The following is a 230,686-nucleotide window of genomic DNA, read 5'->3' on the forward strand; positions in this document are numbered from 1 at the left end:
ACAGTTTCCTGAATGGATTTATCTGCACAAGATTCAATGATATGAATGAGTTTCTCTTCTCCAAAAGCTTTTCCCTTATCATTTTCCGCTTCAGTTAAACCATCCGTGTATAAGAATAATTTATCACCCGGTTCTAGTTGGATCTGAAAGTCTCGGAAAGTATCACCGGCATCGGGAAACATTCCAAGAAATGTTCCATCCCCTTCGCATATCTCAGCTTGTTTGGTACTGGCTCGGTAAAGAATGGGCCTTGGATGACCTGCTATAGAATATAACACCCTATAGTCATCGTGAATCAAAACATAAACACAAGTTGTATAACCTTGTTGTTTTACTAAATCCAAAAGTTCTCGATTGATTAATTTGAAAGTTTCCGAGGGTTTTGGTTTTTTATAATTTGAAAATAATAACTTGGATAAAGCAGTGATAAAAGCAGCAGGAACTCCATGCCCCGAAACATCGCAAACTGCGACTCCCAACTTATCCATATTATACGGAAAGTAATCATAATAGTCCCCACTGACTTCTTGCATAGGAACAAAAGCAGTCCAAAATTGGATTCCATTCCAATCAGGAATAATTTCTGGGATAAGACCCTTTTGGATGTTTTTAGCGAGTCTTAAATCCTTCGCCATCGAAAGTTGTTTTTTCTCTAACTCTTGTTTGAAAGATTTTAATACTTCTACAGCCGCTTCCAAATCACGATTTTCAATCGCTAACTCACGAGACTTCCCAACCACATCTTTGACATCCACAATTGAAATTTCTTCCAACTGAGAATCCATCCGAGAAGTGACCATAACTCTATGCCGATGATTTACATCATCCTTTGTTAAACGAGAACGAGATAAAAATAAACTGTCATCTTCCCATTCCATTTCATATTCATTGGACTCAGCACCAAAAAGTATATCGTCCCCTAATTCTTTGTGAGAAACATGGATTCCAAAAAGTTTGGTTTTAGTCATTCGGATAGAAAAAGTTTTTAGTTCAAAAAGGACGGCAAGGCCGTTTAACATACCTTGAAAAAAGACCGCATCATACCATTTTTCTTGGTATTCTGGCAAATAAGTAAATACAAATATTACCTTTTGTTTAGATGTTGGTTTTACGTTTAAATAAACTACTCTCGTTAGGCGACCAATTAAAATGGGAAGCCGTTCGATCATCTCCCCTAAATCAATCCTAGAGTCATCTAAAGGAAGCAATTCATAAGCATTGGTAATGAGACTTTCTGTTCCTAAATGGTATAAAATCCCGGATATATCGATAGACTGGGAAACAGTTTGAATGATTTTATCTTCTAATTCTTGCGAGATCCAATAGTTAGGATCTTTTAAAATTCGATTGTAGATGGTATCATCTAAAATTTCTGGAAACGGGTTGGTATGCCTTGGTAGATGATATTCACGTTGAAATACTTGCACAAGTCCTGAGACACGTTTCGATGATATTTCTCTTCCTGAATGCAGTTTCAAAACCCTCCCACAAGTTTCCTTTCGGTATGAGAAAAATAAATTTCAATCGATCCCTAGGCAATAGATTTTTCAATGGAGATATGATTTGGTATCTTCGTGTCTTTGGCGTTTTTGTTTTAGTTTTTGCAGTGGCAATATTGCGACAAAGTGGAACTCAATTAGAAAGGACATGGGAAGTCACAAATAAACAGGAAATTGTACAAAAAGTTCTTTATGACTCATTCCAACCGAAAGCATCTCGATTGCCTGTGGTAGGTGAAAGTTGGGAAACCAAAATTATGGGAGAAATCGTAAAATGCACTACAATCGCTTCCAATACACAAGGTCTACCTGAGTTTCAAATTTCGGCAGAAGGTTTCAAACACTACCGGATCCTAAAGGAATCCTATCGGTTGGAAGCAATTCAGAACGGCGTTCGCATCCACGGAAAATGGGAAATGGAAACAAACCCCAACCTAATTTCCAAACTTCTATTTCTATTTTTTAGCGATGCAGACCTAGACCATATTGCATCTGGAAAACAAAAACTATTTTAATAATTTTATTTTATACTTTCGAGTAAAACCGAAGCCATCACCATCACACCTTCACTTCTTCCTAGTGAGCCCATTCCTTCAGATGTGGTTGCTTTGATCGACACACAGTCTAACGGTAATTTTGTGATATTTGCCAAAGAAGCGTTTAGTTCTGCCCGAATCGGGTTGATTTTAGGATGATCTCCTACATAAGTACAGTCAACATTTACTAACTTGAATTTTTTCTCTTTGATCAGTTCTAAACACTTATCAATGATCCGAGTGGATTTCATATTTTTGTACTGAGGGTCCGTATCGGGAAAATGAACTCCAATATCTCCAAGGGCTAAAGCTCCAAGAATTGCATCAGCCACAGCATGTAAAACTACATCGGCATCACTATGACCAAGAAATGCAAACTCCGACTTTACCTCGACACCAGCCAAAACTAAAGGCCGAAAAGGTTCATGGATTAATTTATGAAAATCGATTCCGTTTCCAATTCTAAACATAGATCCTACTTTTTATAACTCAATTCTAACATACGATTGACTGATTTTTGTGCGAGACGAATCACTTCTTCATCTAAAAAGATTTCAAATTGTTCTTTTAAAAGCGCATCTCTTACTTTTTCCAAAGTAATTTTTTTCATGTGTGGGCAAGTTTGGCAGGTGGAAACAAATTCTTTTTCAGGGAATTCCGCACGAAGGTTATCACCCATCGAACATTCTGTCACAAGCATAATCTTATTAGTTTTGCTTTGTCTGATAAAATCCACCATCTGCGAAGTAGATCCTGAAAAATCGGCTTCTTTTACCACATCTTCATGACACTCAGGATGAGTGATAACAGTAAGACCTTCACTGAACAACCGCTTTGCGGAACGAATATCTTCAGGTGTATACATTTCATGCACCATACATCGACCAGGGTGCGAGATAATGGTTTTAGAAGTTTGGTTTCGCACATTTCCTGCTAAGTATTCATCTGGAAGGAAAATAACTGTGTCACCTTCTACTGCATTTACAATTTGCAAAGCATTTGCAGAAGTACAACAAACATCGGTTTCTGCTTTTACTTCCGCCGAACAATTAACATAAGTTACAACAGGCACTCCAGGGTATTTGGATTTTAATGCTTTAACGTCGTCTCGAGTGATGGACTCAGCAAGTGAACAACCTGCCTTAGGATCAGCTATTAGAACTTTCTTTTCTGGAGATAAAATTTTAGCAGTTTCTGCCATAAAATGAACTCCATTAAAAAGGATCATGGCTGACTTTGTTTCCTTTGCCATTTTAGAAAGATACAACGAATCTCCAATGATATCAGACACTCCCCAAAAAACATCGGGTGTCATATAATTATGCCCAAGGATCACCGCATTTTTTTCTTTTTTGAGTTTATTGATTTCTTCGGTTAATGGAAGAATACGTTCTTCAATTTCGTGTGGAAGATAAATGGGGTTTAATTTTTGGACCAATTGGTCTTTAGTTACCAGTGACATATTGCACTCCTAAATGAATTTATAAAAACGGATCAGAACGAAGGATGGTATTTGTTTCACTGAGCCCGGAATCGGCAGGGGGAACTTCATTTTCTAAAGACCCACATTTGTTCAAATTTTCTCTGTAAGTAATTTCCGCTTGAGAACTCCCTGTTCTTTGGACTTTGCGATAGTCCGAGTTAGTATTAAAAGAATTCCGATTACATGCCTTTGTTACATTATAAGTTAAGTTTATTTTTGTAAAACAATCGAAGTATAAAATGGCTACTGCATCTGTATTTAGTTCTTGCGGAAGGATCTCTCCCTTAACACGAGAAATTAGGCCTGAACAAACCGCAGCACTAGAATCTGGTGTGGCTACACAATTTGCTTCTGATGAAATAAACCTTTGACAAGCCGAATCAATGGCTGTCCCTTGCGATAAGATCGAAGCAAGTAATTCCGCATTTGAATCTTTTTTGGATTTTTTTGTACAGCCACTTGCCACAAAGACAATGCCCGTTATCAAAAAGAAAACCATCACTTTCCTTTTCATACTGATTCTACTTTCCCTCTTTTTGAGTGGACTTGTCTATATCCTTTTTCTGAAAAAATCCATCGAGAACCCAAAACAATCTTCCTACGACTCTCGATCTGAGGTCTACTGGCAGAGGTTACAAAATCGTCCCGAGGTCCTCATTGGACCCGGTTATCCGCAAGATTTACGCGATTTTTTAGAAACAATGCGAGGAAAAGAATCTTATCTTTGGAAGGGAGACAGAGACAAAACCTATGAATATTTACTCGAAACCTATCCAGACGAAAGAGGCCATGTTCTTTATGCTGTATATGTTGCTTTTATGAATTGGAAGGAAAAAAGTTTGGTGGTAGAACAAAAAGAGGACCTTACCTCTTTTGAAAAACTAACAGCCGTGAATCGCTTAACAGAAGAAATATTTCCTCTTATGATTCGCAATCTCATTTTTCCAAAACATCCTACTTCTCCGCCTGTTTTACTTCTCTCCTTTCTGGACGATTATGTTCAGAAAAATCCCTACAGTTATTCTAGGGAAAGGAAAAGAATCTTTCTAAAAAAGAAGTGGGAACTTTACCAAAACGAAAAATGGGAAATCCAATCTTGGGAAAGCCCTATGTTTCTTCGCCAAGTAGTAGAACTAATTTACTCCAGGGAAATTTTAGAAATGTCCGAAGAGGAAAAAACTTCTTACCGCAACGCAAAATTAGAGGAACTGAAAGCCGATTTTTGGAATTGACAAGACCTAATTGTATCCCCCATATAAGTGGGGTTATGAAACAAATTCTTTTCTCCTTTCTCTTAGTAGGATTCTTATTCCAATGCAGTAGCAGTCCCAAACGACTTGACAATGCTGATGATTATATTTCCGACTCAGGTGGGCTAACTAGCCAGGAATTAGTAAAAGCTGCAGACAAACTTGCAGGTCAAATTGGGGAATACTTCAAAGAAAACCCACATGAAGAAGGTGTCTTCGTTGCTCACTTTCCAACTCGTAACGATACTTCGGAACAAATCCAAACCGAACTTTTTGACAATGCCTTTGTTTCCAAACTCATAAAAAGTAAAATTTATACAGTAAGAACAAAAACAAGAGAACAATCCCTCAATGAGATTCAGTTCAGTTTGTCCGGACTCACTTCTAATAGACTATCCATTGGAAAACTCAAGTCTCCCAACTTCTTTGTTCGTTGTGAAATCAATGAAAACATGTTTACTTCTGATGGAGAAAAAATTGTAGAACAGTCCATCAACATTGAGCTTGTAGAAGTAGAAACTACAATTGCTGTTTGGTCTGAAAAAGTTTCCTATCGTAAATTAGCTGTTCGAGGAAATAAAGGGGTTAGTTGGTAATCCCTACCCGTCTTTCATGAAAAAAATTATTCTCTTTCTCTCTCTTTTCATTCTCGGTTGTGCCAGTGATTATAACAAAATCATCAAAGCAACCGAGTCCGCTTACTATGGACAAGATTATGAATCTGCCATTCCCAAAATTAGAGAACTTTATGAAGGTTCTTCCAATAAAGATAAACTTCTATTTTTAATGGAAGCCGGTATGATTTTTCATACCAAAGGAGATTATGTAACCTCCAATAAGGTTTTCAAAGAAGCGGAGGACATAGCAGACAATATAAAAGTTAGTATGACACGGTCAGGACTATCGTTTATTTTATCTGATAACGAATCCAATTATACCGGAGAAGACTTTGAAAGGGTAATGATTAAGTTCTATATTGCGAACAATTACCTCCTCCAAGGTGATATGAATAACGCTAAAATTTATTTTCGAAGATTAGACTTTGAATTAAAAGAAATGCGTTTTTTGGCACCGGAATATCGACAAAACAATGCTGCACGTCTTATCGATGCCTATGTTTCCGAAAAATTGGGCCGCTACAATGATGCAAGGGTTCAATATAAAAATATGGAACAAATCATTGGGAAAAGCCAAAACCTATTGGCCGACAGATACCTGTTAGCTGTTAGAGAAGGAGATTCTGGAGATCAATCAAAATATGCAGCAGGTAGAACTAGTTTACAGGCTTACAATAACTCAATGCAAAAAACATCTCCAGAAAGCGAAAAACTTTCCGAGGTAATTATCATTCACGAAGCAGGAAAGTCAGCCATCAAAATGTCCAGGGGAAAACTCATGGAAGATGAATACTTTGCCGTTGCTTTGCGAGGTGCTGTAGAAATTGGGTTACGAGCAAAAGGGGCAGGTGCTTCTCTTGCGGGTGCGATTGCAGCACTTTCCATTGCAGAAAATCCCATTCCTGTCTATAAAGAAAGAGATCCGAATGGTTCTCTTCCAAAGAAATATTTTATCAATGGTGTAGACGTTGGTTATTCAGATATCATGAATAACTATTCTGAAACTGCTATGAATAACTTTAACGAAAGTTATAAAACTCTGATTACCAAGAACCTAACTTCTTTGTCTTTAAAAGTTGTGGCGGCAGTGATTGCATCGGAGGCTATGGCTCGTGCCATCGAATCAGGTGGCAAAACTAAAAATAATGATTTAGTTTCTGGACTCATCCGCGTTGCGGCTGGTGCGGCTGCCGGGCTTGCCGTTTCACAAACCATTGCACCAGACCTACGTTGTTGGAGAACCATCCCTGCAAACTTCCAAATCAAAAGAATCCTATTGGCACCGGGAGAATATGACTTTAAGGTCGAATCTCCAGGTTCGGTGGTAACCGCTGCACCTAAAAAACTCTTAGTAGAGGCCAACAAACCGCTGTTTGTTTCAATACGCTCCTACACGAATTAACTCACCAACTTATTATAAAGTTAGTGAGTCGAAGAAAATTTACTTCAGTCGTTCTTTCTTCTTAGAAAGGCAGGTATATCGTAATCCTCTCCGTAGTTTTGAAATGGGGAGGATTGTTTTTGAGATGAAAATCCGCGATTGGATTGTCGAATGCTGCGAACAGACTCTTGTTCCTTTCCAAAAACTGAATCCTTATCTTCCGACTTTCGGATGTAAACCATCGGTGAAACAGATTCTTCTGAACCTACCGCCTTTTGTTCTCTTTGGTATTGTTTTCCTTTTTTATTAAAACCAGTGGCAATCACTGTGACTCGGATTTGGTCAGAAAGGGACTGGTCTTCGTTCAGTCCAATGATGATATTCGCATCAGGATCTGCTTGTGCCGTGATGATTTGAGAAACTTCATTCCATTCATGAATGGTGAGGTCATTTCCACCAGTTACATTGATGAGGAGAGACTTTGCCCCTTGGATGCTAGAATCTTCTAACAAGGTATTGTTGATAGCTTGTTCCACAGCTTCACTCACTCGAGTTTCTCCGCGACCTTCCCCTACACCCAAAATCGCATCTCCGGTATCTTTCATAATGGTTTTTACATCAGCAAAGTCTACATTGATGATGCCTGGATGATTGATGATATCGCTAATTCCACGTACACCGTTTAACAGAATATCGTCGATCACTCGAAATGCCATATCCACAGGAGTATTTTTATCTACTACTTGAAAGATAGAATCGTTACGAATGGTAATCAGTGTGTCTACATTGGCACGGAGTTGGTCGATTCCTTGTTTGGCAAGCTCTGCTCTACGTTTCCCTTCAAAAGAAAATGGAACTGTCACCACTCCCACTACCAAACATTTCATTTCTTTTGCAATGGCTGCAATGATAGGAGCAGCACCTGTGCCCGTTCCACCGCCCATACCAGCGGTGACAAAAACCATATCCGCACCTTTTAAGGCCGAAACAATCCGTTCTTTATCTTCTATGGCAGCTTTTTCTCCAAGTTCTGGATCTCCACCAGCTCCCATTCCTCGAGTGACTTTATTACCTAATTGTATTTTCACTTCTACTGGTGACTTCAGTAATACTTGTTCGTCGGTGTTCATCACAATAAAGTCAACACCTGTCATTTTGGAATGAACCATTCGAGTGACAGCATTCATTCCACCACCACCCACTCCGATGACTTTGATGATAGCCGGGCTTGTTTTTTCTTCTTCTAGATATAACATAGACATTTCCTCAGAGATTATTCTCCATCCAACGACGAACCTTCTTCATCCAACCGTCTGAATCAGATCCGGAGTGCATGTTTCTTTGTTCTAAGTTTTGTATTTTTGAACTATATTTAATAAGACCAACAGCAGTTGCATACTCAGGAGATGAGATTTTATCGACTAGTCCACTGAGTCCTGCGGGTTTGGCACGACCAACTGATAGGCGTAATACTTCCTCAGCAGTGGCTTCAATCCCTTGCAAAAGAGAGGTTCCACCAGTAAGTATAACTCCTCCCGCCAAACTCGACTTAAATCCTGATCGCACCAGTTCATGATCAATCATTTCTAAAATTTCACGAACCCTAGGTTCTAAAATTTCTACTAATTCCTGACGGAAAACAGAACGGGATGGTCTTCCCGATATGGATGGGATTTCAAATTTTTCCGTAGGATCTACCATATCAATTCTTGTATGGCCATAACGTTTTTTGATGACTTCGGCCGTTTCTACAGTGGTTTTTAAACCAATAGAAATATCACTAGTGATATGAAATCCACCAAAGGGAACTACGGAAGAAAAAGCAATTCCTCCATCTACATAAATAATGATGTCGCAAATTCCAGCCCCAATATCAACAACAGCGGTGCCTAAATCTTTTTCGCCCGAAGTGAGAATGGCTTCTGAAGAGGCAAGGCTAGATAAAACGCGATCCATTTGCAAAAGTCCGGCCTGTTCCACACAACGATCAATATTATTAAGTGCAGTGTTTCCGCAAGATACAATATGTACTTCTGCTTCTAAACGAACTCCCGTCATTCCAATGGGGTCTTTGATGTTTACTTGGTCATCCACTTTGAATTCTTTTGTTAAGACATGGATGACTTGTTGGTCGTTTGGTACATGAACGGCTTGTGCTGCTTCCACAACCCGCATAATATCTGTTTCCGATACAATCCGTTCTCGGTTAGTTACGGCAATAATTCCTTTTTCGTTAAATCCATGTACGGATTTCCCGGAAACATTTACAACAACCGTATTTACTTCTTGGCCGGCCATAAGTTCAGCATCACCAAACGCTTCTATGATGGACTTTGTTGTAGTTTCTATGTTAACGATAGAACCATTTTTGATACCAGCAGAAGGATAAACTCCAGTACCTATGATTTCGATTTCATGTTCCCCGAGAAGTCGTCCAATGACAACTTTGACAAGTGAGGATCCTAAATCCAAAGCCGTTATAATCGGTGTGTCATCATAACTCATACTAATGGTAAACGGCGTCCTCACCTCGTAAATCTATAGAAACTACTTTTACGGCTTCTGATTCCATATAAGCCAAGGATGCGTATAATTTACGAAATACATTTAATTCTAACTTATCACCTAGGTATACTTTTATAGAGTTAGGTGATTTTAAATACATGGTATAATTTCCGTCACGTTCAGAGACAAGTTCTGAAATTCTTGATTTGAGTGTTGGGTATAGAGAAAGAGCGTGTCGCATTTCTTTGGTGATGTCAAAAATTTGCCTGCCTTCTAGTTTGTTTTCCCCCACAGTGAACTGTCCACTAATCACAATTAAGTGATCAGCTAACACTCGGTCTCTGGAAAGTATCTCCAGATTTTCATCCACTTCATATAGAGAACTTCCTACATGTATGACAAATTCGGCAACTTTCTCCTGTATGTTGATCATCAAAAATCCGTCGGGATCACGGGTGATTCTTACCTTACGAATCCTAGGATGATTCGAAAGTTGTTTCTCCCAATCCTTCCAATTCCCAATGTTTGGGGCTTTTGGATCCACTCCCAAAAACTGAAACACCAGAGGAGGAGAGAGGGCCACAAGGCCTTGCCACTCCACACGAGCCACCGGTTTCACTGGTCTTGCCCAGCGAAAAATTAGTCCTAATGCCACAAGGCCCAGAAAGACTAAAAGGATAGGAATCACACGCCCAAATCGTTTTTCTTTGATTTCTTGGGGGGTGTCAACCATATATTAATTATGTCACATAGTTAGGTTGTTTGGAAAGCATTTAACAGGAAGGTACAAAAAAAGGCCAGGCGAACCTGACCTTTCTCGCAATTCTCAAACGTAAGGTTTGAGGTGCTTAGTTTTGTGCTACCTGCATGGATCCTGAATGAAGGTCCATAGAGATAGTTTGGTATTTTTTGGCATCTTTTTCAAGAGCCTCTGCACGGCGAAGAAGTTCTTTCTTCTCGTTCATTTGGCTAAGAGCCTTACCACCTCTAGTAGATCCTGCTCTGTCACGAAGTGCCTGAGCCATTTCTACTTTTTCTTTTGCGATGTTCGCAAGGTATTCCGAAACGGCAGATTTTTGCGCAGGAGTAGTTGCTTGTTCAATCATAGCAGACTCCAAAAGCTCTAATCTTTCGCTTGTATCCAAAGCGTGTAGGTTTGCTGTTGCAAGTCCCATTGCTAAGATCCCTGTTGCGATTATCTTTGTTGTTTTCATGTGATCCTCTCTAGAGTGGGAACCTCTTTTTCCGATTCCCTATTTGTATTCTATGACTCTAAGAATCTTCTGATAAGGATTAAATTCAATCGGAAATTACAAAGAATTTCCCCAATTAGGCCGCAAAAAAAGAAAAAAAGAGAAATCCGGATTAATATTAATCAATTTCAGATTAAATTTAATCTTTTGGATCCATAATTAGGTTCTAAACAGGAATTCAGACAGTTCTTACTAAATAAAAAAACCCTCCGTAGAGGGTTTTTCCAACTTTCCAAGACAGGTTGAAAGTTTTTAAATCAGTACTTTGTCTTCGTATAACTCAATTTTTTATTGAGAATGATGTCCACATTGGTCACTTCTCCCGGTTTGACATGGATTTCTGAATTTTCCAATTTCATCTCTTCCATGAAACTAGCTCGGATTTCATATTTCCCTGGTTTTAAGTTCGTGAACCAAAAGTATCCATCTTTGTCTGTAGTAACTTTAAAGATTTGGTTTGTAGAAACCACGGTCGGCATATAAATCGGGTGCTTTTCAATGGGGTTGTCTAGGGTTTTATAGAACACTCGCCCACGAATGGCTCCAAATCCGTCCATTGAGTTAATCGCATCCACAGTCACCGTTTGTTTCGGAATCACAGCCGTAGCTGTTTTGTAAATGGGATACTTATCCGCACGAATCTCGATTTGGTGGACCCCTGCAGGAAGGTTATCGATTTTCACATTGTAGATATCTCCCTGGATGAGAGTTCCATTTTTGGTCACGGATCCCCAGATTTTTGATTTCTCTGTTGTGACTTGGGATGTGTATTCCTGATCATCCACTAGGACTTTGATCGACCTTATTTTCTCTTCTGCCGGTGATGATTTTAGTTTTCCCTGTTTGTTGAGAAGGTCGTATGGCGACTTGGTGGCCGCTCCCCCGTAAGATTTATCTTTGATGATAGAAGTACGAATGAGGATACTTCCTGTTGTGATAGAAGGAGGTGCCGGTGGTTCCACTTCTGTGATGGGGGGAATGACCACTGTAGTATCGTTGGCAGGAGTGGGTTCTGGCTCAGGTGCTACAGGTGGGGGAGTTGTATTGTTATGATTCGGTGTTGTGGTTTCCACTGGTGTGATGGGAACATTGATCACAACATTCGGTGGTTTTGGTGGAGGATTTTGTGGTTTTGGCGAACCAGACAAAAAGATTCCTGCCGCATTCCCTGAAACTTGGGGAGTCTGTTCATGGTTGAACTGGCGTGCCATTTTGACGGTTTCTTCCTTTGCCACAAAGAAGGCTTCGAGAGCTGTCACAACACTATCGTTATTGAGGTCCGCTTTTTCTAGGGCATTTCCAAAATTGTAAGTAAAAATACCGTGGTTGATGGTCCCACCCACTTCAATGGAAGTTTGGTCATCATCGGAGGATGAAATGACCGCTTTGTCTTGGAAGAAATAATCTTCCGCATTTTGGCGCACTACCCCGTCATTTCCTTGGGCAATCGGAATTTCTGCTGCACCTCGGGTATTTTTTCCTTTTTTAGCAATCCCACCTGAATAACAGCAATCCATCACAAGGACAGTTTTTTGGGATTTGATATCAGTTAAAAATTCATTAAGTTCTTCATCGGAAATATGCGGGCGATCATAACAAATGAGGTAGTTACGCATTCCATTTTTTGCCTTCGCATCTTTCATATACATTCCGTGGCCGGAAAAATACAAAAAGACAGAATCTTCTTTTCCAACAACCTTACCCAATTGGGAAATCGCATTTTTTACGTTGTCGCGAGTGACCATAGAACCTAACAGGACTTTGATATCCTTGAAGTTCCCTTTTTTTTGAATTTTTTCTTTTAGGAAGTTTGCGTCTGCTTCACAAAGATTTAACTCAGGGATTTTTGCTGTGTTCCCTTTGTAGTTAGTTCCAATAAACAACGCATAGCGGTTCTGCCCAAACACCGGTAATCCGATGAGATAGGCCGTTAGAATACAAACAAATATGTTTCGAAACGAAAACATGATTGGGTTTCCTCTTATCCGGATGGAGTGCCTTATTCTCCATTACCGGAAATCGGAAATCAATTGGATTTTTCTTTCGAATGCAAAAAACGGAACACCTGTGGAAGAACCGAATTGCGGAACTCTTCGTTTACCCGTTTTTCTCCTCGGCAATCGTAATGGATATTATCTACAAATCGGTCACTGGGGTAGGAAGATTCGGGAAAGAAAAAGAGTTTGGACTCTGGATTTTCTCTAAAAAATAGTTTTAAATCGACAAGTAGGTCTTTGGATTCCTGGGACTCTTGTTTTTCCAAAATCCAAGGCATATAAACCAATCCAAATTCAATCCCTTGTGCTTTGGTGTATTCAATCAATTCTTTCAAAACAATAAAGTCAGGTTTTTCATAGACATATGGTTTTGGATTTTTTAATTCCTCATCCAATTCTTTTCGAATCCTATCTTTGGAAAATAATACAAGTTCTGGTTTCAATCGATTGGAAATGTTATACTTTCCGAAATGACGAGTGATTTGGTCTTCAATGGTAAGATTGTCCTCTAATTGTGAAGAAGCAGGTTTACAAAGTCCCGCTTCTACATTTTCACAAGACTCACAAAAGAGAGATCGTTCTTTGTAATTTTTATCTACTTTCCAATTGGTTTGGCTAAGAGCATTGCGAATGGCTCCGTGAAACCTATATGATTCATACAACAATGGGGCAGCTTTGGAAAGAATAAACAACCTTTCCACACCAGAATATTGATTGGATAGTTCTGCAAAAGTAAATTGGTGGAGGTATCTGTGACCAAAAAATTCCCAAAGGATTTGGTTTGCATCCTCCTGTTTTCCACTGTAACTAATGATATTGTTAGGAGTGGCTGTCCGAAAAAAATTCTTTTCGATTCCTTCGTTCCACCGGCGATTCAAATAAGCAGAAATGGATTCGTTTTCTTTTACCGACTTGGCATCGGGGTCATAAAGTGGAGGCCCATATCCCGTAGAATATAACTTAGGCGACGCAGCAAACAATACCATTTTTGGTTTGGTATTTCCCTTTTTTAAATATTTTTCCAAAAAGAAACGATAGTATTTTGGGCCCATCGCAGGCAAACTATGGTTATAAACAGAATATTCTGTCTCGGAATCTTTTGGATATCCAGCTAGAGCCATTGACCTAGAATCACCTAACACGATGATATCGGCATCGCCTTTTCCCGATTCGACAAAATTTTTCTTTAGGTTTACAAAAAAGATTTCGGGTTGTTCCAAATAATGGATTCCAGTGAATCGCACCACAAGTTCCAAAACCAAAAAAAAGAAGAGAGATATTCCAATTCCTAAAAATTTAGAACGCAAAGTAAATTACCTCCTTTCCAAAAATCCCACGAGTAAGAATGAGAAATCCCATTAATGATAAAACTAAGGCTTGAAATATAGGATGTATTAAAAAGATCCAATATCTTTCTTTTTTAAAATAGGTAATTCCATCTAAAATCAATAGTGGCAAAAAGATTCGGATGTATTCACCCAAAATTCCAGCCATATCTTTTATATTGTTATTTGGATGTAGATCCCAACTCCAAACAAAAAGGAATTTTTTCATATAAAGAAACATCATTTGTGCATCGTATGAACGGAAGGCTAAACCGCTAAAGGCAACCAACATATAAATCAAAACTCGACTAGATGTCCCCGAAAGAAAACTGATAAGTTTATCTTTTAAGGTAGGAGATTCCGGGGTTACAGGTTCTGTTTTTTCTTCTTTCTTTTTGGCAAAACCAATTAAGTAAACTAAAGTATAAACACCTTGTAAACATCCCCAAGTGATAAAGGTCCAATTGGCTCCGTGCCAAAGCCCCGACAAGAAAAAGATAATAAATAAGTTTCTATACTGTGCGAATTTTCCATATTTACTTCCCCCTAAGGAAATATAAATATAATCTCGATACCACCTATTGAGTGTTACATGCCAGCGATTCCAAAACTCTGTTGGTGTTTTAGAAAATTCGGGAGTTTCAAAATTTACAGTCAGTGTGACTCCAAGTAGCCTAGAGATCCCTAGAGCAATAAAGGAATAACCAGCAAAGTCACAATAAATCTGAGGTAAAAATAAAACGGCTCCAGCAAAAATTTGAGATCCATCTAAGGTTTGGATGATTTCTGGATTTTGAGTGTATAATGATTTTCCTGCTAGGAATACTTGGTCTACATAAGTTGCCAAGTTATCAGCAACATACACCTTCATAAAGTAACCTAGCAAAATGTCATACAGGCCTTTCTGCACTCCCTCCCAAGTAGGAAACTTTGGTTTTTTTAATTGAGGCAGAAGGTCTTGTGCTCTTTCGATCGGTCCTGCCACCAGTTGTGGAAAATAATTCACAAACAAAGCAAAATCAAAAAAGTCTCTTTCTGCTTTGATTTGTCTGCGAAACACATCGATGGTATAGGACATGGTTTGGAAGGTATAAAAACTAATTCCCACAGGAAGGATGATATTTCTAAGTAAATAGGTATTGGAATTAGTGGCTTCCGTAGATCCCAACCATAAAGCTATTTGGTTCCATGAATCAATGAGGTTCACTGCGAAAAAATCGTAGTACTTCATGGTAAAAAGTAGGCCCAAGTTGGCTACTATGGAAACTGATAGATAAAGACGACGACGAATTTGGTTTTCTGTACCTTCGATGAGAATGGCAGCACCGTAATCAATGATGGTACTAATGAGAATGAGTGTGAGAAAAAACCATTCCCACCATCCATAAAAAAAATACGATGCAAGAAGTAACCATAGGTTTTGTGCGCGGTATGCCCATTTCTGTTTTCCGGCAAACCATCCGAATCCCAAGAAGATCGCATACACGACCACAAAGAATAACAAAAAGACAAAGGTGTTAAAAAGCATCGGTCTTCGTAAGTATTTCCAGAACGCCGATTCTGTAAAATTGAAAAAATGAGGGTAAAATTGGGAATCTTATCGTTGACCCGTTCGGATTTGCAGAAATCTTGAGAGTTACCTTGGATCTACATTCGGAACTCAAAACCAAATTCGGTTTTTCGGAATTTCGCCCAGGCCAAGAAGAGGCCATTCGTTCCGTTTTGAATGGCGAAGACACTTTAGCAATTTTGCCAACAGGTGCTGGAAAATCTCTAATCTACCAACTTCCTGCAACCATCCAGAAAGACAAACTAACACTAGTTATTTCCCCACTCATCGCCTTAATGAAAGACCAAACAGAGAGTTTGCTTGCCAAAGGAATTCCTGCTGCTTTTTGTAATTCCACACAAGATGAAGTCGAACAAATGACCATCCTTGCTAAATCGGTGAAAGGAGAAATTCGAGTCCTTCTTGTTTCTCCAGAAAGAGCACTTTCCAATGGATTCCTTCGTATCTTTCGAGAACTAGATTTATTTGCTCTTGTAGTGGATGAAGCACATTGTGTTTCGCAATGGGGCCATGACTTTCGTCCCGAATACCGCCAAATCCATATTTTGCGGGAACGCCACCCTCGCCCCAATTTTCCAATTTTAGCGTTAACTGCCACTGCGACAAAAAAAGTCCAATCCGATGTGCAAGCAGCACTGGGGATGAAATCTCCGAATGTGGTTCTATCTACCTTTTATAGACCCAATTTAAAATTCAGTGTAGAATATCCATCTGCCGAAAGGGACAAAGCCGATAGACTCATCGAACTTTTAGAGCCTTGGAAAGATGGAAGAAAATTTCCGGGTCGTGCCATTGTTTACTGCGCCACTCGGAAAAAAACTGACGAAGTGTATGATCTACTAAAAGACTTTGGTTTCTCTGTGGGAAAATACCATGCAGGACGAACGGATGGAATTCGAGAACGAACTCAAAATGCATATACTTCTGGAAAAGTACCCATCCTTGTGGCTACCAATGCTTTTGGGATGGGGATGGACCAACCTGATGTTCGTTTGGTGGTGCATTACCAAGTTCCTGCCTCACTCGAAGCCTATTACCAAGAAGCTGGTCGTGCTGGAAGAGATGGACTAAATTCGGAATGTGTGTTGTTTTTTAAAGCGGGTGATGTGGCCACACAAGCCTTTATGTTATCCAAAGAAACAAACTTCAAAGGGGGAGATACTCTTCTCAAATACATTAAGGAATATGCAAATAAAGAAGAATGTAGGCAGGTTCAACTTTGTTCCTACTTTGGTGAAACCATTTCTCCTTGTGGAAGTTGTGATATTTGTACTGAGGTGGGAACAAATCTCCATCGTTCTCATTTTTTAAAATCGGAAGCAGCCAAAGTCCAAAAGAAAAATGAAAAAAGGGAATACCCTCTTTCTGATTGGGAAGAAGAAACCATTCAAAATTTTTTAAAAGAACATCCTGCTGTATTTGGAAAAACCATCATCGCGAAAACTCTTGTGGGCAAACGTACAAAAGATGTCCTAAGATACAGAATGGAAAGAAATCCTTTCCACGGAAAATTGGATGGAATTCCAGAAGAAGCAGTGATCGCAAAATTAGAAACTTGGGTGGAAGAAAAAAAAGTTCTGGTGGCCGGAGCCAAATACCCAAAACTTTATTTGCCTAATTTTTCTAAAATAAAACAGAAAGTAAGCACATCTAACTCTGATGATACGAACTCTTCGCCATCAAAAACAAAAAAACCACCCACTCTCAATTCTCAAATATTAAAAGAGCTTATTAACTACCGAGATCGTAAGGCCAGACAACTCAAATGGAAAAAGTTTATGGTGTTTCAAAACCCTGTCCTCAAACGAATTGCAGAAAGAAAACCAAGAACTCTTTCGGAACTGGAAGGCACAAAAGGTGTGGGACCGGCAAAAGTAGAACGGTTCGGAAATGATATCATTGAAATCTTATCCAAATGGGACTAAGATTCTAATTTTTTTTTCCGTACCTTTGGAACTTGCGAACAGGGTTCTAGACTCTCGAATCCAAAGTAAATTCCCTTGAAACTTTCCATGACTCTTAGAATCTGCAGATTCATAGGGGCAAAATGGAAAAAATTGCAGGGAAAATCGTCACTCATGAAAGGGAATTTGAAGGTACGATTGAATTTGATTCAAGTACTGGACTCATCACAGGAGTGAAAGAAGGAATTGATCTTGATGCTCATCAGTTTTCTGAAGGTTCGGTAATTTTTCCCGGTTTTGGTGATATCCACATCCATGCAAGAGAAGACGTAAGTGGAAAACATACTTACAAAGAAGATTTTATTTCAGCCGGGAATGCTGCGATCAACGGAGGTGTGATCCACGTAGCGGATATGCCAAACAATCCCGTTCCTCCCATCGATGATGAGTCATATTCCGCCAAACAAGCGCTCACTAAAAAAGCACCTATTCATATTACCTTGTATGCAGGTATCGGTCCTCATACTAAACCTTTGGAAAAAAAAGTTCCCTATAAAGTGTTTATGGGCCCTTCCATTGGAGAATTATTTTTTCATGACAATGCTTCCTTAGAAGAAGTGATCAAACACTACGTAGGCCAAGACATAAGTTTCCATTGTGAAGACCCGGAGATTTTAGTAGCCAACCAATCACAACCCACTCATGAAAAAAGACGTCCCAAAGAAGCAGAAACAGTAGCTACTGATTTTGCATTGTATTTAATCGAAAAATACAATCTGAAAGGAAAACTCTGTCATTATTCTACAAAAGATGGTCTTTCAAAAATCATCGCTGCTAAAAAAAGAGGAGTGAATGTAACTTGTGAAGTGACACCCACTCATTTGATGTTTGATACAGATATGTTAACAGAAACCAATCACAAGTGGTTTCAAATGAATCCACCACTTCGAGGAAAAGAAGACCGAGAAGCAATGGTCCAAGGAATTTTGAATGGACATATCGACTACTTAGCAACAGACCATGCCCCGCATTCCATAGAAGAAAAACAAAAAGGGACAAGTGGAATCTCACAACTGGACACTTATGGACTATTTGTAACCTATATGATACTCAAATTAAACATTCCTATGACTACTGTAGCAAAAATTTGCGCCAAAAATCCGGGAGAGTTCGTAGCACCCTACTTACCTGACAAATTTGGCAAGGGTGTTGGAATTATTAATCAAGGTTATGCGGCGAATTTTTCTGTCTTAAATTTAAAAAAACCAGTTGAATTTAAAAAATCAATGGTTAAAAGTAAGTCCGGTTGGTCACCCTTTGAAGGATTCCAATTTCCGGGATCTATCGAAGCAGTTTACTTTTTAGGCAAAGAAATACATGCAAAATGAGCCATTAGGCAGTAATATTCTCTCCGGACTCACAGTTAAATCGCTCCTCGCCGAATATCCAAACAGTTTTCAAGTTATGGATTGGGAGGGAACTTTTATTTCAGTTACCGAAAGATTCGCAAGGTTTCTTGAATTTGCTCCGAAGGAGATTGCCGGTAAGTCTATTCTTGATTTTACTCAAGAAGACGACAAAGAAAATACAAAATACACATTTGATAGTTTGGGTGAGAATCCGAATATTTTAAATTTCGAAAACAGACTCGTTACAAAATCCCAGGAAGAAGTTTGGATCATTTGGTTACTCATTCCATTACGGGAATCAAAAATCATTTTAGCTTTTGATCGCGATGTGACCATTCAAAAAGACATTTCTTTTGAGTTCCTTCTCCAACAACAAAAGTACAAATCTATTTTTGATAACTTACCTATGGGCATTGCCATCACTGATGAAAAAGGAAAAATTGTAGAAACTAATAAAACTGCAAGAACTTATTTTAACATACAAGATGGAGAACTTCTTAACAGAACTTTAAACATACGTAAATACACTCTCATCCAACCCAATGGGAATAAAATTTATCCACGCAAATCGAGCCTCATGCGTGCACTTCGTCACAAAGAAGTCATTCGAAACATGGAAATTGGTCTTATCAAAGAAGATAAAATTACTTGGTTTGATATTTTGGCCACACCGATTCCCCTTGAGAACTTTGGACTTGCCGTTGCCTTCCTTGACATTACCCAAAGAAGACATGCCGAAGAAAAAATTGCCTATATGGCATTTTTTGACCAACTAACTAACTTACCGAATCGAAACTCTCTTATTGACAAACTATTTCCAATTTTTGAAGAAGCAAGAAGGCATGGAAATCTCGTTGGAATTCTTGCGATTGATTTAGATAACTTTAAAATTATAAACGATTCTCGTGGTCATGACTTCGGTGATAAAATCATCAAATTGGTCGCCTACCGAATTAGAGAAAGCATTCGAGTTTACGATTTGATTAGTAGACAAGGTGGAGATGAATTCACAGTCGTACTTCCTGATTTATCAAATGAAAGAGATGCAGCAGTAATTTCTGAATCTATTTTAGATGCAATGACACACCCCTTTGTGATTGATGGGGAAAGAATTTTTGTAAACATATCAATAGGGATCGCACTATATCCAACAGACGGAAAAGACTCCAACACACTTTTAAAAAATGCAGATAGTGCACTCAACTTGGCCAAATCCCAAGGAAAAAACTGTTATGTATTTTTTACGGAAGAACTGCAAACCGTTGTGGCAGAACGATTAGAAATCGAAAACCGTATGCGAATTGCCATCATCGAAAATCAATTCACTTTGATGTACCAACCTAAAATAGATCTTTATACAAAAAAACCAGTTGGTGTTGAGGCTCTGATCCGTTGGCGTCACCCAGAACGAGGACTTATTTCTCCTAACGTATTCATACCTATCTCTGAAGAAACTGGAATGATTTTAGCTATCGGGGAATGGGTGATTAAATCAGCCATCCAGACTATGCGTTTTTGGAAAGATGCAGGAATTAACGATGTTTCTATGGCTGTTAATATCTCCACCAAACAGTTTAAACACGAGAAATTGATTTCTACCATCGCAGAAAATTTAAAACTTTTTAAAGTGGATCCACACGACTTGGAAGTGGAACTTACAGAAAGTTCGGTAATGGAAAACGCAGACGAAGCAGTCCGCACCATGCAGGAAATTCGAAAATTAGGTGCCAAAATTGCCATTGATGACTTTGGAACTGGCTATAGTAGTTTGGGTTATTTGAAAAAACTACCTATTTCCTCCTTAAAAATTGATCGATCGTTTGTGTCTGAAATCACTTCTGACAAAGATTCAAAAACAATCATCCATGCCGTTTCCAACCTAGCACATAACCTTGGTTTAATTGTGGTCGCCGAAGGGGCGGAAACTGAGGAACAAGTAAGTTTACTTGCAGAAAGTGGTGTGGATCTGATTCAGGGGTTTTTCTTTGCAAAACCTATGACTTCCGAGGATTGCCTTCATTTTCTGAAGACTGAACTTGGAATTTCGGATTGACCCGTTCGGTTTCCCACCGTTTCTATCAATTAAGGATTTCACTTGAAACTTTCAGTTGATTGGTTAAACGATTTTACCCCGCTCTCCCAGGTCCCATTCGAAAAGGTTCTGGAAAAAATTAATACATCCATTTGCGAAATTGATGACGTGGAAGAATTTAAAGTCCACCTATCGTCAGTTATTACTGTTAAAATCAAATCACTGGAAAAACATCCGAATGCAGAAAAACTGCAAACTACCATTGCTACAGATGGTTCTAAAGAGTACCAAATTGTTACGGCAGCAACGAATGTGAAAGTGGGGGACATTGTTCCTTTGGCACTACCAGGAACCAAATTAGATGGAAAAGAAATTTTAGATTCGGAACTTCGGGGAGTTCGTTCGCAAGGGATGTATTGTTCCGAAAAAGAATTAGGCCTTGCTTTAGAATCTTCGGGTGTTTTAATTTTTCCTGCAGATACAACTCTCGGAATTTCTGTTCGCAAACTTTTTTTATGGGAAGATACCATTCTCACAATCGATAACAAATCCATCACACATAGACCAGATCTTTGGAACCATTTTGGATTTGCTCGTGAACTTTCCTCCCAACTCCAATTACCTTTAAACGATTTTCCTTTCCAAGCAGATATAAAATTAGAATCAGGAAATGACGGACTTAGTGTTATAAATTCTGAACATGCACATGCGTATTACGTTTGTTCCATTCAAGATGTAAACATAGCTCCTTCTAATCCAAAAATCAAATCAAGACTCGAAAAATGTGGTATTCGTTCGATTAACAATGTCGTAGATGTTTCCAATTATCTTTTATTGGAACTAGGACAACCTACCCATTTTTTTGATCGTGAAAGATTACAATCTACAACCTTCTCTGTGATAAAATCTAAAGATGGTGACACTTTTCCTCTGTTAGATGATACATCACCTAAATTACAAAAAGATCTCCTGCTCATTCAAAATGGAAAAGATCCTGTGGCCTTGGCGGGGGTTATGGGTGGAAAAGATTCTGCAGTCATCGATTCTACAAAAAATTTAGTAATGGAATCTGCGGTTTTCAAAAGAGAAGATGTTCGTTATACCATTCGTAAAACCAATATCCGCACAGAATCTGCAGTTCGATATGAAAAAGGATTAGATAGTTTCACTTGTTTGCCTGTCATTAAACGTGCCGTGCAACTTTTAAAAGAAAATGGAAATCCAAAAATTAAAGTATTTGCACCACAAGGATTCAACCATACTGAAACAAAATCTGTTACTATCAAAACCAATCTTAGTTTCCTACGTCATAAATTAGGAAAAAATATTTCACAAATTGAAGTTACAGAAATCTTAAAACGACTTGGATTTACTGTAACAAACGAAGGTGAAGAGTTAACAGTTCTTGTTCCTAAATTCAGACAAAACTATGATGTCACCATTCAAGAAGACCTTGTGGAAGAAATTGGTAGAACCATTGGATATGCATCCATCCAAACACAAGCACTTTCTATGGCAGTAGAAACACCGATTCGAAATCCATTACGTGAATTAGAAAGAAGAGTAAAAAACTTTTTAGCATTAGAAGTTGGATTTAACGAAGTATATAACTATTCCTTTGCTTCTCCTGCAGATGCAAAATTAGAAGCAACTTTAGAAAGTTCTTCGCTAAAGATATCAAACGAAATGCCCGACGAACATTCGTTACTTCGCAACAGTTTATATCCAGGTTTAATCAAACAAGCTAAACTCAATCAAGACCGATTTGATTCCTTTAATCTATTTGAATTGGGAAGAACCTATCATAAGGAAGGAAAAGGCTCAGAATTAGCGGAAGAAAAACGTTGGATGTCTATTCTTTCTCTTTCCAAAAATAAACAAAATGACATAACATCAATAGAACTTGAATTTCTGCAATTAAGAGAAACCATCTCCGATCTATTTCAATATCTAAACCTTCCAAAGTTCCAATGGTTAAAAACTTCCAAAAATTATTTCCATCCGAATGCAGCACTTGTGCTTTCTTATGAAGGAAACGAAATTGCTGAATTGGGGATTCTTCACACGCGTTATGCGGATGAATATGACTTAAAACGTAGGGCCATTTTATCAAAAATCAATATGGAATTATTAGTAGAAATTTGGGAAAAATGGGGAAGAAACTCACATTTTATTCCGCCTTCTAACTTCCCACAAGGCCAACTCGATCTTTCATTGCTCATGAACGAAAAAGAACCAACTGAACCTTTTGCGGACTTAGTCAACACAATGAATATTCCTGAACTTGAATCTGTGTTTGTTCAGACGATCTTTAGAGGAGATTCTGTAGGAGAAGGAAAAAAATCTGTCACCTATCGATTTCAACTTATGTCCTATGATAAAACCTTTACACAAGAAAGATTTAAGGAACTATCTGATTCGCTTGTCGAGATGGCCAAAGTGAACGGTTACAACTTACGATAAAATTGCTTTGACAAATCCCGATTTTTATCGGGTAATCATCCGAGTTTATGCGGACACTCCTAACAGTCATTTTGTCGGGCCTACTTCTCTCTTGTTCCCGATTGGAAATTCAAAAATCCATTTCGGATGACAGCTTTGTTCCGCAAAAAATTGATTATGCGATCGCTCCGAATATCGATACCAATTTTCAAAAACTTAGATGGACACCTATTTTTAAAAATAATCTAAGTTTAGGTTTTCAATCGGAACATGTTTACCTACGCATTAAGGCAATCAACCCAACACCTTTTAATAAACTCATACTCGATTTAGGAAATCCACATCTTGATATGGTTCGAGTATATGAGGAAGGGAATCCAGAACCTTTAAAAGAAGGTGGAGATTTTATAGCACATTCGCATTGGGATGCTTTCTCCAAATCAATCGCCTTCGAATTAGATTGGAAAGAAAATGAAACCAAAACTTTAATTTTAGAAACTAAATCATCATCTAATATTAGTTACTTAATTCGTTTTTATTCAAAAGAAACTTTCTATTTAAAAGAAAATTTAGAAAATACCATACTTGGTTTTTTCTACGGGACCATATTTATAATGGTCATATACAATTTATTTATCTTTTTTATACTGAAAGAAAAAGCATATATCACCTATTCCATTTCTATTTTTTTCAACCTTATGTTACAAATGTATTTAAATGGAATTTTAAATCAAATATTCACTTTAGATCATCCAGAAATTCACAATCGAATTGGAAGTATTATTGTGACTTGTTCGGCTCTTTCAGGTTGGACTTTTGCACAGCAAACTTTAAATCTTAAAGAGTTAAATCCTTGGTCTCACCGTTTGATCCAATCTTTAAAAGTTATAGTTCTTTTTTATATTTTAATTCCTTATTCTTATTTACCCATTGGAATTGCGGTTCGGTTGGGAAACCTAATTGCTCAAGTTTTTGTAGTATCGGTGCTTCTTGTAGCCATTGTAAATTATAGCACTGGAAATAAACAAGCTAGGTTATTCCTCATAGGATGGGGAACATTACTGTTTGGAATTCTAATGTATACTTTGATGCAAAATGGAATACTACCAGTGAATGTATTTACAATTTATGGAAACCAAATTGGTTCTACATTAGAAGCAGCCATTCTTTCGTTAGCCCTTGCTAATAAAATTAATGAATTAAAAGAAGAAAAATCAAAAACACAGGCCGAAGCTCTAGTAACTCTTGAAGAGAAAGTAAGAGAAAGAACCAAAACATTAGATGAATCTTTAAATTTGATTAAAAAAGATTTGAATGTAGCAAAAAAAATTCAAAAAACTTTATTCTCAGATATTAAAACAAGTGATCCAAGAATTCACTTTCATTCCTATTACCAGTCAATGTCAGAAGTTGGTGGTGATTTTTACGACCTAACACAAGTAAAACCAGACTATTATCGGATTTTTGTAGCAGATGCGACAGGTCATGGAATACAGGCCGCACTAATCACGATGGCAATCAAAGCGGAATACGAATCACTTAAAATGATTTATGATCATCCTGATGATTTAGTTTTTCACATGAACCAAATATTTATTAATAAATATAGTAATGTCCAAACAATATTTACATGTTCCGTTTGTGATATTGATTTAAAAAACAAATTGTTATTTTATGCTTCAGCCGGACATCCAGACCAAATCCATCAAAGAATTTACGATATAAAACTCCTACCAAGAACTGGAAAAATTATTGGTCTTATGGATCATACCCAATACCGACTCATCGAACATCAAATAGAAGAAGGTGATCGTATTTTTCTTTTTACCGATGGAATTTTTGAACAATTTAACGAAGAAAAAGAACTTTTTGGTGAAGATCGTCTGTATGAAATTTTAAAAGAGAACCTAAAGATGAGTTTGGATCATACGATGGCAAAAGTACTTAGTGAGCTAACTTCATTTACGGAAGGTGATGCAAAACAAGATGACATCACATTTATAGGTTGCGAAATTCAAAGTCTAAACTGACTTTGATACCATGTCCTATTCCGAAATTCCCGTTTTCGCAAAACCATTCATTCATCCAGCCGCCACTGCCTTTGGTATGATCGAATTTGGAACTTCCGTATCTTTATGGCCGGGTGCTGTCGTTCGTGCTGACATGAACACAATCAATTTAGGAAGTTATGTCAATATCCAGGACAATTCCACTTTACATACCGATAGCACAAGCCCCATCTCTATCGGCGAATGGACATTAGTTGGTCATAATGTAATGATTCACGGTTGTAAAATCGGTAAAGGTGTTCTGATAGGAATTGGTTCTGTCGTTCTCGACAATGCCGAAATTGGGGATGGATCTCAAATTGCAGCTGGTTGTATGATCCGTGGAGGGAAAAAAATCCCCCCACGTTCTCTTGTGGTTCCAAATGGTTCCGATATAAAAATTTTTCCTGGCAAAGCAAAACCAGAGTTAACTGTAGCAGGATGTATTGAATACGCACACCTATCCGTTCGTTTTGAAAAAAATATCTTTGTTCCGTTTCGAAAAGAAGAAGAGGTTCAATTTGTAAACCAAGCCAAAGAAATTATAGAAAAGTTAGGTATCTAACTTTTTAAACTAACAATTCTTATTCTCTAAACCTGATTCCTTTTATGAAAAAAATTATAGATAAATTGCAAGTTCTTGGAATTTTTTCCATTACACAAACTGTATTTCAAATTGGAACCGTGATGATTATGGCAGTTTCGGCTCTCGCAGGACAAACCATTGCACCTTCCCCTGAATCTGCTTCCTTGCCAATATCTTTTGTAGTCTTAGGAACACTCCTTGGGCTTGTGCCAGCTTCTCGCTTGATGAAATGGAAAGGTAGTAAATTTGGTTTACTCACTGGAACACTAATTGGAATTTTGGGCGCAATTCTTGCTTCTTACGCTATGTATGAAAGGAATTTCAACCTTTTTTCCGTAGCACATTTGTTATACGGTTTCCATCAAGCATTTGTACAATACTTACGTTTTGTAGCTATGGAATCCGTTCCTACCCATGATAGGGCAAATGCTCTATCTTGGTTATTGGTTGCAGGAATTCCTGCGGCGTTTTTAGGTCCACTGGCTGGACTCCAAGGAAAAGAACTTTTTCCAAACTCATTATATTTGGGATGTTATTTAATTTTAATCTCCAGTTTATCTTTACAATTTATATTTATATTATTTTTACCAACACCTAACAAAGAAATTTCAATTTCTTCAAAAGACAATTTAGATCTTTCTCCAAGATTGGTTGCTAGGCCCTTTTCCTACCATATCCAAAATTTAGGACTTTGGGTTTCAATTTTAGCAACTGCTTTTAGTTTTGGACTGATGGCAATGCTTATGTCGGCCGTTCCTGTGGCAATGAAATCACATGGCCACGAAATGCATGCTTCGACAAAAGTGTTACAATGGCATGTGTTAGGAATGTACATTCCTTCTTTTTTCTCAGGCCAATTAGTTCGTAAAATGACGGCTCCATATTTGATTCTTTTAGGAATCTTCGTGATGGGACTAGAAAGTTTTGCCGCCTTACAAGGTACAGACTTTTTACCTTTTGTTTTGGCACTGATTCTACTTGGTATCGGATGGAATTTTATGTATGTTGGAGGGACAAACTTACTTGTAGAACAATACCATCCTTCAGAAAAAAACACAATTCAAGCAGTCAATGATACCATTGTATATTCATTTGCGATCCTTTCCACCTATAGCGCAGGTTATTTGGAACACAAAATAGGATGGTTGTCTCTCAATTTAGTGAGTATTCCTTTTTTGGTTTTAGTTGCTATTTTTACCATGTATTACATACAAACTAAACAAAACAAAGCGTAACCAAACTTCATTCGTTGGAATGCAAAATTTAGTTTTTGAAATATTTTAAACAATAAAATAATAGGAATCAAACATTATCACATGGAAAAGGAACCATTTTCATTAGAAACCATAGTAGGTCTTCAAGTAAAAGACGATGAACTTTACTCAAAGTATAGATCTGAAATGAAATATTTATTAGAAAAATACGAAGGTGGATTTCGATATGATTTTAAAATCCAACAAACTTTAAAATCAGAAACAGATAATTCAATAAACCGAGTCTTTTTGATTTATTTCAAAAATAAAGAAAGAAAACTTAGTTTTTTTGCTGATCCTGAATACAAAAAAATAAGAGAAACGTATTTTGTTCCTTCCGTTGAAAGTACGACTCAAATTGCTGAATATGAAAGATTTTTTGATTTTCACTCGTGAATAATCATTGTCAAAATATCACCTAACTATAAATAATCACGAATATGTTTAAGAACAAAATTCTTCCTGTTATATTTGCAACAATTGTAATCAGTTTGTCAGAATTCCTTAGAAACGAGGTGCTTTTTAAGTCCATCTGGTTAAATCACTATAATCAATTAGGAATTACTTTTCCGTCGGAACCTGTCAATGGGGCAGTTTGGGGGATATGGTCCCTTGGTTTAGCGTTAGCTATTTTTTATTTATCCAATCATTTAGAATTCAAACAGACTTTTCTATTTAGTTGGTTCATTGGTTTTGTATTGATGTGGGTTGTCCTTTGGAATTTGGCCGTTTTACCAATTGGAATCCTTCTATATGCAATCCCCCTCAGTCTTTTAGAAACTTATTTAGCAACATGGGTTGTCTATAAATTCAAATAAAGTTTTATCAACTTTTATCGTTAAATGATTTTTCTTCCGGCTTTGATTTTGGCAGAAAATTTCTTTGCCATTTCAATCCGAAGTTTTCCTTCAGAGAATCGACGTTTCTCCAATTCAGTTTCTAATCGCAATGGAGGAACCGCACAAGGTTTTTTGTTTTCATCTAATGCAACAAACGACAAATAGGCGGTGGTGGCACGAACCATTTCACCAGTATAAGGATTCTCTCTGTTCACTTGAACTCCAACTTCCATCGAAGTGGTTCCAACATAATTTACCATAGCCTTTAAATTCACATGGTCACCAATTTGAATTGGAGTTATAAAGTTAATTCGATCAATACTAACTGTTACCGCTTCATGACCAGAATGTCTTTGGGCAGACATAGCTGCTATTAAATCGATCCAACTCATGATAGCTCCACCAAACGCTGTTCCGTAATGATTGGCATCATTGGGAAGAACTATATGCCGCGTTTCTACGGCTGATTCCTGGGGAGACTTTGCTGGTAATGAATTAGGATTCGCCACAATGAGGATATCTTCCTGTTGAGCAATTGCCAAGGAAAGGCTTTTTTAAGTATACTTGGCTAGTTCTCGTCGTCTCATAATAACATATGGTAGCAGACAAAAACAAATATGTCTATTGGACCAAATTCCAAAAAGACACAAGTCCCTTACTGCGCCGATTTCTAATAGCAGCATCTGGTTTATTTGCCATAGCAGCTAGCTTACACCTACTTCCTTTATTCACAGGGCATGGCGAGGTAGATTATCTTTTTTTTGCAGTCGATCTTAGTTTCTCAGGAATTTTATTTTTAGAATATTTACTAAAGAACAAAGTACCATTAATCATTCGGGTTTTTAGTTTGATCTGCACTACAGTGTTTATCTCTGTATTTTCATATGCTCGAAGTGGACTTCTCGGCAGTGCAGAAATATCATTATCGTTTATGATTGTTTCATTTTATGTTTTTCTCCCACCTATAATAAGTTTGATTTCTTCACTTATTATATCTTTATTACCCGCATTATTCGGTGGCCTTATTTATTTTTCAATCATACGGTTTCCTGATTCCCTTGGAACCAGAAATAATAATCCAAGAGATTGGATGTTTAATTCAATAAGTTTAATATTATTTTCTGTTTTAACTGGATTTTTAATCCAAAGACTGCGTTCCAAACTAATTAAAAATATAGTATATCTCAAAGAATCAAGAAGCAAAATACTCAATACTCAAAAGAAAATCGACAAACTAGCATTTTATGACCAACTAACACATTTGCCAAATCGGTACTTATTTGATAAATTGATACAAAATAGAATCAATTCAGGCATATCAGATTCCTTTCTCCTTTTAATCAATTTGAAGGGACTAAAAGTAATTAATGCATTACATGGAATTGGATTTGGAGACCAAATTCTAACCTTAACTGGATGTGTCTTAAAACTTTCTACAGATGAAATGCCTGGCGTAATCGTTGCTAGTTTAGGTGGTGATGAATTTATACTTTGGATAGAAAACGCGACTAAATCGATAATTGAAAATGCGATTGTAAAATTTGATCTCAACAACAATGAGTTGCTAACTCCGGAGCGACTCGGCCATAGACTTCAATACCGAGTATCTGGAATTCAATTTCCAAACGATGCAACCCGTTTAGATGAAATGATTAGAAAACTATCGATCGCAATGAATGTGGCAAGAGAAAGTCACTTAACAAAAATAGTTTGGTTCCAATCAGGGATGGAACTTAAAATTGAAAGAGAACAAAAATTAAAAAACTATTTAGAGAAAGCTGTCTATAGCAGTAACTTCAAAATTGCTTACCAAGAAAAAGTGGATATCACTTCTAGAGAAACCGTAGGTCTGGAAGCACTTGCCAGGTGGAGTTTACCTGAATTTGGAGAAGTTTCACCTGAGGAGTTTATACCGATCATCACCAATTCGGAGTTAATTGTACCATTTGGAAAATGTATTTTCGAAAAGGTAATTTCACATATCCCAAGGTTATTGGAATTGTATGGAAAACAAATAAAAATCTCGATTAATATCTCACCAATATTCTTTTTATATCCAAACTTCAATGAATATATTATTCACTACTTAACTGATCACAAAATTGATCCAAAACATCTCATATTCGAAATCACCGAAGATGTATTTTTAGATGAAATTGAAACTATTCAACAAATTGTATCTGAACTGAGATCTAAAGGAATTTCTGTTTCTTTGGATGATTTTGGAAAAGGTTATTCTTCTCTTCATTATATGCAAAAAATACAATTTGATGAATTAAAAATCGATAAGTCGTTTTTGGATGATATAGCCTGTTCAGACCGAAATTTTCTACTTTTAGAATCAATTTGCCATTTAGCAGATTCTTTAGGGCTAAAAACCATTGCGGAAGGGATTGAAAACGAAGAACAACTACTCCGCCTAAAACAAACAACTTGTCATGTGGTACAAGGTTATCTTTACTCAAGACCTCAAATTTTATTTGATTGAAGATAACAAAACTTCAAATACACTTTATTTTCTTCCCTTTCTTTAGTTGCAGAGAAAAAACGAATCTAAAAATATATCCTCTATGGGACAAGGTCACAATCATTCTAACCACGACCACCACTCGCACGATCATAACCATCTACATTCAACTTCCTCGTCTACAAATTTGGCTTGGGCATTTGCACTTAACTTAAGTTTTTCTCTCTTAGAATTAGTTGGTGGAATTTTTTCCAATAGTATTGCGATTATCTCTGATGCCTTCCATGACTTTGGAGATGCCTTATCTCTGGCGCTTGTTTGGTATTTGCAAAAAATATCTACAAAACCAAAAGACAATTATTTTGATTACGGTTACAAACGATTCTCCATTCTCGGAGCCCTGATTATCTCTGTTATTCTTTCAGTTGGTTCCATTTTTATGATCATTGAATCTATCAAAAGATTCATCACTCCAGAAGAGACAAAAGCAAATGTTATGTTTGTATTAGCTATTATTGGAGTGGTAGTGAACGGTGCTGCCATGATTCGACTCAACCACGGCAAATCATTAACTGAAAAGGCAGTGTTTCTTCATTTTCTGGAAGATATACTGGGATGGATAGCTGTCCTTATCGGAAGTGTTGTTATGATGTATTTTCAATTTCCTTGGTTTGATCCTTTGCTTTCGCTTGCGATCGCATTATGGATTTTATGGAATGCTTATGGAAACATCAAACAAGTTATGACAGTTATGTTACAAGCAGTTCCTGAATCAGTCGATCGAAATCATCTTATCGAACATTGGGAAAAAATTAAAGGAATTCAATCAGTGCATGATATCAAAATTTGGAGTTTAGATGGAAACCACCATGTTGCCTCCTTACATGTGTTAATTCACGAAAATGTAAAACTAACCGAATTTTCAAAGATAAAAGAAAAAATCCGAATGGTTGCATTAGAATTTAATATCATACATACAACTATCGAACTAGAAACAGATGCCGAACAATGTAAACTTCACTTAGATTGAATTCATTGGTTTAAATCTTTCCAATGATTCAATTCTTTTGATCCATTCTAAAACTTTTGGATATAATGATAAATCAAACCCTCCTTGATGTGCCACATGTGTGTATGCAAACAAAGATATATCGGCTGTTGTTATAGAATCACCAACCAAAAATTTACTCTTTGTTAACTGGGTTTCCAGAACTCGTAAAGCCTTATGACCACCTTCTTGTTTAGATTCGTATTCAGCCCGCCTCTCTTCAGGAATCCCCAAATAATGACTAATAAATCTTGCTACTGCAATATAAGGTTCATGACTGTATTGTTCAAAAAACTGCCATTGTAAGACCTTTGCTTTTTCAAAACGATCCTTAGGAATCAGATCACTTCCTTCTGCCAAATAATTCAAAATGGCATTGGACTCTGATAAAATTCTGCCATCATCCAAAATTAAAATAGGTATTTTCCCATTCGGATTCATCTTCAAAAATGAATCTGTTTTGGTTTCTCCTTTTTTTATATCAATATCTTGCCATTCATAAGGAATCTCTAGAAAGGAAGTTACTAGTAAAAGTTTATAACTATTCCCTGATTGTCTGTCACCGTAAATTTTCATTTTCCTTCCTATAAAGATCTGGTAAAAAACTTTCGAACTGACCCACCTCTTCAATGTTATGTTTTATCCAAAAAAAACCGTGATTTTTATCAAAAAACAAAAACTCAAAGATGGGTCGTAACCACTTAAAACTAAATCCTTTCCAACCAACAATCAAACAATTTTCATAAAGAGTTCCTTCTGGAGATTCTTTAAAAGAATATTCCATTCTTGCAATGGGTAAAAACCCATAAAGTTTCGGGTTATGAATGAAACCTTCCTCATCTAATTTTTCAATAGGGCTTACTACATTCACTAAATAGTTCTTTTTCCTTCCCAAGTATTCTACGATTCTAAGTTCGGAACCTGGGCCAACACTACCATTTGAATTTCGTTTTTCATAACTGACATGTACATGGTCTTCTGGATGCCAAACATGATACCGATTGTAATTTTTACCTTCATATTCTATATCTCCTTCCAAATGTTGAAACCACCAAACCAACATTTTGGGATACACAGCCTTAATGGTGTCATGCCGTATCCAGTATTTAACGCGCCCATCGGCAAGAATCTCTCTACCGGATTTCGCGGAGTCTACCGACTTACGATTCCACTGAATTTCTAATTTTGGCAACAGACCCAATTTTACTGTTTTCATCTAGCTCTCCCTGGTATAGTAATCGCTATACCTACGATATTTAAATGTAAAGTAAATACTATACAAAAAATCAATCGAAAAATATTACCGGTGAAAAAAAATGATTCCAAACGGAGACTGGCGAGCCCATGAAATTGACCCTAAAGTTACTACAGAACGAATTTGATTCATATCAAAATCCAAATTCTGAAAAGGAAAAAGACATAGTAAAGGCAGCAGAAAAGATTTTTGCGGAATTTGGATTTGCTGGTGCCACGACTGCGGAACTCGCAAATCATGCTGGTGTAACAGAACGCACACTCTTTAAATATTTTCCTTCAAAGAATGACTTATATAGACGGGTTCTTTCGGGATTACTTCTATCAACGATTGTACCAGGTCATATGTCAGACCTCAAAGAAAGACTACAAAGTTTAAAACCAAATTTTAAAGAGTGGTATGTTTCTATTTTAAAAGCAAGATATGAAGCGGTAGCAAACGAACCTCAAAAATTAAAACTACTACTCGGTGCCCTACTTTTTTCAAAAGAATTTGCCGATATTTTTGGGAATCTTTGGAAATTAAATTTATATGATACTTCGGTAGAAGCCATCCAATACTTTCAAGAAATGGGTGAGATAAGAAAGGATTTAGATCCAAATCAAATCGTTAGGGCTTCTTTTAGTTTGGCCGCCAGTTTTTTAATTACAAAATTTGTATTAGCACCCAAGTTTCCTATTGATCCAGAGAAAGAAATCGAAACCATTTTTTCTATTTTTTACCAAGGAATCAATAATCAAAAGTAATTGATCCATACATTGTATTGAACTATGATTTTAGAATCTCTAGTATGTTTTTTTATTTGATTACTTTTATTCATTTTTTAGGAAGTAATAAAATAACCTTTCCTTTAGTTAACAAATTGTTTGCGACTTCTTCTACTCCGCTTTCACTTCCCAAATAATAATCCAATCGACCAACACCGGTGATTGCGTTACCTCTATCATGGACAAATACCAATTGATGATTCACTGACCATTCCTTTGATTGAAAAGTTAATAGAACGGGAAACCCCAAAGGAACTTCTTTATCCATAGCAACAGATCGGAAGGAAACCAAACGTATCCCTTGGCTCCCGAATGGACCTAAAATTGTTTTGTCAGTTTTAGTTTTTGACTTAGATAAATTTTCTCTTTCAAAGAAGATATACCTTGGATTCTTAAAAATAGCTTCTGAAACTTCTTTAGGTTTTGATTGGAAACAATTTGAAAGCTGGTATGGTTTGAGACTGGTGCAAATACCTTGCAGAAAAACAGAGGGACTAATATAATCCTTACCGTTATCTGCAGCATAATTGATACGAAACCATTCGTTTGTTTCTGTTTGTACCAAAGCGGATCCTTCTAGTTGGGCCAAATGTAAATCCGTCAATCGTAAGAAAACAATTGGTTTAGAATATTTTTCCCAAATGGACTTTTCTCTCCACCTTTCTCTCGGAAATAATTTTGGATTTTCCACAGAACTAAATTCTGATATAGGTGGTGTTAATGCAGGGTATTGGTATTCCCCCTCAGGTTTTGTTTTTCCATAAATTCGCACTTCATAATATCCTGTTATAGTAGGAGGTCCATCAACTGGACTTAATTCCTTCAAGTGAAAATGTTTTTGAATTTCGTTTTGAATTTCTTCAATTGTATTGTTGTGTATTATTCTTTGTAATTCCTCTAAAGAAAGAAGTACTTCCTCTTTCGAATATTCCGTCTGCCCATACCAAAATTTTGAATCTTTGGGCGTCCGCTTAAAATACAATATGGATTCATTCAATGCGGAATCCAAATGAGGATCTTTTGAAAAATGAGTATTTACAAACGAAAGGGAAGTTTGCTTTTTTTTTGAATCAGTGAAGAGTCCTGACCGTTTTTCAATGTTCTTAGGCTCTGCATTTAGTTCCTCGGTTGCAACCGATAACCAATAAAGTACCAAAACCAATAGGGAAATTTTGATCCAAAGACAAACGGGTATGTAAATTTTGGAAGTAACTACCGGTTCGCTTGCCATAGAATAAGGTTTGTTTTTGTACTTTGATTCCGAAAACCATTAAAACAAAGTGAGAACCGAATTCGAAGGATCCGCACACTCCCCCAAGCAAATGTTTTAGCCTTATGTCTCATAAGAAAGGCACTGTCCAATCATTTTTCCCATTTCCCCTTGACTTCCTCGGGGGTACCAAAAACCTTTCAAAAGACCTCATATTTTTGCGATCATATATAGATAAATTAGGTGTTTCATGAAACGTACATTCCAACCGAGTAAAATTAAACGCGTGAGAACTCACGGATTCCGAGCCAGAATGGCTACCCCAGGCGGAAGAAATGTGATAGCCTCCAGAAGAAGAAAAGGACGTGCTAAGTTGACTGTTTCCGACGAAAAAATCGGGAGAAAGTTCTAATTTAGGAGCTTCCTGCGGAGACCCTTCGCGACCAAACCAGGATCCAGGAACTCTTTCGTCAGAATCGAAAAATGGGCAGGCCACCATTGCGATGGCTTGTCCGAAAAAACGGCCTTCCGTTTGCCAGTTTTTTATTTTGCCCCGATAAAACTCACAAAACAGCCGTTCTTCGCAACCATTCGAAACGAATTCTAAGAGAGCTGGTTAGGAAATATCTTTCATTGATCCCTGTAGGATACGATTGTGCCCTACTCATTCATAAAGATTTTGCGAAACTATCTAAGGAAGACCGAGAGGTTTTATTCCTTTCGGTACTAAAACAATTCCCATGAATCGGCTGTTTTTGGTTCTTATTTACCTCTACAAAAAACTGCTGTCCCCTCTATTACCTCCGGCTTGCCGGTTTACTCCCAGTTGTTCTGAATACGCCAAACAAGCGTTTGAAACTTATCCTTGGTACAAGGCGTTTGTTCTAAGTGTCATCAGAATATCTAAATGTCACCCTTATCATGAAGGTGGACATGATCCTTTACCGAAATCCTTTAACAAGAGTTAACTTATGCAAAATGATTCCACTAACAGACAAGGTCGTTTATTCCTCGCTTTATTCCTAAGCTTAGCAGTATGGATGGGGATTAACTATTTCTTTTTTCCACCACAACCACCGAAACCAAAAACCGCTGATGAAGTTTCCAACAAAGAGGTCTCTGAAAAGGAGAAAACTAACGGAAATACACCGGATACAAAAGCAGAATTAAAAAAACCAACAACTGAAACTACAAAGTTAAATCCGGTAAAACCTGAAGATGTAAAAACCTTCTCATTAAAAACCGATTCTTTCCTTGTTCATTTCTCTAGTTTAGGCGGACGAATCACAGAATATTATATCAAAGACCATAAAGAACCAGATGGTTCCGAGTTTGTCATTGCAAAAGATCCTAAGTTTCAAATTGAGTTTGATGGCCAAACAGAAAAAGCTGTAGAACTCACAAGAGGACAAGGGTTTGACTTTAACATCATTGAAGACAAAGACACCATTCCTTTTTCCGCTTATAACTTAGTAAACTTTAGCTCAAGTTATGATGCAGTAACAAAAACTGTGATCTTCGAGGCACCTTCGTTAGATGGTAAATTTTTAATCCAAAAGAAATTCCAATTTTTCCCATCTGAAAACTATTTTAAATTTCATTTAACACTTAAAAACAGATCTAACGAAACTATCAATATTTCTCCATCTAAATCAGATGTTTACTTTAGATCCTTTAGTTCCCTTGGACCAGTTTTAAAGAAAAAAGAAGATTTTAATGACCGCGACAATGCTCACTACTTCCGTTATTACTATTTGGATGGAAGTTTTAAAGACCACGTAGATGGAACAAGCACACAAGGTTTTTTTGATAACCTATTGGGTTCAAACGAAGGTAAAGACACTCGTTACGAAATCAAAAAAGGTTCCAATGATAAAGTGGATTTTGTAGGAACGGGAAGCCGTTATTTTATTGGAGTTATTGACCCATTAAATGAAAATCCATCTGGAGTCCTTCTTGATAACCGCAAAGGAAACGAAACAGGTGTTCTTCTTGTTTATGATAATTGGAAACTAGGTCCAGGCGAAGAAGTAAACTTAGATTATGCGGCATATGTCGGCGTTAGAGAACTTGACGGAACAGCATTTCGCGATAGCAAACTCGATCCAAAAATCAACAAAGAATCTGTGTTTGCCGGCCTTAGTGATTCACTCGACAAATCCTTTAACCAAGGGATTACAACTCCACTTCGTAACGGAATTGTTTGGATCTTAAAAAAGATATATCTTGTCATTCCTAACTATGGTTGGGCCATTGTTATTTTTGCCATCCTCTTCAAATTGGCATTTTATCCGCTGAACAAAAAACAAGCGGAATCCATGAAGAAGATGCAAGAGTTATCTCCACAGATCAAACTTATCAATGAAAAGTATGCGGATGATCCAAAACTCAAACAAGAAAAAACGGTAGAGTTATACAAAAAGAACGGAACCAATCCGATGGCGGGTTGTCTTCCAATGCTCATTCAAATTCCTATCTTTATCGCACTATATACTGCGTTTTCTGACACAGTGGATCTTTGGAACTCACCATTCTTATGGATCAAAGATTTAAGTGAACCTGATACTGTTTATACAACTCCAAAGTTGGCCTTCATTGGTGCACTAGGAATCAACATTTTACCACTCATCATGGTGGCAACACAAGTAGTTCAATCTAGAATGACAACGGTTTCCACTGATCCAAACCAAAAGATGATGATGTATATGATGCCTGTGATTATGTTATACTTCTTCTGGTCAATGCCTGCTGGTGTGACAATGTATTGGACAATGCAAAACATTCTATCGATCGCACAACAAGTGTATACGAATAAGTTCGGAAAATCGGAAGATAAAAAAACTACTAATAATGGTCCAGAGCCAGCGAACAAAGCGACGGCGATAGCGCGACCTGGGTTTAGAAACCAAAACAAAAAGAAAAAATGAAATCATTGTTTAACAAGGAAGATCACAGATGAATAATTACATTTTCGAAGCCGAAGGAAAAACGAAAAGTGAGGCAGAAGAATATTCTTTAGAAACACTTCGTCTCCAACCAGGCGATTTACGATTCGAAGTAGTTGATTCCGGGAAATCCGGATTTTTAGGAATCACACAAAAAAAACCAGCCGTTGTACGCGCGTTTGTTGCTAATAACGACATCCCATCCGAAAAAATCATCCACGGAGTTATCATTACCATTTTGAAAAAAATGGGAATCCCCGCTGAGGTAGTTGGAATGGGTGACGTAGATGGAAAAATTTATGTCGAACTCACTAGTAAAGAATCTGGACTCATCATTGGTAAAAGAGGAGGCACTTTAGATTCTCTTCAATTCCTACTAAACCTTATGGTAGATCCAAAAATTCGCCATAACCGAAAAATTGTTTTGGATATTGAGTCTTACCGCGACAAACGCGAGTTATCTCTCATTCGATTGGCAAAATCTGTTGCCGCTTCTGTGATTAAATCAGGAAGATCCAAACTACTCGATCCAATGAATCCATTCGAAAGAAGAATTGTGCACATGGCAATCCAAGATGACGAAAGAGTATTCACAAGATCGGAAGGAAACGGAACTTTTAAAAGAGTTCGTGTCATCTCTGCAAAAGAAAAACATAAATACAAAGATTTGGAAGATCCATCTAAAAAAGGCCTTCCTGTAGAAGACTTTGCAGACGGAGTAGACCAAGAAGATCTTGATTGATACCATCGCGGCATTGTCCACTGCCCAAGGTCCCGGAGCGATTGGCATCCTTCGGGTATCGGGCTCTGCCGTATTGCCCATTGCCCTTGCCGTTCTACAAAAGAATGGATCTCCCCTTACAGAAGAATTTATAAAAAACCAAAAACGCACTGCTATTTTCTGTGATTTTGTTTCTGCCGATAAACCACTAGACCAAATTGTATTTTTTTATTTTCCTTCACCTAACTCATACACAGGTGAAGATTTAGCCGAATTCCATTTACATGGAAATCCAATTCTACTCAAACGTGCCTTACAAATTCTTTTTGATAAAGGAGCAAGGCCTGCACAGAAAGGTGAGTTTACAAAAAGAGCTTACTTAAATGGAAAAATCAATTTATCGGGTGCGGAAGCAATCGGTAGGCTCATTGAAGCACGTTCTCGATACGAGTTGGAATTAGCACAAAAAAACGTATTTGGTGAAATTACCAAATTAAGTTCGAAAATCAGAAGTGATCTGATTTCACTCAAAGCAGAATGTGAAGCAGAAATTGATTTTTCAACCGAAGACTTAACCTTCGAAAGTTTAGAAGAAAGAAAAAATAGAATGATTTCTTTAAAAAATCTTTGTTCTAAATTAATCAAAGATTCGGAACGGGCGGAAACTTTAATTTTACAATCGACTGTTGTTTTATTTGGAGAACCAAACACTGGTAAGTCGAGCCTGATGAACTTACTGATAGGAAAAGATAGATCGATAATTTCAGATATTCCAGGCACAACTAGGGATTATATAGCAGAAGAATTGAGTTTGGATGGAATTCCAATTCGACTTGTGGACACTGCTGGAATTAGAGAAACATCGGATAACATAGAACAGATGGGAATTGAAAGAAGTAAACGTGAAGCCGATAGTGCCAACGTTAAATTACTTCTTATCGATGCTTCCGCACCATTCGACAAAAGTTCGTTTTTAACAAAACATAAAGAAAGACTAAGAGGAGCCATCCTTGTTGCCAATAAAATTGATGAAAAACATAAAGATTGGAACCGAAACCAATTCGAGGATCTACAGAACGAATTCGAATTAGAAATTACTGAAATTTCCTGTAAAACCAAAGTTGGAATTCCCAAATTATTAGAACTTTTAAAAACAAAACTTATTTCTAACGATAACTCAGAAGATATGGTTTTATTAGAAGATAGGCAAAGATTCCATATTCAAAAAATCGAAACCAGCTTAACGGAAGCGATTCGACTTATGGAAGACAGTGCTCCCGCGGAAATTTATATCCAGGAAATCAATTCCTCTCTCAAAGAAATCGGGGAAGTCAATGGTCATGTGGATAATGAAGAAATCCTTGGAAGAATTTTTAGCAAATTTTGTGTTGGTAAATAATTCGCAAAAACCTCAAAATTTCCGATTGTCTATTCATCGAAATAGTATCTAATAGTCCCACATTCCATACGAGGTAAAAAATGAAAAAATTTCTTGTGATTCTCTCTATTTTCTCTTTCAGCACTTTTGGTCTGTTTGCACAAACAGAAGCAGACGAAGAGCCTACAATGCAAGCTGAAGAAGCTTCCGAAACCGTTAAACCTAAAAAAGAAAAAATGAACAACAAAGACGGTGAGAAAAAAGAGAAAAAGAATAATAAAAATGGCATGAAAAAGGCTAAAAAAGCTAAGAAAGCCAAAAAAGAGAAAAAAGCAAAAAAAGACGCTGAGTAATTTTAGCATTTTTGAATTAAAAAACCCCTGGAATCAGGGGTTTTTTTATGCCCCAAGAAATCAAATGAAACCATTCACAAAAAGAACCACCTATCTTCCATTAGTCTTAATTTTACTTTTTATAAATTCCTGTTCCAGTTCCAATGGAAAAGACCAAAAAATTTCAAATTTAAATCCTTTCCGTTTCCAATTCAAACTTAAATCCATTCCAAAGGAATTAAAAGGGGAAAGAATTTCTTACACTCTTACATTTTATTCCTGTTCTGATATCCAGGCTAGCGACTGTTATTCTCCAGTTTCTAAAAAAACATACAATGTTACAAAACCACTGCAAGCCCTCTCAGACCAAATCAATTTCCAAGAATCGATTCCCAACCAATGGACACATCTTTCAATTCGTTTAGAGGGAATTGAGAAAGTTTACGGAAAATATTCACCTGGGCACAATCCATTTTGGGTTCAAAATTCCGATTCATATTTAAAAAATTCCAACATCACTCATGAATTTACTTTTGTAAGCCAAGAGAATTTAATTCCCGATCGCAAACAAGAAGAGTTAGCAAGTAAGTTTGCACCCATCCTTGTCTTTCACAAAGATAAAAAATACTTACCAACTAATATAGAAAAGTATGCAGACTTCTTTCAGTCGAAAGAATACACACTTCCGAATAAAGATATTCGTCGCAAATCCCTTGGGGAGACCACTTGGAATTATGTGGAATTTCCAGACCTACGAGAATCAGGAAAACAAACCCATTTGTATTATCATGTACGTTATGCCAAATCAACTGTATCGGGAACACAAGATATAGCCTTACCAGGTTTTAGAGACAATGGAAACTATTGGTATGATTTTGGAAACGGCGACATGGTTATTTCTTATTGGATTTGGTATGACTGGAATGAAGGACCAACCAAGTTCGGTAACATCCACCAAGGGGATTTAGAATCTTATGCACTGCTTGTATCAAAGGAAGGAAAACCAAAACGAATTTTACTCACAGGCCATGACCATATATTACTCGATACCGATTTTAGAAATATCAATTCAATAAAAAACCATCCCATCCTTTATGTAGCCAAAGGCAATATGGGTTCCGATGGAGGAAATCCAACTTCAGCTTATGGCGGTTATACGGTAAAACTCCATGCAGGAAATGCACTCTTTAATTATATTTCTGATCCTTGGGATGTATTTCCCAGTTTTGATCCTGAAAACTCCATTCTTATCATTCCCAAAGATGTATCGGACAAAGATTTAACGAGTGTTAAAATTGGCTCAGGCATTATCGATACATCTAAACAAACCAGTGAAGATTCTGAATTCGAAAACCAATATGTATCCACTCGTTATGTAGATGCCAGAAAAATGATCAAACAAAGAATTGAAAGACTGGTTGCTTGGGAAGAACCAGGTTGGGTGGGGTTACCTGCAGACAAAGATCCTGACGGCCACCATAAAGTAGATACAAGGTTATCCTCTTTTTTCCGGTTTCAAGGAAGACTCGGAAAACATCCAAGATCCGATTTAAGGATTAGAGAATTACACCAATACGGCGAATCTCCAGAGAATGCTCCTTTCAAAACCAATATAGAACAACATTATACTTTTGAAAGTCCCAAATCAGAAAGATCCCATACGGACAGAGAAGGAAACTATGGACCAAAATTTATAGGGAATGATTCCACTCCACAAAAGTAATTTGATTCACCTTTATAATAAATTTAGATCAAATCAGATCAACTAACTTTGCCTTGGTTAGTTCTTCTGGTTTGAATGGCTTTTCTTTTCGAATGTAATCAACCATTTCTTCACGGCGTGAATATCCAACACCAAGAACTGATTTTTGAATCACAAAGTCTTTCCATGTTTTAAAAGAGTGACCAAATTTTTCTCGGTCCAGTAACCTAGTGATTGATTCTTCATTTTCTCCCCAAACAAAAGGATTGGCACCGGTATGAAGAAGGTCTGTTAAACATTCCACCGCATCAGCCGAGGCAGATAAAAACAAGGCAGTATTTCCCAATTCGTCTTTTGTTTCTAATGAAACATTTCCTTCTTCTAAAAAATAAGAACATAACTCATGTAAGTTTCTTTCTGCAACCAAGTGGAGTGCTGTTTTCCCTTCCCTGTCTTTGTGTTGAATGAGATTCTGATACTTTGAAAGTAGCCCTTTCACTACCTCCAATCGACCTTCTACAACCGCTTCTAAAAATACCGATCTTCCTTCTTCATTTCGTAGAGAAACTATCTCTTCGGTTAATGAATCAACAAGAACTTCCCAAAGTGATTCTGCGGACTCAAGGACTGACAAATGAAAGATAGTATTTCCATGTTTATCCCTTGCGAGAAGGTGATTTGAGTTTTTCCAAACAGAAACGGTATCCACTAAGATTTGGAGAAACGACTCTTTATTTTGATTTAGCACATCAAAGACTACGTTTCCTGGTGTGGCGTAAGGAGATAATGGAGCTGCACCTTTTTGGATGGCATGGCGGAAAAGTTCTGCGCTCTCCATCTTTAACATCCAAGAGAGCGCATTCGTTCCATAAGAATCTAATTCATTGGGATCTGCACCATCACTGATCTCAACATCCCAGTCTTCAATACTACCTGATTTGGCTACGTCAATCAAACTCATTTAGGTTATGATACGCGTTTCCTCACAGAAGTCGATTTTTTAACAGAAGATTTTTTAGGGACCGCTCCAAGGATCTTATCGAAACCTTTTTTGGTTTCAAATGTTAAAAATTGAGTGGCCACTTTGTCTTTCGTCGGCACAAAACTCATAGCACGTTCGGATAGGGCTGTGATGGTCAAACTTGGATTCACTCCTAAGTTTACAGTAAGCATGGATGCATCACAAACTCGTAAGTTCTCATATCCATAAACTTTGTTTTCCAAATCGATCACACCACGTTCTGAAGAATCAGCCACAATACAACCGCCCATAATATGTCCAGTGACTGGTGCGCTCAGTAGTGTATCATTTAAGGAACTTCTGGGAATTCCACCCACAATTTCTGCCAATTTCCTTGTGAAAGCATTGGCGATCGGAATGTAAGTTGGTGTAGGTTCGCCAGTGGAAAGAGCGGAAGTGATGGTTCTTTGGAAAGGCCAAATGATTCTTCTTTTACGTACAAGTCGTACGCTATTGTCAACCGTTTGCATAACAAGTAAGATGATCGAATTTTTTGCAAATCCAACTGGGTTATGTGCTTTTAAAAAATAAATGGGATGGCGAAGCATAGTCCAAAAAAATTTAAGAGGTCTTGGAAACTTTCCTCCTCCATCAGTCATCACACTCGCAAGAACACCAAAAAAATCTGAACCTTTGGAATAACGAACCGGCTCAATATGCGTATTTTCGTCAGGATGGACCGAAGAGGTAATGGCAATTCCCCGCGAATAATCCGCACCTTTACTCGCTGGAACTGTGACTGGAAGTACGGTTTCACTATTCGTTCGAACCGTATCACCTAACTTTTCAGATAACCGAATCATTTTGTTTTCTTGTTGCATTTTAAGAAGTAAGCCAACCGTTCCCATTACTCCGGCAGACAAAACCACTTGCTGTGAACGAAACTTTCTTTTCGGATAACCAAACCAACCTGTCGTACTGTTAGTTTCCAATTCATATCCAAACTCACCACTTGCCTCTGGATCAGGTAGGCCTTTTTCATTGAGAGGGATTAGAGAAGTAACTTTGGTTTCTGGAAGGATGACAGCACCTAACTTTTCTGCTAAGAATAAATAGTTTTTATCTAAAGTGTTTTTTGCATTATGGCGGCAACCCACCATACAACCACCACAGAAATTACAAGGATCACGATCGGGTCCATCACCTCCAAAAAATGGGTCTTTAGGATCTTTTTTGTTTCCAAAGTAAATTCCTACAGGAGTTCTTCGAAAAGTATTTTCTTTGCCAAATGTTTTTGCTGTTTCTAAAAGCAGTTGGTCTGGTTCCCAAAGTTGTGGGTTTTCTGTCACACCTAACATGTGCTTAGCAACATCATAATATGGTAATAGAGCCTTTTCCCCACCCATTTGGGAATACAAAGGTGAATTTAATACTTTGGAAGAAGGAACATACAAGGTACATGCATACACCAAGGAACCACCTCCCACACCAGATCCACTTACTAGTAAAAAATCATTGAGCAAATTGATTCTTTGAATTCCATAAAAACCTAACTTGGGCATCCATAAATATTTTCGAAGGCTCCAATTGGTTTTGGGAAAGTCGGTAGATTTCCATCTTTTTCCAGATTCTATCACTAAAACTTTATAACCTTTTTGTGATAACCTGTAAGCAGAAACAGAACCGCCAAAGCCGGAACCGACTATAATAAAGTCATAATCAAAATTTTGTTCTTTTGGAATGGATGGACTCATGGTTCGTTTTTCCTTGTTTATGCTGGGTAAGCGAAACCGAGTCTGCAAAGGAATTCGATTTCTGTCAATTCGCTCTTATCGAATCTGATAAAAACTTCTAGCCGAAAGTATTAAATCCTTTTAAATCGGTTCATGCCTGAGATTAAAAAACAAATCCCACTACTCAATACCGATGGAACCCTCACAGAGGAAGGTTGGGCAAGGTCACCTCTATGGACCTATAATCGCGAAAATATTGCAGCATCTGCATTAAGAATCAAAGAATGGGACTACTACTCTATTTTATCGCCTTCAAAAGATTTTGGAATAACAATCACTGCATCTGACTTAGGTTATGCGGGGCTTTTTGCCATTTGTTTTTTGGATTTCAAAAAAGGAATATTCAAACAAATTGATACCCTTTCTGTATTACCTCTTGGTAAAACTGGATTCCCACTTGTGAATCATACTGGAGTCGTTCAATTTGAGGACAAAAAACTTCGTATCCGTTTTGAAACGATACCTGGGAAAAGAATATTAGAATTTGAATCTAAGTCTTTTGAAGCTCCAGATGGAGGCAAAGGAATCCAAGGTAAAATTGAACTGAATGAACCAAAAATGGATTCCATGAATATCGCAACTTCCTGGAAAGAAAACAGAAAGGCATTTTATTATAATACCAAAATCAATTGTATGCCAGCAACTGGCCAAGTACAGGTGGGAAATACTAGTTATCAATTTGATTCCCAAAAAGATTTTGGTGCATTGGATTGGGGACGTGGAGTTTGGACTTATAAAAATAGATGGTATTGGGGTTCCGTATCCGCATGGTTAGATGGAAAACCTTTTGGACTCAACTTAGGATATGGGTTTACTGATAGGACTCCTGCTTCAGAAAACGTCATCTTTTACGATGGCAAAATTCATAAACTAGATGAAGTAAATTTTATCATCGATACCAAAAACTATATGGCACCTTGGAAATTCACTTCCAATAACAATCGTTTAGAATTGGATTTTACACCTATTGTGGATCGAAGTTCCTATATGAATTTTTTAGTGATCAAAACAGTCCAACACCAGGTGTTTGGAAAATTTAATGGAACAGTGGTTTTGGATGATGGAAAAAAACTAAAACTTGAGAACATCCTCGGTTTTGCCGAAGACGTTCTGAATCATTACTAAAAATAGATCTTAACTTCTTTTCTTTAGTTTGTAATAAGCCGAGAAACTAGCGGGGATAAAGATAAGGGATCCAAAAGTTCCAAATCCAAGTCCCCATGCTAATGACAATGTCATTGGAATGAGAAGCGGATCTGATCCACCTATCGCGTATGCTGTGGGAATCATACCTGCCATCGTTGTCATGGTTGTCACTAAAATTGGCCGGAACCTTTCCGAAGAGGCAGTAACCAAAGACTCATACAAACCTTCGCCTTTTGCTTGGAATTCTTGAATTGTATCTACAAGTACAATCGAAGCATTCACAATCACTCCAGCAAGACCAATGATTCCAATCATGGCAAGAAAACTTAAAGCCTTTCCTGAAATCAAAAATCCAAACACTACACCAACAAAACCAAGTGGTATGGAAAGAAGAATGAGTATAGGTTTTTTAATGCTATTGAAGATGATTGCGAGGATGGCAAAAATTCCAAAAAGGGCAAGCACTCCGGCAACCAAAAGGGATACCATTGATTTTGCTGTCTCTTCTTGTTCTCCTCTAAATTTGATTTTATATCCTGGATATTTTTTGCCAATGTTTCCAAATTCATTTACAATTTTACTATTTACGATAGAGGAACTTGTGATTGCTTCGTTTACATCTGCTAGAACCGTAATTGCTTTTTCATAATCATTATGATATAATGCTTCGATTCCTTGGACTGTAGTTTTAGTTGTCACCGCAGTAATCGGCGTTAGAAGGCCAAATTTGTTTGAAATTTGAATGGAATCTAAATCTTCAACTCCATCTCGAAATCTGTCATCGTTTTGAATAATGATTCGAACTTCGTCTTTACCTTTACGTAAGTTAGATGCCTCTAAACCTTCCATCGCTGTACGAACATAATACGCAGTAATTTCCGTATCGATTCCAGTAATGGCTGAGGCCGTATCTTTTACTCGAATTTGAATTTCTTCTCTACCCGGTTTGTAATCATCGTTGATATTGATGACACCTTCTTGTTTTCTAAGAAAATCTTGCATCTCATTGGATATTTGTTTTAGGATTTTATAATCTCTACCTTCTATCGCAACAGTGACGGCAGCCCCAATAGGAGGACCATTGACCACCAAATCCACCATCACAGAAACCGCATTCGGTAGTTTTTTTAGATCAGGTTCCAATTCACCAAAAATTTCCTGAGCAGTTCGTTTCCTTTCTGTTTCTGGAACAAGAATGATTTGTGCCATTCCTAACTGTTCCCCAATCCGAGTTAATGGATCGGTAGGATCAGTTTGTTGGATTCCAATTTTTAAAATAATACTTTGTACTTCCTTTTTAGGAATTTTATCCAAAATTGGTTGGAAGTATTGCAGTTGTTTTGCGGTCTCTTGCGCCGAAAAATCAGGAGGAAATTCCGCACGGACCATCACATAATCAATTCCTTCCTTGGGGAATAAATTGAAATTCATTAGCCCTACGAGCCCGCAGGAAGATAGAAAAACAATGAGAATGGAACCAAGAGTTAGAAATGGACGATTCACAACACGAGTAATAAAACGCGTAAATCCAGATTTTAACGCCTCAAATCCATTTTCTAGAACAGTGCGAAATTTTTCTCTATGTTTCGAACGTTTTTTTACCTCATGAGAAGTAAACTGTGCATAACGCACGGGAAGTAGTAAAAAGGATTCAAATAATGATAAAGTCAAAGCGACAATGACCATAAATGGAATTTGCCAAATGAATTTACCCATAATTCCAGACATAAATGCCATAGGTAAAAATGCAGCCACCGTGGTTAAATAAGATCCTATGATCGGAACAAACAATTCACTAGCACCTAGAACCGCAGCTTCCCTTGAATCAATTTTTCTGGATCTATGTTTGTAGATATTTTCTGAAATGATGATGCTATTATCTACGAGCATCCCCAAAGAGATGATGATTCCGAGCATCGATACTAAATTGAATGATACATCAAAGATAGGAAATGCAATGGTTGTTGCAAATAATGTTAGTGGCAATGAAAGACTTGTGAGTAACGAATCTTTAAAACTAAAAAAGAGAATGAGAACTACCACAACCAAAAATAAACCTTGCAAAGAGTTGGTGATCACAACATCCAAACGTTTGATGGCACGTGCCCCTTCATTATTTAATTCTGTAAATTGAATGTTCGCAGGTATTTGTTTTTTTAATTCGTTAATTCGTTCCTGAACAGCTTGTACGGTACGAATAATATCAGCACTGTCCTTTTTAATGATTTGCAAAACATAAGCTGGTTCGCCGTTTACAATAGCAATCACCCTAGGTCTTTCATAAGTGTCTTTTACATTTGCAACTTGGGATAATAAAATTGTATTTCCAGTTTCATTAGAACGAATAGGAATATTTTTAATATCATTGATTTCGTTAATTTCTCCAGTCACACGAATGTCTTGGGTAATCGGTCGCAAAAAAGAGCCAGCAGGAACACTGATATTTCGTTTCGAAATAGCGTTGATAATATCAGAAAATCCAAGTGTATATCGTTTTTTTAACTCGGGATCAACACGTATGCGCCATTCTTCTTTTCTTTTACCAAAAGCATCCACACGAGAAACACCTGTTACTTTGCGCATTTCATCTTCGATGAACCTACCCATTTCCTGAAGTTCCATTTCATCCATAGCACCGTGGATCGCAATTTCTAACACGGGAAAGTTGGAACTTTTTTGTTCTGTAACAATAGGACGATCTTTCACTTGAATTGGTAAATTGGTAACACGATCAACGGCACGTCTGATATCGTTGACAACACCATCGGGGTTATTGTGTTCTAAATCAATTTTGATACTGATATCGGATTCAGAGTTTCGGGAAATGGAACGAACCGAATCTAATCCTTCTACTTCGCGTAACTTCTCTTCGATGGGAATGGTAACTTTTTTTTCTACATCCACAGGGCTTGCCCCAGGATACACGGTGAGAACTCGCACTTGGCGAAAGTTCACTCGGGGAAATGCTTCCCGTTTCATCGATAAAACGGAAATCATTCCCGCAAGGAACAAAAAGATAAAAACCAAATTAGCAACTAATGGTTTATAGACGAAGAAATGTATAATTTTTTTCATAAATAGATTACGGTTAGAATCAATCTAAAAATCTTGAAGGTTGGGTCAAGATGAAACGTTAATTTATCAACTTGGTTTTTCTGATTCTCGTTCTTTTAATACAGTCTCAATGACTTCTACAAAAACAGAAGGATCTTGTGCCCCACTCACAGCATACTTACCGCCAATAATAAAGTAAGGAACGCCACTAATTCCATTTTGATGGTAATAAGAAATCTCTTGTCGGATATTTTCTTTGAGTTCTGGGTTTTCAAAAATGGCATCAAATTTGGTGCGATCTTTATAAATCGGCTCTGCTACTTTCCAAATCACTTCCTTGTTTGTGAGGTCTTTACCTTCAGTAAAGTTTGCTGCAAAAAACAAATCTACGAGTTTTGCCTGTTCTTCTAAAGTCGAAAGTCCCGCAACCAGTGCGTGTAAAATGAGGGTATTGGTAGCTTTGGGGATGGCTTCAAACTGAAAAGGAATGCCTACCGATTTACCAATTTCTGTCAAACGTTGCCAAGCACCATCCAACCGGTCCAAACTTCCAAATTTTTGTGTTAGGTGTTCTTTGTAATCAATCCCAGATTCAGGAATTTCTGGCGAAAGTTGGAAAGGTCTCCATCGAACTTGGGGATCTATTTTGTTTCCAACAGTCTGGAGAGCCAACTCTAGTTTCTTTTTTCCTACATAACACCAGGGGCAAGCTACATCGGACACGATATCAATGGAAAAAGGTTCAGAGTTGGTTGACATTTTATATTAGACTCCTATCCAATTAAGGTATAAAACCATAAATGGAAAAATAATGAAGCTCACAAGAAAAAGTTTTCTCTGGAACAGTTTGGCATCTGGCGCTCTTGTGTCACTCTCCACATTGCAAAATAATTTATATGCTTATAGTGGTACGGATTCAATTCTCCATAGAAAAGACCCCCTCAATTTTGCAGAGTCCCTCGGTTTAACCAAGCCACTAGAGCAGATCCTTGTCACAGCTCTCCTGGCACCCAATTCCCATAATTCGCAACCTTGGAAAATAAAAAAGGTTTCCGATTCGGAATTTTTACTTTTTGGCGATAAAGAGAAACAACTTTTAGAAATCGATTCTCTCAATCGGCAATTTTTCCACACACAAGGTTGTTTTTTGGAACTTGCTCATTTAACAGCCGATAAACTAATGTTCGATACAAAAATCACCTACTTTCCAAAAGGCAAACCCGGACCAAAAACCTTTGCCAATTTGCCCGTAGCAAAATTTGAAATTTTCCCCAAATCTAAATGTGTTCATGATTTTTTATTTGCAGGTGTTCCTAACCGCAGAATGAATCGTTCCGTATATTCTGGTAATTTAATTTCAAAGGAAGAATTAGAAGACTTAAAAATGTTAATGGGTCCCACGAAACATAAATTACTCTTCGTAAATGATCCAAAACAATTAGAATCCATACTTCCTATTTTGGATGCGGCCTTTGCGATGGAAACCAATCGCACCATATCCAATGAACTGAATCGAAAATGGTTTCGAATTTCAAAAGAAGACATTTATACAAAACGAGACGGACTCACATTAGAAGGAAATGGACTTTCAGGAATCAAACTTTGGTTTGCTAAAACATTCTTTGTAGATCTATCGAAAGAATCATGGCATTCAGAATCTGCAAGAGAAGCAGGAATTCAAATGTTCCAAAAGCAAGTGTATTCTTCTAAGGCTCTTGTATTATTCATCACGGAAGGTTCTGATGAAGAAAGAACTTGGATAGAAACGGGTCGGGATTTTATGCGTCTCACTTTGGCTTGTGCGGTCAGAGAAATTGCCTTTCACACCATGAACCAAGCTGTGGAAGATTATCCTGAAAGTCGCCAGTTCACCAAACAACTAAAAACGATCCTTGGCCTAAAACCAAAAGAACAAATCCAATTGATAGCAAGGATGGGTAGAAGTTCGTACGAATACAATTCCCCTAGACGTGAATTAAGTAGTTTCTTAATTTAAAGAGTAGGAAAAACCACTTCACCAACAGATTCAAAGGCTGGTTTGGAAAACAAATACCCTTGGTAGAGAGAAATTCCCATATCTACCAATACTTTCAATTCATCGGTAGTCTCTACACCTTCGGCTATCACTGCGATTCCAATTTCCTGACAAACATTCGCAATGGCTTTGGTTAATTTTTGAGCTACAGAATTGGTATGGATGTTTCGGATAAGTTCCATATCTAACTTAATGAGGTCAGGTTGGAATTTTGCGAGTAAATTGAGTCCAGAGTAACCGGAGCCAAAATCATCAATGGCAGTCAAAAATCCATATTCTTGGTAAGTTTTAAAAATATTGATGATATGGTCATGGTCTAGTACTTCTTCCCCTTCTGTTAATTCAAACACCAATCGATTCAAAGGAAATTGGTATTCCTTACTAGCTTCGAGAGTCGTGCGGATACAAGTTTCTGGTTGGTAAACAGCATTAGGCAAAAAGTTAATATTCAAATAAGATGGAATCCCTATTTGACTTGCGAGTTGGATGGCTTTGATTCGGCAAGCTTGGTCAAACTGGTATCTGTTAGTTGAATTTACTTTCGAAAGAATGGAATAAGCGGATTCGCCATTAATTCCACGCACCAGTGCTTCATGTGAATAAATGGTTTTCTGATTCCAATCAACGATTGGTTGGAAAGCCATTGTAAAAGAAAAATCTAGACCTGCCCCGTTACGACATTCCGCACAACTGTATTTTTTGGGAACTTTACCACTTGGGGTATCGATTAACTGTGCTTCAGGAAAACTTGGTCTCATCTTTTTCGGTTACCCAATTTAGACGATATACTAAAGATTGCAACGAGTTTTATTAACTAAAATTTTGGAAGTTTACCAACCAAATACCAACCCACAACTAAAAACTGAAAGAAGGCCGTGACCAATAATATTGTGTAAGGTTTTGCTTTTACAGCTTTCAACGAACCAATCCTTGCTCCAAAAATCCCACCAAAACTTCCAATGAGGGCGAGTTCCCAATGTAATTTTCCTAATAAAAGAAATTGGACTGTTGTTCCAAAGGAAGTAAGGAAGATTCCTAAAAATGATGTAGCTACAGCCTCGACTGGACTCATACGAAAATGATAAACAAATAATGGAACAGCGAGGAATCCTCCGCCTATTCCAAATAAAGAAGAAAACAAACCAAAAAATATTCCAGTAACAAGAACAATGATAGCTGACTTTGCCGTAAAAGAAAATGATTCCAATTGATTTTCGTTAGTTTTCAAATCAGTTGCCACTTGAGAATTGGTATTTTGATTTGATAAAGACGAACTAGACCCAACCTTTGAAACTGAATCTGAAATTTGTGACTGAACTTCTACCGATTGAAAGTATTTCCTTCTTCTCTTTAAAGCAGTAACCATATTATATATCGCAAGGATTCCTAAAAAAACAGTGAATACAATTAAGTATATAAACTCAGATAAAGGAATTCCATTATACAGCTGTTTGCCGAGTTCGGTATCTTCAAATCTTCCAAATGCATAAGCGGTGTACTGTGCCGCAGGAATGGAGGTGACAAGTAACAAAAACCCTTGTTTCCATCGTATCTTATCATTTTTGTAATACACATAAAGGCCTGACAATGCAGATACAGGCATCTGCGCAAGAGATACAGCGACTGCTTGAACAGCAGTTAAATGAAAGAAACTATGAAAAAAGGGAGTGTAAATAAATCCACCCCCGAGTCCCAAAAAGGAAGCTAAGTATCCAACAAAAAATCCAACCCCAAATACAACAATGATCCCGGGCCAAAAGCCCCAAACAAAATCATTGTATATTTGGAAATATAAGTCCAAAGAGATTAAAAATGCTGCTTTGCATCCTCAAAAAACTTGAATGTCATTCTCTCAAATACCTCACGTTCTGTGGCCGTTTCAAAATTATACCAAGAAATTGGGATAAATAGTAACCACTGCGCATAATTTCTAAAGATATGATATTCATAGGTTCCCACTTTTTTTCCATCTTTATAAAGTAGGTATTGTACATCATACCCGTCTTGAGTGGACCATGCAGGGAGTAAAGTTGCAGTCAAAGTAGAAATTCCGAGAAACACAGTTGCCTCAGGAGACGGTGAACGGTAGTTAACCTTTACATTGACTAAATACCCAGATTTAGGTACATCCACACCTTCGACAGTATTTTTAAAACGAGTTTTGTTTTGAAAATAATTTTTTAAGGCTTCTCTTCCGCCTAAATTCATTTGAGGAAAGGTAGGAAGAACATAAACAAAGTTAGAATCGTTTGTTTTTTCTTCTGCTGGAAGCGGAAGAATTTTAGGATGATCTTTATAACTGACCAAACAATTAGTGAATATAATAAATAAAGGGAAAAGTATTCCGATTTTAAAAACTTTAGTTCTGGCTGTGGTCATGTAATCCGTCCTCATCATGTCTTCTTTCTAATTCTTCGTATAATTCTTCTTGGTCTTCAGTAAAAAACAGTTCAAACCCAATTCGTAAACAAACGGGATCATCCTCAATAGAAACATTGCTAGGTAAAATTAAATTCATTACATAAAATGTATTCGATTCTGCTTCTTCTAAAAAGACTTCTGTAGCATCCCACTCATCAAATTCTTCTACACCGGGTTTACGAAATTCTTTTAAAATTTCATCGAATGGTTCTGTTATGTAGTTAAATTCACCTGATTCACTATCAATGATAAACTGAATATGGTGGCAACCAGGCCCTTCTTCTTCTAATGGACTTAATACCAAACTACCACAAGCAGGGCAATGTATAACGGGATCGATGGCTCCACTCGGCCAATTGATATTGATGGTTTCGATCATTTTGCAAACCTCAAGTCCCCATCCTATTGGGTCTCATTCTTAGGGAAACTGGAATTTGTTTTTCTCTGTAAAAAACCAATTAAATCTTCGAATGGAAAAGTTAGATAGAATTTGCAATAAAAACGATGTTTTATTTCTATCATAAAAGAAATGGGAATCACTGCCGAATACCAATCCGCATTCACTTCTAGTTTTCATGAATTTTTTGGAAATGCTAAAGATGTGGGTTGGGAACTTTACCATTTAAGTTCTGAACCTGATAATGATTTTCCCAGTTGGTTGACCTTTACCATCAGAAATCCGTTAGGTGGAAGAGCTTTAGTATTTCGCTATCATCACCAAGAGAACAAATTTTATGCCCATCTCAAGGTCCAAGTCATTCCAGGAGAAGAAAACTGGAGTTTAGACCAGTTATTTCATAAAAAAGGATACACAGATCTCGATGCTGATGATATCCTTTCTTCCGGTGGAGAGTGGCTCTTTTTTTCGCTCGCTCGCCACTACTTCGGAATTATCATATCGTTCTGTCCACGGATTCTAGAGCCCGATTATTTTTTAGACTGAGATTTTTTATTCCGGTCATCAGCAAGGACTTGGTTCCATAAAAATCCCCAAATAAAAAATGTTGAGTTAATATATGTGTATAACATGAGAACTACCATTTTAGAAATCAGATCGTAGGCTAAGGAATAATTCACACCTACGTTTTTCATTTTTAAATAAAACTGAAATCCAAAACTCATTCCCAGTACCAAAAGCGAGGCAAAAATGGCACCCGGTAAATTTTCTTTTAAAGTAGTTTTTGCTTTGGTAATATAAGCATAATAGAATGTAAAAAGTCCAATGCTATAGGGTAAAATAATGAGTGAGACAGATAAATAAGGATGGTTTCGAAAAAAACCAAATCGAAACTTTTGAAACAACAGTCGTTCCGCTTGCACCATCCCATAAGTTAAATAAAAATACAAAACAAGTAAAACAAGAGAAATTACAAGCAAACGAAAGTTAATCCACTGAGAAGATATAAAACCAACTTTGGTTTCATCTCGAGAGATAAACCTAAGAGCTTTGGATATGGTTCCAAAAATCGTTAAACTAGAAAAAAAGGAAATCGCAATACTGAGCGCAATTACATTATAACTCTTAACTTTTGTTAGATTTTCGACACTTTTGTCTATGGGTTGGAAGATGGGTGCAGGTAAAAATTTTCCAATTTGATCCGTCATCAAATTGATGGTTTTTGGATCTTGCAAAAGTCCAAGTAAGGTCACAAAAACAACGAGAAGTGGAAAAAGCGTGAGAAGAAAAGTAAAGGAAAGTTCCGAAGCAAGTCCGTGGACATCATATAGGTAAACTTCGCTGAAAAATCGTCGGAGTCGTTTCATGCGGTCAATTTACAACTTGTCTGTATTTTTGTCTTATTTTTCTTGCAGTCTCATTTAGCAAGGAAACCCTGGAAGAATCTCAGTGACGTACCTAAAAGGGGAAAACTTCCATGTCAGAAGAAAAAGAAAAGAAAAACAAAAAAATCGCGAAAATGACGGTAGCTGAAATTGATGCAGCCATCAAAAAGTCAGTGGAAACTATGAACGGCGAATCTAGCCTTTATGTGAAACACCTTCGCGAAAGAAAAGAGGAACTTCTAGCCAAAAAATAAGGTTAGTCCCTCCTAAATCCCCGCCGATTGGCGGGTTTTCACAAGCGCATTGATCCAATTCATCCAAATCCATCAACACTTTGGCCCCAAAGTCCTCTTTGAGGGTTTCAGTTGGCATATCAAACCTGGGTGCCGGGTTGCTATCGTTGGGCCCAACGGTTCTGGAAAAACTACTCTTTTCCAAATGGCCGCAGGAAAGATGAAACCCGAATCTGGGGAAGTCATTCGTTCCAAAAATACCGTCCTTTCCCTTTTCCAACAGATCCCCGAATTTAACCCGGAAACTTCTGTCATCGAAACCGTCCTCGATGAAAACAAACTTTATGCAGAATACGATGGGAAACGAAAACTCATCGAATCCAAATTCGAAACGATAAGTCACGATGATCCTGCTTTTGAGGAACTCCTCCACGATCAAAGTGATTTGGAAGAATTTGCCCACTTACACGACTTACACGGTCTTGAAGCTCGTGCCAAAAAAATTCTATCGGGACTTGGATTTTCTACGGCCGACTTCCAGAGAAAAACCAAAGAGTTTTCACCCGGTTACCACCACCGCATCGGTCTTGCCATTGCCCTTCTCAATCCACATAATTTATTACTTTTGGATGAACCCACTAACCATTTGGATGACAAAACCAAATCTTGGTTAGCTGACTTTCTGGTATCCCAGAACCAAGCCTTTGTGTTAGTAACACATGATCCTGAATTTTTAAACCAAACAGTGGATACCATCATTGAAATCAATCCTCATGGAACGTTTGAGTTCCAAGGAAGTTTGGAAGAATTTTTTGAAGCCAAAAATGAAATCCAAGAACAACTCAAAGCCCAATTCGCAAAAGAAGAAAGTTATCTAAAAAGCCGTATGGAATGGGTGGAACGATTTCGTGCCCAAGCGACCAAAGCAAGACAAGTCCAATCGGTGATCAAACGATTGGAAAAAAGAGACAAACTAGACAATCCAGAAGAATCCTTTTGGAACCAAAAACCAGACTACCAATTCCAATTTCTTCCTTCGAGTAATATCATCCTTCGTTTAGAAAATGCTTCCTTCTCGTATCCAGATAAAAATACGGGTGTGAAAAAAACTATATTTGAAAATGCAGAAATTGAAATTTCAGCGGGCGACAAAGTGGCGCTCGTTGGCCCGAATGGAGCCGGAAAATCAACTCTCATGCGTTGCCTTTTAGAAAGGCATAAGTTGGATTCTGGTTCTCTCTATTATGGCCCAAAAACTAAACTTGGATATTTTTCCCAAACACATGGGGAAGACCTGGATGAATCACTAAACCTAGTCGAAACTGTAATTAAAAAATACCCCGAACTGAGTGAAGAAAGGGCAAGAACCCTTCTTGGACATTTTGCCTTTCCTGGAGATGGAGTTTTTAAATCCGTAAAACACTTGTCTGGTGGTGAACAGAGTCGACTCCGATTGGCACTCCTTGTCAACCATCCTTCCAATTGTTTATTTTTGGATGAACCAACAAACCACTTGGATATCGTAATTCGGGAAGCGGTCAAACGGGCTCTCATTGATTTTCCGGGAAGCCTACTCATCATTAGCCACGATCCTGATTTTATGAAAGGACTTTGTAACCGCACCTTCCAACTCTCAGGTGGAGTGTTACAAAATCTAAATTGTAGTTTTGATGACTACCTCAAGTTCCATAAAGAAGACGAGACGGAATCCCCGGCCCAAAATTCCGCTGCCAAATCTAAATTTGAGGAAAAAAAGACCAATCCGCAAGCCAGCAAAAACAAACGAAAAAAATTAGAGAAAGAAATTTCCGAATTGGAAGTCCAAATAGAAAGACTGGAAAAAAATAAAAAGGACAAAGAAGAACTTTTACAGGATCCTGAGTTCTTTAAAAACAGAAGTTTTCAGTTGGAAATGGACACTTATAACGATATTAAAAGAGAGATAACCCTCCTTACGAAACGTTGGGAGGATGTAACGATAGAACTAGAGGAAATGGGCGGAGTCACATAATGGTACCGGAAATCGATGTAGTCAGTTTTAAAAAACGTCTAGATGCGCGTGCAGAAGGCAAAGATGATTTTTTTGTATTGGATGTAAGAAACCCAAATGAACAACAAATTGCTTTGGTTCCTGGCACAGACAAACTCATTCCCGTAAGCGAACTTGCGGCCCGAATTGAGGAAATCAAAAGTCAAATTGATAAAGAAATTTTAGTGTACTGTCGTTCCGGTGGAAGGTCAGGAATGGCCTGTGGAATTTTAGCCCAAGCTGGATTTAAATCCTATAAAAACGTAGCCGGAGGAACTTTAGCTTATTCCGATTTAGTCGATCCTTCCATGCAAAAGTATTAATTATGAAACCTACAGCCAATTTAAGAATTTTAGAACAACATAGTCTCATCCCACCGTCGGTCATCATTGAAGAACTTCCGTTAACTGATGCTGCCTCTGAAGTGGTTGTCCGCACCAGAAGTGAAATTTCTGATATCATACACGGAAAAGACAATAAACGTATGTTAGTTGTCGTGGGACCATGTTCTGTTCATGACATTGGTGCCGTAATGGAATATGCATCCAAACTCAAACCAAAAATTGAAGAGTTCAAAAATGAACTTCTCATAGTGATGCGAGTGTATTTTGAAAAACCAAGAACCACTGTCGGTTGGAAAGGACTCATTAACGATCCTGATTTAGATGGATCTTTTCATATCAATAAAGGGCTCCAATTGGCCCGTAAACTTTTATTAGACCTTAACAATATGGGAATCCCTTGTGGGACCGAATTTTTGGATGTAATTTCCCCGCAGTACATTGCAGACTTAGTGGCTTGGGGTGCCATTGGTGCCAGAACCACAGAAAGCCAAGTCCACAGGGAACTAGCCTCAGGACTTTCTGCTCCCATTGGTTTTAAAAATGGAACCGATGGAAATGTTCAGATCGCTGTGGACGCCATTCGATCGGCAAGTTCTAGTCATCATTTTCTTTCTGTTACTAACCAAGGAAGTAGTGCGATCTTTCGAACCGCAGGAAACAAAGACACTCATGTGATTTTACGTGGGGGAAACAAAGGACCTAACTTTGATGAGGCGTCAGTCAATGAACTAGGTGCACAAATTGAAAAAGCAGGCCTTCCGGCTAAAGTGATGATCGATTGTTCTCATGGAAATAGCCAAAAAGATTTTCGCAAACAACCAGCTGTGATTGATGCTGTAGCAGAACAATTTGCACAAGGCAGCAAACATATCCTAGGTGTGATGATCGAAAGTCATTTGAAAGAAGGAAACCAGTCCATTGATGCGAAACCTCTGACCTATGGTCAGTCCATCACAGATGCTTGTGTTTCTTGGGAAACAACGGTTCCTATGTTCGAACGTTTGGCAGAAGCTGCTAGAAAGAGAAAATAAAGTTTAAGTATCTGAAAAAACGTGGGCATCCGATGGATACTCACGTTTCGTAACTTCGCGGTGATACAAATTCACTGCATCCTTTACCGCCCCGCTGAGATTCCCAAACTTCTTCAAAAACTTAGGATGAAAGTCTTCATTGAGACCCAGTAAATCCTGCATCACAAGCACTTGGCCCGAAGTGTATTTTCCGGCTCCTATCCCAATCGTTGGAATGCGAATGGATTCTGTGATTTCTTTTCCGAGAGATTCGGGAACCATTTCGAGTAACAAGGCAAAGGCGCCTGCTTCGGCAAGTTCTCTGGATTTACGAACCATTTTGGAACGAGCGGCCTCTGTTTTTCCTTGGACACGGTGTCCACCAAGAGTGTGAACCGATTGTGGTGTGAGACCCAAATGAGCAAAAACCGGAATTCCTGATTCTGTCATTCGTTTTGTGAGTTCGATGATAAAATCGGAATCCCCTTCTAGTTTTACACAAGAAGCATTGGTTTCTTTTAAAACACGGCCTGCAGAACGAATCCCGTCTTCAATGGATGTTTGGTAAGATAAAAACGGCAGATCAGCGATAATGGTTTTGTCGGGTGCTCCCTTACAAACCGCTTTTGTATGATAGATGATTTCATCTAAAGTAACAGGTAGTGTGGAATGATTTCCTTGGATCACCATTCCGAGAGAATCACCTACTAGGAGGCAATCCACTTCGGTTCTGTTGAAAAGAGTGGCAAAGGTATAATCGTAACAAGTGATGACAGAGATAGGTTCTCCCGCATCGTATTTTTTTTTATACTGTAGAATAATGTTTTTCATGGTTTAGTTCCAAATAGAGCGCATACACTCCAATTTCTCCCATATCTGTTAACAACTGTTTGATGAATGGTCTTGTATAAAGCGAATGGTGAGGCAAGTGTAAAAAATCAGTTTTCATTACAACCGCTTCGTAGGTAAGAATATCGATATCGATTTCTCTTGGGCCCTTCCAAGACCTACGTTTCCTCCCCAGTTTGTCTTCAATGGCTTGGAGGGAATCAAGCAAACAAGGAAGAGTGAAAGCTGAAGATACCATTACCTTTAAAATTTGATTTAAAAAATAAGGTTGGTTTGTATTTTCTAGTGGGGCCGTTTCCAATCGTTCGGATTGTTTTAAAATTTGCACTTCTGGTAAGGTAGAAATTTCCCAAATTGCCTGGTCCATAAAATGGTGCCTGTCACCGATGTTCGAACCCAGAGACAAAAAGGCAATATTGGAATATTTCATAATCTTACCTCTTTACAAACTTAGTGCGATAATCGGGACACTTGAGTTCAATTTCTTTGGTCATTTCCATAAGCCGCGAATAAATTCTACCTTGGCCTCGGTCTCTCCACTCTATGAGCGAATGGTTCGAAGTCAGGAGAGTGAGTTTTTCTTGTTCATAACGACTGTCGATGAGATCGTATAACTTTCGATTGTTGAATTCGGATTCCTTTTGGACACCGAAGTCATCAATGATGAGAACATCAACATTGGCGAATTCTCTTTCGATGGAACGTTCTTGTCCATGAGTTTCGCTATCAGACTGGTAAGTATCACGAATGGCAGACAAAAAGTCTTTATTCACCTTAGCATACTTACACGTAATCCCGTATCGAAAAATGAGTTCGTTTAAAATCACACATGCAAGAAGTGTTTTTCCAGACCCTGTCCCACCCCAAAGATAAAACCCCTGCGGAGTGAAATCTGCATTTTTAAATTTATGAACGAGTTCGTTTGCCCAGTCGTGAGCAATGATAAAAGACATATCAGGGTCGCTTGCAGTGTCACCAATGTCGATTGTAGACAAAAATTGGAATCGATACCGTGCCGGAATGTTTGCTTTTTCGACTAAATTCTCTAGGTTGCGAAGGGAAAACCTTGCATTATGACAAACACAAGGGAGCATTTTGTCCACCTTCCTGTCAAAAGTCATAAAGGGAGCTTGCCCTTTCGACTCACAAGTGTTACAGTCACTGCCAATACAATGGCAAAGAACCAAAGCCCCAGAACGTGAGCCACGAACATGCTCTGCTAAGGTAATTCCGACCCCGCCACAGGTTTTACACTGCGGATTTCCGTCTCGGATGGAAGTAATTTCGGATAAATTCATCTCCAAGGAGCAATCTTCTCGAATTCTCTAAGCTGTCAAGGAATGAGATTTTTTAGGAGAATTAGGACTTATGTCTCTTTAAACCAAAGAGAATCGAAAGAAAAAGTTCACAATTAGGTTTTTTTCCGTATTAATTCGTTATTATTGACTCTTGCCATTCCGATACTTTCATTGAAGAAATAGATAAACCTATTTGTTCAAAATATTGAAAGAGACAAAAGGGTCACACGACTATGAAGATTATTAAGTATCTCCTTATTCTCCAACTGGTGTCCGGCTTCAGTGTGCTTTTCGCACAAACTCAGCCTGCTAACGCTCAAGAAAGCCAAGCGGCTAAAGACCAAGTCGACGAACTTCTCAAAGGCGAGCTCGTTCCTGAAAACGACGATGCGGAACTCACAGAAGACCAAAAAAAGAGAAAGAAAGAAATTATGGAACAGGAATCTCTTTGGAAGAATCCTGATTATAAAGGGTATAACAAAACTTTCCAAGAGTTACACCAACTTTCTAAAACTTTCGCCAACAACCAATTCCGTTTGGCTCTTTCTAACTACCAATCTGGTGTAAATACCATTATGAAAAATAGAGATTGGGTGGAACAATTCCGCAAAGAAGAAGCGGAAAAGAAACGTTTAGATGAAAAATGGTACTGGCAAAAAGTAGATCGTAAATCTAGAGAAGAACGAGTTGTTTACCGCGAAAAAATGAAAGCGAAACAAGAAGCTCTTAACTACTTCTCTAAATCGATCAACCACCTTGATGAAATTAAAAACCCTGATTTAAGAGAAAGACCTGAGTTTAAAAGACTTCTTTCTGATGTTTATCGTTCTTGGGTAATGGCTGAGTATGACCTTCAAAACCTACCTCAGTGTATCCCAATTCTTGAACTTTACATCGAAATCGATGACAACGAGAAAGAATACCCTGCTCACAAGTATCTTGCAAGTGCATATAGCTTCGAAGAAAACATGATCAAAAAGACAAAAGGTCCAGATGATATGCTCTTCAAGTATCGTTACAAAAAGAACGTTCACTTATTACGTGCAACCGAGTTAAAATATGGAAAAGATTCTCCTGAATACAAACATATTGTTAACGTAATCAACCGAGATGAGGTTATTTCGGTAGCACAATAATCCCGAAAACATCTCTTTCAATGAGAAAGCCCGGCTTAACACTCCGGGCTTTTTTGTTTGGATGAAGAAAGAAAAACTGTCTTAATTTAATCTTTCATCTATACATAACAATAGAACTCATACATATAGGGTCAAATTCATACACCAAACCCTCTCTTTATTTGATTTCCTTTAACACTGTTTTCGTTGGCATTCGAAAGAAACTAAAAAGTCCTAAGGCATACAAACTCACAGTCACTAAACAAATTCCTAAAAACACTAAACTCAGTTGACCGTAAGGATAAACACTTCTTAATTCCAAAACTGACCGATTGAGAACTTCATTTGCTACAACGGAATATATTAATCCGAGTAAAAATGAAATCACAGAAACAAGCAATGCTTCACGCAGGAAATGTTTTACCATAAAACGACTGTTCGCACCAATGACTCGTAAAAGGGCAAACTCCCGTTTTCTTTCGGATTGGCTGGCATATAACGTTGTAAATACGAGAACAAAGGAAGCTGCTAAGATAAAAGCAGTCATAAGAGCCATCATTTGAGTGACTTTTTCCAAAATTCCCATAAAGGCTTGGATGGTTTTTTCTGTGTCGATCACTGTGATGTTCGGAAACCGATTCACAATGACCTTTTGTAATTGGTATCTGCTTTCCCCAGAATCAATGAGTAAGGAAACAATATAAAAACGCGGAGCCTTTTCCAAAATACCTTTGGAAAATAAAACCACAAAGTTTGGTTTCATATCCGCCCAGTTCACTGAACGTAAATTAGTGATTTTTCCTGAAACTTCTCGACCTTGGACATTGAAGGTCAGTTCGTCGCCCACTCCCGCCTGCAAATACCCGGCAAAATCCCTTTCTACGGAAATTTCATTGCGTCCTGAATTGTCCCACCAGGAACCTTTGGTCACTTCTTCTGTATCATACATCTCATCCCGATAGGACAAAAAGTATTCCCGAGTCCTTGCGGTGGCGCGCCAATTCCGATCCATTGCGTTTTTGATCGTATCTTCTTTTTTGATGGGTTCTCCATTGACTTTGGAAAGCCTTGCTCCAATGACAGGAGCCAAAAACTGTTTATCCACTGGAAAGGTCTTAATCGCCGTTAGTAGGTCCTCTTTCTGAGTTTCTCGGATATCTAATAAAAACATATTGGGCCTACGTTCTATCTCACGAGCACCGCTTAGTTCGAGTAAACTCTCTTGTAAAATAAGAGATAAGGTGAGAATGAACAGTGCCGATCCAAGTCCGATAATAGAAAGCCTAAGTGCTCCCGATTTACGAGTGACTTTTTTTGTCACAAGGCTCCATTCTTTGGATAACCATCCTAGTTTTGATATTTTTGTGATAAAAAAGCCAAGAAATATGTACAATCCGTACACAAGAACCGGTAACGTTAACAATACCAATGTAAAGAGGATTCCTTTAAAGAAACTTTCTGTTTCGAGGACAGCAAGACTGGTAAACAAAACATAAATCAAAAGGAAAGATCCAAATTGCCATTTGGATGTGGAAAGTTTTCCACTAGTTTGTGATTCCACTTCTTTTAAAGCAGCCAGTGGTTTCACAGATCTTGTTTCTAAGACAAGAGGAATGGAAATAAGAAGTGGAAGGATCACTCCCAACACCAAACTCCAAAGTATGGAAGAAAAAGAAAGTCCAAAGACAATTCCAGATTCTACCGTCATGAGTCCACTGATATCCGGTAAGATGGATTGGATTCCATACCCAAGGGCAAGGCCAAGTGTAGTTCCGAAAATCGAAAGAATGAAAATCTCTGCAAAAACCAAAAGTAAAATCACGTTTGGTTTGGCACCAAGGCACATAAGAATGGCGATTTCGTTTCGTTTTTCGAGTAACCTCGTTCTCACTGCTGTATAAACTGAAATGGCTCCTAAAAAGAATCCCGCCAAAGCAAGGAGTGCCATATAATCAAATGTGTTTTTGATAAACTGTTGGGACCCGGAATTAACTTCTGTATTGTGATAAATGGTTAAATCTTCTTTAATCAGGGCTTCAAACTCTTTGTCCTTCCAACCCAAACTGTCTACAGTATCTGGAAATTTCGCATAAATGGTATAACGAATCCTACTTCCTCGTTGGACAAGCCCTGTCCTGTTTGCCGTATCTCTTAAAATGATGGAACCGGGAGCAGATCCAACAAAGGAACCCACAGCACCTGGTTCTTTTACCACAAAACCAGCTAACACAAGTAAACTATCACCCAAACGTACTCGGTCACCGATTTTAAGTTTTAAGTTTTCTACGAGAGATTTATCGAGTAAAACTTGGTTTGGTTTTAAATTGCGATAAGCGGCTTCTGGTTCGGTTTTCATTTCCCCGTAGAAAGGGTAATTGGTTTCTACCGCTTTGATAAAACTTAGCGAGTTTTCCTCCCCCGATTCATTGGAAATCATGGATAGAAACTGGATGGAAGCACTGGTCTCGGAACCCTTCGGGAGGGTTGTTTTTACCAAATTTTCTGCTGTTTTTGTGATTTCTTGGGGGGATTGGAGGGCAATATCGGCCCCCATGATCGATTTTGCCTCTCTTTTTATAGCATTCGCTGTATTGTCTTTGTAGGAATGAATTCCGATCACCGATCCCACACCAAGGGTGATGGACACAACGATAAGCAGTGAATACCGAAAACGAGAAAAAAGCTCACGTTTTAGATAAAAACGAAATAAAGAAACTTTCATCGACTGACCTTCTTAGAACCAATAGTCGTTTTATTTTGTTTGGTGGTCTTTTTTGTAGTCAGTTTTTTAGAAGAACCGGAAGTAGATTTTGTTTTATTCCTAAAATCAGAAATAATTTCCCCGTCTCTCATTTCTAAAACACGATCGGCCAGTTTTGCCACATCAGGATCATGTGTGACCACAACAAGAGTGGTGCCTTGTTCTTTGTTTCTATATAACAAAAGATCTAAAACAGTTTTACTATTTTTAAAATCCAAATTAGCAGTTGGTTCATCTGCAAAAATAATCTTTGGATCATTCACAAAACTTCTTGCAATGGCAATTCTTTGTTCTTCACCACCTGACAATTGTTTTGGGAAGTGAGTGGCTCTGTGAGACATAGACACAGATTCCAATATTTTTTCTGATTTTTTTAAAATCTCTGCCTCAGTGAGTGAGGATTTTAAGTACAATGGAATTCCAACATTCTCAATGGCATTGAGGCCAGGAAGCAATTGGAAGTTTTGAAAGATAAAACCTATTTTGTCTGCACGTAAATCAGCTAAATTAGATTCATTTTCCTTTGTTACATCAGTTCCATCCAGTGCTACAACTCCAATATCAGGTTTATCTAGACCGGCCGCTACACCAAGTAGTGTTGATTTGCCTGAACCAGATGGGCCTATAATCGCTACAAATTCACCCGTTTCAATGCGAAATGAAATATTTTTCAACACATCAATCGTTTCCGATTCATTGTGAAATGATTTGAACACATTTTTAAATTCCAACACTAGGTTTTTCCCCCAAAGATTTTATCGCCTAACAAAAAAGACATGACTAATAACGGGCATTTACCAGAAAAAATACCACCTAACAGCGATTTTTCAATTTTTTCCATAACAGTTATAATTTTTTTAATTTTCATTTTCGTTCCAACTATATTGCACCGATCAGAAAAAATTCTGACAAATTTTTACTTATCTTTTTGAGCGTACATCCTAATTTTTTTTGACCCCAAAGGGCTGGTTTCATATAAAGTAACTTCATCGTAGTGTTTGCCCGATCCCCTTTTTTGGGATTTTTCGGAAGTTATGAACAGCACTGTCGATAAGCGGACTCATACAGGTAAATATAGAATGCTCGAATGCAATACAAAGATAAATACTGCAGACTTTATGAATGTGAAAATCAACAATCTTAAACCTTGTGCGGAATGCGGATCCGTCACGAACCTTTATCAGTACAATCTCTGTAAAGTTTGTCTCTCCAAGAGTTTCAAAAAGCTTGTAAAAATCATCGACTCCGTGAGAAAGTAGAATTACTACACTTTCTCTACGTTAGTCGATGAATTATCCATTCCAAGATATTGAACAAAAATGGCAAAAACACTGGGACGACCACCAGACCTTTCGCACAAACGCCCACTCAACTAAACCTAAATACTATTGTTTAGACATGTTTCCCTACCCAAGTGGCGCTGGCCTTCACGTAGGCCATCCTGAGGGATACACAGCTACCGACATCATTTCAAGACTCAAACGAATGGAAGGATTTGAAGTCCTACATCCTATGGGTTGGGACGCTTTTGGTTTACCTGCAGAAAGATATGCCATGACCACAGGGATCCACCCTCGCACGACAACTAAGAACAATATTGATACCTTTCGCCGCCAAATCAAAAGCCTTGGGCTTTCTTATGATTGGGAAAGAGAGATCTCCACAACTCACCCAGACTATTACCGCTGGACACAGTGGATTTTTTTGCAAATTTACAATTCCTACTTTGACAGAAAGTTAAACAAAGCTCTCCCGATTGCTGAACTCATCAAAACTTTGGAGTCGGAAGGTTCTGGATTTTTTGAAGGAAAAGAACTCCCCAAAGGAATTCAGTTCTCTGCCGCCGATTGGAAATCCAAATCACGCAAAGAAAAAGAAGATATTTTATCCCATTTTCGCTTAGTGTATGAAGCCAATATCCCAGTCAATTGGTGTGAGGCACTGGGAACCGTTCTTGCCAATGAAGAAGTAGAAGAATGGACATCCAAAGGGTATTCTGTAGAAAGAAAACCCATGCGCCAATACATGATGCGCATCACATCCTACGCCGAACGTTTGTTAAACGATCTTTCGCTTTGTGAATGGCCGACTTCCACTTTGGAAATGCAAAGAAACTGGATTGGAAAATCCGAAGGATTAGAACTTAGTTTCCACGTTCCGCGCGTTTCCAAAGACATCACTGTTTATACAACAAGACCTGATACGATTTTTGGAGCTACATACCTTGTTCTTGCTCCAGAACATCCACTTGTGGCAGAACTCACCACGGCAGAACAAAAATCTGCGGTTGAAAAATACCAAAAGGATTGTTCTTTAAAAAGTGATTTAGAAAGAACCGAACTCAATAAAGATAAAACAGGAGTTTTTACAGGATCTTATGCAAGTTTGCCAACAGATCCATCTGTAAAAGTTCCGATTTATATTTCCGATTATGTTTTAATTTCATATGGAACCGGTGCCATCATGGCTGTTCCCGCTCACGACCAAAGAGACTATGATTTTGCAGTGAAGTTCCAACTTCCGATCAAACAAGTGATCGATGGACAAATGGAACCAAATCTTGCTTTTGATTCAAAAGATTCTGTTTGTATCAACTCTTCTTCCGCAGAAATTACGTTAGATGGTAAATCTTACAAAGATGCCTTCCAAACCATGACGACTTGGGCCGAAGGAAAAGGAATTGGTCGTAAAAAAATCCAATTCAAACTAAGGGATTGGTTATTTGCAAGACAAAGGTATTGGGGAGAACCCATTCCTCTGGTTCACTTTGCTGATGGTACTCCAAAAGCTTTATCCGATTCCGAACTTCCTTTAGTATTACCTGACTTAGAAGAATTCAAACCTTCGGGAACGGGTGAATCTCCTCTTGCTTTAGCAAAGGATTGGCTTGTTTATACAGATCCTGTCACTGGCGAAGTGGGAAAAAGAGAAACCAATACCATGCCGCAGTGGGCAGGGTCTTGTTATTATTATCTTCGTTACATTGACCCAAGAAACAACGACAAACTCATTGATCCAGAACTTGAAAAAGCTTGGATGCCAGTGGAAGTATATGTAGGTGGGGCGGAACATGCCGTATTGCACTTGTTATACTCTAGATTCTGGCATAAAATTCTTTTTGATTTGGGTCATGTTTCTTCTCCAGAACCTTTCCAGAAATTGGTCCACCAAGGACTCATTCTTGGTGAAGACAAAGGAAAAATGTCCAAGTCTCGTGGAAACGTAGTTAACCCTGATGATGTGGTTTCAGAATTTGGTGCCGACACACTCCGTCTTTTTGAAATGTTTATGGGTCCGTTTGAGATGTCCAAACCTTGGAGTAAAAACGGTGTGGATGGGGTCTTTCGATTTTTAAATCGAGTTTGGAGACTTTTTCATTCTGGGGAAAACGAATCTTTCTTTGTAGAAGATATCGAACCAAATGAAGCAGAACTAAAAACACTTCATCGTACAATTAAAAAAGTAAAAGACGATATTGATAATTTCTCATTCAACACAGCTGTCTCTCAAATGATGATCTTTGTGAATGAATTCACAAGTAATCCGAGAAAACCCAAAAAAGTTTTTGAACCTTTTGTTCTCGCACTCTCCCCTTTTGCCCCTCACTTAGCTGAAGAACTTTGGGCCAAACTTGGACACAAAGAGTCTCTTGCTTACCATCCTTATCCGAAATGGGAAGAGAAGTATTTGGTAGATGCCAATATTACCATTGTGGTGCAAGTGAATGGAAAGATGCGAGGAGAGTTCCTTGCTCCTCGTGACATAGAAGAAAAAGAAGTTTTGACTCTTGCCAAAGCCGTCGAAAAAGCAAAACCATTCTGGGAAGGTAAAGAGATCAAAAAAGAAATTTATGTAAAAGGGAAACTCGTCAACATAGTTGTAGCGGGTTAAGTATTGAAACATTTAAAAACAATCTGTATTGTGGATCTCTTAGCAAGTTTTGTAATTGTCAGTACAACAATACAAAACAACCTCCAATTTTCTTCAGACCAGTCTTATGAAATTGTGATGGTCAAATTCTTAACAATTTTATCGATGTTAAACTTTGTTTTTGCAACATTTTTGAATTTTTATGTGATGAACGGAAAAAAAATAAGCAAAAATTTTATCTTAGTTTTTGCATTCATTCCAATATTCCTTACGTGCATGAATTTGATTTATAATTTTTACCAAACAGTGTATCTTAGCTATTTTAGCCAAGTGACTCAAGACTTCCAGCAATCTTTTGGGAACAATCACAAACTCATAAATACGGAAGAAACTGCAGAATCTATAGATCACTTTACAACACAATTATCGTTATTAGATATTTTATTCGTGTTTGGTTTTGCTGCCACTTTAGGAATCATTCGAATAACATGGAATATTTTCTGGTATAAAAAAATCTCTGAAAAGACTGGGTAGGCTTAAAAGAAACTTCGATAACCTTTCACGCCTCGCTGTTAAGATTTGCCTATCTAAGATAAATACACGATACATATGTTACACAAGTGTCTCGTTGGAGAAAAAGGTCCCGGTTACCGAGACCCAAAGGATAAAACTAATTTGTTTTAGTTACTTCTTACAAGATCACCATCACAAATAACAATACTCCAAAAAGTACAATCGTCACAAAAGCACCCATTAACATAAACAAGTTGGTTCCTGATGATTTTGATTCTTGAGCCTGTGCATTTCCAACTTTTTTCTTAGCGTTTTGACCCGCAGAACCTTTGTTTGTTCCACCTGTCATAGATGTAGGTTTTGGAATGGCAACTTTTACTGGGTGTTCTTCTATAGAATGCAGTAAATACCTGTTGGGACCTTCGGCAAAAATATGATATTCAGATTTGTTTCCTGCAATCCCTAAAAATTTACCAACCACTGGATCTTTAGAAATTTTACCTTCTTCATCAATGAGTCCAAGGATTTGTGCATTGGTAAGTCCTTCTGGAGTTTCCGTCGGAACGCGGAACAATATTTCCATACCTTCTACTAAATTATCAAACTCCACTCCATTGATCGGAGAGATAACCGTTTTCATATTCAATTCTTTTGGAAAGGATGTTCTATATTGCGCAATTTGACGTTCTAATGAAGAAAGTTCACCTTTGGCTGGTTCGGTGGAAATTCCTGGAACAGAAACTTCTTGAGCGGCAGCGGCTTCATCTTCAGGTTTTGGAATTGGTAATATGATCCCTTTCATTGGATTTTCATACCGAAACTTTGCTGTGGATAATTTGTCCACCTCAGCTTGTAGTTTTATATTTCTGCCTTTGGTTGCCATAAGGATTGGGTTTTCCAAAAGTTCCGAGATATGAGATGGATCTTTTTTTTGCCAAAGGGGAAGAAGTTCCTCTAACTTCTCTTTGGTGAAAGCTCTGTGTACCGCACGTCCGATGTTTTCAGAAATCGCAGGATCGTAACCTCCCGTTTTTCCGATATCACCCAAGTCAGTAGAAATTTGAACATGGTCGGCAAAAGTTCGAATTCTACGAAAAGTTGGCGAAGTTCCTATGACAGCATATAATTCCATGATATGTTTCCGAATGGAAGAAACTAGAATGAGAACCATTCCGTTCAAACTGTCCAAATCGATTTTTACTTTTACAAGATAACCATCTGTAATTTTACCTTGAAGAACTTCCTTGGCTTGTTCATCCGTAAATACGGCTTCTCTTGTCAGACCCATAAGGTCTGCTTGTCGTTTGAGTTGGTCAGCTTTTGTGTTTAATTCGGACATTATTCTATAAACAATTGTTCTTGTGTCTCCGCAGATTTAGGTAATCCACTTAAATGCACTTCCACACGAGCCACTGTTTCCTTTTTCCTTTCTGATGAATATATAGAGAGCAATCGACGATCAAAGCCAGACTGAGACAATAATATTTCTACCATTGTGATTCCCATCCCTGCTCCTTCCGTACTATCACCGTGTTCCATAAAGAACTCGAATAGATTATCATACTTTTTCGCATTAATAAACTTTTCTTTTACTCGTTCCGCTTCCACAGGCAATAATGGAAAATTATTTCTAATTTCCAGATCGATTTTATCATTTTTATAAATACAAGTGATCTTTACAAAAAGCCCTGATTCCTTCATTTTCTTTTTATAGGAAGGAAACTTTCTTTCATTCAAACTCGATTTAAAAAACCTCATCCCCTCTTCATAATCTAACAAATTTTGAATATTAAGTTTGAGTTCTTCAAAAATGATTCGTTTGATTGCCGCCTTAGTAGAATTCACAATGAGTTCCTTAGCAGCGGTATAAAAAAGTTCCATCAAATCTTCACGACCTAGGGAACTTAAAATTTGAGAGAGAATGTACTTTAGTTTCGCCTCACCAATATCCCCCATCACATAAGTGATCATAGAAATCTTTTTTCCCATCTCCACAGCTTGGTCCACGGAGGAGCAAAACTGGGGAGTTAGTTGGATCTCTTGAGACATAGCGGTAAACTGAAAAAATTTGCCAACATGTAGGGGATTTGTCTAGCGAATTATCATTTCTTCAGTTGTTTACCTAGGATTTCCATCACTCCACTTAAATTTGGTTTGCAAGGTTGGATTCGGTTTTTGAGTTTCTCATCAATGTTAGGGATTTTCCCTTCATGAAACGCAAGTTTGAATTCAGTGAACTTGAGTCCATTCGCAGTAGAAATCACAACCACCGACTCACCTTTCCCCACCACACCCGATTCTACCGATTTCAAAAGTGCCGCAAGAGCCACACCTGTATGTGGATCATTGTAAAGTCCGTATAAATCTCCGCGAGCCGCTGCATTGGCCAACTCTTCTTCTGTGGCAACTTCCACAACCCCATTGAATTTCTTTAAAACTCGAATGGCTTTTTTGACTGAAACAGGATCTCCAATTTGGATCGCAGAGGCTAAAGTTTTTTCCGCAGTCACAGGAGAAAAGTCCGCAAAACCTTTCTTAAACGATTCATAGAGAGGACTTGCATTTTTTGCTTGGGCCAAAATGATCCTTGGTAATTTATTTATCAGTCCAAGTTCCAACATCATTTCAAATCCCATTCCGAGGGCTGAAACGTTTCCTAAATTTCCACCAGGAATCACTATCCAATCCGGAACTTTCCAACCTAACTGCTGTGTGATCTCAATGGAAATAGTTTTTTGCCCTTCAATACGAAGGGAATTCATTGAGTTTGCAAGGTATATGGATTTTTCTTTGGTGAGTTCTTTCACCACGGCCATACAACCATCAAAGTCTGTTTCGAGTGCCAAAACAAGGGCCCCATTGGACACGGGTTGGATGAGCTGTGCCGTTGATACTTTGTTAGCTGGTAATAAAATAATAGAAGGAATTCCCGCTTTGGCAGCATAGGAAGCAAGAGCCGCAGAAGTATCCCCCGTGGAAGCGCAAGCTACCGCCTGGATGGGTACACCGTCTGCAATCATTTGTTTGACCTGGCTCACAAGAACCGTCATTCCTAAGTCTTTAAAAGAGCCGGTATGCGAGACTCCGCATTGTTTGACATGAAGGCTTGCCAGTCCCAAATCTTTTGCAAAACGGGAAGCGTCATACAAATGAGTAGTTCCTTCCCCTGAAGTCACAATATTTTCATCCTGAATTCCAGGAAGGACCCATTCCTTTTTCCCCCAAACTCCCGAGGCATTCGGGAACTGGCTAGAACGGAACCGAGTTTCAAATTCTGATTTCCAATCGGATGCGGAAACTTGTTTGAGACTGTCTATATCATGTTCGACATTTAAAAGTTCCCCGCAAGCTTCGCAGGAATAAATCACTTGGTGGAGGGGATAGGTTTTGCCACAAGATTCATTGGTACAACGAAACTGTGCTCGGAATTGATATTTTGTAAGTGACATAGACTTCTCTAGGCTTCAGATTTACGGAAAGTTCCTTTTCCATTCTTGAGAAAGGGGAAAAATGCACGAATGATTTTTATCGTTTTTTGATGGATATGGAAACAGAAACACATTCTCCCCGCTGGTGGGTCAAATTCAAACGGTACACGCGCCGTGGACTTTTGCTCTTTCTTTTCCTTTGTTTCCTCCTTTTTGTGAGAATCTTTTTATTCCAAATTTATTCCATCCAAGGAAATTCCATGTATCCAACCTTAGAACATGGGTCGGTGGTTTTTGTTTGGAAAGGTGGATTTGCCATTTCTGCCAAATTTTTTGGTACTCCCCTTCTCTATACAGATCCAAAAATCGATAAACTAGATTTGGTTTTATTTGTAAGCCAAGAAGATGAATTAGTCGTCAAACGAGTGATAGGTTTGCCTGGAGAATTTTATTCCATCGAAGCAGGAAGAGTTCTTATCGATTCTAAAGAGTTATTAGAAAACTATCTGCCGAAAGGAACCTATACAAGTGAACCGAGTACATCAATTTTTCTCAACCGACATAACTCACCCTTTCTTGCAATGGACAAACAAGGAAGGATTCCTCCTGATTACTATCTACTCTTAGGTGACAACAGACAATATTCAACGGACTCACGTTCGTTTGGACTGGTCCCTGTTGAAAAAATCAAAGGTAAAATAATTTTCTATTTCTAACGATGACAGAATACAAACAACGTTTTAAGTATATAATTCTATTTATCCTCTCCCTGTTTGGGATTTTACTTTTCCGCGTGATTTATCTCACTTACTTCAACGATAATATCATCAATTTAAAGTCGAGTAAGTATGTACAACGTGGAACCATTTACGATAGACGAGGGATTGAACTAGCGATTTCTCGTGAGTCGGCCACCGTTGGAATTGATCCCACAAATATTTATGACCCCGAACTCACCGCACAAGAGTTAGGCCCAATTCTGGGAATTCCTTCAAACAAACTGATTGAAACTATAAGGGATAAACAAAATTACTTTTTATTAAAAAGAGAAATTGAACTTACCAAAGCAGAAAAAATCAAAGCTTTGTCTCTTCCTGGTGTTCGAGTAGAAAAAGAATACAAACGAATTTATCCACAAGGTAGTTTGGCCGCAAGTTTACTTGGTTTTACTGGTTATGATGACGACAAAGCACTCTCAGGCCTTGAGATGTTATACAATTTGGAGTTGTTATCCACACCCGATGCAGAGTCTAGTAAAGGAAACAATATCCACCTAACTATCGATAGCATCATTCAATACCGACTAGAAAAATCATTACAGAAAGCTTTTCTCCAAACCGCTTCCAAACGTGGAATCGGAATGATTATGGATACAGAAACAGGAAAAATTTTAGGGATGGCATCCTATCCTAATTTTGATCCTAACCATTTCCAAGATTTTCCTTTAGAATCTCATACTAATTGGTCCATTCGTCATGTGTATGAACCGGGATCTACAATGAAAATTTTCATTGCCCTTATGTTACTCAATGAAGGAAAAATCCTCACCAATGAAAGGTTTCATTGTCCCGGTTATATTGAAATTGGAAAAACTATCATTCGATGTACGGACAATCATGGCCATGTCAACTTAGATGAAATTTTACAATACTCTTGTAACGTAGGAATCATCAAAGCTGCACAAAAAATTGATGAAGCAACTTACTATAATTATATGGAAAAATTTAAGTTTGGAAAACGAACTAATTTTTCTATCCACGAAGCTAAAGGATATTTACCTCCCTTAAACAAATGGAACAAAAGTACACCTTACTTTTTATCCATAGGCCAAGGACTTTCTGTCACACCCATCCAACTCATCACGGCTGCAGCGGCAGTTGTGAATGGTGGGATTTTATTTGAACCTTCGGTTGTGTCTCAAATTACCAATTCTTATGGGGAACTGGTACATGAGTTTTCAATAAAAAATGAATTACTCGGAATCAAAGAAGGGGCTGCCAAAAAAACATTAAATGCAATGGGCAAAGCTGTCTCTCAAGGAACAGGGAAAAAAGCCTATTTAGAAAACTACTTTATTGCGGGAAAAACGGGAACTTCACAAAAAGCAAAAGCAGGAGCGGGATACCAAGCTGGTCTTTTTACCGCGAGTTTTCTTGGATTTTTTCCCGCAGAAAAACCCAAGTATGTGGGTCTCATTGTTTTTGATGAACCAGGGGGAGAGGCCCATACAGGTGGTGGGATTGCAGCACCTGTCTTTCGTGAGGTGGTGGAAAGTATTATTCCGATTGTGGAAAAAAGTGAGAAGGCCCTGGTTTACCGCTTAAAAGGCGAAAGAAATAAAATCTATAAACTGAATCCCAATGTGATGCCTGATCTAACTGGATTTACAGCATCCGAAACCATTCAAATTGTAAAACAACTACAACAAGAATATAAAATCGAAGGATCAGGCTTTGTCAAATCACAAGAACCAAAAGCAGGATCTCCACTTTCACCCAATACTACGATCAAAATTATTTTGGAACCATAAGTGAACCATTCGTATTTGGAAAAAAATCTAGCGGCTATACCATCTCCATTAGCAGAAGTAATTCTAAATTTAGGAAATCCATCCGAGACTACGAATTCATTAGATTCCGAATCAAATTATACTTACCAACTAACAAAATCTAAAACAGGAGATCCTACATTAGAATTAGATGGAGTTTGGATTCATAGTCGGTTTGATCCCAAAAAAGAAGCAGAACGATTTGCCACCGAACTTCCCCATGACGGAAGTGAACGCATTTATTTATTATTTGGTGCAGGTCTTGGTTATATCATTCCTTACCTGATAGAAAGACAAAAAGTAACCATCATTTGGATGGAACCACATACGTTTTTTATTAAGGAATCATTTCAAATTTTTGATTTTTCCAAACCATTATTAGAGGGAAAACTAATCCTCATCACAGGCGAAGGAATGGAAGACCAACTTTCCGAATCAGTCAAAGGAAAGGGTACACATCCTATTAGTTTTGTTCCTCATCGTGGCTCTTGGCAATGGAGAGAAACTGATTATTTAAAACTTCGTCATACCGCCGAACAGATGTTTCACAAAAAAGATGTGAACCTTGCCACCCTCACTCGGTTTGAAAAAATCTGGGCTAAAAATATTTGTTATAACCTTCCCGAATTGTCTAAGTTTCGTCCTATTTCTGATCTATTTGGAATCGCAGAGGGAATCTCTATTGTAGTTTGCGGGGCAGGTCCTAGCCTTTCCGAATCCATACCAGAGCTAACAAAATATAGAAACCAATTTCTTCTCCTGGCAGTAGATACAGCTCTTCCCATCCTCACCTCTTTCGGTGTTGATCCTGATTTGATTTTTTCTGTTGATCCACAGGCCCTAAACAGCCAATACTTGGAAGATTACTCGGGAGATGGGATTCTTATTTTTGATCCTACATCTACCTATTTGAGTTTACGATTAGACAAAGGACCAAACAAGGGTTTTGTGACCTCTTCCCCTTTTCCTTTGATTGGTCTACTGGAAAGAACTGGACCCAGTGAAATTGGTTCCGTTCCGTTTGGTGGTTCCGTATCCACCAATGCCGCAAGCCTAGCCACTCTGATGGGTGCAAATTCTATATTTTTAGTGGGCCAAGATTTGAGTTTTACCAAAGGTCTTGCTCATTCCAAAGGGGCGGTCCTCGAAGAACGATTGAACTATTTAGAATCTAGAAAATTTCGGCGCGAAAAACATAACTACAAACAGCTGTTTGCTTTGCCTCAAAAAAAAGTCACCGGTAACTTGGGTGAAACGTATATCACCAATGAAAAGATGTTAATCTTTAAAAAATGGTTCGAAGACCATGCCAAAGAAAATCCTTGGACCAATCTCACCAAGTTTGGTGCCAAACTAGAAGGAATCCCTCATTCCCATTTTGAAAAGGAATTTTCCAGTGATGAAAACGAAATAAAAATCCAAACCAAATTAGTACAATCTGTTCGAAACCAAATCCAATCTCAATTGAAAACGGAAAATCCTTTTTTCGATCAAAAACTATTGGTTTCCGAAATCAAATCCACAACAGAAAGTTTATTGGATTTTGCATCCACTGTGAAACGAGGACTCACAGTTTCGGAACGGATTTACAACCAAATCAAAAGAAACCAAATCAATCCCAAAACTTTTTCCGAAGATATCAAACAAATGGATGCAATTGATGAACAAGTATCTGGGAAAAAGGGTTTGAACGAAATATTAAGTTTAGGAATCCAAAGGGTGATTTTAACCATCACGGAAGGTTATGATGACAATCTGACATTGGAAGAAAAAGAAAATCCAAGGCTTGCGGTGGCAAAAAAATCTTTGTTATTGTATGAAGGATTGTACGCATCCGTTCAGTCCACCAAACGGATGCTCACTAAGTCTCTCTATCGACTGTTGAAATGAATGTAACTATTCGTTAACTGATAAAACTGTAAAATCAACCCGTCTATTTTTGATTCTACCAGCTTCTGTAGAATTAGATTCTATTTCTGCAGTCTCACCAAACCCGCGATAGTCGAGTTGTGTCGCGCTGACACCATTTTTTACAAGTTCATCAAAGATAAATTTGGCCCGTTCATCGGATAAAATTTTGTTTTCATCCATTTCACCAATAAAACATGTATGTCCTTTGATTCGAATGCGAACTCCAGGATAGGCCTTTAGTGCTTCTGCCAGAGTGGCAATTTTATCACTCGCGCTATCTTCTGTTTGCATACTTTGTTTGATAAAACGAATTTGTAAATCATTGATATAACGAATGGCCGAAGCTCTGGATTCAAATCGGTTAGATATCTTACCTTGGGATAATTCCACTCGTTCCAAAGATCGTGTTCCTGTTGGTTCCGGAGAAACATTTGATTCTTGGTTTATGTTATCTGAGGATTTTGAACTACGATTGCAACTTCGGATTCCAAAAATGATGAGAACAATAAAAAATACAAATATCAAACTGAGTAAAATAATTCTTCCAAGTCGATTTTGTTTTGGTGTGATTTGAAATTTATTTAAAGCAACTAGTTCATTGTATTCAGGTGTAGGCGCTATTTCGTCATGCGATGATTCCCCAAATTCATAACTTTCCGTATATGGAGTGAATCCTTCATCGGAAGCTTTTACAGCACGTGCGGAACTTCTTTTTGTCGTGTTTTCTTTTTTCGCAGATGCCTTAGTTGAAGATTTTTTCTTTGCAGCAGGAACAGAAATTTTTGCTGCCCACTTACGAATTTCCGAACGAAGGTATTCATCAGCTTCAGCGCTAAACTTAAAATTATCTCGAATGTATTTTACAGTGCGTTTTTCTACTTCTGTATAATCGCCACCATCTTTAATGGCATCAAATAATGTTTTAGCAATGTTTTTGCCAATAGGAGCTTTGCTACGTTTGGTGGCTTTTTCTGCAATTTCTAACAATTCATTATCATATTGTTTACCACTAATGGTACGGTAATAACTATCTGCCACGTGAAAGCTCCTTAGTAATCATATCGACAGGTAAGGCCAATCTATCCATTCTTTTCTGGACTTTAGGTGTTGAATCCGTCCAGAAATTGGTTATTTTTGATCTTATATTGCAAAGAACCTCGGCTAATTCCTAGAAGTTTGGCTGCCTCTTCCTGAGTAGAGACTCTTTGGAAGGCTTCTTTAATCCAAATTGCCTCCAATCGTTCGATAGCAATATTGAGAGATAAATTTTCCGAAGGAGATAGAATGTCTGATCCTATACCGAAACTCTGAACCTTGGTTTGAGCCTCTGGTTCACGTTTCCCATCTTGTGAAAAGGAATGAGGTTCGAGTACCGTTTCTGGTGGGACAAGCACAGCATACTGAATGACACTTTGTAATTGCCGAACATTTCCACTCCAAGGCATTCCGGTAAGTGTTTTTAATGCATCCGTTGAGAATGTTTTGTTACGTCCATATTGTTTGTTGTATTGGTATAAAAAATGATGAGCAAGAAGTGGAACATCGCCTCTTCTTTCCCTTAGCGGAGGCACCCTTAAAGGAACTTCTGCTAGGCGGTAATACAAGTCCATAGAAAACGTTTCTTTTTGAATATCTTCTAATAAATCTCTTTTGCTACCTGTAAAAATCCGAATATTTAAAACCTCCTCCTTCTTTTTGACAGAAGGGTTAGGCATCGTTTTATCTCTTATCGTATGAAAGAGTTTTGTTTGTAAATTGGATGGTAAATCTCCAATAGATTCAATGTATAAGGAACCACCGTTGGCTTGTTCCAATTTTCCTGGATTATAAATTTTTCCACTTTGGGATCCAAATAACTCTGCTTCCAATAATTCAAAACTAAGCCCCGAACAATCAACCGTAAGAAACGGTCCGTTTTTTCTTTGAGAGATATAATGTAAGGCTTTGGCGACTAGTTTTTTACCAGCCCCTTCTTCTCCAATGATCATGACGGATGTATCAGAGGGGCCCACTTGACGAATTCTATGTTTTAAAAACAAAATACTTGGATCATAACCAAGTATTTCTTCAACAGGATCTTCTTCTCGTTTGGATTTTTCAAAAGCTTCTTTCGCAATTCGCTCTTCTAAAATAACAATCGTTAATTGGGAAGCAAATAATGTGGCTTGGTTGATGATATCGGATGAGAAAAAATTCACCTTATCCGATTCTAAGTTTAAAACTCCAACAGTAGAATCTCTAGTTAACAATGGAATCGCAAGTTCGGAACGAACGGTTTCGATGAGTTTTACATAGTCTTTATCTAAAGTCACATCGGGAACATAGATAATTTCCCTGGAGGAGGCAGCGCGACCCGTCACTCCCAAGTTAAATGGAAGTTTGGCGGCAATTTTTTTCTCCCAATCCATCCCTTTGGCCGCAACAATGGTGAGGACTTTTTCCTCCTGGTCCATAATGGAAATACTACCGGTAGAGGCTCCAAACAAAGTCAGAGTCATGTCCAAAATGAAATTCAATCGATCCGTAATATTCGGAAGTTGTTGAATTTCTTTTTGGATTTTCCTTAGAGTACCGGAAATATCCTGTTTTACAGACATTTGATTATACTTTAGCGTTTGCCTTTTGGTTTGTCAGGTATTTTAAGTATGCAATAATAAAATCTTCCAAATCTCCATCCATCACGGCATGAACGTTACCTGTTTCAAAATCAGTTCTATGGTCTTTTACCAAATTGTATGGATGGAACACATAACTTCGAATTTGTGATCCCCAAGAGATATCACGTTTTTCACCGGCTTTTTTGGCATTTTCTTCCTCTGCTTTTTGTTTTTCCATTTCATACAAACGGGCACGGAGCATCTTCATTGCCGTGTCACGGTTTTTGATTTGGGACCTTTCCATCTGACAAGAAACGACAACACCTGTAGGGATATGTGTGATTCGCACAGCAGAGTCCGTAGTGTTTACGTGCTGTCCACCAGCACCCGAGGAACGATACACATCCACACGAAGGTCTTTTTCTTCGATGTTCACTTGGATGTCATCATCGACTTCCGGTGTTACATAGACGGAGGCAAAGGAAGTATGTCTTCTTTTATTAGAATCAAATGGAGAGATCCGAACAAGCCTATGAACTCCCGATTCACATTTTAAATAACCAAAGGGATGATCCCCTTGGATGTATAACGTGGCATTTTTGATTCCTGCAGTTTCTCCAGGTTGGTAATCCACAAGTTCCGCACGATATCCTTTTTGTTCACAAAACCTAGTGTACATTCGGAGTAACATATCGGCCCAGTCTTGGGATTCGGTACCACCGGCACCGGGATGGATATTGATAAAAGCAGCTTTGCCATCATCTTTACCAGCAAGGGCATCTAACATTTGTAAGTTTTCAAATGTCTCAAACATACGATCAAAATCATCGTTTAAAGATTTTAAGCCAGTCTCTCCCATTTCTTCCGAAGTGAGTTCGATCAAATCAGGAAAATCGAGAAGTTCCTTTTTTAAATCCAACCAAGGATCCAACTTTAGTTGTAACTCGTTTCGTTTTTGAGTGACTGTTTTTGCTTGGTCAGGTGAATCCCATATTTTTGGATCGTTTGCTTTTTCAATGAGTGAGGATAAACGGTCGTAGTCTTCTTGGAAATTTTGTGCCGTCCAATACGTTTGGAAAGTCTCAATCATTTCTGATGTTTGTTTTTTTAATTCTTTTAGTGATCTATCCATAATGCGTAAATCCGAAGTGGAAGTTTTAAAATAAAGAATCTTTACGAAGTCGTTCCACTTCCCATTGGAATATGGTTTCCCTGAGTTGTGGAGTGTTTCCTTCCACAGTACCTACAAGAGAGTAACTTGATTCTTTTCCGTATGTATCGGGTAAACGTTTGAGTATGAATTTACCAGATTTAATGAGTTCAATGACATGAAGTAAAAATGGATCTTTTTCTTTTCGACTCATCTCTTCCATAGAATAATAAAAAGTAGAAAGTCCTTTATAAAACCAATCGATGTATTCGTTTTTGCCTCGTGGCCAAATTTGTTCTAAACGAATTTCTGATTCTTGGACAAGCGATTTACCAAGAAAGGGCTTTTGTAAAACACGACACTGTGAATAAATTTCAAAGTTTAAATCCCGGTCGCCACCCTTTTCGAAATCCACACCGATCCAACGAATCCAAGATTTTTTTTCTTTAATGGATAAAGCAGGAATGAGTGCAAACAAATACCCTTGGTCTTTGAATATCCTTTCATGAGCCAGATGTTCTAATATTTCCATCGGGATCATATAATGGCCTTTTGACCATTCAATCACATAAGGAATGGATTCCAATTGTAGGTATTCCGGTGGAGTTTCCGAACGAATGATATCACCAAATTGAGTGAGGATAAAAATAAAAGATAACAACTCTTGACGGCTGAGTCCAGAAAGAACACTTACAGATCCACTCAAGTTTTGCAATGCACGGCGAATCATCAAATGTTGTTGGAGTTGGGTTTGGTTTTCGGACAAAATGATCCCTAGATGTTTTTCAAAATTGCGAAGGTTGGCACGTTCACAAATTTTAAAATTCCCAGAGATACTAAATGGCATTAGAGCGCGCGCCTTCCTATGTCTTTTCTATAAAACGTATCAGGTGCTTTGGTTTTTGTTAAAAACGCATAACAATCATTAATTGCATCCTTTAAAGAACTTCCAAAGGAAGTAATTCCTAAAATCCGCCCACCGTTTGCCAAAATTTTGTTTTCTTGGCGTTTGGTTCCCGCATGGTAAACTACCACATTCCCTTCGTTTGGTGGAATTTCCAAAACCATTCCTTTTTGCGGAGAATCCGGATACCCTTTGGCCGCAAGAACCACCACAGCAGAAGATCCCTCTTTTAATTTTAGATTTCGGATCGGAAGGTTTCCTACTGCCGAGGCATAAAAAATCGGTAAAATATCTTCATCCAACAAACGTAGCACACACTGCGTTTCTGGATCTCCAAATCGACAGTTAAATTCCACTACATTTGGATTTCCTTCTTTGGTAATCATAAGACCAACATAAAGAAGTCCTTTGTAAGGATGGCCTGCCGACTTAAATTCAGCTAACATTGGCTCTATGACAAGTTCCTTTACCTTAGAAAGTACGACATCCGTTACAATCGGAGCCGGTGCATAAGCTCCCATTCCACCTGTGTTTGGCCCGATGTCTCCATCATAAGCACGTTTGTGGTCTTGGGCTGCAGGAAGGCACATATACCTTTCCCCGTCTGTGATGACAAAAAGTGAGGCTTCTTCTCCTTCCAAAAAGGATTCCAAAACTACTTTGTTACCACTTTCCCCAAACTTTGATTCTAAAAATATTTCATCTAACGCTTGTTTCACTTCCTTCATTTCGAAAGCAACAGTGACACCCTTTCCAGCAGCAAGTCCATCGGCTTTGACAACCAAGGGTAACATTTCTTTTTGGGCATAACTCCAAGCCGATTCATGATCTGTAAATACAGCAAAAGATGCTGTTGGAACTTTGGCCCGTTTCATCATTTCTTTGGCAAAATGTTTGCTACCTTCCACTTGCGCACAATAAGCCGAAGGTCCAAAACAAGGGATACCTATTTCAGCACACCAATCAGAAAGTCCGTTTACAAGCGGATCTTCTGGCCCAACCACAACTAGGTTTGTTCCAGAAGATTTTATATAATCAAAAAATTTGGATTTATCGGTGATGGATATATCCTTTACATCCAATAATAAATCTTTCGAAAAACCACCGTTCCCAGGAAATACCTTCAGAGATTCCAAAGATTTTGATTTAGAGATAGCGTCCGCTAACGCATGTTCTCTTCCGCCACTTCCAATGAGTAAAACTTTAAATTTATGATCCAATTTTTTCTAAAGCCCTTACCGTACTATCTAGTTTCTCTTTCCAAGTATTATACTTTTCTCTTTCTTTTTCTACAACGTCAGGTTTTGCTTTTTCTAAAAACGATGGATTGTTGATTTTGTTTTCCAACTTTTCCATTTCCAATTGGATTTGTTTTTTCTCTTTTTCCAATCGTTGTTTTTCTTTTTCAAAATCAAAAATTCCTTCCAAAGGAAGAAAAATTTCTCCAATCGAAAAAGCACCTACAGAATCCGTATTTTTTGCTTCATAAGAATCTAAAAATTCTAAACTTTCTGCTTTGGAAAGTTGGAGGATGGATTTAATTTCTCTTTCCATCATTTCTTTTAGTTCTTTATGGCTACACTTGATGATAACCTTACATTTTTTCTCAGGTTTGACTCCGAGCTCTGCACGCATGTTTCGGATCTTTGTGATGATCTCACGCACAAGCTCCATTCGAACCACAGCCGGCGCAGAATCAGAAACTCCATAAGGTTTTGGAAATTCTGTTTTCGCAAGTTCCATTGGCTCTAGTAAAGAATGAATTTCTTCCGTAATGAAAGGCATAAACGGATGTAAAAGTCCGAGTGATTTTTTTAATACACTGACAAGAACAAGGCGCGCTTTCTCTTGTGATTCGGGAGTTACATTCCCATACACACGTGCTTTGGTTAATTCCAAATACCAATCGCAGAAAGATCCCCAAACAAAATCATACACGGCATTTGCCATTTCGAAAAAGAGATAACCGGAGTAGGCTTTTTCATAACGGCTAAGCATCCGATCAAATTCATTCAAAATCCAAAGATCCGTGTCTTCTAAAGAATTAATGTCAGGATCTTTTGCTGTGAACTCTTCTGGCAGGTTCATAAAAATAAACCGGCTCGAGTTCCAAATTTTATTACAGAAAGATCTATATCCGTCTAACCGTGATTCGTCGAAAAGTATGTCCTTTCCTTCTGGTAAAACGGCTGCGAGAAAAAATCGAAACGAATCGGTTCCGTATTTACTCATCATATCCAAAGGATCCACTACGTTTCCAAGGGACTTACTGAACTTCTTACCGTCTTTATCACGAACAAGTCCGTGAATGAGAACCTTATGAAAAGGAACATCCCCCATAAATTTAAGACCGTTCATAATCATCCGAGCCACCCAGAAGAAGATGATATCAAATCCAGTCACCAGCACAGAAGTAGGATAGTATTGTTTCAGTTCTTCCGAATTTTCAGGCCAACCAAAAACCGTAAACGGCCAAAGCCCAGATGAGAACCAAGTGTCCAAAACGTCTTCATCTTGTTTGATGGTCTCTTTGGTGACATTCACATCTTTTTTAGAAAACAAAGAGATAGCTTCCTCTACAGATTCAGCAACCACCATCTCACCGTTTGGTGCATAATAGGCAGGGATTCTGTGGCCCCACCAGAGTTGGCGAGAAATACACCAGTCGCGGATATTTTCCATCCACTCAAAGTATGTTTTTTCCCACATCTTTGGTTGGAATTGAACCTTACCTGATTTCACAACTTCAATGGCAGGTTTTGCAAGAGATTCAATTTTTACAAACCACTGAGTGGATAACAACGGTTCAATGACCGCTCCACCTCTTTGGTTGTGGCCTACACTATGGATATGGGTTTCTATTTTTTCAATATAACCGTTGGATTCGAGTTCTTCTACAACTCGTTTACGAGCTTCGAACCGGTCGAGTCCATTGTATTTACCAGTTTGTTCGTTTAAAGTTCCATCCAAATTCATGATGTTGATTGGAGTGAGTTTTAAACGAAGTCCCGCTTCATAGTCATTGATGTCGTGGGCCGGAGTGATTTTCACAAGCCCCGATCCAAATTCTTTGTCTACGAAGGAATCAAATAAAACTGGAATTTCTTTTCCCGCAATTGGTAAAAATACAAATTTATCTTTTAAGTCCGTATAACGAACATCATCCGGATGAGCGCAAACCGCCACGTCACCAAACATCGTTTCTGGTCTTGTGGTGGCTACGACGATGTATTCCCCTTGGTTCAGGGTTTTTGGATCTTTCGATTTATATTCTGCTTTCGGATATTTGATATGATAGAGTTTGCCTTGTTTTTCTTTATACTCTACTTCTATGTCAGAGATGGCAGTTTTCGTGACAGGACACCAATTGATGATCCGTTCACCGCGATAAATCAATCCTTCATCATACAAACTGCGAAATACTTTGATGACAGCTTTGGAAAGACCTTCATCAAACGTAAACCGTTCGCGTGACCAATCTACCGATTCACCGAGTAACCGTTGTTGCTTGGCAATCATTCCACCGGAGTGTGCTTTCCATTCCCAAACTTTTTCGATAAACCCTTCACGAGTAAAATCAGTTCTAGACTTTCCTTCCTTTCCTAACTCACGTTCCACAACTACTTGGGTTGCAATACCTGCATGGTCCATTCCAGGAACCCAAACTACATTTTTACCTTTTTTGCGTTCGATACGAATGATGATGTCTTGGATAGTATGATTGAGTGCATGTCCAATGTGTAAATTCCCCGTTACGTTTGGCGGAGGGATGACGATCGAAAATGTTTCTTTGCGAGATGAGTCAGGAGCAAAGGTTTGTTTCTCTTCCCAAGTTTTTATCCATTTGGGCTCTACAGATTCGGGATCGTAACGGTCAGGTAGCTGTGATTTCATAGGGTCTTTGGATTTCTTGCACTTTACTATGTTTCGTAAAGAGTTTAGGGGTCAAGGATGAAACAGCAAACAAGGTTCGCATTGACAGAAAGGAGAGGCAAAAGAATCTGGTTGGCATGAACGCAAAAACAGCAAAAATTCTCGGCAAATATGCAACCTTCAAAGGTGTTTCAGAAAAACAATTGAAACGTGATTGGTTGTCTCTTTCCCATATTGAGAAAGATAAAAAAAGACAAGAAATTCTAAAAGAAATCGCTAAGAAATAAGATTGGCGGAAGATTTCTTCCGCACCGTTTTTATGGAACGCAAGTTTCACATTCTTTTCACTCTCCTTTTTTTCGGATCTTCCTTCCTTAGCGTTTCCCATTGTTCCAAACAAAGTGACATAATACTTTCTCAATACGAAGAAAGTCTGGCGATTGCCAAAAACTCAAACCGAAAACTCATCGTGGTTTTTGGTGCTGACTGGTGTCCCGATTGCCGAGCGTTGGAGGGAATTTTTCGGGAACCAGAACCGAAGGCCCTACTCACACAGAATTTTTTAATCTTAAAAGTGGATGTGGGCCGCTTTGACAAAAACCTAAGTCTAAATGAAAAACTAGGGAACCCGATTGAAAATGGAATCCCCGCTCTCGTTGTCATTGACCCAACTGGAAAAATTCTTACCTCTACAAAAGGAGGAGAATTCTCTAACGCCAGTAAGATGACAAAAGAACAAGTTTTAGAATATTTATATCGCCTTTAGGAGAAGGTTGCCACTGCAACCTACATGTTTATGAACCAAATCCAAATCATTAAAAACAACTTTGTTTTGAACTTAAAATCTTTCTCCATTTTCAGAAATTCCATTCGTTATCTAGTCCTTCTTCCTATTCTCATTTTAAACTTATCTCTTTTTGCCGAGGAACCAACCACTCCTACTTCTACCTTAGTGGTTGGAAATTCCCTTCCTGAAATCAATTATACCAACCAATGGGAAGAACCAAGTCCCATTCCTCTTGAGACAACAAAGGTCATCTTTATTTCTGATATGGATGCCAGTAAAATCATCCATCCCATTTTAGAAAAAGAAGGTAAAGGATATTTGGAAGGAAAACAAGCAGTGCTTATTTCAGACATTCATAAAATGCCTAGCCTCATCACTAAATTTGTAGCCCTTCCAAAAATGAAATCTTATCCGTATACTCTTCGTTTGGTGAGAGAAGAAAAAATAGCAGATCCTTTCCCAAGAACAAAAGGATCTTTAACCTTAATTCAGCTAAAAGCCGGTAAGATTACCAAAATTCAAATCACCAACTTGGAAACAGAGATTCGTTCTTTTTTGGAAACACCACAGGGCAAATAAATAAGCTATTTACGTATTCGCTTTGACAAGACCTATTCAAAGTTTAGTGCCATTAAACTAACATTTGCTAAAAACTTTTTTTATATGGGAAAGTAAAATCGTCTTGATCAAGAGACTCTGAATTGTAAAATTCTCTCCCTAAGTCTATTTTTAGTTTTGAGAGAAATACTATGCCACTTCCGAAAGTTTGCGTCATTGGGGCCGGTTCTTCCGGCATCACAGTCATTAAATCATTAAAGGAACACGGAATCCCTTTTGATTGTTATGAAAAAGGAAGTGATGTAGGTGGAAACTGGCGTTATAAAAACGACAATGGTCTCAGTAACATTTACAAATCCCTCCATATCAATACCCACCGGGATCGAATGGAATACCGCGACTTTCCGATGCCAACCAATTATGCAGATTATCCAAACCATGAACCCATTCAAAATTACTTTTTATCTTATGTAGACCACTTTGGACTTCGTAAACACATCCAATTCAAAAATGGAGTGAAAAAAGCAGAACGTACTGAAGACGGACTTTGGAAAATCACTCCCGAAAAAGGACCAACCAAATACTATGACGCGTTAGTGGTTGCCAATGGACACCATTGGAGCGAACGTTGGCCGGATCCCGCCTTCCCTGGGAAATTTTCTGGTCAAGTAATCCATTCTCATTCCTATGTTGACCCAAAAACGCCCGTTAACTGCGAAGGGAAAAACGTAGTCGTCCTTGGAATGGGAAATAGTGCAATGGATATCTCCGTCGAACTCTCTAGGCCTGGGGTTGCCAAAAAAGTTTTTTTATCAGCAAGACGTGGTGCTTACGTCATTCCCAATTATCTTTTTGGAAAACCTTTAGATAAATTAACCGAATACACACCACACTGGGTTCCCTTTTTTATCCAACAAACACTCGCTCACCTGTTGATTCGCTTTGGGGTTGGAAAAATGGAAGACTTTGGTTTGCCAAAACCAGATCATAAATTTGGTTCTGCCCATCCTACCATCTCACAAGATTTGCTTGTAAGACTTGGTCGAGGAGATATCAAACCAAAACCAGTGATTACAGAACTCAAAGGTAAAAAAATCGCCTTTGCCGATGGAACCGAAGAAGAAGCGGATGTTCTCATTTACTGCACGGGTTACAATATCAAGTTTCCCTTCTTTGATGAAGATTTTATTTCTGCTCCCAATAATTACCTCCCTCTTTTTTACAAAATGATCAAACCAGGAATTAATAATTTGTTTTTTGTAGGCCTTATGCAACCGTTAGGTGCCATTATGCCACTGGCAGAATGCCAAGGAAAGTGGATATCTCAGTATCTAACAGGAAATTATGTTTTACCCTCTAAAGAGGATATGGAAAAAGCCATCGAAGAAGACCAAGTTAGAATGAAAAAAAGGTATGTGAGTAGCACACGACATACCATCCAAGTGGATTACGATTCATTCCTATATGAGATGAAAGAAGAAATGGCAAAGGGTAAAAAAAGATCAACAAAACTCGGAAACCATTTGCCAATCGAAGCACGAGCGGAATTCCTTTCGGAAGGACGTCATGTTTCTTCTAAATCTTCGAGAACTTCTAAAAAGCAATTGGTTCGTAGCAAGTAATACATTTTTACCTTTTTTACTCACAATCTGTCTTTCTCTCCTGGGGACAGGTTGTGTTTCTAAAGGTTATTCTTACCAAGGAAACCCTTTATTTGGTTGGATGGAATCATCGGGCGAAGTCCGCACCACAGACCCCTTTCCCATATTAAAACGTTATCCCTCTTTCCAAGCTACCGATTTTGAATTCCCTGTAGGAGGAAAGTATGCCGAAGGTTATTACTTAGCGCAAAAGTTCGGAGCCGAAAATGGAAAGTTTGGTGGTAGAAAACATTTAGGCGAAGATTGGAATGCAATGACCGGAGGTGATAGTGATTATGCGGCTCCTGTTTATTCTTTTGGGAATGGAGTGGTTTCCGAAATTGCCGATTATGGTGGTGGTTGGGGAAAGGTAGTTCGGGTTGTCCATTATCACAATGTTGGGAATGGAAAGTTTTGGTATTTAGAATCTGTTTATGCTCACCTGCATACCATTGACGTTGAACCAGGACAATTGGTAAAAAAAACCGAATGGATAGGAACCATTGGAGATGCCGGTGGAAATTATCCGGCACATTTACATTTCGAACTTCGTTCTAAAATTGGCGGATTGTTAGGTGGGGGTTACGCCCTGAATACTGATGGTTTTTTGCCACCAACCCGGTGGCTTATGCAGTATGGGCCAAAAGATAAATCCTTTTCTGAAGAGAGTTTTCAATACCTAATCGAAAAAGGGGGAACTCTCTAATTGATGGTTCCTAATTTACGAAATTAAAAACTACTGATAAAGCCCAACACTTCGTCTTCTTTTTCAGCATTTGTGTCATAAAAATTACAATGGATTTCATACAACGGTTCGTTTCCTAGTTTTTCGCATTTTAATGTTTTCACTAGGAAGTCGACGGATCCTGTCATAGAAATCATTTTTAAGGAAATTTTCAAAATGGAAGGCACCTCAATGTCATAAGGATGGAGAAACATAATTCCTCTGGCACTGATATGTTTTTTTGAATCATAATCCTTTAGGTGTTCCAATTGAACTTCGAACGTGGATGGAATTTCGGTATAATGATTTGGTTTCATAGTCTTCGTGTATACAGCAACAAACATAGAATCATTGATACTCTCATTCAATTACTATTTTATTACGAACCTATAAATCTTTATGCAAAAACGATATTAAACCCGGCAAGTAGTACAATGAGCCCAACACCCCAAGCTAAAATTCTTGGATCCCAAAATGGGTTGGATTGGTCTCTATCGGAATAAATTAAACCTCTAAGATCCTTACTTGGATCTTCCTTTTCGATAAAACTCACGATCACCATTGTCAAAAAACAAACCAATCCAGAATAAATAGCTCCATAAAAATTAGATACCATATCGGATTTATATTGCAGAATTCCTAAATAATACAAGAGGAAATGAACAAGCCCAGTTCCCGTTCCGAGTAACATCCCATAAAACGCGCTCCATCCGGAGGCTCTCCGCCAAAACATTCCTAACAAAAATATAGAAATGAGCGGAGCACTAAAAAAGGAAAATAGTAACTGAATATAGTTCATAATATTTTCAAATTGCATCGCTATATAAGAAGCAAAAATGGCAAATACCACGGCAATCATTGTACAAAGTTTTCCAATTTTTAAATAATCCTTATCTTCTCTGTTTGGATCGATGTATGTTTGGTAAATGTCATAAGTAAAAATTGTGTTCATTGCGGTTATAGAACTAGACATACCAGCCATAAATGCAGCAAGGAGTGCTGTTGTACCAAGACCCAACATTCCAGAAGGATAAAAGTTCTTTAATAAGATTATAAAACTTTTATTGTATTCACCATTCATTTCTTTTGAAAATTCTGTTAGCGCAATTAACCCCGGTATTACGGTTAAAAAAGGTAAAAACAATTTGAACATGGCTCCAATGAGTGGGGTTCTTCTGGCTGCCCTATAATCTTTTGCAGCCATAGCTCGTTGCACTTCCGTAAAACCACAGGTCCAATAGGAAAAAGATAATACAAAACCTAAACCAATAGTCACACTTAACAAATCCCAACCAAGTTCATTCTGTCCGTTGATAAGCCCATGCCACATATGTTTGTGCGAATTAGGAATTTTTTGCATTAGCCCATCCCAACCACCTAACCTTGTTAAACCGATAATCACTAAAGGAAACAAACCAAGAACTGTTAAAAAAAATTGCATGACTTCTGTATAAATAGAAGAACTTAAACCCCCAAAGTATGTATAAACCAAAACAATGGCTGCACTAAACAAAATAGAAAGGTGAGGGTTCCAACCAAACATGGTTTCAAAAACCAAAGATAAAGAATAAAGGTAAATTCCAGAACCAAGAGCCAGAGAGAGTAAAGTGATCAGTGAATTTAGCAAATGCGCCGGCCGATTGAACCGGTAACGAAGGTATTCAGGTACACTTCTGATTTTTGAGGAATAATAAAAAGGCATCATAAAAATCCCGAGAAAAATCATTCCCGGGATCGCCCCTAAATAATAAAAGTGGAAAGTCAAAAACCCATATTCGGCACCACTGGCACTCATTCCTAAAAGTTCAAGGGCAGAGATATTGGCAGAAATAAAGGCAATTCCCGTGATCCAAGCGGGAATCATTCGGCCCGCCAGAAGAAAATCGCTAGATTGGTTCATGGATTTTTTGAGAAGAACCCCAATCACAACCATAAATCCAACAAAAACCAAAAGAATCAGATAATCGATGGGAGCGAGGGTGAAAAACATAAGCTCGTAAGAAACGAGAAATTGGTACTTTGTAAAGAGGAAATCCCGAATCCCAACCCTCGGTAATAATTTTCCTTCAAAAATTTCCAGACTGACCGACATTCAAGGTAACTCTTTGACCGAAAAAGACTTTTCGAATTATGTCACATTGATAGATTCGGAACCACCAGGAGGATCTATGTTCTATCTTCTATTAGCCCTTCTTCACGAAGACTATTCGTCTGGAAGAATCGATTTTTCTACCTATTTCGAAAATACTGTCCTTCTTGCCCTAGACCACGAACGCATTAAATCCAATCTCGAACAAAGCAAAGCGGCTTAATTGCCAACCATTCTCTTTAATGGGGTGAATTAGCCCCAAAATCTCCCGTTCCCTTACGTGAATTTTCTCCTTGTTCTAGGAAGTCCGATCTGTACGGTAACAGAAAAATCATATCTCAGGAAGATTAAATGACATCGGCCAAACTCCTTACTGCCACCCTCCAAAATTCACAAAAATTTTTCCTTCAATTTGGAGGACAGGGTTCACCTTATCTCAAAGAACTCGTAAAATTATACGCAGAACCAGAACTAAAAGAATTTTTCGAAACAAGTTTCAAAACCATTGCTGAAATTGCTGCTCGTGATGGCAAAAGCCCACTCCTGAATGAAGGATTTGATTTCAAAGCTTGGATTGAAAATCCAGACGGCGCTCCTTCCGAAGATTATTTAGCTCGCGCACCGATTTCTGTACCGGGAATCTTCATGACGCAAATTGCAAATTACGTTTTGGTTTCTAAACGTGGTTACCCAACTGCGGAACTGATCAAAGCTACTGGTGCTGCTAGTGGTCATAGCCAAGGGGTCATTGCCTCTGCCCTTGTTGGTCTTGGAAAAGACGGAGCTGATTTCCTAACTGCTTATTCTGATTTTTTAAGATTTGTTTTTTATCTAGGATTTAACGGACAAAAAGTTTACCCTAACTTTGTAGTTTCCGAAGAAGTTGTGAAAGAAAACGAAGCCAATGGAGACAAAAACCCAGCACCAATGGTTGCAGTGATTGGTTATACAAAAGATGAATTAGAAGAACGAGTGAAAAAAACAAATGACTCTCTTGGACTCAAAGGCCAAGACACTGTTTTTATTTCTCTTTACAACACTCCAGATTCTATGATTCTTTCTGCACTTCCATCTTCTCTTCTTGCATTCCGTAAACAATGGAAAGCAGAAATGGACGAGAAAAAATTTAAGTTTGTATATTTGAAAACAACTGCACCTTTCCATTGCCCATTTATGGAAACATCACTTGATAAATTCAATGCAGACGATGCATCCGTAGTTCCATTCCCATATACTGGTGCTGATTTAAAAGTTCCTGTATACAGTATCTTTGATGGCCACAACTTACAAAAAGATGGAAACCTTCGTGACATCCTTTTTAAAATGGTCCTTATTGAGCCACTTTACTGGGATTTGGCGATTGCTCCTATTTTTAATGACAGTGCCATTAACACAATCATTGACTTTGGGCCAAGTGTTGTGAGCCAAAGACTTACTGGTGGACACTTAAAAGCAAAAAATATCGAAAAACAATCATTATGTGCATCTAACGCAAAGGAATTAAAAGTAATTCTAGAAGCATAATGAATCCATCCACTGCTCGGGCCGCTTCCAAATTAAATTTAATCCGCCTTCTGGCTTCTCATCCAGAAGGACTTGGGTTAGAGGAAATTCAAAGTGTCACGGGTCACAAATCAATCGCAGCCCTCAAAAAAGATTTGGGGGAACTGTATATGATTGAGATGTATCCTTATTCACCGACCGATGCCGTGGATTTAGATTTTGATGGGGAGAAAGTAAAAATCCGACTCCCTGTTGCTGTTGATTCAGCACTCCCACTTTCCCCAAAAGAATGGTCATTTCTTAGGTCTCTTTTAGTTTCCCAAAAAACAAAAGAAAACTCCGAACTCAATCGTTCTATTTTAAACAAAATTGATTCTGTCATTCCTTCCGGTGATTGGTCACCTTATCAAAAAACAAAAGAAACCATTATCGAAGCGATTAACAACAAAAAAACTCTAACAATTGTTTATTGGAAAAGAGATACAAAGGAAAAAGAAACAAGAACCTTGGCTCCTTGGTTATTGTGGGAAGAAAATGATTCTTATCTTTTGGCTTATGATTTAACAAAAGAAGGATTCCGATCCTTTCGTTTGGATTTTATTTTAAATATTGTCATAGCAGATACAAAATACCCAACTCTTCCTGATACTGCAGAAGAATTTTTGCACGGCTTCAAACAACTGTTCGGTAACGATAAAGAAAACAATACATTTGCAAAGTTATGGATTACCGATTCAGCATCTTACCATTTAGGATTGAAACTTAACCTTCAAACAACTGGAAACCAAAAACAAATCGGGGATACTATGTATCGAGAATTCCAAGCACCGATCCGAGATAAAAACTGGTTTATCCAAACTATTTTGGGATATGGTACATCCGTTTTAGTTTCTGAACCTTTGGAAATTAAAGATTCTATTCGGTTTCATTTACAATCCATCGCACTATCGAAACAAAATCTTACCACTCAGTCTTAGGATTTTTTTTGGAAACCATAGCAAAGGGAAAGATTAACATTGGTTTGATGATTCCTTACAAACGGGAAGATGGACTTCACGAAATTCGGAGTGTCTTTGTCCCTATTAGTTTTGGGGATCCGATGAAAATCCAAATCACTGCTAATACAAACTCACCCGATTCGAAAATTCACCTAACATCGGAAAATTATCTTCATGGGTATCGGCATTCCAAGTTTGAAGAAGTTTCGGAAAGAGGTGATTTTACTCGAAATCTACTTTATAAAGCCTTCCAAAAATTAAGAGCCCACCTTCGGGAACCGGTTACCATATCGATTCATTTACAAAAATACCTACCTCCCGAAGGGGGAATTGGTGGCGGAAGCAGTAATGCCGGGTTTTTCCTGAAGAAAATCTTTCCTTGGACCCAACTTTCCAAAGAAGAAGAGATTTCCCTGGCAAAATCCATTGGGGCCGATGTCCCTTTTTTCCTCCAATCCTCCCCTTGTTATGTGAGTGGGATTGGTGAGGTGCTCGAACCTATTTCTGTAGCCAAGGGGACAGGGATTTTGGCCATCCCACCCTTCGGACTTTCTACGGCATCTATGTACGCAGGCCTTCAAAAAAGTTTACAAAAACCCTATGGTTCCCAAGTATGGAAATCTCTGGCAGAGGATTTAATTCGAAGTCTTCAGGTCGGGGATTGGGCATACCTGCAAAACAGGCTCGAGAACGAGTTTGAAAAAATCGCTTTTCAGACCCAACCCTTACTAAAGGAATTGAAATTAGGGTTCTATGAGTCGGGAGCAGTCTATGCTTCTTTATCAGGTTCGGGTTCTTGCTTTTACGGCATTTATCCATCGGATGGAGAAAGAGACGAAGCCCTTCGTATTGTCTCTAATCGATTTCCTGAGATGGAATTTCGAACGTTCTCTTTTTAGAAACTGGCCTGTAGCCAAGCGGTAAGGCAGCGGTTTTTGGTATCGCCATTCCCTAGGTTCGAATCCTAGCAGGCCAGCCAGTTTTAAAAGATCCGATAGAACGAACGATGAACCTACATAATACTGTAACTGCTGTTATTTTGGCGGCGGGGAAAGGAACTCGAATGAAGAGTGAGCTTCCCAAGGTTGCGGTTGTACTGAACGAATCTCCACTTTTAATTCACGTTCTTCGTAATATCGAATCCGCCGGCATTAACCGAAAGGTCGTGGTTGTCGGTTACCGCAAAGACATTGTCACCGACATTGCAAAATCTTTCCCTGGGGTTGAGTTTGCAGAACAAACCGAACAATTGGGAACCGGTCATGCAGTGATTTCCGCAGAGAAACAACTAGCACCATACACTGGCTATACGATTGTTGCTTGCGGTGATGCCCCACTCATTTCAGCAAAATCTTTCTCCGAACTCATAGAACTTCATAAAGCCAATGGATATTCTGCGACTGTACTTTCCGCTAAGATGGACAACCCAACAGGATACGGTCGTATCATTCGTTCTTCCGATGATGGTAGCCTTTTAAGAATTGTAGAAGAAAAAGATGCAAGTCCTGAAGAAAAGACCGTTAACGAAGTAAATACAGGAACTTACTGTTTTAATACAGAAGATTTGTTTACTGCCTTAAAACAAATCGGCAACGACAACGCTCAAAAAGAATATTACCTGACAGATGTGATCAAAATTTTCAGATCGTTGGGGAAAAAAGTCGGCGCAAAAACTTTGGCAAATGCTTTAGAAAGCCACGGTATCAATTCTCCTGATGATTTGGCTCTTGCAAAACAATATATAGATAAAGGGTTGGTTGGAGTATGAATCCCAGCGAAGTAGTTGTATTTTCTGGAAATGCAAATAGACCTCTTGCCGAGGAAATTTGTAAACACTTGGACATTCCGAACGGCCAAATCTCAGTCAAAAGATTTTCCGATGGAGAAAGTTCTGTAAAAATCGAAGAAAACGTTCGTGGACGTGATGTATTCGTAGTACAATCCATTAGCTATCCAGCAAACGACAGTTTGATGGAACTTTTACTTATTATTGATGCTGCAAGAAGAGCCTCTGCTCGTAGAATCACTGCAGTGATTCCTTATTATGGTTATGGACGCCAAGACAGAAAAGTGGAACCAAGAGTTCCTATTTCTGCTCGTATGGTTGCTGATTTAATCGAAACGGTTGGTCCTGATCGTGTTCTCACGATGGATCTACATGCTGACCAAATCCAAGGATTCTTTCGAATTCCTGTGGATCATTTGTATTTTTCACCAGTTCTTGCTGAGTACATCAACTCCCTCAATATGGAAGACCTTGTGATTGTATCTCCCGATTCTGGTGGAGCAGAAAGAGCTCGTAACTTTGGTAAAAAAGTAAACGGATCTCTTGCCATCATTGACAAACGTAGACCAAAAGCTAACGAGTCTGTGGTGATGCATGTGATTGGTGAAATCAAAGATAAAAACTGTTTATTACTCGATGATATGATTGATACAGGTGGAACTATTGCGAAAGCAGCAACTGCATTGTATCAAAATGGAGCAAAATCGGTATTATGTTGTGCATCTCACGGAGTTCTTTCCGGAGAAGCACCTGCCAAATTGAATGAAGCTAACTTCAAACAAATTGTGCTCTCAAATTCTATCGTCATTCCGGAGACCAAAAAAATAAATCACTTGAAAACGCTCTCCATCGCCCCACTCTTTGCTAAAGCCATCGAGCGGATTCATAACGAAGAATCAATCTCTAGTCTGTTTTCATAACTTTAAGGAACATAATCATGGAAAAAATCAGTATCAAAGCACAAACAAGAACTTCTAAAGGAAAAGGTCCTGCAAGAAGAATGCGTGTGGAAGGTTTAGTACCGGCGAACATCATCGGAAACGGTGAAGCAAGATCGGCAAGTGTTGTCGAAAAAGAAATCCAAAGACTCATCGACTCAGGAATTCGTAAGGCAACTCTCATTGACCTTGAACTTGATGGTAAAACGGAAAGAGTTTTCGTAAAAGAAATTCAAAGATTTCCACACACTGGCCAAATCCGCCATATCGACTTCTTTAAAGTAACTCCTGGTAAAAAGATCCTTACAACAGTAGCTATCAAAACATCTGGTGTTGCCAAAGGTTCTAAAGCAGGTGGACAGTTCGAACATTTAGTTCACGAAATCAAAGTGAAATCAACTCCAGAAGATTTAACAGATGTAATCACTATTGATGTAAGTGGTTTGGATATCGGAGGCATGATTAAAGTTTCTGAACTTCCTCACCCAGCATCTTGGGAAATCCTTGTAAATGGTGATCCGATCGTTGCTTCTTGTAGCAAAACAAAAGCGATCTTAGCTGCAGAACGTGCTGAAAAAGCAGAAGCTGATGCTAAAGGCAAACCAGCAGCTAAAAAAGCTGGAAAGAAATAAGATCCTCTTTTAAGAACCAATGAAGTTAATTGTAGGGCTAGGAAATCCTGGCGATAAATATAACAACAATCGATCTAACATTGGTTTTAAGATTCTCGATGTCATCGCTAACAACATTGGCATCGAAATCAAAACTAAAAAGAAAAAATCTCTCATCGGTCGTGGTGACTTTGAAGGGGACGAAGTGGTTTTACTCAAACCGCAAACCTTCAGCGACCTCTCCGGTGAGTCAGTTCTCTATATTGCTTCCTTTTTAAAAATCCAGGTAAAAGACATAGTTGTCATTCATGAGGACGTCGGGTTAGAACTCGGCCAAATTGTGGTCACCAAAGGTGGCGAAAATGACGTCAATCCTGGGGTCAACTCGGTTTCTGTCTCATTACGCTCTCCCAATTTTATACGAATTCGGATCGGTGTTCTTAATTCAAGCTTCGATCCTAAAAAAAGAGAAGAATTTTTACGTGAAGATTTTGAGCCATTAGAGAACTTGAGTTTGATACAGATCATCAATGACGCCGAAGCGGCGATTCGTTCCATATCTATGGGAGATATTGACGAAGTGATTCAGAAATATCACCTTTGATTTCAGTCTAATCATCGAGAAGTCTTTACATGAATAAAAACATCAAAACCGTATTTCTATTTTTACTCGTATTCCTTGTCATTTTGGCAACGGTTTATAAAGGTCAGGACTTCGCCGGTAAACCCGACGAAATCAGCTATTCCGATTTTTTAAATATGGTAGAACCCATCGAAGGGAAAAAGCCAATTGGGAAAATTACCTCCAAAGACGGAAAAGAATCTTCCGCAAAACAACAAATCATCATTGATCGCGAGCTCATTGAAGGTTGGTACATTCCTGAAAATAGTAAGGATAACAAACCAAAACTCTTCAAAACCAACGTAGCACAAGTGAACGATGATTTGGTGACAAAACTTCGTAAGTCACGTCTTAGTTTTACTGCGAAATCTACAGAAGAAAATAAATTTTGGAGTGTTGTCTCTGGAATCATTCCTTGGTTATTCGCTCTTGGGATCATTTGGTTCATTATGATGCGACAACTCCAAGCATCGGGCAACAAAGCATTTACCTTTGGTAAATCTCGTGCCAAGATGAATGTGGATCCAAAAGTTAAAGTTACTTTTAACGATGTCGCAGGATGTGAAGAAGCAAAAGTTGAACTTCTCGAAATCATCGAATTCTTAAAAGATCCAAAAAAATTCCAAGCCATTGGTGCAAGAATTCCTAAGGGAGTTCTACTTGTGGGTCCTCCAGGAACTGGTAAAACCTTACTGGCAAAAGCAGTTGCTGGTGAAGCCGGTGTTCCTTTCTTCTCTATTTCAGGATCTGACTTTGTCGAAATGTTTGTGGGTGTGGGAGCTTCTCGTGTCCGTGATCTTTTTGACCAAGGAAAAAAGAATGCTCCTTGTATCATCTTTATCGATGAGATCGATGCTGTGGGTCGCCTCCGTGGCGCGGGACTCGGTGGTGGACATGACGAAAGAGAACAAACCCTCAATCAGATGTTAGTCGAGATGGACGGATTTGAAATGAACGAAGGTGTGATTGTCATGGCGGCTACAAACCGTGCCGATGTCCTTGACCCAGCCCTCCTACGTCCAGGTCGTTTTGACAGACAAGTGATTGTGGATCTTCCAGACCTAAAGGGTCGTGAAGAAATTTTAGCAGTTCATGCTAAAAAAGTTCCACTTGTATCTGATATATCTCTTAACTCCATTGCACGCGGAACTCCTGGTTTTACTGGTGCTGATCTAGCTAACCTTATTAATGAAGCAGCTCTCCTTGCCGCACGACGTAACAAAAAACGTGTGACCCAAGAAGAACTCGAAGAAGCACGTGATAAGGTCATGATGGGACCTGAACGTAAGTCTATGTTTATCTCAGACAAAGAGAAAGAAATGACAGCTTACCATGAAGCAGGTCACGCACTCCTTGGCACCTTACTGCCGTATACCGAACCAGTTCATAAGGTAACCATTATCCCACGCGGACGTGCACTTGGTCTTACTCAATCTCTTCCTGTGGAAGATAGACATTCGTATCGAAAAAACTATTGTTTGGATCGAATTGTAATGTCAATGGGTGGATACATCGCCGAAGAACTGATCTTTGGTGACCCATCCAATGGTTCTTCCAATGACATCCAACAAGCTACCAACATCGCTCGTCGTATGGTTTGTGAATGGGGAATGTCAGAAAAACTCGGTACCATCCATTACGGTTCAGGGGAAACTTCTCCATTTATGGGAAGAGACTATGGACATACTAGCAAACCATACTCGGAAGAATTTGCGGCTATGATTGACCAAGAAGTGAAACGAATCATCCAAACTTGTCTCGATAAAGGTCGTGATTTGGTGAAAAAGAACCAAAAGAAATTGGATGCCATTGCAAAGGCACTTCTTGCCAAAGAAACCATCGATGCACAAGAACTAACTGATATCGTCCAACCTTCTTTCGATAAGTTTGCTGATTCCAAATCAGGAATCGGATCTAAAAAAGGAAAAGGGGCTTCGGCAACAAAACCAGCTTATTCTGCATAAACAAATAGATGAAGTATTGGCTCTTTAAAACAGAACCAGATGTATTCTCCATCGACGACCTAATAAGAGAAAAACTCTCTTATTGGGAAGGTGTTAGAAATTACCAAGCACGTAATTATCTTCGTGACGAAGTGAAGTTAGGTGACTTGGTTTTGTTTTATCATAGTAGACTCGATCCACCGGGAATTGTAGGGATTGCGGAAGTAGCAAAGGAAGCAAGTCCCGACCCTTACCAATTTGATCCGAACCATAAATACTTTGATCCTAAATTAAAAGGAACAGAACCGAGATGGTTTGGAGTGCACCTAAAACCCCATACAAAGTTTAAAGAATTGATACCTTTGGATACTCTTCGTAACACAAAGGGCCTTGAAAAAATGGTGGTGACTCAAAAAGGATCAAGGTTATCGATCCAACCAGTAACAAAGAAAGAATTTGATATTGTTGTCAAAATGGCTTCGAAGTAAGTATAACCTTTCAACCGATTAAAAGGAAAAAAACCATTCCTTGCGGTCACTATAACCATTAACTTCCGATTGAATCCAGATAAACTTTAATTCATTTCATAAATGATTTCTTTTAGTTTGTCTATGGTAATTGGTTTAATAATATAGTTTCCTCGTAAATTATACTTTTCTGCTCTTTTTAAATCATCTTCGTTCGAGGAACTTGAAACTATATATATTGTTATTTTTTGATTTACCGGAATTAAAATAAATTCATCTAAAAATTGCCAACCATCCCAAACAGGCATATTCAAATCTAATAATATAAGTTCTGGTAAACTTTCTTTTAAGGATATTCGAGAAGTAAGCATCTCATAAGCTTCTTTTCCATTTTTACATTCCAACGTTTGATTCACGAGTCCAGAATGTGAAATGACTTGTTTTGTCAGATAAAGATGTAGTGGATCATCTTCTACAACACAGGCTAAATTAATTTTGTTCATATGGTAAAAGTACAGTAAATTTTGTACCTACTCCTACATTACTTTCAACCTCTATTTTTCCACCCATCGTTTCTACTTGGTTTTTTGAAATGAATAAACCTACACCTCTTGCTTCTTTGTTTTCATGAAATGTTTTGTACATCCCAAACAATTTATCACCATGTTTCTTTAAATCAATTCCCTGACCATTGTCCTCGAATCGAATGGCTATCATCTTATCTTTTACTATACTTGTTATTCTTAAAAAGCTATTCCGTTCGTATGATTTATACTTCAATGCATTGGTAATTAAATTTAGCACTATGCTATCTAAATAAGCAGGAATCCCTCGGACTAACAATTGATTTGGAAGATCGATTTCTATTTTTAACTTAGAATCCAAAATTTGTAAGGTTAAACTTTCGACATTTTTTTGAATTATTTTAACAATATCAACATATTCATAATTTTCTTGGGTTAGATTTACTTTAATGACTGCGGTAAGGTCTTCTATTGTTCGTTTTAAGTTTTCAGTGGCTCCAAATAATAACTGCATCATTTCGTTCTGGAAATATTCGGGGAAGGAATTTTGTAAAATTTCCATCATTCCACTAATTCCAAAACTATGTGAACTTAAATTATGTGATACTATGTTCGTGAAATTTTTTAAACGATGGTTTTGTTCATTAGTAATGTCTAATAAGGACTGAATTTCTGCTTCTGCTTTTTTCTGCTCAGAAATATCAACTGCGATACCAAGGTAACCTGTGATTTGATCATTCTGTTTTATAACAGTAACTGACAATAAAACTGGAAACGTTGAACCATCTTTTCTTTTGTATGTCCATTCTAAGGTAATTGGTTTTTCTATTTTTGCATTATAAATGAATAATTCAAATCCTTCAAAACTTCGATTGTGTTCTTTTGAAAGTATTTTTGCTTTTTCCTCGGTCTCACTATTAACGTGTAAAATTATTGGGGTATATTTTCCTACTAGTTCCTCAGAACTATAACCCAACATGATTTCAGCTCCCCGATTAAAGCCGTTAATGATTCCTTCTTTATCTGTACTAATTATCGAAACAAGGGTACTAGCATCTAAAATTGCCTGGTTCTTAGCTAATGCTTGCTTTAGCTCTCTTTCAACTAACTTCTGCTCTGTTATGTCTATGATTTGAGAAATAAAATATAAAACTTTTCCATCTTCATTTTTTACCATAGAAACAGCCAAAATTGCGTACACAATGTTCCCATTTTTCCGAAAATAACGTTTTTCCATTTGGTAAAATTTTCGTTTATCTGCGACTAGTTCTTCAAGGTAGGTCAAATCTGCATTTAAGTCTTCTGGATGAGTGATATCTTGAAACGTCAGGTTCATAAATTCGGATTCGGAATATCCTAAAATATCACAAACCCTTTTATTAACTTTCAGCCATTTACCTTTTTCATCCAGTAGCGCCATTCCAATGGCTGCATTATCAAAATTTTCTCGAAACGCATCTTCACTAATCCTAAGAGCTTTTTCTATCTTTTTGATTTCATTTATTGCTTGTTCTGTCCCAAAAACAGATAAAGGAGTTTCAAAATCTGTAGGTCCAATTAAAATTAATTCATTGGATTGTAAAAGCTCTGGTTCCGTTTTTTCTTTGAGTAAAGATTCCACTCTATTAGTTAGATCGTGAAGAATTTCATATTGTTTGGCGTTACTTTGTTTAGGTTTGTCATCTAAAACAGAAATGAAACCCTTTAGAGAACCTTCCTCATCAAAGAAGGGAATCCCTATAAAAAATGCTAAATCAAATTCTAAAATAAATGGGGAAAATGGTTTTGTATCTTGATTTAAAGAGAAATCCTTTATCTCAACTATTTCTGTTGATGATCCTAGAACTTGTGAAGAGAAAGAGACAAAATCAAGAGTATGTTTCTTAGGAATTCCGTAACTGGCGTTGGTATTAATTCCATTTTTGTCAAAAGACGCAATCAGAGAATATTTCGTTTCGAATAACTGTGCTGCAAGTTTTGCTAAAAAATCATATTCGCTTATACCCAAAAATACATCTTCCTTAAATCAAACTCACAAAATGGGAGATTCCATTTTCTAACCTAATGAAATTCCCATATTTGTATGTTCATTTCTGTGCTATTATAAGCGAAGAATATTAAGGTTTCGCTGTAAACACTTGAACTGCTTTTACTTTGTCTATATCATAAAATTTTTTATCTTTATAGAAGAAAGTTCCAGCTCCCATATAAGTAAATTCTGGATTAAGGATATTCTTTCTATGACTTGGTGAATTGAACCAAGTTTCTACGACTGATTTCGCTAAACTTAAATAAGTGTGATTTGGAATTGGATTACCTGCTTTTGTATAACTAAAAAATGGGCCCCCATTCTGAGTTGGAGTAAAAACAGCACGTCCACCTTGGTATTGAATTCCAAAGGAACTAATGATGTTTTCAGCCGAATAGGTATCTGAAAGTCCTACTAAATCCAAACGATCTCGCAAAGTTTCTTTTCCATTTACTGTACTAGTATGGGAAAAAAAATCATACGTGACCATATCTTGCGCATGTCCAAATGCAGCCTGTTCACATTTTTCAGAATACTTAAATGGACGAAGGCCAAGTGATCTTCTTTCTTTCGAAGTTACGTAGAAAATTGCAGCATTTAATAATGGATAATCAACTTTTGAAAAATCAATATTTGCGTTTACTGGTGCGTAAGAAGGAAATGTATCTTCAGTAAATGCATCGTATTGTTCTACTTTCCATTTGTCTGAATCTGGAAGTTCCCTTCCATCTTCGATACTTTCTAAAAATGCTAAATTAGGATCTTGTGCTTCTACAACTTTTTCGACTGGTTCCGGTTTTTTTACTTCAACAACAGGAGTTTTTTTTACTTCAGGTGTTTTACAGACAAAAGTAAATATACTTATAACGATAAACAGAGGTAACAATTTCCATTGAATACTTGTTAATTTTTGATTAAATAAAAAGTCCATAAAGTCTCCTATAAGTAACGATTGTAGTCTTGAACTACATTGTGAATTAGATTTTTTTCTTTGTTAAATTGAATTGTTTTCGCTTCTTTAATTCCAGTTTCCCAAATAAACATAAAAGGAACTCCAAATAATGTGGAATGTTTTTGCCTGTATTTCTCACGACCAATCAGCCTATCGTTAAGATAAAAATCTGCATGTAAGACTCTTTCTTTGGAATATATAGAAGGCAAAAGACCAGCAGTACCTAACATAAACAAGGTGGAAATGGAAGATATCCAAAAATGTTCGTACTCATTCACCTCACTGGTATACAAATCAATGTGGTGGTTCGCTCTAACTCCATCAGATAAAACTCGGCCAAAATTCCCGGTTTCCATTAAATATTTAGTATAAATGTTTGTGATTTCTCGTTTGGTTTTATCGTTTTCTGGAGTGGAAACCTTGATGGTAAGAATGGCAATGGGTTGTTTGAACTCCGGCCTTGTGATGATTGGAACATCTTCACTCATATAATTATAACAAGAGAAAAGAAAAAGTAGTACAAATACGGAGAAAAATCTAAGAGACCGAATACTTCGCATAATTCGAAAGTAGAGTAGTGGGAGTTAGAAAGAGGAAAAGTCTTTTTTTTAAAACTTAGAAAAATCGACAATCCCCAAGATATGTAACATAAACCCGCCAATAGACACAAATAAGGTCCAAGCAATTACTGAAATGGTGCCTCCTACCTTCAGCATCTCCATACTTCTGATTCCGCCATAACTAAATGCCAAAGCATTTGGTGGCGTGGAAACAGGAAGTGGCATGGCAAGAGATGCCCCGATGGTTGCACCAATGGCTGCCGGTAAAATGAGATGCGTGGGTAATCCCATAGTGATAGGTAAAATTAAATTGGCGACACTTGTGTTACTTAAAAAACAAGAAAGTCCCAGTGAAAGTAAGGAAAAAAATAAAAATAAACCTAATTGGCCAGATTCACCTAACATAAAAACTTCGACAAAATGTTTTGCAAGTCCTGTTTCTTCAAATGCCTTTCCAAGTGCAATCCCCCCTCCCATAAGGATTAATACGTCCCACGAAAGGTTTCGAAATTCTTTTAAGTCCAAAAGACGGAATCCAAAAAAAACAATCACAGGGAATAAAGCGACTGTTCCGTTTGAAATTCCATGCCAATCAGAAGTAATCCAACCCAGAATCGTAATCGATATAATCCCCAATGCTATGGACCTATCTCGTTTAGAGAGAGAATCATTAACAGCCGCGACTTGAATGGAAGAAACCGAATTCCTAGATTGATCCTTTTTTAAGTACACAATGTACAAAAGTATAGCAAGTGCGAAAACGGAAAGGATGAATACAGGAAAGGCAAATCCCATCCAATTTAAAAATCCAAATTCTAATCCTCTTTCTTGTAAATAACCAATCCCAATTACATTGGGAAGGGTTCCCACTGGTGTCCCGATTCCTCCCAAATTGGCAGAGAATGGAACCATAAAAAGAAGTGATTTTCTTAAAGGATTGTTTTCTTCTAATGATTTCATCATAGATGAAACAAGGCCAAGCATCATGGCTGCTGTGGCAGTATTGTTCATAAAACAGGATAAAAACGCTGTAGCAAAGCCTATGGAGAGAACAAGGAAAAAGGCTGATCCCTTTGTTTTTTGAATCACAAACCTGGCAATCGTAGAATCTAAACCATAAAATGTGATTGCTGAAGAAATCACAAATCCACCTAAGAAAAGTAAAATGGTCTCTGAAAAATAACAAGAGAGAAAAGTAATCGTTTTTGGAGCACCGGGGCCCCAGGAAGGAAGCATCCAAACAAGTTCCAAAAATAGAACCAAAAAACCCGTGACATAGAGTGGGAAAAGTTCTGTCACCCAAAGAAAAGAAACAAGGAGAGCAATGGCCAAGTTGATCTCTTGAGGTCTTGTGAGACCAAGCCAATTCTGGTACCAACCGAATAGGGCCGGAATTATGGTTAGACTTGAAAATAGAATACCGACTCGAATCATTGTGACTTGACGATTTACACTCTCCTGATACCTTTTCGATAGACTCGAATCGTTTCAAGCAAACAAAAAAAGTGAAATTTTCCTTCGATTCGTATTGTTAATTTTTTATGCAAATAACCTATAACGACTTAAATCAAGCAGTCCTTGGAAGCGGCCCAATGGGTATCATTATCGCTTCCGTTCTGGCACAGAAATTTGATCCTATCACTCTTTGGATTCCGGATAAAGAATTAGTAGAGGTTCTAAAGAAACGTCGCCAAACAGAAATTATGGGGAAGACAATTGATCTTCCTGACCATATCGAGATTGTTTCCAGTTTGGATTCTTTTGGACGAGATGATTGGGTTTTCCATATTGCCGTACCTTCCCGATCATTTTTGGACAGTGTGCATGCCCTATTAGAAGTTTTAGAACCAAACAACAGTTATGTTTTTTCCTTCTTAACCAAAGGAATTTTGGATTCTAAAAATAGAAAAAAAACTGGCTTCATTACGTATTCGCAATATTTACAAAATTATTTAAAAGAAAGAAATTTTTCGAATTCATCAGTGGCTGTAGTCAATGGCCCATCCCTACTCGGGGAAATTTTGGATGAAAAATTTAGTTTTTTTAATATTGGATCTTACGAAAAAGAAACCTCTGAATTTCTTGCTGAAGTCCTCTCTTCAAATTTTATCAATACATCAGTTACCGATGATGTTGTAGGTATGGAAATTGTTGGTGTTGCAAAAAATCCAATGGCCATTGCGAGTGGGATTGTTTCTCTTCTTCCTCGTTATGGTTCAAATTTATTGGGAGAAATTCTATCTGTAGGGTTTCAAGAAGTAAGAGACCTTGCTATGCGTTATGGTGCAAGACCAGATACGGTGATGGGAAGATCTGGACTTGCGGATTTTATCACAACTGCAACTAGTAATAAAAGTAGAAACCGTGGATTTGGACAAAAAATTGTCGGTGAACTTTTGTCAGGTGGAGAAAAATTAAGTATCAAAGATAGAATTGAGATTTTCTTTGCACCCAGATCGTTTATCGAACGAGAATCAACTAAGTGGCATGATAACGTTGAAGGAACTTATGCACTTAGCATTCTCATTGAACTTGCCAATGAAATTCGTCTACCGTTTACTTTACACCGAACTTTATTTGATGTTCTCACGAGAAAACAACCTCCAGATGCACTCGTTGATTTGATTTGCGGTAAAAAAACAGAATCAAAAAACATTCCGCTTGTGGTTCAAAAAAAAGTAGGACTCAACTTAACCTCAGGTATCGATTTTCAAAATTTACTTGTCGATAGAATTATAAAACACATCAGCAACGTTCCAGGTACTGTTGGTCGTGTAAAAAAACAATCTTCTGCCGTCATTGAATCTACGCAAAAAAGACTTACCAAAGCCATACGCAAAAAACAAAAGTTAGATGAGGTTAAATTTGCCTCAGAACTCGAAATTTGGCAACGGTTCCAAAATTGCCAAAAAGACGAAGAAAACACCTTGGTAAAGGAACTCGTTAGATTCTATGTCACAGAAATTGCAGATAATTATAGTCCAACGGTTAGGGAATCTGTTCTCAGGTTTGTGGCTCCCATTCGGCTTTTTTCTGGTGGTTTTCTAAAAGGTTCAATGATACCGCATGTTGGCGGGAAAACAGAAGTGGTAAAGGCACTTTCTTCAAAATATAATTTACTCTATGCTCCCACACATAGGTCTCACTTAGATTCAGTAGAAGTAGCTTATTCTTTATTTCACTTAGGATTACCTGTTCCTCGTTATGCGGCAGGTATCAATTTGATGTCTAATCCTTTTTGGGAATGGATGTTAAAATCACTTGGTGCTTATGCTGTGGACCGCGAACGAACACGAAACAGTTTGTATTTGGAATGTCTAACTCTCTATTCACAAGTGATGTTAGAACAAGGAATTCCATCTCTCGTATACCCTGAAGGAACACGTTCGAGGACAGGAGGGATTGTTCCTGTCAAAACGGGTTTACTCACAACTGCTGTAAATGCATTCCGCAGTTCAGGAACTGAGATAGTCATCGTACCAATTTCTGTATCCTATGAAACTGTTCCGGAAGATAATCAGTTTTGTAATGTTCCAGAAGAGTTGGGTATGGCAGGTTTTCTTGCGAAACGTTCCAATGTATATGTCGAGTTTTGTGATCCTATTCCTATCTCTGAATATGCACATACGGAAGATCCAACATTAGAACTTAGTTACCGCATCACCAAAGGTTGGAAACAGTATCATAAAATTTTACCAAATCAAATTGTGGCAAAAATTTTGGTAGAGAATGATTTTTCAGTCGAAATATCACAAAGTAAAATGTTAGTCGAAGATTTTATTTCCCGCCATAATGGGAATTATCTAATCAAAGATGCAGAAGAAGTTTGGGAAAAAGGTAAAAAGATTTTGGAAAAACGTAAGATGATTGAGGAATCCAATCGAGTCGTACATTCCAAAAATGATGCATTACTTACTTATTATGCGAGTATGATTCCTGAAGATGAAGACAAAAAATACTAAACAGGAAAATACTTTAAATTAGAAAGATTTTTCTTTTACTATTTATCCATTTTGAACGGGGAGTTTTCCCCGTTTGCGAATATAAACAGTCTTCTCTAATTTTGCAATCACCTCTCCTGCTACGTTCTTTACATCAGTAGTAAAAAGATAATCTCCTTTTTTCTTAACTTCGATTTCCTCTTTGATCCTTTGAATCTCTGAATCAGGTATTCGAAATTCGGCGATCACCTTACCCATACCTGGTTTAACAAAGATCATATTTCCAGCTTTGTCCCAAACAATATAATCAGGCCCTAATCTTTCTAAAAGAATTAACATAAAAAAAGGATCACACATGGAATATAAGGAACCACCAAAATGAACTCCCACATAATTCTTGTTATAAAACCTTAAATTCATTTCTGATCGAAAATAGGAAAAGTCAGAAGCAATTTCTTTAATACGAATCCCTGCTCCCACATAAGGCGGGTAAAAGTTATATAACCAAATTTTGAATCTTTTTTTCCAAGATGTATTTTTCATTAAAGATTTGGTTCCTTTCTCTTTTGTTTCGAATTGATTAAATACACTGCCAGGATGGCTAAGGCTCCACCGATGATTACTGGAATTTGTATCACTTCATTCAAAATCAAATAACTACTCAAATAGGCAGAGAGAGGGACAATAAAGATAAAACTACTCGCAATTTCAGAACCAAGTCGAGTAGCTGCATAAAAATAAACAGTGGTTCCAAAGGTAGTTGAGATCACAGTTAAATAAAAGATGGAAGCCCAGAAGGGAAACCCTTCGTCCCATACTTTCCAAAAACTTGGATCGTTAAAACAAAATAAAAATTCAATGATAGAACCCACAGCATAAACGTAAAAACTATACGTCACCGGTGACATTGATTTTCCAGTAGATTGGCTATTCAGAGAAAGTGTTGCCCAAACAAAAGAACATAATAAAAAGAATAAGTTTCCGGATAACAATAAATAATCGATACTTATCTTCCATACTTGTAAGATAACAAGCCCACCAATAAATCCGAAAAATAATCCAATTACTTGACGTTTCGAAATTCGTTTCTTTTGTACTAACACAACAATGAAAAAAGTAACAATAGGGTTGAGAGTAGTAACAAGGACTCCTCCTGCGCCTGGAAGTCCATTTTTTAAACCCATAAAAAAGAACTGGTTGTAAAAGGTATAAATGATACCGCCAACAAGAACATTCCAATAATCCTTTCCTGTTTTGAGTTTAAAGGGAATTTTCATCACAACAAGGAGAGGAATCACAGAAAGAAAAGTGGCAAGAAATCGCCAAAATACCAACACAGAAACAGGAACCGTTCCTGCGATCATTTTACCGATGGGCCAAGAGATACCCCAAGAGACCATTGCAAGAATCAGTAAGAGTAAAAATTTTAGATTCAAATGTAGTTTCCTTTCAACAAAAAGTTGAGAACATATGTGGTGCCAAAGGAAATAGGGATTCCAATTCCCAACATAAGGCTTGCTAAATGGGGAGAAATATTTTTTTCAATTGTGATCACTGTAGAAGTGACCATTGGAGCCATTGCCGATTCCAAAACAATGGTTTGGAAAAGCAAAGAATCCTCTTTTAATGGAGAATAAATCCAATACACAATGATTGGTGCAAGGATGAGTTTAAACCCAAGTCCTAAAGCCAATACCTTACCATGACCTGCAATGGTCCGCATATCCAACATAAAACCTACGGAAACCAAAGCCAGAGGCGTCAAAGTGTCACCTAACCGAAGTAAAACAAGCTTAAACGCATCTGGATAAGAAAATTGCCTGGTGAGAATAGCAAAAAACAAAGCATAGATAGGAGCAAATCCTAATACTCTTTTCACAAGAGTGATTAAGTCCCATTTTCCATCCATAGCAATCGAAGCCAAAATGATTCCAGGAAAACTGAGAACCATAAAGGTTCCCAATTGGTCTGCTAAAATTCCGTAACCTAAAGATTCTTTACCTAAATATGTTTCGAGTAATGGAAAACCCACAAAGGATGTATTTCCAAGGCCTGCAGTTAACACCAAACAGACGGCAGTATGGAACTTTAAAAACTTTAGTTTGTACAATCCAAGAAAAAATACAGTAGCAAATCCGAAGACCACCCAAGGCATAGAAGAAGGCAGTAGAGAAGTAACATCTACTTTTAATTCATGGACATGGTACAAAACAAGAGAAGGTAAAGAAATAAATAGGATAAACCCGTTTAAAACCTTGGGAGTGGATTCAGGAAACTGAGGTAATCTTCGAAAAAATAACCCCAGTCCAAAACATATTCCTAAAAGTAAAAAATTTTCCATACTGATTAAAAAGAAATAAAAGTCTCAATGGCTTTGGGATCAAAGAAGACACCATCTTTTTGTCTCGGAGCTTCCAACCCATCTCTTACCATCTCTGCATAACCATTGACAAAATATAAATACTTTGTCTGTAACTTGTTTGCGATGTCGTAAACTGCTTGTTCTAAAAACTCAGCTAGTAAAAAAACTTGATAGGTTACATCAGAGATATAAATGCGATTCATATCTTTCCAATCTTTTGACTCGTTTTTAATACAATTTTCTAATTCCTTACGTTTGGTTTGGAATACTTCGAATGCATTCTTAAGTTCTGGATGGTTCAAAGCAGACTTTGTTAATTCATCTAACAAAGATTGGAACGCAGTATAAACCTTTGGTTTTTGTAAAGCATGCAAACAATGATCTGTAATGATAAGATGGGTTCCTTCCCAAGTTTCATTGATGATGGAATCATTATGCAAACGAGGTAGAGGAGAAAAATCTCCAATGATTCCATTTCCTCCTAAAGTTAATATTGCTTTTTGTGTGATATAACTTGCTTGGGAAGATGATTTATATTTCATCAAAGGAACTGTGATCTCGGCTGCATCATGATCTTTTTCTGCTAAACTGACGGAGCGAAAATTCGCAAAACAATTGCCAGTTTGTAGAATTTGCATTTCTGCCAATGTCTTTGCAAAAGAAGGAAACTCTAAAATCTTTTTTCCGTATGCTGTTCTAAACTTTGCATATTCAGATGCTTCCATCACTGACCTTCTTGCGTTTCCACTAGACCCAAGACCTACGTGCAAACGAGAAGTTTTGATGATGTAACGAATCAGGTTCACAAGCCCATGACCTGGGCGACCAAACTCTTCGGCTTCTACCTTGTCATAAATTATTTCTACAGTGAGTTTTCCGCGAGATCCTATGATATCTTTTTTCCGTAGGATATGGTGGCCATTCAGTTCCCCGTTTTCTTTAATCCTGGGAACAAGAAACATACCAACTGTGTTGGTTCCTTCCATCTTTGCCGTTGTGACCCAAAGGTCTCCTGGGTTGGAACAAAACCATTTTTCACCGGTTAACTCCCATTTGCCGTTAGGAAGTTTTTTGGCAATGGTTCTATTGGCGGAAACATTACTTCCACCTACTCTTTCTGTAACATATTGTCCTGCCATAAAATGAGAAGGACTTCCCTTTCCTGCAACAAGTGGAAGATATTTTTTCTTTTGTTCTTCTGTTCCTATTTTTTTGAGTGCTAATATGATTCCATCAGTCATAGCTAAGGGACAAGCCACACCACCTTCCCCGTTCATATTCATTAAATAAGTTAGCGCATAGCGATGAATATGCGGGAATTCATATTTCCAATCAGGATGGAAGTCTAAATTGACGACTCCATGATCATAAGAAATTTTTCGCGCCAATTTTTGTTCTTCTGAATATTTTATAAAATCGATTCTTTTTCCCGTTCTGTCGAACTTAACAACCTCGCCATATTTTCCTTCTTTATGGCACTCTTCTGTAAGTTCATCCAAAACCCCACCCACAAGTTCGCCGTATTTTCGAATATGTTCTTCCATTGTTTTTTTATGGTCTGGGGTAAAATTCTCTGTGTATCGGTGAACCATTCGTTGTAAGGCGGGATCCATATCATAAAAGTTCTTTCCTCGAACTCCCTTGTATTCGGAAATATCGAATGGCTGCAAAGATGGATGTTCTGAAATATGGTGGTTCATTCTTCCAGTTCAAAAAAAGGAATAGGATTCACTAGCAAAAAAGTCGCCCCGGTTTGAAATTGGTTCTAGAGTCGATTCTGTATGGTTCAAAGAGTAGAAGCAAAAAAATCCAAACAAATTTTGCATGATGTGATCTTCGAGTTGCAGAACGTTTCTGAGTCCATGTTGTGGTTTTTGTCCTACGACCGCCTTTCTGAACTTTTAGAAATCAGAAAGGAAGAATGCCTTCGCAAAGTATACCAATTCAAATCCGCAAAACCTCAAATGACTCTATCAGGCGGATTCCACGAAGTAGACGGAGACCTCCTTATCGATTTTCTCTCATGGAGTTTGGAATTGGATGAAGTGGCAGAAGAATTTCTGAAAGGGGGAATTTTTTTTAGTGAACGTCCGTTATATGAACTTCGTGAATCCTATAAAACTCTCATTCAAAAAACAATTGCCAATCATAAATTAGATAAGGAACTATTATTACTTTTAACCGCAGCTACTGTCGATTATGATGATGCCGTAGATTCCTACCTGATGGATAAATTTGAAATCGATTTTTTTGTCAGACGTTCTATCCATCAATTTTTAGAAAAATTCGAAATCCATCCTGAATATGGAGCCGAAGAATTTTTATACGAATATTTAAAAAGTCTAATCCCCACAAAAATTCTTAACTTTCGAGACATCACTCGTGAATTTAGAGATAGAACCTATTACGAGTTATATGGCAGATTCAGAGAAACAAAAAAGAAAAAGAAGAAAGTTGCAAAAACGGTTTCTACCGAACTCAAGGATCTATTGGCTTTTTTTGATTTAGAACCTGGTGCTTCCATTACCGATGTTAAAAAGAAATTCAAAGAACTCTTAAAAAAATATCACCCCGATATCAATAAAAAAGGAGAAGAGATGACCAAACGAATCATATTAAAATACAATCGATTGGTGGAACTGATAGGAAATTAAAGATAATATAACTGAGATTAAGAATAATAACACCTATCTATCTTCCAATCATTTCAACCCAATCTCAAACTGATATTTAACACGAATCTCATCTTTTGCCTTCATAAAAAGTAAAGATGGATTTTCTAATTCATATTCGGAAAATTTAACCAAAACAAATCCTTCTACCTGAATGGATTTGGAGTTCTCCTCTTTTAACATAGCATCTGAAACAAAATCTTTAGTATTACCGTGAATGGTTAATTTACCTTTCACTATGTAAGTTTGTTCCTTTCCTGGTTGCACTGATTCAATTTTTACAATGATATTTGGCGTATCAGGATATCCCAAAATTTCCTGAATATGGGAGTCTCGATTTGCATCACCAGATGAAATCTTCAATAGAGGGATTTTGATTTCAAAAGGAGATTTTAAACTATACTCTTTTCCCGAAATTTGGATGTTAGGTTGGTCCATTTGAATTTCATTACAAACACCCGTTACATTTTTTGTAGTATGTTCTACATAAAATTCAATTTTCTTTTTTGTCACTTCCGCTGCAAAAATATTGATTCCGAAGAATAATACCGCAATACAAATTAATAACTTTTTCATAGAACTTAATCTTTCCTTAACTAAACTTTACTTCAAAATGTAATGACAAGTAATGCAATCGACATAGCACCAAATCCGGTCCAACCCACTTGCTCCATTTGGTGAGCTGCTCTAGGACCTTCTTTTTCAATACGTGCACCTAACCCTGGTAACAAAAGCATGGATGCTAAATGTATGGGGATCATAGCTTTATGAGCAAAAATAGGACTGTAAATTTTGGGTCCATCATCTTCATTCTCTGATTCAGATTCGATTTTAGAGGGAGAAAAAAAAGCAAGGCTCGCTGTAATGGCATACATTCCAAAAGTAGCCATCGCTAAATTTTTATGCATGGCAGCGGAGTGTTTAGTTTCCCATTCCTCATTTGCCTTTAATGCTAAATACAATCCTGCGTTGTTTGTTGGATCCTTTAAAAGAAAATAATCGGCTGCAATGCTATGTCGGTTTAAGGGACTCATCGCAACCAAATACATTGGATCATTCACTGCATACTGTGGATTAGTGAGTAAAAGAGTTTGTGCAAACTGATCTGATTTTCTATATAAAGTTTCAGATGCTTTATCGCCTTCTAAGTTTGTGGCAAGCCAAAGTGCTAATGTGGTTAACCCGGCCAATTGGTGCCATTCCAAGAGATTTCTTCTTTTTTTCAGTGATTCTTTGGTGACCTGGTGTTTGTTGTTTTGTTGTGGGAAGGGAATCGATTGAGCGTTTACTATAGAAAAGGAAAGAAAAACAAGAAACAAAACAATTTGTTTTTTCATATGAAATAGGATAACTCAAAAAATATCAATGTAAATAGATGATCCAATTTTTTTGATCATAAAATATAGCAGAAAAATTTATAAATTGTCTCGATTAAAAACGTCGAACCCTAAAAAAATACTTCTACCAGTCAGAACCTTAGAATGAATCAAAATGGATAACGTTACTTAGGTGAAGAAATGGGTATGGATCCTTTCCAGGTAGAAATGCCACTTCCTTGGATAGGATAGGGTTTACCTAAATATTTTGGCGGAGTGTCCCACTGGATGTCCCACCATGCAAGGATTCTTGCTGAAAACTCGCGAAATGAATAATAAGTTTCTTTTTTATAAGTTCTTAAATTACATTCATAACCGTATAACTCTAATTCTAACTCTTTACCCAAATAAATGGCTCTGGGTAAAAAGAAAGATTGGCTCACAAAAATCGCATTCTTTACGAGAAAAACTTCTTTAGCACGTATCAAAGTATCAAGAGTTCGAAAACCTGCATGGTCCACAAAAATATCATCAGGTTTTACTTTATGGTTTAACATATACTCCAACATAGGTCGAAGTTCGTTGTAATCTGATTTTCCGTTGTCGCCAGAAAGTAAGATTTTTTTGACTCGACCTGAGTTATATAAATTCAATCCGCAAGCAAGTCTATCCATCAGGATGGGTGAGGGAGTTTTTCCATAAACAGCGGCACCAGGAACAATGGCCACTTCGGCTTCAGGAATTTCCATCGGTTGGTCCGAATGGATTGAGGTTTGGTAAATATACCAAAACCGCAAATTCGTTGCCAATGCGACAAAAACCAGAATTCCCAAAATCAAAGCAAACCCAAGAAATAGGGATTTCCACTTGACCCTTGAGAGGAATTGGAGCGTCTTATTTATGTAGGTCGCACGGTTCGTCATGAAGAAAAAAATTAAAGAGATTACGTCTGTTTTTTCACAGGACAATCCGAAAATCAAGAAACAGATTGATAAGGTGAAAGAAAAAGGTCACCAACGGATGACCATTCTTGTCATTCCTCACGGATACGATAGTTCTTTCCACTTTCAAATTTCTCATTTTACCATTCTATTTTTTTTGGCTTTGACTGTCGGACTCCTGAGTCTTGCTATTTTCGGAATCTTTCGTTCCAGTAACACCCAAACTCAAATCAACCAACTCTCCAAAATTTACGGAACTTATTTCGATACATACATTGCCCATGCCAACCAATTGGAAGAGATGAAAGAAGAGTATTCTAAACTGAATGAAAACATGTTAGAACTTTTTACATTGATTGATGGACAAGATGACGAACTTTTAAAAATTCCCACTGAAGATTGGATCGAAACATCAGCAGCGGAATCTCTTCAAAAGGAAGAAAAAGAAGACAAACAATTAGATGTAGGTCGTAAATATTTAAGCGAAATTTATGATTTCAGGCAACTAAAACATCGGATGGATAATTACCAACGTTTGGTGGAAGCCAATTACCAATTTTTATTCCAACGTTCAGACATTTTATCCCGCACTCCGCTCTTTAACCCAATGTATTCTTATAATTTAACCTCTCCCTTTGGTATGAGAAAATCACCTACCACTGGTTATTGGGAATACCACGACGGTTTAGATATGGCAAATGCCACAGGTACTCCCATATATGCTTCTGCTCCTGGACGTGTAGTGCGAGTTACCTACTCCAATGTAGGATATGGACATCATGTCATCATCCAACATGACTTCGGCTTTAGTACGTTATATGGTCACTGTTCAAGAATCTATGTAAGATCAGGTCAAGAAGTGAAAGCTGGTGAACAAATTGCCGAAGTCGGTGCTACTGGAAATGTGACAGGTCCACATTTACATTATGAAATATTCATATCCGAAGAAGGAAAAACAGATCCAGAACAATATATGCAAGCAGGAGTTTACTGATTGCCTAAGAAAGAAAATCCTGCCAAACGAGTTGCGGAACTTCGCAAAGAGATTCAAAAACACAATGATCTCTATTATAAAAAAAATACTCCTAAAATATCAGACAAAGAGTTTGATCTTTTAGTTAAAGAGTTACAATCTCTTGAAAAAGCTAACCCCGATTTGGTGGTTGAATCCTCGCCAACTTTACAAGTAGGATCTGACCTCTCTCCACAATTTAGCAAATTTAAACACAAAGTCCCTGTTTTATCTTTAGAAAACACCTACAACGAAACCGAACTTTCCGAATGGTTGGAGAAAACTGGCCTCGACGAATTTTATTCCCTTGAATGGAAAATTGACGGCGCCTCCATCTTGTTATATTATGAAAATGGAAAACTCACTCATTGTGTGACAAGGGGTTCCGGTGGAATCGGAGATATTGTTACCGAAAACGTCAAAACCATCGAATCCATTCCACAATCACTTTCTGAACCTTTAAACCTTTCGGTCCGCGGGGAAATTTTTATGACCTTCGCCGATTTTGAAGAATTCAATGAAGAATATGGCGGTAAGTTTGCCAACCCAAGGAACTTGGCTGCAGGTTCTATCAAACAAAAAGACCCACTTGAAGTCGCCAAACGCCCGTTAAGAATCTACGTATATGATGTATATTTTTCTTCCTCCAGAAAAGGAATTAACAAACATAAAGACATCATCACTTTATTAAAAAAAGAAAAGTTTCCATTGGCTCCTGATTCCACAATCATCAAAGGAAAAAATCTAATCCAAGAGATTGAATCATTCAAAAAGAAAAAAGACAAAATGCCATTTCCTGTGGATGGCCTTGTCATCAAACTAGATGACCTCAACTTACGTGAGAGTTTAGGGGAAACAAGCCAATCCCCGCGTTGGGCCCGGGCTTTCAAGTTCGATGCCTTACTTAAAGAAACCACGATTGAAGAAATCGATTTTGCCATTGGTAGAACAGGAAAAATCACACCTCGTGCTAAAGTCACACCCATCTCACTTGCAGGTACAACAGTCACTTACGCCACCTTACATAACCAAGTCTATATTGACCAACTGGGTGCTGGAATCGGTGCAAAAGTATTAATCTCCAAACGTGGCGAAATCATTCCTGCAGTGGAAAAAGTAACCGTCCCTCCAAAATCAGTTTTTGTATTACCGAAAGAATGTCCCGCATGTAAAACCAAACTAACAAAGGTAGACGATTCCGTTGATTTTTTCTGCACCAATCGCAATTGCCCAGAACGCAAACTAAACCAACTCATATTCTTTTGTTCCAAAAAACAAATGAATATCGAAGGACTCGGCGAAAGACAAATCCAAATTTTCTTTGAAAAAGGTTGGGTCAAAGACATTCCAGATTTATACACATTAAATAAATACAAAGACACAATACTTGAGTTAGATGGATTTGGTGAAAAGTCAGTAAAAATAATTTTTGATGCGATCGAAAAATCGAAAGAAAAAGATTTCAGATTCACTTTACCTTCGATTGGCTTAAACGAAGTTGGACCCAAAGTCACCGAAATTCTTATTGAAAACGGATATGATTCATGGGAGAAACTTCTCACTTTAGCAAAATCCAAAACTGCAAATGAAGAACTAACATCAATTCACGGCATTGGCCCACGCACGATCGATGCATTACTCACTCACTTAAAAGATAAAGAAACCTTAAAACTTGTAAGCACTCTCATCAAACTTGGCCTTAAATTCCAAGCCGACGAAACCGAAAAAAGCGACTTACAACCATTTGTTGGTCAAAGTTGGTGTGTGACAGGAAGTTTCGAAAACTTCCAACCTCGCGATGTAGCAATGGATCTCATCACAAAACACGGCGGCAAAAAAGTATCCGGTGTCTCTTCCAAAACCACTCACCTTCTCTACGGCCCTGGTGCAGGCTCCAAACTGGAAAAAGCAACCGAACTCGGCGTGACTTTGGTATCAGAATCGGATTTTTTAAAATTTTTGAAAAAAGAAGGGATCACCTGGCCATAAAAGGATTCCTATTTTGACTCGCGAGCTTGTGTCATCCATAGTTAGACATTCGTGATGACCGCTGCACTTGGTTAAGAAGAAAACTTTTTCTTTATTAGTTGGGCGCCTCGAATCCGTTAGTCGATCGATATTTTTTTCTAAAATCGACCGCGCTATCCGCTCCAATCTTTCACTTCGCGAAAGGATTTCCGCTTCTATCGCTGGCGCGAAGGATTATCGGTGAAAACAATCATTAGTTGGGAAATGTTTAGCTAAGATTGAAAGAACTAATTAGAATCAAGATTGATTCTGATCATAAGTCCCAATTTGGCATTGATACGAACTACTTGTAAAGGTGGGGAAAATGTGAGATTTATGCGAACTACATATAAACACCGGAAATATTTCGGCTATACGAATTTCGTTTAACGCACGCAGGCGAGTTGGTTAACTTTATTGCAATTAAACGCCGCCCAACAACCCCCTGATAACACCCATCCCCTCACCAAATCTCCACAAACCGCGAGATGGAAACTGCCACTTGGAATCAACTCCCGTGTTAGGTGGTCTCTACCACAACTACTTTTGGAAGAAAAGCGATTAAGAATGACAATTCTCTTTTATGCTTTGGTTTTCTACTATTGTTTGCTAGCTTTTGATTCAATAATTTCTTCTATAAAAGAGAAGCATTCCTTATATCCTCGCTACCAACGAAACACTCATTTTTGGAATAAAGTCTTTGCTAATAACAAGAAATCGATGTCTTCCATTTGTTTTTTGTCTGAAGGATCGTTCCTGTTTGCAACTAACGTCTAACTTGACGACCATTTTGTTCGCTATTATAGTTTTGGCGAGGCTCAGTAAATTCTACTTCATTTTTATCGTAGCAATTTCACGACCATCATTATCAAAATATGAATAGATAATTACAATGCCATTGTCACTAAAATTTTTCAAATCACTATTTGTTGAAATTTTCTTTCTTATTGTGAGTTCCATAAGATTAATCCACTTTTTTAATTTCGAACGGATCACCGGAAATCATTGTATAATTATAAATTAGCTCTAAATTTGTAGTGGAAGTTGCATAATCTATGCGAGTGGATTCGTCTAACAGCATTGGCACTTTTGCATTGATGTTATCTACCGCAAAGTCTAAGATTTTTATAGGTGTTTCTAATCTTCCAATTTGGAGATTGTTGAAAGTTTTGTTCAGTAAAATTAAAGACACGCCAAATTAAAAAACTAAAAAAAGAATCAATAAGATAGTTTTTGATTTACCAAAAGCCATGTATCCTCCTTCGGACAGATTCTATAATTTCAACCTGCATTGTCCAGATAAATGGTAATATATATATATAGCCAAAGGCAATAAAAATACGGATAATCCCTCTTATTGAAGTTATGGAAAAAAATTGCAAAAAAGTTGTCCCTTGAGTCAGAAAATAAGAATATATTATGCTTGGTGATATCACGTAACTTAATATAACCAACTGAAACAAAAAAATCACCATCCAATACTTGAAAAAAGGATCAATTTGCATTCTAAAATGGTCGAAGGAAAAATCTTTTCTCTTTTTCCGATAATGTTCAAAAACTACTAAAAGTAAATTCAATGCTTCCGTTTCCTGAAATATGAACGAAGAATGTAATATTTTATTGCTTTTTACAAGACATATTTAGATTGCAAGCTCCAGTATTTTTTGGAGAAGAACTTGAACCGTTATTAATCAGCTGACAGGTAGTTTCTGTTGTCGCTGCGCTCGTTAGTCCAGAGATCCTCAGAACATGAATTTTTGGACCAATGCCTTTGTTAGTAACTAGTAATCGATGACTTCCGTTTGCAACTAACGTCTAACTTGACGACCATTTTGTTCGCTATTATAGTTTTGGCGAGGCTCTAGTCAATCGCAATGTTCTAAATCCAAACTATCATCATCAATAGATTTGTTTACTTTTTTTCGATAATATTTTAGGTCACATCCAGCACCTGGCCAAAAATCACCAGAGTCATCCAATACTTTGATATTATGAAATCCTTCAATTGCTGGATTTTCACTAATATAATATTCGGCTCACAACCCTTTTGCACGTGTTATCCGAATGACAAATAGCCGCACCCCCCTATTTCTTTGCGAAATATCCGAATGGCCATTAGTCGCGCACTCCCAACCTGCCGACTATTACTCATTCGCATATTTATTTCTTAACCTACTGCTAAATCCCATTTCCTCCTTCCCTTCATCTACTCAATGCATCAGGTAATAATCTAGACCCAAATTGCACTTAAATGTGACATAATTTCTGTCTTAGCCCTGTCCATATCGCAAATTTCATTCATTATTACAAATACCCTTTTCCATTTTCCAATTTATCATTGACATGCAGGTAGTTACCTGCATAATTTCCTTTGTATGCCAAAGGAAGTTGAGAGTGCAGATCATGTTTTTAAGGCAATGGCAGACCCAAATCGCAGAAAGGTTTTGGATCTTTTATATGCCAACAATGGCCAAACACTTTCGTCACTCTGTGAACAACTTGACATGCAAAGGCAATCGGCAACCCAACACATAGAAATTCTTATCAAAGCAAACCTGGTAACAGTTGTTTGGAAGGGTCGAGAAAAACTTCACTTCATCAACCCAGTACCAATTTACGAAGTTTATGCACGTTGGGTTAGAAAATTTGAACAAAACCGCTTAGGTTTTTTACACGATTTAAAAACACAAATTGAAGGAGACAATCATGGAACAACATAACTTTGTTTATGTGACATTTATTCTTAGTACACCCGAGAAGGTTTGGAATGCGATCACTGATCCAGATATTACTTGTAAATATTGGTCGGATCCTTTGTCAAAAAATCCTGCTCATGTCAACATATCCGAATGGAAAGTTGGTTCAAAATGGGAACATGTATACATGGATGACGATAGAACTGTTGACCTCGTTGGTAAAGTTTTGGAAGTCAATCCTCCACATAAGTTAATCCTGACTTGGTCAAGACCAAATGAAATCAACGATGAATCCAAACACTCTCGTGTTACATTTGATATTGAAGCTTATTCCGAAGGTCTTGTCCGTTTGGCTGTGACTCACGAAGAATTGGATGCACAAATGTGGAAAGGGATTTCTTCCGGATGGCCTAGTGTACTCTCTAATCTAAAAACATTTTTGGAATCCGGTCTCCCCTTGGCAGGACATATCCCAAAATCATAGTATAAAAACATAACAAACAATTGTTGGAATATAAAACTTAAGGAGAATAGGATGGATCTAATTTATACTGGCGGCTGTGCTTGTGGCGCCATTCGATATCAAATAAACGACAAACCAATGTTTATGAACGATTGCCAATGCCGCGACTGCCAGCGTATGAGCGGAACAGGGCATGGATCCTATCTCACATTTCCATCTCGGAAATCTGTGAGTCTAGAAGGAAAAACAGCTAACTTTGATATGGTGGGTGATAGCGGCAATACTAAAACCAGTAGTTTTTGCCCGAAATGTGGTTCACCAGTTTACATGACTTTTGCTGCCATGCCCAATCTTTTTACTATCCACGCAACGAGTCTAGATGACCCAACCCTCTACCAACCACAAGCGGTCACATATACAAAACGAGGTTATGTTTGGGATCATTTAGATTTGTCTCTTCCAAAATATGAAACTGTGCCAAAGTCCTAATAATACACGAAATTCACACTAACGCCAAAAAAAACTGGCATTAGTGTGACTGGGTTCCTACAAACTTTGAATCTTACCAAGGAACATGGACATTGTCCCATGTTGTAAAAGTACCTGTTGGTCCATCTGGGCCAAGTAAGGCGACTCTCACAACTTCCCTTGCACCATCCTCTAAACTCTCATAACCTTCAAAATTAGTCATAGCTGTTTTTGTAAAACCAGGAGATACTAAATTTACTTTAATTGGTGTATCTTTTAACTCTAACATCATTGAAAGAGTAATACCATTTAAAGCTGTTTTTGATACAGCATAAACTGGATTATAAAAAGAACTATAACCGGAGTTAGGATCTGCGTTTAATGTGAGAGACCCAAGTGTACTTGATACATTGACTATACGAGCATCTTTGGAATTTTTTAAAAGTGGTAACATAGCTTGATACACGGCGAGTACACCAAACACATTTGTATCCCAAACCATACGCATCTCATCTATCGAAGCCATACTTGCCTTTGCAGAATCCATATATTCAACCATAGATAATCCTAACCTTTGCATTCTTGTATTTGAAATTCCCGCATTGTTGATAAGTACATCAAGGCGGTCAAATTCTGTTTTTATATATTCCGCAGCATCTGTGATTGATTTACGATCTGTTACATCCAATTGGACAGCAATGCTACCTAACCCAATTTCTTTAGCAGCTTTCTCCCCACGTTTTAAATCACGTGAGCCCAGAAGAACAGTCATTCCACTATTTGCTAAATCTTTGGCTACTTGGTAACCAATCCCTTGATTTGCCCCTGATACAAGTGCAATAAGTTTATCCTTTTTTTCCATAATTTATACCTCTACTCACGAAAGTCCATCTGCTATACGGTCTTTTGTCTGCTAGCACTTACGAAACCGAATAGTATCGGAACTGATTAGTTCCGTAATTGGACAAATATAATTTCTATTTCCATTGTCAAGAAAAAAAGAAAAATTTTCAGTCAGATTGCAATTGCCAAACTAGGTGCGATAAAATTCGTTTCAAAATAGTGAAAAAAATATAGTTCTGTATCGTTATTAAAAGATTTTATAGGTTATCATATTATACCGATGGATAAGAAAAAAAAAGTAACTGCTCCGAAGCCAACCGAACAACCTCCCGCCCTAGGAAGAAAACGAGATTCCTCACTGGATACCTCCATTTTAAATGCCACTCTTGAAATGCTTGCCGAAGAAGGGTTTGATGGAATGACTATGGACAAAATTGCCATTAAGGTTGGAACAGGAAAGGCAGCTTGTTATCGCCGTTGGCCTTCTAAAGTCAAACTCGTAAAAGATGCTTTGATTTGGATGAATCGTAATCAGTTAGAACTTGAAAAAATACCAGATACCGGATCTCTGCGAAATGATTTTCTAGCCATTCTCAAACCACATTCAATGGAGGAAGCAAATGCAAAATTACGCGTATTAGGTGGACTTGGTACATTTTGGTTAGATGAAGAAATTGAAAAAAAAGGAATTACCGAAATTTTTGGACCTTGGACAGAAGTGAACCGAACTCTGATGCAACGCGCAATGGACCGCGGAGAAATTTCTAAAAAAGCAAATATAGAACTTGTATGTAAAGTCTTAAACTCGATGGCAACCTACCGCGCCCTCATTGAACGAAAACCACCAGACAAAAACCTATTCATAGCGCTGATTGACCAAGTTGTGATCCCAGCATTAAAAAACCCAGGTTGAATGTTCCCTTTAAGTGAGGTATCCTTTAAAAATAGAAATTGAATTCCTCTCTGGGCGCCTCTAATCCGTTAGTTGATTAATATTTTTTTTATAACCAACCGCGCTATCCCTTCCAATCATTCCAATCTATTTGTGAACCATACTAATCCAGTTTAAGTAACTTACCTTTTTGATCTTTTCTAGCTCATTTAAAATCCATGACAGTTACGGTCAATTTCTTGTTATTTGTTCTGAACTTAAATGGGTAATACGCTTATGTTTATCTTTATTTTTCTCTTTACATTTGATATCAGATATAGATTAACACTTGTTTATTAAATTTTCTATTTTAATACATTCAAATACAAAAAATACTAGATTATATTTGCTCAAAGCATTACGATTCTATAATCAAATGAAATGGAGTAATTAGTAAAATGAATCCACTTCGGATTTTTTCAAATCCCGTTATGTGGAACACAACACTTTTTACAAAAAAAATTTACGGAGAAGCTATGAAAATAAGAATTTTATTGCTAACGTTCCTAATATGGAATTGTGGCACACTCACAATTAAACCACCTATATACAAACCAGTATCCGAAGTTAATTATAATGAAAATTGGATAATAAAAATTACAAATGTTGGTTTTACAAAAGATGTAGAAAACCATTGGTGGGGAGATAAATATTATCAAGTTGTGATTACTGTAAAAAACAATTCCGACAAGTATCGTTTCTTGAATTTGGATAATTATAAATTAACAAAGTTTAACTTTGATTATATCATGGAAAGAAATCCGGATATATATGCAATTTATTCTAAAAACCCAGACTCATTCGATCTAAATGAGTTTTTAAACCAAAAAAACATGATCAGTTTGAAACTTAGTATTTCAAAGGGCATTGCGATTCCAAATGATACTTATGGCGGAAAACCAATTTTTCCTATTGGGAAGTTTAAAAACGAAAACGTAGTTTCTGCGGCATTGATTAAAGGTGATTATGGGGCACCTGGATCTGGACCTGTCCAAGATTCTGACAATTCCACCGGATGGATGGCACCTGGAGAAACAAGAATACTGATGGTAAATTTCTCAGTTATTGATGGATTACCCCTTCACGCAGTAGTGATCCCGGAAATTTTTGAATCAATTCTTGAATTAAACCAAACCGAAGTTAAGTAATATTAAAGGGTAACTTGATATATTCAGTTACCCTTTTTTTAAATCCCTTAGATTATGAATATTGGTGTTGCGAATAGCGATTTCATTTCTTCAATCTTTAAGTTATCTTTATGACTTCAATTTTATTCGATTCAAATTCATTGAATTCGAATACCCTTAGCTAACGCCTACGGTCCCCAAACAAGAAGTGAAATTTCTGTTTATAATGTAACATATGTTAGTAACTGAATAAAATGACAAACTTTACTTTTACTAAACCTTGCCCGCAAAACCATTTTGAACGGAATTTAGAAGATTCTAGAACAGAAGGAGCGGTTTTTTAATTTTTTTAGAGATTCGTGACCCCTGTGGGAATTAACTTTGATTACTATAAAATAAAAGTTACGCCATGTTTATATACAAAATAATACAAATTATTTTGCCGAAAAATCCATTTCTTCATTCTGATAGAATATAAATTTATTATCGAAATCATAAGAAAAATTAAATAAATGATTTCTTGGAGTCAGGATTTCAAGAGAATTTGATATTTCTTGAACATTTTTTCTAAACGAAACTATGTTTCTAATACACATTAGAAAGTCATATCCTGTTTTATAAATATTTTTTTGATAAGGATATTTTTCATTAACATAATAAGGTTTATATTTTTTGATATAATTGCCTCTTGCAGTATACGAATAAGGGTAAAAATAAGAAACAACAGAAATAGATTCAAAATCATTTAATTTGAATTTATAATTAACAATATCATCTAAAATATTAAGATTTTTCTCTTTATCATAACAGATTTCATAAAGAATATTAATATTATTTTGATCGAATTGATCCATGTTCATAGAATCATTTTTGTTAAAAGTAGCATTGTTCGGATCGCTTACTATCAATTTCAAGTTTTCGAATTCTAGGAAGTAGGCAGATTGATCATAAAATGTTGAACCATAAAAAGCCGCTTCTTGAAATTTGAAACTAGAGATTTTATTTAGTTTGTAATTTGAGTTTAAACCAGGAGATATTATGGTTAATGCACAATCAAAAAACAAAAAACCGATTAACAACGGTATTTTTTTCATATTCTTTCTAAAAAATTTTGTATCACCAACTTATATTCGAGTAGCATATAACCACAGACCGAATCCAAATTTATATGTTTAAGCAAATTGATTATAAGCGAATCATGTATAGTTGCAGACGACATTTGATTTTTTCTTATTATCTTTGATCCAAAATCTTAGATAGGAATTTTAAATTTTCTCACGCTGATTCTAAAAATTCACTTCAAACGTTCTAAAACACCTTTTCGTTTCACAATATTTTTATAGTCCCATTGGATTTTTTTGGCCTGACCTAGCCAACGTTTTAGATCTTTTTTCTTAATTTGACCAACTTCTGTATAACGAATATCAGCTGCTTTAAAACTACCTTCAGGTGTGAGTCCTTCTTCTTCAAAACTTTGCCCACTCCAAAACAAAAGGCGAATACCAGTTTTTAATTTGCTATAACCAACAATGGGATTCCCATCCAAAAACCAAACAGGATGAGCATGCCAAATTTTTTTTAGAGCTTTCGGTAGATGTAGATTAATTTCCTGATAAAGAAGATTACATATTTCCCTATCGATCGGGGATTGCGATTGATTGTAGGTTTCGATTTCTTTACTCATGGAACCATCCTCTCATTTTTGTGAATCACTTGTTATCATCAGATTCATCAAATCAAAATGTCGTTATAGAGTTTTGAAGGTCAATAAGAATGCCATTATCGATCCGTGAATTCAAATTCGGTCGATGACGGCATTCTATTCTAATTTTGAAAAATCAATTTAAGTATTTCTGTACTATTTACAAACTTTCTTTAAAGTAGAAACTACCTTAATATCAACTGTTGGCCAAAGTTTGCTTACTCCGTCCGATCCTTTGTGTAAATCGTTACATTCAGCGTTCAACTTATTCAGCCCAGTTTGAAGACCAAGATTAGTAGCATCTACAGTACCAGTAAGTTCGACAAGGTCTTCTTTCCAAACAAAATTGACAGGTATCGACGTTTTAGAATTTCCATAACGCAAATTCAATTTTGCAGTACCTGATTCTCCGGAAGTAATATCAGAAAAATTACCTGAAAACTTTCCATTTCCCTTAACTGATCCAAAAAAGAATTTTTTGATTTTTCCATCTCGGTCAGGAACGCCAGAGTTAACCGATGAGGTATCAATTTGAAACTGAATCGATTTGATAGCACCAAACTTTGATTTGTCTTTTTGCTTACCAGTCACTTTGATAGAATCAAATTTACCTTTAACACCTGTTTTTTCTGTAAATTTGAACGCTGTCCATTCTAAGGAGGTTTGGGATGGGTCATACTCATACGTACAATTCTCTTGTGCGATCAGTTCGGCGGACAAACATAGTGCGATTAGTACCAAAATGGAGTTAAAATTTTTCATAAAAACCTCTAGATGAAATTAGAAAATCTAGAACAAAGTTTTGTCAAGTGCAGTCTAAGGTTCGCATTTAATTCACATGTTAAAATTTATAAGTCTTTTGGTATTTCACTTAAAGAACCAACTCTTCAAGTCCAAGGAAGAAATCCATGATCCGAGACTTTCTTCCGATGAAGATTTGGCAAAGTCCATTTTGGATTTTTTATCTGAGTCCTTACACATCCATTCTGTTCCAAGCCAAATTATTGAAGGTTTTCGTTCCCTACGAAGCAAATATAAATCACTTTCCAATCAGAACTTTTATGAGTTTTTATTTGCAGCCTCTCACCAGTATCAAATTCGTATCAATTTTGTCCAAAAAACCTTACATGACATAAGAGCCTATATCACACAAAATTCTCCATTTGTTTTTCGAGTTTCAAACGACGATCAAAAGTTAGCCGAATTTTATGCGATCACTAGTTACCAAACATCGGCTTACCTAGTACAACCACTTCATGGGTTCGATAACGAAGGAGAATGGTATTCTGAAAAAGACCTGATCAAGTTTATGGGACTCAAATCAAACAAAGATTCTGTGGACTGGATCATAGCAGAACCTACATTTCCTTTTACCACAAACAAGGAAATTTCAAACTCTTTTTCATCCGTTAAAAATGCTTTAAAACAAATTTCTCATTTGATCCGAATGGAATCTAAAGATGTTTGGATTGTTTTTATATACGGAATTGGAATTGGAATTTTATCATTAGTTGTCCCTGTTGCTACGTCTTCACTTGTTAACATCGTAGCGTTCGGTGTATTACTTCAACCAGTCATCATATTAACTTTGTTAGTTGTATTTTTTCTAGGTTTTGCGGGGGCTATGCAAACCATACAAATCTATGTTGTAGAAATTTTACAAAGACGTGTTTTTGTAAGAATTGCTACAGAGTTCGCAATTAAATTTCCCAAAATAAGACAAGATGTTTTGGATAAACACCACAATCCAGAATTAGTGAATCGTTTTTTTGATACGATGACCATTCAAAAATCTATCCATTCCTTGTTAGTTGATGGTCTATCCGTAGTTCTAACAACCGTAATTGGTTTTGTTCTCATTTCTTTTTACCATCCTATTTTCATTGTATTCTCATTTCTCATTTTATTTATAGGTGGATATTGGGTTACCTATCGTTTAGGAAAACCAGCAGCAGAAAACTATATCAAAATTTCGAAAGAAAAATATAAAGTTGCAGCTTGGTTAGAAGAAATATCTAGGCACTCTGCTTTATTTCACTCTACCTTCGGTTCCAATTTTGCTTTGGACAAAGCAGATTCATTTATTCGTGATTATTTGTATGCACGGAAAAAATATTTTTTTAACTATATTCGCCAAATCATTGGACTTGTAGGAATCCAAGCACTAGCAAGTGCCATTGTACTTGGATTAGGTGGTTATTTAGTCATCCACAGACAACTTACCATAGGCCAATTAGTGGCCGCAGAACTTGTAATCGCAAAGGTGCTTAGCGATATATCTAAGTTCGGAAAACAATTGGATAGTTTTTATAGTTTGATCGCTGCCGTAGATAAAATCAATTCTGTCTTTCACTTACCAACAATCCCTGTCAAAACAGTTGAATTTGAAAAACCGGAGGGTCCTATCCAAGTGCAACTATCGGGAATACATTATTCCCTTACCAACGGGCACAAAATTTTTAACCAATTTGATTTAAAAGTAGCTTCCGGTAAATCAGTTGGTATCTCATCCAACACTCCTTATGATGCGCATATTTTGTTAGATTTGATTTGTGGAATGCGCACTCCCACTTCTGGAATTGTAGAATACAACCACCAAAACATTCATGAAGTTTCCAAAGAACAAATTCATTCAGTTACTTTTCTAATCCGAGGTAATGAAATTTTTGAAGGAAGTATTCTTGAGAACATTCGAGTTGGCCGAGAAGAAATTTCTTTAATTGAAATAAGAAAACTTTTAGAAGAATTAGGAATTTGGGAGACCATTCAATCCTTACCAAATGGAATCCATACACAACTTCTAACATTTGGACATCCTTTCGATACAATCCAAACAACTGTGATTTCTGTTGCGAGGGCCGTTCTCGGCAATCCAAAACTACTGTTAATCGATGGAAATTTAGATCTATTGCCACCGAATTTACTTAACGCATGTCTTAAAGTTTTATTGCAAAAAAATCGGGAATGGACACTCTTAATTGTTTCCAAATCCCCAGCTGTCCTTTCGCAAATGGATCAAATTTTACGATTGGAAAACGACTCCCATTCCTTAAAAGCAAACCCTTAAGGTTGGAATATGAAAACTGATATGTCACAAAAATGGAAACTTAGAAAAAACTTACCTTCCTACCGATTAGTGCAAACAGCATTGCCAGCACAAAGCCTTGCCTATATCCTCACTGTCATTTTTTTCTTAAGTGTACTGATCCTTCTTTATGTACCTTGGCAACAAACCACGATGGGGTTTGGTAGGGTTGTTGCATATGCACCTCTCGACCGACAACAAGTCATTGAATCTCCTATTAGTGGACGCGTTGTAAAATGGCATGTACATGAAGGAACTCGGGTTAGAAAAGGCGATCCAATCATCGATATCTCTGATAACGATCCCAACTTTATCAATCGAATTCGTGAGGAAAGAAACGCACTTTTACAAAGACTAGAGGCTGCAAGATCTAGAGAAGATAACATTCGTTCACGAATCATTAGTTTACGTTCTTCCCGAGGAAGTGCTGTCGATGCTGCTGACTCTAGAAGGATGATGGCAAAAGACCGAGTACGAGCCAGCGAACAAGCAGTAGATGCAGCAAAGGCTGCTTTAAAAACTGCAAATCTCAACTTAGATCGCCAAAAACAACTTTGGGAAAAAGGCCTTACTTCGAAACGAACTTTGGAACTTGCAGAATTAGAACATACCAATGCAGAAACTGGATTAGACCGTGCCAAAGCTGCATACGATGCTGCCATTAAAGAAGAACGTGCCTTGTATAGTGATACAGGTAAAGTAGCACAAGATGCAGAAGCATCTATCAATGATGCCAAGGCTTCCTTAGCTTCAGCACAATCCGAAGTGGCGCGAGTATTAGAAGACTTACCCAAATTGGAAGCAAGATTATCTAGACAAGAAACCCAAGAAATATTTGCCCCAAGGGATGGAACCATCATGAGAATTTTGGTAAATCCCGACACACAACAAGTGAAAGAAGGAGATGGTGTTGCGATTCTTGTACCTGATGCAGAGGACAAAGCAGTAGAACTTTTTATCTCCGGCAACGACATACCGCTCGTAGGTGAAGGAAGAAAGGTTCGATTACAATTCCAAGGGTATCCTGTTTTACAAATCAGTGGTTGGCCAGAGACAGCCGTGGGAACATTTGGAGGGATTGTCAAACTTGTTGATATTACAGACAATGGCTCAGGAAATTTCCGAGTCCTTGTCATTCCAGATCGCGATGATCGTAAGTGGCCAACAAGTCGTTATCTCAGACAAGGTGTCAGAGCCAAAGGTTGGATTTTTCTCAATCGAGTCAGTGTTGGTTATGAACTTTGGAGAAGGTTTAATGATTTTCCACCAAATCTTCCAATGGATGATCCAGAAATGAAATATTTGTTAGACGATACAGGAAGCGGGGATAAGGTCAAATGATCTCAAAACTTAGAAAATCTCTACTAGCATTCCTTTGTCCTTTTGGAATGTTTTTTTCCTTTGTTATAGAAGCAGATCCAACACGGGATCCCTTTGAATCTTTACATGGACCCAATATTTATTCTCAAGACTATATCAACCAACAACCAGGAGTTCTCACATTAGAAGAACTTTTAAAGTCAGTCGAAAAATCTTATCCACTGGTTCTTGCAGCTGAAAAACTTTTGTCAGAAGCAGAATACAACTACCTCGCCGCAGAAGGTGCCTTTGACTTACAATTTAAGTCGATGGGAACAACAAAACCATTAGGTTATTATACAAACAATACAGCTGATGCCATGTTTGAAAAACCAACACCGCTCGGTGGAACCTCTTTTTTTGCAGGTTACCGAATTGGGCGCGGTAACTTTCCTGTGTATGACGGAAAAAGAGAAACCAACGATCATGGAGAAATTCGGGCGGGTGCCATCTTTCCCCTGATGCGCAATCGTGAGATTGATAAAAACAGAGCCGATATTAAAAAGGCTGACCTTGACCGAAGGCTTGCAGAACTTTCTATCCAAAAATTAAAAATCGAAGTTATCAAAGAAGCAACAAAACGTTATTGGAAATGGGTGTCTAGTGGCCAAGAGTATTTAGTCAACAAAGACTTGTTAGCAATTGCAAAAAATAGACAAACCCAAATATCCGACCGTATCAAGTTAGGTGATATTCCAAAAATGGAAGGTACCGAAAACGATCGTGCCATTTTACAAAGAGAATCTCAATTTGTTTCTGCAGAACGAGAAATGCAAAAAGCTGCGATTGATTTATCTTTGTTCTTACGAGCACCTGATGGAAATTTAATCTTACCAACAACGAACCGTCTGCCCATTGGATTTCCCAAACCCATCGATTATAAAAAAGTAGAATTAGAGAAAAGTATCAAACTGGCTTGGAAGTTTAGACCCGAATTACAAGACTTTGAATTCAAAAGAGATAAGGTTCGTGTAGACCAAGATATGGGTTTTAATGCTTTGAAACCGCAAGTGGATTTGGTAGTTGCTGGCTCTCAAGACTTTGGACCAGGTTCTGTCACAAGAGCCAAACCTGAACTGGAAGCCTCCCTAGTTCTCAACCTACCCATCCAAACCAAACGCCCGAGAGGGATGATCGGAGCTGCTGAAGCTAAGATTGCACAATTAGACCAAGAACTACAATTCTCCAAAGACAAAATAAAAACTGAAGTACAGGATGCGATATCTGAGGTGATTGCTTCGGCAAAACGCGTAGGTGTTACTCAAAGTGAAGTCGAACTTGCAAGAAAGTTAGAAGAGATGGAAAGAGAACGATTTGCCCTGGGTGATTCTACACTTCTATTTGTGAATATTCGCGAACAAACAAGTGCCGAAGCAGCTGTCCGAGAAATTAAGGCATTGTACGATCATCATGTAGCTATTGCCCATTTTCAAGCAGCAACGGCATCAGTTTTGCAAATTTCGCACAATCCGTAGATTGTTTTATTGTTCAGAAAAAAAAACGACTTTCACTACTCCATGAATCTCTAAACTTTTCCCTAAAGAAGGTATCTATGCACGGGGAAGAGTCACTATTACAAGACATTGGTCTTAGTATTATTTTCGCAACAGTCTTAAGTCACATCGCAAGAGTACTCAAACAACCGTTAATTTTAGGTTATATCATCGGTGGAGCCATGCTCGGAAAAGAGATGGGATTTGAACTTGTTACCAACGAAGCCAGTATTGAACTTATTTCAGAAATCGGACTCATCCTACTACTTTTCATCATCGGTTTAGAAATCAATTTGGCCGAACTCGCGAAAATGGGAAAGGCCATGTTTACTTTGGGGATCCTTCAGTTTACACTTTCCGTTGCCTTCGTTTACTCCGTGTTTCCCTTTTTTGGACTTTCTATTGGTTCGGAAAAGTTTGACCTGCTCTATATTGCAGTAGCCTTATCACTCAGTTCAACTTTAATCGTTGTTAAATTACTACAAGACAAAGTAGAAATCAATACCCTCTCAGGAAAACTAACTGTAGGGGTTTTGGTTTTCCAAGACATCTGGGCCATTTTGTTTATGGGGGTCCAACCTAACTTAAACAATCCAGAAGTTTTAAAAATCCTTACTTCTGTTGGAATTATCGTTTTACTAATCGCATTTAGTTTTAGTGTCAGTCGTTATGTTTTAGCCAAGTTATACAAAGCTTGTGCCAGTAGCCCAGAACTAATTCTATTAACATCAATTATGTGGTGTTTTCTTGTTTGTGGAATCGCAGGAAAAGCTGGACTTTCCAAAGAAATGGGTGCCCTCGTTGCAGGAATGAGTATCGCCGCTTTCCCTTATGGTGCCGATGTCATTTCTAAACTGATTGGAATTCGCGATTTCTTTGTAACACTTTTTTTTGTAGCACTGGGTCTTAAAGTTCCCCTTCCTAGTTTGGAAGTCATCGGATTATCTGCGGCAATCATCACTCTTATGTTATTCGTAAGAATGATTACCATTGCTCCCGTCATCATCAAACTCAACAAAGGTGTTCGAAACGGGTTTTTAACTGCCCTCAATTTAGCTCAGATTTCTGAATTTTCACTCGTCATTTTAGCGTTAGGTGCAGGATTCGAACATATCACTCCTAAACTACAAGCAGTTATTTTAACTTCGACCATCATCGCATCCATTTTATCCACTTACATCATTATGTATAACCATAACATAGCTGCTACCTTTGAACGATTACTCGCTCGTGTAGGTATCTCTGACCAAACAGAGGAATCTAGTAAAGACGACAAAGCAAGTCACGGAGGGCATGGCGGACATGGAGATGGAATGGTACGAGACATCATTGTGCTTGGTTATTTTAGAATTGCCCGTGCCTTTGTAGAATATTTAGAAGATTTATCTCCTTCGCTCATTAAAAGGATCATCATCGCTGACTACAATCCAGCCTTCAGAGAAGAACTCACAAACAAAGGATTCCAATGGGCCTATGCCGATCTTGCTCACCCCGATTCTTTATCTCATATTGGCCTTCATGACGCTTCGATGGTAATTTGTACCATTTCTGATTCCTTTCTAAAAGGAACAAATAACAACCGTTTGCTTTCCACTCTGAGTAAATTGGCTCCCAATGCAAAAATCATTTTGACAAGTGATGAACCAGGTGAAGCTAAAAAGTTGGTGGCTGATGGAGCTCAAAAAGTCATCATCCCGGGTGTGATTACCGGAGAATTTTTGTATGATTATATCTCTCGAGGGATGAGAAACAACGAAAGAGAAGTGTAGTCATATCTTCGGTTACAAATGGTTTAGAATCGAGTTGTCTCTGTTTAAAAAAGCAGAGGCTCGGTTGTATGCTGTTAGTTGATATTGACTAACATGTATAAATTTAGATCCACACAATGGCTGCTTAATAAAAACGAATTAGAGAATCAAGAATTGTATTTTTCTGATTTAGATTCACTAAACGATCCAATGGATGGGTTTAGATACCTAATTTGGAAAGGAGATGAGATTTCTTGGAAAAATGTTTTTAAAAATTATATTCTTTGTCTAGAATATATATACAAGAGAATCGGCCTTCTTTCAAAAAACACAAAAATTTCGAAGGAAGATATACCAATATTTGCACAGGCAAAAGAATTAAATCTTGAAAAGTCGCACAAAATAATAAGCACAATTTTTCTTAGTAATTTAAACACGCAAGCACAGATCCGCTTTTTATCAAACACTACTGCCGAAATCAGCAAAAATGACTTATATGTACACTTAAAAACCATTCATAGCGATGCCCTGATAACGATCGATAAATACTATAAACGTAATATAAAATTGCAACTTACACCTACATCCTCTCGGCTACAAAATTTTAAGTATACTCTCTTAAATCACGTTCTTGGAATTTCAAATTATATCTTAAGTTTTTTTCCAAAAGTTCACACGATTTTTTTAGCATTAGATCAAATTCACAAACAAATGGATTTGATTTATTCCTCAGAATCAATCGAGAAAGATTATAACAACTGGTTCATACATACCGAATTCACAAATTCATATATTGATGCATTAGAAAAACTAACTTATCCAAATTCTTATGTTTGTTGCTTTTCCCAATCCTGCGATAACTCTTCAGTCTGGGGAAAGTATGCTGACAATCACAAAGGGGTATGTTTAATATTTGAAACAAACGCTACAAGCGAAGAAATTGCCATTAATCTAAAAGGCAAAAATCTATTCCTTTCCGGAGCATTCAACGCGAAGTTAGAAAAAATAAATTACGTTAATCAACTTCCTAAAATAAATTTCTTTGAATCTATCGGAAGATTGTCACAAGTTCAACTCAGCTCACAATGGTTGTCTGATGAAAACAACAAATTAAGTATTAGCGGAAAACATCTAAGAGAACCATTAGATATTTGGCGAGTAGATTATTGGGAAAAATGCAAAGAAATGCTTTTGGCAAAGTCATTTGATTGGGAATATGAACAAGAATATCGAATACTGTACCATGATTTTCTTAATCAACAGTTTACTCCAGAAGATCGAAAACTATCATATGAGTTTGATAGTTTAAAAGGTATTATTTTTGGAGTTAGAACAAAAACAGAAGAAAAAATAAAAATAATAAACATAATAAAAGAAAAATGTCATAAAGCAAATCGATTAAACTTTGATTTCTACCAAGCTGAAATTAATCCAAAGAATGCAAAATTAGATATAAAAATACTAAATCTTATAAAAGTAAAATAGTCAACTTCACATAACAACACCATAACACTTCACTTCTGCACACTTACGGCCTCGCTTCATCTGCGACGAATCCCTCGTCTCTTGTTTACGCAAGCCGTGCTGACACTAACGCCCCACCAGAATACCCATTCTGGGAAACGAGAATTAAGCCTAATTCGTTTATCTGCAAGCGACAGCTTATTCTATATTAAATTATAACTTGACCTTTTGTGTATATACATCAGTATATACACATGACTCATGCATCAAAAGTTTTTATTAGTGGTAATAGTCAGGCTGTGCGGATTCCAAAAGAATTTCAAGTATCGGAAAAAGAATTATATATTCAAAAAGTTGGGAATACTCTATTCTTGTTTCCTAAATCTGACCCTTGGAAAGCTTTTGAGGAGAGCCTCCATGAATTTTCGGAAGACTTTTTTTCAGATGGGAGATCTCAACCAGAAAGTCAAATTCGAGAAACATTTTAATGTATTTAATTGATACAAATATTTGTATCTACTTTATTAAAAATAATCCAAAATCCGTAGTTCAGAAAATACAATCCATTCAACCATATCAAATAAAAATTTCATCTATTACTGTTGCTGAATTAGAATATGGCGCAGTTAAAAGTCAATTTCCTGAAAGAAATAGAATGACACTAATTAAATTCTTATCGGCCTTTGATATCATTCCATTTACTGATTCAGATGCCGAAGTATACGGTTACATAAGATCTGCTTTAGAAAGAAATGGCAAAATTATCGGGCCCTATGACATACAGATTGCAGCTCAAGCTATTTCTCGAAATTTAATCCTAGTTTCAAACAATACAAAGGAATTTACAAGAGTTCCAAATTTAAAACTAGAAAATTGGATTTAAATGGTTAAACTTCCAGAAACGCATAACAATAACTATATGTTTTTCATTTTATTTATATAAGTCAGAAATTCCAGAATATATTTCTTCCAATCTTGTGTATTCGAAGCGTATAGGAAATCATGAGATGCCTTTGAAATGACTGCTAAAGATTTATACGATTTTGTATTATTTACAATTCTCTGAATATCTTCTAGAAATACCCTATTATCTTTTTCACCGATTAAATACAAAACTGGAATATTTAAATCATTTGCATATTTGTATGGATTGAATGTAAAAAGATTCGTAAAGAGAGTAATACTCCCGAATAAAACCAAAAATTCAGCAAAAGGAAAGGAGGGAATTTTTAGAATTCTGAATCTATTTCTGGTTGTATTAAGAAAAGAATCAAATGGAGCCTGAAGGATAATGGCCGAAGGATCAATTTTGTATTTATAAATTGCCCGGAGAATCGCAACACTGCCTAATGAATGACCAAACAGAATTATTTTTTTGTTTTTATATTTGTATTTAAAAAAATTAAAAATTTGAAATACGTCTTCTGATTCATAAGTTCCCATTCCAGTATAAGATTCGGAAGATTGACCACTTCCACGAAAATCTACTAAAACAGTAGAATATCCATTCGAAATAAAGAATTCTGATTCATCGAATAATTGCGTTTTTGAAACTGCGTATCCATGAAATAAGATAATAATAGTAGTTGATTCAGTATTTTTAGAAAGCCAGTAGTTAAGTTTTATATTTCTAAATTCTAAGAACTGCGAAATATAATTGTTATTAATACAAATGTGATCTATGGGTTTTGGTATTCTTATTCCTATTAAAAATACTTTTAATAAACCAAGTATTGAATAATCCTCAGGTTTTTTAGTAGATCCTATTTCGTCCGCAAAATGTGAAAATCGAAAAACTTGGTTTAAGAAAAAAGTATTCAATAGAATTATCAGAATTAATGTTAATTTCATTATTATAAACTATTTACTGCATATCATATAACAGTAACTAGTTATCCCAAATAATCCTCTGCCAATATTTTCTCTAAATCAAACCCTTCTCTTTAAAATCGCGAATCACCACTGCTAAATCGGCAGGGGAATCCACACCCAAGTTGGCCTTATCCGAAAGATAAACACCAATGGTAGATCCATTCTGCAAAGCACGAAGTTGTTCTAAAGATTCTACCGTTTCCCAATCGGAAGTCGGCAGATGATTATAATTCATTAAAAATTCTCTTTCATAGGCATAAATTCCTAAATGCCGGTGGTAAGTTGCTTGCCCCTTAAAGGAAGCAGGGATTGGTGAACGAGAAAAATAATTAGCACGTCCGGTTTTGTCAAAGACCACCTTTACTTTGTTAGGATCTTTTGGGTCTTCTGTGGAAGTGAAGGGAACGGCCGCTGTGGTCATTTCCCAATTTCTATGTTTGGTTTTTAAATCCAAAACCCCATCAATGAGTTTGGATTCCATCCCCGGTTCGTCGCCTTGGATGTTGAGAATGATTCCAAAACTTGGATACTTTTCTGCGACCTCGATAATACGATCGGTTCCTGTGGGATGGTCGGGACTTGTGAGAACAGATTCGCCACCAAATCCTAAAACAACATCATGGATTCGTTTGTCGTCAGTGGCGACCACCAAACGGTGGATAGACTTGGAAAGGGAAGCGTGGTGGTAAGTCCACTGGATCATTGGTTTTGTTCCAATGAGTGCCAGTGGTTTTCCGGGAAGTCTCGTGCTCGCGTAACGAGCAGGGATCACACCGAGGATTTGGTCGGACATAGTCCTAGTTTACCAAGAACTCGGTAAAGTAAACCTCTTTGATTTTTCCATTGGTCAAAATGTGATTTAAGTGGGCTTTGATTTCCTCACGTAAATCCAATTGGTTGGTAATGGATTTTAAATCGTCCTTTGTTTTACGTGCAATGACAAGGTTAATGATGTTTTGCATTTGGGCCACTCGCGCTGCAAGTTCCGCAGAAAGTGCAGGTTGTCCCGATTCAAATCCAAGAGACATCTTCAACTTCACAAAGTGTGATTCTCCAACATCAGAAGTATTCACTCTAAATTCTTCTTGAAATGTGTAAACTTCCAAAGGAGGGGGAGCTTTCACAAGAGAGATATTCTTTTGTTGTTTAAACACACTTGTTGCCGTTTTTTGAGCAACAAACATCGATATAACGGTTACAATGATAATCCCAAAAATGGCCGCAGCAATGTACAATAACCATTTTACAATGGGAGACATCCCGGCAGAGGCGGTACTACCTTCGGCTAACCCACCTTCTTCTTCATCTACTTCACGGTCACCCATGTTAAAAATCTCCTTCTACATTTGTTTCAGTGTTCGGCAAACGAGTGTCAGGTAGTCCATATTTACTTTCTCCTGGCGCACGTTTGGTAGACTTCTCTGTTAGGATGATGATGTCTACCCTTCGGTTGAAAGCTTTTGCTTCCGGTGTACCTTCATTTTCCAATACAAGAGGTCTATAGGATCCAAAACTAACTGCTTGGAACCAACTTGGTTCAATTTCTTCTGAATTGATCATAAAAACAGTAGCGTTCACAGCCCTTGCTCCCGCCAAATCCCAGTTATTGATATATTCGCGTTCTTCACGACCAGGACGGTTCACGGGATTGACTGCATCATCATCACTATGTCCTTCCACTCGCACAAATCGTTCGAGTCCTTTGATAAGCCCCGCGGCTTTTCGTAACGTTTCTCGAATCGCAGGTGTTAAGATAGCTGAGCCAGGATAAAAATAATCAGCACCTACAAGGGAAATCACAAGTCCTCTTTCGTTTTCCGAAATTCGAACCTTCCCCGCTTCTACTTCTGGTTTAAAAACTTCTTGAGCATCTTTTTTGGATTTAGAGAGATTACGACCCACCACTTGAGAAGGAAGAGATTCAATTTGCATTCCCATTTCTTCTAAAGAACCTTTCGATAGTGTTTGTCCTCCAGTGAAAAATCCTGTTGTGGATTTGAATGCAGACAAAATAATTTGCATCTCTTTTGCATCTGTTTTCCCTGTGGTATACAAAAGAATAAAGAAACAAAGGAGAAGTGTCACCATGTCCCCATAAGTTGCCATAAACTCGGGAACTTTTTGGATGCACTCAGGGCATTTTTCTTTTTTAGCCATAACTAAAAATTAATCTCCGTCGTCTTTTAAGGCAGATCGTTCAGCAGGAGTTAAGAAACTCGCTAGTTTCTCTTTTACAATCCTTGGATTGTCCCCGGATTGGATGGATAAAGTTCCTTCCACCATAACTTGTTTGATCACAAGTTCATCTTCCGATCTTCGTGTTAGTTTTCTAACAATTGGTGCTGCAAATAAGTTCTGTGCAAGTGATCCGTATAATGTTGTAATTAGCGCCGTAGCCATACCTTGTCCAATGGCACTTGCATCCCCACCACCTAAGTTCTTTAACATCCCCACAAGACCCACAAGGGTCCCAAGCATCCCGAACCCTGGCGCAAAACCAGCGTAAGCATCCCACCAAGCACGACCATAAGCATGTCTTGTGGCAGTGTTCCCAATTTCGGTTTCCATAATATTTCGAACGAGTTCGGGATCGGTTCCATCCACTACAAGTTGGATTCCCTTCTTTAAAAATTCTTCAGGAAGTTCGTTGATATCATCTTCTAAGGCAAGTAAACCTTCACGACGAGCTTTTTCAGAAAAACTAACGAGTGTCGTAATGAGTCCTGGTAAATCAGAGGGGGGATTTTGGAAGGCTTTTTTGGTAACAGCACCCACTCCAATGGTTGATGTCCAAGGAAAAGAAATGATCGTGGCCGCTGCCGCCCCACCAAATGTAATCATCATCGAGGGTATATCGATAAGGTCTGTTAACGCAAGACCACCCGAAACCACCCCGAGTAACATCAAGGCCACTCCTAGGGCCAAACCAATGACTGTAGCTATATCCATTTCTTATGTTTCCTCAGGCCTTCTTTCACCAACTCGAGGGAGGTTATGGATTCTCGTTTGGTAAGCAATTACCTTTTCCACAACTTCCGCAACTGGCTCTTGTACAATGAATTTCTTTTCATTCACAAGAGTGATGATCGTATCTGGATTTGCTTCGATGGTCTCAATCAAATCTGCATTGAGAACAAATTCCGCACCTTTGAGTCGATGTAAAATGACCAAGAGATCCCCCTTCAGAGATTTCTATTTATGTCTATCGACTACCTTTCGGATTTCGCTTACGAATTTTTCTTCCGTAAATCGATTGATGGAATTTTGGAAATCTCCGCGTTTGAAATGGATCTTTTCTGCCCTCTGGATCGCCTCATTTAAGGATTTTACAGTCTGTTCCTTAAAAAACACCCCAGTTCTGTCCTCTTTCACTGACTCCAAAGCCCCTCCCTTCCCGAAAGCAATGACAGGGGTGGCATAGGCCTGTGCCTCAACCGGAGTGATTCCGAAGTCTTCCATTCCTGGAAAAATAAACCCTCGTGCCTTTTTGTAAAGTTCCACCACTTCTGTGCGTGGCAGACCTTTTTTCCAAAGGATATTTTTGGGAAGATTTTTGACTAGTTTTCCTTCTTCTTGGCCCCCACCCACAAGGATGAGTGGTTTTCCATTTTCACGAAAGGCTTCAATGGCAAGGTCTATTTTTTTATAAGGAGCAAATGCCGAAACCATCAGATAATATTCATCTTTTGAAACATCATTCACTCGGAAGTCTTGCGGCAAACAAGGTGGATAAACAATTTTATAATCACGTCTATAATACTTTTGGATACGTCTTCCCACAAAATGCGAGTTACACGTAAAATAATCCACTCGGTTGGCAGAAGCCGCATCCCAAGTACGAAGGTAATTGGCTATGGATTGTAACAGGAAAAATTTGAATCCGCTGCGACCAGGAAAATAATCATAATACATATCCCAAACATAACGCATAGGGCTATGGATATAACTTAAATGAAAAGTATCTGGATGAGGGATCACTCCTTTGGCAACACAATGGGAAGAACTTATCACCACATCATAACCTTTTAAATCTAATGATTCAATGGCCGTTGGAAATACTGGTAAATAATAACGATAATACTTTTCTTTAAAAGGAAGATTGTTAGTGAAAGCAGTTGTGATCTTTCTATTTTCAATCCTTTCGTTTAGTTTTCCTTTGGAATAAAAAAGAGTAAATAAATCCGCTTCTGGAAATGCTTTTAATAAACTATCGAGAACAAGTTCTCCACCGCGCATACCGGTGAGCCAATCATGTATAATTGCAACTTTCATTAATCTTGTGGTCCAATCCTTCTTCCCGTAATAGGCGTTGTACGTCCGTAATACGATGCTGTGATTAAAAATGGAATTGGCATGGTGTTCTCTAAATTTCTGGAACTTTCCATATAACGCCTTCCTTCTTTTCCAATGGTTTCTGCATCCTTTACAGTCGCAAGAAGTTCATCATACATTTCTGTACTCCCTATCAATTTGGGAATTGTGCCTTCTGTATGATTTAATTTATCGGAGATAGAACGAAAATCCAATGTGATTTGTCGGAGGTCTGCTCGATTTTCTTCCATTGTCACAGATGTGGCTTTGAAAAAATCATCAAAATACCGCGCCGACGGTAAATAGTCAGGAGTTTTTTCCCCTTCACGAAATGTTGGTTTGAAAAAGGGGCGTTTCCCATCGGAACTACCTGGATTGATATTAATGATCCTTCCAGAAAACAAAGTAATGGTTTGAAAATCTACTTCATAGTTATCCCAAAGGGTTAATGGATCTTCTAAAGCAATATGTAATTCAATCGCATGATCCATGTTATGGTCAAGGAATCGACGATCGGGCACATCAAGTAGCGGCCTTGAATCAATATGTGCCACATATCCTTTTTGGACTCCCAAAATCCGAACCTCTGTTCCTTCTTTGATTCCATCAATTCGGGAATAAAATAAGGATAACCTATAAGGATATTTTTTCGTGGGACGGTCCGGCTCGATGACCGTTGTGAAAAAAGCAAAGACCAAAATAGAAAAAAATACGATTCCTGTTAGGGCTTCTTTTGATAACTTTTTTGATTTCACGGGAGACTTAAAATTTTTCCTTTCAAAGAAAGAGTTGGCAAGCAGATTTTAAATGACTGAATGGGAGAAGATGAAAGCAGTTACCATCCTAAAATATGATGAATCCGAACCACAATTGGAACTCCGTGAAAAAGAAATTCCAACACCTAAGGAAAACGAAGTCAGGATCAAAATCCACCTTTCTCCGATCAATCCTTCCGACCTTATGTTCATCCGTGGACTTTATGGATTCAAAAAAAAAGCTCCTGTCTCTGCTGGATTTGAAGCCAGTGGAACCGTCGATGCGGTGGGAACTGCCATCAAAACATTAAAAGTAGGAATGCATGTATCCTGCGTGGCTCCTCAAAACGACGGATCTTGGGCTGAATACATGATCACCACAGAAGACAACTGTTTACCGTTAGTGGAAGGTGTGAGTCTGGATGAAGGATCTAGTTTTTTTGTAAACCCGATGACTGCTTGGGCGATGGTATCTAAATGTTCCAAAGAAGGTCATCCTGCTATGATCCAAACCGCTGCCGCAAGTGCTTTGGGGAAAATGGTAGTACGACTTTGCAAAGAACGTGGCATTCCGTTAATCAATGTTGTGCGAAAAAAGGAACAAGAAGATAGTCTGTTAGAAATTGGTGCAGAAAACATTCTAAACTCCACTTCTCCCAACTACCAAAAGGATTTATTCAAAATATCTAAAAAATTAAATGCCACATACGCTATCGATGCGGTAGCTGGAGAAACAGCACAGTCTCTAGTCGAATGTATGCCCTATGGATCAAAAGTGGTTTGTTACGGGGCACTCTCCGAAAAACCATTTGCTGTGAATTCCGGAATCATTTTATTCCAAAACAAAAAAGTGGAAGGGTTTTGGTTGTCTTCTTGGATTTATGAAATTGGTTTAGAAGAATTTCAAAAACAAGCCAAAGAAGCACAAAAATTTTTAAAAACTGTTTTCCAAACTAAAATCAACAAACGATTCAAATTTGAAGAATACAAAGAAGGTTTGGAATTTTACAAACAACATATGACCGAAGGGAAGGTAGTATTTGGTCCGTAGATTATTTATATTTTTCTTAATTCTTTCTTCCTTTGTTTTTACTCATTGCCTGAGTGAACCAAAAAAGAATTTAGAAAGTCTTAAAGCGTGTCAGTTTGATTTGGTGGATGTTCGTATAGATCTAAAACCAAATCCAAACTTTCCACTGATTCCTTTGGTGGATTTGTATCCCCAAGTTTCCGTAGTGAATCCAAATAGTACCAAGGTTTCAATCTACCAATTTGATTTGGAAATTGAACTTGTGACTCCTTCGGGAAAAGAATATATTGGGAAACTTCAAAATGAAACTCCCCTTGAAGTGGAACCCAATGCAACAGGACTGGTAGTTTTAAAACTGGTTCCAGAACAAAAACAGTCAATTCTTCCCAAACTTCTTATGTTAGCAAAACAACTCTCCGATGCCGCAAAACGAGGAGAAGATGCAGAATTTGAAATTTATGGTACTGTCCAAATAGATAGTGCTTTTGGAAAACTTCCGATTCCTGTAAGAGAAATTTCTCGGATCAAACTTAAAAAATGAAATTGTTTTTCTCTAAGATTGGGATCTCCCTCTTTCTTTGTGGGTTGTCTTTCCATTGCATCCAAAATCGAGATGATTTATTTTATACCGCACAGGAAGGAAACCAAAAGACGTTTGAAACCTATACATTAAAAAACTCTTCTTGCGGAACAAACAAATTGCCCGGAGCATTACTGCTCGGTAGAGTAAAAATAGATGATTTAAAACTTTGTTTTAGAGCCATCGAACTTACTGATTGTGTTACTTGGAATACGGAAGGATATGTTCCTGGATCTTGTAAAGCAATTGGAACGAGTTTTAAGTAGTTATGTGGAGATATTTATTTGATTTATCATCCACTGAAATCCTCCTATTCGCATCACTTGCGTTTGCTGGCATTTTCCTTCTGCTTTTTGGCAAACTTAGAAAAAAAGAAACACATTTAAATTCAAAACAGAAACTTGGTACGGGATTGGATGATCCAACAAACCAAACTTTAGGCAAACCAAAAAAAGATACCAAACAATCAAAAGATAACAATCTAAAGGTGATGGAAATTTTTGATTATAATGGAATTAAAATTCTACACCAAGACGGAGCTTATACTGTTAACGATCAGGGAGTGGTTACCAATTATATGAATTGGAATCTGCTTCCTTCCAAATACCAAAAAATGGTCAAAGAGTTGGATAATCGGTCTCTGGGTGAAAAAGGAGAAGATTATTTTTTAGAAATGATTAACGGATTTTATTATGTGTCATTGCCGGGCGGAAAGAAAAAAAAGTATGATTCCATCCAAAGTATCCCGGCAGACATTCGCAAACGATTGGGAGTATAAAACTTTTAAGTAGAAAGTACTCCCACTTTATTTTTTACCTTTTCTGTCTGTTTTACTCGTAACGAACGTTTTGATTCTTTTTGTTCACGGTCGCGGAGGATTCCTTCCTCCAAAACTTTCTTAGGTGGTTTTTTTAAATCCCAAACAATTCCAAACCAACTGAGTACTTTCAAAATATAATAAGAAATATCTATTTCATACCAATAGAAACCTTGGTTGGCAGAAGAGCAGTAATAATGATGATTGTTATGCCAACCTTCTCCCATGGTCAGAAGGGCAAGCCAAAGATTATTTTTGCTGGTATCTCTAGAATCATATCGCACAGAACCAAACACATGGGAAAGCGAATTGATGGTCCAGGTAGCATGTCCCAAAAAGAAAGTAGAAACCGCATAACCATAAACAAGCCAAGCCCAACCACCGACTAGGTAAAGTAAGATGGCATAAGAAAGTGGAGCGATCCAATGGTAACGATCTAAAAAACGAAGCTCAGGATATTTATAAAAGTCAGGGATTAGTTTTGCTTCGTAATCATTATAATCATTTCTTAGAAACCATAACATATGGGAGTACCAAAACCCTTTGCGACTCGGAGAGTGAATGTCTTTTTCGGTGTCTGAGTATTTATGGTGATTTCTATGGTGTGCCGCCCACCAGAGGGGACCTTTCTGCATGGACATCGCGCCAATCCAAGCCAAAATGAATTGAAACACCCGGGAAGTTTTAAAGGAGGCATGGGAAAAATAGCGGTGGTATGCGGCAGTGATTCCAAACATCCTAAGGAAGTAGGATCCAACAGCTAACCAAACTAGGGACCAAGAAAAGGGAACGGTAAAAATGGTAAGGACGGTAGCCTGGACCAAAAAAAACAAAATTAAAAAAAGCAAAGGAGCCTGTTCTTTGACAACTGGCTCAACGGTAGAAGAAGAATTCATGCAAGTAAACCTATACTTATTGGAGTCCCCTACTTACGTTTGGTTGCAAAAAAATTCATTCTACTTGATTCCCGATTTGCCTGTAGCACCCTGTCCATATACCCATGTCATCGAAAATCGTTGTCCAAAAATACGGTGGAACCTCCGTTGGTGACACCACTAAAATCCAAAATGTGGCCAAACGTATCAAACGTTACCACGACGAAGGTCAGAAAGTTGCCGTTGTTGTTTCTGCAATGGGACATACTACTGACGAACTTGTCGACTTGGCTGACCAAATTTCCAAAAATCCTCCCAAACGAGAAATGGACATGTTGCTTTCGACAGGCGAACAAGTGTCGATCGCTCTTCTTGCCATTGCTTTAAATGAAATTGGAGTACCTGCCCAATCCTTTACCGGTTCCCAATTAAAAATCTTAACGGATGGAAACTTCTCCAATGGAAAGATCGAAATGATTGATCGATCTCGCATTGATGAAGCCTTTAACAAGGGAAAGGTGGTCATAGTTGCGGGTTTTCAAGGAATTGATAAAGACGAAAATATTGTCACCTTGGGACGTGGAGGAAGTGATACTTCTGCCGTGGCTCTTGCAGCAGCACTTGGTGCTGATGAATGTGAAATATATACAGATGTAGACGGTGTTTATACCGCCGATCCAAGAAAAATTCCTACTGCAAAGATGCACAAACAGATCACTTACGAAGAAATGTTGGAACTTGCAAGCCTTGGTGCTGGAGTCCTTCACTCTCGAAGTGTTGAATTAGGTATGAACTATAACGTGGTGATCCACGTAAGATCCAGTTTCCACGACAAACCGGGAACTTTAGTGATGAGTGAGGACAAAATTATGGAAAAAATGAAAGTGAGTGGAGTGACTGCCAAAGGTGACCAAGCTCGAGTAACCATTGCCGATGTTAAAGACAAACCAGGAATTGCAGCAGAGTTATTCACACAATTAGCGAATAAAGATGTAATCGTGGATGTGATTGTTCAATCCTCACCAAGAGATGGAATCAATACCATTTCCTTTACCATTGCTAAAAAAGATATTTCTGCAGCGAAACCAATCATTGATGCTTATGCAAAAGATCATGGAAATGGAAAAGCAGAAATTGATGAAAATATTTCGATCGTATCGGCGGTTGGTGTGGGAATGAAATCTCACGTAGGTGTGGCAGCGAAGATGTTCCAATCCCTTGCGGAAAAAAACATCAATATTGAAATGATCTCTACTTCAGAGATTAAAATTTCTTGTGTCATCAAACAAAACCAAGCAGAAGACGCAGTAAAGGCTTTACACACTACGTTCATCGGATAATTTTACGACCGTATGCAAAAAGGATCACGAGTGGCTCGAGTTTTCGTTTTATTTTTTGCATCGGTTTTTATCTTTAGCCTTTTTTTTACCCCTCTCATCAGTTTAAGTTCTTACGAATCCCTAAATTCCGTTTTAGCCATTGTTGGACCAAGGTCCATTTCAAGTTTGGATTATGAAGAAGGAGTCGAACGTTATAAAAACCTATCTCGTTTTTTTCCCAACTATCGCAAAAAAGGTTCTCTACATTCGCAAGTCATCGATTTTCTTATTGATAGAGCTGTAGTAGACAATGTTGCAGATGAGGAATCCGTTCAGGTAAACGAAAAACGTATCGAAGCTGAAATTCAAAAAAGAATGGAAGCACAAGGAATCACCGACTTAGAACAATTTAAAAAATCAGTCCAAGTCCAATTTAACTTACCTTATGAAGTTTGGTTAGAAGATTTACCTTACCAAATTAAAAAAGGACAACTATTACAAATTAAAGTTAGTCCTCCCTTACCTTCGGAACAAGAAGTTCAATCATGGTATAACAAAAACAAGGCGAAGGTAGGTTCGGAATTCAAATTTCGAGAGATTGTTTTTTCACCAGCCAATTCATCCATCGATGAAGAATCAAGAGTGTTCAATGAACTTACAGAAATTCGAAATAAATCTTTAAAAGATCCTTCCTTTTTTAAGTTAGTAGCCTCTGGTCCCAGAAACGAATCTCGATATCGTTTGAATGGGGGACTTGTCAATTGGGTTCCCACTTTTGAATTGTATAAATCGCAACCAACTACTGCTTCCGTATTGGCACAAGTTGGTGGTCAGGGAAAAATATCTGAAGTGTTCCGAGACGATCGCAAAAGATACTGTTTAGTTTTTGTTGAAGGAATGAGACCTACGCCGCTTGATGCTGTGAGAAAAGGTATTCAAGGATTTTTATTTAGAGAAAAAGAACAAACTTCCTTTGAAGAATGGGTATCCAATACAAGAAAAAATACTTCTATCTCCATCTTTGATCCCATTTATATAAAAGAACATAACATCAATAATCCGGAAGAAAAATACAATACTGATTGATGATGAATAAAAAGGAATATAACCCAAGTTTTGCGGCTGTTTACTTAGACCCTAAGTCCATTCAATTTTTAGTTCAGAATTTTAAAATAGAATTGTGGGAAGAGTTTTTAAATCGTCTCTTTCAAGTTTTTCCTGAAATTCCAGTTCATATCAATTCCAATACCTCACTTTCTGAAAAATTAAATTCTACTTCCCTAAAAAAAGGAATCATTGTTCACGAAGATGTTTCTAAAGAATATGAATTTCTCCTCAAATTAGGAAAACTTTTGCCAGAGTCAAAGTTTAAAGATCCCGATTGGGACGAGGTTTGTTTTCTTTATTTCACAGGGATTTCTCCGCTTTTGGATACGGACCTCACCGAAAAAGCGTGGACCCGTCATAAAAACTTTTTTAGCCAATATTCCTATTCAGAAAACTTACCGTCAGGGCTCACACCTACAATCATAACTCGTGAATTCCTAACGTCCTTACCCGATACACTGACCACCGACATCCATTCGTTTTTCCTAAAAAATATCAACCAATACGATGTGGATATTTTTTATAAAGCACCTGACCTTCGCCAACTTCGATTAGATTTTCGTTTGGCTTCGATTCGTTCTTTAACTCTCATCCAAGGTTTGTTACCAATGAGAGAAAGTTTATCATACGACAACCTCCTTACCAAATTAAAAGAAAATCCTCAGTTTTTTCGCAGTGCACCTTCTTACTTGGAATGGGAAATTTACAAAGGTTGTGAACTTAAGTGTACATTCTGTCCAAGAGAGTTTTCTGATATAACCAATGATGGAAGTTTTGTTTCTTTAGAAGATGTAAAATCAACAATCACAAAACTGAATACAGAACTTTTTTCTCCGATTACTATCAGCCTTTCTGGGAATGGAGAACCCCTTCTCCATCCTGATTTTAAAAATGTTGTTTTGGAAATTCTAAAACTAAATTTACTGAATGAACTCATCATTGAAACAGCACTCTACACAAATACAAGCTCATTGTTGTCACTTATAGAAGGTTTAAGTCCTTCAGATAAAGAAAAACTTTGTGTCATCGTCAACGTAACCAGTTTAAATCCAGAGGTTTATAAATCCTTATATGGAAAACCAGAATTGGAAAAAGTACTAGATACGGTTGATTTACTTTCGCAAGTACTTCCTAATCAATCATTACATGTTCAAATGATCAAAATGAAAGAAGTGGAAGAAGAGATTGATCCGTATTTTACCTTCTTTGAAAAAAAAGGAATTAATATTATCTTACAAAAATACAATACATTTGCAAACAAACTACCAGAACGTCGTGTTAGTGATCTCACTCCGATTCATAGAGATTTTTGTTGGCATTTGGTGCGAGACTTATCTCTGTCCGTAGATGGAAAGGTTTCTATTTGTAAACAAAACCAAAACGAAGTCATCGGAAATTTGTACCAAGAAACACTGAATCAGATTTGGCAAAAAGGATTAGATTTTTTTAAACATAGCTTTCATGGTGAACACGATAAAATTCCTGCCCCTTGTTTGAATTGTGATGAGTGGTATACTTTCAACGCGTGATTGTTTTGCCTTTATTCAGGCAAGACTAGGTTCCACAAGATTTCCAAAAAAGATTTTAAAATCCATCCCAGAAGGATCCAATACTTCAGTTCTTTGTCATATTCATAACCGTCTTTCCTCAATTTTTCCCCAAGCGCAGATTGTTTTTTTAGTTCCTGAAGGGGATACAGAACTCATTGCATTTCTTCAACAAAGAAACTTCCAATACTTCGTTGGATCAGAAACGGATGTTCGAGATAGATTTCGAAAAGCTTGCCTTCATTTCCAAGCAAAACATATTTTCCGCCTAACAGGAGATAATCCCTTTATCGATTTAGAGTCTATACGTTATTTGTACGAAGCGATTACCTATATTTCTGATTCTTATTATAGTCTTTCGATGATTGGTTTGCCCTTGGGAATGGGTGTAGAATGTTTTTCTGCAAATTCTCTATTGTTTGATTTAGAAGGCAAAGCTCTCGAACGTCATACGGAACATGTTTCTCTTCATATCAAAGAACATCCTGAAATTCATAAACAATTTCGTTTGTCTCCGGCTCATCTCCATCAGTTCACAGATGTAAATCCAAGTTCTCTTCGAATCACTGTTGATGAATCCAAAGATTATGAACTGGTTTGTTCCTTGTGGGAAAGGTTAGGAACGAAAGATCCTTACTTTGGTGCCAAAGAAGTGATCCAACTTGCAAAAGACCAACCAGAAGTTTTTCTGGTGAACGCTTCTGTGGAACAAGTTACTTTTTCTTTACCTAAACCAAATCGAGATTCCAAACAAGTGCGAATAGTTTATGGTGAACCTTCTCTTTTTGGAAGTGGACATTGGGAGCGATGTAAATCATTATCCGTATTTTTAGAAATGAATGGATATGATCCAATACTTTCTGACAAACCAGATCTACAATCTCCAAATATACCGCAGATTCTGGATATGAGAGAAATTGAATTTCCCTTAAACCATTTGTTTTATATCGATAATCTCCATCACTTGCCAAACGAATTCAATTCTAGTTTTTTTCTACCAAATCCTGTAGCACCAATCAATCAGGGAGATCCTTTATCTTATTTTAGTTCTCCACTTTCTGAATTGGATTGGAACCAAACCACCATCCCAGGGAAAATTCTTGTGTATGCAGGCAATTTAGGAAAAGAACAATCAGAACAAATTGATTCCAATCTATTACAATATCTTAATTCGAATGGTTCTCTTGGAAAAACTAATATAAGTTCGGTGATCCGCATAGGAGGAACACCTTCCGTCAATACGGAAGTAGATTATATCCCTCGAGTTTCTTATATTGAATTTTTAAAACAAATTCAAACTTCTGAATTCGTTCTTACTTACTTTGGCCAAACGATGATGGAATCTCTTGGTTATGGTAAAAAAGTTTGTTTGATTGGGATCACACCTATCCATGAATCTTTGGGTCAATTTGCTGAAAAAGAATTAGGAATTCCCTATTTAGGATCTTTTTCTGAATTAAACGGAAACAATCAATTTCCTAATGTTTTTCCTCATTTAAAAATAAAATTAGTTCGCGATGCTCACTTAAAAATTTTGAAATGGTTAGAATCTATTTATGAAAGCTAAAATACAAATTCTATTCGTCTGTTTTATTTTGTTATTCTTATCAAATCCTATTTTTTCACAAACAGATGATAAAGAAACTATTGAAATCAATGCAAAGATTGAATTAGAAAAAGTAAGTCGAAATATCATCAATGCACTACGTTATGGAAAATTCCTTTTAGCGGATACAGAATGGAAAAAAATTCAATCTGATGTTTATAAAACTTATCCTGAATATGATTATTTAAATGGAAGTTTGTTGTATTCCCGAATGGAATGGCAAGAGGCGAAAGAAAGTTTAATCAAAGCTCTTAAAAAAGAACCAAACCATGAAGCTGCAAGTTTCCTACTAGGAATGATTTATGCTCAGGAAGATAGTTGGGCTGAAGCAAAAGATACTTGGATCGAAACCAATCAAATTTCCCCATACAATCCTTTTTATCATTACAATTTAGGACTTGCCTACTTCATTCTGAAAGACTATAACAATGCGATTGTATCCTTAAATAAATCTTTAGAATACAAAGCTAACTACAATGAAGCAAAACTCATTTTAGCAAAAACTTATTTAGAACTAAATGAAACAGAAAAAGCCAAAGTGGAACTTTCCACCATTTTGGAACAAGATTCCAAACATATCCAAGCCTCCCATTTAATGGGCCGTGTGGTCTATTTGATTGAAAAAGATCCAAAAAAATCTCTCACCTATTTAAAAAACCAAAGAGTCCTAGGTTGGAGAGAGAAAAAAATATACGCACGGTGTTACTTTGAAATTCGTAAGTGGAAAGATGCGGAAAACCTACTTCGCCCAATCGCTTACTCACCGTTTGCTGATGAATATGACCAAAGTTTTTATTTAAACTTACTTTTGAATTTAGGATATGATGAAAGAGCAAACGACTTTTTTCATTTTATCCAAAAACAATCACAAAACGAATCTAAAATTGCCGAAGCATACAGAATGTTACTCTCTTCCCGTGAGGGAAAAGATTTATTGTATCACTATTATAAACTTAGGTATTAATTAACTGTTATTGGATGCTATATATGAATACTTGAATTTATCTTCTAGTATTCATATTCTATAGTTCAAAGAATTAAGAAACTACGATATCTGTTTTGGCTTGTGTGTATTTCCACTCCACAGCCACACGAATTAGTTTTTCGTTTTCTGTAATGCTGAGTTTGGATTTAATACGGGAACGCAAAGTTTCTATGGTAGAAGGAGCAAGGCCCATATTGGCCGCAATTTCTTTGACTGGCATCCCTTCCCCAATCATGAGAAACACTTCCAATTCGCGGTTGGACAATCTGTCGATGGGATCTTTTTCGTCTTTTTGGGAAGCTCTGTATAAATGTCCAAGCAGTCGAGTGGCTTGGGAAGAACTTACAAAATAATCTCCCTTTAGCACAGTGTGAATGGCTTCTACGATTTGTGTGGTAGTGTCTTCTTTGAAAACATAACCCATAGCGCCGAGTTTAAAGGCACGATCCACAAAGGTATCATCCGTCAACATACTGATGATGATGACGGCAATATTAGGAAAAGTTGTTCTAAGACGTTTGAGTAACTGCAAACCATTTTGGTTTTGTTTGAGTTGGATATCAATTAACACCAAACTTGGTTGCAGTTTTTCTATATCATTAAATGATTTTTCAATGTTATCCGCACTCCCGATGCACTCTAAATCTTCCGATTTAGCAATTAGGTTTTGTAGTGCATCTACTACAAGAGGGTGGTCATCAACGATATAGACTTGTTTCTTCATATTATCCGGCTCTAAGATTCTTTTAAAGCTGCGATCATCTCTTGAGTTGCTTTTTTACCATCACCAAACAACATCAAACAGTTGTCAGCAATGAAGAGTGGGTTAGGCACTCCAGCAAATCCAGGACTAAGGGAACGTTTAATGACAACTACTGTCTTTGCATTTCCAACATCCAAAATCGGCATACCAGCGATTGGTGATTTTGGATCTGTTTTTGCAAGAGGGTTTGTTACGTCATTCGCCCCATTGACTATCACAACATCAACATTTTCGAAAGTACTATTGATCTCGTCCATCTCTTTCAATCGATCATAAGGAATATCTGCTTCTGCAAGTAATACGTTCATATGACCAGGCATACGACCTGCCACTGGATGAATTGCAAAGGTAACATCGATACCACGTGCAGTTAAAAGTTGATATAAATCTCGAACAGTATGTTGTGCTTGCGCTACAGCCATACCATACCCAGGGACAATCACTACACTTCGTGCGACATCTAACAACATTGCGACTTCTTCAGCACTTGTTGACTTCACTTTACCTGAGTAAAAATCGCCATCATCTTTCATTTCTGTAGCGACAGCCCCGAATCCACCAAAAAGTACATTCGTCAAACTACGATTCATCGCTTTACACATGATTTGTGTTAGAATAATTCCAGAAGCACCAACAAGTGATCCAGCAATGATGAGAACGTTATTGTTAAGAACAAATCCTGTTGCAGATGCTGCAATCCCTGAGTAAGAGTTAAGAAGAGAGATTACCACTGGCATGTCTGCTCCACCAATTGGAATCACGAGGAAAACCCCAAGAAGTAAACTCACACCACTTAAAATCCAGTAGATAGATTCATCGGTGGGAACTAAACATCCATACACACCAAGACCCACTGCGGTAAGACCAACTAAGATTTTAACAAGTTGGTCACCGGGATAACGAACTGCTTTTTCTGTAATAAAACCTTGTAACTTACCGAAGGCGATAAAACTTCCAGAGAAAGTAATTCCACCAACAATTGCAGAGAATACAATGGATACAATTTCTTGGTAGTTAACTGCGAATGCATATTTAGGAATGGAAAGTTGGAGTGCTGCACCGGCAACAAAGACCGAAGCAATTCCACCAAAACCGTTGAGTATGGCTACAAGTTGTGGCATTGCAGTCATTTGGATTTTGATTGCTAAAATAATTCCGATGAGTGATCCAATCAGAACACCAACAAGGATCCAATCATAAGTTAAAATGGCTTTGTCGAAGAGTGTCGCAACAACAGCGATGAGCATCCCCAAGGCACCGAGTAAATTTCCTCTGGTTGCGGTTTTGGGATGAGCCAATTGTTTGATTCCAACAATAAAAAGAATGGAAGCAACAAGGTAAGAAAGATTAAGGATGCTGATTAATTCCATTATTTAGGTGCGTCCTTCTTTTTAAACATTCCGAGCATTCTATGAGTCACAAGAAACCCACCTACTACGTTGATCGTAGCAAAAATAACAGAGAATAAGCCCAAAATTTTGGTGATATTACTCTCTTCGATCCCGGCAGCATAAAGCGCACCAATCAAAGTAATGCCGGAAATGGCGTTGGAACCCGACATAAGAGGGGTGTGGAGGATGGGAGGGATTTTTGTGATGATTTCAAATCCCACGAAGATCGCTAGGACGAAAATCGTGACGGCTGTAACAAATATTTCCATAAACTAGTAGTAGTTATGGAAAAAATGGCCATTTTGGAAACAAAATTTTCAGGAATTTTACCCATGTAGGGTTCTGAATTCATAAAAGAAACAGGATTCAATGGTATTTGTTCACAAAATTAAGCGCTAAAAATGGTTTCTTTTGTGGGCGGAAGGCCAGACTCTACTATCTTTTTGGTTTTTTTGGATTTGTCAGATAGTAAAACCATTCAAACCAATGCTAAAATTCTCATTCATTTAATTCTAACGGCCTTACTGTAAGAATGACATCAACAGAATTTGTATTATGTTTGTTCTGTGAACTTACAAATGTTTTGTTTTGACAATTCAATAAGAACAACTAACCTTTTAGTAGTTCCACAGATGAAATCCCTTTTTATCATCCTTTTTTTCCTATTTAATTGTCAGATGAGTTGGTATCATACTCGAGTCTCCAAAAACGAAGCTGCTGAAATACCAATTGCAAACACAGAAAGTGTATTCGGCGATTCTGGAACTGCTTGTTTTATTTCAAGTATCAAGTTTCAGGAAGTTGGAGCTACAAAAGAATCTACATTAAATTTAAATCCTATTATCGATACCCAATTTATAGAAAACATTCGAACCAATTTAAATCTTAAAAACAAAAATACAAAACATATCAAACATGTTTATGGAGTTCCAAAGTTTTGGCCTTATCTGAATGAGTTAAAATCATTTCGCACAAATAAATCTTTTGATCGCTTTAAACAAATTCAAAATCTTTCGATGGAACCTCAATATAAAAAAACGTTAACCAAGTATGCTGAATTTGCGGATTTAGATACATATTTTTTTACAGATGAAGATATTTTACTTAGCTTTTTAGAATTTGAATCTTGTGATACATATTATCAGTTTCATTATTTAAAAAGGGAGAAGGACAATTACAACCTCGTTCTGTTTTTAATTACTCTGGGCATTCTTCCAACGGCTAACTACGAAAATCATTATTTCACAGTTTATAAAAGAAAAGCAAATGATTTGAAACCTGCCATCATTACCTATAAGTTTGGATATAGAAGGCTAATCAGTTGGTTACTCTTACCAACGTTTAATTTATTTAATGAAGTAGAAAACTATAATAAAGATTATCGTTTTGTCGATCATACAAAAGACCAATTTATATCAGCTTTAGAAAATAAACATAGCCAACCTTTACCCATCAAACATTTGAATCCTGTTTACGGCGATGTTACAGGAGGAATGTATTTGTCTGATTCCGAACTTTTTAAAACACAAATCCCTGTGGATACAAGGTTTGCAGTCATCCGTGATGGTAAAAAAAACGTCAGCTTTTATGACCCTATCCACGGTCTTTACAAAATTCAAGCCGTCAATGTGAATGAAAAAATAAATTCAGATATCATAACGAATGGACTTGAAAAAACATTAAAAACTTTTATCACAACAAATCTTTTAGATAAGGTTAAGAAAAATTATCCAAAGTCAACGATCCTACATGAAATATACACACCCGAATATAGGGATGGAACATACACTTTTATTTTAGAAATTGCAAAACCAGAACCTGAGAACGATCTGTTTAAAAAAGAGTATTTTGTTTTTTCTTGTTTTAAATCACAAAGCCAGATTTATATATTATCCAGAAGTTTAGCAAATGACACTAGTTTAGATACCTTACAAAAGTTAGCTGAATTAAATATTTTAGATTTCTATTCACAGGTTACTTTCCAATCCAAATACATTGAACCCAAACCTCTCGATTTAGACATTGCAATGAACGATGGAAATAAAAAGTCAGATACCGACGAAGTGGACGATGATGGCGAAGAAGATGAGGAAGAGGAGGAATTAGTTGGTAGTGGCGGAGGAGTAGGAGGTGTTACCGGAACGATCGATTTAGGTGGATTACTATCAGTCTTAAAAGAAAGAACATATATTCCTAAAACAAAATTAGATATCAAACCTGGTAGGTTCCAATTCAATAATTCTCGTTTCCATACTCCAAAAATGAATAGTTCAAAATTTCATATCAAACCGGCCCGAACTAAGAACTTCTCTAATCCAGGTAAATGGCGGAAATAAAAATAACTTGCCACAAAATAAAGGTGTAACTTCTATGGTTACAAGTAGTTTTTATGTCGATTCCAAGTAGATATTCCGTAGCCATCCATATTCTGACGATTTTAGAAATGAATGGAGAAGTTTCCTCTGAGGAAATCGCAGGTTCAGTCGGTACTAACCCTGCCATCATACGTTTGTTACTTGGAAAACTAAAAAAAGCAGGTATCATTCGTTCGCGTAGGGGTGTCAAAGGATCTACATTGTCCAAACCTGCTAGAGAAATCAATTTGCTCGATATCTACAAAGCAACAGAAAAAGAAGAAACTTTATTTCTTTTGCATGAACATCCAAATCCGAATTGTCCCATTGGAAAAAATATCCAATTCACTCTAACGGGTATTTTAGATGAAGCGCAAAAAGCAATGGAAGATAAACTTTCAGAATATAGTTTATCCGATGTAAGTTCGGAGATTCGTCAAAAGACAGAATCGAAAAAAAAGGTATTTTATAAAAAACAAGCTTAAAGAGTAAAATTTTTTTAACTAAAGTTGTAATAATGTAAATTACACCATAACAATAAAGGAGATTAAAAAATGAAAATTACATTAATTGGAGCAACAGGGTTTATAGGAAACAAAACTCTGGAAGAAACATTGAATAGAGGATACCAAGTGACAACTGTTTTGCGTGATCCTTCTAAACTAAAAACAGAACACAAGAATTTAACAAAGGTCAAAGGAGATATTTTTGATACTGATGGATTGTCAAAAATCATTTCTGGTTCTGATGCAGTTTTAGATTCTTATAACCCAGGATGGACAGATCTTAATATTCGTGAAAACATGATCAATGGATCTTTATCGATTCTCGGTGCTACAAAAAAAGCGGGAGTCAAACGGATCATTGTTATGGGCGGAGCAGGATCATTAGAAGTGCAACCAGGAGTGCAGCTCATTGACACACCGGAATTTCCTAAAGAATATTTTGGCGGAGCAGATGGTGCCAGACAAATTCTAAACCACTTACGTTCAGAAAATGATTTGGAATGGACTTTCCTTTCTCCTTCTGCTGTTATCGAACCTGAAGGACCAAAAACAGGTAAATATCGTTTTTCAAAAGAATCCCTTCTAGTTGATACCAATGGACATAGCCATATCTCACTGGCAGACTTAGTAAAAGCTTTTGTAGATGAACTCGAAGAAAGAAAATATGTAAAACAAAGATTTACAGTCGGTTATTGATTAGAATCAACATAAAATACATTGTGTAAAACCTAAGACTTCTATGTTACACAATGTATTTGTATTAGTTCTTATCGGTACTTCATTAAAAATGCATCGGAAGTACCTAGTTTTGTTTGACCATCAATACCTAAATTAGCATCCCCTGTAATATAAACAGATCCCTTTTTATCAACAGACATAGCTCTTTTACTGGTCGTCCCGCCAGATATTCCAAGAAGTCGAACCCATTGAATGTTACCATTAGTGTTTAAAGAAATTAGATAGGAATCCATACTTCCACCTGGTAATGGATTTCCCATAAAGGTTCCAGAACCACCGACTTGCCCAGTCATTATAATATTTTTTGAATGAGGATCATATTGAATCTGTTGTCCATACGAACTGACACCACCATTGTCAATGAGTCTTGTCCAATTATAATCCCCGTTACGGTTGTACTTAAAGATAAAAGTATTTCTTCCGCCGAGTGCCGTTTCGCCATTTATGATTTGTTCTTCGGTGTTTCCCGTGATATATACATTTCCATCAGAATCTGTAGTGCCTCCAGATCCTAATGTTTCACTTGCCGTTGGGAAAAATTTTGTCCATTGTTTGATTCCTTGGTTGTCTTGTGGAACTACAATGCAATCCCAATCTTACAAGAAACAACGAAGTAACTGTGTTTTTAAAAATGATTTAGAGTTAATATCCGAAGGATGGTTAAACGATAAAACCTTACAATGCCATATACAAAAAATTATCAGCAGTAATAAGAATCGTATTCGCATATATAGTTTTTAATTGAGAAATTATTTATATTTAATGACAAAGGCATCTTTTGTTCCTGTTTTTACTTTGCCATCAAAGTTTCCAGTTGTGCCACCTGTCAGGAAGATGGTTCCATAACGATCTGAAGACAAACCCATTCCATCTAACGTTACTGAGGCGCTACCTGACAATCTTGTCCATTCTAAGTTTCCATTAAAATGGTATTTAGAAAAATAAACATCTTGAGTTCCATTCAAACTTACATTGGAAAGATTCCCATTAGTCCAACCTGTTGTGTAAACGTTCCCAGCGTTATCAGCATAAACGCCACGAGAGATAGTAGTTTTTCCCGATCCGGCACCTCGTAACTTCGTCCATTCCCTGTTTCCGCTCACATTGTATTTTATAAGTACTTCAGCTGTTGTACCAGAAAACGTTTGGCCATCAATCGGTAAACCAGTCAACTCACCTGTTAAATAAACGTTACCACGATGATCCGAAGAAACTCCACGCGCATAAACAGTAGTCAGCGCTTGGCCCACTTTTTTTGCCCAAGTATTGACTCCATCCTCGCGAAAAGCAGCGATAAAACTTTCCTGAGTATTTCCAATGGTTTGGCCTAAAAATGTTCCAGGGCCTGTGGCATGACCACAAACAAAAATTTGGTTAGAGTAACGATCGTATGTAATATTGAATCCGTAAATTAAACTACCTGGAGTCTCTGCTAGAACCCGAGTCCATAGTAAATTACCGGTACGATCATACTTAAATAAAATCAAATTATAAATTCCAGAAGCAATCTCTCCGTTAATATTTGTTAGCTGAGTGTACCCAGTAACATAAATATTCCCTTGTAAATCAGAAGTGACTCCTGCTCCAGCAATTATGGAACCCGAATTTCCATAAAATACTTTAGTCCAAAGTTTTTCACCCGATTGAGAATATTTTACTAAAACTAAACCATATTCTGTTGAAGTATATTCGCCAAAAGAACCTTGGGTTAGCCCTGTCACAATAATATCACCAAAAGAATCTACATGAATCGACTGCGCATCAGAAGTATAATTACCAGAAGAGCCTAATTGTCGAACCCACAGGAGATCTCCTACGGTGTTATATTTTGCAAGAAATAAGTCCGTATAAAAACTTGGAGAAACTTTCGATTGTCCAGGAAGTGCTCCATCTACTTTTCCAGCAATATAGTTATTACCATCAAAATCAGTTGCAGAGGTAAAAGAATTTGTTGAGACAGAGGATGAGCCACCTAACAACCTTGTCCATTGTTTAATACCATTGTTTTGTTGTGTAATTTCATAACATGGAACTAGTCTGAATACACAATTCCACAAGGCTGTTTCCAGGTATGCTTTGGTTTTTGTGTCAGATGGATTATTGAGATCTGTTAGTTTACAATCCAAACATATTAAAATCAAAATAATAAATAAAAGTTTTCGTATTTCCATAAAACACTTCCAAAAATGATAGATTCAAAAAGTTGGATCTAAAATGCCAGCTTCCAAAAATCCCTTTGCCCTCAAAATGCAAGAATCACATTTTCCGCAAGGTTTTCCATTAATAGGATCGTAACAAGAATGTGTTAGGTGGAGTGGTGCGTCTACTTCGATTCCGAGTTCAATAATTTCTTTTTTGTTTAAATGAAGCAGAGGCGTTTTAATTTGGATCGAATCACCATCACCACTTACACCTTTTTTTGTCCCGAGATTTGCCATATTTTGGAAGGATTCGATAAACTCCGGACGGCAATCGGGATACCCAGAATAATCTAGGGCGTTGACTCCAATATATATCGAATCATATCCATGACCTTCAGCCAGTGACAGAGCAAAGGATAAAAATAAAATATTACGTCCGGGCACATAGGTATTTGGAATTTCTTTTTCTATACCGCTAAACAGTGATTTGGCGTTTTTTCTAACCTTGATTTTTTTCTCTGTAAGCGAACTTCCTAAAAAAAATCCCGGATCCAATTTTTGAATCACATGTTTGATTCCTAGAAGTTTTGCTATTTTTTTACTTTTGATGAGTTCAATTTTATGTTTTTGCGAATAATCAAAAGAGAGTGCTAGTATTGGTAATTTTTTGTTTTTGGGATAACCAAATTCTTTGGCAGCAAAATAGAGGCAGGTTGTTGAATCCAGCCCACCTGACAGAAGTACAACGGCTCCTTTTTTCTCAGATTTAGAATGTGAAGAGGAATCCTTAGCGGAAACCATTTACTTTTTGGGACCTCTATACACACAGGAACTAGTACAAGTTTCGTACAATGTAATTTTATCGAGGAGTGGAAGTTTAGGTTTTAACTGGTTCCAGAGCCATACTGCAATGTTTTCACTTGTTGGATTTTCTAGGCCAGGGACATCATTCAAAACATAATGGTCCAAATGTTCGTCTAAGATTGGTTTTACGATAGATTTTAGTTCTCCAAAGTCCATAATCCATCCTGTATGTGGATCGATTTCACCCTTTAGATACACTGCAAAACGAAAACTGTGGCCATGCATTCTTTTGCACTTATGACCTTCAGGAACATTTGGTAAAAAATGTGCGGCTTCAAAACCAAAGGTTTTGGAAAGTTCAAGCTCTTCCATCACTCTTCCGTCGCGTATTCCGTAAATAAGGACTTTTGATTTCCCGCATGGTCTTGGAATTCTACCGGGTAGTTGGATGTAAAACATGCATCACAAAAACCCCCACCTTTATGACCTTCCACGGCCTTGTGCATTGTATCTAATGTCAAATAAGCTAGGGAGTCCACACGAAGGTATTTTTGAATTTCTTCAATAGTGTGAGTCGACGCAATGAGTTCTTTGTGGGTGGGAATATCAATTCCATAATAACATGGTGCTACTGTCGGAGGTGCGGAAACACGGAAATGGATTTCTTTGGCACCAGCGTTACGAATCATTTTAATGATTTTACGACTTGTGGTTCCACGCATCACCGAGTCGTCAATGATAACCACTCGTTTTCCATTCACTACTTCTTTCACTACATTGTATTTGATTTTGGCACCGAAGTCCCGAATCTTTTGGTCCGGTTCAATGAAAGTACGACCAATATAATGTGAACGAATGAGTCCACTTTGGTAAGGAATCCCTGACTCTTCACTATAACCCAGAGCCGCAATATTTGCAGAATCGGGGACAGGAATGATCACGTCAGCTTCGACAGGCATAACACGTGCAAGCTGACGGCCGAGAGATTTTCTTACTTTGTAAACTGATTCTTCAAAAATATAAGAATCAGGTCTTGCAAAGTAGATATATTCAAAAATACAAAGACTTGGTTTTGCTTTTGGGAATGGATAAAGTGACCTCATTCCTGTATGATCGATGACAACCATTTCTCCTGGTTCCACATCTCTTACGTATTCGGTATCAGTAATATCGAAAGCGCAAGTTTCAGAAGCAAATACAATGGCTCCGTCCGAACGTTTTCCCATAACAAGGGGCCTAAATCCGTTCGGATCTCGCACGGCAACTAAGTATCTGGGAGTTAAAACTAATAAGGAATAAGCGCCACGAACCTGAGCCAGTGAATCACAAAGTGCTTCCAGAAGATCTGTTTTATGGCTTTTTGCCATAAGGTGGACTATCACTTCAGAATCAATGGTAGTTTGGAAAATAGATCCGTCTCTTTCCAAACGATTGCGAATGTCCCAAGAGTTGACTAGGTTTCCATTGTGAGCAAGAGCCACAGGTCCTAAGTGGGATTCCACGCGGATGGGCTGGGCATTTCTAAGAAAACTCGCTCCCGTTGTGGAATACCGGTTGTGACCAATGGCCGAGTCCCCTATGAGCTCTTTAATCTTCGGTTGAGTGAAGATATTTGCCACAAGGCCCATATTGGCATACCGGTATAAGTGGGAACCATCTGTTGTGACGATCCCACTGGACTCCTGGCCACGGTGTTGCATCGAGTACAAACCTAGGTAGGTAAAATTAGCAGCTTCCTTGCTATTGTAGATGCCGTATATGGCACATTCTTCTTTTGGTTTGTCAGATTGGAGAATCATTGTTAGAATGACAATTGCAGTATTTCCAAAATCCCAATTAGATGCAAATCAATTCCAACTATATTCTCGTTGATACAGCAAAAGCTTTGGATTTAGCTCTGATTAATCTCAGACAGTCCAAAATCATGTCCATCGACACCGAGTCCTCCGGTTATTACACGTACTACCCCAAAGTTTGTCTCATTCAGATCAATTCTAATGGCAAAAATTACCTGATTGACCCTCTAAAAATCACAAATTTGTCAGCTTTGGGTCCTTTGTTTGAAGATCCGAACATTCTCAAAATCTTCCATTCGGCACAAGACGATATCAAAGCCTTAAAAAGAGACTTTGGGTTCAAATTTGTGAACACGGCAGATACAATGATCAGTTCTCGTTTATTGTCACTAGAACAAAGTTCATTGTCCCATGTGGTAGAACATTATCATAAAGTAACACTTTCCAAAGTAGAACAGAAGTCTAATTGGGAAATTCGCCCCCTCCAAAAACAACAGCTAAAATACGCAGCTCTTGATACTGCTTATTTAGAATCCATTTGGTTAAAAATGGAAGAAGAGTTAAAACGTAGAACTCTGTATGAAGAAGCAAAATCTGAGTTTGAATTTATTGCCTCTGAAGAGTATGTTGCCAAAGAAGGAGAAGGATTCTCCCTTGGAAAATTTCCTGACATTCTTAATTTCACTCCGCTCGAAAGAAGAAAGATTTTAGAACTCCTTCGTTACCGCGACGAAAAAGCAAAACGAATCAACAAAGCTAGTTTCCGCGTTTTTAATAACGACAAACTATCTCAAGCTGTCAAAGAACAACCTAACGAAGACAAATGTATCGAATGGTTTGGTAAAAAGGATGGATCAGAAATCTACAAACTGTTAATAGCAGAATATAGCGATCCCATTGATACCTCAGAACTTTCGAAACGTCACGGGGAAGATCTAAACGAAGAAGAAAATCATAAATTTGAAAACGCTAAGAAATGGCGACTTCGTATTATGCGCGCTAGACGAATGGAACATTCTCTTCTACCTTCCAACAAACAACTCATCGTTATTTTACGAGCAGCACCAAAAAACTTAGAAGAACTAAAAGCACTCCATGTGTTTTCGGATTGGAAAGTACAAAACTATGGTCCAAGTTTACTTGCTGCTATCCAAGGACTTCCTTTTGATTCGATGATCAACCGTTTAGTGGCCATTCGTTCCAAAGAAGCATTTGTTGCCAAACGTAGGAAAAAACAAAACCAAAACTCGAAAGACGAGAGTTGATGATACCCTACGAGTCCTTTGTAGAAAAACTTTCAAGGGACTTCGAAGAAATTCCTGACACATCAGAAATCAAGTCGGGAGTGATTTTTCCTTTGTTTGGATCCAAAGATTCGGCAGAAGGTATCATTCTTACAGAGCGCTCCAAACATCTAAAATCTCACCCTGGCCAAATTTCATTTCCAGGTGGAGTTAAAGAAAAAGAGGATCCCAATCTCCTTGTCACTGCCCTTCGGGAATGGGAAGAAGAGATGGGTGTACAACGTTCTACCTTAAACGTCCTCGGAAAACTGGAAGGTCTCCATACGAGGACCGGTTTTCATATCACCCCGTTTTTGGCCATTTATGAAGGTGATTTTACTTTCCCACACAATACAGAAGAAGTGGAACGAGTCATCCTCCTCCCCTTTTCCGACCTTTGGACAAAACCGTTTTATGCCATTCAAGTCCCAGGCAGGGAACATTTTGCTTATTATTTTGATTTAGGTGATGGTCTCCTTTGGGGTGCCACCTGCGAAATGATTTTACGATTCCTACGAGACCATTCTTCCTTTGACAGGACACCTCTTCTTGTGAAACCAAATCTGTTGAAACCTCCTTTTTTAGATCCCAATTCCCTCTAAGGTCAAATTCCGTTTTCGCCGATGTTGTAAAGGTGCGGAAACAAAACCAAAACAAAGACCGGCGATTCAACAAAATCTCTGTCATCGTATGTTGTTGTTTGTTTTTTCTTTTCGATTTCCCAGTTTCGACCCAATCACAACCTAACAAACGATACGTTTTCATTTTAGATGCCAGCGGCTCCATGTCTGAAAAATGGGATGGGAAAACCAGGATGGCGGTTGCCAAAGAAAAACTTTTACAAGTTCTTGGTGGATTGCCAAAGGACGTGAGTGTGGGTCTTGTTGCCTACGGAAACCGAATTGCAGGTTGTTCCTCAGCCAGATTGTACCACCCTATTCAACGAGGGGCCGCATCCATTGTCAGTCAAAAGATTTCCTCAATCATTCCAGCAGGTTCTACGCCGATTGCTCAAACCTTAAATGTAGTTGGTGAGTTTCTTTTGAATGATGTACAAGAAACTGAAATTATTTTTATCTCTGATGGTGTGGAAAGTTGTGATGGTGATCCCAAAGCAGTACTCTACCAATTGAAAAATTCTGGAAAAAAATTTCGTTTGCAAGTGTTAGGGATTGATATTGATCCGCAAGGAGAAGAAGATCTAAAAAGACTTTCAATTCTTGGTGATGGAAATTATTATTCTTTAAAACGTCCCGAAGATTACGATTCTTCCTTCAAACGGATCTTTTTTAAATCCGAAGGGGAACAGGCTCTTGCCACTGAAACTACGAAATCCAGTACAAACCTACCCGCAAACTCCCAAATCAAAATTTTAAATATTCTACCATATGAAGACGGATCTGAATCCGGTTACATTCTAAATTACGAATACAACGCACCATCGAATACTTCCTATATGGTTCAGTTATATCTTTATCCAACAGAAGAAAAACTTAGAAGTTTTCCCGTACCTCCACTGCGAGAGCGCAGGATGGGTGACCTCACCAAACACCAAATTGAATTTAAATCGGGACCAGAAGGAAAAGGAAATTGGATCTTTCGATTGCCCACAGGAAAACGGATGCGGGCCTCAGCAGAATTATGGGATTTGACAGGAATTCCGAAAATTCTTGCCCTTTCTGAAGAAAAACCCGTTCAGTAGAATCCTAGTTTCGACCGAAATTGATAGTAATGAGACAGAATTCTACAGTTTGGTATCTTTTCCGACAGGCCATTTCCGCACTGGGAATCTTGATTTCACTGGGATTTTTGCCCCTTTTCGCAGAAAGTTCTACCAACCAAATTTTTGCCAATGAACGCACCAAACAAGGTGAACTTCTTTACCAAAAAGCAAAAGAGTTTTTGGATGATCGATACCATTACCAATCCGTAGAATCTTGCAAAAGTTTTCTGTTACTTTATCCGGGCCATCCTAAAACAAGAGATATCCGGAAGATTTTAAGTTCCAACTACCGCATGACGGGAGATATTTTAGCTCTTGCTGAAAACGAACTAAAAACTTATAAAGAATTTCCTAATACTGAAGAAGGCCTCGAATCCTACCTGATTTCAGGAAAAGCCTTTGTCCGAATGGGCCGGGAAGATAAAGCCTATCAGATTTTTCAGGACATTATTAAAAATACGTATTCCAGTAAAATTGCCCAAGAAGCGGAATTAGAACTGACTCAGATGGAAATTTTAGGAGAGAGTAAAAATAAGTAATTTTTACGAAAATATTGCCCTAGGGATCTCCGATAATAAACTAGGCACGTTGAGCAAAAAGGGTTCAGAGATTTAAGAATGTCGTTTTTTCAAATGGTTACTTTCCCAGCGAACTCCTACATTATTGTAGAGGGGAAAAAGGATGCGAATAATTTCTATATCATCCGTGAGGGGAAGGTACGTGTCACGCGTGAGACTGCAGTTGTCGGAGAAGATCCTAACCAAGTTTTAGGACCTGGTGACTTCTTTGGTGTGGTTGCGGCCATGAGCCAACACCCACAAATCGAATCTGCTACTTCCCTAACTAATGTATCTTTAATCTCTGTTAGTTACGACCAATTTGGAACCCTAATCCAAAAGTCCACTGCGGTGGCAATGAATATCATTCGTTTCTTCTCGATGAAGTTACGACAATTTGATACCACCATTACTCGATTGTCTTTTCGCAATGCAGTCGAAGAAGATCCAAACGAACTTTTTAAAATTGGTGAATATTACTTCCAGCAGCAAAATACATCACATGCAACGTTTGCTTACCAAAGTTATTTAAAACACCTTCCGAATGGTCAGTTTGTGCCACAGGCAAAACTACGATTGCAAACTAGCAACCAACCATTCCAAGCACCTCCCATTGATTATAATAAATTCAATCGAAACTATAAAGATAGTGAGATGATCTTTTGTGAACACGAGCCGGGTAAGGAATTATTTATCTTACAAAGTGGAAAGGTTAAAATTTCCAAAATTGTAAACCAAAACGAAGTGATGCTCGCTGTTCTCCAAGCTGGAGATATTTTTGGAGAGATGGCTATCCTTGATAACAAACCACGCTCTGCTTCAGCAGTGGCGGCCGGTGACGTAGAACTTCTTGCTATCAACAAAGCCAACTTTGAAGGTATGGTAAAAGCCCAACCACAATTGGCTACAAGGCTCATCACTCTGCTTTCCGAAAGAATTTGGATTGCTTACAAACAATTAGCAAACTTACTCCTGAAAGATCCTCAAGGCCGTATTGTTGATACACTGATGACTTTGGCTGAGAAAAATCGGATCAAAGTAACGCCTAAACAAGCTTATAATTTTGAAATTGGGACCAAAGACCTTCTCAAAATGGTGGGTTTAACGGATCCAAAAGATGAACTTTTGATCGCCGATATCATGAAGAATAATAAATTTATTCGTATGGATATGGGAAAAATTGTTTGTACGGACATGGCTGAGCTAGAAAAACTCGTCCAATTCTATCATAAAAAGGCTAACATGGAGAATAAGCTAAAGAAGCTGAAATAACTTCTTGCCAGTTTTTTTCTCCTGACTTATGTTAGAGGCCACGGAAATATGAGCGATAAGATACTAGTTGAAGAAAAGGGTAATACGATCCGCGTTCGTTTTATGGATCAAATTCTCGACGGAAATGCACCGGAGTTACGGGAAATATTAGCGGAGATTCTGGAAAAGAATGTCCAGGAAATTTCTTTGGATTTGGAAAAGGTAGTGATCGTGAGTTCCCTTGGAATCTCTCGTTTGTTATCATTTAAAAACAAAGCCGATGAAAAAAAGATGACAGTGAAAATTGTCAACATCCAAGAAAAACTAAAAGAAACTTTGAAAAAATTGATGTTAGATCAGTTTTTCGGCATTTAAACCGAGTTTAGATTCTTTTCCTATAAAACCTAACAACACATTCGAAATTTTAAACCAAGAGTTTGTCAACCGGTACAAAACTCTTGGAATTACAACCTAAGACATGATTGCCTATCTTAGGTCTGTGTTTTTGTGGTGTGAGATTAAAATCCTTGGTCCCTTAGATCTGCTTTCATCATGATTTGAACCAATTCTTTGAATTTTACCTTTGGTTCCCAACCTAACTGACGTTTTGCTTTTTCAGGATTTCCAATTAAAAGTTCAACTTCCGTAGGTCTGTAGTATTTTGGATCTATTTTTACGAGAACTTGGCCGGATTTTTTATCCTTACCCACTTCTTTATCGTCTTTCCCTTCCCATACTACTTCAAAACCAGCAATTTTATAAGCCTCTTCAATAAACTCACGAACTGTATGTGTTTCATTGGTTGCCACTACATAATCATCAGGAGTGTCTTTTTGTAACATCATCCACATCATTTCCACGTAATCAGGTGCATATCCCCAATCGCGTTTGGAATCAATGTTTCCCATAGTAATATGCGGAAGTTTTCCTGCTTTCACAGCAGCAACACCGAGTGTGATTTTTCTTGTTACAAAGGTTTCTCCGCGTCTTGGAGATTCGTGGTTAAATAAAATTCCATTGGATGCGTGCAATTTGTACGCTTCACGATAATTGACAACAGCCCAATACGCATAAAGTTTTGCTACAGCATAAGGAGAACGTGGATAAAATGGTGTTTTTTCTGTTTGTGGCACTTCTTGGACAAGGCCGTAAAGTTCCGAAGTAGAAGCTTGGTAAAATCGGGAGTTGATTCCTGTTTGTTTAATCGCATCTAAGATTCGTAATGTTCCCACAGCGTCCACTTCTGCCGTATATTCAGGGACTTCGAAAGAAACTTGAACGTGGGATTGTGCTGCTAGGTTATAAATTTCTGAAGGTTGGATTTTTTCTAAGATTCGGTTTAGGTTCGAGGAATCTGTCATGTCTCCATAATGTAAGTGGAGATTCGGGTTTCCATGCAGGTGTTCAATGCGATTGCGATTGAAAAGGCTCGTTCTACGAACGATTCCGTGGACTTCATATCCTTTTTGTAAGAGGAGTTCTGCCAGATAGGACCCGTCTTGGCCTGTGATTCCGGTGATGAGTGCTTTTTTCATAGATCAGGGATCAGTATTTTAAGTTTCTTCGGTAAGAAAAGGAAAAATGGGTCAGGAGAGGTAAATAATCTGAAAATTTAAGACCGATTTCCTTTTGCCATTTCCTCCATCCTGTTCACTTTGACATTTATTACAAAATTTACGTTTATGTTACATAAGAATCGAATTCCAATCCAATATGCATTTCTCTTTTTGAGTTTCTTTTCCTTTCCTTTTTCCGTTATGGCAGAAGAAAAAACAGAACCAAAAGTGGAAACAGGTTCCCAACAAACAAGTTCAGAGAATTCCCCTCCACCACCAGTGACGACCCAAGTGTCAGCAGCACCGGAAAACAAATCCAATTGGGAAACCGGACTGGGAAAAGGAATTCGTGCCACTTCCACCGATGGCAAACACAATATTCAATTAAGGTTTCGATCACAAGTCCAAGGAAATCAAAGTTTTCAATTGGATCCTTCTCAAGATACTACAAACTTTCTTGTTCGTCGCACCAGATTACAACTAAAAGCAGGATTATTCAATGATACATGGCTTGTGAACTTACAAATGGGTTTTGCCGAAAGAGATATGGAAAGCCAAAGGCGGAATACATTAAGAGATGCGAATATTGTCTACAACCAGTATCGGGATGTTAAGATCGCTTTTGGTCAGATGAAAGTTCCATTCAGCAGACAACGTTGGAATTCATCCAGTGCCTTACAAACGGTTGATAGGTCTTCTGTCACCGCAGAATTTAATTTAGATCGTGATGTAGGAACATATTTATTTTCAGAAGATCTATTTGGCAGCAAACGAATGTTTGCTTACTACTTAGGTGTTTTTGGTGGACAAGGGAGAAACCGAGTTGAAAGACAAACTCCCGGTGTATTGACCGTTGCCAGATTTATTTTTTCTCCTTTTGGTGGAATGTCAAAATCCGGTTCTGATAATGATTGGTTGTCAGAAAGTGATTTTGCCAGATACAAAGAACCAAAATTGTCTCTAGGAGTTTCTGGTGCTTACAATAAAAATTCTGACAGGTCACTGAGTACTCATGGTGTTGAATATAGTTTTGCAAAATTCAATTATAGCCACGCTGCGGGAGATATTTATTTTAAATGGATGGGTTTTTCCTTTCAATATGAATGGTTGTGGAGAAGAGCAAACACGGCTTATGTGGAAAAAACAGTCAACACAGCACTTTCTAGAGAATATTCTAGAAGTGGACAAGGGCATTTTGTCCAGTTGGGTTACCTTTTTACGAATCAATATGAACTTAGTTTTCGATTTGGAGAATTTCGTCCCTTGGGAGAAACCGATCCCAATTTGAAATATTCTCGTGAAGTGGGAGGAGCACTCTCCTATTACTTTGCAGAACACAATTTAAAATGGCAAACTGACTATTTTTATTACACAGGAACTCCCACAGCCGCAGAAGGAGACCACGTAGTTCGAACACAAATTCAGGTATTCTATTAAAATGAACCCATTAACGAAATCATTGATCACTATACTTTTGTTAGCTTTATCCTTAGAACAATGTAAAGCACAACGGGAAGATAAAATTAAGGAAACACAGACGAAATGCCTTCAAACTTTGTATTTGGCTAGTTTGAATGCAGGAAAACCTGGCTTTAGTGGAAGTTTCCAATTTTTAGGTTCTTGTTCTGCGACTTCCAATGATTCACCATCCTGTACAGAACAGTATGCAGTGGTGAAAGAAGAAATCTCTTGTCCACTGGGTTTTACTAAGTCCTCCTCCAAATGTTCTATCCAAAACCTAGTGGGAGTTTGTCGTTACCAACCAAACGGAGATACAACGAAAGTCACTACGGTGGTATATGCGAAACCCAATGATACTCGGGAAGCTGCCATCGCCAACTGTCAATCATACGGAACAGGTTCCCAATTTACAGAAACCTATTTGAATCCAGGAGAAAAATCCACTTCGCTTGATACCATTCTCACAAATGGTTATCTCTGCATCGATAAAGCGCAGAAGAACTAAAACAAACTTTCAAAGACTTTGGCTTTTTTCGTAGTCAATAGAAATGGACGGCCAAAAGAATTCGTGAGTACACCTTCGGGGTTGACTCCTGCTGCTTGGTAAATGGTGGCAATCAAATCTCTTACATGAAGTGATTCCTTTGGATTTAAAGGTTTGGAACCTGTTTCATCGGTTTCACCTAACACAAATCCTTTGGCAAAGGGGCCACCACCGAGTAAAGTGGACCAAACTTTTGGATGATGGTCACGACCGTCTCTTGATCCTACATCAGGAGTTCTTCCAAATTCACTGGTAAGAACAAATAACGTTTGTTTCATGAGACCAGTATTGTTAAGATCTTCTAACAAAGCTGCAATTCCCATGTCGGTTTCTTTCATAATTTTAGTAATTTGTGCTTTGTTTCCCGTATGTGTATCAAATCCTCCAATGGAGATATGGATGAAAGGTACTTCCTGTGCCGCAAGACGTTTGGCAAGTAACATCGCTTTGCCTTGCCAAGTAGTTCCGTAACGCGCTCGTGTTTTTTCCTCTTCCAAACTGATGCGAAAACTATCGATGTTTTTGGAATTGCGAAACTCTTCCGCTGCTACGAGCATATTTTTCCAATGTTTGGATTCTTTTGTCGGATAGGTTTTAGAAAACTCTTCATTCATAAAAGAAACCAAATCTTTTCTTCGAAGAATCCGATCATCGGAAAATTTTCCATAAGATGGGTTTAGGTGTTGAATGGGTTCATCCACATTTCCAACGTGGTAACCAGAATAATCGATTCCGAGGAACCCAGAGTTTCCATTTTTCCCACCACGACCACCAATCGACACATAACTTGGAAAATATGAAGATTTGACTTTTGCTTTTTTAGCATAAGCAATCACGGCACCAAAATGAGGAATGTCCGGAAAACCCATAGCCTCTGTCATTCGGTATCCTGTACTTAGTAACATTTGTGCAAAACCATGATCTCCTTCTTCACTCCAAGTAGACCTAACGGTTCCAATCGAGTGTAATTGTTTGGCGGTAAGGGAAAATGGTTCCAATACAGAAAGTCCAGATATACTGGAGTTTACTTTTCCAAAAGCACTGTTTGGTTTGGGATCTAATGTATCCACATGGCTCATCCCTCCCATCATTTCAATAAAGATGACTGACTTCACTTTGGAAGGAAGGGCTATCGATTCTTCTTCTTCTTCCGCATGTAAACTTCCCAAGGGATTTGTAGAAAACAAAAAGGGACTGAGTCCCAAACTGAGGATTGATTTTTTTAAAAATTCTTTGCGATCCATGAAAATTCCTTAATTGATATGTTGGAACTCTTGGCTATTGATCAGAGCCCAGAGAATGTCTTGGAGTAAGTCTTTGTCAAAAACAGAATCTGGTTTTAACATTAGTGTTTTTATTTTTTCTTTTTCTAAAGGACTTGGCTCTCGGCCTAAAAGTCGAAAGTAAAGATTGGAAATAACCAAATTCATTGATTTTACTTGGTCAAATTCTTGTTTCACTAAAGACTCTTTGTTCCCAAAATCCCAAACCAGCTTTCCTACCACACGTCCGTTCATTAGTGTTAACATTTGTTCGATGGTAAGCTCCGTGATATCATCAGAAATATCCACACGAGGTCCAGACCCAAATACTGATAACATCGTATGGTAAGGTGCAGGTCGCTCCACTTCCACTGCGTTTGTGAATTCTTTTAAGTTGTCTTGGGGAAATCGAACAGAACCAGTACCTGTCAAATCATATGGTTTTTTATCCATAAGGCCAGAAATCCAAGATAAATTCCTTTCGCGAATATTACTGATCTTTTGGGAATCGGAAACTCGAATGAGAGAGTTCAGGAGTTGGTCACTGTCCAATCTTGTCGGTGAAAAATAACGTATAGGATCTTGGTCATTTGAACTTTTTGTCAGCGAACGATTATAAGCATTCGAAGTGACAATATATAAAATGAGTTCTTTTAGTTTTAAGTTGTTTGTCAAAAAATAAGAATCGAGATGGTTTAGGATCTCTTCTCCTGTCACCACAGTGTCTTCATTCCAATCATCAAGTGGTGTGAAAAAACTCCATCCCATAAGTTCTGTCCAAACCCGGTTGATCAAAACTTTGCGAAACCTGTCATTGGATTTGCTGGTTAACCAATCAGCAAAGGCCTTTCTACGATCTTCCCCAGGTTTTAGTTTGGCTTCCTTTCCATCCAAATATTTGGGCCGTACCAAATCACCACCAGGGGCATCATCTGTATGAGGAAAACGAAGTCCCAGTTTGGGTTGGTAATAGAGTGTGGCATATTCTACTTCATGTTTCTTTTGGTAGTCTTTTCGTTGTTCGTCGGTCCATTTGTTCCAATTGTCTCGATTCCATTCATTGTTTTTGTCTTGGAGATTTTTTTGGTCTTCCATAGGAAGATGGACTTCTAATTCTCTCGGAACATAACTGAAAGTTTTTCCATAACGATCTGCTTCCCAAGATCCATCCCGAAAGAACTGTTGGCTAAAAAAAGCTGCAAGTGCATAATAATCTCTTCTAGTAAAATCCGAAATATAAGGATGGTCATGGCACCTAGCACAAGCCACTCGTTTTGCATAAAATAACCTTCCAACATACTCAGCTGTTTGTAATGGATCGGCTCCATCCCGAATGTAAAACATGGTAGCCGGTGATTCTTTTACATTTCCAGTTGAGGTTAACATCTCTTGTACTAATTGGTCATAGGGTTTGTTTTTATGAAGAGAATTCGCAACGTATTCAAAGAATTTCCCTGTAGGAATTTTTCGACCTTTGGATTTGTCTCGCAACATAGAAGTAAACTTGGTTCCCCAGTATTCGGCAAACTCAGGTTGTTTTAAAAAATTAACTGCGAATGATTCTAAACTTTGGTCGGCAGGCAGAGCTTCGAGTTCCTTCCATTCGGCGACACTAGGAATCACTCCTCGCAAATGAAGAGATAGTCTTCGGAAGTTGATTTTCCTATCCGCATTAACTACGTTAGGTGATAATTTCAAATACAAACTATCTAGTGGATGAACTGCATTCTGTTTTGATCGAGAATGAAGGTAACCAAGAGAGAAAATCAGAACTACAAAAGAGAGAAGGAAATAGCGAAAATTTAAAATTAGATTTAGTACCAATCTCATGTTGCTAAGATTCTAAGTGGGATTTTACGAATTGAAAATATTTTTCTTGCAAAAGTCAATTTTTTGCGGATAAACCTTGGTTGCGATGGCAGAAGAAAGAATCTATGAAATGCTTTGGGACTGCGAATTTTGCGGATCTAAAAAATTACTCGGTAAAACACATAGGCATTGTCCCAATTGTGGTGCCACACAAGATCCAAGTCGTCGGTACTTTCCGAACGATGCAGACAAAGTTGCCGTCCAAGACCATATCTATTACGGAGCCGATAAGGTTTGTCCTTTCTGCCAAACTCCGAATGGAGCCAAAGCCACGTTTTGTGGAAACTGCGGTGGTTCCTTAGATGGTGCACAAACTGTCAAACTTAGGTCTGATCATGATGGAACCACAGAAGACTCTGTCCAAAAAGCCAAAGAAGATTTAGCCTTTCCCAATTCTGAATATATCAAACCCCATCCCAAAACTCCCAAATGGGTTTTGTGGTTACTCGGAACCATTGTAATTGGTGGGATTGGATTTGTTTGCCTCGGTGTGTTATGGACGGAAAAAGTAGAATTACAAATCACTCACCATGAATGGTCTCGCACAATCGCCATCGATCAGTTCAAACCAGTTTCCGAATCCGAATGGTGTGACTCTATGCCTATGGGTGCGTACAGTGTGTCCAGGAGTCGCCAAATCAGAAGTTATAACAGCATTCCGGATGGAGAAGATTGCCATACAGTCCGTTCGGATCGTGGGGATGGAACGTTTTCCGAAAGTGAAAGTTGTTCCACCAAATACAGACAAGAACCTGTTTACGATGACCATTGCAGTTACCGCATCGATAAATGGGCCTTCGATAGAAATGCTGTGGCCAAAGGATTTGGAACAACACAAGAACCTTATTGGCCCACTCCTCAAATTCGCGAATGTGCGAGCACAAGTATTGGTTGTGAAAGATTAGGACCCAAGGAAGAAAAATATATAGTTCATTTCACAGAGCCTAGCGGGAAAACCAAAGGAGAAAAACATGATTGTGAATTTGATCTGGCAAAATGGAAATCTCTTCCCGCCAAAGGGCTCTACCAAACTGAAAAAAGTGTCATCTTTAACTACATCACTTGCGACACCATACAAACGTTAGAAGAAAACGTAACAGAGGAATAAAATGGACCAAACTTGGTTAAAAACAACATTAGAACGTTTTAAGAACGAACAAGATCCCATTCGGAAGTTTTTAAAAGAAACTAAACTTTTTGAAGAAGCACTTGCCAACCAAGAGTATGAAAAAACCGATCTTCTCATTCGAAAAGAACTCGGAGGAATTCTTACCTCTTTTAAAGAAAGTTTTCGTAAACTAGAAGAAGGTTTTGTGGCAAAAGCACAAATCCAAAACATCGGAAAAACAAATCCGGCAACTACACTTCTCGATCGTATCATAATGAAAGTCGGTTCTGCTGGGTATGGACTGAATGGACTCGGCACTGGAGTGAAAGCCACTGCGGAAGAAATGGAAAAACTACTCAACCATGACTTTTCAATGTTGGAAAAAGTGGGGACCATACAAAAAGAAATTTTAGATACCCTTCCCGCTGCTTTTGTTTCTAATCCAGAAGCGGCCATTGAATCTATCAACAAATTACTGTTAGATTTTGAAACACAATTTGAATCAAGAAACTCAATCTTTTTAAAATAATAAAATAAGGAAATAAACCATGGCACTAATCGATAGAATTAAATTTGAAGGCAGTCCCAACGAAATCGTTTGGAAGTATCCATCTGATGAAATCAGCACTGCAGGACAACTTGTGGTGGATGAAAACCAAGAAGCCATCTTTTTTAAAGAAGGAAAGGCATTGGATACTTTTGGTCCAGGAACTCATACTTTAAAAACAGGAAACATTCCTATTTTAGAAGCACTCATCAATCTTCCGTTTGGTGGAAAAACTCCTTTTACAGCGGAAGTTTATTATGTAAACAAAGCTATCTTTGCGATGAAATGGGGAACCAATACTCCCATTCCTTTGGAAGATCCGAAATACAAAATTGTTTTAAACATTCGTGCCTTTGGTGATTATAAATTTAGAATCAAAGATGCAAGATCCTTTTTACTGAATGTAGTGAAAGGCGGAAATCGAACTACCAACGAATCCATTGATGAATTTTTAAAACCAAATATTGTCCGAGGCATTGGTGATTTTATTTCAGAAGTCATTTTAAACAACAACACATCAGTTGTAGAGATTAACAAATATAGAGATGAAAGTTCCACGGCAGGTAGAGTCAAACTGGCGCCTGAATTTGAAAAATATGGAATCGACTTAACAGAGTTTAACGTATCTTCGGTGAACTTTGACCAAAACGATCCTAACTACCAAAGAATCCAAAAAATCATTACCGATAAATTTGAAATCGATATGCTTGGAGATAAATACCAACAAAAGAAAATGTTCGATATTGGACAAGCTGCCGCAGAAAACGAAGGACAAGGTGGTGGTGCAATGGGTACCGGGATGGGCATGGGAATGGGGATGAATATGGGCCAAATGATGGGCAATATGATGAACCAAGGTGGAGGACAAGGTGCGACACCAGCAGCCAATGACCCAGCCGCCCGGATTGCCAAACTCAAAGGATTACTCGACCAGGGCCTCATCAACGCAGAAGAGTTTGAAGCCAAAAAAAAGGAAATCCTTTCTTCTTTGTAATTCGAATCTCCTATACCAAACATTCGCAAACAAAAAAAACTCCATCTTGAGGAAGTTTCTAACTTTCATTAGGTGGAGATTGGAACAACATAAATAGAAAATGAGAATATTTATCAGAAATTGGATTACTATAATAAAAAGACCAATTTTCAATTTGACAATTTGCACGAAACTCGTGTAAAATAATAAACATGAAAAGTATTACTTTTAGAGCTGACGAAAGGGCGATTGAAAAAGCTCGTTTAAAAGCAAGTAAACAAAAAAGGTCACTCAATGACATTTTTAATGAATGGCTCCGCGCTTATTCTGAATCTGAGCCAAAAGATTTTGATTTAGATGCATATTTGAAAAAATTTGAATATGTGAAGATAAACCGAAAAATAACCCGTGAAGAAGCAAATGAAAGGTAAAATCTTCATCGATACAAATGTATTTATTTACTTCTTTTCACCAAAGGATTTTGAAAAAAAGGAGATCTCTTCCAATATCATAAAAGCTTCTTTTAAATCTGATAGATTTTGTATCAGTTACCAAGTCATCCAAGAATTTAGCAATGTAATGCTTACAAAAGGACAACCACCAATGAAAGGTCAGGATATTTCAAGTTTCATAGAAAAAATCTTAGATCCAATTTGTTCTTTTTTTCCAACAACTGAATTTTACAAAAATGCTCTGAAATTAAGAGAGAAGAATAAATTATCTTATTATGATTCTTTTATTGTTTTGGCCGCTGTAGAACTTGGTTGCGATTATTTATTGTCCGAAGACTTTAATGATGGCGCAAAAATCAACAAATTAAAAATCATAAATCCATTCAATAAAACGAATGCAAAATTACTAAACTCAATTCTATAATTCCCAAATTTCGATGCTTAAGAAAACAATTGTTTGATCTCAGCCAAGTTTGCTTCCGCTTCTGCTTGGCCCTTATCAATGATTTCTTGGTAACGAGCAAAATCAAATAACTGGAATTCTTCCAAATGAAAATGTACAAAAAGATCCATTTTAGGTCGTTTGAGACGAGTGATCTCTCTTCCTTCCAAAGTAATGGTTCTTGTCATAATCTGTAAGATGGGTGGGTATTTTAAAGTATCCCAAATATAACGAAAGAATCCTTTTTCTGTTGTGTTTCTGTCTTCGAAAAGTTTGACAGGAACAATTTCTTGCAAAGGAGAAACGTTGATTCCCATCACTACATCTGCGCCTTTAGAACGAATGAGATTTTCGGGAACGTTATTGATCATTCCTCCATCCACTAAAAGTTTTTCACCGAGTCGGTAAGGAGGAAAGGCACCAGGCAAACTCATCGCACTGGTGAGAGCTTCTGTAATAGGACCTTGGTCAAAGATATGTTCTTTGCCTGTTTGTAAATCCACAGCGGAAGTAGCAAAAGGGAGTGGCAATTCTTCAATACGTTGGTCACCAAAACCTTTCTTTAACATACGTTTCATTCGTTTTCCCTTAAAAAAGGCAACAACTGGGATCGTGGGATCAAAGGCACTTTCTAATCCACCGAAGAAATTTTTAATCATCTCTTCAATTTCTTCGGGAGAATTTTTTCTAGCATATAAGGCTGCAATCACGGCTCCCATCGAAGCACCAGATACAAAATCAAAATGAATTCCTTCTCTATGCAAAACTTTTAACAACCCGACATGTGCGAGGGCTCTGGCACCGCCACCACCTAACGCCAAACCTCTTGTTTTTGCGACGAGATATCTTGCTAATGTATCTTTTTGATAAAAGGTTTTGAGTGATTGGTCTTGCGGTAGATAACTTTTACGAACACCGTTTTCCATCATACGAATGGCACGGCCTTCAAAGTTTCTGATACGTGTTTTCCAAAAACCTATGATTTCCTCTTTTTCTTTGTAAAACTTTTCAGGTTCTTCTTCCCAAAAAACTATGAAGTCAGATTGCACGACAAGATAATGTAAATCCATTCTGGAAGTGGATTCATCAAAATAAATATGAAGTAAGGGAGTTTTACTTCTAAGATTGGTTAAATACTCTGAAATTTTTGTGGGATCCATTCCCTTAAAAGTGGAAATGGGAATGGCAGAAGATAACTTTTTGGTAACCTCACCATATTCGTCTAAAAAGGATTTTACTTTTTCACCAAAATGATATTCGGGCTCTAAAGGAAGATGAACACATAATCTTCGTAAGCCGGGAAATGTATCTTTATGGCTAGAACGATCTAAATTTTCTCGCATCCGCGAGCCCATCATTTGAATTATGTTTTGTGCAAAAACCTTTTCTTGAGACGCCAATTGTAAAAACAATTTACCATTCAATACATAAACAAGGGAATCAATAACAGCGATGGCAGAAGTGGAGTGGTTGGAACTAGAGATGAGTGAGTTCTCTGCCAACACTTGGCCGGAACCCACATAAACATGGCTTTGACCCGCAACATTTTCGAGAAGGATTTCACCGTATCTGACAATGTAAATCGATTCCGAAGACTCTCCTTTATAATAGAGAGCTTCATGGCTTCGGATTAATTTTTCTTGGACATTGTTTGCCAGTCTTAATAGAACAGCGGGGGGAAGTTTTTTGAACAAATCCACAGACTTTAAGAAACTTTGTATTGCCTGTCGTTCAATCTCTGTTCTTTTCATTTTCCCCTCGTTCTATTAAATTCGTATGTTCACCCACTCCTTCTTACGAAATTTTCTGACAAAAATCACTGCCATGAGTAAAATCCAAATAAAAAACGCAGTCCAGATTCCGTAATTGCCCCACGCTAGGACTATCCCGAATAAATAAGCCAATGGCAACATGATGATGAAAGATACAATGAGGTAAACAAACATCACATAGTACATCATCCCTGCACTTCGAAGTGCAGAACCAATTACCATATGATAGGCATCTCCTACTTGGATGAGTGCCACGATACAAAGAGCAGGATAAGCAACCTTGGCAACTGCAGGAACATCTGTAAAAAGTCCAATGAGCCAAGGTCCTCCGATGATAAAAAAGAGTCCCATACTTCCCATCACAATCGCTGAGAAAGTTGCCGAACGCATGGTTCCTTCATAAGCCAATCGCAGTTTTCCTTGTCCCATTGATTGACCGAGAATGGTAGTGGCCGCAATGCCAAAAGAGAAACCAGGCATAAAAGACAAACTAAGGCATGTTAATACAACGCTAGCCGAGGCAAGAGTGGTTGTGCTAATCATGCCTGCAATTTTATAAAATCCAGAAAAGGCAAAGTTAACGAGTGTTCCTTCCACAGCGGGAGCAAATCCAACCATACAAAGTTCTTTAATGATTTCAAAACTAGGAGCAAAGATTTGATACCGAAAGAACTTGATTACATCTTTACGGAAAAAATAAAACACCACAATTAGTAGAGATGGAATGGAAGATAAACTCGAGGCAATGGCCGCGCCCTTCACTCCCCATGCTGGGAAACCCCAGTTTCCAAAAATGAGTAACCAATTAAAAAAGATATTTGTGACAGCCGCTAAAATGGAAGAAATCATACCCACTTGCACAATTCCAATTCCATCAAAAAATCCGCGTAAGGCGAAACCAACGAAAAAGAGAACTGTACCAATAAATCGATAAGAAAGATAAACGCCTGCCACTTCGATCACTTGCGGATCATCACCAATCCAACCCATAAAATGCGGGGCATAAAGAAATCCGAAATAGGATAAAAGAGATCCTAAAATTAAGGACAAATAAACAGAATTAACTAAGGTAATTCCGACTCCTCTTTCATTTTTTTCGCCAAATCTGCGTGCTACGATGATTTGAACAGCCATAGATCCACCCATAAGAAAGGCGAATATGGAAAAATAAACCATTCCCCCAAATCCCACAGCAGCAAGAGGAATCTCTCCCAATTTCCCTACCATAGCAGTGTCTGCCACCATAATGGCTGTATAACTGATCATTCCAAAAAAAACTGGGATTGCTAATCCAAGAATTTTCTGATTCAATCGAGTTGGCTTCAAGATGCGTCTAATTTTGTGAAGCATAGTTTTGTCATTCTTATATGTATTGCGATCTACACAACCACCTTTATGGATGTTTACCCCCTGAAACTTTGTACCGAATTGGTAAAAATAACCCAGAGCCTAGATGGCATCTCTATTTAGATTCTTATGAAAAAGCATATGGATTAAAAATTCGACCTTCTACTTTTTTTGAAGATTATGCAGACATAAAAGATTTTTCTAAACTTTATCACTTTCGCGAAAAAGCTCCCTTTTTACATTTCCAATCAAAGTTTAATCTCATCATCGCACTTGTAAAGTTTGATGAAAGAGAAATTACCGAAGTGACTCATGATGTGGTTTTATCAAATAGTTTGGAAGACATCAGTTATGCCGAATATCGTTTGATGTTTGGTAAAGAAGAACCAAAAGAAAGTTTTTATAGCAAACTAATGGCTTGTTTGGAAGGACTCTCTAAAGGGGAAACTTCTGCAAAAAAAGAAGGAAAAACCATTCAATCAAAACTTGTAATGTCTTTACATAGAGATACCAATTTTGAAAGACATTATGATTGGATGAAAAACTGGATGGAAAAAGATTCTGTCATTCGAGACGGACTTGTAGGAATCGATTTCTGTCATATCGAAGAAGGTCATCCCCCGAAAGATAAAAAATCTTTTTTTGAATCAGTCATTAAAGACAACAAAGCAGAACCTAACACTGCTTTATCGATCCTTTACCATGTGGGCGAAAGTTTTAGAGATAAAACTCCTTTCTCAGCTGCCCGTTGGGTTTTGGAATCTGCGTTGAATGGTGCCCATCGGTTGGGACATGCATTGGCACTTGGTGTTGATTCCGATTATTTTTTAGGAGAGGAAAGGACTGAACTTGTATCGGAAGCCAAAGACCAAATTGAATGTGAGTTGGAATCTTATGAAGAGATTACAAGTTTTGGTCCATTTTATTCCAAAGAAGAACTCGAACTCAAACGAAAGGAATTAAAAACCAAACCAGATTCTGAACTATTAGAAATTCCGTTTGATGCAACACAGTCCCAATACCTTCACACTTTCCAAAACTTTGTTATGTCAAAAATATCACAAACAGAGGCCGTGATCGAATGTTGTCCCTCTTCTAATTTATACATTGGAATGTTAGAATCGCATATCGATCATCCTATCACAAGATTTCTCCAAAACGATGTCAAAATCACCATCGGTTCGGATGACCCAGGTTTATTTGGAACGACAATGCCTGAGGAATATGGTCATGCTCATACGGCAGGGGTCACTGAAAAAGAATTGGAATCCATCCGGGAAAAGTCTTTTTCTTACAGATCCACCAAACTTTCCGGGCGTGAATTGGATTGACCCTGACAGAGATTAGGTAAACTGGAAAGTATGCGGATATTTTCCCAAGTTTTTGTGCCCATAATTGTCTTTTCTTTGGCAATGGGACCTCTTTTTGGTCAAACCAAAGAAGGATTTTATGACACAAATAACTACGATCTAAGAAATCTCCCAAAATCAGATCCCGAATCCAATATTTTACCGGATGTAACCATCCCTCCCAAATTTGAAACACCTGCCCTCGCCACTCCGAAAAATGTAAGAACCCAATACACTGGCATTGATTCGATTCCAGGAGCAGGAGCTCTTCTCAATTCAAGAACTACATCGAACTCCAGCCAAAATTCTGCCAATCCGTATAACCTTACAGGTTCACAAAGTCTACCGATCAACCCACTCACAGGCGAAATCAACGAACAAGCATTACAAAACCAATTACAAAAAAGTAGAGTTAAACAAGAGTTAAAGAAAAAACAAAAAGAAGAGTTTGATGAAGATGCAGTCTACGAAGAAACAAAATTCCGAAGGGCCTATATTATTTTCTTTTTAACTTTGCCGTTTGCCTTAGGTGCCTCTGCGGCTGTTGCTTCTGCTTTTGCCATTGAAAAAACAATTGCAGGAAGTATCGTCATGATTGGCGGATCAACTGGTCTTTCCAGTGCCAATGTTTATGCAGATAGACAAAGATTGGAAGAACACCGAGAAAAGAAAAAACAAGTGGCTGACGTTTTCCCTTGAAACTCAAACGATACTTCGTTTTTCTAACACGATTTTTTCTTTATTTACAAATCCAAAGATTCGAAATTCGAAAGTTTTATATAGAACACTTCCGTTGGATGGGAAGAACTTTCTATATTCTTTTTGGATTTTTGTCAGTTACCATTTTAATTTTTGATTTTGGATTTTATTATCCAGAAAGTTGGAAAGAGTATGTGACTCTATCGATTCGAACTTTAGTATCTTTTTTTATTTTCTATGAATCTGTTCATTTAATTTTTACAAACAAACGTTGGAAAGAATATGTTTCCATTCACAAAATAGAACTGATCATTTTACTGATGTTAGGACTTGAATTTATATATGAAAAAAATATAGTTTCGATTTTGAAGTCCTATCATATTTCTGGGGATGATACTACACTTATCTTTTTATCAGCCAACCAAATTTTGTTTTTGTTTTCCAATTTAGCCCATTTCTATCGGCTTTCCAGAAACCATGAATCCCGAAAATTAAATCCTTCCATCGTATTTGTATCTTCTTTTGCATTTATCATTTTACTCGGAGTTTGTTTTTTACATTTTCCAAAGTCAACCAATGGAACTGTTCCTTCCATTGATTTAGTATTCACAACGATTAGCGCCACCTGTGTGACAGGACTTTCCACTGTCGATATCAGTTCGAGTTTTACTTTGACAGGTCAATTGATTGTATTACTGCTCATCCAAGTAGGTGGACTGGGACTTATGACCTTAACTAGTTTTTTTTCGATCTTCCTTGCAGGAAAAGTTTCTGTCAGTGATTCGATGATGATCAAAGACCTCCTTTCTGAAGAAACAATGGGTCGTGCCAAAGAAATTTTAAAACAAATTACGCTCCAAACTCTTGTCATTGAATCCATTGGTGCGATCTTATTATTTTATAGTTTCCCAGAGAACTTTCCGATCGCTCTCTCCGAAAAAATTTATTATTCCATCTTTCATTCCATTTCTGCTTTTTGTAACGCAGGTTTTAGTTTGTTACCGAATGGACTCACGACAGAAGCTTTCCAAAGATCCGAAGGTTTTTTATCAGTGATTATGTTTCTGATAGTTCTTGGAGGTCTGGGATTTCCTGTTTTGTTTCAAATCCGAACCAAACTTTCCAATCCTTTTGATTTTAAGTTTCGATGGTCTGTGACCTCTAAATTAGTATTTTGGACGACCGGCTGTCTTCTGTTATTCGGTTGGCTGTCATATTATTTTCTAGAACAAAATAATAGTTTAAAAGGCCTAACTACTTACGAACAGATCTTTCATTCTTTGTTTTATTCAGTCACTACAAGGACCGCTGGATTTAATACTTTAGATTTAGGCCAAATGGGATTTCCTATCACTTTTATTTCATTTTTTTTGATGTGGGTGGGAGCCTCTCCTGTATCTACAGGAGGTGGAATCAAAACCACAACTTTTGCCATCTCCTTATTAAACATAACCAATGAAATTCGTGGGAAAGATAGAATGGAAATAGACCACCGAACGATTGCTAACTCTTCTATTGCAAGAGCCAGCGCCACCATTGTACTTTCCTTATTTGTGATATTTGTGGCCATTTTTTGTTTATTACTCACTGAAAATGCTAACTTTATCGATTTATGTTATGAAGTAGTTTCAGCTTTTGGAACGGTAGGTCTTACTCGTGGCCTAACTCCCCATTTGAGTGATTACGGTAAAATCATCATTTGTACGGTTATGTTTGTAGGTAGAGTGGGAATTTTAACTTTGCTTGTGGCTGTCTCTAAAAAAGTAGATCGTATCTCGTATGAATATCCAAAAGAATATGTGGTTGTAGGTTAAAGTTTGGTATGCAAAGAAAAAAAATAGCTGTCATCGGCATTGGAAGTTTTGGAAAGTTATTTGTGCGATATCTTTTTGATGATGGTCATGAAGTCATTGCGATTGATAAAGATCCAATGGTCATTGATTCTATAAAAGATTATGTTACGATTGCGGTTACCTTGGATGCAACCGACGAACACGCATTACGTTCTCAAGGAATTATCGATGTAGATTATGCAGTCATTGCCCTTGCCGATGATTTTGAAACATCCATCATTTGTGCGGATAGTTTAAAAAAATGTGGTGTTAAAAATATTTACGCTCGTTACCAAACGGAACTGCAAATGAAAGTTTTAGAACTTCTGGGAATCAAAGATTTGTTTAATCCTGAAGAAAAAGCCGCAAGGAGTATGGCAGAAACATTATCTTTTTCTGGAATGCGTTCTAGTTTTTTACTCTCTGAAGAATACAGTGTGGTGGAAGTCGCGGTTCCCAAACGTTATATCAATCATACCATCGCCGATGCAGACTTACGTCATAAATACAATATCAATGTAATCACCATCAAACGTCCTACGATCAATAAAGAAACCAAACGAGCATCCGATTCTAAATCAGAAAAAATCTTAGGAATCCCACATGGAAATACCATCCTCAAAGAAGATGATATCATTGTTCTGTTTGGATCTCAAACTGACCTGGCTCGTTTTTTGGAAACATAAAGTATGGGTCCAGAAAGAATCATTTGTCTTACAGAAGAACCCACAGAGATGTTGTATCTTTTGGGAGAAGAAAAACGAATTGTTGGAATCTCTGTTTATACGGAAAGACCGGCCCGTGCCAAAGAAGAAAAAACCAAAGTCTCTGCCTTTATCAGTGGGAACTTAAAAAAGATCACGGCTCTCGAACCTGACCTCGTCATCGGATTTTCTGACATCCAAAGCCAACTTGCCAAAGACCTCATTGAACGAGGGTTAAATGTTCTTATCTTTAACCAAAGGTCTATCCCAGAAATCTTATCCAATATGCAAATCTTAGGAAACCTTGTGGGTCAGACCGAAAAAGCCAATTCACTCCTCTTAGAATGGCAAAACGCAATGGTTTCTTGGAAAAAAGAAAACGAATCCAAATCCAATAAACCAAAAGTTTTTTTCCAGGAATGGGATGAACCTATCATTACAGGAATCCAATGGGTAAGCGAAGCCATCACACTGGCGGGTGGCGAAGATTGTTTTTCCCACTTAAAAGACAAAAAACTAGCCAAAGACCGAATCATTACCGCAGACGATGTGAAAGAGGCCAATCCCGATGTCTATATCGGTTCTTGGTGTGGGAAGGCAATGGACTGGGACTGGGTGCGGAACAAACCCGAATGGTTATCCACAAACTTTATCAAATCCAATAAAATCTTTGAGCTAGACCCAAGCATTATATTACAACCAGGTCCTGCTTTGTTTTTAGAAGGCATTCCCAAACTGAAAGAGATCTTCTCCTCCCTCTAATTTCCTTCTTTGTCATTGCCCTGTAATCTAAATGTAACAAGGATATTCTAGATTTGAAACATATCAATTAGATATGGAGACATTCATGAACTTTTCATGTAACCTGACAAAGAAGAAAATCGCTTTGTCTTTTGTGACCTTACTTATCACAATCTTTACTCTTGCAGGAAAAATCGAAGCACAGGCAACACCTGCGGCACCAACCACTGAATCCACACAAACCACAGAAGCACCAACAGAAACTCCAGCTCCCGTAGCCGAAGCTCCTGCAGAAGCACCACAACAAGAATCTGAAATCGGACTCGTTAAATTGTTTGTGACTGGTGGATGGTCTATGTGGCCACTACTCCTTTCTTCTATCGTTGGATTTGGTGTGATCTTAGAAAGAATGTACTTTTTCTTCACAGCAAAACTAATCAGAAAAGGATACAACCAAGATTTACAAGATGCCATTGATGCTTCTGGAATGAATGGAATTGATGAATTCTTAAAAGCAAACGAAGGCCAAAAAATCACTGACGTATTAAAAAATGGTATGGAAGTTTCTCAAAACGATCCAGAGATTTTTGCATCTGGTATCGAAAGAGAAGCTGGTGAAGTGATGACTCTTCTCGAGAAAGGTCTTACAGTTCTTTCTGCAGTATCCACCATTGCTCCACTCGTTGGATTTCTTGGAACTGTATCTGGTATGATCAACGCATTTGATGCAATTGCAAACGCTGACCAAGTCAACGCAAAAGTGGTTGCTGGTGGTATCAAAGAAGCGCTGATCACAACTGCGGCTGGTCTAATCGTTGCGATTCCTGCAATGACATTCTACCAATACTTACAAGGCCGAGTTGCATTCTTTACTTCCGAAGTAGAAGAAGCTGCAAACAAAATCTATAAAGAATACTTAAAACTGAAAGCCGGTAAAAGAGCGTAAGTAACGGAAACTAACTAACCATGATTAAGTTAAAGAAAAAACAAGAACTAGAGGAGATATCGGCAGCATCCATGTCGGATATTGCCTTTTTACTCTTGGTATTTTTTATGGTAACTGCTGTATTCTTTGTAAAGGAAGGACTTAACATTTCTCTTCCTCGCAAACAATCCGAACCTCAGCCTTTTTTACGTAAGAATGTATTTGAAATTTTGGTAACACAAGACAGATACAAAATGCGTAACCCAGCATTCGGAACCAAAGAATATTCTAGTTTAAAAGAATTTCGTGATGACCTAAACCAAATGGAAATCCCGGATCTTAAAAACAAACTAGCACTCATTGTTACAACCGGTGATACCAAATATGCAAAGATGTTGGATGCTTTATCAGCAGTTCAACTTCGTGGATTTGAAAAAATCTCAGTGAGAAAGAAGAAATAATATGTTACGCAGAAAGAGAGTCGCACCTTCAGTTCCCGTAAGTTCGATGGCAGACATTGCCTTCTTACTCCTCGTGTTCTTTATGGTAACCTCCGTACTAGATTCGGATCCAGACCTTCCCATCAATTTACCAGATGTTCCTGGTGGAGAACAGTTAAACAAAAAGATAGCCAATCTTTATCTAACTGCTGATGAAAAAAGAACTGTCTATTTCAATTCAGTGAAGATGGAACTTAACGAAGCAATGAGTGAAATCAGAGCTAAAATTTCCACTACACCTGACTTAAAAGTTTTGATCCATGCAGATCAAGATTTGACTTATGAAGAGTTGGACAATGTATTCGAAACTCTCCGAGAGATTGGAGCCTTAAAGGTTTCTCTCGTTACCAAGACCACTCAAGGTGGCGGGTTAAAAGGAAAGTAACGTGAACGGAACAGTTGTTACACAAAAAAGATCCAAACGCGAAAGAATCCATAGGTTCATTGATAGATACAGAATCGAAACTGGTCTCGCCATTTCTGCCTTTTTACAAGCCATCATCATTCTCTTTTGGTTCACTCCTCATTTGGAAACCGATAGTTTGGATGACCTTGTAGAAGAAGTTGCTTTCATCGACAATGTCCAAATCCAAGAACCATCTACCGATTCCAAACCAACCGATGGTGATTTTGATCTTACTGACAAAGAAAAAGAAGAAAAAAAAGAAGATCCACGCATTGCCGGTGCTTCTGATCCCATCGTTTCGGGAGCTACTTCCCCAGTGGATTTATCACCTAACGTTCGTCCTGAATATACATCTGAGGCAAAAGCTCTTGGTGTGACAGGAACTATGACTTTGGAAGTGATCATTGGAAATACTGGCGAAGTGTTACGTGTCCGTTCCGTAGGAAAACAGTTAGGTGGTGGTCTTGAAGAAGAAGCCGTCAAAGTTTACCGCAGAAAAAGATTTTCTCCATCGATCCTAGAGGGAAAAGCCATCACAGTGAAGGTGCTTGTTCCCATTCGATTTACTTTAAATTAAAAATATCATTGGGGCGAATCCACCACCAAATGGTGGTGGACCTGGCTCTCCGCTGCAATCTGCAAGCAGGATTTCCGCTACGATCCCTTTCGCTATTCTGTTAACTCCAAGACTTTATCTTCTTCTTCCATAGGTTGTTTGGGAATTTCCATTTTTTCGATTCGGATTTCATGAACAAAATCAGCATCTTCAAACTGATCTAAAATACTAATCCTTCTGGGGTATTGTTTGTCGTTCCAAGGTTCATAGTATCCGAATTTGATCACACCTTTATAAAAACTAAACAGTTCGCGGTAAGTAAACTCCATCCATTCTAAGGCACCGCTTGTTTTTTCAAAGTAACCCACATATTGGTCTGTATCGGGAGTGGCATTTACCTGAACAGAAGTGAAATAAACCACTTCATAGTCTTGGCCTAATTTTTGATTGGAACCTGCATATTGAATGATAGGATATTCTGTGAGTCGCCAAGGTAGTGTTAGGTACAAACGGAGGGATTCTAAATAAACTCGAACTTCATCGTCACCAGTAAAAACTTTTCCAGTATCAGCAGCAATTTGGTAGGTGTCTTTTTTAACAAGTCCAAGGATCAGACCTTTTTTTTCACCACCAAGAAATTCCACTTCCATTGCATCTTTTTCAAAATCCAAATACACACGAAGTCTTTGTTCCGATTCTTTGATAGGTGTAAAAAATCGAACGAACTTAGAATGCCATACATCTTTTAAAACAAATTGAATATGTTTGTAACCTTTCCAATCACCTGGTGTGAGATCTTTTACAGGGGGATTGGTAATGATCGACAATCCCTTCTTTTTTAATTCAGGATTGAAACCTTCTTTTTGTAAGGTGGGAGGGCGTAAATCTGCCAATGAACAAGAAATACAAAATATAGAGAGAGAAATGAATGATAAATGGAAACGGAACATTGGTTCCAGGATGAGTCAAAAACGATCCTCTGTCAATAGGGAAAGAAAAGAGAAAAGGCCGGAATCCCCGACCTCTCTTCTTTAAAGAAACTTATGCTTTTGCAGCACCTGTTTTTTTGATAGATTCCGCAACTTCATTGATTTTTGCTTTTACGGATTCAATTTTTCCTTCAGGCATTTTTGCTTTGATTTCTTCAGCAATTTTGTTGTAGTTTTCTACGATTTTTGAACGAGTTTCGTCGTAGTTTTTTCCAGCAACACTAGAGAATTCTTTAATGTCTGTTAGGATTTTGTCAACGGATTGGCGAATCTTTACAGAATCTTCCGTATTGTCCAAAGCACCTTTGGATACTAATTCATTGTAAGTTGTTTCCAACTGAGTTTTTGCTTTATCAAGACCTTCTTTTCCTGATTGGAAAAGTCCGATACCTGCGTTAAGAATGTCCATGATTTGTTTTTCCATAATTTAGCTCCTGGTTTTCAACTAATTGTGCAATGCACAACACAATTATGTGCGTTGCACAAAATCTTACAAGAACTTTTTTATCCTAATTTGTAAATTTTTGAATTTTTTTTTCGTAGCCCCATTTACGATTCAATTCCAAAGAATTCTTCCTAAAGGGAAAAATACCACTATCCGCATTTTTTTATATTCGAATCCTCTAGATTTTGCCGGGTAACTTGTTACTTTAATCAAACAAAGAAATGAAAACTCTAAATTCACCATCCAAGATACAAACCGAAATCAAAAACATCCCGATGGTTCACTTAACAGATGTACATGAGGATGCCCAAAATCCCTATTTTTATGCCGGTCGTTTGGAAGAATTGCCAAATGAATTCCAAGACTTTGATAGTTCCCATAGGCATTCTTATTATGCGTTATTCTTTTTTACAGAAGGAGAAGGGAACCATTCCATCGACTTCACTTCCCATTCGATTACAAAAAATAGTCTTTTCTTTTTAAGGCCGGGCCAAGTCCATTCTTGGACTTTTTCAAAACCTGTGCAAGGTTTTGCCTTAAAGATTTATCCTGACTATTTATCCGAACAGGGAGGACAAGTCACAAACTTTCAAAACTATCCCTTTTTCCAATTGGGAAATGAAAATTCGAAACTAGTGGTAGAAGAAAGAAAACAGTTAAAAAACGATTTTGAAAGATTACTCACCGAAAAAAATTCAAAATCAAATTCTTCTATGATCTATCTTTTGATTCAGTTGGTTTTGCAACAATCACTGAAAGAATTTAATACATCCTTTACAGACAAAGTGACCGTCGATTCTAAGTTATGGGATTTTTTTCGTTTATTAGAAAATCATTTTAAAGACCAAAAAACAACTTCGTATTATGCAAAACAAATTGGAACTTCTTCTGGAAATCTAAACCAACTATGCCAAAAACAATATGGAAAGTCGGCAAAAGCAATCATCCAAGAAAGGCTGATTTTAGAAATCAAACGACTATTACTACATTCTGATTTGAATATCAACCAAATTGCTCTGACTTTAGGTTTCTTTGACAATTCCTACTTCAGTAAATTTTTTAAAAACCATACTGACAACTCACCTGAAAATTTTAGACGTTTGAAACGAAAACTACCATAAAAATCAAATTCTCTCCATTTACCAACTTTCTATTTTTCCGTAAGATACAACCAACACTTAGAAAAGGAAAAGAAAATGTTAGAAAAGTTATTCTACACAGAATCAAGTTGGTTTTTTACCTTACTCAGATTGGTTTTAGGTTTTGTGATTCTGCCACACGGATTACAGAAGTTATGTGGATGGTTTGGAGGGTATGGATTTTCTGCCACTTTGGATTTTTTTAAATCGGAAGGGATCCCCTACGCCATTGGTTTTTTAGTCATTGTGGCAGAATCTTTCGGGGCACTTGGACTCATCTTAGGATTTTTCACAAGGCTTTCCTCGTTCGGGATTGGACTTACCATGATCGGAGCAGCCATTTATGTGAGAAAAAACGGCTTTTTTATGAATTGGTTCAACCAACAACCCGGCGAAGGATTTGAATATCACATCTTAGCCATTGGAATTGCTGTGATTTTGATGTTCACTGGCGGTGGTCAACTAGCAATTGATAGTTGGGTTGCCCAAAAAATCAATTCTAATTGAACCCAATAGATTCCAACCAAATCTAAATACAAAGTTTTCGATTGTTTCGTTTCGATCATTCGAAACTGAGGGAATCTTTAATGTTTTGAATTTAGATTTCTAAAGCGCTGATGGGCTCTTGTTGTTGGGCCATGATGGATTCCAAAAACTTTACATAGGCGGCGCGACCTGGATACTCTACTTGGTTGACTCCTGTTTTGACAGCAGCCTCTGCTACGGCCGGAGCCACATGGTAAAGAACTCTTGCGTCCAAAGGTTTTGGAATGATATAATCAGCACCAAATCGAATTTCTTTTTCGTTGTAAGCTTCTGAAACTTCGATAGGAACCGGAAGTTTTGTGAGTTCGCTTAACGCATAAGCGGCAGCTAACTTCATTTCCATATTCACAACCTTTGCACGAACATCTAAAGCTCCGCGAAAGATAAATGGAAACCCAAGTACATTGTTGACTTGGTTATGATAATCACTGCGTCCCGTTGCCATAATAAGGTCTGGTCTGGCACGTTTTGCATCTGGATAAGGAATTTCTGGATCGGGATTGGCAAGAGCAAACATGATAGGTTTCTCAGCCATTGTTTTTACCATTGCTTCTGTTACCACATTGGCAACAGAGACTCCAATAAATAGATCCGTTCCAGGAAAAATATCTGCTAAGGTTTCTGCTTCGGTGTTACGAACAAAAGGTAACTTGGTTTCATGTAAATTAGTTCGTTTGTGATTGATCACACCACGAGAATCCAACATAAAAATGGATTCATGTTTGACTCCGATATGTGTTAACATCTCAGCAATCGAAATCGCAGCAGCTCCCGCTCCATTGATCACAACTTTGATATTACCAGCTTTTTTACCAGTAATCTCTAATGAGTTTAATAAGGCAGCAGTAGAGATGATTGCAGTTCCATGTTGGTCATCATGAAACACAGGAATCTTCATGCTTTCATCTAAAGTTTTTTCTATATGAAAACATTCCGGGGCACGAATGTCTTCCAAGTTGATACCACCAAACGTTGGTTCGAGGGCTTTTACAATGGTAATGAATTTTTCAGGATCGGTTTCATTGATTTCAATATCAAACACATCGATGCCTGCAAATTTTTTGAATAAAACTGCCTTTCCTTCCATCACTGGTTTTCCAGCGGAAGCTCCAATATTTCCGAGACCTAAAATGGCAGTTCCATTGGTGATGATTCCGACTAAATTTCCTCGGTTTGTGTATTCATAAACGAGATCCGGTTGTTTTTCAATTTCGAGGCAAGGGTAAGCGACACCCGGTGAGTATGCCAAAGACAGGTCGTAACTGTTCTCCGTTGGTTTTGTGGGAACAACTTTGGTTTTTCCTTTCGGAAACCTAGAGTGATACTCAAGTGCGCTATTTTTCATGGTCTATTTTCCCACGATTTATGATTCGATGGAAAATCCTAGAATAAATTGGAGGAACGGCCTTTCAAAAAAGGTTGAAGGAAGTTCTATGTCCCTTTAGATAAAGTCCTTACAAAAGCCACAGGGGGCAAATTTGGAACTCGTCGGAGAATTTTTTGGAACTGCTGTACTTATTTTACTGGGTGATGGCGTCGTTGCCGGTGTTTTATTAGAAAAATCAAAAGCAAAAGATGGAGGATGGATCACCATTACCACTGCTTGGGCTTTGGCCGTTTGTTTCGGTGTTTTGGTGGCAAAGGCCTTGGGTAGTCCTGGAGCTCATCTGAATCCTGCTGTGACCCTTTCTGTTTGCATCCAGTCGGGTGATTTTTCCAATTTTCTCCCCTATTGCCTCGCCCAAATCGCAGGGGCTGCCCTCGGTGCCACTCTTGTTTATTTGCATTACCTACCCCATTGGAAAGAAACCAAAGATTCTGGAAAGATTTTAGCTGTGTTCTCTACTGACCCTGCGATCAAACACACTCTTTCCAATGTCATTAGTGAAGGACTTGGGACCTTTCTTCTCATCCTCGGAATCCATGCCATCTTCTCTCCGTTCAACGGTGGTGCCACTGGTGTCGTCGGCACTGGATTTGTAGCACTCCTTGTTTGGGCCATTGGTCTTTCTATGGGTGGAACAACAGGTTATGCGATAAACCCGGCTCGTGACTTAGGCCCAAGGATTGCCCATTGGTTATTACCGATTCCTAATAAAGGAAATTCTAATTGGAAGTACGCATGGCTTCCCGTGGTGATCCCGTTAGTGGGTGGTGGACTTGCGGCGGTTGTGATTCGGTGGGGGATAGGGTAACCGGTGTAAGGGGTTTTTTCTGGATTCGAAAATCGCCTTAGGAAAGGTTGTTTTGATGAATAGTCTCAATTCCTAAGAAAGTATGCTTTATTTTCTCGTATAATAGTCGACATTTGAAAAGATGAGATATAAATGTAAAAAGTCTCATCAAATTTTCGAAAATTTGAGTCTTTTCACTAATTTTCAAAAAAAATAAGAATAGGACAAAAGGCAGAAAAATGGATTCCCCGTTTGATTTAGACTCTTCTCTATTTGCCACACAACCGGTTTTCAATGCTAATAAATATATAGTAGATTCAAGACCACTTTCCGAAGAAGAATTTAATCTTTCATTGAAACCTGACAATACTTCTATCTCCGTTGACTTAGTTAATAAAGAAATTTCATTCAACGCGAAGAAATATTTATAAAATTTAAAGTTCTATGAATGGTGATAGTAAACAAAAATTCAAAGAAAGGCTTTTAGAAATCTCAAGGGACATAATCCAAGATAGCCGCTTAGAGATTATCCCAGAAAATATTGATAAAGTATTTCAATATTATTTGCTATATAACCAAAAGACACACCATGAGATGAGCAAATCTGGAACACTCGTAGATTCTCATAAAATTGCCGCCTGTTTTTTATTTTCCATCATCAAAGCAAAGCCGTTATCTTTTACAATTACTGGTAAAAATAAATCACCTGATGAATTTCCTAGTTTTAAAGAGCGTACGGCAAATGAAATGTTAGGTTTCATATTTGGCTTATATATACTAAAAATATTTATTGAAAAAGAAGCAAAAACACCAGAGGAAATGTTCATTGCTCAAAAAGATATAGAATTACCTTCTTGCAAAGAAAATACTCAATATACTCATCACTTTATTCAAATTATTTCAAAAGAGAATATAGATATTGAACATAAGGAATTTAATCAGAATGTTATTTTTGTTTTCTCACATATTTATTTTCTTATAGAGAAATTTAGTTTTTATTACTGGTTAAGTTTTTACAAAAAAAGTCCTTAACGATATTTCCCGCATAACCGCGACATCCCTTCGAGCTTAGATTTTTTACCTTCAATTTAACAACTAGTTCCATTTGCAGGATAACATTTTCATCAATTGAAGTAAAAGATTTCTTTTCTATCGAAAAAGGCTAATATTCAATGGCTTTCAGAAAGTATTTGTACGCATTCTCAGCATTTTTAAGCTTACAATGTCTAAGTGTGTTTTTAGAGAGCTTAAAAAGCACTTATTTAAAGAACTATATTATTTATATAAATATCAAACGGAACCCAACAGGAATCACCCAATGACAGGAAGTCAACAAAGAGCCGCCCTACAAAGCCAAATCTGGAAAATCGCCAATGAAGTAAGAGGCGCCGTAGATGGTTGGGATTTTAAACAATACGTGCTAGGTGCTCTATTTTACCGCTTTATCAGCGAGAACTTTACTAGTTATATGGAAGGAGATGACGAAAACATCCAATATGCGTCACTCGCAGATAAAAAGATTACGCAAGCGATCAAAGATGATGCCATCAAAACAAAAGGTTACTTTATTTATCCGAGCCAGCTTTTTGCCAATGTCGTAGCAAAAGCTGATAAAAATGAAAATCTAAATACAGAATTAGCTGAAATATTTAAAGCCATCGAAGCTTCCGCAGTTGGTTATCCTTCAGAAGATGATATCAAAGGCCTATTTGCCGATTTTGACACTACAAGTAACCGTCTTGGGAACACAGTCGAAAACAAAAACAGTCGCCTAGCTGCTGTCCTGAAAGGGGTAGCTGGACTCGACTTTGGCGATTTTCACGGAAGCAAAATTGATCTATTTGGTGATGCGTATGAGTTTTTAATTTCCAATTATGCGGCCAACGCAGGTAAATCAGGTGGAGAATTTTTTACGCCTCAACATGTTTCCAAATTAATTGCGCGTCTTGCTATGCACAAACAAACGAGTGTTAACAAAATTTATGATCCTGCTTGTGGTTCTGGTTCTCTTTTACTTCAAGCAAAAAAACATTTTGATGAACATATCATTGAAGAAGGTTTTTTTGGTCAGGAAATCAACCATACTACTTACAACCTAGCGCGGATGAACATGTTTTTACATAACATCAACTATGATAAGTTTAATATCCAACTAGGGAATACTTTGATAAACCCTGAATTCAAAGAAGAAAAACCTTTCGATGCCATAGTTTCGAACCCGCCCTATTCGATTAATTGGATTGGTAGTGATGATCCTACTCTCATCAACGATGAACGGTTTGCGCCTGCAGGGGTTCTTGCTCCAAAATCCAAGGCAGACTTTGCCTTTGTTCTTCATGCACTTAGCTATTTGTCGAGTAAAGGCCGTGCGGCCATTGTATGTTTCCCTGGTATTTTTTACCGTGGTGGTGCGGAACAGAAAATCCGCCAGTATCTAGTCGATCACAACTATATAGAGACTGTGATTTCTCTGGCGCCTAACTTGTTTTATGGCACTACGATCGCTGTCAATATTCTTGTTCTTTCCAAACACAAAAAAGATACCACTACCCAGTTTATCGATGCCAGTGGTTTGTTTAAAAAAGAAACTAATAACAACACCCTCACCGATGAACATATTGATCAGATGATGCAGGCGTTTGATAAAAAAGAGGATCTTGAACATTTTGCAAAGTCTGTTCCAAATGAAAAGATCGCCGAAAATGATTATAATCTTTCAGTCAGTAATTATGTGGAAAGCAAAGACAATCGAGAGGTGATTGATATCACCAAGCTGAATGCTGAAATCAAAACAGCGGTAACAAAAATTGATAGGCTTCGTGCGGAAATTGATGTGATCGTAGCGGAAATTGAAACATGAGTAAAGAACTTCAGTTTCTGATCTACAACACTCCCAAGGATGATGTTAAGGTCAATGTGGTGGTGCATGGCGAAACAATCTGGCTTACGCAAAAAGCAATGGCTGACTTGTTTGGTGTGCAAATCCCTGCCATCAATAAACATCTAAAAAATATCTTCGATGAAGGGGAACTTGCCGAGGAAGTGGTTATTTCCAAAATGGAAACAACCACTGAGCATGGGGCAATCAAAGGGAAAACCCAAACAAAAGAAACGAACTTCTATAATCTCGATGCCATTATCTCTGTTGGCTATCGTGTCAATTCTGCAAAGGCCACCCAGTTTCGAATTTGGGCGACCAAAACCTTAAAGGAATTCATCCAAAAAGGTTTTGTTCTGGATGATGAACGTCTCAAACAAGGTTCTAATGCTTTTGGTAAGGATTATTTCCGCGAACTCCTTGATCGTGTTCGTTCCATCCGAGCAAGCGAAAGGCGTATTTGGCAACAGGTGACTGATATTTTTGCAGAATGTTCTATCGATTACACACCTAACTCGCAAATCACGAAAGACTTCTATGCAATGGTGCAAAATAAATTCCATTTCGCCATCGCAGGCCAAACCGCCGCCGAAATTGTTTTTCATAAAGCAGACCGAAATGCAGAACATATGGGTCTCACGACCTGGAAAAACGCGCCTGGTGGACGTATTCTCAAATCGGATGTAACCACAGCAAAAAATTATCTCTCGGAAACAGAAATCAAACGCTTAGAGCGAACGGTTTCTGGTTACTTTGATTATATAGAAGATTTGATAGAAAGGGAAAACACTTTCTCAATGGAAGATTTTGCAAATAGTATCAATGAGTTTTTGGCCTTCCGAAAATATGAAATCTTGTCTGATAAAGGAAAAATTTCTAAACAACAAGCAGATAACAAAGCATCGCTGGAATACGATGCCTTTAACAAAACCCAAAAAATAGTTTCCGATTTTGACAAAGCAATCAAAGCCATCGAGAAGAAAGGAAACCAATCATGAATCAGTTGCGATTTATCGAAAAACTGCTGGAGGGTGCTTCGGTCGAATGGAAACCATTAGGGGAAATCGGTGAATTAGTTCGTGGTAATGGTCTCCCTAAAACTGATTTTACTGAAACTGGTGTTCCCGCTATTCATTATGGGCAGATTTATACTTATTACAAACTATCAGCAAAAATAACTAAATCATTTGTTTCAGAAGAAACCGCCAGTAAACTTAAAAAGATTAATTGGGGCGATGTTATAATTACAAATACTAGTGAAAACTTTGAGGATGTTGGAAAGGCTTTGGTATATCTTGGCGATCGACAAGCTGTTACAGGTGGGCACGCAACAATTTTTAAACCTAATCGCCATATTCTAGGGAAATATTTTTGTTACTTCTCTCAAACAATTGAATTCACTAATCAAAAAAGAAAATATGCAAAAGGGACAAAGGTTATCGATGTTTCAGCAAATGACCTAGCTAAAATCGCTATCCCCATCCCCTGTCCTGAAAACCCAGAACGATCGCTGCAGATCCAAACGGAAATCGTTCGTATTTTGGATGCCTTTACCGAGCTTACTACCGAGCTTACTACCGAGCTTACTACCGAGCTTACGTTGCGGAAAAAACAATATCAATACCATCGGGATCAGTTATTGAGTTTTGAAGAAGGGGAAGTGGAATGGAAGACGTTAGGGGAGGTGGCGACTGTTGGAACAGGTAATCATGACACACAAGATGCGATTGAAGATGGTAAATACATTTTTTATGCACGTGGTCGATTGCCTCTAACACTTAATGTGTATGATTTTGATGAAACTGCTATAATCACAGCTGGAGATGGTGCTGGAGTTGGAAAAGTATTTCATTATGCTCAAGGAAAATATGCACTACATCAACGAGCCTATCGTATAGTTCCAAACGAAGCTATGGAGCCGAGATTTGTGTATCACTATATTGCCTCATGTTTTTATACATACATCCAAAAAACATCGGTTAATTCTTCTGTAACCTCTCTTCGTAGGCCAATGTTTTTAAATTTTCAGATACCTGTCCCCTCCCTATCGGAACAAAGGCACATCGTTGAAATCCTTGATAAATTCGATGCCCTTACTGCTTCGATTAGCGAAGGTTTACCTCGAGAAATTGAACTCCGCCAAAAACAATATGAGTATTATCGTGATATGCTGTTCAATTTTCCGAAGCCAGAGGGTATGGCGTAATGAATCAGGCTTTAAAAAATTCTCTTCCGCAGATTAAGAGGATTTTCGCAGATTCTTTTCTCAATCATCTTAATCTGTGTAATCTGTGGATCACTTTCTTATGAATCATGAAAATACTCTTCCACAGATAGATGCGGATTCTGATCAGAACGATAAAGAGACCTATTCCATTATTGGAGCCGCAATGAAGGTTCACCGGGAATTAGGGCATGGATTTTTAGAAGCTGTATACCAAGAAGCACTTGCAATTGAGTTTTCCAGGCAAGACATTCCATACAAACGAGAGATGCATATTCCAATCACATATGCGGGCGTTAAACTACAAACCCATTATCAAGTTGATTTTTTATGTTATGATTATATTATAGTCGAACTCAAAGCTTTGGCTCGTCTAACGGGAAATGAAGTAGCGCAGGTTATTAATTATTTGAAAGCAACAAAACTACAAAAAGGTTTATTATTAAATTTTGGCACTTCAAGTTTAGAATATAAGCGCTTAGTGTTTAAGCTGGGTAATTCTGTGCAATCTGCGGATAACTTAACATGAGTCACACACTTGCCGAAATTGCGCGGCAGCTAAAAGATAGCGATAAAAAGGTGCAGTTGATTTACGCTTTCAATGGAGTCGGAAAAACTCGTTTGTCACGAGAATTTAAACAGCTAATTGCTCCGAAATCGGAAACCGAGGAAGAGGAAACAGGGCCTTGGTTAGCGCGTGAAAAAATTCTATATTACAATGCCTTTACGGAAGATCTGTTTTATTGGGACAATGATTTAGAAAACGATTCGGAACCAAAGTTAAAGATACAGCCAAATACGTTTACGAATTGGATTATCAAAGACCAAGGGCAGGATCAAAAAATCATTGCTAATTTTCAGCGATATACTCATGAGAAATTAACTCCTCGGTTTAACGAAGAATATATAACGACAGACAAAGACGGTCGAGAAATTACGGTAAAGGCAAATTCCGAAGTTACATTTTCAATGCAACGCGGAGATGATAGGGACAATGACAAACTAAAAATTTCCAAAGGAGAAGAAAGTAATTTTGTTTGGAGTGTTTTTTTTACAATGCTCGCCCAAGTCATTAACGTATTAAATGTACCAGAACCTACCGATCGAGATACTAACGATTTTGATGAATTAGAGTATGTATTTATTGATGATCCAGTTAGTTCATTGGACGAAAATCACTTGATCGAGTTAGCGGTTAATTTAGCTAGCTTAATCAAATCAAGTTTGTCGAAAGTTAAGTTTATTGTTACAACTCATAATCCTTTATTTTATAATGTTCTCTATAATGAACTTAGCAATAAAACCTGTTATTTTTTAGAAAGATATGAGGATGAAACCTTTGCTCTTTCGGAAAAGAAAGGTGACTCAAATAAAAGTTTTTCGTATCATTTATTTTTAAGACAAACAATTGAACAAGCAATTGTCGATAACCAGATACAAAAATACCATTTTACGCTTTTGCGCAATTTATATGAGAAAACTTCTAATTTTTTAGGTTATAGAGAATGGAAAGAGCTCCTGCCCAACGAAAAACAGTCTTACTACAATCGTATCATTCAATTTACGAGTCATTCCACATTATCCAATGAAGCTGTTGCAGAACCAAGTCTAGAAGAAAAGCAAATAGTCACATTTTTACTAAAACATTTGCTAACCAATTATGGATACTTTCAAGAGGAGACGCAAAATGGTTGATATTACTAAACCAATAGCAGAATCAAAAAATTTTATCATTCTGGATAAATACACCAGAGAATGGCAAACCCAAGAAAACTACCAGAGCGAAGCAGATCTGGAACGAGAACTCATTCAAGATCTGCATAATCAAGGTTATGATTTCCTTCCAGGGTTGAATACACCAGAGAAGATGCTTACCAATGTGCGCGAGCAGTTGCAAGCGTTAAATAAAATGCAGTTTTCCGATAGTGAGTGGATCCGCTTTGTCGATGAGTATTTGGATAAACCAAATGACAATAACGTGGATAAAACCCGCAAAATTCATGATAACTTCATTCATGACTTTGTGTTTGATGATGGTCATATTCAAAACATCTATCTACTGGATAAAAAAAATATCACACGCAATCAATTGCAGGTAATCAAACAATTTGAACAAACCGGATCCAATGCGAATCGGTATGATGTAACGATTCTGGTAAATGGATTGCCTTTAGTCCAAATCGAATTGAAAAAACGTGGTGTTGCCATCAGGGAAGCATTCAACCAGGTACATCGCTACAGCAAAGAAAGTTTTAACAGCGAACATTCATTATACAAGTATTTACAATTGTTTGTCATCTCAAATGGTACAGACAGCCGATACTTTGCCAATACTACAAAACGAAACAAGAACAGTTTTGATTTTACGATGAATTGGGCGAAAGCCGATAACAGCCTCATCAAAGACTTAAAGGATTTTACTGCTACTTTTTTTCAAAAAAACACCCTACTCAATGTGCTTATCAACTATTCGGTGTTTGACGCAAGTGATACTTTGCTTGTTATGCGTCCTTACCAAATTGCGGCCACAGAACGGATTTTGTGGAAGATTAAAAGTTCAAACACAGCCAAAGACTGGAGTAAACCCGAAGGTGGCGGTTTTATCTGGCATACCACAGGTTCTGGAAAAACTCTCACTAGTTTTAAAGCGGCAAGACTCGCAACAGAATTGCCTTTCATCGATAAGGTGTTCTTTGTGGTGGATCGAAAAGATTTGGATTACCAAACCATGAAAGAATACCAGCGGTTTGCTCCAGATAGTGTCAATGGCTCTGATAGTACGGCGGGATTAAAACTTAACCTCGACAAAGATGACAATAAAATCATAGTTACAACAATCCAAAAGTTGAATCACTTAATGAAAAGTGAATCCGACTTAGCTATTTATGAAAAACATGTGGTATTTATTTTTGATGAATGCCACCGCTCGCAGTTCGGCGAAGCACAGAAAAATTTAAAGAAAAAGTTTAAAAAGTATTATCAGTTTGGTTTTACCGGAACACCTATTTTTGACCTAAATGCCCAAGGCGCAGAGACCACCATCGACGTGTTTGGAAGGGAATTACATTCTTATGTAATCACCGATGCCATCCGTGATGAAAAAGTATTGAAGTTCAAAGTAGACTACAACGATGTGCGCCCGCAGTTTAAAGCAATTGAAAGCGAACAAGATGCTGTAAGACTTACAGCTGCCGAAAACAGAGAAGCCTTATTACACCCTGATCGCATACGGGAAATTTCTCAATATATACTAAACCACTTCCGCCAGAAAACCCATCGTTTATTAGCCAATTCTAAAGGCTTTAATGCTATGTTTGCTGTAAGTAGCATCGATGCTGCAAAAGCTTATTATGAAACCTTTCAACAATTACAAAAAGACAAAGATAAACCTCTGAAAGTAGCTTCAATCTTTTCTTTTGCCGCCAATGAAGAACAAATTGCAGTGGGTGAAATTTCTGATGAGAGTTTCGAAGTTTCCGCCATGAATAGTAGTGCCAAGGAATTCTTAACATCAGTAATAGATGATTACAATCTTCTGTTCAAAACAAATTTTAGATTAGATAGTAATGGGTTCCAAAATTATTATCGTGATCTTGCGCAACGAGTCATAAAGCAAGAAGTAGATTTACTGATAGTAGTTGGGATGTTCTTAACTGGTTTCGATGCTCCTGCTTTAAACACTTTATTTGTAGATAAGAATTTGCGTTACCACGGATTACTTCAAGCGTATTCACGCACCAATCGTATCTATGATGCGACCAAAACTTTTGGCAATATTGTTACCTTTCGAGATTTAGAAGATGCGACGAAAGCTGCCATCACTCTGTTTGGTGATAAAAATACTAAAAATGTCGTATTGGAAAAAAGTTATAAAGAATATATGGAAGGTTTCACCGATCTAGTTACTGGTGAAGCTCGACGTGGTTATAAAGATGTAGTAGCTGACCTGCAAAAGCACTTTCCAAATCCTGACGCAATTGAAAAAGAATCAGACAAAAAAGCTTTCGTAAAACTATTTGGCGAGTATTTACGAGTGGAGCATATCCTACAAAATTACGATGAATTCGCAAGCCTAAAGGCGTTACAAAACATCGATCTTGAAGACCAAGAAGCAGTTGAATCTTTTAAAGCAAAACATTATTTAAATGATGAAGATATAGTAAAATTGCAAACGATTGAAATTCCGCCTGAACGAAAAATTCAGGATTATCGTTCTACATACAATGACATTCGCGATTGGCTCCGTCGTGAAAAAACAAGTTCTGAAAAAGAAAAATCCTCTATTGATTGGGATGATGTAGTATTTGAAGTAGACCTTCTCAAATCACAAGAAATTAACTTAGATTATATTCTAGAATTGATTTTCGAAAATAACAAAAAGGTCAAAAACAAAGTAACTCTAATCGAAGATGTACGCCGTGTGATTCGTGCAAGCATCGGAAACCGTGCAAAAGAAAGTTTATTAGTTGATTTCATCAACCAGACTGATCTTGAAAAAATAGGTGATAAAGCTAGCATCATAGAAGCTTTTTTTGCATTTGCGCAAGAGGAACAAAAACGAGAAGCTGATGACTTAATAATAGCAGAGAAATTAAATCAAGAAGCGGCGAAACGATATATTCTTACTTCATTAAAGCGTGAATACGCAAGCGATAATGGTACAGAGTTAAACGCAATTTTACCAAAAATGAGTCCCTTAAACCCAGATTACCTCAAAATAAAACAAAATGTTTTTCAGAAAATATCAGCATTTGTTGAGAAGTTTAAAGGTGTCGGCGGACAAATATAAAACAGTGTAAAGCCATTGGATCAGGAGATGATCCTTTTTGTCCTTGACCACAGACTAACGTCATCAATGAAACGATTCAATTAAAAAATATTACTGATCCAATTGGTTAATACTTTAAATTGTTTTTATGGTATCGGCAGGATTGTACCCACTAAACATGTTGGCGGTAATTTTGAAATAACAGAAAAAAAATACGTTTTCGAGCATCCAACTGACTTTCGCAATCCACCTTCATACTGCAAAAAAATCGATAATCTTTAATCAGTTCGTTTATTTTTCCATTTTAACCAAAAAATAAATTCTTAAATTTCTTTTTCCCTGCAACAAATCCGTTAGGTGACTGTTAATCAAATAAACCGGAATCCTAAAAAATGAAAAATAAACTTTTACTCGTTGCCTTACTCGCTCTCCCCTTTCTCGCAATTTTCGCTACAGAAACAGAAACTTTAGATACTTTTCGTGGAATCAATTTTTCTACAACGGAAGCGCAAAAAATAAAGGCTATGTCCATTTACATTCCTCAAGTGGCAAAGCGTTCTGACTCCACGCATCTGAAGGATAAATTTCCGATCACTTTCTTTAAGGCAGATTGCAGTCAGGAAACGGAATGTTTTTCATTATTAATTGCAGTGTCCGTCATTCCAGAATCTATCAAATCCTATGATACATTGGTGGAAGAATCAAAAGCTACTGATTTTATCAATCCACCGTACGAAGTGAACAAATGGGTGGAACTTCTTTCCTTTAAAACCGAAAAAACAAAAATTCTAATGGGACCTGGTGAAATTCTCGGAACGAAGATTAACGCTTTTTATTATATAAAAGAAACGAATGAAACTTATAGAGTTTCCATGAACTTAATCTATCATCCTAAGTTTCCAGAGGAAGAATGGAAAGATATCTTAATGCATTCATTTCTGATTCTAAATAGCATACAAATTGAATCGATTGCAAAATGAAAGTGGCAAATTAAAAAGCCACAGCTCTATACCGACGTTTCAATCTCCCAAAACGGATAAATGTTGAAACTTTTGAATCATTTATTTAAACCAAAGGAAAAATTTGAATTTTAATATTTACTTTCTTTCCCCTAACATCCAGTTTAGGACACAGAAATGACTACCACCCCAAAACCACCAACTAACAATCTTATTTCGGCCGCTGCATCCATGAGCGACAGATACATAGCAATGATTTATGATGCGATTTTTTTCCTGTTGCTTATCTTTGTTTCGGCAAAAATAATTTTATTCCTAAACGTAGATGGCCGCCTGGCCCAATACGTCTTCTTTGTTTTTCTCTTTTTATACGATCCTTTATGTGTAAGTTTTTTTCGGGCTACGCCTGGACATTATATCAAAGGTTTAAGAGTTGTTTCAACAGATGCCAAAAACTTAAATTTATTCAAAAGTTTCATTCGTTATATTGCCAAAATCACTTTGGGGATATTATCTTTAATCACAATATTAGGATCTAAAAAACAAGCTGTACATGATAAACTAACGTCTTCTTATGTGGTGTATAAAAATAAATTGTAATCAAATTACCACCATCTAACAATGACTGTTGTTATTGTATTCCAACTCGTTTTCTGCCAATATCACAAATTCTCAAACTAAGGAGTAAACTTCATGAAAAATCTAAAAACACTACTCATCGGACTCTTGATTTCTTTTTCGCCATTGTCCGCCGAAGATGATGTTCTTAAAAAAATTAACAATCTCAAATACCAAACGGGAAACGTAACCATCGGAGACAAACTTGCTACTGTCAAAGTTCCGAAAGGTTTTAAATTTTTGGACGCAAAACAAAGCCAATTTGTTTTACACGATGTCTGGGGGAACCCATTAAATGAAGGAATTCTAGGCATGCTTTTTAAAGCTGACCAGTCACCCATCAGCGACAATTTTACTTATGCCATTTCCTATTCATTTTCAGAAGATGGATACGTAAGTGATTCTGATGCAAACGAAATTAACTATGATGATCTTTTAAAATCCATGAAAGAGGATATATCAGAAGGAAATGAAGATCGAAAAAAAGAAGGATACCCTACTTTAGAATTGATTGGTTGGGCCAATAAACCTTTCTATGATGCAAACAGCAAAAAACTTCATTGGGCTAAAGAAATTAAATTCGAGGGTGAAGAAGTTAATACTTTAAATTATAATATTCGTATCCTTGGAAGAAAGGGAATACTTGAATTAAATGCAATTTCCGATATCCAAAAACTAAACCTCGTCCAAAAAGATATTCCAGCCATTATCGCATCCACTGAGTTTAACGATGGGGAAAAATATGCGGATTATTCACCAGGAGTTGATAAACTCGCAGCTTATGGAATTGGTGGACTGATTGCAGGAAAGGTATTAGCGAAAGCTGGTTTTTTTGCTTTGTTACTTAAATTTTGGAAAATCATCGCAATTGGTGCTGTAGCAGCCTTAGGTGTTCTGAAAAAATTATTCACCAAAAAAGCAGATAATTCTTCAGTCGAATAATCATTCAAATGGTTCCAATTGATTTTTACATATGAAAAAAGTATTACTCTTACTCGCCAAAGGGTTCGAATCTTTTGAAGCCAGTGTTTTCATTGATGTCATCGGCTGGAACTTAGTTGATGGAGACAAAACAACAAAACTTTATACCTGTGCTTTCCAAAAGGAAGTGGAAGGTTCGTTTGGTGTTAAATTCAAAGTGGATTATTTAATCAGCGAAGTGGACATAAACGAATTTGATGCTTTAGCCATACCTGGTGGGTTTGAAGAATATGGTTTTTATGAAGAAGCATACCACCCAGATTTTTTAGAGTTGATTCACAATTTTAACAAACAAAATAAAATCATTGCTTCCATTTGTGTGGGGGCACTGCCTATCGCCAAGTCAGGTGTTCTGCACCGCCAAACAGAACAAAAAACTGTATTAGAATACTCTCATTTCTAAAAAATACCTTAAATTATCATCGGTTCTTTGTTATATTGATAGACAAAACTTAATATTTCCAAATGAATATGCCTATGAATAGGCTAATCGTTGTATTATTATTTCTTTCCACCATTAGTTGTAAAACGTTTGACTACAAATGGAATTTGAATGGAAGAACTTATTTACCAGTAAACAACTCTTATGAGGATGAAAATTGGAAAATCATTATCAGTGAAATTAGTGAAACAGAAGAATTAGATAGTACTGATAAATACTTAAAAATTAAACTGACGTTTCAAAATAAGACAAAGAAATATAGAAATTTAAAACTAAGACAAACTTCATTTTCGGAATACAATTTTAATTATATATTAAGAAACAGTTTTATTGGAATTGTAAATGTTTATAAAAAAAATCCAGACCTAGTCGATTTAGAACATTTTTACCGTAAAGCTGGCGTCACCGTTAAACTCAAATCTAAACTTAAAGATATCCCAGAAAGATTTGAAAGATACAAAGAGAATGCAAAAGAAAATTCAGGTTTGATTGCACTTTCTTGTGATGGAAGTAATTCAGGATACGATGTGAGACGCCCAGATAGCACCTCAGATTGGTTAGCTCCTGGTGAAACCGCAGAAGATTATATTAGCTGTCCTCTACCACAAGGAATGACTTTGGTTAGTATATTCTCAGCTGGAGATTTCGAAATCCCAATTAAAAACGAAGCTATTTACCACAAAGAAATTAACAATGCATATGGAGATTTTCTCAAATGAATTTCATATATAAAATTTCAATCGTTCTATTTTTTATAAACTGCAACAGTTCTTTTTATACTTACACAATAAAAGAGAATAATGTAAAGTATTCCTCTAATTTACAACATAGCTCAACAACTAAAAAGAATATCCTTTTCTTAACTGAAGGTTATCTCGATGATTTAGCAGATTTGTTAGTCAAACGCGGTCATAATGTTGATAGAATGAAAATATCTAAGGAAAATTTTCAATTAGGTAGCAATTATGATTTAGTAGTAGTTTTGAATAGTAATACCTTAGACATAAATAAGGAAACTTATTATGAACTCCCAAATATTTTCACTTTAGGATTAATTCCTTATTATGCAAATTTTAATAGAAATTATGAATTTTTTATCTTTCAAAACAATAAACAAATTAATATTAATTACAGCTTATCGTTAACTCAATATCGCGGTTGGCCTATGCTTTTAATTAATCTTTTTAGAGACGAAAAAAAGGCACTCTATTTTCCAAATACCGAGTTAAACATAAAATTATCTAATATTATCGAAAACAAATAAAATCTTTAATTATTTTTGTTAATTCGATACAACTTAATTTTCCACTAAGCACTTTATAGTGCTTAGTTTTTAGTTCCGCGATTAAAATGATATAAACTTAGAAGGTAGCTAATTTCCGTTTTGGATCGTCTGAAATACTACACAAGAATTTACAGATTCAATCTTCCCTTCTTGTAAATCCTTACAGCTGAACTGTAAAATTTGTTTGTGACATTCTTTATAGGCAGTTTGAATCGCTAAAGGATCACCACCAATTAATTTGTACGCATTACTTTCTCGAAATCTTTTTTGGCATTGCGTTTCTTCTAATCTTCCTTCGGTAAATTTTTTCAAATTTTCTGGTATCGTTTTCCATTCCTTATCAGCACATTCTCGATACTTTGCACAAATCTCCGCAGTTATACCCAAAGATTCATTTTGCCATTCTACATTCGCCATCCCTTTGTCTTTTTTGCAAGATACTGCCGTAATCAAAATGAAAAAAGATAAAAAAAGAATCAGTCCATTTTGTGATTTTGCTTTAGAAAAAGAATGAACCGTACGGCTTTTCATCGAGATTCGTTTATTTCCCAAACTGGAGTGTAAGTTATCCGTATTGCGCATAGCCGCCAAACTGATTCGTGTTTTAATTGAATTACGTTTATCTCCCAAACTACCAATTGTGTTATTCGCATTACGTATAATACTATTCAACTTTAGAAAAATTTGATTTAGTAAGTTCATAATTTCCTTTGATTTTCCTATTTTATTTTGCAGTTTCTGCTGTTTCTTTTTTTCGTATCAAAATTTCGATTCGTTCTTCTTTTGCTTTTTTTTCTGGCGTATCTGAATCTTTCGATTTTTGAAACATGGCATAACCTTGGACAGAGATTTGTTCTTTAGGAATTCCATATTCATTCACCAATTTTTCTGCAAGTAAAGATGCTCTATGGGAATGATAATCCCATGAATTTTGAAATTTCGATTTGTCGATTTGTGATTCGTAAGGAATTTGTACACGAACGACTATATCAATGTCCATTCCTTTGGATAATTCAGCCAATTGTTCAAAGGCAAATTTTAAATCTGGATCTGCTTTTAAAATATCATCCGATGCTAAATCTGAACCGGCGAAAGTTAACTTTAGTTCTTCGGTTTCAGCAAGACCAAGTTTTAATTTTGCTTTTTCTCGAAGTGTTTTTAATGCAAAACCGATACGTTCCCATAAACGAAACACTTGTGACTTTGGTTCCATTGTATCATCTTCTAAAATGCCAGACCCACCATCCAATAGGGCGCCCACAGAAGATACATTCAAACCAAATCCTCGTTTGATATCTTTTGCTACTTCCGTTAGGCGGTTGGCGTCAACTTTACTAATCGCATATAGTATAATAAAAAGTCCAAGTAACAAGGTAATCATATCGGCATAAGTTAAAAGCCAACGATCATGTGCTTCAACATGTTCTTCTTCTTTCGATATAAATCTAGAACGCCTTCTCATGTTTCCTCTTTAAGAGTTGGGAATGCCTTATATAGAAAATCCCATTCCTTTTCCTGAACTATAGCATAAAACTCATTAAACAAATCTTGGTGTACTGGCAATGTAGCGTAGTATCCTTGTTCCACTTTTTTAAATAGAGGATACACTCCAAGTAACCGCGCCATCATTGAGGCCGGTTTGATGATATATGCGCTGACAGGTTTATGTGCCAACTCATAGAATTTTTTGAGGTTAAAAAGAACGACTTCTAATTGTTTTTTACGAGTTTCTCTTCTATCCAATTCACAAAACAAAGTAAAATACTGCTCTTGGGTTATTTCCTTTCCCAATTCCCAACCTTTAGAAAGAAGAAGTTCGGCCATTTGTATGTCCAGTTCGTCGGTGATAGAATTTAACTCGATCAATCGTTCGACACTTTCCCTAGTACCTTCTTTCATCATATTTTTTACTTTTTCATAAGTGGAGAATGCTAAAGTTTCCCACTCTTCTTTACCATCTAAGTTGTAAACGGTTTCAAAAAAGAACTTAGCCATTTCTATCGTTTCATTGCGATGAAAGAAATCGTAATAAAAGAGATGAAATCGGTCTACTTGAACGCGAACAATTTCTCTTCTAGCAAGTGCAAGTTCTTTCGTTAGCTGGTGTTTCATCTTTTATTAATTTGTAGGTGATTCCAAAAGATAAGATGGAAATCCTTGTTGATCACGTTCAAAAGGAGCAATGGAGAACTGATTAGGTATCGAAACAATTTCTTGATAAAATTTATAAGTGGAACGAAATAAAATTTTTGGATTCGCAGATTCTTTTGGTGTGTAATAAAATTTTATACCATAACGGAAGTTATTTGCCCATCCTTCTTTAGTAACCTCTAGGAGTGGATATTCCGCAGGAATTTTTTTATTTTGGACAACATTAAACACAATGTCCCCTTTTTTATACAACCTCACTCCTTGCGTTTCTCCAGCCAATCGAACGGATCCTGCTTCGGGAAATGACAATGATAGATATGTTAAACTAACATAGTTTCCGCGATTCTTTAATTGTAAAGTGACAAGTGACTCTTTTCCAACTTCAAATTTTGGCGCGACTTCTAAGGAAACAAAAGCAGGAACAGGTTGCATAGGAAGATTCGGAATCATCTCCCATCCGTTAAATACAAACTCTTGAGAATAATTAGGATTAGTTGGAAAAATACGAAAGGATTTATCTTTTTGATTATACTCAAAATCCACACGTTTACTTCTTTTTAATTCCTCGTGTTCTTTGAGTTGGAACCCGTCCCATATTTTTTTGCCCTTACGATAACCCATAGGCACCGAAAACATACCTAACGGTGGTTCTTCGGCAAGAACTTCCACAAATACAGAATTAAAATTATCACCAGGTAGTTCCGCAACTACAATCCGGCGAAGACAATCTCCAGCAAAAGTTACTTTCTCCTTTCCTGGCGCAGACCCCGGAACCCACGAATTTAGTTTTGCATCGTAATACATCGGACCCAAGTTTTGCAAAAAGAATTCCAATTTCCAAAGATAGGTCCAACTCGAACCATCTTTCCGAAAAGCAGTAAGAACCTCACTTGTGCCTGATTGGAACAAAACTAAAGTTTCCATCTCTGGAGATTCATCCAAATTGATCTGCTTTTGGCTTAAAACCCGTACAGGCTGTCCGTTATCATTACCGTAGACTGCCTGTCGAATTTCAGAATCAGAAGGGTGTTCCTTTTGGGAACAAGATCCCAAAAAGACAAATGTGAAAAGAAAAGTGGCCGATAAACGAGACAAAATGAATAATTTCATAGGAATTCTTTCATTCCATCAGACCAAAACTCCAATTCAACCTTTTTTGCTTTTCCTTTCTCACTCCTGTGTTTTACTCGTCTAAGTAGTAAGAATTGGGGACGACATTGGTTTCGACTGTTGTTGGCTTGGATTCAGTGGCACGTAGGGGTGAGGGACCTCTTAAAAACCTTCAAAACAATAACTGCAAATAACGAATTTGCTCTAGCAGCTTAATTTTAAGCTCTACGGTTTCACTGGCTGTTTCCTTAGGTGGCCAAGAAACCGACACCTCTCTAAGGACCTTTCGGATTTGTCGCCCGCTTCGAACCGGATTGAACTCTAAGTAGGATAGGAATTAGTCCCCCGTTTGTAGGGTAAGTCTTTCCGAAATTTATTTGCAAACTAAACGTGTAGAAGCTGCATTTGAGGATGATAGGACCCGGGTTCGACTCCCGGCGTCTCCAGAATTCATTTTAAATATTTTACAAATCAATTTCATCTAACAAAAAAATTACGACGGGAGTCGAACGACCGCAGCAGAGAGAAATGGCAGCTCGCGGACTGGGACACCCCTGTCTGCGTGCGTTAAGCCATTTCGTCCTGAGCACACGATGTGCGAAGGCTGATGCGGGACGGGCTGGAACGTGTTCGACCTGGATGGGAGAACCGTGGAAGCCGACTCCCGGCGTCTCCAGAATTCAGGCATCCGTTTCTCGCGCTCAACTGGCCCTCCGTGGCCAGATTTCGCGCCCGCACCCATCCTTGGGTGCTTTTCGAAACGAACGCCTTCATCGGGTTATTAACTAAAGTTTATTCGAATCCCTTTTATTATTCATTTCCTGATAATATCTAACAAACAATTCACGATGGGAGTCGAACGACCGCAGCCTTACATTTTAATCTTGATAAGTATATCTTATGGTTTTAGTTCTATAGATATTACCGTTTCTCCAGATTCTTTTTTCTTCTAAGATAGAATCACCTTTCAAAATCGGTAAGTTTGTTTCTCGCTCACTAGGTGTTGTATAAAAAATAAAGGTTCTTGGTGCGATCCATTGTAATTCTTTTCTCATACCGTCAAAAACATGATATTCCGATTTTGATAGATCAAATACATATTTTGTGCGAACAAATCCAGTTCCAACATCGAATACAAAAAATAAATCTTGCGGAGAAACGGATTCAAAGTAACACATATGCATGTGAATTTGTTTACTGAGATTCTTCAAGAAGACTCGGTGAAGATTCAAATCATATACAACTCCTTCAAATTCTTCCTCATCATTTTGAAATACAATTAAAAGGAAATGTCCTTTTTGTTCTGTTTTAAAAACTTTTTGATAGCGGCTACCAACAAATATTGTATCTAATAATTTGGAAGTTTTTCCATCTAAAATTCTTAAACTTCCATTGTTTAATTCAAATTTTAGTTTTGAAGATACATTCTTGACAGCGGAAAAACTTTGTGGACTTGAAAAAATATAATCTGAATAAACATATCCTTCGAAATGGTTTGACGAACGAACCTTAGTCCAAAGCCTATAATCTGAGTTGTCGTCGGTGATTTCACCTAACACTGTGACTTTTATATTTCCATCCAATTGTCGAATGACTTTTGATTTTTCACTTGGTTTTTCGCGCAACATCACTTTGTTCCCAGAAATATAAACATCCTTTTGGTAACTGCACATCGTGAAAAAAAAATAAAGAAGAAGTAAGTAATTTCTTTGGATCATTGTCTTTCTTAAATGATTATGATTTTACAAGAAGAATTCTAATCCTTACTTTGAATCAGTTTAAATCCCAAAAAAGAAATTAAACTATAAAAGGGAATCAATACAAGATTATGCCAAGTCAACATATGGATGGATGTTTCATTAGGACAGAGAAAGGAAATTCCTAATTGTGCAAATGTAAATGGTAACGCAAAAACCGAAAATTGAAATAAAATGGAAGGCTCAATAAAACCTTGTTTTAAATTTATATTTAATAAAATCACAGGAATTGTGGAAATTAGCAGTACTAATGCTACGCAACTTGAACCGTGATGAGTCAACTCCTCAGATATAGAGGAGAATAAACCTTTTTCAGTAAATGATACGGATAAAACTAAAAAGCTAAACCAAATAACAATAATTAAATTATGGATTAAATAATCATAAGTAGATCGATTGCCTGGAATGTTTCTTTTAAACAAAACAATTCCACAAGAAAGAAAAACTACCATCAAGGTAACAATGGATTCCCAAAATCTGGGAATATGATATTGTCCACGAATCAATATGGAAAACGCCAAAATCACAATCATACTTAATAATGAAAAGAATGCCCATATTAAAAATCGATACTCTGGGCTTTTTAATGGAGACACTTTTTTATTGTCTTGAGTTAGAACTTCAATTAATTCTACAGTTTTCATAATTTGTCTCCTGGACGAAGTCGAATGATTTTATAAATTCTATGTGCTGCCGTTTTTACTGCAGACTGCGACATAGACATGATTTTCGCAGTTTCAGCAATTGACATTTTATCCAACTTTAAAAGACGAAAAATCAATCTTTGTTTTTCGGAAAGTTTGGTTAATATTTCGTCAATTCGTTCCTTGGATTCATCCTCAGTTGGAAAATATTTATTTTCCGGTAAATACTCATTAGACATAAGGAATTCTCTTTTTTTCTTGCGACCTTTTTTTCGAATGTAATCAATGATCTTATAATTAGCAATCGTATACAGCCAAGGCAAAAAGGATTTGTCAGGTAAAAAAGTATGTTTGGAAAGATGGACTGCAATAAGGATTTCTTGAAGAACATCTTCTCTATCTTCTGCATCAAAAATTTTTACACTAAGAATTCCTCTTAGAATTACACAAATTTCTTCCAATAATTTCTTATAAGCTAATGAATCACCTTCTTGCGAAGAACGCATCAAACCAGATAGTTCATCAGGTGAGATCCTGTTCTTGGAAAATTTCAACACTCTTCTGTCATCCCTATGATTCGTTCATAAATCAATTTATTTATAAAAACCTAATTTTTTTTTCACAGATGTAACTTTTCAAACTTTCAGACGAAAGAATCTACAATTCAAACTAGGAGATGATTATGAATTACAAATCGGGAATACTTTTAGGTGCAGCATTGGCTGGACTTACTTTTACATCTTGTATGAGCGCTAAAACCCAAGTTGCGGAAAAAGCGGAAGGTGAATGCCACGGAATCAATGCCTGCAAAGGACAGGGAGATTGCGGAGGAAAAGGACATGCGTGTTCAGGTAAAAATGCATGCAAAGGACAAGGTTGGAAAGGTACTTCCGAAAAAGAATGTGCAGAGAAAGGTGGAAAGTTCATTAAATCGTAATACCTTTGAACAATAAAACTCCCAAATTTGGTGTTGGTCTCAGACGAGAACATTATCCTTATCTAATGGAGAAACCAAATACAGATATAGATTGGTTTGAAGTCATCAGTGAAAACTATATGAACACTGAAGGACGCCCTATGTCTGTATTGGAATCCATTCGAAAGGACTACCCAATCACATGCCACGGAGTTGGTATGTCTTTGGGAAGTTCCAATGAAATTGATCCAAAATACCTTAAAGATTTAAAACTACTGATTGATAGAGTGGATCCATTTCTGGTATCGGATCATTTGGCTTGGAATCATTTCAATGGAAATAGATTACATGAGTTGATTCCTGTTCCATATCATGAAGAATCTCTAGAAGTCATAGCAAACCATATTGATCAAGTGCAGAATGAACTACAAAGACAGATTGCAGTAGAAAATATATCAGCCTACTTCCAATATACGTCTTCTACGATGAACGAATGTGAGTTTTTAAGTCTACTAACTCAAAAGACAGGTTGTTTAATTCTTCTGGACATAAATAATATTTATGTAAATGCCAAAAACTTTCAATTCAATCCAATTGATTTTATCAAAACGATTCCTAAAAAAAGTATAACCCAGATTCATTTGGCTGGTTTTACAGATATGGGAAATTTCCTATTCGATACACATGCAGAGCCAGTACATTCAGAAGTATGGAATTTATTGGAAACATCGTTAGAATATATTCCAGAAAATGTTCCAATCATGATTGAATGGGACGAAAATGTTCCTGAGTTTCATAAACTGGAGACAGAACTAAACAAAGCACGAAAAATCATGAATAAAAAGGCTAAAAATGAAACTAAAGAACCTTCAGAATTTATATTCTGACTGCATTTTATCCAATCACGATATTCCCTTTCAAAATCAAATCATTGCTTGCGGAAATTTATCTTTGGAAGAAGCTACATCCGTTTATAAGCAAGCCTACTTTTTTCGTATGAAAGATACCATGTTCGACAATTTCCAGGCCGTCAATTTTGTATTAGGTGATACTTTATTTGATTTCGCAATTGAAAAATATATAAATCAAAACTATCATAAGTCTTATGATTTATCTAACTACGGAGGACATTTTCCTAATTTTCTCTTGGAAACCTATCCTGAATTTCCTTATTTAAAAAATTTGGCTGAATTTGAAATACAATTTACAGACAGTTTTCATAAAAAAGAACACATTAGTTTTGATCTTTCTAGTCTCCAAAATGAAACCGATTTGGAAAATTCCGTTTTCGAATTTGGAGAAACAGTAAAACTTATTCAAAATCAATTTTCGATTTATTCCATTTGGAAAAATAGAAAGTCAAATCTGCAGCCAGATATTTCCAAAATCGAAAATCAAGAATTTCTACTTTTATACAAACAAAATTCAAATATTTATGTACTTACACTAGAACCTTTTGAATTTTATTTTATAGAATTACTACTTAATGGTGAAACCATTAACGATTCATTGAAAAAAATTGGTGAAAATTTCCAATTGAATCCTGAAATCATATCCAACCTTTTTGGAAAAATAGCAAGTTCAGGAATCATTAAGAACATTTTTATAAAAACATAAAATCCATCAAATAAAAGAACCTAACTTAATTTTAGGCCATACTCCAAACCATGTATGGTAATAGAGCATATAAATTCCAAAAGAAATACCGCATAAAATAAGAAAGACGGCTGTTTTTCGAAAGACTAAAAGGTTCCCCATCTCGACGGTCATTTTCAAAACGATCTTAGTAAGTCTATCAATGATAGAGAACAAAAAGAAAAAAAGCAACAGGATCACAGCCATACCAATCAAAGTCACGATAGGTTTTTCATACATACTTGTAAGACCCAATACTCGTCCATTGATTGTTGTTACAATCAAATCCACTGCAAGTATACAAATTAAGCGAAAATAGAAACCTAAAAAACGATGAATGAGGGTTTGTTTCGATGAAGTCGACATGGAAAAAAATCTAGGGATCCTAATCAAGTTTGCAAGTATGATTTTTCAAAACCAGTGATCAGATTAGAAATTTTTTATCATATAGATTTCAATTTCTAATCGAAGTGTTTTCAAAAATTCACTGTTTACTAATCTAAATATGTATAACTTTTGGTATTGGTTCTATGGATGGTTCCATTTCTCCAATTCCTTTTTTCTTTTAAGATCGTATCACCTTTCTTAATTGGTAAGTTTATTTCTCCCTCTTATGGTGTGGAATAAAATATAAAGGTTTTTGGTGTAATCCACTGTAAACCTAACCGCAAAAATGTTATCGATTTATTAATATCGAATATCATACTTTGCCGATAATGTTATTTTTGATTCGTACGACTTGTCTTGTTTATTTCATTTGTATCCCTTTTTCTCTCTTCGCCGTGGAACCTACCAATGAATTACAAAAAGAAGAAAGTGAATCTAAACCAGCCGGCCAAAAAATCAGAGACCGAAGAATTCAGATTCAAAACGATTTTGTTGTTGAACCCTCTCCACAACCACCTCCCCCAAACCCTTCTAAAGAATTTTCTCTCAAAAATGAAAATGGTGCAAAATATGTTACCTTCTATCCTGGTGTCCAAGCAAACTTAAGTGATTTAAAGATCGTATCTTCTACTGGCGGAAGAGCAGTAATGATGGATGACCAACGGATGGACCAGAATCTAAATTTTCTATACGATCTAAAATCACCGGAATGGCAAATGGGAGAAAACTGGGGATTATTTATTTTAAATCGAAATGTCAACTTTAGACAATCAAAACAAAAAATTACTGATGTAGTCGCAACCAATAGTTCAACAAGTGAAGATTCAGGTTCCTCAAATAAATCTTCTCCTATCAAACAATATACTAACAAGGATTTGGGGACTGAAACATTCGGAAGTTATCACATGTTACTTCCTGCAATTTATTACGGTCAAAAAGGAAACGATAAATTTCGTATCGGTTTAGGATTAGGGTATTCCAAAGTCAATATACAAGGGACTGCCGATTTCAATGACGGTAATGGATATTTTAATAACTTTTTAGTCTTTAGTTCCGGAAGTAACTTAGATGAAAAAATTGATAACATGGGAAAGTATTCCTTAATCAACAATGGAAATATAGATGCAGACCCATACCGCGCTTACTTATTGTCAAACCTGTCATCAGGCAATCATTTGGAAGCTCTTGGTCTTTACACACTTTTAAAAGGTGATGTCAATCCAAAGTCCATCGATCCGTTTTTAGCCTTGTTTTATTCACAACTCACCAGTAATAACTTAAATCCGCTGGAATTATACGCCCTACTCACTTTAGGAATTGGAAGAGTGAATTCTTCCTCCAACCAAGCAAAAAGTTTTTATCTTTTTTGGGAAATACCCATTGGTGCGATCAATTGGAGACTAGGTATCGGTGGTCCCTTTTATACTCAAAATGGATATAAAATTTCTCTCACAACCATTGAGATGTCCTTTTATACGCCCATAGAATTTTAGATTTTGTAAGTAATAGTGGTTTGAGCAGAAGTTGTCAATTTATTTGTTAGGTGTATTTTATAAGGAATAAAACACCGTTTAACACCGTGCTTTCGGATCTCACTAAACAGCCACTTTTTAAAATCATTTCATGACTGGAATATAAATCATCTCTTCAGAACTCGTATCATTATTTTTATATTTGTCTCCCAACACTTCAAAATGAGGACGTTGGTCCAACATATATCCCGACTTAGGAAACCATTCCTGAAATATTGTTTGGTAAAAAGGGCCTGCCTGGCTTGGTAAACCTTGGTACAAAAATCGAACATAAAGTCCTTTGGGAATTTTTATGATTTCTAAACCATCGCCGATGATAGGTTCTTCACTCACTTCCACTCCGGCCCATTTCATAAACCGATTTGATGGATTAAAACTTTGAAAATAATCAGAAGGGTAAATCGACATGGAAATCAAATTGTTATCCAATCGATTGGATATGGATTTTAGTTTTGGCATAAATGTTTGCCACAATGTTTGTGTTTGATTTTCTAAAAGAGAAATTTCTAATTTCCTACCTACAATTATTTTTTGATTAACTTCTATTATTTCTGAATCCATAAGCATAACATAAAATGATAACTTAAATTTTGCAATTTTTTATTGCTAAATTTATAAATTACTACACTTTCATCTCTCTTAATTGTTTTGCGTCACGAGCAGGAGAGGCTCCAAAAAATCGTGAATATTCCCTATTGAATTGCGATGTACTTTCGTAACCTACATCTAACGCTGCATCAGTGACCGAATAACCACTATAGGTTAAAAGTTTTCTTGCTTCCAGGAGTCGCAATTGTTTTTGAAATTGAATCGGACTTAGGCCAGTTATGGATTTAAATTGTCTATGAAAGGTAGTGATTCCCATACAAGCTCGATTTGCCAATTGGTCTATTTCAAAACTATCTGTAAAATTTTGTCTAACCCATTGGATGGCTTGGTGAATGCTCGATCCTTTTTGATGGGAATGAAATAATTGCCTGAGCCGCCAACCTTCTGGTCCAATCAACACATGGTATAAAATTTCTCTTTCGTAGACAGGGGCTAATGCTCTGATATGTTCCGGTGTTTTCATTAACCGTAACATTCGTAACCAAGCTTCTAAAAAAGGAAGGGTAGCAGGACAGGCAGAAAATTCCTGATTATTTTTGTTAGCTTCGCTATTGTGCGGAGTATCTTTTAACAAATCCAATAACACTTTTTGATCCAACTGGATCGCAACAGACAAATATGGTGAACCATTGGCAGCTTGCCTTACGTAACCCGTTGCAGGCATTTCTGTGGGAATGACAAAATAAGAAGGCCCTTCCAAATGAACCACCTGTGTGCCAATCGAAATAGTTTTACCACCTTGGACAACTAGACCAATTAACGGTTCATAGACGGCCGCTAGTTGGTGTGTCGGAACTTCCCCTTGGATCATTAGCACACGCGGAAGCCCTGTTTTTGTAGGTTCCGTTGTGGCAGCTTGGCAAAGTCCCACAATTTCATTTAGTATTTTCTGCACTACCCATCCTAACACATTATATTTTTTTAGGCACTTATTTCTTCATAAAAAGCGATTTTTAGCCTAATTTTTAAACCAAAAAATTTAGAAAGGTAGTTTTAGGCAATTATTTGGCAAAATCGGATCTTGTTACGAAACTTCCCTTCGGTTATATTACTTATCATAAAACTTACAAACAATGAAGTCTTGTTTCCATGAGAAGGAACCAAATTCTTTTATCACATCACAAGTGTTTATTGGTATGAAGTTTACAAAAGGAGTTTATTATGAAAATAGCAATCATCACTGGTGGTAGCAATGGAATTGGGAAAGCAACAGCTCTTGAACTTGGCAAACGAGGAATCAGTGTGATCCTTACTTACAATTCTTATAGGGACCGAGCGGAAGAAGTAGTCAAAGAAATTGAAAAGAACAAGGGAATTCGGGCCATTGCTTTGAAGTTAGATCTAACTAAAAAGGAAACCTTTCCCATGTTTGTTGATGAAGTAAAAAACAAACTTAAAAATATTTGGAACCGGTCCAGTTTTGATTACCTTGTCAACAACGGTGGGATTGGTGGACCAATGGCATTTACAGATTTAACCGAAGAATACTTTGAACAAATTTTAAATACCAACTACAAAGGTCCTATCTTTTTAACGCAAAAGTTAATTGGGCTTATGGAAGAGGGAGGTGCAATTGTCAACACTTCGAGTTCTTCTAGCACAAAAGCCTTTGTTGGTTATTCCATTTACGGATCTTTAAAAGCTGCTTTGTCCACTTGGACTCGTTACTTAGCAAACGAACTAGCACCACGCAAAATTCGTGTGAATGCAGTATCACCTGGCCCCACACATAGTAACTTTGGCGATGGAGTATTTGATAAATATCCAGAATACATCAAACCGTTAGCTGACCAAACTGCCTTCGGACGCATTGGGCTTCCCGAAGATATTGGGAAGGTCATTGTCAATTTTCTATCTGATGACTTTGGATGGGTGACTGCACAAGACATTGAAGTTTCGGGAGGACATTTACTTTAATACGATTAGAACATAATCACAACGACTATCAAGAGTGGATTTCCAATTTGGGTCCACTCATTTGAATTTCAATCTTTTGCTTCCATTCTCTCATTCGAAATTGGTTTTCTTTCATTGCGTATTTTATTAATGGGGCGTTCCCAATCTAATGCAAAAAAACACTACCTATAAAAATGGGCCAGGCTCCTCCGGGGTGCGCTTACGCTCCCGTCCCCCGCCATCTAACGATGTCAGGTGACCAAGCCCTCCGTATCCTTAACGCAAAAACAATACAAATTGAATTTAAAAAATAAATCTCTTGATGAAAATTTAGAATCTGTTCTCTCAATAAGATACCTTTGGTATTTCTTTGGTGAAAAAGGGGACAATTTAATGAGAAAACTAATTATGTGGAATGTGATCACATTAGATGGCTACTTCGAAGGGGAAACAAACTGGGATTTAAGTTTTCATGGACTTGTTTGGGGAAAAGAACTCGAAGAGTTTAGCCTCACCCAACTTCGCTCTGCCGACATACTTGTGTTTGGTGCAAAAACCTACCAAGGTATGGCCGATTATTGGACGAACGCTCCCGAAAACGAAGGAGAAGTTGCCAAATTTATGAATGAAATTCCCAAACTTGCCTGCTCCACTACTCTTAGTTCTGCCACCTGGAAAAATACCACCATCACTAAAGATGCTGTGAGCGAAGTTACTAAATTAAAAAAAGAAGGTAGCGGCGATATGTTTGTCTTTGGAAGTGGGATCCTTTCCACATCACTGATGAAAGCAGGATTATTTGATGAATTTCGTATCTGTATAGCGCCTGTATTTTTAGGAAAAGGAAGGCGACTTTTTCTAAACGAAATTCCAAACAAAGAATTGAAACTCACCGAAACAAAACCACTTTCGACTGGTGGTGTAGTTCTTAGTTATGTACCAAAGGAACAAACATAAACTCATAAATTTTATGAACGATAAGGAAAGTTTTCTATGACAACAAACAAATTCGAAGAATCCCTGAAAGAAGGACCTCACAACCAATTACAACAACTCCTTGGTCACTGGTCTGGAAAAACCAAAACTTGGTTCGAAAAAGATGTACTGTCTGACGAATCCGATGCAGAGGCAACCATCACCAGTTTGTTAGATGGTAGATTCATATCCATCGATTATCACAGTAGTTTGGATGGGAAACCATTCGTTGGTAAAATGATTCTTGGATTTGATATCCCTTACCAAAGATTTACAAGTTCCTGGATTGATAGTTTTCATATGGGATCACAAATTATGTTATCAAGTGGAGAAAGTAAGGGTAAGGGATTTTCTGTCTTAGGTTCTTATGGCAATCCTGAATATGGAGATAAACTTTGGGGTTGGAGAACAGAGATTCAGTTCCTCAGTGAAAAAGAATTTTCTCTAACTGCTTTTAACATCTCTCCCGAAGGCGAAGAAGCAAAAGCCACAGAAACAATTTACAAAAGAGTGGGTTAACCTTTGACTAGTGAGTAATTTCAAAAATGAAAATTGATCCATTATTGAATTCAAATACAGATCTATTTTTTAATGATTTACAAACTAAAAAACAATACCAAAAATAATTTGTACATGTTAAGTGAAGATTTAGATAGAATCTTAAAACTGAAAGCAGAGTTAGATGCCATTCGGCCCATTCCCGAGGAAACAATGGCAAAGGTCATGCAAAAGTTTCGACTCGATTGGAACTACCATTCCAATTCGATGGAAGGGAACTCTCTCACTTTCGGTGAAACCAAAACCTTTTTACTACATGGAATGACTGCTTTAGGCAAACCATTAAAAGATCACCTTGAAATTAAAGGTCACAACGAGGCCATTCTAGAGTTAGAGGATATGGTAAAAGGGGAAGTTCAACTCACAGAACAGAAAATTCGCAGCTTCCATCAATTAATTTTAGGAAAGCCATACACCGTAAAAGCTTTTACCAAAGAGGGAATAGAAACAACAAAAGAGATAATTCCTGGTAAATACAAAACACAACCCAATCATGTTATAACTTCTACTGGTGAAACATTTTATTTTACTGAACCAAATCTTGTTCCATTAGAGATGGAACAACTTCTCAAGTGGTTTAGTGAAAACCAGAGCAAAAACGAACTCTCGCCACTAGTATTAGCTGCGACCTTTCATTACCAATTCATAAGAATTCATCCCTTCGATGATGGAAATGGAAGGATGGCACGAATCCTCATGAATCTAATTCTGATGATGAACGGTCATCCGCCTGTGGTCATTAAAACAGAGGATAAAGAAAATTACGTTCGCGCACTTAGACTAGCAGATGGTGGTGAATTAAATCCCTTTATTGAATACATAGGCCAACAATTGATTCACTCTTTAGAACTGATTATAAAAGGTGTCAAAGGTCAATCCATTGAAGACGATGATGATATCGAAAAACGTTTGAAACTACTTACACTGCAAATAGAGGAGAACAAAAAAAACGAAATTAGTGTTAAACGAGACCCAAGCCATGTTTTTGAAACAGTTGACCAATCCATTGTTCCGTTGATCGAGGATGTAATTTCAAAATTACCTAAAATGAATTCCTTTTTTTTAGAAACATCTTACGAGATAATAACACCTTTAGAGCCATTAGTGCCATTTGCGCGGACTAAATATACAAACTTAAATCAACTAAAGGAATCATTTCAAACTTATGCAAGGAACCTAAACGAATCATTTCCAAAGTCGATAACAGTTTCAATCAGCTTAAATGGATACAAACATTCTGCAGAAAAAGCTGACTTTAATATTCAAACTTATATATATATACATTTTAATGATTATACTTACAAAGTGAATTCATCTAATCTCGAAATCAATGAAATTAATTTGCCATATAGTCAAAGAATCTCTAACGAACTAAGCAAAACCTTTGCAAACAAATTGCTTGGCCACTGGGTAACGAAACTTGAAGAAATCAATAAGAGTTAGACCAAATACAACTTTTATTCTCATGGGGCGATCCCAATCCATCCGAAGACTCACCTTTCTTCCTGAAAAGGGTCAGGCTCCTCCGGGGTGCGCTGACGCTTCCGTCCCCTGCCATCTAACGATGACAGGTGACCAGGCCCTACGTATCCTTATCGCGGCGATAAAAACATAAATTCCAATCCAAAAACTATTGTTGTCTACCTTCAATGATTTGTAACAATATAACAATTGCGATTCCCATTCTTCGATCGAGTGCCATTGCACTATCAGAAGAAAAATCAATATTGAATTGAGGAACAAAAGGATTAAAAGTTTGTTTTAAAACTCCCACTTGTTTCTTGTTGATTGTGATAAAAAAAGTTTGAGGAATTAAATTGGTTAAAAAGCGTCGAAGTATTGCTTTCAACATACTATCTTCATCAATAGAACCTATCACTTGATCTTTTTTGTCTAAGATTTCCCAAGAATCTTTTAGTATTGATTTGAAACCTTTTCGACGAAGAGCACCCAACGTTTCATTTGAGGATACATCCACAACATCATAAATCGCAGAAAAATCGATCACACTACGTGCTTTTATTTTTAAAAGTTCATTGGATTTTGATTCATCTGCATAAACCGTAATATCTTCCTTTAGTTTGAATGCTTTTTGTTTCACAAAAAAAAGAAGGTTCGTTTTGTTTTCATCAAAAATGCGAATTTCGCCGCCAAAGATTTTCAGAAAACTTTTTTTAGCAAAATATTTGTTAAATGTGTACTGTTGCATAGGCCTCGATTGTATCAAAACCTGTGTTAATTCAAGTCAAAAATTAGTTAAATGAGTCGGTTATCGGTTATCATCACAAGGACATTCAAACTTTATGGTTTTAAATTCCAAAAATTTGACTTAAAACTTCTTCATATTCTTTGAATACTTTCGACTGTTTATTCTTTAATGTATAAGGTGCTGGCCCAGTTTCATCAATATGCAAAAATAATGACGTAGAAATTTCGTGATGGTGTTTGATTTCTATAGCCTCATCAAATAGTTTTGCATACCATTTGTCTTTTGTTAACTTTCGAATTTCATCACGTCTTACATTATCAAAATGTTTTTTACTTGTTGGATCTGTATATGCATTGTTAAAAAGGATCGGTAAAACTTCTGGTCCATTTCCTTTTCTATCACACCAAACTTCTGGAATGAATTTTTCTAATACCTGCACTGCATTATGAATGGCTTGTGCTGCCTGGTAATTTACAGGAATTAATACAGAATCAGAAACCGAAACTCCAATTTTACTAAAAAAACTCCAGTTGGTTGGACAATCGATCAGTATGTAATCAAAATTGCCTTTTGCACCAAAGGCATCGAGTAGTTTACGAAATTTTTTCACCATTGTCTGGGTGATTGCTCTAGTTGCATGAGCTGCACTATCAAAACGTTCGTCTCCCCTGATGATATGAAGATTTTTCCTGATTCGAATTGTATTGATACTTCCTTTAATTTCTTTCCCCAGTAAAATATCAAAAACACTTGTAGGTGTTTCTGTTTTTTTAACTTCAAGTTTAAAGGAATCGGTAAGGTCTCGTTGTTGTGGGTCTAAATCAATGAGTAAAACATTTTTTCCTTTTTCAGAAAGTACACCTGCAAAGTTACCAGTTGTGACTGTTTTACCCACACCACCCTTATTGTTATAAATCGCAACGATAAGTGGTCTCTTCTTATCTTCATAAAGTGCAGGCTTTTTTAAAAGTTTTTTGAGAAGATTAATAGTTTTGTCAGTTCCCTCTTCCAAATTTAAAATTTCAGTGAGTGGGAAAATTACTTTATTTTTTCTTTGAAAGACTTGGGCATTTTTGCCATTGATCAGTAGACCAAATTGCACTTTTTGTAAATCATCAGAGTTCATATAGTCAAATAACTGATACTTTGCTTCGATGTATGTTTTGGCAGAAGGGTCAGATAAATTGACAGAATTAGATTTTACTTCAATTGCTAAATATGGATTTTGATTTACAAAACATACAAAATCAGCTTCACCTGATTTTTTTAAAGTTACTTTGTCTTTAAAATCTTCTCGTTGATAACCTAAATGTTTGATTAACGGGAGAACTAGTCTTGTTTCTATTTCTGATTCACGCCCGTTTTGTTTTAAGAAACGTATAATGGATAGGAACTCACTTTCTTTTTTTGCTGCCATCGTATCTCTATTAGTTTATATCTATCAGTCAAAAAAATAATTACATTCTTTAGAATAACAAAATTTACTGATCATCCTTAATATCGGAACCTGCGATTCAATAAAAACAAAAAAATTACTTCCACTTACCGCAGTTAAAGGTTTTCATTTGATACCAAAAATTTCTCTTAATCTAATCTAATTCCTAAGACGGGAGCAAACAAAAAGTCGGAATAAACCTAGTTGTATTTTCTACCCATCTGGTTAAAAAAACCAATGGAATGCCCCTAAATTCAAAAAAGTACTTTACATAAATAAACGAACGATCGTACTTTTATCTATGGGTAAGGGTGAGGACACAAAATCAATGATTTTGGACAAAGCAGTCCAAATGGCAAGCATCCAAGGATTGGAAGGGCTTACCATCGGATCCCTTGCCGATGCATTGGGAATGTCCAAAAGTGGACTCTTTGGAAAGTTTGCTTCCAAAGAAAATCTCCAAATCGAAGTTTTACGTGTGGGAAGCGAACTGTTCCGGCGGAATGTTATGTATCCTGCTCTCAAAACCAAACCAGGATTGGCAAGGCTCAAAACAGCATTTCAGATGTGGTTGTCATGGGCAAATACGGATAGTCTACCGGGAGGGTGTTTGTTTTTGTCTTCTAGTTCAGAATTTGACGATAGACCTGGTTTAGTCAGAGATCATTTAAAAAAAACGCAACTTAGTTGGCAAAAGACATTAAAACAATTTGTGCAAGATGCGAAAGATACTCTGGAATTAGATGCGAATACAAATGTAGATAAGATGGTGCAAGAAATTTGGGGACTCATCTTAGGATTTCATTTTTATAACCGCCTTTTGGAAGACAAACAAGCTGAAAAGAGAACCAAACTAAGTTTTAACGAATTAATCAAACGTCACCAATACGATATTTGAAAAGAAATTGAGATAGGATTTTTATGAAAGAGGTTTTGAATTATGGAAACAAATAGCACGATCGTTCGTTCTTTAAGTAGGGTTTATCCATTTACATTAGAAGAAAAATGGGCCTTTGCCCGAAGAAGGCCAAATTTCTTTGGTTCAATGGCTGCCGGGTATTTTTTATCCACACAAAAACAAAAACCATCCAGAAAGGAAATGGATGTATTGGCGTTAGCAGAACAAAAAGAGTTTCAAGTGAACGAACACCATATCCAATACTTTCATTGGAAAGGAGAAAAAGAAACAATTCTTCTCGTTCATGGTTGGAATGGACATACTGGTAATTTTGCAAGGATTGTTCCTGCCCTTTTGGAGAAAGGATATAATGTCATAGGAATAGATTTACCTGGTCATGGATTTTCTTCTGGTAGGTATTCTAATATTGTATTATCAGCGAAGATGGTGTGTAGGCTCATAAATGAAATTGGAAATCCAAATTATATCATTACACATTCTTTTGGTGGCGCAGTCGCAACCGTAGCACAAGAATTAGGTGTAAAAGCCCAAAAGTTAGTTTATATTGCGCCACCTCTAAGATTAGAAATTTTAAGGAAAAGTTTTAGTGAATATTATCGTTTGACTTCGGAAGAAAGTGAAGCAATGCGTATTGTTTTAGAAAGAAAGGTCAAACAACCTCTTAGCAGTTTGGATTTAGAAAAAGCAGGTCCTAAATTTGATAACTCACTTCTTGTGATTCACGATGAAGATGATATGGAAATTCCTTTTGCAATGGGAGTTGCCGTTTCGAAGGCATGGAAAAAATCTAAATTAGTCCCAACCAAAGGACTCGGCCATAAAATGATTTTGAGAACTGAAAGTGTCAAAGATGAGATTATTGATTTTTTGAAAGAGGACTAAGGGAAATTTAGATAAGCAAAAACTAACTTAAAAAGTATTTAAGTTAGTTTTTACTAGAGAAAATAGAAATTTCTTAATTAAGAACTAGGTCTGGCTCATTGATGCCAGTTTATTGGCTTCATCTTTGATCATTTCTATATGTTCTTCTAGGTCTTTGGAGGCGCGACTGATTTCGTTGACTTCCATTTCTAGTTGAACAATCCCTTTGGAAGCTTCTTTCTGACCAAGTAACTGTTCTTTGGTGGATTCGGAAATTTGTTTGGATAGTTCCCGTATTTGTCCAAGTTCGGTTAGAATGGCCGACAAAGTATTTCTTTGTTCCAAGTATAACCGGTTCATATCCTGGATTTCCACCAAAGTTTGGTTCAAACGGTCAATTTGAGATTTTGCTAATTCACCCGTTTCTTTGGATGCATTTCTTGCGTTAGTTATAATATCTTTGGAACTTTTTACAACTACGGAGATACGTTTTACGTTGTTTTTGGTAAACTCAGCCAGCTTACTTACTTCATTTGCCACAACAGCAAAACCTTTTCCGACGTCTCCAGCCCGCGCCGCTTCAATTGATGCATTTAACGCAAGTAAGTTTGTCTTTTCTCCAATTTCAGCTACTATATTATTGATTTCGTTTACTTGGTCAAAAGAAGATTGGATGGATTCTAAATGAGTTGCTGTTTGGTCCGCTACTTCGGTGACAGACATACTTTCTTTTTTATTAATTTCAGCAATTTCCACAAGACGTTCACTTTGAACAAGAATTTGATCCACTGTTTCCTTTAGAATTTCAGTATCAGATACCATTCCTTGTACTTTATTATTTTGTTCTTCGATGGAAGACCCGTTGGATTCAAAAGAACTGGAAAGTTCGGATATGACCGCTGTAATTTCTTCTAAGGAAGCAGCTTGCGATTCAAGTTTTACTGACGTTTGTGATACAAAGTTACTAAAATTTGTTATGGAACTTTCTAATTTTACAGCTGCATTTGCTGAAATTTTATTTCTTTCTTTAGTTTGGTCTAAAAGAAGTTCAGCTTCATCTGCTTTGATTTCGGCAAGAGAGCTAATTTTTGTTAGGAGCTGCACTAGTAAACTAACAATATAACCTGCGATCAAAATAAAAACAGGTTTGAGAACTTCGCCAGCCATACCTACATAACCAATTTGGCGAGAGAGTTCTGGATTCACTGAAAGTTTAATCCCTGCAATGTTTACAGCACAATACAAGGCAATGGCGGAAGTTATAGCACCTATAAACGAATTTAACAAAACAAACTTACGGTCACCTAAAAATCCAGAATAGATGGCATTAAAAAAATAAATAAAATACACTGCTGTATTTGCCAGTGCTGCCTGCGCCTCATTTAAACTAAGGGTGCAGTCCATGATGATGGTACCACCAAGAACTAAAGTATCTAACAGAATGAGTGTCTTGTGAAACCAAGTGGGAGGATTTGATTTTCTTTCTAAAATATAAGCAACAGCACAATAAAAAGCCATTGTGCAAGTACCGATCATATGGATTAAAAACATCTTTGGTTGGAACTCGTCTTTTGCCCCTATCATGGCTAAAAAGAATAAAAGAACCAAACCGAATCTGATTCTATTGATGATGATTTTGCCTTGTTTCCAAAGATCTGCGATCGTTAACACTAAATACCCTCTATTGATTGAAATCACCAGATCGGCGATAGGGTCAATATTTTATTGTTCTTATTCACCGACGGATCAAAATCTATAGATATGATCCTGTTGTTTCTATTTTTTATAAGAAATTCAGATTTTTTAAAGAGAATTTTGAATCTGTCTATTTGTTTTTATTCTTGAATAGAAAATTTGGAACGAATCTAGAAAATTTTTTTTGTAGCTACATCCTTAATTTTTAAAATCAAAAACTAACAGAATTTTGCCGATGTTATTTTATTAGGATCGAAGTTTAGGAGAATTTTATGTCTGCTGGTTATTCAGGAAAACCTCTGGTCGAAAAATTAGGGATCAAAGAAAGTATGATCCTCCACTTCATTAATCTTCCCAACAAAGACTTTATCAAAACTTGGGGAACGTTTCCCAAAGAAGTTCAAATCCTCGACAAACCAAAAAAAGGTTTAGACATGATTCACTTTTTTACAACTTCGTCCGAAGAATACCGCAAAAAATTGCCAAAATTTATGGGTTTGATCAAACCTTCGGGAATGATTTGGATATCTTGGCCCAAAAAAACTGCAAAAATTCTTTCTGATATGAATGAAAATCTAATTAGAGATTTTGCTTTGGAACTAGGCCTTGTGGACATTAAAGTTTGTGCCGTAGATGAGATTTGGTCAGGATTAAAACTGGTAATTCGAAAAGAGAATCGTAATGCAAAATAAAAACAAATTAAATTTATGCTAGGTTACCTAATTTCAAATTTCTTAGTAAGTGCACTTTAGCCGGGATTGCACCTTCAGACAAACAAAAAGAAATATTCCTCTATAACGTATTACCCGCAAAAGAACAGAGAGAATATAGAAATACTGACTACGTTGGTTAGTCTAGTTCGATAAACCTTAATTGTTAGTATTCGTACGAATCGTCCGAAAAGTTTTTAATATGTGATTTGACAAATTCAAACCAACACTCATGACTTATGATTCTATTTGTTTTTTCTTGGGATTGGTAAAATGAAATTGAATAACCTAAAGACAGTAATCGTCGCTCTGAGTGTTGCCGTAATTATGGTGTTAACCATCG

Annotated in this window: 224 protein-coding genes, 1 tRNA gene, 1 other RNA gene and 2 pseudogenes (2 of these 228 running past the window's edge); 133 read left to right on the forward strand and 95 right to left on the reverse strand. The window is 37.4% G+C overall.

Going from position 1 to position 230,686, the window contains the following annotated elements:
- A protein-coding gene (locus EHQ31_RS16600; RefSeq protein WP_135574006.1) for a SpoIIE family protein phosphatase crosses the window boundary here: on the reverse strand, positions 1–1,427 show its 5' portion. 559 nt of this gene lie to the left of the window's left edge; 1,427 of the gene's 1,986 nt are visible here — the first part of the coding sequence; its start codon is at positions 1,425–1,427; its stop codon lies beyond the left edge, outside the window.
- Between the two features lie 131 nt (positions 1,428–1,558).
- Between EHQ31_RS16600 and EHQ31_RS16605 the strand changes: the two genes are divergently transcribed.
- The gene (locus tag EHQ31_RS16605; protein WP_135572134.1) at positions 1,559–2,014 is read left to right on the forward strand and encodes a hypothetical protein; all 456 of its coding nucleotides are present in this window, start codon (positions 1,559–1,561) and stop codon (positions 2,012–2,014) included.
- Positions 2,015–2,019: 5 nt separating this feature from the next.
- Here the strand turns inward: EHQ31_RS16605 and ispF are convergent, their stop codons facing one another.
- Genes ispF through EHQ31_RS16620 form a run of 3 tightly spaced genes read right to left on the reverse strand, consistent with a single transcriptional unit; the run spans position 2,020 to position 4,032 of the window.
- Positions 2,020–2,505, reverse strand: a complete 486-nt coding sequence (gene ispF / locus EHQ31_RS16610) for a 2-C-methyl-D-erythritol 2,4-cyclodiphosphate synthase (RefSeq protein WP_135572136.1) — start codon at positions 2,503–2,505, stop codon at positions 2,020–2,022.
- 5 nt (positions 2,506–2,510) lie between these two features.
- Positions 2,511–3,497 (reverse strand): quinolinate synthase NadA, encoded by a 987-nt coding sequence (gene nadA / locus EHQ31_RS16615; protein ID WP_135572138.1) that lies wholly within the window; start codon positions 3,495–3,497, stop codon positions 2,511–2,513.
- A 19-nt stretch (positions 3,498–3,516) separates the two neighbouring features.
- The gene (locus tag EHQ31_RS16620) at positions 3,517–4,032 is read right to left on the reverse strand and encodes a hypothetical protein (protein WP_135572141.1); all 516 of its coding nucleotides are present in this window, start codon (positions 4,030–4,032) and stop codon (positions 3,517–3,519) included.
- Between EHQ31_RS16620 and EHQ31_RS16625 the strand changes: the two genes are divergently transcribed.
- From EHQ31_RS16625 to EHQ31_RS16635, 3 genes are read left to right on the forward strand one after another with little or no spacing between them, the layout of a single operon-like run.
- Complete coding sequence (locus EHQ31_RS16625) at positions 3,992–4,750, forward strand: hypothetical protein (RefSeq protein ID WP_135572143.1); 759 nt, start codon at positions 3,992–3,994, stop codon at positions 4,748–4,750. The two genes, EHQ31_RS16620 and EHQ31_RS16625, sit on opposite strands and share 41 nt — an antisense overlap.
- Before the next feature lie 35 nt (positions 4,751–4,785).
- Positions 4,786–5,364, forward strand: coding sequence for a hypothetical protein (locus EHQ31_RS16630; protein WP_002977008.1), 579 nt, complete (start codon positions 4,786–4,788; stop codon positions 5,362–5,364).
- A 16-nt stretch (positions 5,365–5,380) separates the two neighbouring features.
- Entirely contained in the window at positions 5,381–6,787 is a 1,407-nt protein-coding gene (locus EHQ31_RS16635; protein ID WP_135572145.1) for a COG3014 family protein, read from the forward strand.
- A 44-nt stretch (positions 6,788–6,831) separates the two neighbouring features.
- Here the strand turns inward: EHQ31_RS16635 and ftsZ are convergent, their stop codons facing one another.
- The 7 genes from ftsZ to EHQ31_RS16670 form a co-directional block, all read right to left on the reverse strand.
- Positions 6,832–8,022, reverse strand: coding sequence for a cell division protein FtsZ (gene ftsZ, locus EHQ31_RS16640; RefSeq protein WP_135572146.1), 1,191 nt, complete (start codon positions 8,020–8,022; stop codon positions 6,832–6,834).
- A 10-nt stretch (positions 8,023–8,032) separates the two neighbouring features.
- Entirely contained in the window at positions 8,033–9,271 is a 1,239-nt protein-coding gene (gene ftsA / locus EHQ31_RS16645) for a cell division protein FtsA (protein WP_135572148.1), read from the reverse strand.
- Position 9,272: 1 nt separating this feature from the next.
- A complete protein-coding gene (locus tag EHQ31_RS16650) occupies positions 9,273–10,004 on the reverse strand; it encodes a cell division protein FtsQ/DivIB (RefSeq protein WP_135572150.1) in 732 nt (243 codons plus the stop codon).
- A 115-nt stretch (positions 10,005–10,119) separates the two neighbouring features.
- Positions 10,120–10,485: an LIC_10421 family protein gene (locus tag EHQ31_RS16655; RefSeq protein ID WP_135572152.1), complete on the reverse strand. Its 366-nt coding sequence runs from the start codon at positions 10,483–10,485 to the stop codon at positions 10,120–10,122.
- Positions 10,486–10,781: 296 nt separating this feature from the next.
- The gene (locus EHQ31_RS16660) at positions 10,782–12,491 is read right to left on the reverse strand and encodes a caspase family protein (RefSeq protein ID WP_135572154.1); all 1,710 of its coding nucleotides are present in this window, start codon (positions 12,489–12,491) and stop codon (positions 10,782–10,784) included.
- A gap of 59 nt (positions 12,492–12,550) precedes the next feature.
- Positions 12,551–13,828, reverse strand: coding sequence for a DUF1574 family protein (locus EHQ31_RS16665; RefSeq protein WP_135572156.1), 1,278 nt, complete (start codon positions 13,826–13,828; stop codon positions 12,551–12,553).
- Positions 13,818–15,374: an MBOAT family O-acyltransferase gene (locus EHQ31_RS16670; protein ID WP_135572158.1), complete on the reverse strand. Its 1,557-nt coding sequence runs from the start codon at positions 15,372–15,374 to the stop codon at positions 13,818–13,820. Before EHQ31_RS16670 ends, EHQ31_RS16665 begins: the two co-directional genes overlap by 11 nt.
- Positions 15,375–15,433: 59 nt before the next feature.
- Between EHQ31_RS16670 and EHQ31_RS16675 the strand changes: the two genes are divergently transcribed.
- The 9 genes from EHQ31_RS16675 to EHQ31_RS16715 all read left to right on the forward strand — a co-directional run bounded on the left by EHQ31_RS16675 (position 15,434) and on the right by EHQ31_RS16715 (position 27,908).
- The gene (locus tag EHQ31_RS16675) at positions 15,434–17,341 is read left to right on the forward strand and encodes a RecQ family ATP-dependent DNA helicase (RefSeq protein WP_135572160.1); all 1,908 of its coding nucleotides are present in this window, start codon (positions 15,434–15,436) and stop codon (positions 17,339–17,341) included.
- A gap of 122 nt (positions 17,342–17,463) precedes the next feature.
- Positions 17,464–18,708 (forward strand): amidohydrolase family protein, encoded by a 1,245-nt coding sequence (locus tag EHQ31_RS16680; protein WP_135572163.1) that lies wholly within the window; start codon positions 17,464–17,466, stop codon positions 18,706–18,708.
- Positions 18,698–20,782, forward strand: a complete 2,085-nt coding sequence (locus EHQ31_RS16685; RefSeq protein ID WP_135572165.1) for a sensor domain-containing protein — start codon at positions 18,698–18,700, stop codon at positions 20,780–20,782. Before EHQ31_RS16680 ends, EHQ31_RS16685 begins: the two co-directional genes overlap by 11 nt.
- Before the next feature lie 42 nt (positions 20,783–20,824).
- Positions 20,825–23,224, forward strand: a complete 2,400-nt coding sequence (gene pheT, locus EHQ31_RS16690; protein WP_135572167.1) for a phenylalanine--tRNA ligase subunit beta — start codon at positions 20,825–20,827, stop codon at positions 23,222–23,224.
- Positions 23,225–23,271: 47 nt separating this feature from the next.
- A complete protein-coding gene (locus tag EHQ31_RS16695; protein ID WP_135572169.1) occupies positions 23,272–25,233 on the forward strand; it encodes a 7TM diverse intracellular signaling domain-containing protein in 1,962 nt (653 codons plus the stop codon).
- Between the two features lie 25 nt (positions 25,234–25,258).
- Entirely contained in the window at positions 25,259–25,816 is a 558-nt protein-coding gene (locus tag EHQ31_RS16700) for a gamma carbonic anhydrase family protein (protein WP_420844123.1), read from the forward strand.
- Positions 25,817–25,860: 44 nt separating this feature from the next.
- Positions 25,861–27,072 (forward strand): MFS transporter, encoded by a 1,212-nt coding sequence (locus EHQ31_RS16705; RefSeq protein ID WP_135572173.1) that lies wholly within the window; start codon positions 25,861–25,863, stop codon positions 27,070–27,072.
- A gap of 81 nt (positions 27,073–27,153) precedes the next feature.
- Positions 27,154–27,486, forward strand: a complete 333-nt coding sequence (locus tag EHQ31_RS16710) for a DUF1330 domain-containing protein (protein WP_135572175.1) — start codon at positions 27,154–27,156, stop codon at positions 27,484–27,486.
- A gap of 44 nt (positions 27,487–27,530) precedes the next feature.
- Entirely contained in the window at positions 27,531–27,908 is a 378-nt protein-coding gene (locus EHQ31_RS16715; RefSeq protein WP_135572177.1) for a hypothetical protein, read from the forward strand.
- A 20-nt stretch (positions 27,909–27,928) separates the two neighbouring features.
- Here EHQ31_RS16715 and EHQ31_RS16720 read toward each other — a convergent pair whose 3' ends face one another.
- Positions 27,929–28,438 carry an acyl-CoA thioesterase gene (locus EHQ31_RS16720; protein ID WP_135574008.1) on the reverse strand — a complete coding sequence of 170 codons (510 nt, stop codon included), beginning with the start codon at positions 28,436–28,438 and terminating at the stop codon, positions 27,929–27,931.
- An 86-nt stretch (positions 28,439–28,524) separates the two neighbouring features.
- Between EHQ31_RS16720 and EHQ31_RS16725 the strand changes: the two genes are divergently transcribed.
- Together EHQ31_RS16725 and EHQ31_RS16730 are read left to right on the forward strand one after the other, a co-directional pair.
- Positions 28,525–30,417 carry a putative bifunctional diguanylate cyclase/phosphodiesterase gene (locus EHQ31_RS16725; RefSeq protein WP_135572179.1) on the forward strand — a complete coding sequence of 631 codons (1,893 nt, stop codon included), beginning with the start codon at positions 28,525–28,527 and terminating at the stop codon, positions 30,415–30,417.
- Positions 30,418–30,499: 82 nt separating this feature from the next.
- Positions 30,500–31,426 (forward strand): cation diffusion facilitator family transporter, encoded by a 927-nt coding sequence (locus EHQ31_RS16730; RefSeq protein ID WP_135572181.1) that lies wholly within the window; start codon positions 30,500–30,502, stop codon positions 31,424–31,426.
- On the opposite strand, the gene EHQ31_RS16735 is transcribed toward EHQ31_RS16730, so the two are convergent.
- Together EHQ31_RS16735 and EHQ31_RS16740 are read right to left on the reverse strand one after the other, a co-directional pair.
- Positions 31,418–32,020, reverse strand: coding sequence for a glutathione S-transferase family protein (locus EHQ31_RS16735; protein WP_135572183.1), 603 nt, complete (start codon positions 32,018–32,020; stop codon positions 31,418–31,420). The two genes, EHQ31_RS16730 and EHQ31_RS16735, sit on opposite strands and share 9 nt — an antisense overlap.
- Entirely contained in the window at positions 32,004–32,660 is a 657-nt protein-coding gene (locus EHQ31_RS16740; protein WP_135572185.1) for a DAPG hydrolase family protein, read from the reverse strand. Before EHQ31_RS16740 ends, EHQ31_RS16735 begins: the two co-directional genes overlap by 17 nt.
- A gap of 128 nt (positions 32,661–32,788) precedes the next feature.
- Here EHQ31_RS16740 and EHQ31_RS16745 point away from each other — a divergent pair, with 128 nt between their 5' ends.
- On the forward strand, positions 32,789–33,445 hold the full coding sequence (locus EHQ31_RS16745; RefSeq protein ID WP_135572187.1) for a TetR/AcrR family transcriptional regulator: 657 nt from the start codon (positions 32,789–32,791) through the stop codon (positions 33,443–33,445).
- Positions 33,446–33,515: 70 nt separating this feature from the next.
- Here the strand turns inward: EHQ31_RS16745 and EHQ31_RS16750 are convergent, their stop codons facing one another.
- Positions 33,516–34,697 carry an MltA domain-containing protein gene (locus tag EHQ31_RS16750; protein ID WP_135572189.1) on the reverse strand — a complete coding sequence of 394 codons (1,182 nt, stop codon included), beginning with the start codon at positions 34,695–34,697 and terminating at the stop codon, positions 33,516–33,518.
- A gap of 229 nt (positions 34,698–34,926) precedes the next feature.
- Here EHQ31_RS16750 and rpmH point away from each other — a divergent pair, with 229 nt between their 5' ends.
- The 8 genes and pseudogenes from rpmH (at position 34,927) to EHQ31_RS16790 (ending at position 41,775) form a co-directional block, all read left to right on the forward strand.
- Positions 34,927–35,088 carry a 50S ribosomal protein L34 gene (gene rpmH, locus EHQ31_RS16755; RefSeq protein ID WP_135572191.1) on the forward strand — a complete coding sequence of 54 codons (162 nt, stop codon included), beginning with the start codon at positions 34,927–34,929 and terminating at the stop codon, positions 35,086–35,088.
- A gap of 29 nt (positions 35,089–35,117) precedes the next feature.
- Positions 35,118–35,420, forward strand: a pseudogene (locus EHQ31_RS16760) (ribonuclease P protein component); the annotation flags it as partial.
- Positions 35,417–35,644, forward strand: a complete 228-nt coding sequence (gene yidD / locus EHQ31_RS16765) for a membrane protein insertion efficiency factor YidD (protein WP_083901907.1) — start codon at positions 35,417–35,419, stop codon at positions 35,642–35,644. The pseudogene EHQ31_RS16760 and the gene yidD, both read left to right, overlap by 4 nt.
- Positions 35,645–35,647: 3 nt before the next feature.
- Positions 35,648–37,603, forward strand: a complete 1,956-nt coding sequence (gene yidC / locus EHQ31_RS16770; RefSeq protein WP_208652791.1) for a membrane protein insertase YidC — start codon at positions 35,648–35,650, stop codon at positions 37,601–37,603.
- Positions 37,604–37,631: 28 nt separating this feature from the next.
- Positions 37,632–38,363, forward strand: a complete 732-nt coding sequence (jag, locus tag EHQ31_RS16775) for an RNA-binding cell elongation regulator Jag/EloR (protein WP_135572193.1) — start codon at positions 37,632–37,634, stop codon at positions 38,361–38,363.
- Entirely contained in the window at positions 38,356–39,741 is a 1,386-nt protein-coding gene (gene mnmE / locus EHQ31_RS16780; protein WP_135572195.1) for a tRNA uridine-5-carboxymethylaminomethyl(34) synthesis GTPase MnmE, read from the forward strand. Before jag ends, mnmE begins: the two co-directional genes overlap by 8 nt.
- A gap of 80 nt (positions 39,742–39,821) precedes the next feature.
- Positions 39,822–40,073 (forward strand): hypothetical protein, encoded by a 252-nt coding sequence (locus tag EHQ31_RS16785; protein ID WP_135572197.1) that lies wholly within the window; start codon positions 39,822–39,824, stop codon positions 40,071–40,073.
- A 64-nt stretch (positions 40,074–40,137) separates the two neighbouring features.
- Positions 40,138–41,775, forward strand: a complete 1,638-nt coding sequence (locus tag EHQ31_RS16790) for a hypothetical protein (RefSeq protein ID WP_135572199.1) — start codon at positions 40,138–40,140, stop codon at positions 41,773–41,775.
- Between the two features lie 28 nt (positions 41,776–41,803).
- Here the strand turns inward: EHQ31_RS16790 and EHQ31_RS16795 are convergent, their stop codons facing one another.
- Positions 41,804–42,715, reverse strand: a complete 912-nt coding sequence (locus EHQ31_RS16795) for an ankyrin repeat domain-containing protein (protein WP_135572201.1) — start codon at positions 42,713–42,715, stop codon at positions 41,804–41,806.
- A gap of 5 nt (positions 42,716–42,720) precedes the next feature.
- Positions 42,721–44,469, reverse strand: a complete 1,749-nt coding sequence (locus tag EHQ31_RS16800; protein WP_135572203.1) for a GMC oxidoreductase — start codon at positions 44,467–44,469, stop codon at positions 42,721–42,723.
- A 132-nt stretch (positions 44,470–44,601) separates the two neighbouring features.
- Here EHQ31_RS16800 and EHQ31_RS16805 point away from each other — a divergent pair, with 132 nt between their 5' ends.
- Positions 44,602–45,633 (forward strand): DUF2804 domain-containing protein, encoded by a 1,032-nt coding sequence (locus EHQ31_RS16805; RefSeq protein WP_135572205.1) that lies wholly within the window; start codon positions 44,602–44,604, stop codon positions 45,631–45,633.
- 9 nt (positions 45,634–45,642) lie between these two features.
- Here EHQ31_RS16805 and EHQ31_RS16810 read toward each other — a convergent pair whose 3' ends face one another.
- Positions 45,643–48,729 carry an efflux RND transporter permease subunit gene (locus EHQ31_RS16810; protein ID WP_135572207.1) on the reverse strand — a complete coding sequence of 1,029 codons (3,087 nt, stop codon included), beginning with the start codon at positions 48,727–48,729 and terminating at the stop codon, positions 45,643–45,645.
- Between the two features lie 66 nt (positions 48,730–48,795).
- A complete protein-coding gene (locus EHQ31_RS16815) occupies positions 48,796–49,467 on the reverse strand; it encodes a DsbA family oxidoreductase (protein WP_135572209.1) in 672 nt (223 codons plus the stop codon).
- A 52-nt stretch (positions 49,468–49,519) separates the two neighbouring features.
- Here EHQ31_RS16815 and EHQ31_RS16820 point away from each other — a divergent pair, with 52 nt between their 5' ends.
- Positions 49,520–50,704 (forward strand): Acg family FMN-binding oxidoreductase, encoded by a 1,185-nt coding sequence (locus tag EHQ31_RS16820; RefSeq protein WP_135572211.1) that lies wholly within the window; start codon positions 49,520–49,522, stop codon positions 50,702–50,704.
- On the opposite strand, the gene EHQ31_RS16825 is transcribed toward EHQ31_RS16820, so the two are convergent.
- The 4 genes from EHQ31_RS16825 to EHQ31_RS16840 are packed head-to-tail and all read right to left on the reverse strand — an operon-like array spanning position 50,701 to position 53,543.
- Positions 50,701–51,501 (reverse strand): EAL domain-containing protein, encoded by an 801-nt coding sequence (locus EHQ31_RS16825; protein WP_208652792.1) that lies wholly within the window; start codon positions 51,499–51,501, stop codon positions 50,701–50,703. The two genes, EHQ31_RS16820 and EHQ31_RS16825, sit on opposite strands and share 4 nt — an antisense overlap.
- Before the next feature lie 56 nt (positions 51,502–51,557).
- Positions 51,558–52,544, reverse strand: a complete 987-nt coding sequence (locus EHQ31_RS16830) for a sulfite exporter TauE/SafE family protein (protein ID WP_135572213.1) — start codon at positions 52,542–52,544, stop codon at positions 51,558–51,560.
- A 5-nt stretch (positions 52,545–52,549) separates the two neighbouring features.
- Positions 52,550–53,122, reverse strand: coding sequence for an LIC12231 family lipoprotein (locus EHQ31_RS16835; protein WP_135572215.1), 573 nt, complete (start codon positions 53,120–53,122; stop codon positions 52,550–52,552).
- On the reverse strand, positions 53,103–53,543 hold the full coding sequence (locus tag EHQ31_RS16840; RefSeq protein ID WP_135572217.1) for a hypothetical protein: 441 nt from the start codon (positions 53,541–53,543) through the stop codon (positions 53,103–53,105). Before EHQ31_RS16840 ends, EHQ31_RS16835 begins: the two co-directional genes overlap by 20 nt.
- Positions 53,544–53,693: 150 nt before the next feature.
- On the opposite strand from EHQ31_RS16840, the gene EHQ31_RS16845 reads away from it, so the two are divergent.
- The gene (locus tag EHQ31_RS16845) at positions 53,694–54,107 is read left to right on the forward strand and encodes a hypothetical protein (RefSeq protein WP_135572219.1); all 414 of its coding nucleotides are present in this window, start codon (positions 53,694–53,696) and stop codon (positions 54,105–54,107) included.
- On the opposite strand, the gene EHQ31_RS16850 is transcribed toward EHQ31_RS16845, so the two are convergent.
- Positions 54,092–54,928 (reverse strand): YihY/virulence factor BrkB family protein, encoded by an 837-nt coding sequence (locus tag EHQ31_RS16850; RefSeq protein WP_135572221.1) that lies wholly within the window; start codon positions 54,926–54,928, stop codon positions 54,092–54,094. The two genes, EHQ31_RS16845 and EHQ31_RS16850, sit on opposite strands and share 16 nt — an antisense overlap.
- Before the next feature lie 110 nt (positions 54,929–55,038).
- Here EHQ31_RS16850 and EHQ31_RS18835 point away from each other — a divergent pair, with 110 nt between their 5' ends.
- From EHQ31_RS18835 to EHQ31_RS16865, 4 genes are read left to right on the forward strand one after another with little or no spacing between them, the layout of a single operon-like run.
- Entirely contained in the window at positions 55,039–55,200 is a 162-nt protein-coding gene (locus EHQ31_RS18835) for a hypothetical protein (RefSeq protein ID WP_004786402.1), read from the forward strand.
- Positions 55,201–55,249: 49 nt separating this feature from the next.
- Positions 55,250–57,190, forward strand: a complete 1,941-nt coding sequence (locus EHQ31_RS16855) for an ABC-F family ATP-binding cassette domain-containing protein (protein ID WP_135572223.1) — start codon at positions 55,250–55,252, stop codon at positions 57,188–57,190.
- A complete protein-coding gene (locus EHQ31_RS16860) occupies positions 57,190–57,531 on the forward strand; it encodes a rhodanese-like domain-containing protein (protein WP_135572225.1) in 342 nt (113 codons plus the stop codon). Before EHQ31_RS16855 ends, EHQ31_RS16860 begins: the two co-directional genes overlap by 1 nt.
- A 2-nt stretch (positions 57,532–57,533) precedes the next feature.
- A complete protein-coding gene (locus EHQ31_RS16865) occupies positions 57,534–58,583 on the forward strand; it encodes a 3-deoxy-7-phosphoheptulonate synthase (protein ID WP_135572228.1) in 1,050 nt (349 codons plus the stop codon).
- Positions 58,584–58,586: 3 nt separating this feature from the next.
- Here the strand turns inward: EHQ31_RS16865 and panB are convergent, their stop codons facing one another.
- The 3 genes from panB to EHQ31_RS16880 are packed head-to-tail and all read right to left on the reverse strand — an operon-like array spanning position 58,587 to position 60,709.
- Positions 58,587–59,393 (reverse strand): 3-methyl-2-oxobutanoate hydroxymethyltransferase, encoded by an 807-nt coding sequence (panB, locus tag EHQ31_RS16870; protein ID WP_135572230.1) that lies wholly within the window; start codon positions 59,391–59,393, stop codon positions 58,587–58,589.
- Positions 59,368–59,841: a 2-amino-4-hydroxy-6-hydroxymethyldihydropteridine diphosphokinase gene (gene folK, locus EHQ31_RS16875; RefSeq protein WP_135572232.1), complete on the reverse strand. Its 474-nt coding sequence runs from the start codon at positions 59,839–59,841 to the stop codon at positions 59,368–59,370. The genes panB and folK overlap by 26 nt, the downstream gene beginning before the upstream one ends.
- 4 nt (positions 59,842–59,845) lie before the next feature.
- Positions 59,846–60,709 carry an ATP-binding protein gene (locus tag EHQ31_RS16880; protein ID WP_167481670.1) on the reverse strand — a complete coding sequence of 288 codons (864 nt, stop codon included), beginning with the start codon at positions 60,707–60,709 and terminating at the stop codon, positions 59,846–59,848.
- 233 nt (positions 60,710–60,942) lie between these two features.
- Between EHQ31_RS16880 and fcpA the strand changes: the two genes are divergently transcribed.
- Positions 60,943–61,845 carry a flagellar coiling protein FcpA gene (gene fcpA / locus EHQ31_RS16885; protein ID WP_135572236.1) on the forward strand — a complete coding sequence of 301 codons (903 nt, stop codon included), beginning with the start codon at positions 60,943–60,945 and terminating at the stop codon, positions 61,843–61,845.
- A gap of 157 nt (positions 61,846–62,002) precedes the next feature.
- On the opposite strand, the gene EHQ31_RS16890 is transcribed toward fcpA, so the two are convergent.
- Together EHQ31_RS16890 and EHQ31_RS16895 are read right to left on the reverse strand one after the other, a co-directional pair.
- Positions 62,003–64,546, reverse strand: a complete 2,544-nt coding sequence (locus tag EHQ31_RS16890) for an ABC transporter permease (RefSeq protein ID WP_135572238.1) — start codon at positions 64,544–64,546, stop codon at positions 62,003–62,005.
- Positions 64,543–65,319, reverse strand: a complete 777-nt coding sequence (locus tag EHQ31_RS16895) for an ABC transporter ATP-binding protein (protein ID WP_135572240.1) — start codon at positions 65,317–65,319, stop codon at positions 64,543–64,545. Before EHQ31_RS16895 ends, EHQ31_RS16890 begins: the two co-directional genes overlap by 4 nt.
- Before the next feature lie 553 nt (positions 65,320–65,872).
- Here EHQ31_RS16895 and leuS point away from each other — a divergent pair.
- Positions 65,873–68,476: a leucine--tRNA ligase gene (gene leuS, locus EHQ31_RS16900; protein WP_135572244.1), complete on the forward strand. Its 2,604-nt coding sequence runs from the start codon at positions 65,873–65,875 to the stop codon at positions 68,474–68,476.
- A 3-nt stretch (positions 68,477–68,479) separates the two neighbouring features.
- On the forward strand, positions 68,480–68,989 hold the full coding sequence (locus tag EHQ31_RS16905; protein ID WP_135572246.1) for a hypothetical protein: 510 nt from the start codon (positions 68,480–68,482) through the stop codon (positions 68,987–68,989).
- A 157-nt stretch (positions 68,990–69,146) separates the two neighbouring features.
- Here EHQ31_RS16905 and EHQ31_RS16910 read toward each other — a convergent pair whose 3' ends face one another.
- Genes EHQ31_RS16910 through thrC form a run of 3 tightly spaced genes read right to left on the reverse strand, consistent with a single transcriptional unit; the run spans position 69,147 to position 72,417 of the window.
- Positions 69,147–70,307, reverse strand: a complete 1,161-nt coding sequence (locus EHQ31_RS16910) for an LIC10486 family protein (protein ID WP_135572247.1) — start codon at positions 70,305–70,307, stop codon at positions 69,147–69,149.
- A complete protein-coding gene (locus tag EHQ31_RS16915) occupies positions 70,307–71,017 on the reverse strand; it encodes a hypothetical protein (RefSeq protein ID WP_135572249.1) in 711 nt (236 codons plus the stop codon). Before EHQ31_RS16915 ends, EHQ31_RS16910 begins: the two co-directional genes overlap by 1 nt.
- A gap of 53 nt (positions 71,018–71,070) precedes the next feature.
- Positions 71,071–72,417, reverse strand: coding sequence for a threonine synthase (gene thrC, locus EHQ31_RS16920; RefSeq protein WP_135572251.1), 1,347 nt, complete (start codon positions 72,415–72,417; stop codon positions 71,071–71,073).
- 95 nt (positions 72,418–72,512) lie between these two features.
- On the opposite strand from thrC, the gene lepB reads away from it, so the two are divergent.
- From lepB to EHQ31_RS16935, 3 genes are read left to right on the forward strand one after another with little or no spacing between them, the layout of a single operon-like run.
- The gene (gene lepB, locus EHQ31_RS16925) at positions 72,513–73,112 is read left to right on the forward strand and encodes a signal peptidase I (protein ID WP_244247447.1); all 600 of its coding nucleotides are present in this window, start codon (positions 72,513–72,515) and stop codon (positions 73,110–73,112) included.
- A 2-nt stretch (positions 73,113–73,114) separates the two neighbouring features.
- Positions 73,115–74,926, forward strand: a complete 1,812-nt coding sequence (locus EHQ31_RS16930) for a penicillin-binding protein (RefSeq protein ID WP_135572253.1) — start codon at positions 73,115–73,117, stop codon at positions 74,924–74,926.
- On the forward strand, positions 74,927–76,834 hold the full coding sequence (locus EHQ31_RS16935; protein ID WP_135572255.1) for a motility associated factor glycosyltransferase family protein: 1,908 nt from the start codon (positions 74,927–74,929) through the stop codon (positions 76,832–76,834).
- Between the two features lie 6 nt (positions 76,835–76,840).
- Here EHQ31_RS16935 and EHQ31_RS16940 read toward each other — a convergent pair whose 3' ends face one another.
- The 6 genes from EHQ31_RS16940 to EHQ31_RS16965 all read right to left on the reverse strand — a co-directional run bounded on the left by EHQ31_RS16940 (position 76,841) and on the right by EHQ31_RS16965 (position 85,400).
- Positions 76,841–77,893, reverse strand: a complete 1,053-nt coding sequence (locus EHQ31_RS16940; protein ID WP_135572257.1) for an OmpA family protein — start codon at positions 77,891–77,893, stop codon at positions 76,841–76,843.
- A 62-nt stretch (positions 77,894–77,955) separates the two neighbouring features.
- Positions 77,956–79,452 (reverse strand): sigma 54-interacting transcriptional regulator, encoded by a 1,497-nt coding sequence (locus tag EHQ31_RS16945; protein WP_135572259.1) that lies wholly within the window; start codon positions 79,450–79,452, stop codon positions 77,956–77,958.
- A gap of 4 nt (positions 79,453–79,456) precedes the next feature.
- On the reverse strand, positions 79,457–80,584 hold the full coding sequence (prfB, locus tag EHQ31_RS16950) for a peptide chain release factor 2 (protein WP_135572261.1): 1,128 nt from the start codon (positions 80,582–80,584) through the stop codon (positions 79,457–79,459).
- Positions 80,585–80,609: 25 nt separating this feature from the next.
- A complete protein-coding gene (locus EHQ31_RS16955; protein ID WP_100741637.1) occupies positions 80,610–81,449 on the reverse strand; it encodes a hypothetical protein in 840 nt (279 codons plus the stop codon).
- Complete coding sequence (gene purD, locus EHQ31_RS16960) at positions 81,449–82,726, reverse strand: phosphoribosylamine--glycine ligase (RefSeq protein ID WP_135572264.1); 1,278 nt, start codon at positions 82,724–82,726, stop codon at positions 81,449–81,451. The genes EHQ31_RS16955 and purD overlap by 1 nt, the downstream gene beginning before the upstream one ends.
- Positions 82,716–85,400, reverse strand: coding sequence for a valine--tRNA ligase (locus tag EHQ31_RS16965; RefSeq protein ID WP_135572266.1), 2,685 nt, complete (start codon positions 85,398–85,400; stop codon positions 82,716–82,718). Before EHQ31_RS16965 ends, purD begins: the two co-directional genes overlap by 11 nt.
- Before the next feature lie 116 nt (positions 85,401–85,516).
- Between EHQ31_RS16965 and EHQ31_RS18840 the strand changes: the two genes are divergently transcribed.
- The 5 genes from EHQ31_RS18840 (at position 85,517) to EHQ31_RS16985 (ending at position 89,070) form a co-directional block, all read left to right on the forward strand.
- On the forward strand, positions 85,517–85,666 hold the full coding sequence (locus EHQ31_RS18840) for a hypothetical protein (RefSeq protein ID WP_012387282.1): 150 nt from the start codon (positions 85,517–85,519) through the stop codon (positions 85,664–85,666).
- Between the two features lie 2 nt (positions 85,667–85,668).
- Positions 85,669–86,145: a thioredoxin family protein gene (locus tag EHQ31_RS16970; protein WP_244247448.1), complete on the forward strand. Its 477-nt coding sequence runs from the start codon at positions 85,669–85,671 to the stop codon at positions 86,143–86,145.
- 30 nt (positions 86,146–86,175) lie between these two features.
- Entirely contained in the window at positions 86,176–86,745 is a 570-nt protein-coding gene (locus tag EHQ31_RS16975; protein WP_135572270.1) for a hypothetical protein, read from the forward strand.
- Positions 86,746–86,915: 170 nt separating this feature from the next.
- Positions 86,916–88,346, forward strand: a complete 1,431-nt coding sequence (locus EHQ31_RS16980) for a flavin-containing monooxygenase (protein ID WP_135572272.1) — start codon at positions 86,916–86,918, stop codon at positions 88,344–88,346.
- Complete coding sequence (locus EHQ31_RS16985) at positions 88,291–89,070, forward strand: M23 family metallopeptidase (protein ID WP_135572275.1); 780 nt, start codon at positions 88,291–88,293, stop codon at positions 89,068–89,070. Before EHQ31_RS16980 ends, EHQ31_RS16985 begins: the two co-directional genes overlap by 56 nt.
- Before the next feature lie 23 nt (positions 89,071–89,093).
- Here EHQ31_RS16985 and EHQ31_RS16990 read toward each other — a convergent pair whose 3' ends face one another.
- Positions 89,094–89,405: a hypothetical protein gene (locus tag EHQ31_RS16990; protein WP_135572277.1), complete on the reverse strand. Its 312-nt coding sequence runs from the start codon at positions 89,403–89,405 to the stop codon at positions 89,094–89,096.
- Positions 89,406–89,485: 80 nt separating this feature from the next.
- Complete coding sequence (locus EHQ31_RS16995) at positions 89,486–91,078, reverse strand: sodium:solute symporter family protein (protein WP_135572279.1); 1,593 nt, start codon at positions 91,076–91,078, stop codon at positions 89,486–89,488.
- 115 nt (positions 91,079–91,193) lie between these two features.
- Here EHQ31_RS16995 and EHQ31_RS18845 point away from each other — a divergent pair, with 115 nt between their 5' ends.
- The 11 genes from EHQ31_RS18845 to EHQ31_RS17045 all read left to right on the forward strand — a co-directional run bounded on the left by EHQ31_RS18845 (position 91,194) and on the right by EHQ31_RS17045 (position 100,066).
- The gene (locus tag EHQ31_RS18845; protein WP_208652811.1) at positions 91,194–91,400 is read left to right on the forward strand and encodes a hypothetical protein; all 207 of its coding nucleotides are present in this window, start codon (positions 91,194–91,196) and stop codon (positions 91,398–91,400) included.
- 128 nt (positions 91,401–91,528) lie between these two features.
- A complete protein-coding gene (locus EHQ31_RS17000) occupies positions 91,529–92,701 on the forward strand; it encodes an ACP S-malonyltransferase (protein WP_135572281.1) in 1,173 nt (390 codons plus the stop codon).
- Complete coding sequence (locus EHQ31_RS17005) at positions 92,701–93,657, forward strand: WYL domain-containing protein (protein ID WP_135572283.1); 957 nt, start codon at positions 92,701–92,703, stop codon at positions 93,655–93,657. The genes EHQ31_RS17000 and EHQ31_RS17005 overlap by 1 nt, the downstream gene beginning before the upstream one ends.
- 8 nt (positions 93,658–93,665) lie before the next feature.
- Positions 93,666–94,577 carry a 4-(cytidine 5'-diphospho)-2-C-methyl-D-erythritol kinase gene (locus tag EHQ31_RS17010; RefSeq protein WP_135572285.1) on the forward strand — a complete coding sequence of 304 codons (912 nt, stop codon included), beginning with the start codon at positions 93,666–93,668 and terminating at the stop codon, positions 94,575–94,577.
- A 4-nt stretch (positions 94,578–94,581) separates the two neighbouring features.
- Positions 94,582–94,657 (forward strand) — tRNA-Gln (locus EHQ31_RS17015).
- 27 nt (positions 94,658–94,684) lie between these two features.
- Positions 94,685–95,446, forward strand: coding sequence for a sugar phosphate nucleotidyltransferase (locus EHQ31_RS17020; protein WP_135572287.1), 762 nt, complete (start codon positions 94,685–94,687; stop codon positions 95,444–95,446).
- On the forward strand, positions 95,443–96,384 hold the full coding sequence (locus EHQ31_RS17025) for a ribose-phosphate pyrophosphokinase (protein WP_135572289.1): 942 nt from the start codon (positions 95,443–95,445) through the stop codon (positions 96,382–96,384). The genes EHQ31_RS17020 and EHQ31_RS17025 overlap by 4 nt, the downstream gene beginning before the upstream one ends.
- A gap of 17 nt (positions 96,385–96,401) precedes the next feature.
- On the forward strand, positions 96,402–97,034 hold the full coding sequence (locus EHQ31_RS17030; protein ID WP_135572291.1) for a 50S ribosomal protein L25/general stress protein Ctc: 633 nt from the start codon (positions 96,402–96,404) through the stop codon (positions 97,032–97,034).
- Between the two features lie 19 nt (positions 97,035–97,053).
- Positions 97,054–97,617 carry an aminoacyl-tRNA hydrolase gene (gene pth, locus EHQ31_RS17035; RefSeq protein ID WP_135572293.1) on the forward strand — a complete coding sequence of 188 codons (564 nt, stop codon included), beginning with the start codon at positions 97,054–97,056 and terminating at the stop codon, positions 97,615–97,617.
- A 29-nt stretch (positions 97,618–97,646) separates the two neighbouring features.
- Entirely contained in the window at positions 97,647–99,599 is a 1,953-nt protein-coding gene (ftsH, locus tag EHQ31_RS17040) for an ATP-dependent zinc metalloprotease FtsH (RefSeq protein WP_135572295.1), read from the forward strand.
- A gap of 8 nt (positions 99,600–99,607) precedes the next feature.
- Positions 99,608–100,066 carry an EVE domain-containing protein gene (locus EHQ31_RS17045; protein WP_135572297.1) on the forward strand — a complete coding sequence of 153 codons (459 nt, stop codon included), beginning with the start codon at positions 99,608–99,610 and terminating at the stop codon, positions 100,064–100,066.
- Positions 100,067–100,152: 86 nt separating this feature from the next.
- Here EHQ31_RS17045 and EHQ31_RS17050 read toward each other — a convergent pair whose 3' ends face one another.
- From EHQ31_RS17050 to EHQ31_RS17070, 5 genes are all read right to left on the reverse strand, one after another.
- Positions 100,153–100,548 carry a response regulator gene (locus tag EHQ31_RS17050; protein WP_135572299.1) on the reverse strand — a complete coding sequence of 132 codons (396 nt, stop codon included), beginning with the start codon at positions 100,546–100,548 and terminating at the stop codon, positions 100,153–100,155.
- On the reverse strand, positions 100,535–102,190 hold the full coding sequence (locus tag EHQ31_RS17055) for a PAS domain-containing sensor histidine kinase (protein WP_244247450.1): 1,656 nt from the start codon (positions 102,188–102,190) through the stop codon (positions 100,535–100,537). The genes EHQ31_RS17050 and EHQ31_RS17055 overlap by 14 nt, the downstream gene beginning before the upstream one ends.
- A gap of 496 nt (positions 102,191–102,686) precedes the next feature.
- A complete protein-coding gene (locus tag EHQ31_RS17060; protein WP_135572303.1) occupies positions 102,687–103,529 on the reverse strand; it encodes a CAP domain-containing protein in 843 nt (280 codons plus the stop codon).
- 8 nt (positions 103,530–103,537) lie between these two features.
- Positions 103,538–104,110 carry a hypothetical protein gene (locus tag EHQ31_RS17065; protein ID WP_208652793.1) on the reverse strand — a complete coding sequence of 191 codons (573 nt, stop codon included), beginning with the start codon at positions 104,108–104,110 and terminating at the stop codon, positions 103,538–103,540.
- Between the two features lie 48 nt (positions 104,111–104,158).
- A complete protein-coding gene (locus EHQ31_RS17070; protein ID WP_135572307.1) occupies positions 104,159–105,544 on the reverse strand; it encodes an SLC13 family permease in 1,386 nt (461 codons plus the stop codon).
- A 107-nt stretch (positions 105,545–105,651) separates the two neighbouring features.
- Here EHQ31_RS17070 and EHQ31_RS17075 point away from each other — a divergent pair, with 107 nt between their 5' ends.
- The gene (locus tag EHQ31_RS17075) at positions 105,652–108,072 is read left to right on the forward strand and encodes a 1-acyl-sn-glycerol-3-phosphate acyltransferase (RefSeq protein ID WP_135572309.1); all 2,421 of its coding nucleotides are present in this window, start codon (positions 105,652–105,654) and stop codon (positions 108,070–108,072) included.
- A 42-nt stretch (positions 108,073–108,114) separates the two neighbouring features.
- On the opposite strand, the gene EHQ31_RS17080 is transcribed toward EHQ31_RS17075, so the two are convergent.
- The 4 genes and pseudogenes from EHQ31_RS17080 to EHQ31_RS17095 all read right to left on the reverse strand — a co-directional run.
- Positions 108,115–108,594, reverse strand: coding sequence for a DUF4442 domain-containing protein (locus EHQ31_RS17080; RefSeq protein WP_135572311.1), 480 nt, complete (start codon positions 108,592–108,594; stop codon positions 108,115–108,117).
- The gene (locus EHQ31_RS17085; protein WP_135572313.1) at positions 108,594–109,487 is read right to left on the reverse strand and encodes a DMT family transporter; all 894 of its coding nucleotides are present in this window, start codon (positions 109,485–109,487) and stop codon (positions 108,594–108,596) included. Before EHQ31_RS17085 ends, EHQ31_RS17080 begins: the two co-directional genes overlap by 1 nt.
- Entirely contained in the window at positions 109,484–110,392 is a 909-nt protein-coding gene (locus EHQ31_RS17090) for an AEC family transporter (RefSeq protein ID WP_135572315.1), read from the reverse strand. The genes EHQ31_RS17085 and EHQ31_RS17090 overlap by 4 nt, the downstream gene beginning before the upstream one ends.
- Before the next feature lie 86 nt (positions 110,393–110,478).
- A pseudogene (locus tag EHQ31_RS17095) lies at positions 110,479–112,113 on the reverse strand (acyl-CoA dehydrogenase family protein); the annotation flags it as partial.
- Between the two features lie 81 nt (positions 112,114–112,194).
- Between EHQ31_RS17095 and EHQ31_RS17100 the strand changes: the two are divergent.
- A complete protein-coding gene (locus EHQ31_RS17100; protein ID WP_135572319.1) occupies positions 112,195–113,067 on the forward strand; it encodes a molecular chaperone DnaJ in 873 nt (290 codons plus the stop codon).
- 48 nt (positions 113,068–113,115) lie between these two features.
- Here EHQ31_RS17100 and EHQ31_RS17105 read toward each other — a convergent pair whose 3' ends face one another.
- The 3 genes from EHQ31_RS17105 to EHQ31_RS17115 form a co-directional block, all read right to left on the reverse strand.
- Entirely contained in the window at positions 113,116–113,661 is a 546-nt protein-coding gene (locus EHQ31_RS17105) for a YceI family protein (RefSeq protein ID WP_135572321.1), read from the reverse strand.
- A gap of 32 nt (positions 113,662–113,693) precedes the next feature.
- Positions 113,694–114,422, reverse strand: a complete 729-nt coding sequence (locus EHQ31_RS17110) for a hypothetical protein (RefSeq protein WP_244247452.1) — start codon at positions 114,420–114,422, stop codon at positions 113,694–113,696.
- Positions 114,423–114,586: 164 nt separating this feature from the next.
- Entirely contained in the window at positions 114,587–115,324 is a 738-nt protein-coding gene (locus EHQ31_RS17115) for a SanA/YdcF family protein (RefSeq protein WP_135572323.1), read from the reverse strand.
- On the opposite strand from EHQ31_RS17115, the gene EHQ31_RS17120 reads away from it, so the two are divergent.
- From EHQ31_RS17120 to EHQ31_RS17140, 5 genes are all read left to right on the forward strand, one after another.
- Positions 115,323–116,336, forward strand: coding sequence for a M23 family metallopeptidase (locus EHQ31_RS17120; RefSeq protein WP_135572325.1), 1,014 nt, complete (start codon positions 115,323–115,325; stop codon positions 116,334–116,336). The genes EHQ31_RS17115 and EHQ31_RS17120 overlap by 2 nt on opposite strands.
- Positions 116,337–118,343, forward strand: coding sequence for an NAD-dependent DNA ligase LigA (gene ligA / locus EHQ31_RS17125; protein ID WP_135572327.1), 2,007 nt, complete (start codon positions 116,337–116,339; stop codon positions 118,341–118,343).
- Positions 118,344–120,736: 2,393 nt separating this feature from the next.
- The gene (locus EHQ31_RS17130; RefSeq protein WP_135572331.1) at positions 120,737–121,081 is read left to right on the forward strand and encodes an ArsR/SmtB family transcription factor; all 345 of its coding nucleotides are present in this window, start codon (positions 120,737–120,739) and stop codon (positions 121,079–121,081) included.
- The gene (locus tag EHQ31_RS17135; protein ID WP_135572333.1) at positions 121,068–121,541 is read left to right on the forward strand and encodes an SRPBCC family protein; all 474 of its coding nucleotides are present in this window, start codon (positions 121,068–121,070) and stop codon (positions 121,539–121,541) included. The genes EHQ31_RS17130 and EHQ31_RS17135 overlap by 14 nt, the downstream gene beginning before the upstream one ends.
- 51 nt (positions 121,542–121,592) lie before the next feature.
- Positions 121,593–122,009 (forward strand): GFA family protein, encoded by a 417-nt coding sequence (locus EHQ31_RS17140; protein WP_135572335.1) that lies wholly within the window; start codon positions 121,593–121,595, stop codon positions 122,007–122,009.
- Between the two features lie 73 nt (positions 122,010–122,082).
- On the opposite strand, the gene EHQ31_RS17145 is transcribed toward EHQ31_RS17140, so the two are convergent.
- On the reverse strand, positions 122,083–122,850 hold the full coding sequence (locus tag EHQ31_RS17145; protein ID WP_135572337.1) for an SDR family oxidoreductase: 768 nt from the start codon (positions 122,848–122,850) through the stop codon (positions 122,083–122,085).
- A 261-nt stretch (positions 122,851–123,111) separates the two neighbouring features.
- Here EHQ31_RS17145 and EHQ31_RS17150 point away from each other — a divergent pair, with 261 nt between their 5' ends.
- Positions 123,112–123,744, forward strand: a complete 633-nt coding sequence (locus EHQ31_RS17150) for a TetR/AcrR family transcriptional regulator (protein WP_135572339.1) — start codon at positions 123,112–123,114, stop codon at positions 123,742–123,744.
- Positions 123,745–124,160: 416 nt separating this feature from the next.
- Positions 124,161–124,910, forward strand: coding sequence for a hypothetical protein (locus tag EHQ31_RS17155; RefSeq protein ID WP_244247453.1), 750 nt, complete (start codon positions 124,161–124,163; stop codon positions 124,908–124,910).
- Between the two features lie 413 nt (positions 124,911–125,323).
- Here the strand turns inward: EHQ31_RS17155 and EHQ31_RS17160 are convergent, their stop codons facing one another.
- From EHQ31_RS17160 to EHQ31_RS17170, 3 genes are all read right to left on the reverse strand, one after another.
- Positions 125,324–125,983: a hypothetical protein gene (locus tag EHQ31_RS17160; protein ID WP_135572341.1), complete on the reverse strand. Its 660-nt coding sequence runs from the start codon at positions 125,981–125,983 to the stop codon at positions 125,324–125,326.
- Positions 125,984–126,183: 200 nt separating this feature from the next.
- A complete protein-coding gene (locus EHQ31_RS17165) occupies positions 126,184–126,573 on the reverse strand; it encodes a DUF1801 domain-containing protein (protein WP_135572343.1) in 390 nt (129 codons plus the stop codon).
- A gap of 174 nt (positions 126,574–126,747) precedes the next feature.
- Positions 126,748–127,353, reverse strand: a complete 606-nt coding sequence (locus EHQ31_RS17170) for a YceI family protein (RefSeq protein WP_135572345.1) — start codon at positions 127,351–127,353, stop codon at positions 126,748–126,750.
- A gap of 76 nt (positions 127,354–127,429) precedes the next feature.
- On the opposite strand from EHQ31_RS17170, the gene EHQ31_RS17175 reads away from it, so the two are divergent.
- The 7 genes from EHQ31_RS17175 to vapC all read left to right on the forward strand — a co-directional run bounded on the left by EHQ31_RS17175 (position 127,430) and on the right by vapC (position 136,623).
- Positions 127,430–129,658, forward strand: coding sequence for an ABC transporter transmembrane domain-containing protein (locus EHQ31_RS17175; RefSeq protein WP_135572347.1), 2,229 nt, complete (start codon positions 127,430–127,432; stop codon positions 129,656–129,658).
- A 21-nt stretch (positions 129,659–129,679) separates the two neighbouring features.
- Positions 129,680–131,017 carry an HlyD family secretion protein gene (locus EHQ31_RS17180; protein ID WP_208652794.1) on the forward strand — a complete coding sequence of 446 codons (1,338 nt, stop codon included), beginning with the start codon at positions 129,680–129,682 and terminating at the stop codon, positions 131,015–131,017.
- A complete protein-coding gene (locus EHQ31_RS17185) occupies positions 131,014–132,510 on the forward strand; it encodes a TolC family protein (protein ID WP_135572351.1) in 1,497 nt (498 codons plus the stop codon). The genes EHQ31_RS17180 and EHQ31_RS17185 overlap by 4 nt, the downstream gene beginning before the upstream one ends.
- A 77-nt stretch (positions 132,511–132,587) precedes the next feature.
- Positions 132,588–134,297 (forward strand): cation:proton antiporter, encoded by a 1,710-nt coding sequence (locus EHQ31_RS17190; RefSeq protein ID WP_135572353.1) that lies wholly within the window; start codon positions 132,588–132,590, stop codon positions 134,295–134,297.
- 93 nt (positions 134,298–134,390) lie between these two features.
- Positions 134,391–135,761, forward strand: a complete 1,371-nt coding sequence (locus tag EHQ31_RS17195; protein ID WP_135572355.1) for a DUF2971 domain-containing protein — start codon at positions 134,391–134,393, stop codon at positions 135,759–135,761.
- A gap of 233 nt (positions 135,762–135,994) precedes the next feature.
- Complete coding sequence (gene vapB / locus EHQ31_RS17200) at positions 135,995–136,228, forward strand: type II toxin-antitoxin system antitoxin VapB (RefSeq protein ID WP_135572357.1); 234 nt, start codon at positions 135,995–135,997, stop codon at positions 136,226–136,228.
- On the forward strand, positions 136,228–136,623 hold the full coding sequence (vapC, locus tag EHQ31_RS17205) for a type II toxin-antitoxin system tRNA(fMet)-specific endonuclease VapC (RefSeq protein ID WP_135572359.1): 396 nt from the start codon (positions 136,228–136,230) through the stop codon (positions 136,621–136,623). The genes vapB and vapC overlap by 1 nt, the downstream gene beginning before the upstream one ends.
- A gap of 32 nt (positions 136,624–136,655) precedes the next feature.
- Here vapC and EHQ31_RS17210 read toward each other — a convergent pair whose 3' ends face one another.
- From EHQ31_RS17210 to EHQ31_RS17245, 8 genes are all read right to left on the reverse strand, one after another.
- Positions 136,656–137,591, reverse strand: a complete 936-nt coding sequence (locus EHQ31_RS17210; protein WP_135572361.1) for an alpha/beta hydrolase — start codon at positions 137,589–137,591, stop codon at positions 136,656–136,658.
- A 73-nt stretch (positions 137,592–137,664) separates the two neighbouring features.
- Positions 137,665–138,405, reverse strand: a complete 741-nt coding sequence (kdsB, locus tag EHQ31_RS17215) for a 3-deoxy-manno-octulosonate cytidylyltransferase (RefSeq protein ID WP_135572363.1) — start codon at positions 138,403–138,405, stop codon at positions 137,665–137,667.
- 4 nt (positions 138,406–138,409) lie between these two features.
- Positions 138,410–138,937: a flagellar basal body-associated FliL family protein gene (locus tag EHQ31_RS17220; protein WP_135572365.1), complete on the reverse strand. Its 528-nt coding sequence runs from the start codon at positions 138,935–138,937 to the stop codon at positions 138,410–138,412.
- Between the two features lies 1 nt (position 138,938).
- The gene (gene motB, locus EHQ31_RS17225) at positions 138,939–139,769 is read right to left on the reverse strand and encodes a flagellar motor protein MotB (RefSeq protein WP_135572367.1); all 831 of its coding nucleotides are present in this window, start codon (positions 139,767–139,769) and stop codon (positions 138,939–138,941) included.
- 9 nt (positions 139,770–139,778) lie between these two features.
- Entirely contained in the window at positions 139,779–140,561 is a 783-nt protein-coding gene (locus tag EHQ31_RS17230; protein WP_135572368.1) for a motility protein A, read from the reverse strand.
- Positions 140,562–140,564: 3 nt separating this feature from the next.
- Positions 140,565–140,783 carry a flagellar FlbD family protein gene (locus EHQ31_RS17235; RefSeq protein WP_100743511.1) on the reverse strand — a complete coding sequence of 73 codons (219 nt, stop codon included), beginning with the start codon at positions 140,781–140,783 and terminating at the stop codon, positions 140,565–140,567.
- A gap of 21 nt (positions 140,784–140,804) precedes the next feature.
- The gene (locus EHQ31_RS17240; protein WP_135572371.1) at positions 140,805–141,884 is read right to left on the reverse strand and encodes a glycosyltransferase; all 1,080 of its coding nucleotides are present in this window, start codon (positions 141,882–141,884) and stop codon (positions 140,805–140,807) included.
- A complete protein-coding gene (locus EHQ31_RS17245; RefSeq protein WP_135572373.1) occupies positions 141,884–142,678 on the reverse strand; it encodes an MlaD family protein in 795 nt (264 codons plus the stop codon). Before EHQ31_RS17245 ends, EHQ31_RS17240 begins: the two co-directional genes overlap by 1 nt.
- Before the next feature lie 52 nt (positions 142,679–142,730).
- Here EHQ31_RS17245 and EHQ31_RS17250 point away from each other — a divergent pair, with 52 nt between their 5' ends.
- The 4 genes from EHQ31_RS17250 to EHQ31_RS17265 are packed head-to-tail and all read left to right on the forward strand — an operon-like array spanning position 142,731 to position 145,066.
- Entirely contained in the window at positions 142,731–143,729 is a 999-nt protein-coding gene (locus EHQ31_RS17250; RefSeq protein ID WP_135572375.1) for a zinc-binding dehydrogenase, read from the forward strand.
- Positions 143,719–144,249, forward strand: a complete 531-nt coding sequence (locus EHQ31_RS17255) for a hypothetical protein (RefSeq protein WP_135572377.1) — start codon at positions 143,719–143,721, stop codon at positions 144,247–144,249. Before EHQ31_RS17250 ends, EHQ31_RS17255 begins: the two co-directional genes overlap by 11 nt.
- Positions 144,246–144,554 (forward strand): LIC13255 family lipoprotein, encoded by a 309-nt coding sequence (locus tag EHQ31_RS17260; RefSeq protein ID WP_135572379.1) that lies wholly within the window; start codon positions 144,246–144,248, stop codon positions 144,552–144,554. Before EHQ31_RS17255 ends, EHQ31_RS17260 begins: the two co-directional genes overlap by 4 nt.
- 2 nt (positions 144,555–144,556) lie before the next feature.
- Complete coding sequence (locus EHQ31_RS17265; protein ID WP_135572381.1) at positions 144,557–145,066, forward strand: hypothetical protein; 510 nt, start codon at positions 144,557–144,559, stop codon at positions 145,064–145,066.
- Between the two features lie 5 nt (positions 145,067–145,071).
- Here the strand turns inward: EHQ31_RS17265 and EHQ31_RS17270 are convergent, their stop codons facing one another.
- Positions 145,072–146,001: an acyl-CoA desaturase gene (locus EHQ31_RS17270; protein ID WP_135572384.1), complete on the reverse strand. Its 930-nt coding sequence runs from the start codon at positions 145,999–146,001 to the stop codon at positions 145,072–145,074.
- A gap of 104 nt (positions 146,002–146,105) precedes the next feature.
- Between EHQ31_RS17270 and EHQ31_RS17275 the strand changes: the two genes are divergently transcribed.
- From EHQ31_RS17275 to EHQ31_RS17295, 5 genes are read left to right on the forward strand one after another with little or no spacing between them, the layout of a single operon-like run.
- Complete coding sequence (locus tag EHQ31_RS17275) at positions 146,106–147,320, forward strand: aspartate kinase (RefSeq protein WP_004786328.1); 1,215 nt, start codon at positions 146,106–146,108, stop codon at positions 147,318–147,320.
- 12 nt (positions 147,321–147,332) lie between these two features.
- The gene (locus EHQ31_RS17280) at positions 147,333–148,385 is read left to right on the forward strand and encodes a putative peptidyl-prolyl cis-trans isomerase (RefSeq protein ID WP_135572386.1); all 1,053 of its coding nucleotides are present in this window, start codon (positions 147,333–147,335) and stop codon (positions 148,383–148,385) included.
- Positions 148,385–149,935: a spiro-SPASM protein gene (locus EHQ31_RS17285; protein WP_135572388.1), complete on the forward strand. Its 1,551-nt coding sequence runs from the start codon at positions 148,385–148,387 to the stop codon at positions 149,933–149,935. The genes EHQ31_RS17280 and EHQ31_RS17285 overlap by 1 nt, the downstream gene beginning before the upstream one ends.
- Complete coding sequence (locus EHQ31_RS17290) at positions 149,910–151,520, forward strand: cytidylyltransferase domain-containing protein (RefSeq protein ID WP_135572390.1); 1,611 nt, start codon at positions 149,910–149,912, stop codon at positions 151,518–151,520. Before EHQ31_RS17285 ends, EHQ31_RS17290 begins: the two co-directional genes overlap by 26 nt.
- Positions 151,510–152,523 carry a tetratricopeptide repeat protein gene (locus EHQ31_RS17295; RefSeq protein ID WP_135572392.1) on the forward strand — a complete coding sequence of 338 codons (1,014 nt, stop codon included), beginning with the start codon at positions 151,510–151,512 and terminating at the stop codon, positions 152,521–152,523. Before EHQ31_RS17290 ends, EHQ31_RS17295 begins: the two co-directional genes overlap by 11 nt.
- A gap of 73 nt (positions 152,524–152,596) precedes the next feature.
- Here the strand turns inward: EHQ31_RS17295 and EHQ31_RS17300 are convergent, their stop codons facing one another.
- Genes EHQ31_RS17300 through EHQ31_RS17310 form a run of 3 tightly spaced genes read right to left on the reverse strand, consistent with a single transcriptional unit; the run spans position 152,597 to position 154,967 of the window.
- Positions 152,597–153,268, reverse strand: coding sequence for a response regulator transcription factor (locus EHQ31_RS17300; protein WP_002977218.1), 672 nt, complete (start codon positions 153,266–153,268; stop codon positions 152,597–152,599).
- Between the two features lie 11 nt (positions 153,269–153,279).
- Positions 153,280–154,677: an NAD(P)(+) transhydrogenase (Re/Si-specific) subunit beta gene (locus EHQ31_RS17305; protein ID WP_135572394.1), complete on the reverse strand. Its 1,398-nt coding sequence runs from the start codon at positions 154,675–154,677 to the stop codon at positions 153,280–153,282.
- Complete coding sequence (locus tag EHQ31_RS17310) at positions 154,677–154,967, reverse strand: NAD(P) transhydrogenase subunit alpha part 2 (RefSeq protein ID WP_135572396.1); 291 nt, start codon at positions 154,965–154,967, stop codon at positions 154,677–154,679. The genes EHQ31_RS17305 and EHQ31_RS17310 overlap by 1 nt, the downstream gene beginning before the upstream one ends.
- Positions 154,968–155,375: 408 nt before the next feature.
- Between EHQ31_RS17310 and EHQ31_RS17315 the strand changes: the two genes are divergently transcribed.
- The 3 genes from EHQ31_RS17315 (at position 155,376) to EHQ31_RS17325 (ending at position 158,254) form a co-directional block, all read left to right on the forward strand.
- On the forward strand, positions 155,376–157,034 hold the full coding sequence (locus EHQ31_RS17315) for a hypothetical protein (RefSeq protein ID WP_244247455.1): 1,659 nt from the start codon (positions 155,376–155,378) through the stop codon (positions 157,032–157,034).
- Between the two features lie 53 nt (positions 157,035–157,087).
- Complete coding sequence (locus EHQ31_RS17320; RefSeq protein WP_135572400.1) at positions 157,088–157,537, forward strand: Rrf2 family transcriptional regulator; 450 nt, start codon at positions 157,088–157,090, stop codon at positions 157,535–157,537.
- A gap of 69 nt (positions 157,538–157,606) precedes the next feature.
- Positions 157,607–158,254: an NAD(P)-dependent oxidoreductase gene (locus tag EHQ31_RS17325; RefSeq protein WP_135572403.1), complete on the forward strand. Its 648-nt coding sequence runs from the start codon at positions 157,607–157,609 to the stop codon at positions 158,252–158,254.
- Positions 158,255–158,325: 71 nt separating this feature from the next.
- Here the strand turns inward: EHQ31_RS17325 and EHQ31_RS18990 are convergent, their stop codons facing one another.
- The 6 genes from EHQ31_RS18990 to purF all read right to left on the reverse strand — a co-directional run bounded on the left by EHQ31_RS18990 (position 158,326) and on the right by purF (position 163,040).
- Positions 158,326–158,589 carry an SBBP repeat-containing protein gene (locus EHQ31_RS18990; protein WP_244247456.1) on the reverse strand — a complete coding sequence of 88 codons (264 nt, stop codon included), beginning with the start codon at positions 158,587–158,589 and terminating at the stop codon, positions 158,326–158,328.
- The gene (locus EHQ31_RS18995; RefSeq protein ID WP_244247457.1) at positions 158,589–158,738 is read right to left on the reverse strand and encodes a hypothetical protein; all 150 of its coding nucleotides are present in this window, start codon (positions 158,736–158,738) and stop codon (positions 158,589–158,591) included. The genes EHQ31_RS18990 and EHQ31_RS18995 overlap by 1 nt, the downstream gene beginning before the upstream one ends.
- 307 nt (positions 158,739–159,045) lie before the next feature.
- Positions 159,046–160,467, reverse strand: coding sequence for an SBBP repeat-containing protein (locus EHQ31_RS17335; RefSeq protein WP_244247458.1), 1,422 nt, complete (start codon positions 160,465–160,467; stop codon positions 159,046–159,048).
- A gap of 24 nt (positions 160,468–160,491) precedes the next feature.
- Positions 160,492–161,238: a 7-cyano-7-deazaguanine synthase QueC gene (gene queC / locus EHQ31_RS17340; protein WP_135572405.1), complete on the reverse strand. Its 747-nt coding sequence runs from the start codon at positions 161,236–161,238 to the stop codon at positions 160,492–160,494.
- Positions 161,239–161,613, reverse strand: coding sequence for a 6-carboxytetrahydropterin synthase QueD (gene queD, locus EHQ31_RS17345; RefSeq protein ID WP_100743536.1), 375 nt, complete (start codon positions 161,611–161,613; stop codon positions 161,239–161,241).
- Entirely contained in the window at positions 161,613–163,040 is a 1,428-nt protein-coding gene (gene purF, locus EHQ31_RS17350) for an amidophosphoribosyltransferase (protein ID WP_135572407.1), read from the reverse strand. The genes queD and purF overlap by 1 nt, the downstream gene beginning before the upstream one ends.
- A gap of 41 nt (positions 163,041–163,081) precedes the next feature.
- On the opposite strand from purF, the gene EHQ31_RS17355 reads away from it, so the two are divergent.
- The 6 genes from EHQ31_RS17355 (at position 163,082) to EHQ31_RS17380 (ending at position 168,226) form a co-directional block, all read left to right on the forward strand.
- Positions 163,082–164,302 carry a ribonuclease D gene (locus tag EHQ31_RS17355; RefSeq protein ID WP_135572409.1) on the forward strand — a complete coding sequence of 407 codons (1,221 nt, stop codon included), beginning with the start codon at positions 163,082–163,084 and terminating at the stop codon, positions 164,300–164,302.
- On the forward strand, positions 164,302–164,922 hold the full coding sequence (locus EHQ31_RS17360) for an NUDIX hydrolase (protein WP_135572411.1): 621 nt from the start codon (positions 164,302–164,304) through the stop codon (positions 164,920–164,922). The genes EHQ31_RS17355 and EHQ31_RS17360 overlap by 1 nt, the downstream gene beginning before the upstream one ends.
- Positions 164,923–164,996: 74 nt before the next feature.
- Positions 164,997–166,022, forward strand: coding sequence for a vWA domain-containing protein (locus EHQ31_RS17365; protein WP_420844124.1), 1,026 nt, complete (start codon positions 164,997–164,999; stop codon positions 166,020–166,022).
- A 29-nt stretch (positions 166,023–166,051) separates the two neighbouring features.
- A complete protein-coding gene (locus tag EHQ31_RS17370; protein ID WP_244247459.1) occupies positions 166,052–166,582 on the forward strand; it encodes a tetratricopeptide repeat protein in 531 nt (176 codons plus the stop codon).
- Between the two features lie 78 nt (positions 166,583–166,660).
- Positions 166,661–167,872, forward strand: coding sequence for a Crp/Fnr family transcriptional regulator (locus EHQ31_RS17375; protein WP_135572415.1), 1,212 nt, complete (start codon positions 166,661–166,663; stop codon positions 167,870–167,872).
- Between the two features lie 48 nt (positions 167,873–167,920).
- Positions 167,921–168,226, forward strand: coding sequence for an STAS domain-containing protein (locus tag EHQ31_RS17380; RefSeq protein WP_135572417.1), 306 nt, complete (start codon positions 167,921–167,923; stop codon positions 168,224–168,226).
- A 143-nt stretch (positions 168,227–168,369) separates the two neighbouring features.
- On the opposite strand, the gene gmd is transcribed toward EHQ31_RS17380, so the two are convergent.
- On the reverse strand, positions 168,370–169,386 hold the full coding sequence (gmd, locus tag EHQ31_RS17385; RefSeq protein ID WP_135572418.1) for a GDP-mannose 4,6-dehydratase: 1,017 nt from the start codon (positions 169,384–169,386) through the stop codon (positions 168,370–168,372).
- A gap of 147 nt (positions 169,387–169,533) precedes the next feature.
- Here gmd and EHQ31_RS17390 point away from each other — a divergent pair, with 147 nt between their 5' ends.
- Together EHQ31_RS17390 and EHQ31_RS17395 are read left to right on the forward strand one after the other, a co-directional pair.
- Positions 169,534–170,844 (forward strand): porin, encoded by a 1,311-nt coding sequence (locus EHQ31_RS17390; protein WP_135572419.1) that lies wholly within the window; start codon positions 169,534–169,536, stop codon positions 170,842–170,844.
- Position 170,845: 1 nt separating this feature from the next.
- Positions 170,846–171,373 (forward strand): hypothetical protein, encoded by a 528-nt coding sequence (locus EHQ31_RS17395; RefSeq protein WP_135572420.1) that lies wholly within the window; start codon positions 170,846–170,848, stop codon positions 171,371–171,373.
- Here EHQ31_RS17395 and EHQ31_RS17400 read toward each other — a convergent pair.
- Together EHQ31_RS17400 and EHQ31_RS17405 are read right to left on the reverse strand one after the other, a co-directional pair.
- Positions 171,370–172,656, reverse strand: coding sequence for a DUF1501 domain-containing protein (locus EHQ31_RS17400; RefSeq protein ID WP_135572421.1), 1,287 nt, complete (start codon positions 172,654–172,656; stop codon positions 171,370–171,372). The genes EHQ31_RS17395 and EHQ31_RS17400 overlap by 4 nt on opposite strands.
- 9 nt (positions 172,657–172,665) lie before the next feature.
- The gene (locus EHQ31_RS17405; RefSeq protein ID WP_135572422.1) at positions 172,666–174,504 is read right to left on the reverse strand and encodes a DUF1553 domain-containing protein; all 1,839 of its coding nucleotides are present in this window, start codon (positions 174,502–174,504) and stop codon (positions 172,666–172,668) included.
- Positions 174,505–174,580: 76 nt separating this feature from the next.
- On the opposite strand from EHQ31_RS17405, the gene EHQ31_RS17410 reads away from it, so the two are divergent.
- The 5 genes from EHQ31_RS17410 (at position 174,581) to EHQ31_RS17430 (ending at position 178,047) form a co-directional block, all read left to right on the forward strand.
- On the forward strand, positions 174,581–175,651 hold the full coding sequence (locus tag EHQ31_RS17410) for a zinc ribbon domain-containing protein (protein WP_135572424.1): 1,071 nt from the start codon (positions 174,581–174,583) through the stop codon (positions 175,649–175,651).
- A 1-nt stretch (position 175,652) separates the two neighbouring features.
- A complete protein-coding gene (locus EHQ31_RS17415) occupies positions 175,653–176,180 on the forward strand; it encodes an LIMLP_15305 family protein (protein WP_135572426.1) in 528 nt (175 codons plus the stop codon).
- 19 nt (positions 176,181–176,199) lie between these two features.
- Positions 176,200–177,192, forward strand: a complete 993-nt coding sequence (locus EHQ31_RS17420; RefSeq protein ID WP_135572428.1) for an SPFH domain-containing protein — start codon at positions 176,200–176,202, stop codon at positions 177,190–177,192.
- A gap of 191 nt (positions 177,193–177,383) precedes the next feature.
- Positions 177,384–177,602 carry a hypothetical protein gene (locus tag EHQ31_RS17425; protein ID WP_004787168.1) on the forward strand — a complete coding sequence of 73 codons (219 nt, stop codon included), beginning with the start codon at positions 177,384–177,386 and terminating at the stop codon, positions 177,600–177,602.
- Positions 177,592–178,047, forward strand: a complete 456-nt coding sequence (locus EHQ31_RS17430) for a PIN domain-containing protein (protein ID WP_135572430.1) — start codon at positions 177,592–177,594, stop codon at positions 178,045–178,047. Before EHQ31_RS17425 ends, EHQ31_RS17430 begins: the two co-directional genes overlap by 11 nt.
- A gap of 17 nt (positions 178,048–178,064) precedes the next feature.
- Here the strand turns inward: EHQ31_RS17430 and EHQ31_RS17435 are convergent, their stop codons facing one another.
- Positions 178,065–179,816, reverse strand: a complete 1,752-nt coding sequence (locus EHQ31_RS17435; protein WP_135572432.1) for a patatin-like phospholipase family protein — start codon at positions 179,814–179,816, stop codon at positions 178,065–178,067.
- 15 nt (positions 179,817–179,831) lie between these two features.
- A complete protein-coding gene (locus EHQ31_RS17440; RefSeq protein WP_244247461.1) occupies positions 179,832–181,148 on the reverse strand; it encodes an MATE family efflux transporter in 1,317 nt (438 codons plus the stop codon).
- Positions 181,149–181,204: 56 nt separating this feature from the next.
- Between EHQ31_RS17440 and EHQ31_RS17445 the strand changes: the two genes are divergently transcribed.
- The 9 genes from EHQ31_RS17445 (at position 181,205) to EHQ31_RS17485 (ending at position 188,917) form a co-directional block, all read left to right on the forward strand.
- Positions 181,205–182,515, forward strand: coding sequence for an amidohydrolase family protein (locus tag EHQ31_RS17445; protein WP_135572436.1), 1,311 nt, complete (start codon positions 181,205–181,207; stop codon positions 182,513–182,515).
- 30 nt (positions 182,516–182,545) lie between these two features.
- Entirely contained in the window at positions 182,546–183,232 is a 687-nt protein-coding gene (locus tag EHQ31_RS17450) for a hypothetical protein (RefSeq protein WP_135572438.1), read from the forward strand.
- Positions 183,229–185,046, forward strand: coding sequence for a TrkH family potassium uptake protein (locus tag EHQ31_RS17455; protein ID WP_135572440.1), 1,818 nt, complete (start codon positions 183,229–183,231; stop codon positions 185,044–185,046). The genes EHQ31_RS17450 and EHQ31_RS17455 overlap by 4 nt, the downstream gene beginning before the upstream one ends.
- Positions 185,047–185,054: 8 nt before the next feature.
- Positions 185,055–185,750 carry a potassium channel family protein gene (locus tag EHQ31_RS17460; RefSeq protein ID WP_135572442.1) on the forward strand — a complete coding sequence of 232 codons (696 nt, stop codon included), beginning with the start codon at positions 185,055–185,057 and terminating at the stop codon, positions 185,748–185,750.
- A 3-nt stretch (positions 185,751–185,753) separates the two neighbouring features.
- On the forward strand, positions 185,754–186,530 hold the full coding sequence (locus EHQ31_RS17465) for a cobalamin-binding protein (protein ID WP_135572444.1): 777 nt from the start codon (positions 185,754–185,756) through the stop codon (positions 186,528–186,530).
- 85 nt (positions 186,531–186,615) lie between these two features.
- Positions 186,616–187,455, forward strand: coding sequence for a MotA/TolQ/ExbB proton channel family protein (locus EHQ31_RS17470; RefSeq protein ID WP_135572446.1), 840 nt, complete (start codon positions 186,616–186,618; stop codon positions 187,453–187,455).
- A 20-nt stretch (positions 187,456–187,475) separates the two neighbouring features.
- Positions 187,476–187,895 (forward strand): ExbD/TolR family protein, encoded by a 420-nt coding sequence (locus EHQ31_RS17475; protein ID WP_135572448.1) that lies wholly within the window; start codon positions 187,476–187,478, stop codon positions 187,893–187,895.
- 1 nt (position 187,896) lies between these two features.
- Positions 187,897–188,319, forward strand: a complete 423-nt coding sequence (locus EHQ31_RS17480; RefSeq protein WP_015677138.1) for an ExbD/TolR family protein — start codon at positions 187,897–187,899, stop codon at positions 188,317–188,319.
- 1 nt (position 188,320) lies between these two features.
- Positions 188,321–188,917 (forward strand): energy transducer TonB, encoded by a 597-nt coding sequence (locus EHQ31_RS17485; RefSeq protein ID WP_135572450.1) that lies wholly within the window; start codon positions 188,321–188,323, stop codon positions 188,915–188,917.
- Positions 188,918–189,009: 92 nt separating this feature from the next.
- On the opposite strand, the gene EHQ31_RS17490 is transcribed toward EHQ31_RS17485, so the two are convergent.
- Both EHQ31_RS17490 and EHQ31_RS17495 read right to left on the reverse strand, forming a co-directional pair.
- Complete coding sequence (locus tag EHQ31_RS17490) at positions 189,010–189,846, reverse strand: LBF_0142 family lipoprotein (RefSeq protein ID WP_135572452.1); 837 nt, start codon at positions 189,844–189,846, stop codon at positions 189,010–189,012.
- Positions 189,847–189,937: 91 nt separating this feature from the next.
- Complete coding sequence (locus EHQ31_RS17495; protein ID WP_135572454.1) at positions 189,938–190,309, reverse strand: phasin-related domain-containing protein; 372 nt, start codon at positions 190,307–190,309, stop codon at positions 189,938–189,940.
- A gap of 242 nt (positions 190,310–190,551) precedes the next feature.
- Between EHQ31_RS17495 and EHQ31_RS17500 the strand changes: the two genes are divergently transcribed.
- Both EHQ31_RS17500 and EHQ31_RS17505 read left to right on the forward strand, forming a co-directional pair.
- A complete protein-coding gene (locus EHQ31_RS17500) occupies positions 190,552–191,451 on the forward strand; it encodes an AraC family transcriptional regulator (protein WP_135572456.1) in 900 nt (299 codons plus the stop codon).
- A 75-nt stretch (positions 191,452–191,526) separates the two neighbouring features.
- Positions 191,527–191,976, forward strand: a complete 450-nt coding sequence (locus EHQ31_RS17505) for a DoxX family protein (RefSeq protein ID WP_135572458.1) — start codon at positions 191,527–191,529, stop codon at positions 191,974–191,976.
- Between the two features lie 91 nt (positions 191,977–192,067).
- Here EHQ31_RS17505 and EHQ31_RS17510 read toward each other — a convergent pair whose 3' ends face one another.
- Complete coding sequence (locus tag EHQ31_RS17510) at positions 192,068–193,360, reverse strand: malic enzyme-like NAD(P)-binding protein (RefSeq protein ID WP_135572460.1); 1,293 nt, start codon at positions 193,358–193,360, stop codon at positions 192,068–192,070.
- Positions 193,361–193,493: 133 nt separating this feature from the next.
- Here EHQ31_RS17510 and EHQ31_RS17515 point away from each other — a divergent pair, with 133 nt between their 5' ends.
- From EHQ31_RS17515 to EHQ31_RS17585, 15 genes are all read left to right on the forward strand, one after another.
- On the forward strand, positions 193,494–194,210 hold the full coding sequence (locus EHQ31_RS17515) for an MIP/aquaporin family protein (protein WP_135572462.1): 717 nt from the start codon (positions 193,494–193,496) through the stop codon (positions 194,208–194,210).
- 218 nt (positions 194,211–194,428) lie between these two features.
- Complete coding sequence (locus tag EHQ31_RS17520; protein WP_135572464.1) at positions 194,429–194,620, forward strand: hypothetical protein; 192 nt, start codon at positions 194,429–194,431, stop codon at positions 194,618–194,620.
- Positions 194,621–194,633: 13 nt separating this feature from the next.
- Complete coding sequence (locus tag EHQ31_RS17525; RefSeq protein WP_135572466.1) at positions 194,634–195,221, forward strand: hypothetical protein; 588 nt, start codon at positions 194,634–194,636, stop codon at positions 195,219–195,221.
- A 286-nt stretch (positions 195,222–195,507) separates the two neighbouring features.
- Entirely contained in the window at positions 195,508–197,049 is a 1,542-nt protein-coding gene (locus tag EHQ31_RS17530) for a type I restriction-modification system subunit M (RefSeq protein WP_135572468.1), read from the forward strand.
- A complete protein-coding gene (locus tag EHQ31_RS17535) occupies positions 197,046–198,065 on the forward strand; it encodes a virulence RhuM family protein (RefSeq protein WP_135572470.1) in 1,020 nt (339 codons plus the stop codon). Before EHQ31_RS17530 ends, EHQ31_RS17535 begins: the two co-directional genes overlap by 4 nt.
- Positions 198,062–199,273, forward strand: coding sequence for a restriction endonuclease subunit S (locus EHQ31_RS17540; RefSeq protein WP_135572472.1), 1,212 nt, complete (start codon positions 198,062–198,064; stop codon positions 199,271–199,273). The genes EHQ31_RS17535 and EHQ31_RS17540 overlap by 4 nt, the downstream gene beginning before the upstream one ends.
- Before the next feature lie 100 nt (positions 199,274–199,373).
- On the forward strand, positions 199,374–199,820 hold the full coding sequence (locus EHQ31_RS17545) for a GxxExxY protein (protein ID WP_135572474.1): 447 nt from the start codon (positions 199,374–199,376) through the stop codon (positions 199,818–199,820).
- Positions 199,817–200,986, forward strand: coding sequence for an ATP-binding protein (locus EHQ31_RS17550; protein WP_135572476.1), 1,170 nt, complete (start codon positions 199,817–199,819; stop codon positions 200,984–200,986). Before EHQ31_RS17545 ends, EHQ31_RS17550 begins: the two co-directional genes overlap by 4 nt.
- Entirely contained in the window at positions 200,979–204,080 is a 3,102-nt protein-coding gene (locus EHQ31_RS17555) for a type I restriction endonuclease subunit R (RefSeq protein ID WP_135572478.1), read from the forward strand. Before EHQ31_RS17550 ends, EHQ31_RS17555 begins: the two co-directional genes overlap by 8 nt.
- Positions 204,081–204,451: 371 nt before the next feature.
- Entirely contained in the window at positions 204,452–205,039 is a 588-nt protein-coding gene (locus EHQ31_RS17560; RefSeq protein WP_135572480.1) for a hypothetical protein, read from the forward strand.
- Positions 205,040–205,195: 156 nt separating this feature from the next.
- Positions 205,196–205,618 (forward strand): RDD family protein, encoded by a 423-nt coding sequence (locus EHQ31_RS17565; RefSeq protein ID WP_135572482.1) that lies wholly within the window; start codon positions 205,196–205,198, stop codon positions 205,616–205,618.
- 93 nt (positions 205,619–205,711) lie between these two features.
- Positions 205,712–206,578 (forward strand): DUF2167 domain-containing protein, encoded by an 867-nt coding sequence (locus EHQ31_RS17570; protein ID WP_135572484.1) that lies wholly within the window; start codon positions 205,712–205,714, stop codon positions 206,576–206,578.
- 31 nt (positions 206,579–206,609) lie between these two features.
- Positions 206,610–207,020, forward strand: a complete 411-nt coding sequence (locus tag EHQ31_RS17575) for a DJ-1/PfpI family protein (protein WP_135572486.1) — start codon at positions 206,610–206,612, stop codon at positions 207,018–207,020.
- Between the two features lie 74 nt (positions 207,021–207,094).
- Positions 207,095–207,778: a hypothetical protein gene (locus EHQ31_RS17580; RefSeq protein ID WP_135572488.1), complete on the forward strand. Its 684-nt coding sequence runs from the start codon at positions 207,095–207,097 to the stop codon at positions 207,776–207,778.
- Complete coding sequence (locus EHQ31_RS17585) at positions 207,775–208,323, forward strand: hypothetical protein (RefSeq protein ID WP_135572490.1); 549 nt, start codon at positions 207,775–207,777, stop codon at positions 208,321–208,323. Before EHQ31_RS17580 ends, EHQ31_RS17585 begins: the two co-directional genes overlap by 4 nt.
- A gap of 108 nt (positions 208,324–208,431) precedes the next feature.
- Here EHQ31_RS17585 and EHQ31_RS17590 read toward each other — a convergent pair whose 3' ends face one another.
- Genes EHQ31_RS17590 through EHQ31_RS17605 form a run of 4 tightly spaced genes read right to left on the reverse strand, consistent with a single transcriptional unit; the run spans position 208,432 to position 211,605 of the window.
- Positions 208,432–209,046: an LA_2478/LA_2722/LA_4182 family protein gene (locus EHQ31_RS17590; protein WP_244247462.1), complete on the reverse strand. Its 615-nt coding sequence runs from the start codon at positions 209,044–209,046 to the stop codon at positions 208,432–208,434.
- Between the two features lie 22 nt (positions 209,047–209,068).
- A complete protein-coding gene (locus tag EHQ31_RS17595; protein ID WP_135572492.1) occupies positions 209,069–209,806 on the reverse strand; it encodes an OmpA/MotB family protein in 738 nt (245 codons plus the stop codon).
- A complete protein-coding gene (locus EHQ31_RS17600) occupies positions 209,803–210,456 on the reverse strand; it encodes an FFLEELY motif protein (protein WP_135572494.1) in 654 nt (217 codons plus the stop codon). Before EHQ31_RS17600 ends, EHQ31_RS17595 begins: the two co-directional genes overlap by 4 nt.
- A 6-nt stretch (positions 210,457–210,462) precedes the next feature.
- Complete coding sequence (locus EHQ31_RS17605; RefSeq protein ID WP_135572496.1) at positions 210,463–211,605, reverse strand: LIC13341 family surface-exposed protein; 1,143 nt, start codon at positions 211,603–211,605, stop codon at positions 210,463–210,465.
- 97 nt (positions 211,606–211,702) lie between these two features.
- Here EHQ31_RS17605 and ssrA point away from each other — a divergent pair.
- Positions 211,703–212,054: a transfer-messenger RNA gene (gene ssrA / locus EHQ31_RS17610) on the forward strand.
- Positions 212,055–212,483: 429 nt separating this feature from the next.
- On the opposite strand, the gene EHQ31_RS17615 is transcribed toward ssrA, so the two are convergent.
- Genes EHQ31_RS17615 through EHQ31_RS17625 form a run of 3 tightly spaced genes read right to left on the reverse strand, consistent with a single transcriptional unit; the run spans position 212,484 to position 214,560 of the window.
- On the reverse strand, positions 212,484–213,323 hold the full coding sequence (locus tag EHQ31_RS17615; protein ID WP_135572498.1) for an SH3 domain-containing protein: 840 nt from the start codon (positions 213,321–213,323) through the stop codon (positions 212,484–212,486).
- 38 nt (positions 213,324–213,361) lie between these two features.
- Positions 213,362–214,006 carry an NrsF family protein gene (locus EHQ31_RS17620; protein WP_135572500.1) on the reverse strand — a complete coding sequence of 215 codons (645 nt, stop codon included), beginning with the start codon at positions 214,004–214,006 and terminating at the stop codon, positions 213,362–213,364.
- Positions 214,003–214,560 carry a sigma-70 family RNA polymerase sigma factor gene (locus EHQ31_RS17625; protein ID WP_244247463.1) on the reverse strand — a complete coding sequence of 186 codons (558 nt, stop codon included), beginning with the start codon at positions 214,558–214,560 and terminating at the stop codon, positions 214,003–214,005. Before EHQ31_RS17625 ends, EHQ31_RS17620 begins: the two co-directional genes overlap by 4 nt.
- Before the next feature lie 128 nt (positions 214,561–214,688).
- On the opposite strand from EHQ31_RS17625, the gene bufA2 reads away from it, so the two are divergent.
- The 3 genes from bufA2 to EHQ31_RS17640 are packed head-to-tail and all read left to right on the forward strand — an operon-like array spanning position 214,689 to position 216,539.
- Positions 214,689–214,943 (forward strand): BufA2 family periplasmic bufferin-type metallophore, encoded by a 255-nt coding sequence (gene bufA2 / locus EHQ31_RS17630; protein WP_135572502.1) that lies wholly within the window; start codon positions 214,689–214,691, stop codon positions 214,941–214,943.
- A gap of 5 nt (positions 214,944–214,948) precedes the next feature.
- Entirely contained in the window at positions 214,949–215,809 is an 861-nt protein-coding gene (gene bufB, locus EHQ31_RS17635; protein WP_244247464.1) for an MNIO family bufferin maturase, read from the forward strand.
- A complete protein-coding gene (locus tag EHQ31_RS17640) occupies positions 215,775–216,539 on the forward strand; it encodes an HvfC/BufC family peptide modification chaperone (RefSeq protein ID WP_135572504.1) in 765 nt (254 codons plus the stop codon). Before bufB ends, EHQ31_RS17640 begins: the two co-directional genes overlap by 35 nt.
- 6 nt (positions 216,540–216,545) lie before the next feature.
- Here EHQ31_RS17640 and EHQ31_RS17645 read toward each other — a convergent pair whose 3' ends face one another.
- Positions 216,546–216,923 carry a hypothetical protein gene (locus EHQ31_RS17645; protein WP_135572506.1) on the reverse strand — a complete coding sequence of 126 codons (378 nt, stop codon included), beginning with the start codon at positions 216,921–216,923 and terminating at the stop codon, positions 216,546–216,548.
- Between the two features lie 350 nt (positions 216,924–217,273).
- Between EHQ31_RS17645 and EHQ31_RS17650 the strand changes: the two genes are divergently transcribed.
- Entirely contained in the window at positions 217,274–218,437 is a 1,164-nt protein-coding gene (locus tag EHQ31_RS17650; protein WP_244247465.1) for a hypothetical protein, read from the forward strand.
- A gap of 123 nt (positions 218,438–218,560) precedes the next feature.
- Here EHQ31_RS17650 and EHQ31_RS17655 read toward each other — a convergent pair whose 3' ends face one another.
- Both EHQ31_RS17655 and EHQ31_RS17660 read right to left on the reverse strand, forming a co-directional pair.
- Positions 218,561–219,037, reverse strand: coding sequence for a GyrI-like domain-containing protein (locus EHQ31_RS17655; protein WP_135572508.1), 477 nt, complete (start codon positions 219,035–219,037; stop codon positions 218,561–218,563).
- 61 nt (positions 219,038–219,098) lie between these two features.
- The gene (locus tag EHQ31_RS17660; RefSeq protein WP_135572510.1) at positions 219,099–219,980 is read right to left on the reverse strand and encodes an AraC family transcriptional regulator; all 882 of its coding nucleotides are present in this window, start codon (positions 219,978–219,980) and stop codon (positions 219,099–219,101) included.
- Between the two features lie 266 nt (positions 219,981–220,246).
- On the opposite strand from EHQ31_RS17660, the gene EHQ31_RS17665 reads away from it, so the two are divergent.
- From EHQ31_RS17665 to EHQ31_RS17680, 4 genes are all read left to right on the forward strand, one after another.
- Positions 220,247–221,002, forward strand: coding sequence for an SDR family NAD(P)-dependent oxidoreductase (locus tag EHQ31_RS17665; protein WP_135572511.1), 756 nt, complete (start codon positions 220,247–220,249; stop codon positions 221,000–221,002).
- A 234-nt stretch (positions 221,003–221,236) separates the two neighbouring features.
- Positions 221,237–221,938, forward strand: a complete 702-nt coding sequence (locus EHQ31_RS17670; protein ID WP_244247466.1) for a dihydrofolate reductase family protein — start codon at positions 221,237–221,239, stop codon at positions 221,936–221,938.
- A 36-nt stretch (positions 221,939–221,974) separates the two neighbouring features.
- Entirely contained in the window at positions 221,975–222,475 is a 501-nt protein-coding gene (locus tag EHQ31_RS17675; protein ID WP_135572513.1) for a DUF1579 domain-containing protein, read from the forward strand.
- A gap of 114 nt (positions 222,476–222,589) precedes the next feature.
- A complete protein-coding gene (locus EHQ31_RS17680; protein ID WP_167481671.1) occupies positions 222,590–223,957 on the forward strand; it encodes a Fic family protein in 1,368 nt (455 codons plus the stop codon).
- Positions 223,958–224,144: 187 nt separating this feature from the next.
- Here the strand turns inward: EHQ31_RS17680 and EHQ31_RS17685 are convergent, their stop codons facing one another.
- Together EHQ31_RS17685 and EHQ31_RS19030 are read right to left on the reverse strand one after the other, a co-directional pair.
- Entirely contained in the window at positions 224,145–224,723 is a 579-nt protein-coding gene (locus EHQ31_RS17685) for an LURP-one-related family protein (protein ID WP_135572517.1), read from the reverse strand.
- A gap of 100 nt (positions 224,724–224,823) precedes the next feature.
- Positions 224,824–226,140: an AAA family ATPase gene (locus EHQ31_RS19030; protein WP_135572519.1), complete on the reverse strand. Its 1,317-nt coding sequence runs from the start codon at positions 226,138–226,140 to the stop codon at positions 224,824–224,826.
- Between the two features lie 319 nt (positions 226,141–226,459).
- On the opposite strand from EHQ31_RS19030, the gene EHQ31_RS17695 reads away from it, so the two are divergent.
- Positions 226,460–227,056, forward strand: a complete 597-nt coding sequence (locus EHQ31_RS17695) for a TetR/AcrR family transcriptional regulator (RefSeq protein ID WP_135572521.1) — start codon at positions 226,460–226,462, stop codon at positions 227,054–227,056.
- A 42-nt stretch (positions 227,057–227,098) separates the two neighbouring features.
- Positions 227,099–227,959, forward strand: a complete 861-nt coding sequence (locus EHQ31_RS17700; RefSeq protein ID WP_135572524.1) for an alpha/beta hydrolase — start codon at positions 227,099–227,101, stop codon at positions 227,957–227,959.
- A gap of 84 nt (positions 227,960–228,043) precedes the next feature.
- Here the strand turns inward: EHQ31_RS17700 and EHQ31_RS17705 are convergent, their stop codons facing one another.
- Entirely contained in the window at positions 228,044–229,609 is a 1,566-nt protein-coding gene (locus EHQ31_RS17705) for a methyl-accepting chemotaxis protein (RefSeq protein ID WP_135572526.1), read from the reverse strand.
- A gap of 296 nt (positions 229,610–229,905) precedes the next feature.
- Here EHQ31_RS17705 and EHQ31_RS17710 point away from each other — a divergent pair, with 296 nt between their 5' ends.
- Together EHQ31_RS17710 and EHQ31_RS17715 are read left to right on the forward strand one after the other, a co-directional pair.
- Complete coding sequence (locus tag EHQ31_RS17710) at positions 229,906–230,325, forward strand: DUF3052 domain-containing protein (RefSeq protein ID WP_135572528.1); 420 nt, start codon at positions 229,906–229,908, stop codon at positions 230,323–230,325.
- A 291-nt stretch (positions 230,326–230,616) separates the two neighbouring features.
- On the forward strand, positions 230,617–230,686 hold the 5' end (the start) of the coding sequence (locus tag EHQ31_RS17715) for a methyl-accepting chemotaxis protein (protein ID WP_135572531.1). 1,922 nt of this gene lie beyond the right edge of the window; only the first 70 of its 1,992 coding nucleotides appear in the window; it begins with the start codon at positions 230,617–230,619; its stop codon lies beyond the right edge, outside the window.

Source organism: Leptospira montravelensis, assembly GCF_004770045.1.
Lineage (GTDB): Bacteria > Spirochaetota > Leptospiria > Leptospirales > Leptospiraceae > Leptospira_A > Leptospira_A montravelensis.

What these genes read in the sequence shown, in the direction of transcription:
- EHQ31_RS16605 (WP_135572134.1), top strand. Translation starts at nt 1,559, where the DNA reads ATGATTTGGTATCTTCGTGTCTTTGGCGTTTTTGTTTTAGTTTTTGCA.
- ispF (WP_135572136.1), bottom strand. Translation starts at nt 2,505, where the DNA reads ATGTTTAGAATTGGAAACGGAATCGATTTTCATAAATTAATCCATGAA.
- nadA (WP_135572138.1), bottom strand. Translation starts at nt 3,497, where the DNA reads ATGTCACTGGTAACTAAAGACCAATTGGTCCAAAAATTAAACCCCATT.
- EHQ31_RS16625 (WP_135572143.1), top strand. Translation starts at nt 3,992, where the DNA reads ATGCCCGTTATCAAAAAGAAAACCATCACTTTCCTTTTCATACTGATT.
- EHQ31_RS16620 (WP_135572141.1), bottom strand. Translation starts at nt 4,032, where the DNA reads ATGAAAAGGAAAGTGATGGTTTTCTTTTTGATAACGGGCATTGTCTTT.
- EHQ31_RS16630 (WP_002977008.1), top strand. Translation starts at nt 4,786, where the DNA reads ATGAAACAAATTCTTTTCTCCTTTCTCTTAGTAGGATTCTTATTCCAA.
- EHQ31_RS16635 (WP_135572145.1), top strand. Translation starts at nt 5,381, where the DNA reads ATGAAAAAAATTATTCTCTTTCTCTCTCTTTTCATTCTCGGTTGTGCC.
- ftsZ (WP_135572146.1), bottom strand. Translation starts at nt 8,022, where the DNA reads ATGTTATATCTAGAAGAAGAAAAAACAAGCCCGGCTATCATCAAAGTC.
- ftsA (WP_135572148.1), bottom strand. Translation starts at nt 9,271, where the DNA reads ATGAGTTATGATGACACACCGATTATAACGGCTTTGGATTTAGGATCC.
- EHQ31_RS16650 (WP_135572150.1), bottom strand. Translation starts at nt 10,004, where the DNA reads ATGGTTGACACCCCCCAAGAAATCAAAGAAAAACGATTTGGGCGTGTG.
- EHQ31_RS16655 (WP_135572152.1), bottom strand. Translation starts at nt 10,485, where the DNA reads ATGAAAACAACAAAGATAATCGCAACAGGGATCTTAGCAATGGGACTT.
- EHQ31_RS16660 (WP_135572154.1), bottom strand. Translation starts at nt 12,491, where the DNA reads ATGTTTTCGTTTCGAAACATATTTGTTTGTATTCTAACGGCCTATCTC.
- EHQ31_RS16670 (WP_135572158.1), bottom strand. Translation starts at nt 15,374, where the DNA reads ATGCTTTTTAACACCTTTGTCTTTTTGTTATTCTTTGTGGTCGTGTAT.
- EHQ31_RS16680 (WP_135572163.1), top strand. Translation starts at nt 17,464, where the DNA reads ATGGAAAAAATTGCAGGGAAAATCGTCACTCATGAAAGGGAATTTGAA.
- EHQ31_RS16685 (WP_135572165.1), top strand. Translation starts at nt 18,698, where the DNA reads ATGCAAAATGAGCCATTAGGCAGTAATATTCTCTCCGGACTCACAGTT.
- EHQ31_RS16695 (WP_135572169.1), top strand. Translation starts at nt 23,272, where the DNA reads ATGCGGACACTCCTAACAGTCATTTTGTCGGGCCTACTTCTCTCTTGT.
- EHQ31_RS16705 (WP_135572173.1), top strand. Translation starts at nt 25,861, where the DNA reads ATGAAAAAAATTATAGATAAATTGCAAGTTCTTGGAATTTTTTCCATT.
- EHQ31_RS16710 (WP_135572175.1), top strand. Translation starts at nt 27,154, where the DNA reads ATGGAAAAGGAACCATTTTCATTAGAAACCATAGTAGGTCTTCAAGTA.
- EHQ31_RS16715 (WP_135572177.1), top strand. Translation starts at nt 27,531, where the DNA reads ATGTTTAAGAACAAAATTCTTCCTGTTATATTTGCAACAATTGTAATC.
- EHQ31_RS16725 (WP_135572179.1), top strand. Translation starts at nt 28,525, where the DNA reads ATGGTAGCAGACAAAAACAAATATGTCTATTGGACCAAATTCCAAAAA.
- EHQ31_RS16730 (WP_135572181.1), top strand. Translation starts at nt 30,500, where the DNA reads ATGGGACAAGGTCACAATCATTCTAACCACGACCACCACTCGCACGAT.
- EHQ31_RS16735 (WP_135572183.1), bottom strand. Translation starts at nt 32,020, where the DNA reads ATGAAAATTTACGGTGACAGACAATCAGGGAATAGTTATAAACTTTTA.
- EHQ31_RS16740 (WP_135572185.1), bottom strand. Translation starts at nt 32,660, where the DNA reads ATGAAAACAGTAAAATTGGGTCTGTTGCCAAAATTAGAAATTCAGTGG.
- EHQ31_RS16745 (WP_135572187.1), top strand. Translation starts at nt 32,789, where the DNA reads ATGAAATTGACCCTAAAGTTACTACAGAACGAATTTGATTCATATCAA.
- EHQ31_RS16750 (WP_135572189.1), bottom strand. Translation starts at nt 34,697, where the DNA reads ATGGCAAGCGAACCGGTAGTTACTTCCAAAATTTACATACCCGTTTGT.
- rpmH (WP_135572191.1), top strand. Translation starts at nt 34,927, where the DNA reads ATGAAACGTACATTCCAACCGAGTAAAATTAAACGCGTGAGAACTCAC.
- yidD (WP_083901907.1), top strand. Translation starts at nt 35,417, where the DNA reads ATGAATCGGCTGTTTTTGGTTCTTATTTACCTCTACAAAAAACTGCTG.
- yidC (WP_208652791.1), top strand. Translation starts at nt 35,648, where the DNA reads ATGCAAAATGATTCCACTAACAGACAAGGTCGTTTATTCCTCGCTTTA.
- jag (WP_135572193.1), top strand. Translation starts at nt 37,632, where the DNA reads ATGAATAATTACATTTTCGAAGCCGAAGGAAAAACGAAAAGTGAGGCA.
- EHQ31_RS16785 (WP_135572197.1), top strand. Translation starts at nt 39,822, where the DNA reads ATGAAAAAATTTCTTGTGATTCTCTCTATTTTCTCTTTCAGCACTTTT.
- EHQ31_RS16790 (WP_135572199.1), top strand. Translation starts at nt 40,138, where the DNA reads ATGAAACCATTCACAAAAAGAACCACCTATCTTCCATTAGTCTTAATT.
- EHQ31_RS16795 (WP_135572201.1), bottom strand. Translation starts at nt 42,715, where the DNA reads ATGAGTTTGATTGACGTAGCCAAATCAGGTAGTATTGAAGACTGGGAT.
- EHQ31_RS16800 (WP_135572203.1), bottom strand. Translation starts at nt 44,469, where the DNA reads ATGAGTCCATCCATTCCAAAAGAACAAAATTTTGATTATGACTTTATT.
- EHQ31_RS16805 (WP_135572205.1), top strand. Translation starts at nt 44,602, where the DNA reads ATGCCTGAGATTAAAAAACAAATCCCACTACTCAATACCGATGGAACC.
- EHQ31_RS16810 (WP_135572207.1), bottom strand. Translation starts at nt 48,729, where the DNA reads ATGAAAAAAATTATACATTTCTTCGTCTATAAACCATTAGTTGCTAAT.
- EHQ31_RS16815 (WP_135572209.1), bottom strand. Translation starts at nt 49,467, where the DNA reads ATGTCAACCAACTCTGAACCTTTTTCCATTGATATCGTGTCCGATGTA.
- EHQ31_RS16820 (WP_135572211.1), top strand. Translation starts at nt 49,520, where the DNA reads ATGAAGCTCACAAGAAAAAGTTTTCTCTGGAACAGTTTGGCATCTGGC.
- EHQ31_RS16825 (WP_208652792.1), bottom strand. Translation starts at nt 51,501, where the DNA reads ATGAGACCAAGTTTTCCTGAAGCACAGTTAATCGATACCCCAAGTGGT.
- EHQ31_RS16835 (WP_135572215.1), bottom strand. Translation starts at nt 53,122, where the DNA reads ATGACCACAGCCAGAACTAAAGTTTTTAAAATCGGAATACTTTTCCCT.
- EHQ31_RS16840 (WP_135572217.1), bottom strand. Translation starts at nt 53,543, where the DNA reads ATGATCGAAACCATCAATATCAATTGGCCGAGTGGAGCCATCGATCCC.
- EHQ31_RS16845 (WP_135572219.1), top strand. Translation starts at nt 53,694, where the DNA reads ATGGGAATCACTGCCGAATACCAATCCGCATTCACTTCTAGTTTTCAT.
- EHQ31_RS16850 (WP_135572221.1), bottom strand. Translation starts at nt 54,928, where the DNA reads ATGAAACGACTCCGACGATTTTTCAGCGAAGTTTACCTATATGATGTC.
- EHQ31_RS18835 (WP_004786402.1), top strand. Translation starts at nt 55,039, where the DNA reads ATGTCAGAAGAAAAAGAAAAGAAAAACAAAAAAATCGCGAAAATGACG.
- EHQ31_RS16860 (WP_135572225.1), top strand. Translation starts at nt 57,190, where the DNA reads ATGGTACCGGAAATCGATGTAGTCAGTTTTAAAAAACGTCTAGATGCG.
- EHQ31_RS16865 (WP_135572228.1), top strand. Translation starts at nt 57,534, where the DNA reads ATGAAACCTACAGCCAATTTAAGAATTTTAGAACAACATAGTCTCATC.
- panB (WP_135572230.1), bottom strand. Translation starts at nt 59,393, where the DNA reads ATGAAAAACATTATTCTACAGTATAAAAAAAAATACGATGCGGGAGAA.
- folK (WP_135572232.1), bottom strand. Translation starts at nt 59,841, where the DNA reads ATGAAATATTCCAATATTGCCTTTTTGTCTCTGGGTTCGAACATCGGT.
- EHQ31_RS16880 (WP_167481670.1), bottom strand. Translation starts at nt 60,709, where the DNA reads ATGAATTTATCCGAAATTACTTCCATCCGAGACGGAAATCCGCAGTGT.
- fcpA (WP_135572236.1), top strand. Translation starts at nt 60,943, where the DNA reads ATGAAGATTATTAAGTATCTCCTTATTCTCCAACTGGTGTCCGGCTTC.
- EHQ31_RS16890 (WP_135572238.1), bottom strand. Translation starts at nt 64,546, where the DNA reads ATGAAAGTTTCTTTATTTCGTTTTTATCTAAAACGTGAGCTTTTTTCT.
- leuS (WP_135572244.1), top strand. Translation starts at nt 65,873, where the DNA reads ATGAATTATCCATTCCAAGATATTGAACAAAAATGGCAAAAACACTGG.
- EHQ31_RS16910 (WP_135572247.1), bottom strand. Translation starts at nt 70,307, where the DNA reads ATGTCCGAATTAAACACAAAAGCTGACCAACTCAAACGACAAGCAGAC.
- EHQ31_RS16915 (WP_135572249.1), bottom strand. Translation starts at nt 71,017, where the DNA reads ATGTCTCAAGAGATCCAACTAACTCCCCAGTTTTGCTCCTCCGTGGAC.
- thrC (WP_135572251.1), bottom strand. Translation starts at nt 72,417, where the DNA reads ATGTCACTTACAAAATATCAATTCCGAGCACAGTTTCGTTGTACCAAT.
- lepB (WP_244247447.1), top strand. Translation starts at nt 72,513, where the DNA reads ATGGAAACAGAAACACATTCTCCCCGCTGGTGGGTCAAATTCAAACGG.
- EHQ31_RS16930 (WP_135572253.1), top strand. Translation starts at nt 73,115, where the DNA reads ATGACAGAATACAAACAACGTTTTAAGTATATAATTCTATTTATCCTC.
- EHQ31_RS16945 (WP_135572259.1), bottom strand. Translation starts at nt 79,452, where the DNA reads ATGTCTGTAAAACAGGATATTTCCGGTACTCTAAGGAAAATCCAAAAA.
- prfB (WP_135572261.1), bottom strand. Translation starts at nt 80,584, where the DNA reads ATGGATAGATCACTAAAAGAATTAAAAAAACAAACATCAGAAATGATT.
- EHQ31_RS16955 (WP_100741637.1), bottom strand. Translation starts at nt 81,449, where the DNA reads ATGCCATTTAGTATCTCTGGGAATTTTAAAATTTGTGAACGTGCCAAC.
- EHQ31_RS16965 (WP_135572266.1), bottom strand. Translation starts at nt 85,400, where the DNA reads ATGAAATCACAGCTACCTGACCGTTACGATCCCGAATCTGTAGAGCCC.
- EHQ31_RS18840 (WP_012387282.1), top strand. Translation starts at nt 85,517, where the DNA reads ATGAACGCAAAAACAGCAAAAATTCTCGGCAAATATGCAACCTTCAAA.
- EHQ31_RS16975 (WP_135572270.1), top strand. Translation starts at nt 86,176, where the DNA reads ATGAACCAAATCCAAATCATTAAAAACAACTTTGTTTTGAACTTAAAA.
- EHQ31_RS16980 (WP_135572272.1), top strand. Translation starts at nt 86,916, where the DNA reads ATGCCACTTCCGAAAGTTTGCGTCATTGGGGCCGGTTCTTCCGGCATC.
- EHQ31_RS16985 (WP_135572275.1), top strand. Translation starts at nt 88,291, where the DNA reads ATGTTTCTTCTAAATCTTCGAGAACTTCTAAAAAGCAATTGGTTCGTA.
- EHQ31_RS16990 (WP_135572277.1), bottom strand. Translation starts at nt 89,405, where the DNA reads ATGAAACCAAATCATTATACCGAAATTCCATCCACGTTCGAAGTTCAA.
- EHQ31_RS16995 (WP_135572279.1), bottom strand. Translation starts at nt 91,078, where the DNA reads ATGTTTTTCACCCTCGCTCCCATCGATTATCTGATTCTTTTGGTTTTT.
- EHQ31_RS17000 (WP_135572281.1), top strand. Translation starts at nt 91,529, where the DNA reads ATGACATCGGCCAAACTCCTTACTGCCACCCTCCAAAATTCACAAAAA.
- EHQ31_RS17005 (WP_135572283.1), top strand. Translation starts at nt 92,701, where the DNA reads ATGAATCCATCCACTGCTCGGGCCGCTTCCAAATTAAATTTAATCCGC.
- EHQ31_RS17020 (WP_135572287.1), top strand. Translation starts at nt 94,685, where the DNA reads ATGAACCTACATAATACTGTAACTGCTGTTATTTTGGCGGCGGGGAAA.
- EHQ31_RS17025 (WP_135572289.1), top strand. Translation starts at nt 95,443, where the DNA reads ATGAATCCCAGCGAAGTAGTTGTATTTTCTGGAAATGCAAATAGACCT.
- EHQ31_RS17030 (WP_135572291.1), top strand. Translation starts at nt 96,402, where the DNA reads ATGGAAAAAATCAGTATCAAAGCACAAACAAGAACTTCTAAAGGAAAA.
- pth (WP_135572293.1), top strand. Translation starts at nt 97,054, where the DNA reads ATGAAGTTAATTGTAGGGCTAGGAAATCCTGGCGATAAATATAACAAC.
- ftsH (WP_135572295.1), top strand. Translation starts at nt 97,647, where the DNA reads ATGAATAAAAACATCAAAACCGTATTTCTATTTTTACTCGTATTCCTT.
- EHQ31_RS17045 (WP_135572297.1), top strand. Translation starts at nt 99,608, where the DNA reads ATGAAGTATTGGCTCTTTAAAACAGAACCAGATGTATTCTCCATCGAC.
- EHQ31_RS17050 (WP_135572299.1), bottom strand. Translation starts at nt 100,548, where the DNA reads ATGAACAAAATTAATTTAGCCTGTGTTGTAGAAGATGATCCACTACAT.
- EHQ31_RS17060 (WP_135572303.1), bottom strand. Translation starts at nt 103,529, where the DNA reads ATGGACTTTTTATTTAATCAAAAATTAACAAGTATTCAATGGAAATTG.
- EHQ31_RS17065 (WP_208652793.1), bottom strand. Translation starts at nt 104,110, where the DNA reads ATGCGAAGTATTCGGTCTCTTAGATTTTTCTCCGTATTTGTACTACTT.
- EHQ31_RS17070 (WP_135572307.1), bottom strand. Translation starts at nt 105,544, where the DNA reads ATGATTCGAGTCGGTATTCTATTTTCAAGTCTAACCATAATTCCGGCC.
- EHQ31_RS17075 (WP_135572309.1), top strand. Translation starts at nt 105,652, where the DNA reads ATGCAAATAACCTATAACGACTTAAATCAAGCAGTCCTTGGAAGCGGC.
- EHQ31_RS17080 (WP_135572311.1), bottom strand. Translation starts at nt 108,594, where the DNA reads ATGAAAAATACATCTTGGAAAAAAAGATTCAAAATTTGGTTATATAAC.
- EHQ31_RS17090 (WP_135572315.1), bottom strand. Translation starts at nt 110,392, where the DNA reads ATGGAAAATTTTTTACTTTTAGGAATATGTTTTGGACTGGGGTTATTT.
- EHQ31_RS17100 (WP_135572319.1), top strand. Translation starts at nt 112,195, where the DNA reads ATGGTTCAAAGAGTAGAAGCAAAAAAATCCAAACAAATTTTGCATGAT.
- EHQ31_RS17105 (WP_135572321.1), bottom strand. Translation starts at nt 113,661, where the DNA reads ATGAAAAAGTTATTAATTTGTATTGCGGTATTATTCTTCGGAATCAAT.
- EHQ31_RS17110 (WP_244247452.1), bottom strand. Translation starts at nt 114,422, where the DNA reads ATGAAAAAACAAATTGTTTTGTTTCTTGTTTTTCTTTCCTTTTCTATA.
- EHQ31_RS17120 (WP_135572325.1), top strand. Translation starts at nt 115,323, where the DNA reads ATGAAGAAAAAAATTAAAGAGATTACGTCTGTTTTTTCACAGGACAAT.
- EHQ31_RS17115 (WP_135572323.1), bottom strand. Translation starts at nt 115,324, where the DNA reads ATGACGAACCGTGCGACCTACATAAATAAGACGCTCCAATTCCTCTCA.
- EHQ31_RS17130 (WP_135572331.1), top strand. Translation starts at nt 120,737, where the DNA reads ATGCCAAAGGAAGTTGAGAGTGCAGATCATGTTTTTAAGGCAATGGCA.
- EHQ31_RS17135 (WP_135572333.1), top strand. Translation starts at nt 121,068, where the DNA reads ATGGAACAACATAACTTTGTTTATGTGACATTTATTCTTAGTACACCC.
- EHQ31_RS17140 (WP_135572335.1), top strand. Translation starts at nt 121,593, where the DNA reads ATGGATCTAATTTATACTGGCGGCTGTGCTTGTGGCGCCATTCGATAT.
- EHQ31_RS17145 (WP_135572337.1), bottom strand. Translation starts at nt 122,850, where the DNA reads ATGGAAAAAAAGGATAAACTTATTGCACTTGTATCAGGGGCAAATCAA.
- EHQ31_RS17150 (WP_135572339.1), top strand. Translation starts at nt 123,112, where the DNA reads ATGGATAAGAAAAAAAAAGTAACTGCTCCGAAGCCAACCGAACAACCT.
- EHQ31_RS17155 (WP_244247453.1), top strand. Translation starts at nt 124,161, where the DNA reads ATGAATCCACTTCGGATTTTTTCAAATCCCGTTATGTGGAACACAACA.
- EHQ31_RS17160 (WP_135572341.1), bottom strand. Translation starts at nt 125,983, where the DNA reads ATGAAAAAAATACCGTTGTTAATCGGTTTTTTGTTTTTTGATTGTGCA.
- EHQ31_RS17165 (WP_135572343.1), bottom strand. Translation starts at nt 126,573, where the DNA reads ATGAGTAAAGAAATCGAAACCTACAATCAATCGCAATCCCCGATCGAT.
- EHQ31_RS17170 (WP_135572345.1), bottom strand. Translation starts at nt 127,353, where the DNA reads ATGAAAAATTTTAACTCCATTTTGGTACTAATCGCACTATGTTTGTCC.
- EHQ31_RS17175 (WP_135572347.1), top strand. Translation starts at nt 127,430, where the DNA reads ATGTTAAAATTTATAAGTCTTTTGGTATTTCACTTAAAGAACCAACTC.
- EHQ31_RS17180 (WP_208652794.1), top strand. Translation starts at nt 129,680, where the DNA reads ATGTCACAAAAATGGAAACTTAGAAAAAACTTACCTTCCTACCGATTA.
- EHQ31_RS17185 (WP_135572351.1), top strand. Translation starts at nt 131,014, where the DNA reads ATGATCTCAAAACTTAGAAAATCTCTACTAGCATTCCTTTGTCCTTTT.
- EHQ31_RS17190 (WP_135572353.1), top strand. Translation starts at nt 132,588, where the DNA reads ATGCACGGGGAAGAGTCACTATTACAAGACATTGGTCTTAGTATTATT.
- EHQ31_RS17195 (WP_135572355.1), top strand. Translation starts at nt 134,391, where the DNA reads ATGTATAAATTTAGATCCACACAATGGCTGCTTAATAAAAACGAATTA.
- vapB (WP_135572357.1), top strand. Translation starts at nt 135,995, where the DNA reads ATGACTCATGCATCAAAAGTTTTTATTAGTGGTAATAGTCAGGCTGTG.
- vapC (WP_135572359.1), top strand. Translation starts at nt 136,228, where the DNA reads ATGTATTTAATTGATACAAATATTTGTATCTACTTTATTAAAAATAAT.
- EHQ31_RS17210 (WP_135572361.1), bottom strand. Translation starts at nt 137,591, where the DNA reads ATGAAATTAACATTAATTCTGATAATTCTATTGAATACTTTTTTCTTA.
- kdsB (WP_135572363.1), bottom strand. Translation starts at nt 138,405, where the DNA reads ATGTCCGACCAAATCCTCGGTGTGATCCCTGCTCGTTACGCGAGCACG.
- EHQ31_RS17220 (WP_135572365.1), bottom strand. Translation starts at nt 138,937, where the DNA reads ATGGGTGACCGTGAAGTAGATGAAGAAGAAGGTGGGTTAGCCGAAGGT.
- motB (WP_135572367.1), bottom strand. Translation starts at nt 139,769, where the DNA reads ATGGCTAAAAAAGAAAAATGCCCTGAGTGCATCCAAAAAGTTCCCGAG.
- EHQ31_RS17230 (WP_135572368.1), bottom strand. Translation starts at nt 140,561, where the DNA reads ATGGATATAGCTACAGTCATTGGTTTGGCCCTAGGAGTGGCCTTGATG.
- EHQ31_RS17240 (WP_135572371.1), bottom strand. Translation starts at nt 141,884, where the DNA reads ATGAAAGTTGCAATTATACATGATTGGCTCACCGGTATGCGCGGTGGA.
- EHQ31_RS17250 (WP_135572375.1), top strand. Translation starts at nt 142,731, where the DNA reads ATGACTGAATGGGAGAAGATGAAAGCAGTTACCATCCTAAAATATGAT.
- EHQ31_RS17260 (WP_135572379.1), top strand. Translation starts at nt 144,246, where the DNA reads ATGAAATTGTTTTTCTCTAAGATTGGGATCTCCCTCTTTCTTTGTGGG.
- EHQ31_RS17265 (WP_135572381.1), top strand. Translation starts at nt 144,557, where the DNA reads ATGTGGAGATATTTATTTGATTTATCATCCACTGAAATCCTCCTATTC.
- EHQ31_RS17270 (WP_135572384.1), bottom strand. Translation starts at nt 146,001, where the DNA reads ATGAATTCTTCTTCTACCGTTGAGCCAGTTGTCAAAGAACAGGCTCCT.
- EHQ31_RS17275 (WP_004786328.1), top strand. Translation starts at nt 146,106, where the DNA reads ATGTCATCGAAAATCGTTGTCCAAAAATACGGTGGAACCTCCGTTGGT.
- EHQ31_RS17280 (WP_135572386.1), top strand. Translation starts at nt 147,333, where the DNA reads ATGCAAAAAGGATCACGAGTGGCTCGAGTTTTCGTTTTATTTTTTGCA.
- EHQ31_RS17285 (WP_135572388.1), top strand. Translation starts at nt 148,385, where the DNA reads ATGATGAATAAAAAGGAATATAACCCAAGTTTTGCGGCTGTTTACTTA.
- EHQ31_RS17290 (WP_135572390.1), top strand. Translation starts at nt 149,910, where the DNA reads ATGAGTGGTATACTTTCAACGCGTGATTGTTTTGCCTTTATTCAGGCA.
- EHQ31_RS17295 (WP_135572392.1), top strand. Translation starts at nt 151,510, where the DNA reads ATGAAAGCTAAAATACAAATTCTATTCGTCTGTTTTATTTTGTTATTC.
- EHQ31_RS17300 (WP_002977218.1), bottom strand. Translation starts at nt 153,268, where the DNA reads ATGAAGAAACAAGTCTATATCGTTGATGACCACCCTCTTGTAGTAGAT.
- EHQ31_RS17305 (WP_135572394.1), bottom strand. Translation starts at nt 154,677, where the DNA reads ATGGAATTAATCAGCATCCTTAATCTTTCTTACCTTGTTGCTTCCATT.
- EHQ31_RS17310 (WP_135572396.1), bottom strand. Translation starts at nt 154,967, where the DNA reads ATGGAAATATTTGTTACAGCCGTCACGATTTTCGTCCTAGCGATCTTC.
- EHQ31_RS17315 (WP_244247455.1), top strand. Translation starts at nt 155,376, where the DNA reads ATGAGTTGGTATCATACTCGAGTCTCCAAAAACGAAGCTGCTGAAATA.
- EHQ31_RS17320 (WP_135572400.1), top strand. Translation starts at nt 157,088, where the DNA reads ATGTCGATTCCAAGTAGATATTCCGTAGCCATCCATATTCTGACGATT.
- EHQ31_RS17325 (WP_135572403.1), top strand. Translation starts at nt 157,607, where the DNA reads ATGAAAATTACATTAATTGGAGCAACAGGGTTTATAGGAAACAAAACT.
- EHQ31_RS18990 (WP_244247456.1), bottom strand. Translation starts at nt 158,589, where the DNA reads ATGACTGGGCAAGTCGGTGGTTCTGGAACCTTTATGGGAAATCCATTA.
- EHQ31_RS18995 (WP_244247457.1), bottom strand. Translation starts at nt 158,738, where the DNA reads ATGGCGAAACGGCACTCGGCGGAAGAAATACTTTTATCTTTAAGTACA.
- EHQ31_RS17335 (WP_244247458.1), bottom strand. Translation starts at nt 160,467, where the DNA reads ATGGAAATACGAAAACTTTTATTTATTATTTTGATTTTAATATGTTTG.
- queC (WP_135572405.1), bottom strand. Translation starts at nt 161,238, where the DNA reads ATGGTTTCCGCTAAGGATTCCTCTTCACATTCTAAATCTGAGAAAAAA.
- queD (WP_100743536.1), bottom strand. Translation starts at nt 161,613, where the DNA reads ATGGAAGAGCTTGAACTTTCCAAAACCTTTGGTTTTGAAGCCGCACAT.
- purF (WP_135572407.1), bottom strand. Translation starts at nt 163,040, where the DNA reads ATGATTCTCCAATCTGACAAACCAAAAGAAGAATGTGCCATATACGGC.
- EHQ31_RS17355 (WP_135572409.1), top strand. Translation starts at nt 163,082, where the DNA reads ATGCAAATCAATTCCAACTATATTCTCGTTGATACAGCAAAAGCTTTG.
- EHQ31_RS17360 (WP_135572411.1), top strand. Translation starts at nt 164,302, where the DNA reads ATGATACCCTACGAGTCCTTTGTAGAAAAACTTTCAAGGGACTTCGAA.
- EHQ31_RS17370 (WP_244247459.1), top strand. Translation starts at nt 166,052, where the DNA reads ATGAGACAGAATTCTACAGTTTGGTATCTTTTCCGACAGGCCATTTCC.
- EHQ31_RS17375 (WP_135572415.1), top strand. Translation starts at nt 166,661, where the DNA reads ATGTCGTTTTTTCAAATGGTTACTTTCCCAGCGAACTCCTACATTATT.
- EHQ31_RS17380 (WP_135572417.1), top strand. Translation starts at nt 167,921, where the DNA reads ATGAGCGATAAGATACTAGTTGAAGAAAAGGGTAATACGATCCGCGTT.
- gmd (WP_135572418.1), bottom strand. Translation starts at nt 169,386, where the DNA reads ATGAAAAAAGCACTCATCACCGGAATCACAGGCCAAGACGGGTCCTAT.
- EHQ31_RS17390 (WP_135572419.1), top strand. Translation starts at nt 169,534, where the DNA reads ATGTTACATAAGAATCGAATTCCAATCCAATATGCATTTCTCTTTTTG.
- EHQ31_RS17395 (WP_135572420.1), top strand. Translation starts at nt 170,846, where the DNA reads ATGAACCCATTAACGAAATCATTGATCACTATACTTTTGTTAGCTTTA.
- EHQ31_RS17400 (WP_135572421.1), bottom strand. Translation starts at nt 172,656, where the DNA reads ATGGATCGCAAAGAATTTTTAAAAAAATCAATCCTCAGTTTGGGACTC.
- EHQ31_RS17405 (WP_135572422.1), bottom strand. Translation starts at nt 174,504, where the DNA reads ATGAGATTGGTACTAAATCTAATTTTAAATTTTCGCTATTTCCTTCTC.
- EHQ31_RS17415 (WP_135572426.1), top strand. Translation starts at nt 175,653, where the DNA reads ATGGACCAAACTTGGTTAAAAACAACATTAGAACGTTTTAAGAACGAA.
- EHQ31_RS17420 (WP_135572428.1), top strand. Translation starts at nt 176,200, where the DNA reads ATGGCACTAATCGATAGAATTAAATTTGAAGGCAGTCCCAACGAAATC.
- EHQ31_RS17425 (WP_004787168.1), top strand. Translation starts at nt 177,384, where the DNA reads ATGAAAAGTATTACTTTTAGAGCTGACGAAAGGGCGATTGAAAAAGCT.
- EHQ31_RS17430 (WP_135572430.1), top strand. Translation starts at nt 177,592, where the DNA reads ATGAAAGGTAAAATCTTCATCGATACAAATGTATTTATTTACTTCTTT.
- EHQ31_RS17435 (WP_135572432.1), bottom strand. Translation starts at nt 179,816, where the DNA reads ATGAAAAGAACAGAGATTGAACGACAGGCAATACAAAGTTTCTTAAAG.
- EHQ31_RS17445 (WP_135572436.1), top strand. Translation starts at nt 181,205, where the DNA reads ATGTATTGCGATCTACACAACCACCTTTATGGATGTTTACCCCCTGAA.
- EHQ31_RS17450 (WP_135572438.1), top strand. Translation starts at nt 182,546, where the DNA reads ATGCGGATATTTTCCCAAGTTTTTGTGCCCATAATTGTCTTTTCTTTG.
- EHQ31_RS17460 (WP_135572442.1), top strand. Translation starts at nt 185,055, where the DNA reads ATGCAAAGAAAAAAAATAGCTGTCATCGGCATTGGAAGTTTTGGAAAG.
- EHQ31_RS17465 (WP_135572444.1), top strand. Translation starts at nt 185,754, where the DNA reads ATGGGTCCAGAAAGAATCATTTGTCTTACAGAAGAACCCACAGAGATG.
- EHQ31_RS17470 (WP_135572446.1), top strand. Translation starts at nt 186,616, where the DNA reads ATGAACTTTTCATGTAACCTGACAAAGAAGAAAATCGCTTTGTCTTTT.
- EHQ31_RS17475 (WP_135572448.1), top strand. Translation starts at nt 187,476, where the DNA reads ATGATTAAGTTAAAGAAAAAACAAGAACTAGAGGAGATATCGGCAGCA.
- EHQ31_RS17480 (WP_015677138.1), top strand. Translation starts at nt 187,897, where the DNA reads ATGTTACGCAGAAAGAGAGTCGCACCTTCAGTTCCCGTAAGTTCGATG.
- EHQ31_RS17490 (WP_135572452.1), bottom strand. Translation starts at nt 189,846, where the DNA reads ATGTTCCGTTTCCATTTATCATTCATTTCTCTCTCTATATTTTGTATT.
- EHQ31_RS17495 (WP_135572454.1), bottom strand. Translation starts at nt 190,309, where the DNA reads ATGGAAAAACAAATCATGGACATTCTTAACGCAGGTATCGGACTTTTC.
- EHQ31_RS17500 (WP_135572456.1), top strand. Translation starts at nt 190,552, where the DNA reads ATGAAAACTCTAAATTCACCATCCAAGATACAAACCGAAATCAAAAAC.
- EHQ31_RS17505 (WP_135572458.1), top strand. Translation starts at nt 191,527, where the DNA reads ATGTTAGAAAAGTTATTCTACACAGAATCAAGTTGGTTTTTTACCTTA.
- EHQ31_RS17510 (WP_135572460.1), bottom strand. Translation starts at nt 193,360, where the DNA reads ATGAAAAATAGCGCACTTGAGTATCACTCTAGGTTTCCGAAAGGAAAA.
- EHQ31_RS17520 (WP_135572464.1), top strand. Translation starts at nt 194,429, where the DNA reads ATGGATTCCCCGTTTGATTTAGACTCTTCTCTATTTGCCACACAACCG.
- EHQ31_RS17525 (WP_135572466.1), top strand. Translation starts at nt 194,634, where the DNA reads ATGAATGGTGATAGTAAACAAAAATTCAAAGAAAGGCTTTTAGAAATC.
- EHQ31_RS17530 (WP_135572468.1), top strand. Translation starts at nt 195,508, where the DNA reads ATGACAGGAAGTCAACAAAGAGCCGCCCTACAAAGCCAAATCTGGAAA.
- EHQ31_RS17535 (WP_135572470.1), top strand. Translation starts at nt 197,046, where the DNA reads ATGAGTAAAGAACTTCAGTTTCTGATCTACAACACTCCCAAGGATGAT.
- EHQ31_RS17540 (WP_135572472.1), top strand. Translation starts at nt 198,062, where the DNA reads ATGAATCAGTTGCGATTTATCGAAAAACTGCTGGAGGGTGCTTCGGTC.
- EHQ31_RS17545 (WP_135572474.1), top strand. Translation starts at nt 199,374, where the DNA reads ATGAATCATGAAAATACTCTTCCACAGATAGATGCGGATTCTGATCAG.
- EHQ31_RS17550 (WP_135572476.1), top strand. Translation starts at nt 199,817, where the DNA reads ATGAGTCACACACTTGCCGAAATTGCGCGGCAGCTAAAAGATAGCGAT.
- EHQ31_RS17555 (WP_135572478.1), top strand. Translation starts at nt 200,979, where the DNA reads ATGGTTGATATTACTAAACCAATAGCAGAATCAAAAAATTTTATCATT.
- EHQ31_RS17560 (WP_135572480.1), top strand. Translation starts at nt 204,452, where the DNA reads ATGAAAAATAAACTTTTACTCGTTGCCTTACTCGCTCTCCCCTTTCTC.
- EHQ31_RS17565 (WP_135572482.1), top strand. Translation starts at nt 205,196, where the DNA reads ATGACTACCACCCCAAAACCACCAACTAACAATCTTATTTCGGCCGCT.
- EHQ31_RS17570 (WP_135572484.1), top strand. Translation starts at nt 205,712, where the DNA reads ATGAAAAATCTAAAAACACTACTCATCGGACTCTTGATTTCTTTTTCG.
- EHQ31_RS17575 (WP_135572486.1), top strand. Translation starts at nt 206,610, where the DNA reads ATGAAAAAAGTATTACTCTTACTCGCCAAAGGGTTCGAATCTTTTGAA.
- EHQ31_RS17580 (WP_135572488.1), top strand. Translation starts at nt 207,095, where the DNA reads ATGAATAGGCTAATCGTTGTATTATTATTTCTTTCCACCATTAGTTGT.
- EHQ31_RS17585 (WP_135572490.1), top strand. Translation starts at nt 207,775, where the DNA reads ATGAATTTCATATATAAAATTTCAATCGTTCTATTTTTTATAAACTGC.
- EHQ31_RS17590 (WP_244247462.1), bottom strand. Translation starts at nt 209,046, where the DNA reads ATGAACTTACTAAATCAAATTTTTCTAAAGTTGAATAGTATTATACGT.
- EHQ31_RS17595 (WP_135572492.1), bottom strand. Translation starts at nt 209,806, where the DNA reads ATGAGAAGGCGTTCTAGATTTATATCGAAAGAAGAAGAACATGTTGAA.
- EHQ31_RS17600 (WP_135572494.1), bottom strand. Translation starts at nt 210,456, where the DNA reads ATGAAACACCAGCTAACGAAAGAACTTGCACTTGCTAGAAGAGAAATT.
- EHQ31_RS17605 (WP_135572496.1), bottom strand. Translation starts at nt 211,605, where the DNA reads ATGAAATTATTCATTTTGTCTCGTTTATCGGCCACTTTTCTTTTCACA.
- EHQ31_RS17615 (WP_135572498.1), bottom strand. Translation starts at nt 213,323, where the DNA reads ATGATCCAAAGAAATTACTTACTTCTTCTTTATTTTTTTTTCACGATG.
- EHQ31_RS17620 (WP_135572500.1), bottom strand. Translation starts at nt 214,006, where the DNA reads ATGAAAACTGTAGAATTAATTGAAGTTCTAACTCAAGACAATAAAAAA.
- bufA2 (WP_135572502.1), top strand. Translation starts at nt 214,689, where the DNA reads ATGAATTACAAATCGGGAATACTTTTAGGTGCAGCATTGGCTGGACTT.
- EHQ31_RS17640 (WP_135572504.1), top strand. Translation starts at nt 215,775, where the DNA reads ATGAAACTAAAGAACCTTCAGAATTTATATTCTGACTGCATTTTATCC.
- EHQ31_RS17645 (WP_135572506.1), bottom strand. Translation starts at nt 216,923, where the DNA reads ATGTCGACTTCATCGAAACAAACCCTCATTCATCGTTTTTTAGGTTTC.
- EHQ31_RS17650 (WP_244247465.1), top strand. Translation starts at nt 217,274, where the DNA reads ATGTTATTTTTGATTCGTACGACTTGTCTTGTTTATTTCATTTGTATC.
- EHQ31_RS17655 (WP_135572508.1), bottom strand. Translation starts at nt 219,037, where the DNA reads ATGGATTCAGAAATAATAGAAGTTAATCAAAAAATAATTGTAGGTAGG.
- EHQ31_RS17665 (WP_135572511.1), top strand. Translation starts at nt 220,247, where the DNA reads ATGAAAATAGCAATCATCACTGGTGGTAGCAATGGAATTGGGAAAGCA.
- EHQ31_RS17675 (WP_135572513.1), top strand. Translation starts at nt 221,975, where the DNA reads ATGACAACAAACAAATTCGAAGAATCCCTGAAAGAAGGACCTCACAAC.
- EHQ31_RS17680 (WP_167481671.1), top strand. Translation starts at nt 222,590, where the DNA reads ATGTTAAGTGAAGATTTAGATAGAATCTTAAAACTGAAAGCAGAGTTA.
- EHQ31_RS17685 (WP_135572517.1), bottom strand. Translation starts at nt 224,723, where the DNA reads ATGCAACAGTACACATTTAACAAATATTTTGCTAAAAAAAGTTTTCTG.
- EHQ31_RS19030 (WP_135572519.1), bottom strand. Translation starts at nt 226,140, where the DNA reads ATGGCAGCAAAAAAAGAAAGTGAGTTCCTATCCATTATACGTTTCTTA.
- EHQ31_RS17695 (WP_135572521.1), top strand. Translation starts at nt 226,460, where the DNA reads ATGGGTAAGGGTGAGGACACAAAATCAATGATTTTGGACAAAGCAGTC.
- EHQ31_RS17700 (WP_135572524.1), top strand. Translation starts at nt 227,099, where the DNA reads ATGGAAACAAATAGCACGATCGTTCGTTCTTTAAGTAGGGTTTATCCA.
- EHQ31_RS17710 (WP_135572528.1), top strand. Translation starts at nt 229,906, where the DNA reads ATGTCTGCTGGTTATTCAGGAAAACCTCTGGTCGAAAAATTAGGGATC.